The organism is Parashewanella spongiae, assembly GCF_004358345.1.
Lineage (GTDB): Bacteria > Pseudomonadota > Gammaproteobacteria > Enterobacterales > Shewanellaceae > Parashewanella > Parashewanella spongiae.
In genome coordinates, this window is sequence record NZ_CP037952.1 from 4,440,708 (window position 1) to 4,671,393 (window position 230,686).

Consider the following 230,686-nt stretch of genomic DNA (forward strand, 5'->3'; position numbering starts at 1 on the left):
ACCTTAAAGCAAGTTTGGGTGTGTAATAAAAATGCGAATATACGCAAAGGAGATAAGTACGCATGACAAACCATGCTCTGATAACTAATGACGCCACAGTAATGGGATTACTTGCCGTTATCCTCGGTTTTGTATTTTATACCAATGGTTCCAGTCATCCTTTCTGGAAGTCATTCTACAAATACGTACCTGCTTTGTTGTTGTGCTATTTTCTTCCTTCTTTGCTCAACACGTTTGGTATCGTCGATGGAGATGCTTCAAAATTATACTTTGTTGCGTCGCGTTATTTATTACCGGCATGCCTAGTTTTACTTATTTTAAGTGTGGATCTAAAAGCCATTATGGGATTAGGTCCAAAAGCCATTATCATGTTTTTGACAGGCACGCTTGGCATCGTCATTGGCGCACCCATCGCTCTACTCATTATGTCTGTTATTGAGCCTGATCTTCTTGGCGGTCACGGTCCTGAAGCGGTATGGCGCGGCATGACAACACTTGCAGGAAGTTGGATTGGTGGTGGCGCAAACCAAGCGTCAATGAAAGAAATTTATGAAGTAGGTGGAGACATCTTCTCTGTAATGATCACTGTCGATGTTATTGTCGCCAATATTTGGATGGCGGTATTGTTGTTTATGGCATCAAAGGCCAAACAAATAGATACAAAAACAGGTGCCGATACTTCAGCAATCAATGTATTAAAAGACAAGGTTGAAAAATACCACAAAGAAAACTCTCGGACACCAGAACTCAGAGATTTGATGATCATGGTAGCCATCGGTTTTGGTATTACAGGACTCGCTCATTTTACAGCTGACTTCCTAGGCCCATTTTTTAGTGAAAACTACCCTGAAACAAAAGTATTTAGCTTAACCTCTAGTTTCTTTTGGCTAATTGTTATTTCAACTACTATTGGTTTAGTACTGTCTTTCACTAAAGTCCGTCAAATCGAAGCTGCAGGAGCTTCAAAAGTCGCTTCAGCGTTTCTTTATATTCTTGTTGCAACCATTGGTATGCATATGGACATCAGCAAGATCATCGAAACACCAATTTATTTCGGTATTGGCATCATTTGGATGATAGTACACGCGAGCTTTATGCTCATCGTTGCAAAAATCATACGCGCACCTTTGTTTTATATGGCTGTCGGTAGCCAAGCTAATGTGGGTGGTGCAGCATCGGCTCCTGTCGTTGCGGCCGCTTTCCATCCATCGTTGGCACCTGTTGGTGTACTCTTAGCGGTATTTGGCTACGCTGTTGGTACATACGCAGCTTGGTTCTGTGGCGTTGTACTGCAATATGTAGCTAATTAATTTCGATTATTTTAGAGGCAGTAAAAATGAATCAAAAAACCATTAATTTGGGTGACATTCAAATCAATAACGATAAACCATTTGTGTTATTCGGTGGAATGAATGTTTTAGAATCTCGTGATCTCGCGATGAAGATTGCTGAAACTTATGCTGAGGTCACTCAAAAACTGGGTATCCCTTATGTTTTTAAAGCCTCTTTTGATAAAGCTAATCGCTCATCGATTAATTCTTTTCGTGGCCCGGGCATGGAAGAAGGGTTAAAGATATTTGAAGAAATCAAGCAAACATTCAAACTACCGTTAATCACTGACGTACATGAAACGGCTCAATGTGTACCTGTAGCTGAAATTGTTGATATTATTCAATTGCCAGCCTTTCTTGCCAGACAAACCGATCTTGTTGTCGCCATGGCGAAAACAGGTGCGATCATTAACGTTAAAAAACCACAGTTTTTAGCACCACACGAAATGCGCCATATCATTACTAAATTCAATGAAGCGGGTAATGATGAGATTATGTTGTGTGAACGGGGCAGCAGCTTTGGTTATAACAACCTTGTCGTTGATATGCTGGGCATGGATGACATGAAGCAAACTAGTTACCCAGTTATTTTCGATGCCACTCATGCACTACAACGCCCAGGTGGTCGTGCAGATTCTGCAGGCGGTCGCCGAGCTCAAGCCACAGAGCTTGCCCGAAGCGGTATGGCTCTTGGCTTAGCAGGCTTATTTATTGAAGCGCACCCAGATCCTAATAACGCCAAATGTGATGGTCCATGCGCTCTACCATTGGCAAAACTTGAAGGTTACTTAACACAAATGAAAGCGGTAGATGATTTGATTAAATCTTTTGATAAAATAAATACCAGCTGTTAAGTATTCAAATAAATGGCTCTGTTTTAAATGATGCGGAGCCTACTTTCACAAGATTTAAGGGATCTAGCGATTTAGAAAATACCAATCTTTGTCATACCAGCGAAGCGAAGGCTGGTATCCAGTGACTTTCTATAGGAAAAAGCAAAGGCACTAGACTACCGACATACAAAACTGTCGTTACTTCGTTTCCAAATAAGAAAACGATAACGCAGCACTTTTTATTTAGAAAGAGCGACCAATTTACGCTCTCTCTTTTTTCCGATGCTTTTGAGCATTCACTGTTCTGTGTTGTGACCAGCTCACTTAGATGGCTAAGCATCACTGCTCACGCCTTGAACAGATAAATACTCAAATAGCACAAAATTTAATCCTGAAAGATCAACAGACCCTAAGATATACCAAAAATTACTTTATAAATGAGTAAGAGATAAGTCCAGAGTAAACGCGTGAACATTTTTCGAGCAAAGCCCGTAGACTTTATAGCCTGTCATTCCCATGGGAGCGGGAATCCAGTGACTTTGGGTATTCAAACATAAAGCGCTAGCTCCCCACTTTCGAGAGAATGACGAAATTACCATATGGCATTGTTTATATATCACTCACTCGTGCGGTTGCCCTAGAGACAAGTCTGGATTAATTTACTTTAACTAATCAATTGCAACACTTTGCTATTATACTATTGATTAGTTTCTCATCAGCATCCAAAGCAAAGTATGTCAATTTCAGCAGCTACATCTTCAAAAGCGTCTAATCACCCCGAGTTGGATCAAGCCGCTGATTTTGAAAATACCCGTTCCGAACCGATACCCCATGAATTAGGTACTTTTGCTTTAACACAAGGCAAAGAAAGCAACTCAACAAGATCATCTTTTACTGAGTTTATGGCAACTGATAAAGCCATGCTGCAGTTAATAACGCTGCAGTTTGCCAACCCACATTTGCAGGAAAATACTCCATTAACCGTAAATGCTGCTCTAGAAGCGAAAAAACATCTGGATGATTTTTTATGTAAAGATCAATGCCTATTTCAAATGGGAATGTATTTTGGTCTTCCTATTCAACAATTGCTTGATTTTCAATATAAGAAACTTCACCTACATGAAGACTGTTTAAGTGCGATGTTATCTAAGGTCGATATTTTGTCTGTTAATTGTATTCAAGAAGCCATTAAATCCAATCATGTTGCAGGTTATGAAAATAGCATTCACCAACAACTGACTCTCTGGGCACACAAAAATGGTTTAAACACTCATGACCCCATAAAAGATGCTCCTCTCCGGAATTCATTCATTAAGTTTTTAACACAGAGTCAATTTTGTAAAAAAAATTGGTTCCATATTGGAATTATGTTGGACTTTCCACGCGATGATTTAACATGGATACAAAGCAGGCTTTTAACCGAATATAAGGTAGGTAGAAAACAAAAAACAAATCGTGAAAAGTTTGATATTGTCATAGAGTTTGCTTTTTCAAAACAGATGCTGACTCGTGCTCATATTTTGCAAATGTTGCGCGATTCCGGAGAAATCGGTGAGGGAAGGCGATTAGCCAAAGTGTGGGGGGTTCCTAATGTAACAGATGCCTCCATAGACGAACACTTTCAGCTCATTTTAAAATGTATTCAAGAAAGTAATACCCTACCCCTATACAGCACATATTATTGCTTCATCTTGGAGAATTGGAGCTCTCTCCAAGTTCAAACTTTACTCAATATATCAGATGGTTCAAGACTAGATTGCATGATTGCATTAGCCCAAGGTATTTCATCAGGAGAGTTCGGACTGTCACATTTAACCGCTTTATCAGAAGTTTATCCTGTCAATAATTCTCGTACTGTGTTTCAAAGTATGGCAAATTCAGCTCAAAACAATGGTTGTGAACAGGTGTCAGAAGTTATTTCACTGCCATTAATTTCTCAATTAATATTCCGTTATACTAATATTGAAATACCTTTTTATCTTGCAATCATATTAGGTATTAAACCTTATAATGTTAACTCTCTTTACCAAAATGAAATTAAGACTCGCTCGCTCTCTGCCCAAATGTGGCAGCTCATTTTAGAAGAATTCCCTTTATTACAAACATATCATTTAAAAGAAATTTTTGAAAAGTTTAAAGAAACAAAAGAAGCTGTGGAGTTTTTACCACATCATGGAGATATTGCTGATCCCCACTGCAGTTTAGCTTCAATATGCTATTTATCTGCAGAATCTTTTAATCTTGCAATTTGCTTAAGCCAAAACTCATCACTTTTAACACAAGCCCATGAAAAGCTATGGGATAGGCATGAATATTCAATCTCTAAAGATTTGTTTGAATCATTTGCTACTTTTCCTCGAGTTTTCCAAGTGCTCACTGTAATTCATTGTGAACCTAGAGCTAGAAAAGAAATGAGTGCTATGATTGATCAGTATTTTCTCAAAGAAAATATTTTGGGTGTTCGTCCTTCAGAACCTCTCCAACATGCAATTAAATTAGCCGATGCCGAAAACATATTACCCGATCTATATCGATGCCCATTATCATTAACTGCGATGTCAGATCCCATCAGAATCGATATGTTTAATGGAAAAGTCAGTCGCTGGTTCAGCAAGGAGATGCTCATTCTGGCGTTAACGCACAAAGAAGAAAACCCATTGAGTCGTGAAGTATTACTATTGCAAGATGTTTTACAAATGGAAATAGATCAAGTCATGCTTTCAAAAATAAATGACTGGAAAAAGCACCACCCACATAGCGATTTATAATACCAATTAAAGTAATTACTCACTCGTGCGGTTGCCCTAGAGACAAGTCTGGATTAATTTACTTTAACTAATCAATTGCAACACTTCGCTATTATACTATTGATTCATTTTTCAACAGCATCCAAAGCACAGTATGTCAATTTCAGCAGCTACAGCTTCAAAAGCGTCTAATCACCCCGAGTTGGATCAAGCCGCTGATTTTGAAAATACCCGTTCCGAACCGATACCCCATAGATTAGGTACTTTTGCTTTAACACAAGGCAAAGAAAGCAACTCAACAAGATCATCTTTTACTGAGTTTATGGCAACTGATAACGCTATGCTGCAATTAATAACGCCGCAGTTTGCCACCTCACATTTGCAGGAAAATACTCCATTAACCGTAAATGCCGCTCTAGAAGCGAAAAAACATCTGGATGATTTTTTAAGTAAAGATCAATGCCTGTTTCAAATGGGAATGTATTTTGGTCTTCCTATTCAACAATTGCTTGATTTTCAATATGAGAAACTTCACCTACATGAAGACTGTTTAAGTGTGATGTTATCTAAGGTTCGTATTTTGTCTGTTAATTGTGTTCAAGAAGCCATTAATTCCAAATATGTTGCAGGTTATGAAAATAGCATTCACCAACAACTGACTCTCTGGGCACACAATAATGGTTTAAATCCTCATGAACCCATAAAAGATGCTCCACTCCGAAATTCATTCATTAAGTTTTTAACACAGAGTCAATTTTGTAAAAAAAATTGGTTCAAGATTGGAATTATGTTGGGCTTTCCACACGATGATTTAACATGGATACAAAGCAGGCTTTTAACCGAATATCAGGTAGATAAAAAACAAAAAACAAATCATGAAAAATTTGATATTATTATAGAGTTTGCTTTTTCAAAACAGATGCTGACTCGTGCTCATATTTTGCAAATGTTGCGCGATTCCGGAGAAATCGGTGAGGGAAGGCGATTAGCCAAAGTGTGGGGGGTTCCTAATGTAACAGATGCCTCCATAGACGAACACTTTCAGCTCATTTTAAAATGTATTCAAGAAAGTAATACCCTCCCCCTATACAGCACATATTATTGCTTCATCTTGAAGAATTGGAACTCTCTAGAAGTTCAAACTTTACTCAATATTGCAGATGGTTTAGTACTAGATTGCATGATTGCATTAGCCCAAGGCATTTCATCTGGAGAGTTCGGACTGTCACATTTAACCGCTTTATCAGAAGTTTATCCTGTCAATAATTCTCGTACTGTGTTTCAAAGTATGGCAAATTCAGCTCAAAACAATGGTTGTGAACAGGTGTCAGAAGTTATTTCACTGCCATTAATTTCTCAATTAATATTCCGTTATACTAATATTGAAATACCTTTTTATCTTGCAATCATATTAGGTATTAAACCTTATAATGTTAACTCTCTTTACCAAAATGAAATTAAGACTCGCTCGCTCTCTGCCCAAATGTGGCAGCTCATTTTAGAAGAGTTCCCTTTATTACAAACATATCATTTAAAAGAAATTTTTGAAAAGTTTAAAGAAACAAAAGAAGCTGTGGAGTTTTTACCACATCATGGAGATATTGCTGATCCCCACTGCAGTTTAGCTTCAATATGCTATTTATCTGCAGAATCTTTTAATCTTGCAATTTGCTTAAGCCAAAACTCATCACTTTTAACACAAGCCCATGAAAAGCTATGGGATAGGCATGAATATTCAATCTCTAAAGATTTGTTTGAATCATTTGCTACTTTTCCTCGAGTTTTCCAAGTGCTCACTGTAATTCATTATGAACCTAGAGCTAGAAAAGAAATGAGTGCTATGATTGATCAGTATTTTCTCAAAGAAAATATTTTGGGTGTTCGTCCTTCAGAACCTCTCCAACATACAATTAAATTAGCCGATGCCGAAAACATATTACCCGATCTATATCGATGCCCATTATCATTAACTGCGATGTCAGATCCCATCAGAATCGATATGTTTAATGGAAAAGTCAGTCGCTGGTTCAGCAAGGAGATGCTCATTCAGGCGTTAACGCACAAAGAAGAAAACCCATTGAGTCGTGAAGTATTACTATTGCAAGATGTTTTACAAATGGAAATAGATCAAGTCATGCTTTCAAAAATAAATAGCTGGAAAAAGCACCACCCACATAGCGATTTATAATACCAATTAAAGTAATTACTCACTCGTGCGGTTGCCCTAGAGACAAGTCTGGATTAATTTACTTTAACTAATCAGTTGCAACACTTTGCTATTATACTATTGATTCATTTTTCAACAGCATCCAAAGCACAGTATGTCAATTTCAACAGCTACAGCTTCAAAAGCGTCTAATCACCCCGAGTTGGATCAAGCCGCTGGTTTTGAAAATACCCGTTCCGAACCGATACCCCATAGATTAGGTACTTTTGCTTTAACACAGGGCAAAGAAAGCAACTCAACAAGATCATCTTTTACTGAGTTTATGGCTGCTGGTAAAGCTATGCTGCAATTAATAACGCCGCAGTTTGCCACCTCACATTTGCAGGAAAATACTCCATTAACCGTAAATGCCGCTCTAGAAGCGAAAAAACATTTGGATTCTTTTTTAACTAGTGATCAACATCTGTTTCAAATGGGAATGTATTTTGGTCTTCCTACTCAACAATTGCTTGATTTTGAATATAAGAAACTTCACCTACTTGAAGACTGTTTAAGCGTGATGTTATCTAAGGTTCGTAATTTGTCTGTTAATTGTGTTCAAAAAGCCATTAAGGCCAAGCATGTTGCAGGTTATGAAAATAACATTCACCAACAATTGACTCTCTGGGCACACAGAAATGGTTTAAACCCTCATGAACCCATAAAAGATGCTTCCCTCCGGAATTCATTCATTAAATTTTTAACACAGAGTCAGTTTTGTAAAAAAAAATGGCTCCAGATTGGAATTATGTTGAACTTTCCACTCAATGAATTAACATGGATAGAAAGAAACCTTGTAACCAAATATCAGGTAGATAAAAAACAAAAAACAAATCATGAAAAATTTGATATTATTATAGAGTTTGCTTTTTCAAAACAGATGCTGACTCGTGCTCATATTTTGCAAATATTGCATGATTCCGGAGAAATCGGTGAAGCATGGCGATTAGCCAAAATGTGGGGGGTTCCTAATTCAACAGATGCTTCCATAGACGAACACTTTCAGCTCATTTTAAAATGTATTCAAGAAAGTAATACCCTCCCCCTATACAGCACATATTATTGCTTCATCTTGAAGAATTGGAACTCTCTAGAAGTTCAAACTTTACTCAATATTGCAGATGGTTTAGTACTAGATTGCATGATTGCATTAGCCCAAGGTATTTCATCTGGAGAGTTTGGACTGTCACGTTTAACCGCTTTATCAGAAGTTTATCCTGTCAATAATTCTCATACCGTGTTTCAAGGTATGACAAAATCAGCTCAAAACAAGGGTTGTGAACACGTGTCAGAAGTTATTTCACTACCATTAATTTCTCAATTAATATCCCAATATGCTAATACTGAAATACCTTTTTACCTTGCAATCATATTAGGTATTAAACCCTCTAATATTTACGCTCTTTACCAAAAGAGAAATAAGACTTACTTTAGCTCTGCCCAAATGTGGCAGCTCATTTTAGAGGAGTTCCCTTTATTACAAACATTTCATTTAAAACAAATTTTTGAACAATTTGAAGAAACAAAAGCAGCTGTGAAGTTTTTACCACATCATGGAGACATTACTCCTTCCCACTGCAGTTTAGCTTCAATATGTTATGTATCTGCAGAATCTTTTAATCTTGCAACTTGCTTAAGCCAAAACTCATCACTTTTAACACAGGCTCATGAAAAACTATGGGATAGGCACGAATATTCACTCCCCAATAGCTTATTTGAAATATTTGCTACTTTGCCTCGAATTTTCCAGGTGCTCACTGTAATTCGTTGTGAACCGAGAGCTAGAAAAGAAATGAATGCCATGATTGATCAGTATTTTTTCAAAGAAAATAATTTGGGTGCTAGTCCTTCAGAACCTCTCCAACCTGCAATTAAATTAGCCGATGCCAAGAACATATTACCCGATCTATATCGATGCCCATTATCATTAACTGCGATGTCAGATCCGATCAGAATCGATATGTTTAATGGAAAAGTCAGTCGCTGGTTCAGCAAGGAGATGCTCATTCTGGCGTTAACGCACAAAGAAGAAAACCCATTGAGTCGTGAAGTATTACCATTGCAAGATGTTTTACAAATGGAAATAGATCAAGTCATGCTTTCAAAAATAAATAGCTGGAAAAAGAACCACCCACATAGCGATTTATAAACAGAGCTTTCAACACTTTTTGAAGCGAGAGGCAAGCTGGCTGTCCAGATTATTTTCGATGCCACTCAGTTACAACACCTTGGTGATTGTGCCGATTCTGCAGGCGGCCAACCAAAACTCAGCCGAAATTCTGCACGCTGTTCTTCAGATTTTTTATGTCTTTTTATCGCCTTAAGTTGGCGTTAGCCCAAAAGCGTTTTATGATGGTGTATCAGCTCATCAATTAAGAATTTTGTGAAGATCTCATATCATCAGCTTAAGTATGTATTAGTCGCTTTCTCTATTCTTGCCATTAACGCTTGTAGTTCGCTGCCTAAAACCGATCTTACTGCTATTTCCGTTAAACAAGCATCACAAGCGCAAGCTTGGGAGATGAAAGGCAAGCTGGCAGTAAGAACACCTCAAGATAAATTCAGCACGAACCTTTATTGGCTTCATACTCCACAACAAGACCAACTGACCCTCACGACGATGCTTGGCACAACCGTATTAAGCCTAACGTCGACAGCTACTGGCGCAAAACTTGACGTTGACGGCAAAACATATCATGACAGTAATCCAGAGATATTATTGCAACGAGTTGCAGGATGGCGTTTCCCGATAAAGCGTTTACCTTTATGGGTGACAGGTCAAACGAGCGCAGAAGATATCGTACTACAACAATATAACGACGGCAGCCCAAAACACGTTAGCACTGAATATAACCAAACCCTATGGGCACTGTGGTATTTAAGTTGGCAACAACAAAGCGGAGCTAAGCTTCCAAAGCAACTTAAAGTCGAACAATCAGAATTAAAATTAAAAATTCAAATAAACCATTGGCAAGCATTGGCCGAGAAGTAATGACTAAATTAACCCAAAACTCCGCTACACAAACAACCTATAGATGGCCTGCACCTGCAAAACTCAATTTATTTTTGCACATTAACAGACGACGTGATGATGGTTATCATGAATTGCAAACCTTATTTCAATTTATTGATAAGTGCGATTACCTTGAATTTAAAATAACCGACTCAACAGACATCATTTTACATTCTGATCTCAATAAGGTTGTTGCAACAAGCGATAACTTAATTCTTAAAGCTGCAAAATTGCTGCAATCTGAAACCTGTTATCAAGGTGGCGCTGAAATATGGTTAGATAAACAGCTGCCAATGGGCGGTGGTTTAGGCGGCGGTTCATCGGATGCAGCAACAACATTAGTGGCATTAAATGCCTTATGGAAAACGAATCTGAGTCAAAATAAGCTTGCCGCTTTAGGTCTTCAACTTGGCGCTGATGTACCTGTTTTTATAAGGGGTTTTGCCGCATTTGCTGAAGGTGTAGGTGAGCATTTACAACCTGTGGAATTGAAAGAGAAGTTCTACCTGATCATTGTTCCCGAAGTGCATGTTTCAACAGCCGAAATTTTCAATGCCCCCAACCTACCCAGAGATACTAAAAAATATTCATTAGACAATTTATTACAAAACCCGTGGAAAAATGACTGCCAAAATTTAGTCATTAATAAACACCCCCAAGTTGCCAAGGCATTAGACTGGCTGATAGAATATGCGCCGTCAAGAATGACTGGAACAGGCGCTTGCGTGTTTGCAGAATTCGAGAACAAACAGCAAGCAGATACCGTGATGGCTGCACTTCCAACAGATTTTTATGGGTTTGTTGCGCAAGGGCTTAATCAATCACCACTCTCTGTCTACCTTGCTGATTTAAATTAATTTTATGTTAGGTTTGCTGATTTTATTTTCAACATAACCATTTGAAATGCTCAGCAAACATGACTCTTACAATAAAGCCAACGCCTGAGGTTCAAACAGTGCCCGACATCAAGCTTTTTTCTGGGAATGCTACTCCCAGCCTCGCAAAAAAGATTGCCGACCGTTTATTCTGTAAACTTGGAGACGCTGAAGTAGGCCGTTTTAGTGACGGTGAAATCAGTATCCAAATCAATGAGAATGTTCGTGGTGCTGATGCATTTATCATTCAATCGACTTGTGCTCCAACCAACGACAATTTAATGGAATTGATCGTTATGGTTGATGCCCTTCGTCGTGCTTCTGCTGGTCGTATTACCGCCGTAATTCCTTACTTCGGTTACGCTCGTCAAGATCGCCGTGTACGAAGTGCGCGTGTACCTATCACTGCTAAAGTTGTTGCTGACTTTTTATCTAGTGTTGGTGTCGACAGAGTATTAACTTGTGATTTGCATGCTGAGCAAATTCAAGGATTTTTCGACGTGCCTGTTGATAACGTTTTTGGTAGCCCAGTACTATTAGAAGATATGGTTGCCAAAAAACTCGACAATCCTGTTGTTGTTTCTCCTGACATTGGTGGTGTTGTACGTGCGCGTGCTGTTGCAAAACTGCTTGATGATTCTGATTTAGCCATCATTGATAAACGTCGCCCTCAAGCTAACGTTGCTCAAGTTATGCATATCATTGGTGATGTTCAAGACCGTGACTGCATTATTGTTGACGACATGATTGATACTGGCGGAACGCTTTGTAAAGCAGCCGAAGCTTTAAAAGAGCATGGTGCTAAGCGTGTATTCGCTTATGCCACTCACCCAGTATTTTCTGGTAATGCTGCACAAAACATCGCCAACTCAGTGATTGATGAAGTGATTGTTACTGATACGGTGCCATTAAGCCCAGAAATGAAAAAAATCGATAAAGTTACTCAGTTAACAATGTCTGCCGTTCTAGCTGAAGCGATTCGTCGTGTTAGTAACGAAGAGTCTATCTCTGCGATGTTTAAATATTAACGCTTTGATTTAATATTCTATATATCAATATGAAACGCACTTTATTGTGCGTTTTTTATTTTTGGCTTAAAAATTAAACCCACTCGCCCTCTTTAGCATTTTGATTTACTATCAGAATAGTTATTTTATAAATTAGGCGTAAGCACGATGAGTAAATATATATCCTTATTTTGTGCGGCAACCATCCTCTCTGGATGCCAAGTTATTTCACCTAAAGAATGTCAATCAACAGATTGGTTAAGCCGCGGCATTAACGACGGTAATAATGGCCGTTCAGCCAATATTTTGAGCGAATATATTCAAGCTTGTTCTGAAGCCAATATAACTGTTGATTCAAAGGCGTGGAGAAGTGGTTACAACACAGGAATTAGGTCTTATTGCGCCCCAGAAAACGGTTATACCGTAGGTCGTCAAGGCCTTACTTATAATGGTGTTTGCCCTAACAGTGAATTTTTAAAAAACTATAACACTGGACGTAGTGAATACGAATTAGAACAGCAAAAACAAGAGCTTCGCAATGAGATAGCGCAACTAAAAAATCAACTCGCATCTGAAACCGATAGAGAAAAAAAGAAGACCTTAAAGCAAGACATCAAACAACTCGAGAAACGGTTGGATAATTTACACAGACCAAATATATCATTTGAAATTAGCTTATAACCTTAAACCCAGAAAATCAGTTGGACGCATAGAAGTAAGATAAGTAACTCAAGTTCAACCATAAAAGCCATAAAGTGTATTCATCCATTGAGTGAATGTTTGACGTTCGTAAACTGGCTAAAATTACCGCTTGCTGCGTTGTAACTTTTATAAGTAGAACCACTACTTATTTGCTATCAAAATTTTCTCTCCGTTTAAGAGCGCCACCAACTGATTTTTCTAGGTTAAAACATTTTTTTAAATCTGAGTTTGCGCAACAAATCAGCAAATATTCGAGCGCGTAATCTTAGATTAACTAAACTTAGGGTTCTAGCGATTTAGAAAGTACCAATCTTTGTCATACCAGCGAAGGCTGGTATCCAGTGACTTTTATAGAAAAAAGCAAAGGCACTAGGGGCTGTTTATCTTTCGTGATTATTTTTGCAGCGATAAATTGGTCGTTTTATACAAGACAGAACTTGTGCGGTTTGGTATTCCAAATAAGCAAGCGATAACGCAGTAGAAATGACCAATTTACGCTGTCTTAGATACTTTTGAGCGTTCACTGCTCTGTGTTGTAACCCGTTTACTTAGATGACTAAGCTTCACTGCTTACGCCTTGAACAGATAAACGCTCAAATAGCACAAAATTTAATCCTGAAAGATAAACAGCCCCTAGACTACCGACATACAAAACTGTCGTTATTTCGTTTCCAGCCTGCGCTGGAGTGACGTGAACTCAGCGGTATACTTTCTTCCGCAGCTCTCCTTAGTGGCAGCGCCTCTCCAATGAAATTAGGCACCCTGGTGAATTTCCCTCAATACTCTTTGCTACTGTATCATCTTTATAAATAGAACAAACATGCGAGCAATACTTCAACCTCGCATTGTTTCTAATGACAAGACTCTTTCCTTTATCATCCCCAATAAAATGAAGCTTTTCTAAACCTTTTGTTGAATTTAAACGTGGATTAGATTCAATGGAAAGTTGCTTATCAATTTCTTGAATCCCAGCCACCCCTTCAATGCTGAATAAACTTAGATTATTATTTAAAATTAATGAGCCCACTGCATTAATATTAGAAAGGCCTTTTAAGCTGGTCAATTTTGAATTTGTAATGTTTAAGCTTCCATCCACATAAGACAAACGCTTCATACCGTCTAAATTATTCAGTGCTTCATCATTAATTAGGCTTAACTCACCTTCAACGAATGCTAAGCCTGAAAGTCCGTCTATGTTGCTAAGTTGTCCATTATTTTGAATTTTCACGTCAGCATGAGCGATTCTAATACCTGCTAAACCATCGATATTCTCTATTTTCTCATTACTTATGATCTCTATACTTTCACCCAGTTTTTCTAACTTATTAGTCAAAGGGAGAGCCAATAAGGATTTATTATCGTGAACTCTAACCCCTCTCTCAATTTCTTCCAAATCAGAGAATCCACTCACACTTTCAAGCATTGGGTTATTACAGATCTCTAAATTCCCACCTACAGTATGTATTCTATTGAACCCCTCAATAGTTTCTAACACTGGATTTTGTCTAACAATAAGGTCTCCAAAAACAATTTCTAAATTCGATAAACCTTCAATTGATTTAATTTTTGAGTTGTACCCTATGGATAAATTGCCCCAAACTTCTTTAATGTTAGTTAACCCATCTATGTTTTCAATATCGTCCCCATTGATGTAAGTTGAGGCAGATAACAGCGTGCACTTTGGGTACTGCGTGTAAAAATTATCTATATCCGCCTGACTGTTAAACGAAAAACGAATAGACCGCGGACAGTCATCAGTAAGTAAATAATCTGTTAAGCCTTTATCTATAAAGGCATGTTTCGGTGTATCACCATCACGTTCAATTTTGAATTCAGAAATATCGCCAATCTCAGTCCATTGCAGCGTACCTAAATTACCACTTTGTGAACCTTGATTTTTTATGTGGCTAAAATAATATTCTTTTTCCAATTCATCTTTGCTATCTGATTGTTGCCAAATTAATAGAAGCTCCACTTCATTATTCGCTGACAAATCATAAAGAATCCCATTACTGTGATTCGAACGTGAGAATGGATTGCTTTTAACTTCATTGTTACTATCCCATATTACTTTTGACTCGGAGTCGACATGTCCTTTTAAGAGCCTAATTACTATTGACTCGACTTTTTTTGGTCGCGCTTCATTCGTTTGAAACGCAACAACAACACTGCCTCCATGATCAATATCGATTTGTGGATTTATTCCATAACCCAATTTTGAAAAAGCACCCCACGCCCACAACCCCAACTTATCCTTTGTTATGGCGGCTCTGTAATATAGCTTTGACTTTTCCTCATTGCTCTGGATTATCATCACAGCGATGTCGCCATTGGAGGCAAATGAATAATTAGGTGTTTGTTCTTGTTGTCCCATATTTTTTGCCAAGCGAATTTTCTGGAGAGCACTGTTTTCCGTTTGTGAAAAAACAGGATGGATGATCGTGAAAACAAAAAAGTGCATTGCGATTAAAAGATTACGTATTTTCATAATAAAAACTCCACTTTAATGCTTTATACCAATTCGCATTCAATAGTGATCGCTCAACAAGAACGAAAGGCTTTCAGTACAAGGCGCAAGTTTGAAATACTATTGGGATAATATAAAAACTTGTAACGCAGTAATGGACGCCTTTTTCTTGTTTAGTGAAAGTCTCTGGATACCACCAGCCTACGCAGGTATGACAAAACACAAACCTTTTATGCTAGTTAGCCCCAAGGGCGAGGAATTCAATCCGGAATGATTAAAGGCTATGCATTATTTAGACAACCATAATAAGTGAAACTACCCTCAACTCTAAATGCAAAACTCGCCTAATATGTACTTATTTATCATATCAAACAGATGCGAAACAAAGTTATCGCTAAGCAAAGATTTACCTTAGCTTGAAAAACTGATACTTATTGGTTTCATTATCTTTTTATCCCATCTCACCGAGAGAACCATAGCAGTGAAACATTCTCTAGAAAAAGACAAAATTAAAATTCTACTACTTGAAGGGCTTCACCAATCTTCTGTTGAGGTGTTTCAACGGGAAGGCTATAGCAACATTGAGTACCATAAATCTTCTTTGGTAGGAAACGAGCTTAACGAAGCCATAAAAGACGCTCATTTCATTGGGATCCGTTCACGCACACAACTTACTTCTGAAGTCATTTCTCAAGCAGAAAAGCTCATCGGAATTGGCTGTTTTTGTATTGGTACTAACCAAGTTGATTTAGATGCCGCCGCGAACGCAGGTATTCCAGTGTTTAATGCGCCTTTTTCAAATACTCGTAGTGTGGCTGAGCTTGTGATTGGTGAAATCATCATGTTGATGCGTGGCATTCCAGAGCGTAACGCCAAAGCTCACCGTGGTGAATGGTTAAAAAGCGCAGTAGGCAGTCATGAGATACGCGGTAAAACCCTAGGTATCATAGGTTATGGTCATATTGGTACACAATTAGGTATTATGGCTGAAACCTTAGGTATGAATGTCACTTTTTATGATACTGAAGATAAATTGCCTCTTGGTAACGCAAAACAAGTCAGTAAGCTCCCTGAACTCCTAGCGCAAGCCGACGTTGTGAGCCTACATGTTCCTGAAACTGCGCAAACCAAGAACATGATAAGTACCAATGAATTTTCAATGATGAAGCCAAACTGCAAGTTTATTAATGCTTCACGGGGTACAGTTGTCGATATTCCAGCCTTGGCCAAAGCGATAGAATCCAAACACCTTGCTGGTGCTGCTATCGATGTTTTTCCAATTGAACCTAAGTCTAACAATGATGAATTCTCAAGTCCGCTTCGTGAATTCGACAACGTGATCCTTTCACCTCATGTCGGTGGTAGTACAATGGAAGCGCAGCAAAATATAGGGATTGAAGTTGCTGGTAAACTGGTGAAATATTCAGACAATGGCTCAACAGTAACCGCCGTTAACTTTCCTGATGTATCACTCTCATCACATACAGGCCGCTCACGCCTGTTACACATCCACATCAATAAACCAGGCATTTTAATCCAAATTAACCAAGCGTTTTCAGACAAAGGCATCAACATTGCCGCGCAGCACCTACAAACAAAAGGTGATATAGGTTATGTGGTCATGGAAGTGGATACCATTCAAGCGGATAATGCACTGGAACAGTTAAAACTTATCGAAGGTACGATACGAGCTAGAGTGCTTTATTAAAGAACCTTCAAGCCAGGGTAAACGCACGAATGTTTTTCGAGCAAAAACCGTAGACTTTATAATCTGTCATTCCCGTGAAAACGCGAACCCAGTGACTTTGGTAATTCCAATATAAGGTATTATACCAATTTCGTTTGTACTTTGTGCGCATACATAGCTCTGAGTTGAGCATTTAATTACTGTAATTGGTATTAGGGTCTGTTGATCTTTCAGGATTAAATTTTGTGCTATTTGAGCATTTATCTGTTCAAGGCGTGAGCAGTGATGCTTAGCCATCTATGTGAGCTGGTCACAACACAGAACAGTGAATGCTCAAAAGCATCGGAAAAAAGAGAGAGCGTAAATTGGTCGCTCTTTCTAAATAAAAGGTGCTGCGTTATCGTTTTCTTATTTGGAAACGAAGTAACGACAGTTTTGTATGTCGATAATAACCAAACCTCACAAACTCTGCCTTGCATAAAATAACCAATTTATCGCTGCAAAAACAATCACGAAAGATCAACAGACCCTAGATTCCCACTTTCGTGGGAATGACGAAATTACCACATGGCGTTGTGCATATTTCACTCATTCGTGCGGTTGCCTTTCAGGCCAATTAGAAGGACAATGTGAATAGAGGAGCTTATATGGGTTTTACTACATCATTGTCGAATCAACTTTAATTCGTTCCCAATCGATAACGTCATACACAGGCTTTTTTAACAGATAAGTTGATGGATCTTGCATAAAAAGCCACACATCATTTTTAGCTTCAGGTTTAAAATATTGTGTTATCCAACCTGTAACCATATCAGGCTCGCTACAAAAATAAGCAAACCCTTTCGGAGGTGGCATAATTGCACCATAGCGTTCAACCACTTCGTCAACTTGAAACCCACCCCTTACTTCTGTCATTTCAAATAGAGTAGCAAGCAATGCGTAATTGTCCAAATATTTTTCTGCGGATTGTTGCTTAGCTATTGCTAAGTCATATCGCTCTTTTAGTTTCGCCTTAACATCATAACTAGAATGCGCCGCGTTGTTATAGTTAACGAGTGCATTTCTTACTCTTTCTTCTGCAGATACTCTAGCTTTCATCAAGCCTAGTGTCATATATTTAGGACTCCCCTTATTCTTGCCTTTGACGCCATAATCTTCTGATACGGCCATATCAATATCAACCATTCGTACCCTAGGGCTGTCAATGTTAATGGGATGCTTAATACCTTGTTTATTTTTTTTAAAAACCATATTTTCAGATTTGATATCACGAAAATAAATGTGATTTTGATGCGCATGCTTAATGTCTATACATAACTGTTCACAACACAACATATCAACACTTAGCTCTGCTAAAATGACTTCATCAAATACGTCAACACCACCATTTTGTCCTATCATCCTACGGGACGACACGGCGACGGTTTGGCATATTGAAGTGTACCTAGAAAATTGCTGTGCTAAGTGCTTATTTTCCAATTCAATTTCTAAATCAAAATCTGCACCGGCTTTTAAAAATTTTTGACCATAAGCATTCTTTACCCAAACTTTTTTAGGAGCAAGTTCAATGGCCACGTCATCTTTTGCTACTACTGTTTTAGTACCGCCACTAACTTCACGTGAAACAACTGTATCAGGATCACGGGTAGTTTTTAGAATGCCGTCAATATCAACATAGTAACAACGAGCTTCACCTTTCCAATTTCGTTTGGTGGGGTGCTGCATTATCACAAATTCCAATGGTCTTCTCTGCTCACTTAAAGGCAATGCTTTATCTTTATCTTGCATGACTTGCAGTTTAGCGGCATACAATAATAAATTCTTTCTATACTTATAATTAGAGTAATATTTACCAATTTTGATCGCCGCTTGGCACCTATTCCTCAGCTCTGTTTCTGCAATATCAACTTCTCTGGTTTGTCGTTCTTCAAACCCTATTACAACTGTTTTTTTCTCTGGTTCTCTAGTCACTTTTGCCTTTGTATTTGCAACCTTTCCAGCTAAAAATTTATAAGGATCGTGTTGGGCTTCAACAATACGTTTTATTTTGTCACTGTTACTTTGTCCGAAAAGCTTTGAAATTTTAGAGCGAACGCTAATTGATCGTGGCTCGCTTTCCCCCTCAGGGTTGACCGTCACGTCAGGATTAAGGTTATAAGCTCTTATTCTGTATTGTCTTGAGTCGGATAACGTGCAGATGAAACCATTCCTGTCGGGAGCCTCTTTAATACAAAAGCGATCCTGATGAATATGCGCTCTGATTTGCTCAGTTGAAATACCCATAAATTCACCCTCTCACGAATTATCAATAACCAACTAACATATTTAACAATTTATTGTACTGAACCAAAAGCACACAGCACGTTAATTATTTTTCATGAATTTTGTACGGTAGCTTTAAGCTCACAAAACAATCTTTTGTATCTGAACTTTGAAATTGGGCATTATACCAATTACAGTAATTAAATACCCAACTCAGAGCTATGTATGTGTTAAAAGTACAAGTGAAATTGATGAAGACATAGTTATTACCGACATACAAAACTGTCGTTATTACATGGCTACGTTGAGACAGTTTTGCGTAGTAATTTGGACACATACAAGCTCCCGAAGGGCAAGGCTAAAGGATTCCATTACTGTGTTGAAAGTTTTTGAATTATCCCGACAAAAGCACTAAGTGCGTTGAACGCCAGTTTTGTATGGCGGCCGTAGGGAATATAGTACCTCAAACTTGCGCCTTGTACTGAAACCCTTTAGCTCTTGCTGAGTGGGAAGTTAATTGCTGTAATTGGTATTAGTGGCAACTTGGTATATCATAGCCGCCAAAATTCTTATCATTCAGTCACGAAGTCCGAGGTGTATTATTTTTCGCCGAATCAGCCAGTTTTGTAAGCAGCTATTTGATGGTTCAGAAACCGAAATCGACACTCATTTCGATAACAAGGCATCTGCAACTACTCTGGAATTAGAAGTCATTCCCAGAAACGCGCATACAATTTCAAGAAACCAAATCAGTGAAAATGCCTTAAAAGTGCTTTATCGGCTTCACAAATCAGGCTTTAAGGCCTATTTAGTTGGTGGCGGTGTACGTGATATTTTATTGGGGCTTGCACCAAAAGACTTTGATGTTGTCACGAACGCAAAACCTGAAGAAATTAAAGGCTTGTTCAGAAATAGCCGTTTAGTTGGTCGACGCTTCCGTTTAGCACACATTGTATTTGGCCGTGACGTCATCGAGGTAGCGACTTTCCGAGGACACCACAATAAGAGCAACGATAAAATATCCAAGTCCAATGCGGAAGGTCGCTTATTAAGAGATAACGTTTATGGCACCATCGAAGAAGACGCTGAGCGCCGCGATTTCACAGTAAATGCTTTGTATTATGATATCAGTGATTTTTCTATTCGCAGCTACGGTGGTGGTATTCGAGATATTCAAGCTGGCGTGATCAAAATGATTGGCGATCCTGAAACTCGTTATCGTGAAGATCCTGTAAGGATGATCCGCGCCGCCCGTTTCGCGACCAAATTAAACATGCAAATCGCCCCTGAAACCGCTGAGCCTATTATTCGTTTATCCTCGTTACTTCAAGACATTCCCGCAGCAAGAATGTTTGAAGAAGTCCTTAAATTATTCTTTAGTGGAAAGGCGTTAAAAACCTTTCAATTGATGAATGAGCATCAACTTTTCACTCCGTTATTTCCGCAAATAACTCAATTGCTTGCTGAAGATCCACAATCTCCCTTAGCCGCTATGTTAGAGCAAGTATTTAAAAATACCGACACACGTATTAAAGAAGGTAAAACCGTTAACCCTGCATTCTTTTATGCCGCCGTGCTTTGGTATCCTTTGCAGCAAAAAGCTCGAGATATTGCTTTAGAAAGTGGATTATCAGTATACGATGCAAACATCGCTGCGATGGGTGATGTAATGGAGCAACAATGCCAAACCATAGGCATTCCAAGACGTTTTAGCACGCAATCAAAAGATATTTGGCAATTACAACTACGACTTGAGCGAAATACCGGTACACGCGGATTTAAATTGCTTGAGCATCCTAAGTTTCGCGCAGGTTACGACTTATTATTACTTCGAAGTGAATTTGAAACCAAGGAAGTCAAAAAGCTGGCTGCGTGGTGGAAAAGCTTTGTTGAAGCTTCAGAAGAAGACCGCCCAGATATTGCTCGAAAAGCAGCAAAGTCAGGTAATCGAAGCCGAAACTCGAAGCCGAGGCGACGTCGTAAGCCGACAGCAAGCAAATCAGCGAAAGAGTAATTTATTAGGGTCTGTTGATCTTTCGTGATTGTTTTTGCAGCGATAAATTGGTTACTTTATGCAAGGCAGAGTTTGTGAGGTTTGGTTATTATCGACATACAAAACTGTCGTTACTTCGTTTCCAAATAAGAAAACGATAACGCAGCACCTTTTATTTAGAAAGAGCGACCAATTTACGCTCTCTCTTTTTTCGATGCTTTTGAGCATTCACTGTTCTGTGTTGTGACCAGCTCACATAGATGGCTAAGCATCACTGCTCACGCCTTGAACAGATAAATGCTCAAATAGCACAAAATTTAATCCTGAATGATCAACAGACCCTAGGACAGCATAAATTATGGCTACAGTCTTCATCGCCCTTGGGGCCAATATGGATAACCCAAAACAGCAGTTAGATAATGCAAGCCTTGCACTAGAAACGATTGCTGACAAACTAAGTTATACCATTTCACCTTATTACCGCTCGGTACCAATGGGGGATGTTATGCAGCCTGATTATTTAAACGCCGTTGCTTCGTTTACCACTCAACTGTCTCCTTCTGAATTGCTCGGCAAGTTACAAGAGGTTGAACAACAACAAGGTCGGCAAAGATTAGTTCGCTGGGGACCAAGAACGTTAGATCTTGATATCTTACTGTACGACAATCTAAAAATCAGCACTGAAAGCCTCACCATTCCTCATTATGGCATGAAATCAAGAGGGTTTGTTTTGATCCCTCTTTTGGATATCGCCCCATCGCTTGTTCTTCCATGTGGTACGTTTGTGGAAAGTCTAATTAACGAAGAAATGAACAAAGATTTGCAACGTTTCGACACAGATCCTTGCAGCGCATTGTAATATCGCTTATAAATTTATTTCGCTTTTTCAAAATAGTAGATATATGTCAAAAGTAACCAGCTCAACTCTGTTTAAATACAAACAGGAAGGTAAGAAGTTTTCCGCCCTCACCGCTTACGACTCAAGCTTTGCCAGTGCATTTGATCAAGAAGGCATTGATGTTTTGTTAGTGGGTGACTCTCTTGGCATGGTGGTTCAAGGAAAAGCCGATACAATTCCTGTTACTAATCAAGATGTCGCCTATCATACCCGTTGCGTGAGTAACGCCGTAGATCGTGCTCTATTGATTGCAGACATGCCTTTTATGAGTTATGCCACTCCAGAGCAGGCTATGACGAATGCTACCGAGCTTATGCAAGCGGGTGCGAGCATGATAAAGATGGAGGGTGGGCATTGGTTGCTTGAAACCATTACCATGCTGACAGAGCGTGGCATACCCGTTTGTGCTCACTTAGGTTTGACGCCTCAATCTGTTCACGTTTTTGGTGGATTTAAAATTCAAGGACGCGACGAAGAAAACGCCAAACGTATAATCGAAGAAGCGAAAGCCATTGAAAAAGCAGGCGCGCAACTCTTAGTGCTTGAATGTATTCCAACTGACTTAGCAAAAACGATTACAGAAACACTATCTATCCCTGTGATTGGAATTGGCGCAGGCGCAGATACCGACGGACAAATACTGGTCATGCATGATATTTTTGGTATCAGTAGTGGTTATATTCCACGTTTCTCAAAAAATTATCTATCACAAACTGGTGATATTCGATTAGCCGTCAAAGCGTTTATTCAAGAAGTTTCTGACGGAACCTTCCCAAGTGAATCACATACATTTAATTAACTAATTTAAACTGAGTTTTCCTTCATGATTTCCACATCCGATATTGATGTTATTAGACGCCAAGTACGATCTTGGCACGCTGCAGGTGAAACCGTCGCGTTTGTTCCTACAATGGGTAATTTGCACCAAGGTCACATTTCATTGGTTACTGAAGGCCTTGAACATGCCGATCATCTTGTCGCATCAATCTTCGTCAACCCAATGCAATTTGCCGCGCACGAAGACTTAGACACTTATCCACGAACCCTCGATGAAGATTTGCAAGCGCTTCAAGCCGTCGGAACAGAATTAGTCTTTACACCAACATCAGACATTATCTACCCTCAAGGCATTGAGCATCATACAAAAGTTTTGATCCCTGAAGACACTATTGGCGATTGTGGCGAAGCGCAAAGCCGACCTGGTTTTTTTGTTGGAGTCGCAACCGTAGTATTGAAACTCTTTAATATTGTGCAGCCAGACGTAGCTGTTTTTGGCCGCAAAGACTATCAACAACTCGTAGTCATCCAAACCTTAGTCAATGATTTAGCGTTGCCGATAAAAGTCATAGGCGTAGATACTTATCGAGAGCCAAACGGTCTTGCCATGAGTTCCCGCAATAATTACTTAACCACTGAGCAAAAAGAACAAGCGGCTGTAATAAAAAAATCCATGGATAGGCTCACTCATCAATTACAATCACACCAAGATACTGAGGCGGCCATTACAGATGCAAAACAGCAAATTCAAGATGCAGGCCTACAACCAGACTACATTACGATCCGCAATGCCCATACGTTACAAACGGTAAGCGAAGATGATAATGAATTGGTTGTCATGGTCGCCGCCAAGTTAGGCAGTACTCGGCTGATTGATAATCAGTGTTTTAATATCTATACCCATGATACCTAAGTACCTGACCATAAGTTTCTTAAGATTTTCTAGTGCCCAGTTTCAGCACTCTACGGTGTTGCAACTTCGGTTACATAGCTACGGCTATGCGCCCTACATTGCGTCTTGTATAGCACTAAACCTGAGCACAATAATTATCAAAGAACTTATCGACAGGTACTTAAAGATGCATCTTTGTACCGTCATTCAATCAAAAGCAGTGATCATAAATTCACTGCTTTTCTGAATTGCTATCGAAAATTTTTTCTGCGTTTAAGGGAGCCACCAACTGACATTTCTAGGTTAAAACAATTTATGGTTTTATTAAAAAATTGGACATTGTAATTGTCGATGAATACAAAACACCAATTAAGCCATGGAGAATTGCGTACAAGTTAAATAACCTGAGCTATGTTCATATATTTTCTCTCCCCTCCATATCACTTGATAGATAAACAGTGTCTCTTTATAAACACTGGCTTAACGACATAGAAAAAAAACCAAATAATAAATAACATTGCCTTAAATTTATATTAAATTGAGAGTCACGCTTGATGTTTAGAAAAGTAGAAAAGCTAAATGATACCTTTACCCCCTATATCCCCTTTCCCCCCGTTGTTACCTATACGTGATGTTTCCGAGAATAATCTTCTATATCCGCAATATTTGTTTATTAACTCTCAGGTATATGCTGTGATCAATACACCTCCACAACAACTTTTTTTTAATCCCACACCAGCCCAAATCATACAACCTAAGCCTATAACGCTAAATTATCAGACAAGAGTACAATATCATGGCCTTCTCCAGAGTGGAGAGATCTCTGAGCAAAATTCAAGAGGTCTAGAGGTTAATGAAGGACAAAATGACCAACTCAGAAAGGTAGAACCTAAGAAACCTAAAATTAAACGGAAAATACTCACTTTTGATGAAAGAATAAAATATTTTGGCCTTCTCCAGCAAGGAAAAATCACTGGGCAACAATTAAAAGATAAAGGGCTTAGTGACAGCCAAATTGCTCGGCTCATAAAGGAAGAACCTAAGAAGCCTAAGCCTAAATCTAAAACACCAACTTTTGAGAAAAGAACAGAATATCACAACGGTCTCAAAAGTGGAGCGGTAACAGAAAAGCATTTAATAAATCAAGGGCTTACAACATGTCAAATTACTCAACTCAAGAGAAAAGAACCTAAGCAACCTAAGCCACATAAGCCACATAAGCCACATAATTCATTTACCCTTAAAGAAAGAACAGAGTTTCACTTTCAACTTCAAAATGAAGACGTAGATTTGGTAAAAGAAAAAGGGTTAAGTCGTAGGCAAATTGCTCAACTCAAAAAGAATGAACCCAGACGCCCTAGGCAACATAAGAAACATATTCCTCTGTCACTCGCAACAAAGAAAATATATCGCATTCAACTTGAAACAGGAATAACTACCGAGGAAGCTTTAAAAAGTGAAGGAATATCTGATTGGCAAATTAAGACTATTAGGGTCTGTTGATCTTTCGTGATTGTTTTTGCAGCGATAAATTGGTTATTTTATGCAAGGCAGAGTTTGTGAGGTTTGGTTATTATCGACATACAAAACTGTCGTTACTTCGTTTCCAAATAAGAAAACGATAACGCAGCACCTTTTATTTAGAAAGAGCGACCAATTTACGCTCTCTCTTTTTTCGATGCTTTTGAGCATTCACTGTTCTGTGTTGTGACCAGCTCACATAGATGGCTAAGCATCACTGCTCACGCCTTGAACCTAAAAACATCAGTTGAACGCTGAGTATACGAGTAACTGTTTGAGCAATACGATGATTTTATCATCATGGCACTTCACTCAATGAGTGAAGTGCTCTACGCTCACAAGCTTGCTAAAATGACTGCTATCTGCGTTGTAACTTTTGCAAGTAGAATAACTACTTGCTGTAAGCTACGCCTTACTATCAGCCATTTTTTCTACGCTTGAGAACGCAGTCAACTGATGTTTCTAGGTTGAACAGATAAATGCTCAAATAGCACAAAATTTAATCCTGAAAGATCAACAGACCCTAGGCAAGCATAGATGGAATAATCGATTATAGGTTTGCACTGACAAAATCGTCACTTGCAATATTTGTAATTTACTCTAACACCTTCTTTTGAGCAGTCAGAAAAGCAATGAAATCACGTTATAAATACTCTTGGGCAGATATTGAAACATAATTATAACTGCAATCCTTTGATAACAAAGATAATAATTTAGGGATATATTTGAGCGGGGAAAACTCGATAACCAACAGAAATTGCCAGAGTGTCTTTTTATAAACACTGGCTTAACGACATAGAAAAAAATCCAAATAATAAATAACATTACCTTGAATTTATATTAAATTGAGAGTCACTCTTGATATTTAGAAAAGTAGAAAAGCTAAATGATACCTTTACCCCCTTTACCCCCTTTACCCCCTTTATCTCCTTTACCCCCTTTATCTCCTTTACCCCCTTTACCCCCTTTACCCCCTTTATCTCCTTTACCCCCTTTATCTCCTTTACCCCCGTTGTTACCTATACATCATGATTCCGAGAGTAATCTTCTATATCCGCAATATTTGGATATTAACTCTCAGGTATATGCTGCGGCCAATACGCCTCCACAACAATTTTCTTTTAATGCCACACCAGCTAAAATAACACAACCTAAGCCTAAAAGGCTAAACTACCATACAAGAATACAATATCATGGCCTTCTCCAGAGTGGAGAGTTCACTGAGCAACATTCAACAAGTCAAGAGCTTAATGAAGGACAAATTGACCGACTCAGAAAGGAAAAACCTAGGCGACCAATGCCTAAACCTAAGATACTAACTTTTGAACAAAAAACAGAATGCCATGAAGGTCTCAAGAGTGGAGCCATTACTGAGCAAGATTTAACACATAAAGGGCTTAGTGTTTGGCAAATTGAGCGACTCAAAGAGGAAGAGCCTAATCCTCCTAAGTCACATAAACCACATAATTCATTTAGCCTTAAAAAAAGAATAGAGTTTTACGCTAAACTTAAAAACGGAGAAGTAGATGAATTAATAGGTAGAGGGTTAAGTCGCAAGCAAATTGAGTACCTCGAAAAGAAAGAACTCAGACATCCTAGGCAACATGAGAAACATCGTCCTCTGTCACTCGCAACAAAGAAAAAATATCGTATTCAACTTGAAACTGGAATAACTACCGAGGAAACGTTAAAAAGTGAAGGAATATCTAGTTGGCAAATTAAGAATATTAAGCAAGCATAGATGGAATAATCGATTATGGTTTTGCACTGACAAAATCGTCACATGCATTATTTGAAATTTACTCTAACACCTACTTTTGATCACTCCGAAAATCCACTTAACATTAATTTTATGGGAACGCCCTGAAAAATTAGTTTATCTTAATGAAAAATAGCTAAGTGCTAGGGGCTGTTTATCTTTCGTGATTATTTTTGCAGCGATAAATTGGTCGTTTTATACAAGACAGAGCTTGTGCGGTTTGGCATTCCAAATAAGCAAGCGATAACGCAGGAGAAATGACCAATTTACGCTGTCTTAGATGCTTTTGAGCGTTCTGTGTTGTAACCCGTTTACTTAGATGACTAAGCTTCACTGCTTACGCTTTGAACAGATAAACACTCAAATAGCACAAAATTTAATCCTGAAAGATAAACAGCCTCTAACAGTTAATCATTCTTTGTATCGACTACTCTCTGCATTAGGTAAAATTTTGGCTCTATAAATATGAAAAGAGTCGTTATACCAATACTGAATTTTAAGCTTATCACGATTCTTATTGCAAAACACACTGCAACCCTTTGATAAAATCGATAATAATTTAGGGAGATATTTGCACGGGGAAAACTCGATAACCAACAGAAATTGCCAGAGTGTCTTTTTATAAACACTGGCTTAACGACATGAAAAAATAATCCAAATAATAAATAACATTACCTTGAATTTATATTAAATTGAGAGTCACTCTTGATGTTTAGAAAAGTAAAAAAGCTAAATGATACCTGCACCCTCTTTATTCCCTTTGCTCCCGTGGTTACCTATACGACGTGATGTTCCCGAGAGCAATCTTCAATGTCCGCAATATTTGTTTTTTAACTCTCAGGTATATGTTGCGGTCAATAGACTTCCACAGCCGCTTTTTTTGGCTCCACATCAGCCCAAACAACACGACCTAAGCCTAAAAGGCTAACTTATGAGACAAGAATACAATATCATGACCTTCTCCAAAGTGGAGACATCACTGATCAATATTTAAGAACTCAAGGGCTTAATGAAGGACAAATTGAACGACTCAAAAAAGTAGAACCTAAGGTGCCTAACACTAAATGTAAAATACTCACTTTTAATGAAAGAAAAAATCTTTTTGACCTTCTCCAGCGTAAAGAAATCACTGAGCAAGATTTAAAAGATCAAGGGCTTAGTGTCGGGCAAATTGCTCGACTTAGAAAGGAAGAACCTAAGCGGCCTAAGCCTAAATCTAAAATGCTAACTTTTGAACAAAGAACACAATATTACAACGGTCTCAATAGTGGAGCAATTACTAAGCAAGACTTAATAAATCAAGGGGTTAGCGCTAATCAAATTACTTGGCTCACAAGGAAAGAACCTAAGCGACCTAGGCCACATCGGGCACATATGCCATATAATTCATTTAGCCTTGAAGAAAGAATAGAGTTTCGCGCTCAACTTCTAAATGGAGAAGAGGATAAATTAAAGGAAAAAAGGTTAAGTCGTAGGCAAATTGATCTACTCAGAAAGAAAGAACCCAGACCCCATAGGGAACATAAAAAGTATAAACGTCTGACACTCGAAACAAAGAAAGAATATCGCATTCAACTTGAAACTGGAATAACTACCGAAGAAGCTTTAAAAAGTGAAGGAATATCTGATTGGCAAATTAAGACTATTAGGCAAGCATAGGTGGAATAATCGATTATGGTTTTTCACTAACAAAATCATGACATGCATTATTTGCAATTTTCCATAACACCTTCTTAGGAAAGTTGCGGAAAAAGTATACCGGTGAGTTATCGTCACTCCAGCGCAGGCTGGAAACGATAACGCAGCAGAAATGACCAATTTACGCTGTCTTCGATGCTTTTGAGCATTCACTGTTCTGTGTTGTGACCAGCTCACTTAGATGGCTAAGCATCACTGCTCACGCCTTGAACAGATAAATGCTCCAATAGCATAATATTTAATCCTGAAAGATCAACAGACCCTTCTATGAGGACATCTTTGTCAAGCCCTTCAGTTTTTACTTTATTTCATTCAGTTTCTCTGGTTAAAAGTGTTGCTCAGGTTTTGTTGTGTCAGCTTAATGGCTAACCACCTTCTATCCGTTCTGACTTTAGTCAGTCACCTTAAATTGCATGCGCATTATCACGCCTAACCTGAATAATGATACTAACTCTTCTAGAAAAACGATTTAGCCTTGCTTATCAAGGGGCTGTACAGTTAGCATCGAACAACGCTTTACTACATTTTACTCTTTACTTGGTTATTTTGATTAAAGTGACATCGTTGCACCTGATGGCACTTCTCCATGCTCTAAATACTTCCACAGTTTGATAAGAAGTTTACGTGCCATAGCAACAATGCCGATGCGTCTCATTCGTTTACTGCCATGAGCGAAACGCTGTTCGAACCATAAACTCAATTCTGATTTGGGTTGATACCGTAACCAAAACCAACTGAGTTCAACCATAATCTTTCGTATTCGTCGATTACCTGACTTGCAAATGCCTTGCTCTCTTTGACTGTCACCACTATCGTAAGGCGTTGGTGTCATTCCTGCACAAGCTCCCACTTGTTTAGCGTTTTTAAATTCTCGCCAATGGAAAAACTCTGTTACTAATACCCAGCTCGATTGCCAGCCTACGCCTTTAAGCTGCATGAGCTGATTAATTTTTTGCGATGCGTCATCACAGTCATCAAGAACACGTTGTTTTTGTAATTTCTCAATTGCTTTAATTTGCTTGTCGACAATTTCATGCCTATCAAGTTCTCGCTCTATTTCCGTCACTAAATCTGTCGGTAAAGGCTTATTGAGAACCGCCGTCTTAAGTTGATTAACTTTCCCCTTTAGTTTAGAGATATTTTCCACGCTGATACCATGCAAACACAGAAGTGACTTAATTCGTGCGCTGTGACTGCCACGCTCTTTTACTAATCGTTCTCGCTCTCGGTTAATTCGTCGCTTATCTTCAGCTTCTACATTTGGAACATTGATGATATTTAAAGCTTCTTGCTCTCCAGAGTGATAACGCATCAGTAAACGGAGCAAAGCAATCACATCAACTCTATCGGTTTTGACTTTCTTCTGTTTTCGGCTGACTTCAATACTGGCTGAGTCAATCACATGATTTTCGATGCCGTCTTTAATTAACGCTCTGTGTATCCAGAATCCGTCTCTACCTGCTTCGTAACAGCTAATGACTTTGCAGTTTTCAACGCAGAATAGCTTTTCTTTTGCTAAGGCTATTTCATGATGTAGGGCTTTCCAGTCTCGGGAATCAATCGTTTTGACTCTCTTTTTTTCACCATTTGAAAAGCCAAGCTTCCAAGTTTTACTGCTAAGTTCAAAAGCAATGTACAAATTAACAAATTTTGCGTTATCTTTTACTTGAAGGACGGTGCTCATAATATTCCCCTTGTGTTGTGGTAACTAAAGGGTAGTTGAGTTACTGTCCTTCATAGTTTCTAGTGCCTTTGCTTTTTCCTATAGAAAATAACTGGATACCAGCCTTCGCTGGTATGACAAAGATCGGTACTTTCTAAATCGCTAGCTCCCTTATGTGTGCATTTCGGAAATCAACTCAACGACTACATTTAGTTATGCCGTGCTAAACAGTAGAAAAGTTAAACAAACTAGACTAATTACCGCTCACACACAATTTCAACTGACCTCTTTTACATTCGCAAATTCATTCATTCTCTGATATGGTAACCACTTAAAATATACGGAATTATTCGATACTTCATATTCTTATTGGGAAGGTGAATGTATCAAACTGACAGGATGCTCTTCCCAATGGCACGGTTTGCTATTTCAATATTAGGGATACTGATGGCTCACTCAGTATCTGCAAGCACCATTTTTAAGTGCATAAAAGACGATAAAATTGTCTTTTCTCAGATCGTTTGTCCTAATGAATTTAAACAGCATACAATTGAATACCAACTCGGGGTAACAACAGAAACAGATTCTGACAAAGTTGCTACGAAACAAGATCCCCTTCATACCATATTGAATGATAAAACGATTTCCCGTGAAAAGTTGCTTATGCTCATCAAAGGCGAAATCTCCCGTTTACATCAGGAGAATAGTTACCATGAAGTATTACGTTCTAGTGAATTACAAAAGTTAGAGCGAAAACGCTATTGGCAAGAGAAGGAAAAGAACGATCCTGAGCACATTAAAGGCATAAAGAAAATCAATGAGCACTTTAATTCAATGAACGCGATTAACGACACTACCATAAAAGTCTTATCAGAACGTTACCAACAAATTGAGTGATCTATAACAAATCAACCGACAAATGTCGGTTGATTTTAAGTTTCCATGTCCCGTAAAACCACGACTAAGTGCGTAACCCGATACCTCGTGATATCAAATAATACGCAACAAGCCACAAACCTGTACAGAAGCCAATCATGACCGCAATGGACAGCGGAATACTAATATCCGCAAAGCCTAAAAAGCCATAACGAAATACATTGATCATATATACAACAGGGTTAATGGCAGATACCGCTTTCCAAAAATCAGGTAATAACGACAATGAGTAAAACACGCCACCAAGGTAAGTTAACGGGGTTAACACAAACGTCGGCACGATACTCACATCATCAAAGCTCTTAGCGAAAATGGCATTCACCAGTCCACCTAAAGCAAATAATATCGAGGTGAGCAAAACCGTGAGAGCCACTAGCAAGGGCGAGTGCAGCTCAAGATCAACAAAAAACAGTGCAACACAAGTGACAATCAAACCAACACATAAACCTCTTGCTACACCGCCACCGACATAGCCAGCAATCATGACGTAATGCGGTACAGGCGCTACCATAATTTCTTCAATATTATGCTGAAATTTAGCACTATAAAATGAACTGGCAACATTAGAATATGAACTGGTGATTACGGACATCATGATCAAACCTGGAGCAATAAACTCCATATAAGACACTCCGCCCATTTCACCAATTCTGCTGCCGACTAAATTACCAAAAATTAGAAAATACAAAGTCATGGTGATGGCAGGCGGCACTAGAGTTTGAATCCAAATTCGCGTAAAACGATTGATTTCTTTTTTTAATAAGCTTCTAAAAGCCACGAAGTATAACGACAGCATTAGTTATTTTCCTGTGCTGAATTCAATAAGCCAACAAAAAGTTCTTCTAGACGATTCGATTTATTGCGCATTGAGACAACCGAGATATCATGAGTTGTCAACTGAGCAAATAATCCATTCAAATTCTGTCCTTTCGTTAAGTCGACTTCTAAGGTGTACTCATCGACTAACCGACAAGGCATTGACTCTAACTCTGGTGCTTGTTTGCAGCTTTTCTCAACATCAAACACAAAGGTTTCTACGTTCAGTTTACCCAAGAGTTTTTTCATGCTAGTGCATTCAATTAATTGCCCTTTATCGATAATGCCAATATTACGACAAAGCAACTCCGCCTCTTCAAGATAGTGAGTCGTCAAAATAATCGTGACGCCTTCGTTGTTAATCTTTTTAAGAAAATCCCACATGGAGCGGCGCAATTCAATATCCACACCAGCCGTTGGCTCATCTAAAATCAATAACTTTGGTTGATGCATCAGAGCTCTTGCGATCATCAAGCGTCGCTTCATCCCGCCTGAAAGCTCTCTGGCTGGCGAATGGCGTTTCTCCCACAATTCCAACTGAGTCAAATACACTTCTGCACGTTCAACGGCCAACTTTTTGCCAACACCGTAATACCCAGCTTGATTAGTGACAATCTGCAGCACAGTCTCAAACTGGTTAAAATTAAATTCTTGTGGCACCAGACCGATTGATAATTTGGCTTCTTCTAACTGCTTATCAATGTCGTGTTCAAAAACTTTAACGGTTCCTGAACTTTTTTGTACCAGTGAACTGATAATGCCAATGGTTGTAGATTTCCCTGCACCATTTGGGCCTAATAGCGCAAAAAAATCGCCTTGCTGCACTTGCAAGCTCATGCCCTTAACGGCTTCGACTCCGCCTTTGTAGGTCTTTTTTAAATTACTTATTTCTAAGGCGAGTGTTTTAGTCACCAAGATAAACTCCTCTGAAGACTTTGAAGAGTTTCAAAGCCTGGTAATACTGGATAATAAGCGCTATTTAATCGACAGGAACTATTTTAGCAATATAAGGAAGGTTACGATATTGCTCAGCATAATCAATACCATAACCAACAATGAATTCATCAGGAATAGTTTTACCCACAAAATCAACATGAACATCAATTTCACGGCGTTCAGGCTTATCCAGTAGTGTACAAATGGCTAAGCTTTTTGGTTCTCTAAGCCTTAACATTTCTCGTACTTTATTTAAGGTATTTCCTGAATCAATCAAATCTTCCACGATCAACACATCACGGCCTGCAATGTCAGATTGAACATCTTTCAATACTTTTACATCACGAGAACTGTTCATACTATTGCCATAACTTGAAACAGACATAAAGTCGATTTCGACATGTCCTTGAATACGACGGCAAAGATCAGATAAAAAGACTACCGAGCCCTTTAACAAACCAATCATTAATAAGCGTTTATGCTCTTTATAATGCTCGTTGATTTGTTCGGCTAATTTATCCAGCATTTGCTCTATTTCGGCTTGCGAGATCATCACTTCTGTCGTGTGTTTCATAAAGTTCTCTAATAAAAATGATTACGGCTTATATTTTGAAGAAACAGCTTCATTTGTTTTCGTATCCCCAGCGTTGCGTCAATGAATGCTCAACACCTAAATGATCAAGAATACGAGCTACAACGAAGTCTACCAGATCTGCCACCGATTTGGGATGATGGTAAAATCCTGGAGCCGCTGGCATCATAGTGACACCAAGACGCGTTAAACTCAGCATATGTTCGAGATGAATGGCACTTAATGGCATTTCTCTGGGAACCATGATCAGCTGTCCTTTTTCTTTAATAACCACATCGGCGGCACGCTCTAACAGGTTATTACTCATCCCCGTTGCGATTGCTGCCAGAGAGCCTGTAGAGCAAGGGCAAATAACCATTTGCTTAGGTGCAGCACTACCCGATGCGGGTGGTGAAAACCAATTATCTTTACCTAAAACGATCAGCTCGCCGCGTAAATTTTGACTCGTTTTTTTAAGTACTTGCAGCAACTGATCCTGAGCTTTTTCCGGATTAGCGCTAAGTTTAATATTCTCTTCGGTCGCAAATACAACCCTCGCGGCACTAGAAATCATTAAGTACACGCGCTTGTCGGCGTTAAGCAAACATTCAAGCAGTTTTAAACCATAGGGAGAACCCGAAGCTCCGGTCCAAGCAAGGCTGATTTCTGATTTATCAGACTGAGTTGTCATTTATATATCCAATTCTTTATGGCGAATCATTCAGGCTGTACCGATTCAAGTTGAGCCAAAAGTTTTTTATGTAAGCCACCAAAACCACCGTTGCTCATGATCACGATATGATCACCTGTGCTTGCTTCTTTCGCTACTTGCAGGGCTAAATCATCAATATCTATCAAAGTCTCAGAGTTAATGTTGGCCGTTTTCATTGAAGCGGCAATATCCCAAGCTATTTGATCGTTTTGATAAAAGTACACTTTATCTGCCAACAACATTGAGTTTGCTAATGTATCTTTATGCACCCCTGACTTCATCGTGTTTGAGCGAGGTTCAAGCACAACGGTAACTTTTTGCTCACCAACATTGGCTCTCACAGCTTCTAGCGTAGTTTGAATCGCTGTGGGATGATGAGCAAAATCATCATAAACATGAATGCCGTTGACTATACCCAACAGCTCCAAACGTCGTTTAGGCGGATTAAAGCGAGTCAATGCCTTTATCGCTTGGCTTGGCTCAACACCCACATGGCGGGCTGCAGCAATCGCATTAATCGCATTTTCAATATTATGCTGACCAATAATCGGCCAATCTAGAATGCCTTGGCATTGCCCATTAAACCATACTTCAAAAATATGACCGTCATCAGCTAAATTTTTGGCATGCCAGCCAGTTTCATTCGCAGCTAAGTGAAAACATTCTTGTTCGCTCCAAATTCCTTTATTAATGACCTCTTTTACAGCTGTCGTTTCGGCAGGCCAAATCACTTTACCTATCGCTGGTACGGTTCGGATAACATGATGAAATTGTTTCTGGATAGCGGGCAAGTCATCGAATATATCAGCATGATCAAATTCAAGATTATTAATCACTAAGGTTTTAGGGCGGTAATGGACAAACTTAGATCGTTTATCAAAAAATGCACTGTCGTACTCGTCGGCTTCAACCACAAAGAATACTGAGCCACCAAGCCGTGCTGAAACACCAAAGTTTTGCGGTACACCACCAATTAAAAATCCTGGCTCATAACCACAATCTTCTAAAATCCATGCCAACATGCTCGCTGTTGAGGTTTTTCCATGAGTGCCCGATACCGCCAAAACCCATTTATCGTGAAGAATGTGTTCAGCTAAGAATTGCGGGCCTGATGTGTATGTCAATCCTTTATTTAATATTGCTTCAACACATGGATTTCCCCGTGATAATGCGTTACCAATGACGATTAAATCAGGTGTACTTCCATCAGTGTCATCTAACTGAGAAGGATCAAAGCCTTGAATCAACTCAATGCCTTGTTCTTCTAACTGTGTGCTCATCGGCGGATACACATTGGCATCACTGCCTGTCACCTTATGACCTTTAGCTCTTGCTAACAAAGCCAATCCACCCATAAAGGTGCCGCAAATTCCCAAAATATGTACATGCATATCAATAGCTCTAGCCACATTCATTTATGTCTATTCTAATCTAACCTTTGGTGGATTGTCAGTGATAATGCAAACTTCAATGTCTCTAAGGGAGCTAGCTACTTAGAAAGTATCAATCTTTGTCATACCAGCAAAAGCTGGTATCCAGTTGCTTTATAGAAAAAAGCAAAGGCACTAGACTACCGACATACAAAACTGTCGTTACTTCGTTTCCGACCTGCGCTGAAATGACGAGAACTCATCGGTATACTATCTTCCGCAACTTTCCTAAGTCCTTTTGCTATAAACCTTATCTGCTTATTAAGTGATTAGATCAATAATATTTGCTTGAACCTAAAATCATCAGTTGAACGCTGAGTATATGAGTAACTGTTTGAGCAATATGATGATTTTATCATCATGGCTTTCACCCAATGAATGAAGTGCTCTACGCTCACAAGCTTGCTAAAATGACTGCTATCTGCGCTGTAACTTTTGCAAGTAGAATAACTACTTGCTGCAAGCTACGCTTTACTATCAGCCATTTTTTCTACGCTTGAGAACGCAGTCAACTGATGTTTCTAGGTTGAATTTGCTTATCGATACATTCCCTCTAAATAAATCAAAAAAAAGTGCAACCACTTGCTGCACTCTTATAGCCCTATTCCTGTATGTGCTTTTACGTTATGCCGCTATATCATAAGCACCATTGGCCTTTAATTTATCAACTGCGTCACGTTTTTGAGCGGCCAGTGCCTTTGCTAGCATTTGGTTCCTCACTCTTAAGCTGTAATTTTTTGGGTTCATAGCATCATCACAGTAACTTTTAACTGGGAGCTTAGCTACATCGGCATATTCACTGCTTAGTGACTCTTCCTGTCGTGGTGCTTGTTTACTGAGTAGACTGACGAATGCAGTAAACTTTTTCCCTGCTTCTGAAGTCGTTTTTCTTAAAGTTCCAATCTTAGTTTCATGCATTTCTATAGCTTCTTTTGTCAACTCTTTCACTGACTTCATCTCACTTGTTAATGGACTCATGAGCTTTAAGCTTGCTAAAGGAACCGCATGCTTACTACACAATAAAGTTAACATAGCTTTATTACGATACATGATTGCTTGATTAATAGGGTTATCTAACGACCTCTGAGATACTGGTCCATCTGTGGTATCCAAGAATGACTCATTTAATAATAACTTGGCAGCCTCTAGCTGGTTTGCTTTTACCGCGCATTGAATTGGGCTTAAATACTCATTACCCATGATTAAAACAGGTTTCTGAGGATCAATATCAAATTTCCACATTAAGTCACGCATAATTTCGATGTGACCGCCTTTTGCAGCTAAGCCAAGCAATGCCGTTGTGCGTTCAGCCGTTTTTAAGTTATCAGAAAGTGCCTTCGTCAGTATTGCCGCAGTATGTTTACAACCAGATTTACAAGCCATCTCAAGCGGTGTAATTCCCGAGTTAAGCAACTCCATATCTATATCTAGATGTGCATCTAACAGGACTGTAAGCCCAACAGGGTGATCTTCTACTATTACTCTCTCTAATATTTCAGGAAGTACCGAGCCATATTGCAATAAGAAGTCTGCACCTAAACTAGCAATGTGATCAAGAGAACAATTTTCAGTAAAGTCTTCTCGTTTCAACTCCGCTAAATCTTTTAATCGTTCAAAGATTGCTCGGGTTATCTTTTGATCATCTGATATTTTCAGAAACTTCCTTAATGAAATAGGGTCTTGGCTGTGATTGATGTGTGCAATCATACTATTTCGATTCGCTCGACTCTCTGACAAATATTGCTGTGCATTTCTAAAGAAAGCAGCTTTTAATACTTGATACTTAGTTGAACCTTTAAATTCTTCAAGTTTTTCGCTGATCTGCATGAGTTCTTCAAAGGATTGAGCACTGCTCATAATTGAACTAAATAACGCTGAAACCGTTTCATCGGAAAGCCTTTCCATTAGGTGACTAAAGTGATCAAATTTTAAAACTTTCCCATGATCAGTCTGTGGTAATTTAGCAAAAATGGCATCCCCGACACCTTTTAATCGAACTTTATCTTCTTTGCTTAGTTTGGCGTTGCCTTCGGTATCCTTAATGCCCGTATCGAATCTACTTGCTGTTTTTACTAAAGGAATGTATCCACCCCACACAATCAACGTATCAAATGCATTATCACAATTTAGATCTTCAGGATCTTGTTTCCAAAGTATGTCAGCTCCCGCATCCAGTAATCGCTCGGTAAATTCAGAATCACAGGTTTTAATCGACGTATAAACGTGTTTATTACGACTCCAGAGACTCATTGACTGGTAGTCATGTTGACCGGCTTGTGAAACGAAGCCAGCTTTCTGAATTGGTTTTGAAGACTTACTACTGAGGTTAAAAAATCCTGGCATTTTGTCATTAATTAATTTAGTAACTGAAGGATGTTCACTCGCTAACTTTAATGGCCCCGGCACTGCTGCATCAGAATTCATGGCTCTTAATTCTTCAGGCGTCCAATACGGTAAAAGCAAAGTTACAATTTCTGCATGACCATTTCTAGCTGCCGCATGAAGTGCGTTATAGTGTTCTTCGTTTGTAAGCTTTACATTGATGTCCACTTCTTTAAGTAGCATTTTAACGACTTGCGTATTTCCTTCTTGTGCTGCTAAATAAATTGCTGGACAACGCAATTTATTTATACCAAAGCGCTCAACCACCACATTAGGATCTATAACATATTGAACAATCAACTGCTTTAATAGCCCATTATTTTTCTCTAAAATACATAAATGATATAAAGTGCTAGGGTTGTTATGGTATTCTTCAACCATTTCAATACGATCTTTAACCTCAAGAAGCCGATTGACAATTTCACTTCTATTAAATTTCACAGCTAGGTATAAAGGCGTAAAACCAGTGCCATGCAGCTTTAAGTTTAGATTCAAATTGACACAAGGATTTAATAGTTGCTCCATCAGTCTTAATTCATTTTTTTCGATGGCAAATTGAACCAATACCCTTTTCACTTGACTTGATAAATCTTTGATCTGTTCAGTGTCTAATATACTTACGATTTCTGTCGGTAAAGCATTAATTACTGCGCTAGGGTTTGCACCTATGTTATAAGCTCTATTCAATATTTTGAGAGCTTGATCCGCATTACTCACTTTAGCAGCAACTTGCTCTATATTAGAGATCGTCGAATTTTGTTCAATAAAATCATCTAATGGTACTGTCTGCCCTATGGCAACAAGTTGCTTGTCAATGCGATGCAATAACAATGTTCGTATTGCCGGAGGAAACTGAGTATTAGAACTCTGATCTTCTTTTATCCTCCGTTCGAAGGTGAGCAATTCGGTCCAGTCAGTTGTTTGATCTATTGCTTGTAATGCCACTGCAAGCATAGGGCTATCAATATCATCATTAAAATCGCATGTTTCAAGGTATTTAGGGGTAATAGGACCAAGCACTTGATCATTGTGATCATCGCTATCTGCAAAATATTTAAAAGCACCGACAGTCATGATCCTATCCATAGCCCTTACTCCCCATCTTATGTAGAGACTAACAGTTGTACTTTGTTCTCCTGCCACCCCGCACAATTTAGAGTTCATAAAGCCAGCAACATCAACTGCCGCATTATCATGTAACTTTTGCACATTTACACTTGGGTTTGGTTCACTAAATACTTTAAGACCTGTCAGCAATTCATACTTTTCAATGGCGTCGGCAAGACCTACATGTTCATTTACATCATTTTCAGCAAGGTTCGTTTGTGCAACATGAGGTAATAGAGCTGCTTCAAGCTCTAAAACAATTTTCTGACAAACTACTGCGGGAGTTGTCACGACATGTGCCATTTGATAAAACTCAGTCAGCAAACTTTCGCTTACATTGAATTTTAAAGCGGCTTCTGCAGTCGATTTATATTTAGGTTCTGCCGTCGCTTCGATACCTATATCTGCTGCAACTAAATCAACCAGAGCTTGAGAAACATCTTCCTTAGATCTTACTTGCCCCTGTGTAGGTGTTTGTAACATACAGGGATTTTTATCGATGAAAGCATCAGCTAATTCTTTAACAGTTGTCGCTTGTATTTTTTGAATTACAGCTAACAATTCTGTTCTTTCAGCCTCTAGCGTGTGCATGGCTCTATAACTTGATGATGCTGAGAATTCTGTTTTATTAGAAGCTAACTGCTTAACCGCTATAAGTTTCACTTCTTGAGATATGGTTTCATCCTCTAGTAACTGAGTGATTTGCTCGGCAATATCCTGCAAAAGACCGAAAGGTCGCTCCGTAGGGATAACTTCACAACGTAATCTTTTATTATCAACATCTAATTTAATGGTATCTATGGCAGCTTCTAGCTCTGGTTTTTCAGCATCTTGAGCAACTTTTTTGGCACTTATGATGAGATTTTCCACTCCTTGGGTGGTATTATCAAATTCAATAAAACCACCTTCTTGAGTTTTACTTGCCGTAATAAAACCTATCCCGCCAGTTTTACCATCTTGTTTTACAGACTCTGAAGATATACTTTCTGATCTTATCTTCACGGCTCCCTTTTGAGTGTGTTGACCTACATAAACTGTTTTACGGCAATTTTCTAGAGGTTCATCAAGTGTTTCAACCTCTCCAACATCCTCATACTCATACTGCTGAGAATAAGAGTGGATCGCTGAGCTTGAAGTTGCTGGAGGGGTTGCCATAGTTGGGACCTCAATTAAATTAATTACAAAAAATTGAAGCAATTATGTGGGATACACACGGTTTAATCAGCTGAATTATTGTTCATGTTCAGCTTTCTGACAGCATATACATTAATAACGGATGAAGCATACTTAATACAACAGATATCCAACTGAATATAAAGATGTTTTATAACAATTAATAAGTAAACAAATAAACAGTGACGAAAGATTATGATGAAGTTCTATCGGGTAAAAACCTGACAAATATTCATTTATTAACTTTATTTAGTAATAAAAAGCACTGATCTTGTTGATCCAATAAAACAACCACAATAAACCCATGAAAACTGTTACTTCGAATAAACGCCCTGTCTAAACGGAAATTAAGTACCTGTCGATAAGTTGTTTGATAATTATTGTGTTCAGGTTTAGTGCTATACAAGACGCAATATAGGGCGCATAGCCGTAGCTATGTAACCGAAGTTGCAACACCGTAGAGTGGTGAAACTGGGCACTAGAAAATCTTAAGAAACTTATGGTCAGGTACTTAACTCTCGCTGAAATCATGCATTTTCAGGTTACACGGGTATGAAAGTGTTGTTGTGGGCAGAAAAATCACAATAGTTTATTGTTTTAACTGTACAATTACTGATAATAATTAAATCTATTTATTTCTGAGATAGAAAAACTCATTCGCTCATCAAAGGTTTATTTTGCCCAATTACATACAACAAAGAATAAAGCTGATCCTCTTACCAATACTACTTACATTAATCAGTTTGGTTATTCTCAAATTAGCTCAAGACCAATGGCAGAGTTGGCGATCAATCATACGAGACTTACCGCTCTGGTTGCTTCCCATCACAGCTGTCATTGCGTTTCAATTTAACCGTAGCCGGCTCGCTTACTTGTCATTTTTATTTTTGATTTATTACGCCGTAGAGCGAAGTTTTATTTCCGATAGCCAATTATTGCAGCAGTACGCTCAACCAGTTTTTATTACTGGCTGCCTAATCTTAACTTACTTATCACTGATAAAAGACAGAATACTATTCTCTATATTTGGTTTGATTAACCTTGTGGCTATTATAATTTGCTTATTCGTGAGCGCTTTATTGGTTCATCTTATCAACAACAATACTGATCAGCTTATAAATACGCTGCCTTGGGTCATCACACCAGAAGATCTAGTATTCATTCCTTGGTTCATCTGCCTTTCTGCCATAATGATCAGGAGCATACAAGATGTCACGCTGACGACAACAGCTACGGCCATAAGCTTTTTACTTTGGTCCATTGAGTATTTTCAACCAATGCTTTTTCCAAGTGCCATGTTATTCATTATTGTCTCAACAATTTATTTACTGAGTATCTTGTTTGATTCCTATGCTCTCGCCTATCGCGATGAGCTTACAGGGCTCCCATCTCGACGCGCCTTATATAATTTAGTGTTATCACTCGGACCAAAATACACTGTCGCAATGTCCGATATCGATCACTTTAAAAAGTTTAATGATACTTATGGTCATGATGTTGGCGACCAAGTGCTCAAACTTGTTTCCAGTAAACTCTCTAAGATCAGCGGTGGAGGGAAAGTGTTTCGTTACGGAGGTGAAGAGTTTACGATTGTATTCCCAAGAAAATCCGCCGAAGAAACTCTTAACCATCTTGAAACAGTGAGGCAAACAATTGAAGATTATCAAATAATTCTGAGAGATGAAAAGCGTAAAAAAGGCGATAAAAAATCTCGCTCACAAGCTTCAAATACAAATAAAACCGTGAGTGTAACGATATCGATTGGGGCTGCGAATAAAGTTCGTGGAGAAAATTTTGAGCATGCACTAAAACAAGCTGATATCGCATTGTACAAGGCTAAAAAACAAGGTCGCAATCAGGTTTGTATTTGAACTTAATACCAATTTAGAGTAATTAATCTCTCACTCTGCAAGAGATAAATGTTTTCAGTACAAGGCGCATGTTCGAAGTACTATATTCCCTACGGCCGCCATACAAAACTGGCGTTCAACGCACTTAGTGCTTTTGTCGGGATAATTCAATCTAAAAACATCAGTTGAACGCTGAGTATACGAGTAACTGTTTGAGCAATACGATGATTTTATTATCATGGTTCTCACCCAATGAGTGAAGTGCTCTACGCTGAGTATATGAGTAACTGTTTGAGCAATATGATGATTTTATCATCATGGCTTTCACCCAATGAGTGAAGTGCTCTACGCTCACAAGCTTGCTAAAATGACTGCTATCTGCGTTGTAACTTTTGCAAGTAGAATAACTACTTGCTGCAAGCTACGCCTTACTATCAGCCATTTTTTCTACGCTTGAGAACGCAGTCAACTGATGTTTCTAGGTTTAATTACTGTAATTGGTATAAGTTCAGATATTCATTGTGATCTTCTCCTACAATAAAAAAGCCAGTCATAAGACTGGCTTTTAAAAACAGAAGCTTAAAGCTCATTATTTAACGACCGTTAAATGTCCACGTTTCTTAGGTGGTTTATCATCGCTATGGTCATCATCTGACGATGCTTCTTCATGAGTATGTTCTTCAACTGAGGAAAGCACTACTTCTTCACTATCGTCGTTTTCTACTGATGTTTCTTCTAAATCAAATACCGTACCTGCGCCGTTTTCACGAGCATAAATAGCAATGATAGATGCCATTGGTAAAACGATATCATGAGGAACACCACCAAAGCGGGCACTGAATTCAACAGTTTCATTTCCTAATTGCAGATCAATCACTGCAGTTGAAATAATGTTCAAAACAATTTGCCCATCTTTGACATATTGCTGTGGTACTTGCGTACCTTTTACATAGGCATCAACGACTAAATGTGGTGTCAGATAGTTATCCATCAACCACTCATAATAAGCCCGCAACAAGTAAGGACGATTAGAAGTAAGTTTACTCATTAGATCCCCATTCGCATTTCACGTTCAGTCTCAGTCAGCGATGCTTTAAATGACTCACGTTCGAATATACGTGTCATATAAGCATGAATGCCTTGGATCCCTTGTACATCTAATTCGATGCCTAACGCTGGTAAGCGCCATAAAAGAGGGCCTAAGTAACAATCAACTAAACTAAACTCTTCGCTCATAAAATAAGGCATTTCAGCAAATGCTGGCGCAAGCGCAATTAAGTTTTCTTTCAACTCTTTGCGTGCTGAGTCTGCATTATCATTATTGCGTATGCGGTTTGCAAGTTCATACCAATCAGTATCGATTCTGTGCATCATCAAGCGACTCTTACCGCGAGAAACAGGATATACAGGCATCAATGGAGGATGTGGAAAGCGCTCATCCAAATACTCCATAATGATACGAGATTGATACAAAACCAATTCACGATCTACCAGTGTTGGCACTGAATTATATGAATTGATTTCCAATAAGTCTTCAGGCATATCATTAGGGTCTACCTGCATGACATCAACAGTGACACCTTTTTCAGCCAGTACAATTCGTACTTGATGGCTATATAGATCGTCAGCACCTGAGTACAGGCTCATGATCGAACGTTTGTTGGCAGCAACAGCCATTGATACCCTCCAGAGTCTAATAAAAACAAACAAGACGAGGGGCAAAGCCCCTCGTCTAAATAACGTAACTGTACATGTTACCCTTTAATTAAGGGTTAGTGTACATCTCTCCAATATTCTTTCTTCAAGAAATAAGAAATTATGAAGAAGATAAACAAGAATCCAAGTACATACCAACCAAGTGATTCACGCTCTAAACGTACAGGGTCACCCGAATACACTAGGAAACCTGTGATATCACGAACAGTTTGATCGTACTCTTCAGCAGATAATGTTCCGCCTTTTGCCTCAGTTAACTTACAAGTTTTATGGCCTTGTTCGTCTTCTGAGCATACCTGTTCTTGAATGCCTTGCAGTTCTTGCATCACATGTGGCATACCAACGGATGGGAAAATTGAATTATTCACACCAAATGGGCGGCTTGTATCTTTATAGAAGCCTTTCAAATAAGTGTACAACCAATCTTCACCACGTACGCGAGCAGCAAGTGTTAAATCTGGTGGCGTTGCACCAAACCATTTAGCCGCTTCTTTTTGAGGAATTGAATTTGTCATCAACTCCCCTACTTTAGCGCCATTGTGAATATACTTGGTGCGCATATCGTCTAATGAAATACCTAGATCAGTCGCTACACGCTCATAACGCTGATATTTAGTACTGTGACAACCAGAGCAATACTTTTGAAACGAATCTAAGCCACGTTCAAGTGATGCTTTATCCGTAAGATCAATATTGGCTTGTTCAAGATGTACATTCCCGCCTGCGGCCATAGCCATTGTCGGCAGTAATGTCACCAATGCAATGATTAATTTCTTCATTAGTGGGTTAACCTCGCAGGAACTGGCTTAGTTTTCTCATTCTTACTGTATAACCATAGGAAGAAGAAGAAAGCAAAGTAAGCTAAAGTAAAGAATCTCGCAACGTTAGTTAGTACTGGAGTAGCAGGAACAGCGCCTAGGTAACCCAATACAACAAATGCCACACTAAACTGAGCAATGTTCAACTTGTGTATCATACTACGGTAGCGAACAGACTTAACTTTACAGCGATCTAACCAAGGCAATACAAACAGCACAGCAATCGACAAGCCCATCATCACAACGCCCATCAACTTATCGGGAACCGCACGCAAAATTGCGTAGAAAGGTGTGAAATACCAAACTGGAGCGATATGCTCAGGCGTTTTAAGCGGGTTAGCAGGCTCAAAATTTGGTTTTTCAAGGAAATAACCATGTCCATCAGGCATAAAGAACAACACATAACAGAACACAATTAAGAAACCAGCAGTACCCATGATGTCTTTAACAGTATAATAAGGGTGGAAAGGAATACCATCAACAGGCCATCCGTTTTCATCTTTATTCTGCTTAATTTCGATTCCATCAGGGTTATTTGAACCAACTTCATGCAGAGCAATCAAATGCAAAAATACAAGTACAACAAGAACCAGCGGCAACGCAATTACATGTAACGCGAAGAAGCGGTTCAAAGTAGCACCAGAAATTACATAGTCGCCACGGATCCACAAAGTGATGTCATCACCAATAACAGGGATTGCACCGAATAGAGAAATAATTACTTGAGCGCCCCAGTATGACATTTGTCCCCAAGGTAATAGGTAGCCCATAAAGGCTTCAGCCATCAATACCAAGAAAATCAACATACCAAACAACCACAACAGCTCACGTGGTTTTTGATAAGAGCCATATAATACGCCGCGGAACATATGCAAATAAACAACCACAAAGAAGGCTGACGCCCCAGTTGAATGCATATAACGCAATAGCCAACCGTAATCTACATCACGCATGATGTATTCTACAGAAGCAAATGCGCCTTCAGAGGTTGGTACATAGTTCATCGTCAACCAAATACCCGTTAGTAGCTGATTGACCAACACTAACAAGGCTAACGAACCGAAAAAATACCAAAAATTAAAATTGGTTGGCGTTGGATACTGCCCTACGTGACGGTTATATGTCGCGGTCATAGGGATACGAGCATCAATCCAACCTTGTAGATTCTTCAACATTACACTGCTCCCTTATCGACACCGATTCGGACAAGGCCTTCATCGATATAATGATGTGGAGGAATGACTAAGTTTAATGGTGCAGGTACACCTTGGAATACTCGACCTGCCATATCAAACGTAGAACCGTGACAAGGACAAAAGAATCCAGAGTCAACACCTTTTACTTCTACATGATCACTAAACGTGTCTGGTAAATAGGTCGGTGAACAACCTAAATGCGTACAAATACCAACAGCTATCAAAAATTCAGGCTTAATTGAACGGCCAATATTTTTTGCATAGTCTGGTTGTTGATCTTCTTCAGAATTTGGATCACGTAACTGATCATTGAGGCTAGGAAGCTGATCGAGTACTTTTTCAGTACGACGAACAACCCAAACAGGTTTTCCGCGCCATTCAACGCGAATTAACTGACCTGGCTCTACTTTACTTATATTTACTTCAACCGGTGCACCTGCAGCTTTCGCTTTGGCACTCGGATTCCATGACTTGATGAAAGGAACCGCTACAGCGACGGCACCAGCACCACCAACTACGGCGGTTGCGGCTGTCAGGAATCTGCGACGTCCGGTATCGACTGGCGCATTGCTCATCCACTTATCTCCCAGAGGGTGTTGGAATTTTTGTAATTCAAAGACATAAATCTTTGATTGTCACCAAAGTGTGACATTTAATACTAAGACGGGGGTTATTATAGCTAAAAATTTGAAACAGATCATAGTGAAAACACATAACTAACTTAAGGATATTCGTAGTTTTCTTAATTCAGAACAATTTTTTGCCTCAAGAAGACTAAAAACTGTCAAAACTACAAATATAATCTGTTTAAAATACAAAAAAACCCAGAATCATCTGGGCTTTTTTACAGTTAAAACCTGAGCCGTTAAATTTAACGAACAGTACTCACCTAACTTATTTTTTCAATGAGCCTTTCATATAACGGAAAAACTCATTATCCGGTGACAACACCATCACATCAGATTGTCCTGAGAAACTCTGACGATATGCTTCGAGACTGCGCAAGAAACTGTAAAATTCAGGGTCTTTCTTATAAGCGTCACCGTAAATCTTGGCAGCGGTTGCATCACCTTCACCACGAGCTACTAGAGAACGACGTTTTGCATCTGCAATTTGTACTGTAACACTACCATCAATCGTTGCACGAATGATTTCAGACTGTTCTTTACCTTGTGCTCGATGCTCTTTAGCTACAGCTTGACGATCAGCACGCATCCGCTTGTAAATACTGCTACTCACATTATTAGGCAAATTAATTTGCTTAACACGAACATCAACGACTTCAATACCAAGATCCTTGGCACTTTCGATGGCATTTCTCAATGCGTCACTTTGTAGCTCATCACGACTGCCTGATACAATATCTTTAATCGTACGCAGGCCAAACTCTGAGCGTAAGTCGTTATTTACTTTGCGTTGCAGCAAAGATTCAGCAATAGCTTTAGTTCCACGGTTCGTAGACAAAAAATACCGTTCAAAATCATTAATGCGCCATTTTACATAAGAGTCGACCATTAAGTCTTTTTTCTCTGATGTCACAAAACGATCCGCATCACTGTCAAGGGTTTGAATACGAGCATCCAACCAGCTTACTTTGTCAATGAACGGCATCTTAAAATGAAGACCCGGAGCAAACACACGCGTTTGCTGTTGGCCATCAATATCCATTTTTAATACCGCACCGAATCTTGCGACGATAGCACGCTCACCTTCATCAACTTTAAATAACGCTGATAAACCAAGAGCAAACAGTAGTGCGAAGATAATTACACCTGTTTTATTCATCATTATCTCCTACCTTCACGTACACGTTCTTCCCGAGAAAGCCTACCAGTCATCGGAATCCCGCTATTACTAGAGTGAGTCACTGATGGTTGATGGTCTGATGAAGACGGCATCATAGCTTTTGTATTACTCATAGCCGGTGTATTTGACATTAACTTATCTAGTGGTAAATACATCAGATTGTTACTGTTCTTATTATCAACCAAGACTTTATTCGATCCAGCAAGCACTTCTTCCATCGTTTCGATATATAAGCGATCACGGGTCACTTTTGGCGCTGAGTGATACTCAGGTAGCAGCTTTTCAAAACGAGCGACTTTACCTTTTGCTTCAAGAACAACTCGTTGCTTGTATGCTTCAGCCTGCTTCAAGATACGTTCAACTTGACCACGAGCTCGTGGTGCAACTTGACGCGCATAAGCTTTCGCTTCAAGAATCGAACGTTGTTCGTCTTCTTGAGCTGCAATTGCATCATCGAATGCATCCTTCACTTCCTCAGGCGGACGTGCAGGCAATAAATTGACATCTTCAATTTTTAAACCAAGTTTGTACGGTGTAAGTATGCGCTTAATTTCTTCAGTAGTCGCTTGACGTATACCTTCACGCCCTGTGGTCAATATATCATCCATTTTGTTATGTCCAATGACATAACGAAGGGCACTGTCAGTCGCCTCACGTAAACTCGCATTCGCATCAACAGCACTGAATAAATAGAGGTAAGGATCGGCTATTTTATACTGTACTTCAAGTTCAACTTTCACCATGTTTTCATCTGCAGTAAGCATACTTCCAGAAGATGAAATTGAACTAACATTTTCAACGTTAACAGGATAAACTTCATCGACAAATGTTGCTTTCCAATGAATGCCAGGATCAGCTAATCCCACATATTCACCAAATCGCAAAACAACACCTTTTTCAGCCTGTTTTACAGTGTAAACACCTGATAATGCCCACACAATAAGTGCAATCACAACAAAAATACTAATGGCTACGCCACCAAAACTGGAACCTTTACCAGATCCAGATCCAGAACCAGAGCCTTTGCCTTTACCGCCAAACCGTTTCGTGAGATCTGAAAAGATTTCATCTAAACCTGGTGGTCCCTTATCGTTGCCATTACGGCCTTTGTTTCCCCAAGGATCTTTATCCTTGTTACCGGGCTCATTCCAAGCCATCTAGTACTCCATAACAGAATGAAATAAAAAATATTTAGCAAACTACTGTATCAGTGGTTTGTTCAATAATAAAGTTTTCCAATTCGCCTTCGCTTTGTTTCAACAAGCGATTCCAGTTAGAAACCGGCAATCGAACTGAAAAAATACAGTTTCCAACTTCGTCATACTCTTGATCTTTTAATACTTCAAGTTGATAAAATTGGCTAATATAATGCCCTGATGTTGCAGGTATTTTTAGCTTATATTCAGCAATTTCTTGTCCAACGAGTGCTTCAATCGCTTTTAAAAGTAAATCGAATCCAATCCGTTTTTGCGCCGATAACCACACTCTCGAGGGTAAACCTTCATCGTTATAATCGATTCTCGGCTGCACATCATCTAACAAATCTATTTTGTTACAAACAATGAGCTGAGGGATTTCATCCGCATCAATCTCTTTTAACACATTTCGTACTTGTTCGAAATTATCACCCATATTTTCGTCAGCGCAATCGACAACATGCAGCAGCAACTGTGCTTGCCTAGTTTCTTGCAGTGTCGATTTAAATGCGGCGACTAAATCATGAGGTAAATGACGAATAAAGCCCACAGTGTCAGCCAAAATGACACTATTGTCGAATAAATCCAATTTTCTTAGGGTTGGATCTAATGTCGCAAACAATTGATCAGCGACATAAACCTCAGAACTGGTGAGCGAATTAAATAATGTCGATTTTCCAGCATTGGTATAGCCAACTAAAGAAACCGTCGATAAATCACCACGGTGTCTGGCTCGACGACTTTGATCACGCTGTTTATCCACTTTCTCTAAACGACGATTGATGGCTTTTATACGACCACGAAGTAATCGTCGATCCGTTTCAAGCTGTGTTTCACCTGGACCGCGCATGCCAATCCCGCCTTTTTGACGTTCAAGGTGAGTCCAACCACGGATCAAACGTGTAGACATGTGCTTAAGTTGAGCCAACTCGACTTGCAGTTTACCTTCATGAGTTCGTGCTCGTTGGGCAAAAATGTCAAGGATCAAGGTGGTACGATCGAGCACACGACATTGACACACCATTTCAAGATTACGTTCTTGGGCGGGTGTCAGTGCGTGATTAAATATAACAACATTGGCCTCTGTTCCTGCAACCATAGCAGCCAATTCATCAGCTTTGCCAGAACCAACAAAGTACTTTCGGTCTGGTGCTTTTCTGCTGCCAGTAATAGTACCTACAGCATGTGCACCTGCAGACTCTACCAATAACTGCAGTTCAGTAATATCTTCCCGACGATCTTCATCTGCAAAGTCAATATGGACAAGAACTGCTTTTTCGCCTGCCTCATAACGATCAAACAAGAAGCATACCTCTCAAATTATACGTTGCTTTCACCAGAGTCGGCTTCAGCATTTGCTGGAGTCGATGAGGTTGGATTTACATTGAATGGGCGTGCTGGTACGACAGTAGAAATAGCATGCTTATAAACCATCTGACTGACGGTATTTTTCAATAAAATAACAAACTGATCAAAAGACTCAACCTGACCTTGCAGTTTGATACCATTAACCAAATAAATAGATACTGGAACGCGCTCACGACGTAGTGCGTTCAAAAATGGGTCTTGTAAAGATTGCCCCTTAGCCATTTTAATTTCCTTTTTAATTTATATAAAAATCAATCTACTACGTTAAGTAAAATTAACAACAGTATGATACTACAAAGGTGAATTGGCTAACTCAGGTGCTGTGCCACTTGGACAACATTCCCTTCAGCACTACTTTCTAACCAACTTACTTCTTTCCAACTACGTAACCATGTTAATTGACGCTTTGCCAATTGCCTAGTAGCAGCAACGACTTTTTCAACCATTTCATTATAGTCATATTCTCCGTCAAGGTGTTGCCAACATTGACGATAACCTACACATCGCATTGAGGGGAGGTTAATATGTAAATCACTACGTTGTTTTAATTTAGCAACTTCTTCAACAAAGCCTTGCTCTACCATAAGGTTAAAGCGCTTTTCGATTAAGCTGTGCAACACTTTTCGTTCACTTGGCGCAATAGCAAATTGCACAAACTGATAGGGTAAAGCTTCAGCTTTCACTTGCGTGAGTTCAGTTAAACTTTTACCGCTGATACGAAACACTTCAAGCGCTCTTGAAAGCCGCTGAGGATCATTAGGATGAATTCGCTCTGCTGACACAGGATCTATTTCCCGTAATTTATCATGCATGGCTAACCAACCTAATTTTTCAGCCTCTTGTAATACTTGATCCCTAATTTCTGGCACTGTATTGGGCAATGGCGACAAACCATCAATTAGAGCTTTAAAATACAACATGGTTCCGCCCACTAACAAAGGCGTTTTACCTCGTTCAATAATCTCTTCAATAGCCAATATCGCATCACGGCGAAAATCCGCTGCGGAATAACTCTCCGCGGGGTCAAGTATATCAATTAACTGATGTGGCGCTTTTTTTAATTCTTCTGCTGTCGGCTTAGCCGTCCCAATATCCATTCCTTTGTATATCAACGCTGAATCGACAGAAACAATTTCACAGTTATAGTTTTCAGCCAATTCCATCGCTAAGGACGTTTTTCCTGAAGCTGTAGGCCCCATTAACATCAATACTTCTGGGTATCCGTTTTTACTCACACAACATCTCTCATATTCTGTTCATCTACCCAGCGCTGCCAAGGAAGCGTTATTGCAAATTTAAGCAATGACTCTTTCTTAACGTCTTCAAGCTCACAATATTCCTGCCAGACTTGTGGTGCCGAAATAAACCCACTTAAACTCTGCTCTGTGACCCAAGCTGCTAATTCATCTTCGGTTGGATCTTGATGCTCTATCCATTGAAGCAATGAAGGAATAACCTTTGCAAGCTGGCAATCTCTTAGATATGAGGGCACTTTTTTAATTATCAACTGTTGAAGCTTAATTGTTATCTCAAGTCCGATTTGTTTCAATAATACTTTCTTCTCATTCAACACATCTTTCCACTGGGATTGAACCGTCACAGATACTGGCATTAATAACGGCTGCGGTAAAAGACCAGTAGCAATTTTCTCTTTAACTTTTTTTTCAGTTGTAAATAGCGCTACCTTTTTGACTGACAACAACTTTATAGATTCACTGTCAGTTATGACCCAATACTCTCCCTGCAACAATGTCGGCATCGTGGCAACAGCTACAGTGTTAGATTCATTTACTTCGCTATTGGTTGCAGACAACAATTCGGCGTAATTTTTGACTGCATTAGCATTAATCGACTCTCTTGGCTGAAAATCTCTGCTTGCACCACGACTTACGACATTACTTCTATAATCGGAATTCGAATAACTTGGTTGCTGTTCAGAAAAAACTGGTGCTGGTGCTGAAGTTGAAAATGGATCTTGGCCACTGCCGCTCTCATGTGTGTCATTATTTTCGACGAATTCATCATCGAAAACTGATGAAAGTCCATCCCCTTGCGGCAATTGCGATAACGCCGATTGTAATGCTTGTAAGATAAAATCGTGCACATAGCGACTTTGATGAAATCTTACTTCATGTTTGGCTGGGTGAACATTTACATCAACTTGATGAGGATCTAGATCTAACATCAACACATAATTTGGCTGTTCTTGATCGGATAACTCTGAAAAAGCTTGCCTTACTGCATGATTAACTAATCGATCTCGAACCAATCGACCGTTGACATAAAAATAGTGTGTATTGAGCGTGATACTTGGCTGGTAGGGTGATTGCAAGTACCCAGTTAACTTTAACCCATCATGTTCGCAGTTAATTTGAATAGCTTGTTCGGCAAAGTTTTTATTGCTGATCTGTGCCAACCGTTGTAAATATTGAGCTTGAGTGTTAGCAGGGCGGTAATTTCGTACCATTTTCCCATTGTGCTGCAAGGTAAAATGAATATCGCGTCGTACGATAGCGATACGCTTGAGCCATTCGTCAATGTGAGTAAATTCAGTTTTATCGCTTTTTAAAAAACGTCTTCTGGCTGGCGTATTAAAAAATAAGTCCACCGCCTCAATCGTTGTCCCGATAGGATGAGCGGCTGGGATCACCTTAACCGCCATTTGCGAACCTTCTGCGTAAGCCTGCCAAGCTTCCGTTTGAAATTCTGTTCGTGATGTAATCGTTAATCGAGAAACAGAGCTAATACTTGCCAGCGCCTCTCCTCGAAAACCAAAGCTCATAATAGCTTCTAAATCATCTAGCGTAGTCACTTTTGAGGTAGCATGTCGCGCTAAAGCAAGTGACAAAGACTCTTTATCAATGCCGGAGCCATTATCACGCACCCGAATTAATTTGGCGCCGCCTTTATCTATTTCTATATCGACTCGAGTTGCACCAGCATCTAGGCAATTTTCTACTAACTCTTTCACAACAGAAGCAGGTCGTTCAACCACTTCCCCTGCTGCAATTTGGTTTGCCAATTGTGGAGGCAAGATTTGAATAGACATATTGATTACCTGTAAAAGATTCGCGCTAACGAGTAGGGATTTTAAGCGTCTGACCGAGACGAACAACATTGGACTTAAGGTTATTCACTTTTTTAATGCTGCTTACTGATACTTGGTACCGCTTAGCAATTTTAGATAACGAATCACCACGAACCACTTTATGTTTCATATTCTTTTGATTAGCCAGCAAAGTATCACTTGGTGCGTGTTGTTTAAAGTATTTCAACACCCCTTTATGCAGGGCTTTAGCTAATTTTTTTTGGTGACTACTAGAACGAAGCAGTTTCTCTTCTCTTGGATTTGAAATGAACCCTGTCTCAACCAATATCGATGGAATATCAGGCGATTTAAGTACGCCAAAATTGCCTGATTCAGGATGTTTTTTATGTAATTTGGTAACCTTCCCAACTTCTGAAACCAGTTGTGATGCAATGGTATGGCTTAGAGCCATAGATTTATCCGAAACCATATCAATTAAGGTCATAGCAAGATATTGTTCACTATCATTACCTTGGATAATACCACCAGCTCCACCGAGCAGTTCGGAGTGGCGCTCTTTTTGTTCTAACCAACGACCCATTTCTGATTTCGCACGGCCTTTAGATAACACCCAGACTGAAGCACCTCGGGGTTGCGGCGAGGTAAAAGCATCGGCGTGAATCGATATTAACAAATCGACTTTCTTTTTCCTTGCTAACTCGCTACGGCGGTTAATATTAACAAAATAATCACCTTTTCGAGTCATGTATGCCGTCATGCCTGGTGTAGCATCAATTAATTTTTTTAATCGATTAGCAATTTCGAAAACAACTTTTTTTTCAAAAGTGCCAGCAGGGCCAATAGAGCCGGGATCGTCACCACCGTGTCCTGCATCAATAGCGACAATGATATTACGCAGTTTACGGGTGGGCTGCTTCACGATATGAGATTTTGATTTGGCTAAAGGCTCAATATCAACAACAAGCCGATGACCATATGGGGCTGTTGGTGGCAATGAAAACAATTTTGATTTAACCGCTTGATTTAAATCTAAGACGATGCGAGCAGTGCTTTTTTTGGGCGATTTACTGAGTCTGATCCTTTTAAGCAATTTACTGCTATTTTTTATCTTTTTTAAATCAACTTTTAATTTCGTGTTTTCTAAATCAACAACCAAACGATTAGGCTTCGATAAAGTAAAGTGCTTGTATTTAACTTTAGTACCCAAATCAAGCACGATTCGAGTAGACTCAGGTGCAGCCCATACTCGAATACCCTTTAAAGTATTTGCCGCTATAACTTGCAGTGGCAGTAAGAATAATAAAGCAATACTCAATAATCGTGTCATTTGGTTCATAAAGATTCAGTTACTTATTTTATTTTTTCTATCAACTGCTTACCTTGACAAGAATTCGCTTGCATAACAAGTTCACGTCCATGATTAACATAATTTATTTCAATATTTATATCGGCATCAGCAAGTAAACCATAACCTCTATCTGGCCACTCGATAATACAAATGCTATCTTTTGAAAAATAGTCTCGAATCCCCATGTATTCCAATTCTTCTGGATCAAGCAATCTATACAAGTCAAAATGAAACACTTGCATATTGGCAAGTTCGTAGGGTTCAACAATGGTATATGTTGGGCTTTTTACTGCACCAACATGTCCTAGTGCTTGAATTAATCCACGTGAAAAAGTCGTTTTTCCTGCCCCGAGTTCACCAGAAAGATACATAGTAAAAGGAGGAGTAAGATACTGAGCAATCTTACAGCCTAACTTAACGGTGGCAGCTTCATCGATTAAAGAGAATGTGTGTTTTTGCATGATTTGATAACTACTGAATACACGTAAATAAATTATACCGAAAAAAAAGCTGAAACCATCAATGACTTCAGCGATTAATCACTATTTTTTGCAATAATTTTTGTAAAACTACTAAGGTACGCTCTAAACCGTTTGGCTACGCTGTAAATTTAATAGCCACTTACCATAGATAAAAATACCTACAGCTGAAATGGAGCCTATTGCTGCAATGATGTACCACGCCATGCCAACATTGTGTGTCGCATAGAGATATTGGGTTAATGACTGAGCACTTTCACCTGTATAACTGACTAACGTGGTAAATGCTTCTCCCTGAGGAATCGCTGTTACATCAGTTTGCGACATCCCACGCTCTAAAAGTAGGTCACGAGAAAAAATTTCTTTTGAGGCATACCATTCGTAAAGTTTTGGGCCAAAGTAACCTTCTAATCCCCAACCGATCCCTTGAGGCAACATAACAAACCCTAAATACATGGCTTTTTTCCCCTCTGGGGCAATATTGCCCATGAACTCTCCCTTTTTAGGGCTGATCATCATTTCACCGAGAGAAAAAGTCGCAATCGCCAACGCCATAATCCAAGCCGCATTAGTTGCTCCAATCAACAAGAAAGCAACAATACTCAATATGCAACCAGAAAGCATGGCACTTGTAACACGATATTTTGCGGTTAAGGCCGCGACTAAAAAGCAGGTAGTCATGATCAATGCGGCATTAATATTGATCATACCTTCAGGCAAAATTCGAGTCCCTTCAAAATCCATAGCCAGCAATTTTTGCCAGAACACACTCGGAGTTTCACCGCCAAACAAACTCGTCACAAGTACACTCGTATCAACCCACTCAGAAATATGAATAGGAAGTACATCAAAAAGTGAGTTAAACAAAAACCAAAATCCAGAAAACACCAACATGTAGTAGATTACAATTGGCTTTTTTAATTCTTGCCACGCGTCTTTCCACAATACTTGTTGTTTAATTTCACCGCTTTTAATTTGTGCTTTACGCGCTAAACGTGCTTCTTTACCTGGCTCTTTATAAGCCAACAGAAAAACAAAGTTAATTGAAATGATAGCTGCACAAGTATAGAAGACATTTTCCCAAGCTAGCTGACGCATATGAGCCGCTACAATAGGGCCAATAAAACCGCCAACATTTACGATTTGATAAAAAATACCCCACGCCATTGAGGTATTATTACGATTAGTAGACAGTACCATAGTCCCTTGAATACCCGGCTTAAAGATACCTGTACCACCCGCCAAAAGCATTGCACCAATTAAGAACCCCCAAAATGATGGGAAGAACGCCATCACCAAATAAGCGCCAATTTTAATGACTGTAGAAGCGAAAATGGTTTCTTTGTAACCGACTCGGTCTGATATACCACCAGTAAACACAGGAACAAAAGTTTGCGTTATCGCAAACCAAAACATGATCACACCGTAATCGCCTAAACTAATCCCAAGACCACCTTCGGAGGTAGGCGCTTGAGCATATAAAGAGGCGGTTGTTTTTACACCATAATATGAAACACGTTCGACGAGCTCCATACCACCGACAAGCCAGAAAACATAGCTTAAACTGGCAATGGAAGCCCACATGCCTAACTGTTTGACTTCTCGCAGATCATTTCCCAACTCGGGGTTACTCATATCCTGCTCCTTTGTTATTTTTTATCATCCACAGCTTTGAGCAACTAAAAACACACATATTATGATTAGATACTTAATTTATTATCAGTAAATGAATTTCTTCAAAGGGGATACTTTACCTAATTTGTAGCAAAAGGCCAAAACTGAATAGTCAAAATCAAAGTTAAAAAATACAAACCCAAAACGATTACCACTTTAAAAACAAGGAAATAAATAACAATGATGAACCTAAATAAATCGGTTGAACGCACAATTTGACTTTAATCTAATGAAGTTAAATACAGAATTAAACAACTCAAATTAATCCATTAGGTGAGTGCTGAACATTCATATATTTGCCAAAATCACCGCTCGCTGCGTTATAAATTTTACAAGTAGAAACGAAGTAACGACAGTTTTATATGTCGGTAACCACTACTTGCTGCTATTCATGCCTTGCTATCAATAATTTTTTCTGCGTATATGAACGCTCCCAACCGATTTATTTACCGTGAAAATAGCCGATAACACCTATTCCCAAGCCTGTTAGTGAAAGCATAAAAGCTAAAAATCACTTCGCCTTTAGCTTAGGTTGGAAATAATCTTCAAATCTCAGCGAATACAATTTTCATGGTGTAGGGTGATAGAAAAATAGTAGCCAAAGTAAACGCATATGACATCTATGCCTATCATGAACGTTTAGGATGAAAAACAGAATACCTTAGCAAGAATAAATACTAGTGCCTGCAAAATATACACTGTAGACTTATAAGTAATTGGATAAATTCAAGTTTGAGGTGCACAGTCATGGCCCTTACTTCAACACCTGCATCAGAGTCAGTACCAATAACCCTATTCTGTTACTCTGAAAAATTAATTTCGATTAGCGCTGACAGTAAAACTCTAACAAAGTTAACCGCCAGCCACTCCCAAAAATCAGTAGTGCATTTCAAATTTGTAAATAAAGAGGGAGTAGTTTCAAATTCAAGAAAATATTGTGTTTCTTGTGAACAACGTGCTAAAGGTATCGACTTAAAATGGGTTGCTAAACCGTTAAGCATAATCGTAGAAGACTTTCATTCAGAGAATGAAAAATTAGCCATAAAATATTTTGTAAATCGACTTAATGGTAAAAACTATTGGAATTTTTACAACGAAATATTACAAAGCCGATGTGAAGCTGTCCGATCATTTCTTGAAGATGGTATCAATTTAAACCTCCACACTAATGAGGTTATTTACCCAGTAGACAAGTACGCATTTCCAATGAAAACGCGTTTTAAGTTATTTTCAGAGACTGAGTTTTTATTTGGAAACCCAGATCAGTCTGTATTTAATATCCAGTCTTCCCAAACAGCCCTTCATTTAGCGGTCATGACTGGCTCAACTGAAATATCTAAACTGTTAGTCACACATGGCGCGCCCATAAACGCCCAAAACCGACACGGGAACACACCGTTAATCGGAGCAATTTTATGTGCTCACGAAGAAATGGCACTCTTTTTTATTGAACAAGGGTGTGATGTTGATATAAAAAACAGCTCAAAATGCCTTGCTTTAGGGCATGCAATCAAGAAAAAGCTCATAAAGGTGGTAAAAGCCATCGCCCCGAAAACAAAGCATATTAATGAGCCCTCATCTAAGTCTGGTTCTTTTTTAGCCCTAGCCGCCAGCCTAGGATACAAAGAAATTGTGTCTATTCTTCTTGAGAATGGTGCCAATCCAAGTCATGAATCAAACAGCCTGCTTCCTGTTCACTTCGCGGTGCTAAACAAGCACTTAAATACAGCGAAACTTATGATCAGTCAAATACGAACCAGAAAAGAGTTTGATGACTTGGAATTCGAGCAAATGGGGAGGCAATCATTAACTTCATTAATAAAATCAGAAGTTCCAGCTCAGTATCAAGAAGAGTTGATGGTTCTTTTGCGAAATAAGCTGGCAACCTTACCTAATTAAACTGAGCTCGGCGTTAGCAAACCTCAGGTTAATTTCTCACTCGTTTTGCATTGTAACCTATTTGACCAGTATGCCGACTTCGACGTTTAACCTAAAATCATCAGTTGAACGCTGAGTATATGAGTAACTGCTTGAGCAATATGATGAAATTTATCATCATGGCTTTCACCCAATGAGTGAAGTGCTCTACGCTCACAAGCTTGCTAAAATAACTGCTATCTGCGTTGTAACTTTTGCAAGTAGAATAACTACTTGCTGCAAGCTACGCCTTTCTATCAGACATTTTTTCTACGCTTGAGAACGCAGTCAACTGATGTTTCTAGGTTTAACCGTCTTTAAAAATTGTCGGACAGTTATTAATTCGCCCCAAGGGGCTAAGAATTAAAACCGAAGTGATTAAAAAGAATAAAGTAGTGTGAGCGTGGTTTCTGTATCTGTGCTTTTGATATCGTCGAGTGGCTTATTGTTATAGCGTACTACCACTGCAAACTTCATTGCCAAAGAATCGATGACTTTAGCAGTTATCGACGATTCAGAGCGCACATCAAGTCGATCACCAAGATCAACAATAAATTTTTGTTGGAATTTAGAACTTTCACTTAGACTTGCTTGATAATCAACGACACTATGCAGCACCATGTTGCTTTCTTTGCTGCTTCCTGATTCTAAGGCTTGCTCTGCCGTATACTTGTCGTAAATGTAACCAGGACCAACTTCAGCACGTAAAAAACTATGTTCATCATCAAAAAATTTATGACCATAGCCTATAGCTGCAGTAATGCGATAATCAAAACCACGAAATTCATCAACTTCATAACTGCCATTTGCAAAAACGTAGTTATCTTCATTAAACATATAGTTACCTTGAGCGCCGGCTTGATAACGTTTCGCAGTAACGGAATTATCATCTTCTTTATAAAGCCCTTCAATAATGTATTCGTTTTCCCAATCACCCAGCTTATGTTTCAAGTCTAACTTAGCCTTAACCGATGAGGTTTTGGTGTTACCTGTTGTTAATGTTGCCCCAACTTCAGCATCACCACCTAAGGTCTTATCACTTTCAACAGATTCATTGCCAGCGAAAACAGATGAAGACAAAAAAAACAATACATAACAAGCGAATAACGGTTTCATTTGCTTTATACCCATAATAATTGCACATTTCGCACAGCTTAAATTTTCAGCAAAAAATGTCAATTATTATTTAATAATTTTCCCTCAAATATTTTAAAAACTAACCTTTAGGGAGCTATCGATTTAGAAAGTACCAATCTTTGTCATACCAGCGAAGATAATTGGCTGGCATCCAGTGACTTTTATAGAAAAAGTAAAGGTACTAGGGGCTGTTGATCTTTCGTGATTGTTTTTGCAGCGATAAATTGGTTATTTTATGCAAGGCAGAGTTTGTGAGGTTTGGTTATTATCCACATACAAAACTGTCGTTACTTCGTTTTCAAATAAGAAAACGATAACGCAGCACCTTTTATTTAGAAAGAGCGACCAATTTACGCTCTCTCTTTTTTCGATGCTTTTGAGCATTCACTGTTCTGTGTTGTGTCCAGCTCACTTAGATGGCTAAGAATCACTGCTCACGCCTTGAACCTAAAAACATCAATTGAACGCTGAGTATACGAGTAACTGTTTGAGCAATACGATGATTTTATTATCATTTTTTTCACCCAATGAGTGAAGTGCTCTACGCTCACAAGCTTGCTAAAATGACTGCTATCTGCGTTGTAACTTTTGCAAGTAGAATAACTACTTACTGCAAGCTACGTCTTACTATCAGCCATTTTTTCTACGCTTGTGAACGCAGTCAACTGATGTTTCTAGGTTGAACAGATAAATGCTCAAATAGCACAAAATTTAATCCTGAAAGATCAACAGACCTAAGACTACCGACATACAAAACTGTCGTCATTTCGTTTCCGGCCTGCGCTGGAGTGACGAGAACTCATCAGTATACTTTCTTCCGCAACTTTCCTTAGTCGTCTTTCAAGCGCAATTTATTTTGGCAAGCGTTCAGTAAGTAAGCTCAATTTATACTCTCTTAATATACCGTTTGATATATTGTTAAACACTGCTGTTTTATACTGTCTATTAAAGGCTACGTAGATTCTTGACTTAATTTGCTCTTTTCCTTCTGTAGATATCGTAAACGTCTCTTTATCAGCCCTTTCAATTATCCAACCTTTGATTTGTGACCGCTGTTCTTCTGTTAACTCATTAAACAGTTTATTAGCCAATGCAGCGCTACCTGAATGTAACAATTCCTTATTTGATGAAGTCACATGAGCAGAATTTGATCGAACTGCCACTTTCGACTTTTTAGTTTTAGGCAAACCAGTAATCTTTGGGTCACTTCGTTTTGACTCGATCTTCTTACCGGATATATGGCCCCTGTTGGCAACTAAGTCATTTCTTTTTGACGCTACTGATCTTGGTTCTGGTTCCAGTGTATGAGGTTTATTTCGCTTAGCCACGACAAGTAAACCTGATAATCCGCCAGATTGAGGCAGGCTCCCTGTATCAGAATCAGTATCAGTATCGGTTTCACCCTCAGATATCGAGGTACATTCAGAAAATTGATTTGACGTTAGACTCTTTGGATGTAAAGTTGTAAACATTGGATTTTGTGACTCAGCGACAACTGCAAGTAGCTCTAAAGGGTTACAAGGTAATTCGGGAGTCCTAATATATTCTGCATTATCTTCTACTGCTTGGTTACCTTGCATTGGTGACATCGCTAATGCAGAAGAACTTAAAGATGAAGAAAGTATTTCAGGTGGTGGCTGAGGTGACGATGACCACAGATAAAGTGGTTTCCCTTTAAAATTTAAATCAACACTCGGATTTGTCCAAGTATTTTGAATCTCTTTTTTTATTTGCGTTTGAACTGGTAAAGGAATTTTATAAAGCTTTTTAATACGTTGATTTTCTAAGCGTTGCCTCTTGGTTGTTAAGTGAGTAACTTCCACTGCATCGGAAGTTCTTTGGCTTCCAGCACAGGGATACAAAGCGCTCTTTATTATTGGTGTTTGATGCATGGGAGGAGTCATATCTATAAGTGGTGGTGGTAGTGGTAGTTGTTGTTCTTTTGGAAAGTTTTTTGGTGAATAATAGGTTATGTTATTTCGTTCTAGATTTACTTCTGCTTTTGCCTGCGTTTGAAGTACTGCCCTTGGGACACTCTTTGCACAAACCGGTAGTCGCACAGATTTGTATGTACTTCCCCATAACCCTTTAACGCATAGGCCTCTTTGGTGTTGAAGATGTCTTTTAGGGGCTGAATTAACCGATAGCGCTCTATCACTAGGTGAAATTATTGGTGTTGAAGAATAAGCTAGTGTCATAGATGAGGTGCTTGCTTCACTCAATGGCAGCGAATTCAATGGAGGAGAATCATCACTCGACTGTGGAGGAGTGATAAAAGTTGCAGCAGTACCTTCATTAAATTTTTGCACACTTGCAGACATAGCCACTTTATTTTTATCAAAGCGTTTAATTTTTTGCTCAAGATCTTGTTTAGTCTTTTTCAATTCGGTTTCTTTCATTAGCGCTTGACGTTTAACAGCTTCGTTTTCTTTTATTTCTCGTGCCACTACTCGTCTTTGTTTCGATAGTTCTTCTAGTTGACGCTTATCTTGCTCTTCATTTTTTTGTCCTAAAAGCTGAACAGCACTTTGTAGTAGCTCAGGCTTAGTATTCGGTAAAAATACGATTAATGTTTCATCATCGGCTTCATTCGCGCCTAATTGTTGAAAACTAACCACATGATGTGTGAGCCCACGCTTCATTGTACTGCTTAAGCCGAATTCAAATTTATTTATATTGTTTGACACTAACAAGTTATTTAGATCTTCAACACTGTTTTTTGCGTTGTCTGAATCACTAATAAAGTTGATTTGCCAAACCTTCGTCATTAAGTCAGCTAACAATATTTCTGATTTTATGTCCAAAATTGTTTTTAAAAATAAAGCAACTGAAGCATAGTCTTCTGAGGTTACTAGTGATGCATTTTTAATACTGGCTGCTTCAGTTGTTTGATAAGATTGCCTGTAAGTAGATACTGAAGCCGCAGATAACATCCAAACTCCCACATATAAAAATTTGATTAACCAGCATCAAATTAAGTTGAATAAACTTCATTTATTAATTTAATTTCAGCTAATGTTTTCAAGAACAGAATTCAGGATGATAACGAGTAAATCAAAATAGTTTAACAACATAAAGTAGGTTTAATATTTGCTTAATCTGTAATTAAAAATTACAAGTTTTGCAAACTGAGCAATAACTATTATGCAATCAAAACCATCGCTTATATTCATATTAACTTTCGCCGTAATGTCTCATATTTTACTCATTTATCTTTCGTTAACTTATACCAATTCGTATATATATTAAGCCATCCTAAGATTGAATTAAGTGATTAAAAAAGATTAGTCTTAGTTTTTATTTTTCTATTATATTAGGCACTGATTATGATCTCAGCTGCTAGCACAACCTTTGCTTCTACATCAGTTAGAATAGTGAATGCTTCCCCGAAAGCTCTATCAACCTCCATGAGTATTCAATCCTCAAGAAAAAATTTTAAAGTCCAGTCAGGCGGGAAAAATGGAGGTTCTGGATCTGTTCAGTCTATTAAGCAAGGAGAGAAGATCAGTTCTGCTTCAGCAGCATCATCACCCAAAATTCGTCAACATTTTGCAGCCTTTAATCAACATGGGGACACTTACCCTTCCCATAGATATCTTCTGCAATGTAACAGCTCTGGCACACGATTAGTTATCAGGCAACAATCAGCCTCTGAATCAAGTCAAGAAAATAAGGAATGGCATCTAGAACCGGCTCTTTCAACAGCTTTAAGAAAAACAGCAACTCATGCAAGCCAACTATATACGATTCAAACGTCCGACTCTTTGAATGATATGAATCAATATGTATTTTGCATAAGTGGTGATGGTAACACGGTAATTATCAGAGATGCTGATGAAACAGGAACACTTTTAACGAAAGACACGGAATCAAAGGCCAACATTTTGGATGATGACTATAGTCAAAATACATAAAAAAAGCCCGCAAGTCAGCGGGCGATATATTATCAAAAATCGAGCATTAATTAATCTTTGGATCGAGCTCGCCTGCTTGATAAGACTTGTACATAGCTTGCAAAGATTTTGGCTTTATTTTAGACCCCATGCCCGCACAACCAAATGCTTCGTAGCGTGTAGTACAAATATCTGCCATAGCTTCCATTGATGCTTTTAAGAACTTACGCGGATCAAATTCGCTTGGATTTTCAGCTAAGAATTTACGTACCGCCCCCGTTGACGCTAAACGTAAATCCGTATCGATGTTTACTTTACGCACACCATGTTTGATACCTTCTACGATCTCTTCAAGGGGGACACCGTAAGTTTCAGGGATCGCCCCGCCATACTGATTGATGATTTGCAGCCATTCTTGCGGCACTGAAGATGAACCGTGCATCACTAAATGCGTGTTAGGAATACGCGCGTGAATTTCTTTAATTCGGTCAATACGAAGTACATCACCGGTAGGTTTACGGCTGAACTTATAAGCACCATGACTGGTACCGATTGCAATCGCAAGCGCATCAACATGAGTGTCAGAAACAAAACGCGCCGCTTCTTCAGGAGTAGTAAGCATTTGATCCATGCTTAATGTGCCTTCTGCTCCAATGCCGTCTTCTTCACCCGCTTGGCCAGTTTCTAGGCTACCTAAACAGCCGATTTCACCTTCAACTGAAACACCACAAGCATGAGCAAACGCCACTGTGCGGCGAGTTACATCAACATTGTAATCATAAGATGCTGGCGTCTTACCATCGGCCATTAATGAGCCATCCATCATTACTGAAGACATACCGAGCTGAATCGAACGCTGACAAATATCAGGATCTGTCCCGTGATCTTGATGAATACATACCGGAATATCTGGGTACTGCTCAAGCGCTGCGGCCATCAAATACTTCAAAAATTGTGGACGAGCATATTTTCGAGCACCCGCTGAAGCTTGAACAATTACCGGACTGTCCGTTGCTTCTGCTGCTTGCATAATTGCACGCATTTGCTCAAGGTTATTCACGTTGAATGCCGGTACACCATAATCATGTTCTGCTGCATGATCTAGCATCTGACGCAATGAGATTAAAGCCATTTTCTTGCTCCGTTTGTAGGGTAATGTGTGAACACTTTATAGTGTGTTCACATTAAAGTTTGATGTCTTTTTTTAACGCTCTCTAACCTAAACTAGAGAGCTGTAATGTTGTTTTTATTGTGAATTTTTATAAAAAAATTTACGCGCCGCGTTGTTCTAACATCGTAACCGCCGGTAGTTCTTTTCCTTCAAGAAACTCTAAGAAAGCACCGCCACCCGTAGAGATATAGGACACTTTGTCAGCAATATTATATTTATCAACGGCCGCTAATGTATCGCCACCACCAGCAATGGAAAACGCTTCTGAATCAGCAATCGCCTGTGCGATACGCTTGGTGCCTTCGCCAAATTGGTCAAACTCGAATACGCCAACTGGGCCGTTCCATACGATAGTGCCAGCTTTCTTTAAAATTTCAGCTAACGCTTCCGCGCTGTCTGGGCCAATATCAAAAATCATGTCTTCGTCAGCAACATCAGCCACATTTTTTAGTGTTGCGCTAGCCGTAGGACTAAACTCACCGGCAACAACAACATCCGTTGGTACGGGAATATCTCCGCCACGACTTTGAGCGTTATTGACCAGACGAGTCGCCTCTTCAACTAAATCAGCTTCATATAATGATTTACCGACATTATGACCTGCTGCCGCAATAAAGGTATTGGCAATACCGCCGCCCACAACAAGTTGATCAACTTTAGTGGATAAGCTTTCTAGCACAGTCAATTTAGTTGATACTTTAGAACCACCAACGATTGCCACCATTGGGCGATCAGGATTATCTAATGCTTTACCTAATGCGTCTAACTCACCCACTAATAATGGGCCTGCACAGGCAACAGGGGCATGTAAGCCAACACCATGAGTAGACGCTTGCGCGCGGTGAGCCGTACCAAAGGCATCCATCACATAAACATCACACAGTGCAGCCATTCTCTTGGCGAGTGCTTGGTCATTTTTCTTTTCACCCACGTTGAAACGCACGTTTTCGAAAACTACCACTTCACCTTGCTTAGTTTCAACACCATCGAGATAATCTGAAGCTAAAGTTACACTGCAATCTAAAGCATCATTGAGATAATCAACCACTGGTTGCATCGAAAACTCAGCATTAAACTCACCTTCTGTCGGGCGACCTAAATGTGACATAACCATCACAGCTGCGCCTTTTTCTAGTGCGAGATTAATCGTCGGTAATGCAGCACGCAGGCGAGCATCACTGGTCACTTTGCCATCGGCAATTGGCACATTTAAATCTTCACGGATCAATACGCGCTTACCTTGCAAATCGAGATCCGACATACGAATAATGGTCATTTGTTATTTTCCTACTTTAATCAATAATTCTGTCTGACTTGCATTCACACTATGAGTTAACAGCAAGCCGAGTTCGTGCCATCGCTAGGGCGGTATCTAACATTCGGTTAGCAAAACCCCACTCGTTATCGCACCATAATAATAATTTCACTAAATGTCCGTCACTGACTCGTGTTTGAGTACCATCAACAATGCTAGAACGCGGATCATGATTAAAATCACAAGATACTAATGGTTCTTTTGTGAAACCCAACACGGCTGAGAAACGTCCTTTTGCGGCCGATTCTAGTACATTATTGACTTTGGCAATATCGACTCTGTGCTCAAGTGTGACCGATAAGTCAATTGCAGTAACATTTATGGTGGGAACACGTACTGAAATAGCTTCAAACTTATCTTTTAAGTGCGGAAAAATTCGCTCGATGCCTCGTGCTAACTTGGTATCTACAGGAATAATTGATTGTCCGGCCGCACGAGTCCGTCGTAAGTCAGTATGATATGCGTCAATAACGGGCTGATCATGCATTGCAGAATGTATAGTGGTGATTGCACCACTTTTAACAGTGAAGTTTTTGTCTAATAAATCAATGACTGGAATAAGGCAATTGGTCGTGCAAGAGGCGTTTGATACAATCACATCTTGAGGCGTCAGTTGATGTTGATTAACACCATAAACAATGGTGGCATCCACATTCGGGCTTGAGGGATTGCTTATCAAGACTTGCTTGGCACCTGCTTTGACATGAACCTCACATTCTTCACGGGTATTTAACACTCCAGTTGCTTCAAAAACTATATCGATATCAAGCGCTTCCCATGGCAAATCAAAGGGATTTTCAACATGCAGTAATTTGATTTTATCATCATTGATTGTCAGCGTGTCACCTGCAAAATCTACTGTGCCATCAAAACGTCCGTGGGTCGTATCGTATTTGGTTAAATGTACAATGGCTTCAGGTTGAGCTAATTCGTTAATCGCTACGATTTTTAAATGTGCATTTTTTCCTGACTCATACAGAGCACGTAATATTGTACGACCTATTCGTCCATACCCGTTAATTGCAACTCGGATCAAAATATTCCATTCCTTAACTAAGGCTTTGCTCTATGAGCATAAAAAAACGGCCTGCATTCGTATGCAGGCCGATTATAGCGATTTATATCACAAAAGTTTAGCTTTTAAAGTGCGTTAACGGTTTCAACAACATTTGCAACAGTAAAGCCAAAGTGCTTCAGCAAGTCGCCGCCTGGAGCAGACTCTCCGAAGGTTTGCATCCCCACAACGCCGCCATTGAATCCAACATATTTGTACCAGAAATCAGTATGCGCTGCTTCAATCGCAACACGCTTGGTCACTGAGCTTGGCAATACACTTTCTTTATATGCGGCATCTTGTTTATCAAACTCGTTGGTTGATGGCATAGAGACAACTCGCACATTGTTACCTTGTGCGGTCAATTCAGCCGCAGAATCTAAGGCAAGTTGTACTTCAGAGCCTGTCGCAATCAAGATAACATCTGCCTTACCAACACAATCCTGCAACACATAACCGCCTTTAGCGATGTCAGACACTTGCTCAGCATTACGAACTTGGGCAGATAAACCTTGGCGGCTAAAAATTAATGACGTTGGTGCGCTTTGACGTTCAATGGCTGACTTCCACGCTACTGCGGTTTCAGTGGCATCACATGGGCGCCATACCGTCATATTTGGCGTCATGCGCAAGTTAGCAATTTGCTCAATAGGTTGATGAGTAGGACCATCTTCACCTTGACCGATTGAATCATGGGTATAAACGAAGACGTTTTGAATCCCCATCAGGGCTGACATGCGCACAGCATTACGAGCATATTCCATAAACATTAGGAAGGTTGCACCGTAATTGATAAAACCACCATGCAAAGAAATACCGTTCATGATGCCGCTCATACCGAACTCACGGACACCGTAATAGATGTAGTTACCCGCAGGATCGTCTTGAATGCCTTTAGAGCCTGACCATAAGGTTAAGTTTGAACCTGCTAAATCCGCAGAGCCACCCAGTAATTCAGGTAACATGGCACCGAATGCACCAATGGTATTTTGCGAGGCTTTACGAGAAGCAAGTGATTCGCCTTTCTCTTGACACTCTTGGATATAGGCTTCTGCTTTTGCGGCGAAATCAGCAGGTAAGTCACCTTTTAATACGCGGCGTTCGTATTCTGCAGCCAATTCTGGGTGAGCGGCTTGATAAGCAGCAAACTTGTCATTCCAATTTGATTCAGCAGCTTGACCAGCTTCTTTCGCATCCCATCCTTGGTAAACATCGGCAGGCACTTCAAATGGTGCATGCTCCCAACCTAAAAATTCACGTGCTGCGGCAATTTCTGCATCACCTAATGGTGCACCGTGACAATCGTGAGAGCCTGACTTATTAGGCGAACCGTAACCGATGACGGTTTTACAACAAATCATGGTTGGTTTGTCTGTAATCGACTTCGCTTGTGTTACTGCTGCACTTATTGCGGCAGCGTCATGACCGTCAACATCGGCAATCACGTGCCAGCCGTATGATTCAAAACGCTTAGCTGTATCGTCGGTAAACCAACCTTCAACGTCACCGTCGATTGAAATACCGTTGTCATCCCAAAATGCAATCAACTTGCCTAAACCTAGCGTTCCAGCCAGTGAACTTGCTTCATGAGAGATACCTTCCATTAAACAGCCATCGCCTAAAAAGCAATAAGTATAATGGTCAACGATGTCATGTCCTGAACGGTTAAATTGTGCGGCCAGCGTTTTTTCAGCAATGGCCATGCCGACTGCGTTGCTGATACCTGCGCCCAATGGACCTGTGGTTGTTTCCACACCTGGTGTGTAACCATACTCTGGATGCCCCGGTGTTTTAGAGTGCAACTGACGGAACTGCTTAAGTTCTGACATTGGTAAATCGTAGCCCGAAAGATGCAAAAGCGAATAAATCAACATTGAACCGTGACCATTAGATAGTACAAAACGGTCTCTGTCTGCCCAGTTTGGATTGTTCGGATTATGCTTTAGGAAGTCATTCCAAAGCACTTCAGCAATATCGGCCATACCGAGTGGTGCGCCTGGGTGACCAGATTTTGCTTTTTGAACGGCATCCATACTCAGGATACGAATTGCGTTTGCGAGTACTTTACGGGAAGACATGCTCTCTCCTGCTGAGGGTTGTGGGCTTGCCAACAGCTGTAAACTTAAGACAATACAACTGCGGCCAATTTTGTGGCGTATTTTCGCTTACATGCTGGTTTGACGCAATGATAAATGTGATTTATCTCACTGAATTACACTTCACCAAGTCAAGCGGTATCTTAGACACATTAAAAATCGACATCGTGCAGTAAATTTAATCTTATTGCTAGAGAATCATAAGCTGGCATAAAAGCGGTATTAGGGTCTGTTGATCTTTAGTGATTGTTTTTGCAGCGATAAATTGGTTGTTTTATGCAAGGCAGAGTTTGTGAGGTTTGGTTATTATCGACATACAAAACTGTCGTTACTTCGTTTCCAAATAAGAAAACGATAACGCAGCACCTTTTATTTAGAAAGAGCGACCAATTTACGCTCTCTCTTTTTTCCGATGCTTTTGAGCATTCACTGTTCTGTGTTGTGACCAGCTCACTTAGATGGCTAAGCATCACTGCTCACGCCTTGAACAGATAAATACTCAAATAGCACAAAATTTAATCCTGAAAGATCAACAGCCCCTAAGCTGAGCTAACCTGAGCCATATTGCCTACTTTTTTATCCAGTTGCTCCAATGGAGGGATTATTCCTTTGATCAAAGCACTACCTAATTCAAATACTTTTTGATTGTCATATTTACTTTCTTCGCTTTTTCCGGCTTTAACGGCAGTTTTCTTGTACCCTTTTCTAACTTCTAGATGTTGGTATCGTAAGGAGATAAATTCATCAATACTTTTCGCCACTTCCAATGCTGACGTTATCTGTTTTTTTAAAAATTCGGCTTTTGCTTGGATCATCGATAAAGCTGTACTTTCCTGAATAGCTTCTACACTTTGTGCTTCTGACATTACGATGGAAACTTTTTTATAAATATCTTGTAATGAGCGATGAGGAGCTTCCAATGCCATAATTGCTCTTTTGGCTGATTCAAATAATTCTGAATTTCCAAAATTATGGGGCGGAGACACCATTGCTTCTGAAACCATAACACTTGCCCTATCGACAACCCCTTTATTGGCCTGTATTTCTCGTAATATTGGAGTAAGCAATACTGCAATGGCCTCGACCTGAGCTACTTTTATTCTTATTGTAAGCTCCTGACTTTGTTGGTGCTCACTTTTCAAAAGGCTAAGTTCGGTTAAGGCTTCTGCAGGTTTACTCATACACTTAGCCTCTACTTCACTCATAATCCAATCATTAGGATCAATACTTACTTTTATTTCAGGCACAGTTTCTTTCAACGATGGAGCTAAAGGGGCGCGAATTTTATCCCCTTGAGTTTTTTTCGTTTTTCTTGAAGATTTTTTTGCTTGTTTTTCTGGGGGAACTTTCTGCAATTTAGTTTTAGCTTTATGTTGCTCTTTTTTAAATCTTTTTTCGGTATTTTCGACTACTGCTTCTATTTTACTAATCTTTTGTTCAAATTTTGCAAGCTCGGTGGGTAGATCCATATCTGTAGACGACAATTCAATACCACGTAATCTAGAAACAACAATAAAAAACTGCCCCGATAACCAACCTGAATTCAAACTCGTTGCTGTTGTCGTCACCAACTGAAGTACTTGTTTCAGCCCTGATAATGTTAGTTCTTCATGTTTGCAGTTAAATGCCTTTTTAACTTCCATTGTTAATCGCCGGAACACCATATTTATTACACTTGGCTTAGTGTTGGGAAGTCCTGAAAATTTTTCAAGTTCCGTTAGTATCTTAATATCCAACTCTGGCGCTAGTACTAATTTAAAGACTAACAGCTTATGTTGAACCCCTTTAGAAAGGACATTTACCCGAGGTAAGCACTCTATGATTTTTATTCCATTTGCAACAGACAAAAAGTGCTCAACTCTTTGATAAACTGGTGAGATAATGCTGTCGTTAAGTTCACTTGAATGCTCAACAGCCAACTGGTTTAGCTTTTCCAAAAAAACTAAAATCGTTTCAAGTTGAAAAATGACCAAAGTACCCACGTCATAGAGCACTGCCGACGTTTGCGCACCAGTATGTTCAAATTGAGAGCAGACACCAAACATTAAGCGAAACTCAATAAATTCACATAATAAGACATCATATTCATCAAGCAATTTCAAAGACTGAGCAACAAGCTCGTTCCGTTCTGTTTCTTGAGAAGCTGCCAATGCGCCGTTAATTTTTTGATCAACATGTTGAAAATGAGTGCCAAGTTTTATTCTGCAGAAGCAATCTAGCCACACTAGTTCAAGCAGTTTTAAATGTATGGGAAGAATCGTTTTATAATTGCTTAAATAACTAGGTGGAACATGCTGGTAGGATGACTTTATAAGACGATATTCAAGCCAGTTATTATTCAAGTATTGGCGATAATCTAAAATCAATTCCTTAAATTGTGTTAGCCATGACTCCGAGTATTTTGCTTCGGGTAATGCACTTTCTTCATTCCTCATTATCTCTACGATCTGATCAGGAGTTTTTGGGTTACTTTCCCTTAACTTCTTAGCTCTGGATGCAATTAAATTTAATATTTTATGTTGCTCTTCTCGGTTAAAAAATAACTTTGACCTATGTTGTTTATATTCATCAAGGCTTAAATAAGGTTTCGGAGGTTTTTTAGGGGTCGTAATTGCAGCCAGACATTCACATAATTGTATTTCGTGCGCATTCAGACTGAGGCTTGTATTCACCGTCCAAACCAATGGCTCAGGTTTTACTGAATAGTCTTTTTTTTCTTGTACTAAGCTCTGACGACCATATGAAGCAGGGAATGTATCTTTTTTCATTTGAAGCGTTAGGTTATGGCGCCTAGATAGTTCTTGCACTAACGGCTTCAAAGTCTGTTTTTTTTCTATATAAGGGAAGACTCTTGGGTGGCTTAATAAACACACAAGACCATGAATCACCTCCCCCACAATGGCATATCGTCGTGTTGCACCGCCTTCAAGTATCTTGCTAACATTTCAGTCAAAGCCCGCAAAGTAATATTAAACTGAAGCTCTGGCAATTCTTCCAATTCTGGTAAAACCAACTTAATAATGCTGGCCCAACTCTTTGGTTTAATGACAAAGGCGTAATATCTAAATCCATTTGTTAAATGATAATAATACAGTGATTTATTTTCTTTTATCTCTGAGTTGGTTAAAACATCGTATTCAAGTCGTTCGACAAACCCTTCATAGATTTGTAATTTATCACGAAATCGTTGGACGATGGGTGCTTCAGAGCCATGTACAACGACCAAACTTTGAGCAATGACGCTGATAAAGTACAGGCTTAACATCGAAGCATTTGGAAACTTATCTTTTTGCTCTTCTGCTGCTGCAATCAAATAATACTCTTGAATGAATTTCAGCAAATTTAATGAAAAGTCTTCATGGAAAAGATCGGATAAAAGACCTGAAATTAAAATTGACAGTTCATCAACTTTCTTCCCAATCCCTTTTAAATGAGCTGGCATCAAGTCAACAATCAGGATAAACAGCCCATATTTTTGCAGCAAAAATATAAAGTAATTGAAAATAACATCGATTATTTTAAGGTGCATTTCTTGGTATCCAATCACAGAAAGGTTAGTCACACTTCTCTGATGAAACCCCTCAAGAAAACAGCCTTCGTCTGGGTAAGTATCCCGATACAATTTATATCGTTTAAACAAGCCTAAACATTCACAAATCAGTTTCATCATTTCTGTCTTATTTAACACATCATTTTCTGTTGATTCTGGTGGAAAATTTGAAAATTTTTTGATGCTTCTAATGAGAAATCGGTGGGCTTCATGAAAGATCACATGCAAGCCTCTTTCTTGATATAGCTCAAAGAATGTCACCTCAGGCATGGCCCAAACTATTGCCTTATTTGTTTGTGTAAATCGCTTTTGGGCACAAGCTTGCAATTTACTTGCACAAGCCGTTTTTCTAACTGGAGCAAATGGGCTTATTGAAGAAGTTAATTTTGGCTCTCCTGCTTGACTTGGTTCTAGAGTAGCCTTAGCTGTAGAAGACCCATTCAAATCAAGGTCACGTTCATCCGAAACTTGAGCAACATGGGGGCTACTATTTGTTTCGTCTGGTTGTTGAGTCTCATCTTCAACTAATACGGGTAAGGGATCATAAAAGTAGCTTGTAAGTTGAGTTTGTAATGACGACCACATGAGATAGCTCAATTATTAACAATATCTTTTTATACCTTGTTTTAGCTGACTCACACATGAACACCTGTCATTAAATGAAATGGCAACCCTTTTTCACCTCTTATACCAATTACAGTAATTAAATTCCCAGCTCAGAGCTATGTATGTGTTCAAATTACAAGTGAAATTGATGAAGACATAGTTATTACCGACATACAAAACTGTCGTTATTACATTGCTACGTTGAGACAGTTTTGCGTAGTAATTTGGACACATACAAGCTCCCGAAGGGCAAGGCTAAAGGATTCCATTACTAGGTTACAAGTTTTTGAATTATCCCGACAAAAGCACTAAGTGCGTTGAACGCCAGTTTTATATGGCGGCCGTAGGGAATATAGTACTTCAAACTTGCGCCTTGTACTGAAATCCTTTAGCTCTTGCTAAGTGGGAAGTTAATTACTGTAATTGGTATTATTCACTGAATTTTAAAGTTTTTCCGTTTGTTAACGGCAAGTAAGATTTATTTTTACCGTAAATAAAAATAATTAAAATATTAAAAATCCCAATTAAGGGATGAAAAATAACTGCAACTGAACTAAAATAGCCGTCTAGATGTAAATGCTTCTATACTTTGTAGGGTTATTCAATTAACTTTTATTAACCGTTGTACTAGATACAGAGGCATATCAACCTAATTTGATGAGATTTCCCCCAATGGCAAAACATTTATTTACTTCTGAGTCTGTTTCTGAAGGTCACCCTGATAAAATTGCAGATCAAATATCAGATGCCGTTCTTGATGCAATTTTGACTCAAGATCCTAAAGCTCGTGTCGCTTGCGAAACCTACGTAAAAACAGGCATGGTAATGGTAGGCGGCGAAATCACAACTTCGGCTTGGGTTGATATCGAAGAAATCACTCGTAAAACCGTCAGAGACATAGGTTATACCCATTCAGATATGGGTTTTGATGCTGACTCTTGCGCCATATTAAACGTTATCGGTAAACAGTCTCCTGATATTAACCAAGGTGTCGACCGTGCTGATCCAAAAGATCAAGGTGCGGGCGATCAGGGCTTGATGTTCGGTTACGCCAGTGATGAAACTGATGTACTTATGCCTGCTCCTGTAACTTATGCTCATGCTTTAGTTAAAAGACAGTCTGAAGTTCGCAAAGACAACACCTTGCCATGGTTACGCCCTGATGCAAAAAGCCAAGTCACCTTTGCGTATAATGAAGGAAAAATTGTTGGGATTGATGCCGTGGTGCTTTCAACTCAACATTGTGACAGTGTCAATCAAACCGACTTAATTGAAGGCGTGATGGAAACCATCATTAAACCAGTGTTACCTTCAAAATGGCTGAGTAATGAAACTAAGTACTTCATCAACCCAACTGGCCGTTTTGTGATTGGTGGTCCTGTAGGTGATTGTGGTCTAACAGGTCGTAAAATCATTGTTGATACCTACGGAGGTATGGCTCGACATGGTGGCGGCGCATTCTCTGGTAAAGACCCTTCAAAAGTTGACCGTAGCGCCGCTTATGCGGCTCGTTACGTAGCAAAGAACATTGTTGCTGCTGGTTTAGCGGCTCGCTGTGAAATCCAAGTGTCGTATGCCATTGGTGTAGCAGAACCTACATCAATCAGTGTTGAAACCTTTGGTACAGGTAAAGTTTCTGAAGAAGTACTGATTAAGCTGGTACGCCAACACTTTGATCTTCGTCCTTATGGCTTAACAGAAATGCTCGATTTGGCTCGTCCTATCTACCAAGACACTGCGGCTTACGGTCACTTTGGTCGTAACCAATTCCCTTGGGAAGCGACGGATAAAGCTGAAGTATTAAAAGCTGACGCAGGTTTGTAAAGCTTCACTATTTTACTTTCTTTGTTGATACAAACAGTATTTACAAGTCACTCTAACTAAGCTCGTTTCAGATAAAATGGAAATGAGCTTAGGAAAGTTGCGGAAGAAAGTATACCGATGAGTTCTCGTCACTCCAGCGCAGGCTGGAAACAAAGTAACGACAGTTTTGTATGTCGGTAATAACTATGTTTTCATCAATTTCACTTGTACTTTGAACACATACATAGCTCTGAGCTGGGAATTTAATTACTGTAATTGGTATTAGCTATTCGTAAATCGAAAAAAACATTAAGTTTCGTTCATTTTACAGGTGAAAAATTGCTCTTATCCAGCTAACCATGTAAAACCATATGCTCTGTTATATAACTCTGTATAAGACTTTTTCTATATCAATGACTTTGGCTAAAATTGATGGAGGATCGTAGTATGATAACTGCAACACCTTTCAACTCTTCCCGAGATCAATACCATGGAGAAGAACACTTCACTTCTCAAGCTGTAACACAACAAAAATCAACGACTGCGACTTCTGATCACGCAGAGAAGTTTCAATCAACACCATTATCAGAAAGTGAAAAATCCGCTCCTCATCCATCTAACCAAACACACCGATTAAAACATACCCAAAAACCATCTAACGGAAGCCTAGTTAGGACAACTAACAAGCAGCTAGACGTTGAAAATAAAGAAAAATTAGTTTCACTTCATGAAGTCTATAAACTAAAATTTGCTGCTATACCCCACAGTGCAAAATCATTTTTAATTAAATCAAATAAAACAGATCAATTAAGGCAAGAATCAATCAAAAAGCACATCCTAAAAATACAAAATACAAAAATGCCTTCCATTCGCGAACTTCACGTACCTAAACCGGCAATAAGAAGTACCCAAAACATTATCAAAGACAGGATCTGTGAATTAACCATGTTAATTAAAAACAGTGAAAGTCGACAACAGCGTCTTCAAAATTCAAGGAAGTCACTCCCCCCAAAAAGAACTGACTGTTCTCGTCGTGAATACCTTGAACAATTCAACATTTGTACCAGTTTAATGAACCTCAATATTCAGTTAAGGCGCTACAATTCTGAGCTTGCTGAACTTTGTTCTGATGACAACCAAATTTTTCTTCGTGACAGATAACATAGATCAATAAATGCAAATATTTACATTTATTAGAATCTCATAACCCTTTATTATTTAATTAAAATAACCAAATTAAAGACGAGTGAAGAATGCAAGAATCGAAGGTAACCCAGAGTCTTATTTATCCTCGATATTTTGGTTTTTTGATCAGATTATTATTGACCTACTGGTTAAGTGATTGGTTTGGTTTAAGTCTTGACTCACAATTGCTGGGGTACTTTTTTGCCGTTGAACTAATTTATCTATTCATCAGTCATCATCAACTTGCTAAAGTCTATGACTTTAATGATGGTCTGTTTTGGTTATTATTGATTGATAATGCCTTTTGGCTTAGCTGGCTATATCTCACTGGTGGCGCGACTAACGCCTTCATATCTTCACTATTAATTCCAATCGCTATCGCGGCTATTGCGCTCCCTATATGGAACTCTTTATTACTCAGTATTATTAATTGCCTTGCTTATAGTGTCATGCTTTATCTATCTTCAGATAATAATCATATGGCTCACATGAATATGGGGGCTCACTATATTGGGATGTGGCTGAACTTTATTCTTTCGGCCGTTGTGATTAACGCCAGTTTAACCTTAATCAGTCGAAAACTTAGACAAAGAGACTCTCAACTGAGTCAATTGAGAGAATCACAGCTAAAACAAGAACAATTAGTGGCTTTGGGTGCCACTTCTGCGCAAATGGCACACCAACTTGCGACTCCACTATGCAGCATGAGGTTATGGTTAGACGAAATATCAGAAAAATATACGCATCAAGGTATTAATGAGATTAATGCCAATTTGATACGCTGTGAGTCCAGCTTAAAAGAATTACGTATGGCCACAGAGGCAATTCGCGAAGGAAATAAGCAATCATGGCCGGTTGACCGATTCATACAAGACGTAAAAAAGAAAACCCAATTACTGCTTCCCCATCATGAAATTACTTGGACAATTCCTAACGATTCAAAGCATCTGGTTAGTATCGATCATGGCGTATTACCAGCCTTGATCACTTTAATTGATAATGCGGCCAAAGCCAGTTTTGATTTCATGACTCAAGCAAAAGTCGAATTAGCCATTGAATTGAGTCCCCATCATTTAGTCATCAATATTAGGGATTTTGGGAAAGGTATTGATAGCAATTTATCTCCCTATCTTGGTCACAAAATGGTTCCGAGCAATAATGGCCTAGGTATAGCCTTGTTACTCACCAATGCCACCTTGGAGCGGAATCTCTCAACTCTAAGTTTAGCCCAACACTCAGAGCAAGGAAGCATTGCCATTGTACATATACCGGTGAACACAAAATGAATAAGTTATTGATCATAGAAGATGATATCTCTCTTGCTCAAGTGCTGGCACGAAGACTTGCAGCGCAACATTATCAGATCATGATGGCACACGATAAAACTCAAGCTCTTTTACAGGCAAGACAATGGCAACCCAGTCATATATTACTAGATATGAAACTGGACGAAGACAATGGCCTAGCACTCATTCAACCATTAAAACAATTACTGCCTAACTGCGTTATTGTATTACTTACTGGATTTTCTAGCATCGCGACAGCGGTAGAAGCCATACGCCTTGGTGCTGATAATTATTTGGCTAAACCTGCTGACACACAAACCTTAGTGCAAGCCTTATCTATGACAAATGCGAACTTAGAAGAACTCGTTCCTGAAGAGCCTATCATGACGCCTAAACGCCTAGAGTGGGAGCATATTCAACAAGTACTTGCGGCAAACAAAGGCAATGTATCCGCTACCGCAAGGCAACTCGGTATGCACCGTCGTAGCTTACAAAGAAAACTGGAGAAAAAACCGGTTGCTACTTAGGAACTGTCCCAAAATAACTTCCCTGTTTTGCTGTCGTTTATTTTTGAGCTTATACAAGGCGAAGAAAGTGTGGTGTAGTTACTCTACATAAGCTTTCGACAACACAGTAGAAGCCAAAAATAAACACAGCCCAAAGGGTTACGCTTAAAATTGCCACTCTCTACGTTACTCATTTTTCATTTAGAATAACTAAACTTCATTCTTCGTGCCTTGATATTGACAATTTTAAGCAGTAACAAATCGGTAAGTTATTTTGAGACAGTTCCTTAATACTTCTTCTTTAATTTTGATTAAATAATATTCATTATAAAATTTATAAACTTGCCCAAGCTATATGCTATTTTGTACAAAATTTAGTATGCAGTTCAATTACAACGTGAAAATATCCTCTAACAAGGTTCAAGCCTATATTTAGGAGAGTTTTAAATGCTCACTCCTCCAGTTCAAGATTTTCAGCAACTGACTCGCTCACCTTCCGGCGTTGAACCTGCTTCGGAACCAAAACTCGATATGCTTATCAGCGCAGGCAGCAATGATTTTCACGTTGAAACTGATATGGAGACAGAAGATCGAGCTGTTTCGAATTTTTTACAAGAAACTGAAACTCAAGCAGACCATGTAGAACCAGTAACAGCTGCGAGTGTAAATGATGTTGTTATGGCCGATACATTATTCGGTTCAAAATGTGAAGCTACTTTATTTTTATTGGAGAAACGCTTCTCTAAAGTTAATTTGAGAAGGTTGTTATTTATACAATCCCAAATCATCCCAAAAGGCATTGCTGAAAGCATAGAAAAAGCAAAAAATTCAAATGCTCGATTACTTGACGTATGGATGGAGCGATGTGCAGGTTCACAAGAAGCGAATCTCAATCATCTCATCAATGCAGTAGAAAATGTTGATGTTATTTTAGCAGAGCAATTAAGATCAGAAACAACTTCAATTGAACAGCGATTATCGAATGCTCAAACACAGGTATTAACCCAAAACATGATACTAAGCACTTCTACATACGAAGAAAGAATAGAATATTTAGAAGAGAAAATTAGCAATTTAATCAAAGAGCAATTTAGTGACGCTGATCTTGATAATTTACTGTTTATCATCAGATCTCGCCGTTTGTGCAGTGCTCAATGTTATAGCGAATTTACGGCTGACACGAAAAGTTTCGACAATAAAGCCGAGGGTGCCGCTTTCATGTGGCTCAACAACTATCTACAAAAGAAGAGCGTATCACCCAACGACTCTCTACAAAAACTGGCAGAAGTGGTTCAAAAACTTGGAAAGGTTGTGGCGGCAACTCGTATCAAAAATCTATAAAAAAGAGCCAGCGGATGGATGCTGGCTCAAACGGCTTTCGGAGTCAAAAACTTTTTCTGGATGACTTTTTAGGACTGAATACTTTAAAAACTAAATAACACCGACACCCACAACTGACGTCCATAACCTGGAATACGTTCCCCTTCCGGCACTTCTTGTCCTTTTACGCGGTTAATCCCAGCTAAATGGTCGTGATACGCTTTATCTAACAAATTGCTCACTCCAGCTTTTACGAGCCAATTATCATTTTCGTAAGCCGCAAGCACATCGACCACACCGTATCCAGCTGTCGTTTGCTCTTTTTGTACAGCAGATACCTTGTCTTGTTTGTCAGCACCACGCCAAATAAGTTGTGCCCGCCAGTCTTGTTGCTGCCAATTCAATGACATTTGCCCTGAAAGTGGCGCTAAACGATACAAGTTATCATCGGTATCAGTACGTTCGCCACGTGTATAACTCGCAAGCATAGATAACTGTAATTGAGGGTGTAACTGATAACTTGCCTCAATATCCATTCCATATAGTTTTGCATCCGTGTTAGCGAACATCAGAGGATTTTCATCCCCCATCATCATAGCCGCTACCATTTTTGTTTTAGGATCCGTTAATGGCACACCTTGTACATAATCATTAATTTTTTGCCAAAAAACTCGAGGACTCACTGAGAGTTTTCTGTCTTGATAATCAAAACCAAGCTCAGCCTGAAGGGCCGTTTCTAAATCTAAATTAACGTTGCCGACATATGTGCGTCCATCTGCTAAGCCTCCTGTTGCTTGCATTGGCACCCATAAGTAACGCTGCTGATAACTTGGGCTCGATTGCTTATGAGCCAAACTAGCACGCCAATCTAAATTTTGGTTTTGCTCCATGATCCACTGTGCCACAAGATCGATACCCAACTGGTTGGTGCTTCTATTCTGCTGATTAAACTTATCTTGCAGATACTTAATATTAGGCATCATCATTGCCATAGAGTGACTGACTTCGCCAGCATCATTAGAATATTGCTTAACCCTTGCCCCTAATTGCCAATTCTGTTCATCAACTTGTGTTGACCATTGAGAGAAAATGCTGATCGTTTGTTGCTCAACCTCAGTAAAGTTATTCACGACCATCATTGAGTTATTCGGATTCGTTATCCTTGAGTCATGAAGACTTTGTTGATAATCAATCCCAAACTGCCACTCGTCCATATTAAATGACAAACTCGCATCAATCCCTGTACTATCTGCACGATTAAAACGAGCCATCATTGGAGACATCACAGGACGCAGAAGGCTATTTGACATGCCATGGCGAGCATTTTGCCAACCTATATGCCAATTCATTTCTCCCCACTCTAATGTGGATAGTCCTGCGATTTTTAACCTGTCAGTATCAATAAAATCAATATCCATAGGTAATGCAGGGCTCGCCGAATCACCAGTATTTATGGCTTGAAAATTCACCATTAATTGATGATTTTCAGTAAATTGATTTACATATTTTGCGCCGAATTTTTGTTTATCATATACCGAAGGGACAATTTTACGTCCTTGTCCATCTTCAACGGTATCTGTACCTTTTGACTGCTCAATATGAAGGAGTAAGGCTTGATCTGTAAACGCAAGGTTAGTAAGCGCACCTAATTGGGTTTGTTTGCCATTGTCGGTGTATTGAGACAGAATATGATTGAAATTTTGTTCAGTGTCCGCTTCAACCGTATTGACTTTGAGACTGCCACCGATTGTATCTACGCCACTACTGACAGGAGCAATACCACGCGTCATTTCCAACGATTCAGTCATTAATGTGCCAGCATAACTCAGTGGCGTATCCATCGCATTAGGTCCTGCACCTGAGAGTGCTAAGCCATCGACTTCAGTCGCAATATGATCACCATAAAGACCTCGATATTGTGCGATTTTACTTACTGGGCCATTGGCGTTTATATTGGCTCCTGGAATTGATTTTAACAAATCTGTCAAATCACTGCTTGGAATGGCATAGTTTGGGGTAGCCATAGCACTTTCATTAACATCAACTCTTTTGGACACTTGCCCTCTTACTTTAATGACTTCGTGCACTTCTTTTGAACTTGTATCAGCCCAACTATAGTTGCTCACCGCATACATTGAAAAAAGTAAAACACTCAGATGATTTAGGCGCATGTTAATAATTCCTTGTACATTTGTGACTAAATTTTGCATCTGAGAAATACAAACAACAATATTAAAATAGCAGAGTGCGACATCATGTCGCAGGTAAAACAAAATCAAACAAAAACATAGAGTTAAATAATCATAATTTCAAAAAACGCATTGACTTAAGTCAATTCAATCTCTAAGTGAGATCACAATTTATACACAAAAAAGCAGACAGGAACTACATGGGCAATGTACAAAATTTCTATCTGATTTTTAAATTGAAATTGAGTTCGTATTTAAGCGGTAGAATATCCATCTTGTAGTAACATTGTAGAAATGAGCGAATTTCGCCCGATTGAACGAAATTTATAAAATTCTTATAGTAAAGCCCTTGCCATTCCCTAGGCTGTGCGTATAATTCCGTTCCATCGCAAAGACAAGTGAGTTAATGCGATGACTTCTTTAAGATGCCTGAGTGGTGGAATTGGTAGACACGTCGGATTCAAAATGCGTAGTGTGTACACTTAAGATTTAACTAAACGGTTGTTTTAAAGAGTTAATTTTTAAAAAATTAACGAACAAAAACCTTGCAAAAACCTTGCAAAGATTTGCAAAGTTTAGATAGTCTAAAAAATATGCCCGAGTGGTGGAATTGGTAGACACGTCGGATTCAAAATCCGATTTCGAAAGAAGTGACGGTTCAAGTCCGTCCTCGGGTACCATATTTTTTTGATTAACAAGCCGACCATTGAGTCGGTTTTTTTGTTTTAATCTTATTTATCCATTAGCAATTTTCTCTCTAAATATATATAAGCCTGTTCAGCCCAATACCTTATTTCATATGAAAAGCCCTTTTCCTCTTTTAAAGTAGCTAGTAATGATAATACTTTGTCTTGAGTTTTTATTCCCTTAGAGGTCATTCTTGAAAATACATCATCCATTGTTTTAAAAATACTTTTATCAGAAATAGCTGTTTCAACACTGTTCCCCGCTGCTACCCATACCAAATTTGCTGCATGAGCAGTTACCCGACGTGCTGTTCTATTACTTATATCTATAGATTCATTTTTACAGTAATGGTTGACTATTCTTGAACTAGCCATTCTAGTTTTATTTCTTTTTATAGGTTCACCATCAAATAATTCATTTTCATTAATAGGTTCTTCAGGTTTTGGTTTCACATTTTCAAACACCTTCTCATCACATACTGAGAACATACTTCTAGCTTTGTTTATATCTTTATCAGTGATTTTACTCGATCTACCCCATATTTGATCAAACCAATTCATGATCTCTAATGTTTCGCTAGTTTCAATAGCCGCTTCAATTGTTCCTATACAACTATCCAAACCAAGTCCGTTTTGTGAAAAATTGGAAGAGCCAACAATCGCTGACTTTTCTGTGATAAAAACTTTAGAGTGAAGACGTTCTAACTTCCTAATTTCAACGTTTTCTTTCTTCATCAAATCACTAATAACATCAGGGTTAGTTCCCCCATCTGAAAGGTTGCAAACTATTTTATAGTACCTATTATCACTGATTAAATATTCAACTCGCTTTCCCCAATAAGCTACAGCAATCATAATTGGTTCTGAATTGGGCTGTTTGCATGTAAGTATTTCTATGCAGTTTCTAATTGCTTTATTATCTTTTAAAAAGTTCATATGTATCATCCATGATTTAACGATTACATCGCCCATTGAGAATCCAATCGTTTACCGAGTTTACCTCTCCGTAGCTAACGTCAAACTTACCATAAACATCAATAAAACCTTCAAATAGGTAAGTTAAATTTTTTAAAATCAATACCCTACTTCATAAAACCCATGCACACATAAAATTTAAGTATATGCAGGTTCTTGTTGTAAAAACTCTTTTAAGTTAGCCCCCGTATACTTTTTATACTGCTTGATAGACTCTTCACTATTGCTGAAAATATGAGTTTGAGCCATTCTGGCAATTTTTATATTCATTTCATTAACTATTTCCTCTGTAACATGTACGAATCCATTAGAAAATCGCTTAGACCGTGCCATCATAAAAGCTGTATTAGGTGAAATAGGATAATATAAATCCAGCTCTTCCTCTTTTGGTGGCTCAAAACTTCCGCTTTCCCGATAATCAAAAACATTTATAACAGGTTGATCAGAAGTAATAAAAGGAATGTCTGTTTTATTAATTAATAAACTAATATTGTGAAGGTTTTGAGTAAGTTCAAGAGTTACAGCAAAATTCAATCCGATGGTATAACTTATGAACCACCAGCTTTCCTCTAATGTTTTTTTAAAGTCAGCAATTTCATATTGTTCACGACCTTGTGGATTGAAATTTCTAAGAAATTTCAAAAAGGCTAAATTTCAGACATAAAAAAACCAGAATCTCAGTTCTGGTTTCTTCATCTGGACAATCAATCCAAAATAGCTTTTATCTTAAAAATCATTCAGACAAGTTAGCGCAGAAACGATACCCTTCACCGTGAATCGTCGCAATGATTTCTGGTGTATCTGGTGTGCTTTCAAAATGCTTACGTATGCGGCGGATTGTTACATCAACAGTACGATCATGAGGTTTAAGCTCACGACCAGTCATTTTCAATAGCAAATCAGCACGAGTTAAGATACGACCTGGATTTTCTACAAAGTGGAGCATGGCACGAAACTCACTGCGTGGTAGCTTATAAGATTCACCTTGAGGACTAACAAGAGAACGGCTGTTTATTTCAAGCGACCATCCATTGAAGCGATATGAGTCAACATTGCTTTTTTCATCGACTTCAACACCAGCGTTACTCACGCGAGTAAGCAGGTTACGAGCACGAATGGTTAATTCACGAGGATTAAAAGGTTTAGTAATGTAGTCATCAGCACCAATTTCTAAGCCGAGAATTTTATCAACTTCGTTATCACGACCCGTCAGAAAGATCAAACCTATATTATTTATCTCACGTAATTCACGTGCTAATAACAAACCATTTTTACCCGGTAGGTTAATATCCATAACGACTAAATTGACTTTATTGTCTTGCATTGCCTTATGCATTTCAGCGCCATCATTGGCTTCGCTGACTAAATACCCTTCTGCTTCAAATATACTTCTCAGTGTATTACGGGTTACGGCTTCATCTTCAACGATCAAAATGTGCGGGTTTTGCATAGTTAATTACCTAAAAGTTTAATCAAATCTGTTGTAACGACACATATAAAACTTAAATGCATTAAGTTTATTACATATGAACAATATCTCCTTCAGTGCACCTTATTAATTTAGTCTAATGTAATTACTTTATTAATAAGTCGCTAAGCATGTTTCTAGTTCATTGCAGCAATGAATCAAACGCGAACTGTACTCACTTCGATTAAAACAGCGGGTCTTAGTTCCTTAGCCAGTGTGTTTATTTGAAGTTTAGATGTTAAAACAAATTAGATCACTTTTTGTACAGGCGTTTGTTAACCTGCTTAATCCATTTGTCAAAAATGTATCGTACTGTTTCCTACTGTACGATAATTGACTGAGTTAACATCTACATTGTACTCGTTTTCTGTATTTGTTAACAAATAAAATGTTAACAAAACTACCCCCCCTAGTTTTATGTACTTAAACGTGTGAATTTACCGTTATTTTTTATAGACTTAATCACATTGTTAACTGCTCATTTTTAGCATACATTAACGCGAATTAATCTCATTTATTCGTTTTGGTTTTAATTAAGGATTTGTTAGACTGTTTTGGGCTTACTACGAGTGTACTTGTTATGACTCATGAATTTGATGATCTTTGGCGTAGTTATCAGACGACTCAGTTTCTGTTAACTCAGCCATTCGCTAATCACCTTTCCTTCGCCATTATTACCGCCTGTAATCCTCAAGGGCAACAACTCAACCAAAGTCAAAACCGTCTTAAAGACAAACAACTACTTAAAGAAATTGAACAACTTCGATGTCCTTATCGTGCGGTATTAGGTGCTGATAAAGATTTATCCTACTTTGAGAAAAGTTGGGCTATTTTTATCGATAAAGGACAAGCCATCAAACTTGGTGAACAATTTGTTCAAAATGCCATCTATTATGTAAACCAAGGCAAGCTAACGTTAATCCCAGTTTTACTTTCTGCCAACGAAATTGACTTAGGAGCGTTTCACCTTCGAAGTAACTTGGTCAGTGATTTCCCTGACGTGCTAACTTACAGTAAACATTCATAATTTAATATATACAAAAGTATTATTTATGTTGACATAGTTAAAGTTTATTTGTTATTTTTTGCTCGCTTTTAAAGCAAAACAGAAGAGGAGCGTTAACTAGGTAGTAAGTCTAAGGAGCACCAACTCCATTGATGACTTATGAGGGAGATTAACGCCGAGACACGATTCCTGTGCGTGAGGATTAGTGTCGATCATTTGGCTGAATCCAAATGATTGTCGCAGCTACCCCATGATGGGGCAATTATTAGCTAGCGGAGAGCTTCTGGTGAGAATTTCGTGATTGCACTCAAGTTTGAGTATGCATTTACACTTCAATGCTCATATTTGGTGAAATTCAAAATCAATATGCAGCTCGCACCAGGCTTTCCGAGCAATCCATGTTCGGAGTAACAATGTCAGTAACCGTTTGTCTCAATAATTATTCTCATCTCCTCACTCTCAAAGGAGATCGTTAATGTCTATCATTTCTAAAAAATTAGTCATCGCCAAGTTTGGTGGCACTTCAGTGGCTGACTATCCTTCAATGTTAAATTGTGCGCGTATCGTTTTAAGCAATCCGTTTACTCGTTTAGTTGTAGTAAGCGCGTCTAGCGGTGTCACTAATTTACTGGTCGAACTCACACAAGCTCATGTAAACGATGAGCGAAGAGTTCAGCTTTTAAAAAATATTGCTCAAATTCAATATTCAATCATTGATAACTTGCCGCAATCACAACACCTGCTTGCGCTCATTGATAGCTTACTGAATCATATGTCAGTGCTGAGTGAGTCGTTGATTTTGAATCGTAGTAAAGAAGTTATGGATGAGCTTTTATCCATAGGTGAGCAATGTTCTTCAATATTGTTTAACGAAGTTCTTAAGCAACAGGGCGAATACTCTCAAGTCTTCGATGCTCGAAAGGTCATGCGAACAAACGATCAGTTTGGTGCTGCAGAACCCGATATCAATGACATTTTTCGTTTATGTCAGAGTGAATTACTGCCATCACTTAACAATACGCGTTTTGTAACACAAGGATTCATTGGTGCCAATGAACAAGGGCGTACGACTACTTTAGGTCGAGGCGGCAGTGATTATTCCGCCGCACTTCTTGCTGAAGCCTTAAATGCCACGACCTTAGAAATTTGGACTGATGTTGCAGGCATTTATACGACTGATCCCCGTTTAGCCGCTAACGCGAAACCAATTAAAGAGATCAGTTTCAGTGAAGCCGCCGAAATGGCGACATTTGGCGCAAAAATACTACATCCAGCAACGATACTACCTGCCGTGAGAAAAAATATCGAAGTTTTTGTGGGTTCCAGCAAACAGCCTGAGTCTTCGGGCACTTGGATAAGAACACAAGTTAATAATGCTCCCGTTTACAGAGCCGTTGCTGTAAGGCGTGATCAAACGTTACTCAACTTACACAGTTTAAAAATGTTGCATGCTCAAGGTTTTTTGGCTGAAACCTTTGCTTCTCTCGCCCGCCATAAAATCAGTGTTGATTTAATTACTACCTCTGAGGTAAATGTTGCACTCACACTGGATAAAACCGGATCAGATTCAAGCGGACAGCAGTTACTAAATGACGCACTCATTCAAGAGCTAGAACATCATTGTAACGTGAAAATCGAAGACTCTTTGGCGCTTGTTGCGATCATCGGTAATAACATTCCGAATACCACTGGCGTGTGCCAACAAGTTTTCGATTCGCTTTCTGAGTTTAATATCAGAATGAGCAGCCAAGGTGCCAGCCAACATAATATGTGCATACTCGTCGCAGAAAAAGATGCAGCAGCCGTTGTACAAACACTACATAGAGATCTATTTGAAGGCCTATCATGAACAAGCCGAATAAATGGGAAATCAATGTTGGTGAATTAGCCACGGGGCAAGCATTAACCATACCTGTGTATCAGTTTACACCTGAGAATCCGTCTGGGCCGAGTGTGTATATTCAAGCCAATGTTCATGGAGCAGAAGTTCAAGGTAATGCGGTAATATTTGAGTTAATGAAGCAACTTGAGAACACTCACCTTAACTCAGTGGTTACTTTAGTTCCGCTCGCTAACCCGATGGGGATCAATCAAAAAAGTGGTGAGTTTACACTCGGACGATTTGATCCTATTACTGGTATTAATTGGAATCGAGAATATTACGACCACAACTTTGACATTGAATATTGGTACACAAAAAATCAATCACATAATGACTCTGATTTGTTCTCTGCATTTCGTCAAACTTTATTATCAAGTTGCCAGCAACGATTACAGAACCCATGGGGAATTAGTACTGGCCAACGTTTAGCAACAGAATTGCAAATACTTGGTCATCAAGCCGATATCGTGTTTGACTTACATACTGGCCCAAAATCATGCAAGCATATGTATTGCCCAGAATATGCTATTGATGCAGCGCAGTATTTTTCTATTCCTTATGTACTCGTAATGCCCAATGATTTTGCTGGTGCCATGGATGAAGCGATGTTTTGTCCGTGGTGGAAACTGTCAGAACTTGCTGAGACTCAAGGGCGACAACTTGATGTTGCTGTTAATGCTTTTACACTTGAACTTGCCAGCCAAGAACGCATTGACATGAATGATGCAAAAATCGATGCAAATGGAATTCTCGCTTACCTCAGTCATAAAGGTGTTATTACCGAAAAAGTCACTCCCGTTAAAATGGATCGTTATGCTTGTCAGCTCGAGAACTATAAAAAATTCTATGCACCTACAGCAGGAATGATTGAGTATTTAGCGCCACTGGGGGAAAAATTAAGTGTAGATCAACCGCTATTGAGCTTGCTGAGGATGGATCAGTACGGCACCAAAGATGAGTATCAACATATCAGTTTGGATATCGAGTGTATTCCTATTCTTCACTTTGCTTCTGCGGCCGTTCATCAAGGTACTGAGCTTTATAAAGTGATGACGGATGTGTTTTTACTTGAGCATTACCCCCCTTAAAAAAGTAGCCTTGCTATTAGCAAGGCTACTTCATTCAAAGTCATACTATTTCACATATCTAGAAGTGATATGAACCCTTCACGTAATAATATCCACCGTTAAAACCAAAAGGTGACGTTTCATAATACAATCCGCCCCATGTACGGTTCTCATCAGCTGTGCCAAAATCAATTCTTTCAGCTTCTTGATCAAATAGGTTCTGAGCACCTACCGCAACCGAGAACGAATCATTAATGTTGTAGTTCAGCTCCATGTCAACGGTAATGGCTGCAGAGCCCGTTTTAGCTGTTGCACCATAATCAACATGTACACCTTGATATTCGCCATAATAATTAATACGAGTGAACATGTTCCAGTCATCCCAAGACTGTCCCCAAGTCAACGTAGCTCTATGATTCGGTAAATCATCTTCTAAACGAGAAACTTTAAAATCACCGGTGATCTCAGTGTACTTATCAACGGTTGTTTCGTTCCAGTTGTAAGATAACGAGAAACTCGCATCACCTGATAATAAATCCGTTTGATAGTTAGCGACGATATCAATACCTTGAGTGGTCGTATCAAAATCATTCGTGAAGAAGCTCACCGAAGAAAGCCCATCTACATTTGGTACTCCAGCCGCTTTTAGTGTCGCTTTATTTGCCGCCGTTAAGGTGCGAGCAGCTGACTGGCTAATGCGATCCTCAACTTGAATGTTGTAATAATCAACGGTCAAGAAGAAGTCATTGTAATTATAAACTCCACCTAAGGTATAACTGAACGATTCTTCAGGTGACAAAGCCGTCGCTTCAAGTTCTTGTGCAATAGGGTTGGTTGGCGGTAATAATGCGATATCAATTAATTGACCTGCTGAGAGCTCGGTGCGAACTAATGTAACATTAGATTGACCAACGGTTGGTGCACGGAAACCACTATTGACCGAACCACGTAGTGCAAAGTCGTCTGTCAGACTATAGTGACCTGCAACTTTAAAGTTCGTAGTTGAACCAAAGGATTGATAATCTTCAAAGCGAACAGCGGCATCAACAAGGAAGCGTTCGCTAAACGGTAAGCTCGCTTGAACATAAAGCGCGCTGTTGCGGCTACTGTATTCACCCGCAGCTGATGGCTTATACCCCGGAAAACCATTTGAGCCAATACCAAAACCTTGGCTTGTTAAGGGGCCTGCCGTAAATGAAGCTACATCACCTGCTACGATTTCAAAGGTTTCTTGATGCCACTCATAACCAAATGCGATGCCAACATCGTCATACAGTCCCCAATCGGCAAATTTTACAAAGTCGAGGTTAAAAGTCCACTCTGAGTTCGTTGCGCCACCTGGTTCGAAATCACGTGGTGTGTCCGCACCTAAAGAAGCATTAACGGTATTGTAAATGACATACTTAGATTCATTTTGTCCAAACGAACCACTGAAGTCGTATTGAATCCCATGTAGCCAATCAATTTGAAACTCGCCTTTGGTACCTGCTGTAATTGAGGTATCAACGATATTGCCACCGAAGTTTGGCGTAAAACCACCCGGTAATATTTCATTAAATGCAAAGCAATTTGGATTGTTTTGAACGTGCTCAATGTAATCGGCTTGCTGCGTAACATTAGTAGACGTCACCGGAATAACTGGGCAACTAATGCCATCACCTAATCCTAAACCTTCATTAACTTGCCCTACTGGCCCCGGAGTCAAATCACCAACCAGTAATGTTTCACCACCATCATTTGAGTAAACACCACCACGGTTATTTGGGTTACGATAGTAGAAACCACCTCTTACATCACGCTCCGAGTAGTTACCAAATAGGTAAGCCTCAGAAAACTCATCCAGCTCTAAGCCTAAATTCGCGAATAAGGTAATGTCATCATTGATTTCTGGTGAGCCCCAAATTTGTGCAGGGTCTTCGATAGGGAGACCTGCGGCCGCAAACGCCTGCGCGTCTGGACGCTGAACACTTCGGCTGGTTGCATCCGCATTCTTATATTGGAAACTAAAATTAGCAAAACCGTTTTCAGTCAGAGGCATACCAATATTGCCTGCCACTTGTGTACTGGCACCATCACCTTCATAATACTCACCAGTTTTCACTTCAAGGCTACCACCACTGCTATTATCTTTAAGCTCAAAGTTCACTACACCTGCTATTGCATCTGAGCCATATTGAGCCGCAGCACCGTCACGCAGCACTTCAACTTGCTTAAGTGCAATGCTTGGAATGACTGAAATGTCGGGGCCTTGCGCACCATCGTTGATGCCACCACCTAAAAATGCAATTACTGATGAGCGATGACGGCGCTTACCATTTAATAATATTAAGGTACTGTCTGCTGACAAACCACGAAGATTCATTGGGCGAACAAGGGAAGCTGCATCACTGATAGGGTTAGAATGTACATTCAAGGAAGGAATACTGCCTTTTAAAATTTCCAGCATATCAGTATTACCGGCTTTCTGGATTTCTTCTGCACCAATGATATCAATCGGTACTGGAGAATCATTAATAGAACGAGGCGCGGCGCGAGTACCTACTACTGCAATTTTTTCAATTTTAGAATCTTTTGTGGCTTTCACATCATCATCCGCTATGGCTGAATGACTGGCTCCGATACCTGCCACTGCGATTGAAATGGCCAAACTTAACGAACTCATACTAAATTTTTGTTTTTTCAAACTCATAGATATTGCCTTATATCGATATGCTCACTACTCACCCTAGGTGTAGCTGTGAACTTTCATCATTCCAGACGTTTTCACGTCATATCATTAGGTGTTGGTGCTTTAAGCAACATCAATCCCAATTGCAAATACCTATGGCACTGTGTACCAATACTAATTGAATACTTCTGATGATCTTTTACCAAATCCTTTCTCATGCGTGTGTTTCCACGCTTAACCCATTTATTAAACATTTTTTTAACACTTTGTAAATATGCATACTTACTTTAAATTTTCGCTTAGATAGTGAAAATACAAATAAAAATACAGATAAACACTATCAAATTGTTTTAAATAAACTTTTGTGACTAACTATTTCTTTACATATAACATTTAGTTCTTGCGTTAAGAAAAAAAGATATAATTGAAAAATGATCCCACTTGAATAGTATTCGCTCTACTGTTGCATAAATATACTCATCATTCTCAAAATTGACCTTCGTTTTTTCTTCCATTAGTCTCATTAAGTCACTCAATGGAATGTTAAGAGAAAGGGATGAATCAACCAATACCTTATGATTTACATCAAAAATATGCTCTACCAGAGTATTCATCTCTTGCTGCTCTTATCGAAACTACCTGCTCAACATTCCCTGAAAAAATTGCATTTTCTTGTTTAGGGCAAGAGCTGACTTTCGCTGACGTTGAAAGCCACTCTCGGGCTTTCACCGCTTATTTATACCAATTAGGGACGTGGCGGAAGAATATATACCAATTTTATCGTCACTCCTGCGAACGCAGGAGTCCAGAGTCTTTGGTTAATTTGGGCACAAGTCGCTGGATACCTGCGTTCGCAGGTATGACAAATTAAGCGTTGAAATTTAAATTGGTATTATTTGAACTGCGACATCCCTTACAGCACAAAACAATTTTGCAGCCCGGTGATAGAATAGTAGGGCAAACGGGTCTAAATTAGACAGCCAGTTTGCCCACAGTTAATACCTTCATCAAATATTCTTCATCCCAGCCCGCTTTTAAACGTTTGCTTTTTATTCCTACTTTTGCTGTTTTCTCATTTTTCAGCATGTTGAGTGCTGTTTTATTCATGATAGCCATATTCTCTGCTGCGTTTCCACTTCTTAACCGACATGAGTCTTCATCAAAGCTTACATCCAGTTGCCAGTGGAGTTTATTTTCAACAAACCAATGAGAACGTATTGCATTTGAGATAAACTCAGCTTTAGGTTTCAAATGACTACTGATGTAATAGCGTCTTTCCATGGTCTTCTCTATCCCTTTTTGTTCCCTAGTAGATTCTACGACTACAATGCTGTTTAAGCTTGACCATCTACTATGGCGTTTTCTGAGCCACTCTACGTCAGACGTGACCCAAACTTTTCTTTGTTCAATTCGACCGTGATCTTTATCGACTTCCTCAAACATATCGCAGTGAATTTTTTTAAATCTAGACTCGAGTTCTGTATCTAAAAATAATTTGATATCTTCAAAGAACTCACCTTGGCTACCTTTAAGGGCGAAAATATAATTAGCTTTTTTTTCAATGATTTTATCGGCAATTTTAAACTGGCAACCCATTGCATCAGTGGTAATGGTTGCCCCTTTAATATCGAGGAGCTCTAACAACTTAGGAATGGCTGTTATCTCGTTGCTTTTACCGTCAACTTTCATTTGCCCTAAGCAAAGATTATTTTTTACTGACCAAGCATTAACGATATGTATTGCTGGAACTTCATTCACTTTATCCAGAGTTCTTCTCAGTGTCTTGCCATCAAGAGGAATGATATCTTCGTCAATTGTACAAAGGTATTGCGCCCACGCTATAAAAGCGGCATGAAAAGCCTTAGGACATAAGCGGTTGAGAACATCGTTAAAGGTATCATGGCTTGGGACGCCATGAGGCATATCTAAAAAAGTTTCGAACCATTTTTTCTTCGATTTCCCATATTCTTCAATAGCATTGAAATTATCGCAGCCACAGATAACCGCACATAGAGTAATGGTTATAATGTTAATCAGAGGATGATGTAAAGTTCGTGACATACGAGGGTCGGGTAGGCCATCAAAAAAGTCGCTGATTGTCGTAGTTTTCATAGAAATTAACAAGCAAAGACTATTATAAACCACGATCGCTATAGTTTGGCAAACGATCAAATTTGATTGCTTATTTTTGACCCGTTTGCCCTAGATAGAATAGGTATTCAATTGCCAAACTTATTACAATTTGTTATTGCGGCATTTGGTGTCATTCGAGCTGGGCTTGTTTTAGTCAATACCAACCCCTTATACACTGAGAGAGAATCAGTACATCAATTTCAAGACTCAGGTACAAAAGCTTTAGTGACACTCTTAAGCCGTGCAGAAGAAACCCTTTCTTGGATTGATAAAACTGATATTCAATGGCTTTGCATTACTGAAGTAACCGACATGCTTGATATCAAAGCGGTGACTGAATGTGAGTCTTCTCGAATATCTAAAAATTGCCAGTTTTTTAACAATGTACTGTTAGAAGGTGAACAGCTCAGCTTCACTCCTGTTACGAATCAACTCGATGCACTTGTTGCCCTGCAATACACTGGTGGAACCACAGGATTATCTAAAGGTGCAATGCTGACTCACGGCAATCTACTCGCAAACATGATGCAAGTTAAATCACGAATTGGCCGAGTCATGGCTATAGGTGAAGATATATTCGTAGCCCCACTGCCGATTTATCACATCTATGCATTCTTAGTGAACTTAGGAACTGTCCCAAAATAACTTCCCTGTTTTGCTGTCGTTTATTTTTGAGCTTATACAATGCGAAGAAAGTGTGGTGTAGTTACTCTACATAAGCTTTCGACAACACAGTAGAAGCCAAAAATAAACACAGCCCAAAGGGTTACGCTTAAAATTGCCACTCTCTGCGTTACTCATTTTTCATTTAGAATAACTAAACTTCATTCTTCGTGCCTTGATATTGACAATTTTAAGCAGTAACAAATCGGTAAGTTATTTTGAGACAGTTCCTTAGTTTTGTACTTCGAATCAGGCGGTCATTCAGTGCTTATTCCCAATCCGCGGGACACCGACCGACTCGTTGACACGATTAATTAATATCCACTCACAGGATTTGTTGGACTCAATACTTTATTCGTCGGTTTATGTCATCAACCAAAATTTAAAAATGCTGATTTCAGCAAGCTCAAATTAACCATTTCTGGCGGCACAGCACTTACCCAATCTACCGCTGAGTTATGGTACTCAACGACAGGTTGCACGGCTTCAGAAGGTTATGGGCTGTCTGAAACGTCCCCTGTTGTAGCCCTTAATGTTCCATCGTTAGAGCGAATTGGAACCATAGGCAAAGTCGTGTTAGGCACTCAAATAAAAATTATTGATGCCAATGAAAAAGAAGTCCCTAATGGAGAAGCCGGAGAGCTTGCTGTTTTAGGCCCACAAGTCATGCAAGGTTACTGGAATAAACCCAAAAAAAACCAACAAACATTTACTCGCGATGGCTACTTTAAAGTAGAGTAGGCTACTGGCTTCGCTATCGCTTATCCAGCAGCCCCTCTTCGATTCCGTGCATGAGGTTTTCCCTCACACGGCTCTGTTGTTACACTTCTCTCAGCCCCTTCACTTTGCTTATCATCTTGTCGTGGGTAAATACTCAAGACCAGCTTGGCGTAATTTTTCGTAAGCACCTCGTGATAAATACTTGCTTCGACGTTGACTTAAGCGACGATGCCAGCGATAGAACCGGTTTACTACAAATCCATTTATTCTGAAAAATACACCTCTGGGATAACCTATCCCACCAAAATAGTGTTTCCATCCCCTCAGAACTTGATTAACCTTATTTATCAGTACGCCAAGTGTATTTGAGGTTCGGTGTTTCACTATGTCTCTGATTTTATTTTTCAGCTTTGTTTGGCTCTTCTTAGACGCCTGTATCTTGATGTAACTGGTGCCTTTGATGAGGCCTGTGATCCGTTGAAAGTTAAAACCGAGGAAATCAAACTCATTCATCAGCTTTCCCATATCCACACAGTGGGTTTTACTTTGATTTAGCTTCAGACCTTCATCACTTAATTGCTGTGTTATCCAGTCCAGTTGCTCTTGTGTGTAGGTTTGCTTATGAAGTACAACAAAATCATCTGCATAGGTAACGATTTTACACGGTGTTTTTTCGTGTATTTTCAAACAGAAATCGTTGAGATAGATGTTAGCCAGTAGTGGAGAGATAACTCCGCCTTGCGGAGTGCCACATCGGCTTGCTTCTATTCGCCATTTTCTGTTGACCGTCTCTACGCTGATGGGCGCTTCGACATGGTCGGTAGCCATAACTGTGTTCATGTAAATGAGGTTCGTAGACGGGTTGCATCACTATTGTCATCGCCATTTGCACAATTCTGTCACTGATTATCGGGATCCCAAGTTTCCGCGTTTTGCCGTTGTCTTTGAGTATTTCTACTCGTTTGACTGGGCTAGGTCGATAGTTTTTCTGTTGTAATTGAGTTTGAATTTCTTTTAACAGCGCAACGACTTTCTTTTGCTGCTCTAGATAACTGAATGTGATGCCATCAATTCCTGCTCCGCCTTTATTGGCTTTGCATCGTCGATAGGCTTCTTCGAGTATATCTAGGCGACTGAGTTTATCGTACAAGCTGTAAAATCGTAGCTCCGAGTTAAGCTTTGAGCGTAAGTAAAGTTTTCGCTGTAATATTCTGATATTTACTGGAGTGTTAGCCATATGGCAATTTCACCTCAAAAGTTACGTTAAAAAACGGGTGTAACACTGAGCCCCTTCCCTGATGTAAAGTTATGTTGTCTTCACGGTTAACGGTACTATGGGCTCATCCGACTGCCTGAGCGCCCTATCTGAAATTTCGGTTTACCTTATATTCGGATAGTGCAAGTCACTACCTTCCAACACTCAGGCTCTCCCACGTTCACTTTATTTCCTTCAATACATGCCACTTCATATTACGCCGGAAGATCAAACAGATGCATTTACCAGTTGCTTCTCTGTTTGTGTCAGGGTTCGTCAACTAGGAAAGACTCCCCATCTTCATTTTTTGATTTACGACGCTTAACTGAATTCGCTTGATGCTGCGGCCTACATTGCATCTCAACCTTTATTCAAGGCCTTTGTCACAGGGCTTCATGTCATAGCGGTTACCCATTATGCATGCCCGTCAGATTTCGGGATGAATTGGTAATTATCCCGTCAGGTACGTTTCAACCTGATGGACTTATTATAAATAATAACGTTGCTGTCTCTGGTTTATGGCCATGTAATCGCTTGGCTGCGTATACGTTGAGACAAATCCCGCAACAGAATAAAGCGCTTCGTGGCGCTCCCTAGAAACATCAGTTGACTGCGTTCTCAAGCGTAGAAAAAATGGCTGATAGTAAGGCGTAGCTTGCAGCAAGTAGTTATTCTACTTGCAAAAGTTACAACGCAGATAGCAGCCATTTTAGCAAGCTTGTGAGCGTAGAGCACTTCATTCATTGGGAGAAAGCCATGATGATAAAGTCATCTTATTGACTCAAACAGTTACTCATATACTCAGCGTTCAACTGATGATTTTAGGTTTAATGGTGAGCAGGATTTGAGTTTCTGAGGAATTCGAAGATATGATGAATGAAGAGATAGCATTATGCAAAGTGGTCTAAATTTAAGCTCCATAATACTCCATATTTTAATTCAGAGTCTCACATTAGTTGGGCTGAACACCAAGTAGATGAGTTAAGTTAAGTTGAGGCTAGGATGACATACTGAATAGATCGGTCAAATGATCGCACCATTTAGTGACTCAAGCGTTCAATTTTTGTTCAGTTCAATGTGTTAGGCTGAATAGTTACAAAGATAGTTATTACCATTAAACTAAATTTTGAATGACGCTTCATATTGACCGCTTACAATTTATCAACTCATCGAAGACAAAGAATCGGAATGTGAATGTGCAATCCCCTAGGCGCCGTCAGCTCAAATACTTCAATCGCTGCACAGTTAGACTTTCAGCCTCAGCAGGCAAACCTTGAATCAAACACCGTTGATATTGACGGTCAGTTGTTTAGGGTCAGCCTGCTTGGGCAATATGATGCATTCCTCAAATTTATTCGTGATGCAGAAGTAACGGGAAAACACGCTGAACTGGAGTTAACGGATAATGTAGCGAAGTTACTAGGGGCAAATTTTGATGAAAAATTAACAGGCGTGATAATGCGGGCTGAGCAACAAGGAAAGGCCATTCTAGCTCGGGACAAAAAAGGCAGGGAGGATTATTTTGCGCGACTCGAAAAATTAAAGACGCATATTGTTGAACGGATCAATTTAAACCAAAAACTACCAGAAGACGCCTTATGTTTTCTTGTTGAATTTTCAAACAGGCTTGACGAAATGAGACTCTGGCCTGAGTCACAGCAACTGCTTCATCTCGGTGCCTTTCCTATGGCGGTTGAAAGCGAAGGTGAATGGCGGTGCATAGACGGTCTTCGTATTCGTTTGGGTTTGTGTGATAGGCAAGCGACAACGATTTTTAATTTATTGTGTCGGGATCAAATGAGTGACACATTACTGAAGTTAACTTCAAAGGTTAGATTTGACTACCGGGTACATTTAGCGGCGACGGTGCCTTGGTTGCTTACAGGGATCGTCTCTAAGAAAGACACTCATTTTAAGTTGCCGCTGCACGACCTGTTTGCGTCAGATATTTATGATTTACTTCTCACTGCCCCAGAAAATTATCACCGCCGTTTATTGAGCAGTATTGACGATTATTTGGAATTATCGCAGCAGGTATTATTTCTGAAAGAGCAATACCTTCAGTCTGATGAGGATAATCTGCTAATGGAAATGAATGGCATAGTTGATCGGTTAAAGGAAAACGCTTGGACTGCGTTATTAAAACTGGCTCCTAACCATTTTTATGATGGCAGCCAGAAAAGAGATAGCATCAGTAATGAGATTTTAAAGCGCATTCACACAGACCAACAGCTAACACTTTTTTTAGAAAGTGCATTTATACCGGAAAAGCCTGAGCTAACGGATTACACTGGCAATGTCAGCCACTGGTGTAAAAAACTTTATTGTGGTGATTTTTGTGCGCTGGCAGCACTTGTTGTTTACTGTCTTCCCGTGTTTGATAAACGTCCGTTGATGATGTGTTTATTGTCACATACATGGCAGGCACTCTACCGTGATACGTTATGTAGGCACCTTGAACAGTTAAAAATTAAGTCGGAGTTCGTCACTGTTTGGAGTGAACCAATCGTTAAGCGGTTAACTGAATTTAATGCATCATACGATGATGTAGTAGAAAAGTACCTGAGTAACCGTGAGGGTTGGCAAACCTTACCGTTAAATCGTAAACAAGACTTATTGCAGCATTGCATCTCAGGCGGCGTCAGTTTTTCTACAATACAAGCGCTTCGTAACTCAGGAGCAGATGAGGTGCATTTAAGTTCACTTGATTGGCGAGCTTGGGTAAATTCAAGAGACTGGCCAGAATTAATTCATTTATTGAGTCATCAGGTTAATTTCAATGAGGTAATACATAACTTTTTACCAATCCTTAAAAGTGATAATCAACTGTTGCATATCGCAGCGTACTTTGGGCGGGCAGATGTGGTGGAAGCATTATTGAAGACTCCGGGTATTGAGGTTAATAACGCTAACAAAAACGGTCATACGCCATTGCATGTTGCCTGCTGTCTTGGTGAAGAGAAGGTGGTGAAGGTACTGTTGAATTATAAGGGGCAGAACCCTGAGGCTAATATCGGGCTCACCGAGGAACATTCAGAAACTAAGAATACGCCACTGCATGAGGCTTGTATTGTCGGTCATGATGGTGTGGTGAAGGTACTGCTGGATTATAAAGGGCAGAACCCTAAAGCTGATATCGGGCTAACCAAGGAGCATTCAGAAACTAAGAATACGTCACTGCATGCGGCCTGCCGTCTTGGTAAAGAGAAGGTGGTGAAGGAACTGCTAGATTATAAGGGTCAAGATCCTGAGGCTGATATCGGGCTAACCAAGGAGCATTCAGAAACTAAGAATACGCCACTGTATGAGGCTTGTGTCGTCGGTCATGATGGTGTAGTGAAGGTTCTGCTGGGTTATAAGGTGCAGTACCCTAAGGCTAATATCGGGCTGTTCAGGGAGCATTCAGAATCTAAGACTACGCCACTGCATGAGGCTTGTATCGCTGGCCATGATGGCGTGGTGAAGGTACTACTGGATTATAAGGGGCAGAACTCTGAAGCTAATATCTGGCTCACCAAGGAACATTCAGAAACTAAGAATACGCCACTGCATGCGGCCTGCCGTCTTGGTAAAGAGAAGGTGGTGAAGGTACTGCTAGATTATAAGGGTCAAGAACCTGAGGCTGATATCGGGCTAAGCAAGGAGCATTCAGAAACTAAAAATACGCCACTGCATGAGGCTTGTATAGATGGTCATTATGGCGTGGTGAAGGTACTGCTGGACTATAAGAGGCAGTACTCTAAGGAGGATATCGGGCTAACCAAGGAGCACCCAAGATCTAAGAATACGCCACTGTATGATGCTTGTATCGCCAGTCATGATGGCGTGGTGAAAATACTGTTGGATTATAAGGGTCAGTACCCTGAGGCTGATATCGGGCTGACCAGTAAGCATTCAACATATAAAGATACCCCATTGCATGGGGCTTATATCATCGGTCATGATGGTCAACTATTAAGCAAAACCGATAGGCAAAAGCTGTATGATTTTTTCAACAAGGAACCATCGTCGACTCGCTCTAACTCTCGTACACCAGAGGCTCATTATTGTAAGAAGCCAAGTAATGCTTACCGACGTTTTGCAACTGAGCCCCGCTCCAGACGATCATGATGGCGTGGTGAAAATACTGTTGGGATTATAAGGGCCAGTACCCTGAGGCTGATATCGGGCTGACCAGTAAGCATTCAACATATAAAGATACCCCATTGCATGGGGCCTACTGTCTTGGTGAAGAGAAGGTGGTGAAGGTACTGCTGGACTATTTATCCATACATCCGATAGATTCTATTCTATTCGATTGTTTAGTAAGGAATTTGGAATATCACCGCTAAAACTGGCATGTAGATATAAGCATGAGGTTGTAGTTACTCTTATACACAAATGGAAAGGTAACCTGATGTGTGATTAATTTTTGATAGGCATAACCATACCTTAGAATGATTGATTCTAAAAAATCCAACCTGAAGGATACGATCATGTCTGTCGAAAATTTTATCATTTATGTTTACTGTTTAGTTGATTATTTTTACCAGAAAGAAATAACCACTCCTTTAAGAACTCATGGGAGGGCGCCTAAACTCACTGATCCTGAAGTAATTACAATGGAAATTGTTGGTGAGTGGAGTGGACATCATACAGATAAAGGAATTTTGGAGTATTTCAAGGGATATTGGTTGCCCTTATTTCCCAATTTACCTGCTCGTTCACAGTTTGTCAGACAAGCAAGTAACCAATTGAAAGTAAAATAGTTATTTCATCAATATTTATACCATCAACTCAGAACCGATACTTGGGAACTGTCCCAAAATAACTTCCGTGTTTACTTAATCTCGTAAGGTGGTTCAATATAAGCTTTCTCCCCCCAGCTTTCTCTGAAACATCATGAACACCTACTCTTCTACCGTAAAGAAACAAATGTTACGTTTTTACAAATCACTTAATCAACGAGATCGTAGACGATATGCTACCATTGAAGCCTTAAAACTTGGGCATGTAGGTATAGTGTACATTTCCAAGGTATTGAAATGTGACCCCAAAACTATAAGTCGTGGGATTTATGAGTTAGAAGATGAAGTAGAACTGAGCAATAAAGGGGAGGTAGAAAAAAGCTGACACAAACTTTTCCCGATTTAGATGATAATTTGCAGGCAATTCTAAAAAACCATACCGCTGGTGATCCTATGCGCCAAGATTTAAGTAGAGTAGGCTACTGGCTTCGCTATCGCTTATCCAGCAGCCCCTCTTCGATTCCGTGCATGAGGTTTTCCCTCACACGGCTCTGTTGTTACACTTCTCTCAGCCCCTTCACTTTGCTTATCATCTTGTCGTGGGTAAATACTCAAGACCAGCTTGGCGTAATTTTTCGTAAGCACCTCGTGATAGATACTTGCTTCGACGTTGACTTAAGCGACGATGCCAGCGATAGAACCGGTTTACTACAAATCCATTTATTCTGAAAAATACACCTCTGGGATAACCTATCCCACCAAAATAGTGTTTCCATCCCCTCAGAACTTGATTAACCTTATTTATCAGTACGCCAAGTGTATTTGAGGTTCGGTGTTTCACTATGTCTCTGATTTTATTTTTCAGCTTTGTTTGGCTCTTCTTAGACGCCTCTATCTTGATGTAACTGGTGCCTTTGATGAGGCCTGTGATCCGTTGAAAGTTAAAACCGAGGAAATCAAACTCATTCATCAGCTTTCCCATATCCACACAGTGGGTTTTACTTTGATTTAGCTTCAGACCTTCATCACTTAATTGCTGTGTTATCCAGTCCAGTTGCTCTTGTGTGTAGGTTTGCTTATGAAGTACAACAAAATCATCTGCATAGGTAACGATTTTACACGGTGTTTTTTCGTGTATTTTCAAACAGAAATCGTTGAGATAGATGTTAGCCAGTAGTGGAGAGATAACTCCGCCTTGCGGAGTGCCACATCGGCTTGCTTCTATTCGCCATTTCCCGTTGACCGTCTCTATGCTGATGGGCGCTTTGATAAAGCTTTTCAGCAAACTCAGAAAGCTGCTGTCGCTTATTCGCCTTTCTACTTTTGCCATCAACTTAGCGTGCGGGATGGTATCGAAATAGGCGCTCAAGTCAGCATCAAGTACGTGCTGATAGCCTTGTTTTAGGCTCATTTCAATGACTTTTACCGCTTGCTGGGCGCTTCGACATGGACGATAACCATAACTGTGTTCATGTAAATGAGGTTCGTAGACGGGTTGCATCACTATTGTCATCGCCATTTGCACAATTCTGTCACTGATTATCGGGATCCCAAGTTTCCGCGTTTTGCCGTTGTCTTTGAGTATTTCTACTCGTTTGACTGGGCTAGGTCGATAGTTTTTCTGTTGTAATTGAGTTTGAATTTCTTTTAACAGCGCAACGACTTTCTTTTGCTGCTCTAGATAACTGAATGTGATGCCATCAATTCCTGCTCCGCCTTTATTGGCTTTGCATCGTCGATAGGCTTCTTCGAGTATATCTAGGCGACTGAGTTTATCGTACAAGCTGTAAAATCGAAGCTCCGAGTTAAGCTTTGAGCGTAAGTAAAGTTTTCGCTGTAATATTCTGATATTTACTGGAGTGTTAGCCATATGGCAATTTCACCTCAAAAGTTACGTTAAAAACGGGTGTAACACTGAGCCCCTTCCCTGATGTGAAGTTATGTTGTCTTCACGGTTAACGGTACTATGGGCTCATCCGACTGCCTGAGCGCCCTATCTGAAATTTCGGTTTACCTTATATTCGGATAGTGGAAGTCACTACCTTCCAACACTCAGGCTCTCCCACGTTCACTTTATTTCCTTCAATACATGCCACTTCATATTACGCCGGAAGATCAAACAGATGCATTTACCAGTTGCTTCTCTGTTTGTGTCAGGGTTCGTCAACTAGGAAAGACTCCCCATCTTCATTTTTTGATTTACGACGCTTAACTGAATTCGCTTGATGCTGCGGCCTACATTGCATCTCAACCTTTATTCAAGGCCTTTGTCACAGGGCTTCATGTCATAGCGGTTACCCATTATGCATGCCCGTCAGATTTCGGGATGAACTGGTAATTATCCCGTCAGGTACGTTTCAACCTGATGGACTTATTATAAATAATAACGTTGCTGTCTCTGGTTTATGGCCATGTAATCGCTTGGCTGCGTATACGTTGAGACAAATCCCGCAACAGAATAAAGCGCTTCGTGGCGCTCCCTAAAATCATCAGTTGAACGCTGAGTATATGAGTAACTGTTTGAGCAATATGATGATTTTATTATCATGGCTTTCACCCAATGAGTGAAGTGCTCTACGCTCACAAGCTTGCTAAAATGACTGCTATCTGCGTTGTAACTTTTGCAAGTAGAATAACTACTTGCTGCAAGCTACGCCTTACTATCAGCCATTTTTTCTACGCTTGAGAACGCAGTCAACTGATGTTTCTAGATTTAAGGTGGACAAAACTGTCACGTAGACAAATATCTCGCAAGCTATACGCCAACGGAATACCCGCCAGTAAAAACCTCGTTTCAAGATTATTGCGTCAGCAGGGTTTTCACCGTCGTAAGGCTCAGAAAACCAAAACGATGAAACAACATGTCGATCGTAACGCTCAGTTTGAAAAACTAGCTCAACTGAAACAAGACTATCTTGATAAGGGGAAAACCGTCCTGAGTATCGATACAAAAAAGAAAGAACAATTAGGTAATTACTTTCGTGATGGAGTCACAGATGCCGCTGAGCCGACAACCGTTAATGATCATGATTTTCCTAGTATTGGTCATGGTAAACTCATACCTCACGGCATCTACGACCTAAAAAATAATGAAGCCTGTCAACACCTGAATACAAGCAGCGATACATCATAGTTAGCCTGTGACAGTATTGAACTGTGGTGGAATGAACAAGGAAAACAAGCTTATGGTGAGCAAGACGAAATACTGATTTTGTGTGATTGTGGTGGAAGTAATAGTGCCAACTCGTACTTGTTTAAAGAAGATCTGCAATCGTTGTCTAATCGTTTAAAAATGAAGATCAGAGTTGTTCATTATCCAGCTTATTGCTCGAAGTACAATCCAATTGAGCACCTTGTTTTTCCTCATGTTACAAGAGCTTGTAAAGGTGTTCCTTTCGAGGCTGTTGAAGTTGCAAAGCACTATATGGAGAAGGCAGAGACCACCAAAGGATTTAATGTAAAAGTGAGAGTTATGGACAAAATTTATGAGAAAGAACGAAAATACGCATTATCATGCAAGGAAAGTATGACCATCTTATTTGATAAGGCGCTACCTAAATGGAATTACACAGTAGTTCCTGCTTGAGCTGGAAATCGGGAAGTTATTTTGGGACAGTTCCTTGATACCAATTGAAGCCAAGCTAGGGGCTGTTTATCTTTCGTGATTATTTTTGCAGCGATAAATTGGTCGTTTATACAAGACAGAGCTTATGCGGTTTGGTATTTCAAATAAGCAAGCGATAACGCAGTAGAAATGACCAATTTACGCTGTCAGAGATGCTTTTGAGCGTTCACTATTCTGTGTTGTAACCCGTTTACTTAGATGACTAAGCTTCACGGCTTACGCCTTGAACAGATAAACGCTCAAATAGCACAAAATTTAATCCTGAAAGATAAACAGCCCCTAGTCATCTACACTTTCTCGATCCATATTTTCAGTATTTTCTAACCACAATGCGTTGATGATCCCAAAAGAGCATGCCAACAGGACACCTAATATCCAACTAAAATACCACATACTGTGTTCCCTCTAATAAAGTGATGCTTGTTTTTCTTCAATGTGTTTACGGGTTAATCGGCCAAACATTTTCATGTACGTCCAAATGGTGTAACTCAATATAATTGGCACTAAAATCCCTGCGGCAATTGTCATTATAGTTAACGTTTTTTGGCTGGCCGTTGCATCCCACATGGTTAAACTCATGTTTGGTGATAATGACGATGGCATAACAAATGGAAACATAGCGGCTCCGCATGTGAGTATAACCATCGAAATGGTAATTGAACTTGAGAAAAACGCCCAACCTGAACGATTAAACCTGCTACAAAGCAATACAATAATAGGGAACATCAAGCCTAGAATAGGCAGCATTAAACTCAATGGGTATCGTTCATAATTAATTAACCAAGCACCAGCCTCAATAGCAACTTGTTTAACACGAGGATCAGAAACGCCTGTTGGTGAAAGCCCTGACTGCACAACATAGCCATCAATACCTAGAATTAACCATATACCAGCAGCTCCAAAGCATAATAAAAACACGACACTACTGATCTGGCTCGCGATCGCAGCCTTCGCCCGTAAATGTGCCTCTGTTTTCATTTGTAGCCATGTTGCTCCTTGCATAACAAACATAGACACACAAACCAAACCCGCCAACAAACCAAATGGATTAAGTAGTTGCCAAAAGCTCCCATGATAGTTGGCTCTTAAATACTCATCTAAGGTAAACGGCACACCTTGAAGTAAATTACCAAAAGCAACACCAATGATTAACGGAGGGACAACGCCTCCAATAAATAATGCCCAATCCCAAGTGGTGCGCCATCTTGGATCTTGGATCTTTGAGCGATAATCAAAACCTACAGGTCTTAAATACAGCGCAAACAGTACAAACATCATCGCAAGATAAAAGCCTGAAAACGCAACCGCATAAACCATAGGCCAAGCAGCAAACAGAGCTCCAGCGCCTGTAATTAGCCATACTTGATTGCCATCCCAATGGGGAGCAACAGTATTAATCATCACTCGACGTTCAATATCATCATGCCCAAGAATCGGCAACAAAGCCCCTACGCCCATATCAAAACCGTCAGTGACTGCAAAACCAATAAACAAAACACCAATAAGTGCCCACCAAATAAGCCGTATAATTTCATAATCCAACATAGTCGTTTCCTTATGTTTTACGAGTGTCGGCTGGCGACGTTGGGGATTCGAAGTGATAACGCCCTGTTTGTAGGCTACTTGGTCCTTTCAAAATAAATTTACGCATAAGGAACACTTCAACACAAAGTAGAATGGTATAAAACACTGTAATAGTGATGATACTGAACCAGATTTCACTGGGGTCTAGTGTCGATGCGGATAAATGTGTAGGAAGAATTTCAGATATCGTCCAAGGCTGTCTACCGTATTCTGCCACCAGCCAACCACATTCAATGGCTAACCAAGGAAGTGGTAAACTGTATAACGCTGCTTTCAATACCCACTTTTTCTCGGCAATTTTATGGCGCGTACTTTGCCAAAAGGCCGCAAAGAAAACGAAAAGCATGATCACGCCAAAGCCCACCATAATGCGAAAACTCCAGAATATGGGTGCGACTCTAGGAATACTATCTTTTGCTGCGGCTTTAATTTGTTCTTCGGTTGCATCGACCACATTATCAGTAAAACGTTTCAGCAGTAGCCCATAACCCAGATCACCTTTCACTGCGTCGAACTGGGCAATCACTTCTGGTGACTTTTCACCACTTCGCAGCCTTTCCAATAAACCATAGGCGATCATTCCATTACGGATACGCACTTCATGCTCTTTGATCAGATCTCGAAGACCTGTAACTTCTTCAGTAAGGCTTCTTGTCGCTATGATCCCCATTAAATAAGGCACTTTCAGTGCATATTCAGTATGTTGTTTTTCTTGATCTGGCAAACCGATAATAGTGAAAGCCGCAGGAGCCGATTCTGTATGCCACTCGGCCTCGATAGCGGCTAATTTCACTCGCTGAACTTCACCTACTTCATAGCCAGATTCGTCACCTAATACCATCACCGATAGTATTGATGCCATCCCAAAACTTGCAGCAATCGCAAATGAACGACGTGCAAAAGGTAAATCACGTTGCTTTAGGATATAAAAAGCACTGATAGCCAGCACAAACATAGCACCTGTTACATAGCCGGCAGCCACCGTGTGAACAAACTTAACCTGAGCGACTGGGTTAAAGACAATTTCCCCAAAGTTGGTCATTTCCATTCGCATGGTTTCAAAATTGAACACTGAACCAACTGGGTTTTGCATCCAACCATTCGCAATTAAGATCCATAACGCAGAAAGGTTAGTCCCCAACGCCATTAACCAAGTTACGCCTAAATGTTGGCGTTTACTGAACCGCTCCCACCCAAAGAAGAACATGCCAACAAAGGTTGACTCTAAGAAAAAAGCCATCAAACCTTCAAGCGCTAATGGAGCCCCAAATACATCACCAACATAATGAGAATAATAGGACCAATTAGTACCAAATTGGAACTCCATTGCGATCCCTGTCGTGACACCGAGTGCGAAATTAATTCCGAAAAGTTTTCCCCAGAATTTAGTCATATCTCGGTATATCACCTTGTCTGTCATCACATAAAGTGATTCCATGATTGCCAATAAGATAGACAAGCCGAGGGTAAGTGGCACGAAAAGAAAATGGTACATCGCCGTTAGTGCAAATTGCCATCGGGATAACTCAACAACTTCGTCGAGGATCATAAATGATTCCTTAAAACTACAGTGCATTGACTCTATGATAGATTATTAAATATACGCCTTAAGTCACTATTTAAATACCTTAGCTTAGTAAACTACTAAAAAGCCAAAAAACAGATGAGATTCTCACAATTACGACTGAGCTAAGTGATTTACACACATAAGTAATAGTTAATTGGGGTATTTGAATGCCTTGTTCAATTAACAATACAGTTTAACAGTCCCCCAAAACAATCTTGTTAATCTGACATTACATATTAGTAATTGACTAAAACTGGCGAAGCAGCTCGCAATAGATGTGGTATAGGTGATGGATGTCGGCCAATTTTGAACGTTCGTTAACTTGATGAATGGTTTTATTGGGTAAGCCAAGTTCAAGCACTTGAGTGGTATCACTGGCAAGGAAACGCCCGTCCGAAGTTCCACCTGAAGTTGATAAGCGAGGAAAGATCCCTGTCACTGAATGTATCGCTAACTCAGCTTTTGCAATCAAACTGTCTTGTTTTTTATCTTGAGTAAAATAAGGCTGACAATGACGCTCCCACTTAATATCTAGTGACTGTAAAGCGGCTTCACTCAGTGGTAACGCCATTAAACGATTCATGATTTTTTCTTGAATGTCTGCAAGAGAATATCGATGGCTATAACGAACATTGAAACAAATTTCACAACGTCCAGGAATGATATTGTCCGTAAATGCCCCTGAATTGATGTAAGTGACCTGCAACCCTGTTCCAGGAAAATCATCGCAGCCTTCATCCCACGTTGTTTTTTCAAGCGTGTTTACAATAGTTGATGCAAGGTGAACCGCATTTTCAGCATAACCTGCATAGGCAACGTGACCTTGCTTACCGTTAACTATTATCGTTGCAGAAACGGCACCACGACGACCAACTTTTATCACATCACCTGTGTTTCTATCGCTTGTCGGCTCACCCACTACACAATAGTCTGGTAATGAATCATCTTGTATTAAACGCTCAACGATAGTTCTTGTACCAAACTCCGCTTCACCTTCTTCATCACTCGTTACGAGAAATTGCCAACAAGTTTTAGGCTGGTAACCCGAAGCCAACACATCTTCCATTGCAGCAACCATAACCGCCAATGCACTCTTCATATCTACCGCTCCGCGGCCGATGAGTTCATCGTCAACAATCTCACCATCAAAGGGGGGAACTTGCCATAACTCTGGCTGTGGGGCTGGCACGACATCAGTATGTCCAGCAAAGGCAAATCGCGTGGGTGCACTTCCAAAAGATGCAATTAAATTGCTTACGCCTTGAGTTTTATAAAGCTCAATCGTGAATCCCATTTTCTGTAACTTTTTTGCGAGCCAAGGTTGGCAACTTGCATCTTCCGGAGTAACAGATCGTTTTTTTATCAAAGTTTGTGAGTATTTCACCGCTTTTAAGCGAGTAAGTGTGTCATCCTTTTGTGCAAAGGTCTGAGTCACTGAGCCTTTCTTAATCCTTGATACAGTCATCATCTACATCCCACAGTGATTTCTCTTTTGTATTTCGCCAAAGAATTTTGACAATATGATGACAATACAAAATTAGTTAGATCTACATCTTATTTTGCAAACATCACCCACTCACTGTGTAATTCGATAGAAGCTTAAAAAAATAATTATTAATCGTAGATAAAGCAAACCGGATAAAAAAATATCCTCTATGCTTGTTATAGATTTCAAATTTATGATCATACTCATTAAAGCTGACATTGAGCACATCTATTAAAAACCCAAAATTAATGAATGGTTACTCATTTTTTCGTTATAAAAATGTTCATATCGGTTAATTTTAAGTAAAACATAGACAAAAAGTGATTTCTTATTCAACCTTAACTGCATAACTATTCCGTGTGCGCAATGTCAGTTAAAGTTAACAGTATTTTATTTTATGTTACAGTTTGATAATCAAGATACCAGAGTGAAGTAAAAACGAGACATTACAACGCACTGACAACGACGGAACACAAAGATTTAGAGGTATTTCATGGATGATAGACGTAAGTTTTCTCGAGTATTGTTTCAAGCAAAAGCTACATTATCTCATCTACCAACATTCTGGCAGACACAGGTTCATGATCTTAGTCTAAACGGCGCGCTCATACAGCGACCTAACAATTTCACTGATATACCAAATAAAACATTCAAGTTATCACTGTTTTTGCCTTCAACAGACATCGAAATTTCGATGGATGCTAAAATTGTCTATAGCAGTGAAAAACAGCTAGGTTTACGTTGCATCGATATCGATGTCGAAAGTATGGGGCACTTAAAACGCTTAGTCGAACTCAACTGTGGCAACCCTAATTTACTGCATAGAGAGCTACCACAATTTATAAGGGAACATTCCCTGCAAACTTTGTTCGTTTAGTTGATCAATTCTAGCAATTCATGAATCGTTTTAACGGGAGTAATTTTTGCTCCCAAACCTTCCATAGATTTATGGTAATTACGGTAAGGAATAAAAATCTCTGTAAATCCATGTTGAGCCGCTTCTTTCACTCTTGGTACACCACTGTCTATCGGTCGCACATCGCCATTTAAACTTAACTCACCCATAATACAAGTTGTTCTCGGTACTACAAACTCATTCAAACTACTGAGTAATGCAGCTACTAAAGCAAGATCAATACAGGTTTCAGATTCATCAATTTTTAGTCCGCCAACGATATTAAAAAAAGTATCATGGAATATTTTGGTTTTGGTGTGCTTGCGTAGGATCCCTGTCAACATTTTAATCCGATTCATATTCAAGCCAACACAAACACGCTGTGGAAATTCCGTTTCTGTTTCAGTCGTTAGACATTGAATTTCAAGCAGTAGGTTACGATTGCCTTTTCGAATACAAGTAATTGCAGAGCCAGATGAATCAGTGGACGAACCTGACAAAAAGATTTCGCTTGGATTATCAACACTCGTCATCCCTCGCTCACTCATACGGAATATACCAACGGTATCAACATCACCAAAACGGTTCTTATTTGCGCGTAATGTACGGATCTGACCATCATTTGTATCAATATGAAGCAAAGAATCAACAATGTGCACTAATGTCTGAGGGCCCGCAATTTCATTATTCTTATTTACGTGAGCAATAATGAACATAGTGACATTATTTTTTTTACAATACTGAGTCAGTGCTTGAGCCGAGCTTTTTACCTGAGACGGCGAGCCTGGGCTGCCATTAGCGGTTTCAGTAACCACAGCCTGAATTGAGTCAATAACGGCAAATTTTACTTTTTTGGCTTCAAGCTCTTCGATGATGGCTTCTACACTCGTTTCAGATAATAAGTACAAAGTATCTTCACTGTAGTTAAGTTTTAACCTATTTACGCGATTCTTGAATTGTGACAATGATTCTTCGGCCGTGCAGTATAATGACGGCATGATTTGGGACATTAAGGCAACCAAAGCTGACAACAATGTCGTTTTACCGGCACCTGGATCACCAGATATGATATTTACCGAACCTGAAGTCAAGCCACCGCACAACACTCGATCTAACTCACCGATACCTGTCAGCAATTTTTCAGCTTCAACACCAGCTACTTCGCTCAACTTTTTAGCGCCACCGCCAACTTCACCAGCATAACCAGATATTGACGAACGAGCAGGCTTATTGGCTGATATTTTCAGTTCAGATATGGTGTTCCACTCTTTACAAGCTGTGCATTGACCTTGCCAGCGTGGGAAGTCTTGACCACATTCATTACATACAAATGCTGTTTTCACTTTCGCCATAAAAATTTATGTTCCATTTGCCTAGAGGGCGTAATTAACTCAACTCACCAAACCAGTGCGTTTGGCATTATTATTGCTTTATTTTAGTGCTAATATGTTGAATGAATCTAGTTGTTCAACTTCTCAAGCGAAATTATAACAAACTTAATGAGTAAGCCTAATAGGCTCCGATTAGTAAGCACGACAAAGAACTGACCATATGAGTTTTGAAGAAGTAAAAGAGGCTCTGATAGAGCAATTAAAACCATTATTAATGGAACCTGAATTTCCAGAGTTTTTTGATCAACTCACCTCAACAGAATCAAATACAAATCGTTTTCTGCTCAAAATGGAGTTGAACCGACTCGCATCAACTTGCAACCGAATAATTGATTTAAGAGATAAAACAGATTTACCTTGTGAGCCCCTTGTATTTAAAAAGCAAACTCATCTTCTTGATGCGCCTTCAAAACAAGCCTTTTTAGAATCAGTAAGTCGCTATCACCAACAGTACACGATTGGTGTTTACGAAGAAGTACTTAATTCACACAAACAGCGCTTAAAAGACAAAAAACAATCATCGGTTAATACTGATGATCAAAACGATTATTCAGTTCCAGGTATCATCCTTGGCACTTATTTTAATCGCTGTGAAGAAAGAATGAATTACAGCATTCATATCACAGCGTTTCAATCCGGTAAGAATGAGCTAAAGGGTACGACCTTAGACTTGTCTGTAGGTGGAGCGCGGATCCGAATACCTAAAAAGCATGGGTTTGATACAACACAACCAATACTCGTTAAACTCATTGAAATTAATGAAGAGTACTATTACAAAGATCTTCATCAAGGTATCGAATATCAAATTGTCGACGTTGAGTCGAACCACGAGCATTGCATAATGCGTCTAAAACGTATTAGTGGTTCAGAAGATTTATCTCAAATATTAGCGAATTTAATTAAGGGCTTTAAGTACCGATATAAAGTCGATGTTAATGAAGTTTATACTAACTCGCTTGCTCTCGGATACGAGCGCCATTACTTACCGCACTACCGACATTTAGCATTATTTGTTAACGCTACAAATCACAGTGTTTCACATGGCTTGCTAGGTGCTGAGAATCAGTGCATCAAGAACTATTTTTTGAATGAGAAAGAAATTTGTCAACTCAGTAAAATGCTCACGCCTGAGCGCATTCAAAGCCATAATGCCGATATTGAAAACTTTGACCATAGCCTTATTTATTGCTTTAAACATGTTGTAAATGAAAAAGTCTACTTTTATTCTGCCTCGCTGTTCGAGCTTAAACAGCATAATCTACAACACTTGTTTTTCCGGTTTGGATCCCAAAAAGCAAGCTGGCGAATTTTCCAAATCGCGGCCAAAACCATTAATCATTCGCTTTCTTATAAAGCGGCAATTCTACCTGGTGATGAACGCCAATATACACCGCTCACAGAGAAACAACTTTCTCAGCTCAGCCATGTCATTAATCTCATTGACTTAACTCATAAAGACTCAAAAGATGATTATAAAAGCTGGATCTCAACGGGCAACGCCAATCAACTAAAATTGTTTGCTCAAACTAAAGCCACAAAGAGTGATATTAAATATATTTCTCTCAATTTTACAGAGCGCCGACAAGAGTCTCGTTATTCATTCAAAACTCAAATTGAAATGACCCAAGACAAAAAATCAATAACAGGTATGTCTGTGGATATTTCGACAAAAGGGTTTCAAGTTACCTTAGAAAACGATTGCGATTTTGAACTAAACACACCTATCACCGTAGCACTACCTAAACTTCAATCACTGGCTGGCAAAACTCAATTAACAGCGTTGCCATATAAGCTTGTGAAAAAAAGACGAAAAGGACGAGTCCTTCATTTAACAGCGATGATCAATCATGCTCCTCATGTTGGTGTTGAATTTTTAAATCGACTCATTATTCACAACCAAGATAAACTCACCCGATTAACTCAGTCAGATGACGATATCAAAGAGTTGTCAGATGGGCTTAAAAACTTGCTAATGAGAAACTTACCATCAACTTTATTCTTTATAGAAAAAACGACAAAATCTGCAAAGTTGTCAATGCTTGGTTTAAGTAAAAATGCAAATTTAATTAATGATTTATTCACCAACGACACGCTACAGAAATTAGAGTTTAATCTCGCCCCACTTTTTGCTGGTGGCTTATTTAAATCTGATTTATTGCCTAAGATTAGAAAAGCTAAGTCATCTCAAGAAATGCATTCAATCGATATTTTTGTACGTTTATCCATACAATCTAGAGCTCAATTTGAAGTCAAGTTTGTACCAGTTAGCGAATTCAACAATTCAGAAGAAAAACATAATTTCATCTCATTAAGTCAAAAACTCGGCAAGTTTATTGCCATAAGAGTGTTATTCGGCGCAACGGGAAAGCCGGATTTAAAATATATCGAACAGGAACGTGAATATATCTCGGTACATGCTGCACACAAAGCTAAAAATTTAGACGAAAAACTTTGGCAAACTGTCGGGGTTGGAGAGTTATTAGACTGTACAGCCGAAACCATAAATCGATATTTTTACAAATAAAATCAACAAGATGCAATAGAATAATAAACAACAACAGATATAGATGAATTTAAAATACTTCCTACAACACCTTGGATTCATTAAGTAGAGTAGGCTACTGGCTTCGCTATCGCTTATCCAGCAGCCCCTCTTCGATTCCGTGCATGAGGTTTTCCCTCACACGGCTCTGTTGTTACACTTCTCTCAGCCCCTTCACTTTGCTTATCATCTTGTCGTGGGTAAATACTCAAGACCAGCTTGGCGTAATTTTTCGTAAGCACCTCGTGATAGATACTTGCTTCGACGTTGACTTAAGCGACGATGCCAGCGATAGAACCGGTTTACTACAAATCCATTTATTCTGAAAAATACACCTCTGGGATAACCTATCCCACCAAAATAGTGTTTCCATCCCCTCAGAACTTGATTAACCTTATTTATCAGTACGCCAAGTGTATTTGAGGTTCGGTGTTTCACTATGTCTCTGATTTTATTTTTCAGCTTTGTTTGGCTCTTCTTAGACGCCTCTATCTTGATGTAACTGGTGCCTTTGATGAGGCCTGTGATCCGTTGAAAGTTAAAACCGAGGAAATCAAACTCATTCATCAGCTTTCCCATATCCACACAGTGGGTTTTACTTTGATTTAGCTTCAGACCTTCATCACTTAATTGCTGTGTTATCCAGTCCAGTTGCTCTTGTGTGTAGGTTTGCTTATGGAGTACAACAAAATCATCTGCATAGGTAACGATTTTACACGGTGTTTTTTCGTGTATTTTCAAACAGAAATCGTTGAGATAGATGTTAGCCAGTAGTGGAGAGATAACTCCGCCTTGCGGAGTGCCACATCGGCTTGCTTCTATTCGCCATTTTCTGTTGACCGTCTCTACGCTGATGGGCGCTTTGATAAAGCTTTTCAGCAAACTCAGAAAGCTGCTGTCGCTTATTCGCCTTTCTACTTTTGCCATCAACTTAGCGTGCGGGATGGTATCGAAATAGGCGCTCAAGTCAGCATCAAGTACGTGCTGATAGCCTTGTTTTAGGCTCATTTCAATGACTTTTACCGCTTGCTGGGCGCTTCGACATGGACGATAACCATAACTGTGTTCATGTAAATGAGGTTCGTAGACGGGTTGCATCACTATTGTCATCGCCATTTGCACAATTCTGTCACTGATTATCGGGATCCCAAGTTTCCGCGTTTTGCCGTTGTCTTTGAGTATTTCTACTCGTTTGACTGGGCTAGGTCGATAGTTTTTCTGTTGTAATTGAGTTTGAATTTCTTTTAACAGCGCAACGACTTTCTTTTGCTGCTCTAGATAACTGAATGTGATGCCATCAATTCCTGCTCCGCCTTTATTGGCTTTGCATCGTCGATAGGCTTCTTCGAGTATATCTAGGCGACTGAGTTTATCGTACAAGCTGTAAAATCGAAGCTCCGAGTTAAGCTTTGAGCGTAAGTAAAGTTTTCGCTGTAATATTCTGATATTTACTGGAGTGTTAGCCATATGGCAATTTCACCTCAAAAGTTACGTTAAAAAACGGGTGTAACACTGAGCCCCTTCCCTGATGTAAAGTTATGTTGTCTTCACGGTTAACGGTACTATGGGCTCATCCGACTGCCTGAGCGCCCTATCTGAAATTTCGGTTTACCTTATATTCGGATAGTGCAAGTCACTACCTTCCAACACTCAGGCTCTCCCACGTTCACTTTATTTCCTTCAATACATGCCACTTCATATTACGCCGGAAGATCAAACAGATGCATTTACCAGTTGCTTCTCTGTTTGTGTCAGGGTTCGTCAACTAGGAAAGACTCCCCATCTTCATTTTTTGATTTACGACGCTTAACTGAATTCGCTTGATGCTGCGGCCTACATTGCATCTCAACCTTTATTCAAGGCCTTTGTCACAGGGCTTCATGTCATAGCGGTTACCCATTATGCATGCCCGTCAGATTTCGGGATGAACTGGTAATTATCCCGTCAGGTACGTTTCAACCTGATGGACTTATTATAAATAATAACGTTGCTGTCTCTGGTTTATGGCCATGTAATCGCTTGGCTGCGTATACGTTAAGACAAATCCCGCAACAGAATAAAGCGCTTCGTGGCGCTCCCTAGAAACATCAGTTGACTGCGTTCTCAAGCGTAGAAGAAATGGCTGATATTAAGACGTAGCTTTCAGCAAGTAGTTATTCTACTTGCAAAAGTTACAACGCAGATAGCAGCCATTTTAGCATGCTTGTGAGCGTAGAGCATTTCACTCATTGGGTGAAAAACATGATAATAAAATCATCCAATTGCTCAAACAGTTACTCATATACTCAGCGTTCAACTGATGTTTTTAGGATAAGCTATCACCATTTATGCAAGGGCAGAAAATCAAGTGACGACAGTTTTGTATGTCGCTAGCCTAGCGTCTTTGGAAAAATAACAAAAGTCACTGAATACGGATTGGCATAAGGATAAATTTTTATAATAAATAGTTAAAATATCTAAACAGTTTTTCAACAAAGTTTCAAAGTTGAGTTAAAGTAGGCTGGTAATACTCCACACATTACACGGAGAAAAGTTATGGTTTCTTCAATCAGATCTTCAGTAGTAAGCTCTGAATCTGTGTTTGGTTCAGATTCAGAATCAGAATCTCCTAGTAGTAGCAATTACGAAGTTGCACTGAGTAATCGAGTTTATAAGGTATACGGAAAAAAGAATCGAAAAAATGATGATTCCGATAATGAAAAACATAAGCAGCCCGATCAAGAGCTACTAGAATTTCATAGACAATTATTTGGTCTCTGATTTGAATAAACTCAGAGTTGATTGCTTCCTTGCAAAACATATGTAGTGTGTCTAGGTTAAAAGCCACACTATCTAACGTTTTGTGCAATAGATTTATTCATTTCTTCAAGCATGGTCTGCATACTGTTAAGTAAACTGACAGTCACATTGTAAGTTTGCATGACTTTTTGAAGTTGAAGCTGAGACTGAGATACAAAATCTGAAGCTCTATTTGACACATTCTCCAATGCCGCCTTTACAGCTTCTAATTTACCTTTGTCTAGTTTTACGTTGGCCAAGCCGTCTGTTACTCCTTCAGAAAGTTCTTCATAATTTGGTGCTACTCCAGTATACGTCACACCGTCTTTCACCAAAGTAATTGGAGAGCCAGGTTCTTCACTTCCTTCAAAACTGGTAATAGTCCCATCTGCAATGGCTTTTTCCACTGGAGTATACCCACCTTGACCATAAATCGTATATTGTCCCTCATAATGATGAACTGGCATTTTTTTACCATCAGAAGAGGTTAAAGTTACACTTACATTGTTTTGATGATTGATAGGTTTCCCGAGATAACTCCCAATTCCTTTGCCGTCAATCATAATACCGTTATCTCTCATATAATCGATAACATCCTGTGGTAACGTAGCCGTGCCATCTGCTCCTTGTTTTGCAACTTCAGCAATTTTTTCATTCACTTCATTCGCTTTATCTTGAGAGTCTCTCGATACTTTTGCTTTTTGTTGCATTTGAAGATACTTATTATCAGCAAGTTCTGAAAGTAAGTTCATAAACAAATACAGCACGGCAATACCTCCAGATAATACAGAGTCTCCCTCTGTAGCAAGCTGTCGATCAACATCAATGGTGCTTTTAATATCTGTAGTTTTATTTAATTCTTGATACTGCTCCGAATAAAATGACATTAAGTTCGCATTAATACCTTTCTTTAATGCCGCATCTTCTTTTGGATCAGAGTCTAAAGGGGAAGACATAAACGCTTGCAAGCCCGCAAACTTTTTAAGCATATCTTTTTTCTGGTTTTCATCTTCACTGGCTAAATGTGAAAAACTATTTAGATGATTTACATTGACATCTTTTGGACTGGACATTCCGGCTTCCTCATCAAAATTAAATACTTAAAATAAGTTCGTTTAAATTAAGTATAGAATAAATGATACACCTAACAACTAGCTGAACTTTTGGTGTAATTCATACGCATTGCTTTACTAATAATCTCTATATACAAAGCATAAAAGAATTTTTAGAAGATGATTTCGAAATACTTATATAATTCGAACAAAGAGGTCTAACCAGTTAAGTGTGTGAGCGGTAGATAATGCTGGCTGATAAATTTACCTTAGGGAACTAGCGATTTAGAAAGTACCAATCAATATTTTAAATTTTTTTTGTCATACCTGCAAAGGCTGGTATCCAGTGACTTTTATAGAAAAGCTTAAAGGCACTAGACTCCAGCCTGCGCTGGAGTGACGAGGATTCATCGGTATACTTTCTTCCGCAGCGTCCCTTAGGGATCTAGCGATTTAGAAAATACCAGTCTTTGTCATACCAGCGACTTTTTATAGAAAAAAGCAAAGGCACTAGACTACCGACATACAAAACTGTCGTTACTTCGTTTCCAGCCTGCGCTGGAGTGACGAGAACTCATTGGTATACTTTCTTCTGGAATAAACCAACTTACTTTAGTATTTTTAACACTCACTGCAAACAACACTCACAAAAAGCTAAAACCAATCAACCAGATAAAATAAACACCATTCAGCTTAAGAAATAAACAAAACAGAAAATCGGTTACTTACTTAAGAAAAACAAGAGCACTCTCAGATCAAACTTTTCAATACATGCATCAGCAACAACTTTAAGTTGTAATTTAGGAAAGTAACCAATACCAAAGCCCGAAGAGTTCAACATTGGAATATCATTCGCACCATCACCAATTGCTATAATTTGCCCATGTTCTACTTTGTATCTGCTTTCTAAGATATCAACGACATGGGCTTTGAATTCTGCATCAACAATCTCACCGGATAACTCACCTGTTACATTTCCCTTTTCAACGACTAAGTTATTGGCGTAAGCGGCATCAAGGCCAAGAGTATCTTTTAAATGTTGTACAAATGGAGTGAAACCACCTGAAGCAACTGCAATATGCCAACCATAAGATTTAAGCACAGTAACAATGTCAATCAACCCTGCTGTCAAAGGTAAGGCATTGCACAATTCATTTATTACACTCTCATTTAGTCCTTTTAGCAACCCTACTCTCTTACGTAAGCTTTGTTCAAAATCTAATTCACCTTGCATCGCTAATTCTGTAATTTCAGAAACGGCTTTTCCAACCCCTGCTCGTTCCGCTAACTCATCAATGCATTCTATTTGAATAGCGGTTGAGTCCATATCCATGACTAATAAGCCGGGTTGGTTTAATGAAGGCAAACGTTTTTTAACTTCAAAAACAATCAAATCATCACAACCACTCAAAACGGACAGATCACCAAAATTTTCGCTTTCGCAAATTGCGACTTCAATTCCAAGTAGAGTAACGGTTCTTTCTAAACGACACACATAGCAAATCGAGCCTATATTTGATAACCAATTTTCTACTATTTCTTGAGTTTGACCTTGGCTATATATCAATCGTATGATTCGAACAGATGTTTTAGGCAAGTCCCCTTCTTGATAACGGTGTATGTCGTTCTGTAAGTCGCTATAAACTGCACCATTTGATTCACTTAACCACTTAAAAAATGCGTTACTTGGCTTGCTGCTCAACATGGATGTCAATCTCCTGCATTACTGCTTTGTATTTTTATTGTACGGTGAGGTGCTTAGTGTTACATCTTAGAGGGTTAAAAAAAATCCATAAAATCAGCAGAGTGATGCAACTATTATTTGCTGTATTACTTATACTCGGTCTTATCCAGCTCTGGCAAGCAAGTTTACTCCAAGGCCAGCAATTACTTAATTCGCAAACAGAAAAAATGGCTCGCATGTTGGTAAAGCAAACCGTATATGGCGCGACACCCGCCATTCAATTACAAGAAGATGAACAATTGCAATGGTTGACTAACACCATAACAAGAGACCCAAAGGTCATATCGGCAACCATTTATGATGCTCAAGGTCTCAGGCTCGCCTTTTCAACTAGTGTCACTGACCTCGGTTTAGCCCCAGACTCACAAGAAATGTTGTCTCTGCTCGACGATTACCCACCCTATGTTGAATCCATCATCATTAATGATGAAAGTGTAGGTTTTGTTGAGTTAAGACTTGACCGAAATATTTTTTTTCAAGAAATCAAAACCGCCCATCAGATGAACATGCAGCAGCAGCAAATCATGTTATTAGTCGCTGGTTTAATCGGCATTTTACTCAGCCGAGCGTTATCGTATAAACGCGCCGCATTTGATCGACAAGTAACAGCTCAAAAATTTAATCAAAGAATAAAAAAGTAACACTAACGCTACAAATTTGTTAAATTACTTGCGATAACAATTAGAAATGGAATTCATCCAATGAAAATCAATACCAAAAGATACATCATGCCTGCTCTAGCAAGTTGTATTTTATATAGCTCTTTCTCACACGCAGAAGACATTGAACCTGTAACATTTAAACAAGCTTATGAAGCTTACCAAACGGCTCTTGAGGGTAAAGATAGACAAGCTGTTGTGAACAAAGCAGAACAAGCTTATTTATTAGGCAAAAATGTATACAAAAATGACTTTTCGAATCAAGCAGCACTCGTTTCTAACTTTGCTTCTGCAGTGGCTAATACTGCACAAAGCCATAAGAAGATTTCTCAAGAAAAAAAACAAGCTTACGATTTATACCAACAAGCATTATCTCTCTACAAAAAAGCTTATCCTAGCGAACCCGTTCAGTTAATAGAACCCTATCTCAATCTGTCTAGAGTCGCATCAAATCGCTCCATTTCTAAAAAACACTTAAATCAAGCTTTTGAAATTGCAAATGATACCAATGACGAATTACTTATTGCGCAAACTAAATATGCTGCATTTAATTTACTAAAACAAAGTCCGTATTACTCAAAAAAAGTTCGTAATTATGCTTTAAATGCACTTGAAGTTTATCAAGAGAAGCTTCCCGAAAACTCAGTAGAGCGAATTCAAGCAAGTTATTCCGTAGCTAAAATACGTTTAGCATCTCAAAAATACAATCAAGCCGAAGCTTTGTTTTTAGAAGTCATTAAGCAATTAGAAACATTAGATTATAGTCATCCTTACGAACTCGCATCACATGCTATGCTTGTTGAGCTTTATGAAAGGAGAAAAAACAGTGATGCTTCTACTAAGCACTGCATAGCTATTGGAAAAATGAAACCTTGGAATGATTCCCAAGAGCAAATCCCGATTTTCAGAATGTCACCCCAATACCCCATGACGGCAGTTAAACAAGGCAAAAGTGGTTTTGTAACCATGTCATTTGCCATTAATGAATCTGGCATTGTGACTAATCCAAAAATTATAGATTCTAAAGGGGGAAAAGGGTTTGAGAAAGCGTCACTTAAGGCATTAAAAAAATGGCGTTTTGCTCCTAAATTTGAAAATGGAAAAGCAGTAAAAGCAGAAGATTTGAAGGTAACGCTAGATTTCAGTATATCGAGTTAATCGTAAACCTTAATTCAAGCTCTCAAATTAAAAAGGCCGCATATGCGGCCTTTTTAACGTCAAATGATAAGCGTTAAAGCTCAACAACTGCATCCAACGTCATTTCAATCATGTCGTTAAAAGTAGTTTGACGCTCATCAGAACTTGTCGCTTCACCGGTACGGATATGATCAGATACAGTAACGATACAAAGCGCTTTAGCGCCTAATTCATGTGCAACACCGTAAAGACCCGCCGCTTCCATTTCAACGCCTAAGACACCCATTTTTTCCATGGTATCGAACATTTCAGGCAATGGCGTATAGAAAAGATCAGCAGAAAAAACGTTTCCGACTTGAGTCTTTGTGCCACGCTTTTCAGCAGAATCTATGACGGCTTTCATTAGGCCATAATCAGCAATAGCAGCAAAATCTTGTTGCTTAAAGCGCAAACGGTTAGCTTGTGAGTCGGTACATGCGCCCATACCAATGATCACGTCACGTACTTTCACGTCTAGGCTGATCGCACCACAAGTGCCCACGCGGATCAGGTTTTTAACACCATAATCTTTGATGAGTTCGGTCGCATAAATTGAACACGAAGGAATGCCCATACCTGAACCCATAACCGAAACTCGTGTTCCTTTATAAGTACCAGTAAAACCAAGCATGTTACGAACATCAGTAACTTGCTCAACATTTTCTAAAAATGTTTCTGCAATGTATTTTGCACGTAATGGATCGCCAGGAAATAAAACAGTTTCTGCAAATGCGCCATCAGCAGCATTAATATGTGGTGTAGCCATGGAAATAACCCCTATTAAAATTTTAAGGTCTTAACCTTGTGTTATGTTGCGGGTTAACTTACCCGCTTAAAATCAAATCGTCATCAAAAACTCTAAACAAATTAACTCAATTGAATAGAGCATGAACAAATTGTGCTATCAATAGACAATAGCCACTCAATCTGCTCAGTAAAATATTAACTAATGAAAGACTTACCGTATTCCATCGGTTCAAGTTTGTAGTAACTTGCGATGGATTGTCCCATATCAGCAAAGGTATCTCTTCCGCCTAACGAACCCGGCTTTAACCCTGCACCTAACGCCAAAACAGGAACATGTTCACGAGTATGCTCTGTTCCTGGCCAAGTTGGATCACAACCATGATCCGCTGTCAGCAGTAATAAATCATCGGCTTCCAATATAGCGAGCAATTCAGGTAAACGTGAATCGAAGTATTCTAAGCCACGCGCATAACCAGCAACATCTCGTCTATGACCATAATGAGAGTCAAAATCAACAAAGTTAGTAAAGACTATCGTGCGATCATTCGCTTGCTTCACTTGTTCTAATGTTGCGTCAAATAGAGCTTCTAAGCCATTTGCTTTTACTTTTTTAGTGATCCCGCAATGGGCGTAAATATCGGCAATTTTCCCTACACTTACCACCTCACCACCAGCTGCTTTCAGCTTATCTAAAACAGTCTTGCTAGGCGGCTCTAAAGATAGATCACGACGATTGCCCGTACGAGCAAACTCTTTTGCATTGGCACCATTAAATGGTCGAGCAATTACGCGACCAATATTATAAGGTTCAAGCTCTTCACGGACAATTTCACAGAGTTTGTAAAGATTGTCTAAGCCGAAAGACTCTTCATGACAAGCAACTTGGAATACTGAATCAGCCGAAGTATAAAAAATAGGATGACCGCTGCGCATGTGCTCTTCACCCAACTCCTCTAATATAGCCGTTCCTGAAGCATGGCAATTACCTAGGAATCCATCTAGTCCTGCCCGTTCAAGTATTTTATCGGTTAACCCTTTTGGAAATGAGTGATTTAAATCAGTGAAGTAGCCCCAGTCAAATAATACTGGTACGCCGGCTATTTCCCAATGCCCACTCGGGGTATCTTTACCTGTACTGATTTCAGCGGCGTAACCATAAGTGCCAATCAGTTCAACATTCTCATCAAAACCTGAAGCAAAATGCCCCGTGCTCTCTTTACCAGCATGCCCTAATCCGAGCTTAGCAAGGTTAGGAAGATTTAATGGCCCTTCACGTCCATCATTTGCTTTACCTTCGGCGCAGGCTTTGGCTATGTGGCCAAAAGTATTTGAACCTACGTCACCAAATGCTTCGGCATCACCAGCAGCGCCTATCCCAAAGGAGTCGAGCATCAATATAACAGTTCTTTTCATTTGCTTATTCCTTTACAGATCTTCAGCTCGAATGGCTTTATATATCTCAATCTGTTTTTCAGGTTTTGTATCACTAATTTTAATGGCGCCTTTAACAGCCAACGAGGCTTCTTCAAATGCCGCTTCTGATTGCGCATGTATCATGGCAATCGGCTTATCAGCATCTATTTGCTCGCCTAAGGCACAAACTTGAGTTAATCCCACGCTGTAGTCAAGTGCATCACCGGGCTTACGTCGGCCACCACCTAAGGTTACAACGGCTAAGCCAAGTTCGCGAGTATCCATACTATGAGCAAAACCACTTCCATCCGCATATACAGGACGAATGATTGATGCTTGTGGCAAATACTTATCGTAAGATTCAATAAAATCTGTCGGGCCACCTAAGCCAGAAATCATTTTACCAAATATTTCAGCCGCTCGGCCATTTTCCAACACTGTGTTCAGTTTATTACGCGCTTCAACGGCATTTTTAGCGATACCACCTAATACCAGCATTTCTTGACACAAGCCCATGGTTACTTCGTATAGGCGGGGGTTACGATAACGCCCCGTTAAAAAGTCAATGGCCTCTTTAACTTCAACAGCATTACCTGCGCAGGATGCCAGCACTTGGTTCATGTCGGTAAGCAAAGCGGTTGTTTTAGTACCTGCACCATTAGCAACAGCAGTAATGCTCCGTGCCAACTCTTCAGACGCTTCGTAAGTTGGCATAAAGGCACCCGAGCCTACTTTCACATCCATCGCTAAGGCGTCTAAACCCGCTGCCAGCTTCTTAGAAAGTATTGATGCGGTGATCAATGAAATTGATTCAACCGTGGCAGTATTATCTCGTATTGAATAAAAACGCTTATCCGCAGGCACTAAGTCACCAGTTTGACCAATAATCGCCACACCCGCTTCTTTAACCACTTTGCGAAAAAGAGCGCTGTCTGGCTCGGTTTGATAACCAGGAATGGCATCAAACTTATCGAGTGTACCGCCAGTATGCCCTAGCCCACGTCCAGAAATCATAGGTACGTAACCACCACAGGCTGCCGCCATAGGGCCAAGCATCAAGCTGATAACATCACCGACACCACCAGTACTGTGTTTGTCGATAATTGGGCCGTCTAGCCCTAATGCGTCCCAGTTTAGTACCGTTCCTGAATCACGCATTGCTGTAGTAATAGCAACACGTTCATCCATATTCATGTCATTAAAGTACACCGCCATTCCAAGCGCAGCAATCTGCCCTTCTGAAACACTGTGGTCCGTAATACCTTTAACAAAAAATTGAATTTCTTCAGTAGTTAACGCTTGTCCGTTACGTTTTTTACGAATAATTTCCTGAGCTAGAAACATAATACCGCCTCCCGATAGCCGTTAGTATCGTTTCAACTAACGGTCATCTTTGCAAGATTAAAAACAAAACTGTAGTAATATTACGAGCAATATTATCTAAATTTCACTGTGACCAAATGGAGTTTGATCACAGTTATTCGCTTTGCTTCTCTTGCAATTAATAGCCTTGGTTAGGTTTGGGAGCTTGAGCAAGTTCTAGCGTATGTAATAAGCTGTTTAACAAACTTGATGCACCAAATCGGAATGTTCGAGGTGTGACCCAATCTTCGCCTAATAAGCGAGTTGCTACGCCTAAGAACTCGGCTGTTGCTGCAGCATCACGAACGCCTCCAGCAGGTTTAAAACCAACCTTGGTATTCTTTTCTTTGATGACGGTCATCATGATTTCAGCCGCTTCAAGCGTTGCATTAACAGGTACTTTACCTGTTGACGTTTTAATGAAATCGGCACCTGCATCGATTGAAATCTCTGAAGCCTTACGAATAAGCGCAGGATCTTTAAGCACACCAGATTCAATGATAACTTTTAGTAAAACGTCACTTTCAGCACACGCTTCTTTACAAGCCTTAACAAGTTCAAGACCAATCTCTTCGTTCCCAGCCATTAATGCGCGATATGGGAAAACAACATCTACTTCGTCAGCGCCATAAGCAATCGCAGCCAAGGTTTCCGTTAATGCGATTTGAATATCATCGTTACCATGTGGGAAGTTTGTTACGGTAGCAATTTGAATATCTTTTGCGCCCAGTTCTTTAAGGGTTTTACGAGCAATAGGAATAAAGCGCGGGTAAATACAAATTGCAGCAGTGTGGCCTGCCGGAGTCAATGCTTTATGGCATAGTTCGATAACTTTTTGATCGGTATCGTCATCGTTTAACGTGGTTAAATCCATTAGGCTAATGCCACGTTGTGCAGCTTGTTTTAAATCAGTCATATGCTTTCTCCAAACAATAAATAGACAAAATATTGTGCTTGGCACAATCCTTCGAAAGGCAATTAGTATTTAATATTTGTTTTGTAGCCGGTTCTTAGATCGTGCCGCCAGCATGTACTGGCATAAAATCAGAAGTATTCAATGTCACACGCTCGCATTAATTAAATGCAAGGCGCAGTGACTATCTTGACAATTAAGCCACGACTTGAATCCTTGAAGACCGGAAGAGAGGAATGATTGAAATCCACTTTTCCGCGAAAACTCCATTTTAACGCGAGAAAAATATAAACTTTTATTTGAATTCACTTTGTGAACTAAGTCTAATTCGAATAAAAACTCATAAAGTTAATAGAGCCGCAAAAGCAGCTCTATCTTTATCATCTACAATCAGAAATTGTATTTTGCAGTATAAATAATCGCATCGTGGTACGCAGCAGTACCTAGCTTATTATCTGCATAGCGATATTGAATACCTGTAGTGAATTTAGGTGTCATATTCCACCATAATGCAACAGCACCGTTTTGGCCTACTGATTTCAATGTATGTTCTGTTCCATTGCCACGGAATTGGTCTTCTCTAGCAAATTCAGTTTCATGCCACTGACTCACCATGAAATCTTGTCCCATAGCTTTAAAGTTATAGCCTAAAACCCAACCCGCCATATAGCCATTGAAACCAGAACCTGAGAAAGTTTGGTTTTCATAATGCAAACCTAAAAACGGTTTCATCCAAAAACCTGATTCAGTATTAATATCGTAGCTTGCACCAACAACAATATTCTGATCAAAGAAACCTTCGCCGCCCACAGTCAGGCTGTAAATATGACCATATGCATTCCAGTTTGATTTACCGATGTTGTAAGCGATAGAGCCTTTGGCTGCAATTCTGAATGAATCAGTTACTGGAGCACCACTAAAATCACGCTCTGAAGTGTTAGTATTTTGTGGATTTTCAAAATCAACAAAACCATAAACGTCACCCCAGTCGTAACCTGCTCCGCCTTCAATTTCTAGGTAAAAGAAATCTTCTTTAGCACCACCAAAACCGTTATTAGAACGATCTTCAGCTTTATCGCTCCAATCTAAATAGTTTAATGAAACATCCATGAAACCATAGTACTGTTCAGCTTGAACTGAACCAGCTGTCATAGCAGCAAAAGTCGCACCGGCTAAAGCCAACATTTTAACATTTTTCATCATCAACCCCATTATTTTGATTTGCTACCTTCGTGGGTAGCGTTCTTTTTTTATGGCGTTCGCATTTTACCTCTATTGGCTAAAAGCACAATAATATTAACGTAAAAATATGAACTCAAAATTCTTAAATGTGAACAAAATCGCAATTTTGTTTAAAATGCGTTATCAACTTTTTAAAATTATTATTTGATAGTTAATAATCTTATTTTTAGCTGAACTGCCGTTTAAGGCATAACACAGGAAAAACAGTGAAATATGGTTGGAATTAACCCCGATAAAAAGGATTGAAATAGCAGCGACCTAAGTCGCTGCTAAAGTCATTACATAGCCAAGAATAGGCCTGCAAGAGTTGCACTCATTAAGTTCGCCATAGAGCCAGCGATAACGGCACGAATACCTAATTTAGCAAGGTCGTGACGACGATTTGGAGCCATAGCACCAAGACCACCTAATAGAATAGCAATTGAAGATAAGTTTGCGAAACCACACAATGCGAATGAAATGATAGCTTTAGTACGATCAGACATTGCCACACCTGTTTCAGCGACAGCTTTAAAGCCTTCTGCAGAAGAATCAAGTAGGTATGGAGCAAAGTTTAAGTAAGCAACGAATTCGTTTACAACAATCTTTTGACCGATGAATGAACCAGCAACAAGTGCTTCATTCCAAGGTACACCAATCAAGAATGCAAGCGGCATAAACACATAACCAAGGATTAATTCTAGTGTTAAACCTTCAACACCAAACCAACCACCAACACCACCGATGATGCCGTTAACCATAGCGATTAGGCCAACAAACGCAATAAGCATAGCGCCTACGTTAAGTGCTAAATGCATACCTGAAGCAGCACCTGCAGCAGCAGCGTCTAATACGTTAGCAGGCTTATCAGGATCTTCAGGAAGATCAACCATGTCATCTTTAACGTCATCAGTTTCTGGGTGCATCAGCTTAGCCATTAATAGACCACCTGGTGCCGCCATGAATGAAGCTGCAACTAAGTATTCAATCGGTACACCCATTTGCGCGTAACCAGCAAGCACAGAACCTGCAATTGAAGCTAGACCACCAACCATGATTGCAAACAATTCAGATTGAGACATCGTTGGAATAAATGGACGAACAATCAGCGGAGCTTCAGTTTGGCCAACAAAAATGTTCGCTGTTGCTGACATTGACTCTGTACGACTAGTACCAAGTGCTTTTTGTAAACCACCACCAATGATACGAATGACCCATTGCATGATACCTAGGTAATAAAGTACAGCGATCAATGATGAGAAGAAAATAATAATTGGTAGTACGTTAATCGCAAAGATAAAACCTACTTTAAATTTGGCTAAATCACCAAATAAGAAACCGATACCACTATTTGCGTAGCTAATAACGTGAGACACTGCGTCAGAAGCACCTTTAAGAATGTCTTTTCCTACAGGTATATACAGAACAAAACCACCAAACGCCGCTTGAATGGCTAAAGCACCGCCCACAGCACGTTTACTGATCGCTTTTCTGTTATTAGATAGGAGATAACCTATCCCAAGTAGGACAACGATCCCTACTAAACTCATTATAATATTCATTTACCATCACCCTAAATTGTTAACGTTTTTTAATTATGTTGTTAACCAACCCATTTCAGGTGAGGATTATACCTAAGCTATTAGGAAAAATCGTTGTCTCGATCAAATTTTTGAAATTAACTATTAACGAATTAGCGTACGATGTAACAACAAAAAATATGAATCCTTACAAATAAAGCTAATAGTCAACAGCTTGAAAAAAAGATGCCAGCAACTGTTTCCTAACCAGAACAGTTGGTTTTTGTGTTAAATCGACAATTTTTGTGACAATTTCATTAATAAGAAGTGGAGTATTGCGATTTCCTTCACACATTTTAGGTAACATCGCTGGTGAATCTGTTTCAACAACGAAGTGTTCTAGTGACAACTCTTTGATTGTGTTCTGAAGCTTTTTTGCACTATCATTTAAAATCAGTCCGCCAATACCCAATTTGAAACCTAACTTAATGTAGTTTTTCGCTATCTCGGAACTGCCGTAAAAACCGTGTATGATCCCACCAAATTCAAAATCATTTTTTTTCAATAACTCAAGAACCTCTGAATGCGCTTTCACAGCATGAATAATTAAAGGCAATTTCGCCGCTTTAGCCAGCAAGATTTGCCGTTTAAACACTTCAAGTTGCCAATGCCAATTTTCATTCTTGATTTTGTCTAAACCACATTCACCAATGGCTACAAAACGTTCATTCTGCTGTTCACGCTGAACGTAATCTTGTAATGCTATGCAGCCTTTTTCGATATTTTTATCAGCAAACCAAGGATGTATCCCTAGCGCAAAAGGGCATTTAAACTCATGTGCTACTTGCAATTGCTTAGACCACTTGGCAGGCGAGACTCCCGGGATCAAGGCTGACACTATTCCCTGTGACTTCATTTCTTTAAACAACTCAATTCTATCGTGATCGAACACTTCAAAATCAAGGTGAGCATGACTATCAATCAACATTATTTTTCTCTTGTTTTGTCAATTAACCTAAAAACATCAGTTGAACGCTGAGTATATGAGTAACTGTTTGAGTCAATAAGATGACTTTATCATCATGACTTTCACCCAATGAGTGAAGTGCTCTACGCTCACAAGCTTGCTAAAATGGCTGCTATCTGCGTTGTAACTTTTGCAAGTAGAATATAACTACTTGCTGCAAGCTACGCCTTACTATCAGCCATTTTTCTACGCTTGAGAACGCAGTCAACTGATGTTTTTAGGATTAAGGAAAGTTGCGGAAGAAAGTATACCGATGAGTTCTCGTCACTCCAGCGCAGGCTAGAAACCAAGTAACAACAGTTTTGTATTTCAGTAGTCTAGTGCCTATGCTTTTTTCTATAAAAATCACTGGATACCAGCCTTCGCTGGCATGACAAAGATTGGTACTTTCTAAATCGCTAGATCCCTAAGGAATTTCCATAAAATTTTAAACTGATTAACAACATGATGAAACTGCCAAGCACTCCCAATACATTAGCACTCAATACACTGTCCGCTGTTAAAAATAGATTTGCGGCAATTGTCGTTACAACCCCAGTGACTCCGCAATAGTAAAAACCTTGTACCGATAGTTTCCTTCCAAAAATTGCCGCAATTAATGGAACAACTAAAACTGGTGTCCAAACACTATAACTGTATATCAAAATATCTAAAATACTGTCTACGCTCATGGCTATGCCCATGGCACCAAGCCCTAAAATCACTGAAACACACCTTACAATTCCCAGTTTTTGATGCTGATTATGATCTTGATTAGCAAAAATAAAAGGTAGTATGTCTTGAGTAAAGGCAATAGAACCCGCATTCAAAAAGCTTGAAGCTGATGACATGATCACCGAGATAATTCCTGCGATAACTAAACCTTTTACGCCCGATGGCATGGCTTGGTTAATGACATAGGGGATACTAGCATTAGGATCAATATTACTATTCATCGTAAAAGCCACAATGCCAATGAGACCAGCCATTAAAAATATTGGCGCTGATATACAAGAGGCGATCACAGTGGCAATTTTAGTCTGTTGGATCGATTTAGCCATAAATAATCGCTGTACGTAGGGTGGAACCAGCACCTCTCCGAACAAAAAAGTCAAAAATATCGCGACAAAGTGCCAACATCCTGATGAACTTATAAACGGGTTTAATTTAGATACCGGCACTGTCTCCACAACCAAGCGCCACCCACCTAAACTGTTGATTGCGAAGATAAGAATCAGCGGAATCCCAATGATGATGAGGAAAAACTGAAATGTGTCCGTGTATACAACTCCGCGCATACCCGCTATTGACGAATAAAATACGATGACGCTAAAGCCAATCAGAATACCTAATTCAGGTTTTAAGTTAAAAAATAAGCTAAACATTGCGCCAATGGCGCTGACCTGCGAGCCTAATATGCCAATACAAACGAGCAAGGAAAATATACCCGTGATCAGCTTGGCCTTATGACCGTAATGACGACCAATAATATCGCCTACCGAGTGACAATCATTATATTGCTGCATTCTCGGTGCAATAAACCAACCCACTAAAAGTTCTTTTAAGCTAAAACCAAGTAGCCCAAAGGCATAAACTAAACCAATTGAGTATGCTTTCGCTGCATTCCCCATAATATAGCCACCGCCGAGAAACGAGGCTGTTACGGTTGCGCAAAGAGTGAAACTTCCGAAAGAGCGCTTCCACACTGAATATTCGGAAAAAGTTGTGATATTACGGCTACCGTAGATACCAATTAAAATGTTGATGAAGAAAAAACAGCCAATAATCGTAATGTCTAACATGAAGCATCCTGTTATGACTCCATGTCGTTTAAGTGACAAAAAAAGCTGCAAATCGCAGCCTTTATATTCATTACGTGAATACCCACATAAATTAATTTTCCCGAGTTTTGGCAAACTGAATATCTGGGTACCTTTCTATACTCAAATTCAAGTTCACCATACTTGGTGCGATATAAGTTAAATTATTACCGCCATCTAAGGCTAAGTTTGTACTGCATTTTTTGCGAAAATCTTCCAATTTAAGCTCATCTTCAGCATACACCCAACGAGCTGTCGCTACGCTGATCGCTTCGTAAATAGCTTCTACGTTGTATTCTGTCTTCAGTCTTCCTACAACTACTTCGAACTGAAGTACCCCCACCGCACCAACAATCAAATCATTAGAGTCTAAAGGACGGAATACCTGTACAGCTCCCTCTTCAGAGAGCTGAACCAGCCCCTTTAATAGTTGTTTTTGTTTCAGAGGATCACGTAATCGAATACGGCGGAACAATTCTGGAGCAAAATTAGGAATACCTGTGAATCGTAATTTCTCGCCTTCAGTGAACGCATCACCGATGCGAATGGTGCCATGATTGTGCAACCCAATAATATCACCAGGGTAAGCAGTAGCTGCTCGTTCACGATCACCCGCCATAAAGGTTAATGCATCGCTGACATTAACGTTTTTATTGAGCCTTACATGGTGCATTTTCATGCCTTGGCGGTATTCCCCCGAACAAACACGCATAAATGCAACACGGTCTCGGTGCTTTGGATCCATGTTCGCTTGAATTTTAAAGACAAAACCTGAAAACTTTTCATCGGTCGGCTTAACTTCACGGACGTCAGCTTCACGTGGTAATGGCCGAGGCGCCCATTCAACAATGCCATCAAGAATATGGTCAACACCGAAATTTCCTAGTGCGGTACCAAAATAGACTGGAGTTAACTCCCCTTTCAAGAAAGCATCATGATCAAATTCATGAGCGGCACCTAATACGAGTTCAAGTTCCTCACGTAAATCATCAGCCACATGTCCAATTGCTTCATCTAGTTCTGGATTAGCGAGGCCTTTAATGATGACTGAATCTTGGATCGTGTGTCCTTTATTGTTTTCATATAGGATCACTTCATCACGCAAAATATGATAAACACCTTTAAATTCTTTGCCTGAACCTATAGGCCATGTAATCGGCGCACAAGCCATTTTAAGAATATCTTCAACTTCATCCATCAGCTCAATGGGATCACGTATGTCACGATCCAATTTATTCATGAAGGTCACAATTGGAGTATCACGTAAGCGAGTGACTTCCATTAATTTGATGGTTCGGGCTTCAACACCTTTTGCAGAGTCAATGACCATCAAACATGAATCAACCGCGGTTAACGTTCGGTAGGTATCTTCAGAAAAGTCTTCATGACCTGGTGTATCAAGTAGGTTAACCAATGCTCCTGAATAGGGAAATTGCATTACTGATGTGGTTATCGAAATACCACGATCTTTTTCCATCTCCATCCAGTCTGACTTAGCATGTTGACCAGATTTTTTACCTTTTACGGTACCAGCCTTCTGTAAAGCTTGTCCAAAAAGTAATACTTTTTCAGTAATGGTCGTTTTACCCGCATCAGGGTGAGAAATAATAGCGAAAGTGCGACGTTTAGACACTTCCTCAGGGATCACAACATTAGACATTTATCGGTTATCTTTTAAGAAAATACAATATTGCTACTATTTTCGCTTATCTTCCATGTTAAGACAAACTCAATTCAAGCTTTCTCTCCTTAGTTCTTTCGTGATCTTACTGAGTACCGACCTCTTTTCGACACTGAAAAACCATCAACTTCGAATTCACTGTCTACTTCATTAGCTTTTCTAACTCGCTTTTTAGATTGCTTAGGCATCTCTGTCTTTTCTTGTATTTGTTCAATTCGTTTTCTCATTAATCGTTCCGGAACTCTTGATTCTCCTTGAGGAGGTATAGCGAAACCAGGTACTTTATACAACCATGGCATTTGTCCCTCAAAACATACAAGATGATCTTCCTCATTCAATAACCAATTTGGTCTGACCCCTAAGGCTAAGCTCAAAATCAGCAATTCCTTTCTCCTATAAGTGTTTTTAATGAAACCCTGACCATTACCGCGTTTTAAAAGTATAAAATAATCTTGTTTCCCTGTACATGCTGTTGATATTGCAGCTTCATGAAAGCCTATGGCGTTTGCGGCAAGCATAACCCTATGTAAAAAAACATTTTTCTGCTCCAACCCAGTAAAATGAATTTTTTCATTCGCTCGTTTGGTTACCTCACTGAGATCCATTTTATCTTTATTCCAAATATCCATGCAAAGTTCAGAGAATATAGAGTCAGGGCGTTTGTCGTGCTTTAAACACTTTGTAACATGCTCCTTTACCATTTTTAGCTCTGGCTGAGTGTATGACACTTCCTTCTTTTTATACATATTGACAAGCAACGAGCTATCGTTTTCATTCATTTTTATTGGCTTTTCTCCCATTACAAGCCAATCAATCCTTAGATTTAACCCTTGGGCCAATGCTGCCACCTGCTTATAATTGATTGATTTTCTATCATTAAGCTGCCTGTATAAAGCTTTATTATCACCAAAAACCACCAAGCTAACCAGTGCCTGAGTGAGATCTTGTTCGCTTATCTCACGTTCTAAACGCGTTTTAAAATGTTCAAATTTATCGACACCAAGCTTATGACTCACTGCAACCTCAGAACAATTAGGCCTTACCACTCCATTCTTATTGTAATATTTAAACAGTGTAACCATGACATCTGTCGATAACATTACTTGTTGATTACCGGCCAAATAGTCGTCAATATGAGAAAGTAAAGTTTGTTTTGCTTGTTTTTGATCTGGCAGCTTCACAAAATATGGAATCTGGCCGCTTTCTATGGGATCTCCTTCTCCATTCATTAACCAGTCAGGACGAACACCTAAAATAAATGCGTAACCACAAAGCTCAGCTAATGGTAAGTTAGCTCTACCTTGACGATGGTCTTTCACTCTCACTGAAGGATTTAACGTTAGCATGCGGTTGAGTTTCACTTGATCTATACCCAAAACACGACATTGGGTTTCAATTCGCCCAAAAATAGGGGAAATATCTTTTCCGTTTTCAGACAAGACTTCGTTTAAACAGCAGGTTTGATTTAATTTCTGCTTAATACAATTAGGCAAGGTAGGATCTTCGAATAAACTTGCTGACATCATTTGTGCAAGTATGGAATGTACAAAGTTCTGACAATATAAACTTTGTAACAGCTGTAGAGATTGATGCTGTACGGAGTGCTGCAGTATGGAGTGCTTCGGTACAATTTCGCCATTTAACATTGGCATTACCTTAATTCCTAGGCATTTTGCAATGGCATTGACTTGATAGGGAGTAAATCGCTTTCCAAGTGTGATATCTTGCACAACAAGTTTTATGGCACGCCTAATCCATAAGGCTTTTTGAGAAGTGTCATAAGATGTAAACTTAGAGCATGTTTCTAAAACCTGCTGAAATTTATTTATATCGTAAGCCCCAACCACAGGCTCTTTATCAAAAAATTGAACAAACTCTTCGCTGCATAATAACGCTTCAAATTCAGCGTCATAAGCAGATGATTTTTCATGTAAGTCTTCAATCCCAGCAACCAGAAAGTGCCCTCTTACATTGTCTTGTAATACCTCAGGATTAATTTTTTTCACGTCATAATAAACTGGTGGGTTAACTCCAAAACCACCTTCATACTGTATCTCCCCAAGTAACCACTGAGGAGAACATCCAAGCACAAGACACAAAGCTGTAAAATCAATAATACTCACACTGTCAGTTCTTCTCATCGCAGAAATGAGATGCTCTTTGCGAGGATCAACCAATAAACTTAGTTGCCTGTCAGACAGATTGAGCTCTTGTTGCCTCTTATTAAGGTGCAATATAAACATCTCTTTCGTACTTGGAGTAATTACAGTACGTTCAGTACTCAACTTAATATGAAACTCTGTATAATTTTTATTGAGAAACGTTTGAATATAGTTCGGTAAATAAATACTTTTTTTAGTGCGTAAATAATTTCGTATCTGTCTTTGAGGTAATTGTTCAAGCGCTATATAACCATTATAAGGGTTGGGGATAGCATTGGTATCTATAGCCGTCCCCTCACCCGTCATCAACCATTGCGGCCTGCAACAACAGACCACAGCAATAGCGGCTATCTCTGAGATATAAAGTCGCTGTAAACACTGTTGACCTATTTTTGGTGATAAGCGTTTAATAAAATGTGCCCCTTCGGCAACTTGTTCAGAAACATCGGTTAGGTGAAAGTTTGCATCGACACAAGCTTGTTTAATGCGATCATGAATATTTTGCATTTCAAGAAACTTGTGTGGAACTAAGCAGGCTTTTGGAGGGTAAGACCCCATGAAACTGGCTATCGCGGGGCTAAATTTTTTAGCCCGTTCAGACGGTGAGCTTTCTTCAATTATTAAAGCTAATCCTTTGAGTGTTTTTTTGGTTTTTGGTACTTTATTTTCTGGTAAAATATATATTCTCTGTTCATCCTCTGTAGCTAGGCAAGCCTCTCTATTTTCCTGTTCCATTCCAACAACTTGATTTTCTTCTGCCAAAGAAGAACAGCCATTTAACAAGGCGAAATTTTCAGTCGACTGCTCTGTTTCATTGAAATAACCTTTTTCCCAACACCATTCGATCAATTCGTGATGTGATAACTCTCTAACGTTAGTAGACAAAGTCGGCAAAATGTTTATTTCAAGTATTTCCTCATCTGTAATATTGCTAGAAATCATATCGAACAAAAAAGGATAGTGTTCATCATGTGTTTGATGTATTAAATAAACTAACTCCGGTTGCATCACATAATTCCCGAGAGCAGGGACTTCAGTATTCGATGATCTTATGCATTGAGCAAATGAGACCCTCTGCTGGACTTCTAATGGGGTTAATGATCCTGTTTGTACCGCTTTTATTGAATCTGGTTTATTTTTTAATACGCGGTCATTTTCTAAAACTATTGGCTCAAAAGAAGTTATTGTTGCCTCTTGATGAAATTGAGCTAGTTCTTCAGGAGCAGCTACTTGTTTGATAGTTCCATAGGTCAAACTGCTGGAGATTGTATTATCGCCACTGAGATCACTTTCAACACTTTTTGGCGGCTCACAACGCGTTGAAGATAACTGTATATTCTGTAACACAACATTATCCAAGATGATTTTTTTTCATTTTATCCTTTCATCACTGAACACCTTGTTAACGCACTCAAAATAATTATTAGAAACTCTTTTAGGCTGTTTAAAAAGCTATTATTGACTTAAATACACTGACTTACGACTATAGAAATTTGCAGCTTATGAAAACTTCCGACTTATAATTTAATTTATCCTCTTAATCTGGCTTTTTTACTAACCGGCCGTTCACTTTCAGAGTTGTCATGAAATGTATTAAGTCTCTTTCGTGCTTGCCGAACTTCTTCTGTTTTAACGGCTAATGTTTCATTTCTTTTTTTGACCAAATGAGTTGGATAACGGGAATTAGCTTGAGGAGGAACCGCAAAGCTAGGAATTTTTTTTAGCCAAGGCTCATGGGCTTCATACGAAATACTTCCCTTACCGGTTAGAAGCCATTGTTGGGTTACTCCTAAAGCCAAAGAAAAAATCAACAGTTCTTTTCTCCTGTAAAAATTACGCGTAAAACCTCTACTCTCGACGGTAAAACGACTAATCGCTTCACGCCTAGTAAAGCAGGCTACTGAAATTTTTGCATCATCAAGTCCGCAAGCTTGTGTGGCTAATTTCAATCGACTGACAAATTCATCTATGTTTTGCTTTGAGCCAAATCTGATTTGTTCATTAGCTCTTTTGTTAATCTCTTCCTTCGACAACGAGCTGTCGTTACAAATATCAGCAAGAAGCTCACTACTTATTTCGCAAGTTTCGTTAAAAGGATCATTTAGCCATTGTTCAACGGCTTTCCTAGGTTTATTTAAATCTGGATCCTGATATGTCGATTGAATTTGATGATAAACCTTACAAATTAATGATGGACCATCATCGTGGATATATTTGGGTTCTTTACCTAACAATAGCCAATTTTGCCTAAGATTTAGCGCCTGACTAATCGCAGCGATTTGTTTATGGGTAATGAATTTTTTTTGATTGAATATTCTCTCTAGCTCTTTATCATGTCCAAAAACAAACAAGCTTAAAAAATACATCGTAAACGATTGATTTGAAAGCTCATTTTCTATTCTCAATTTTAACTCGGCCAAACCTTGTTGTTGTTTCTTTTCGATAACGATATCTGAAACACCCTTTTTGGCCGCACCGTTTATTTGATAAAACGTCGATAATGTCAATGTAACTTCCGATGCTAAAGCAATTTCATGTTTTCCTTTTAAGAAGCGATCAAGATGATAAAGTAAGTGTAGCTTGCGAACTTTAGGATCTTCCACATCCACAAAATGAGGTCTTTGTTGTTTATCAATTCTTTTTCCTGTCCCATTTAATAGCCACTGAGGTCTAACCCCTAAAATGAATGCATAACCGCATAGTTCGCTTACACTTAAATTGTTATGTCCGTTACGATAATCCTTGCATTTTACGGAGTAATTCATTGTCAACATTCGATTCAGTTTAGCTTTATCAATACCCAACACTAAACATTGAAGCTCAATTCTAAAGAGGACACAATCAAGGCTTTTTTCTGTATCTGGTATAACTTTATTTAAGCACGGTGTATTAAAAATTAAATTTCTAATACTCATTGGTAGTTTCGCATCGTAAACCAAACTCGCTCGCATCATTCTATTTAAAATCGAAGACTCAAAATCAAATTCATTAAACATATGAAATTGCTTAACTTTTTCTTTTGGTTTCTTAGCAGTTATTTTTATAGGCTGAATCTGCCCTTCTAATAAGGCGATAGCAGGGATACCCAAAACTTTTGCAATATCGCATATTTGTTCAGGGGTAAACTGTTTACCGTTCTTAAAATCAACAAGCACACGCTTTAATAAGTGCCTGATACAAACTGCAGGAAGTAAAGCACCTGTTAATTTAGTTTTCGATAACTTAACTAATGCTAATCGAAATGCTCTAGAACTATATGCACCCGCTAGCGGTTCATCATCATAGAACCGAACAAATTCGCCATCAAATAAGTGCAACTCCCAATCATAAGGGGTACTGGAGTATTGACCATGATCGTTCACTTCAACCCCAACAAGTGGAGCAATGATATTATCTGCATGTTTTAGTAGCTTAACTTTTATTTTTTCAGTGTTATAAATTACCGGTTTTTGTCCTTCATCCCTAAGAGTTGCACTTTTTTTCCCAAGTAACCATTGAGGAGTGCACCCCAAAACTAAACATAAAGCACAAAAATCAATGACATTAATGACGCTATTTTCTTTGCGCACCCATGGCATAATGTGCTCTTTGCGGGGATCAATGAGTAGGCTCGTTTTTCTATCTGTTAATCCTTCGGCTGTAATCCTATCATCCAATCGTCCAATAAACCGCTGGTGAGCCTTCGTATCTTTAAAACGAATATAAGGAGACAAGCGAGTACCACTTAAAAAAGTAATAATACTTTTAGGCAAAGTCTTACTTAGTCCAGTATGTATATAACTTCGGACTTGTCGTTGTGGTAAGTTTACAATAGCAATCTCACCGTTGTATTTTGTTGGCATCGCTTCGCTATCAATTGCACTGCCAGTGCCATTCATTAAGAATTGAGGTCTATACTTGCAAACAACAGCTATTGCTGCAATTTCAGCGATATACACTCTGCGTAATTGCTTGCCTTTGGCTGAAGGAGACAAAAGCTTTATCAAATGTGGTGCATCGGCCACCTTGCTCGACACATCGGTGCTGTACTGACTTGAGTCTTTGCAAGCTTGAAGTATTCTTTGATGCAATGCCTGCATATTCGGAAAGTTGTGGGGATCAAAGCATGCCCTTGGTGGATATTTATCCATAAAAGAGGCAATTGAAGAGCTGAAAGTCGTTTTCCTTTCTTTGGGTGAAAAAGATTCAATTTCTAATGCTAACGCGATTAATTGCTTCTTAGTGTTAGGAAGGCCAAAATCAGAAACAATAAGATCTGTGGTGCTGGATAAATTGTCTTGGATTACAGCATTTGAACTCAATGGAACTTGAACAGGCTGTTCAAGTACAGGTGAAATAGATTGACCTTCTATTTCGCCTGCTTCTGTCATGTCTACATCGGTTACTTGAAGATTGTCTTGACCCGATTCTCTCCCCATCATTGCATCATTTGCAGCACTCTCAACTGACAACTTGCAAATATCTGAATAGTTGTGCTCTTCACACCATACATTGAGCTCTTCTTGTGAAAAATTTTGTTCTTTTCCAATAACTATCGGAAAAACGTTAAGATCTAATAATCGTTCATCAACCATATCAGTAGATAAGAAGCTTTTCACTTCTTCTATATGTTCCTCATGAACATGGTGCAACAAGTAAATTAACTCTGGCTTCATCCGATAAGCTCCTCCGGCTTCAATACTTCTGCACTTTCTTTGTATTCCTTCAAAAATGGACAAACGTTGTTTTATTTCTAGCCCTGTTAAAACTCCTAACGTTGAACAGTATGCCGCTTCAACTAGCAACTCCACCTCAGGAATACTGTTTGTCAAAAACTGATCCTCCATGAACTCGAGTGATTCTGACTCACCTTCAATACCAATTGGCGTGGTTTCAACTCTAATTGGTAAAGTATTTTGATGGAACTGAGCGACTACGCTGCTGGAGGGTTCAACACTTGCATTCCCCACCGATGTCTCTGTTACGCAATTATATTCTTCAACAGCATTGGAACTAACATTTGTCACGGATGAAATCATAAGAACACAATTATTTCATTAGAAGTAATACCATTTAATTTATCAATTGTTTGCTTAATGGAGAGTAAACATAGGATATGAAATAGCATTTATAACTTTATTCCTACATCAGAAAAGTTTCTATTACCTATACTTTGCCTTAAACCTAACACCTAAGGAACCAATACGAAATGAAGACCTCCGACTTGTTTGTAAAAGCGTTAGAAAATGAAGGCGTTGAATATATTTATGGTATTCCTGGTGAAGAAAATCTCGATTTTTTGAATTCACTCAAAAACTCTCCGATTAAACTTATTCTTACTCGTCATGAACAGACTGCGGGATTCATGGCCGCCACTTATGGCAGGCTCACTGGTAAGCCGGGGGTATGCCTATCAACATTGGGGCCTGGTGCCACGAACTTTGTTACCGCCGCCGCCTACGCTCAACTTGGTGCGATGCCGATGATTATGTTAGGTGGCCAAAAACCAATAAGAACAAGCAACCAAGGCCGATTTCAGTTAGTGGATGTTGTTGGATTAATGAAGCCAATTACCAAGTATTCCGAACAAATCTCCGATGGCAGTAACGTTTCTTGCGTGATTAGAGACACCTTTAGGATTTGCAGTGAAGAACGCCCTGGGGCGGCATATATTGAGCTTCCTGAAGACATTGCCCAAACTGACACAAACACTACCGTTTTCGATGTTATCGATTATCAATTGCCTCAAGCAACTGACGAAAGCCTCAATAAAGCGGTGAAAATGATTCAAGAAGCAAACATGCCACTTCTGTTGATCGGCGCTGGAGCTAACCGGAAGCATTCCACCAAAGCTCTTACGGACTTTATTAACAAAACTGGGATCTATTTTTTTAATACCCAAATGGGAAAAGGCGTGATTGATGAAAGACATCCTCAATGCCTCGGCACCGCAGCACTGTCAAAGGATGATTTTTTACATTGTGCCATTGACCGCGCAGATCTTATTGTCAATGTTGGACACGATATTATTGAAAAACCGCCATTTTTAATGAAAAAAGGCGGTACTAAAGTTATTCACATTAATACTTGTTCTGCAAGAAACGATGAAGTTTACTTCCCTCAGCAAGTAATAGTCGGAGACATTAATTACAGCGTTGAGCAGTTAACGAGGCGGCTAAACACCCTATGTCAGAACTCAGATTATTTCAGGCGAGTTAAAGATTATGTCAGTGAAAAAATAGCCAAATATGCTGACGATGAACGCTTCCCGATGCTGCCCCAACGATTAGTAAAAATTCTTCGAGAAACATTAGACGATGCAGATATTATCACTCTAGATAACGGCATTTATAAGATATGGTTTGCTAGAAATTACCCTTGTTATAGCAACAATACACTACTGCTGGATAACGCACTTGCCACAATGGGGGCGGGATTGCCGTCAGCGCTCGTAGCAAAACAACTTAATCCGACCAAAAAAGTCATCTCTGTTAATGGTGATGGTGGGTTTATGATGAACTCACAAGAATTAGAAACTGCTGTTCGAATGAATTTAAATCTGGTTGTGATTATTTTAAATGACAGTGCTTACGGAATGATCAAATGGAAACAAGAAGGCAAAGGTTTCGATGACTACGGGCTAGATTTTAACAACCCCGACTTTGTCGCTTATGCGAATAGTTTTGGTGCAATCGGCCATCGTCCTATTGATCATAATGACTTTTTGAATATTTTATCAAATGCACTTAACTCATCAGGAGTTCACGTAATCGATTTACCAATTGATTACTCAATGAACCATCAAATATTGAATATCATCACTAAAGAGAGTCAATGCATTATTTGAACATTGTTAATTGGGAACGCCCTCTAAACCAAGGGCGTAAGAAAAGACTTGCGCCCTTGGGTCTGTTGATCTTTCGTGATTGTTTTTGCAGCGATAAATTGGTTATTTTATGCAAGGCAGAGTTTGTGAGGTTTGGTTATTATCGACATACAAAACTGTCGTTACTTCGTTTCCAAATAAGAAAACGATAACGCAGCACCTTTTATTTAGAAAGAGCGACCAATTTACGCTCTCTCTTTTTTCGATGCTTTTGAGCATTCACTGTTCTGTGTTGTGACCAGCTCACTTAGATGGCTAAGCATCACTGCTCACGCCTTGAACAGATAAATGCTCAAATAGCACAAAATTTAATCCTGAAAGATCAACAGACCCTAACCATTTATTATTGTGGTTTATTCTCGCTCAAGGTTAATCAGCTCAATTCCTGCGTAGCGATATTCAACAAAATAATGCACTTCTGTAGCTAATGTTAACTTCAACCACTGCGCTGCTTTAGCCTTGTTACCATTTAAAGCCGCTTGTTTCGCCATATAAAAATACGCTTCACACAAATGTTCTGCATAAACTTTTTCTGCTGGTACGCCTTCTATATCAATATTCAATTTTGCGTGTTCCAGTAATTGATACTCTGAAATATCACCTAAGTAATAATCTACAATTGAGGTTGACCATTCGTCATCATTCAGAGTTTGACGATGTTTTTTGAGTTCAATTGATGCCGCGTCAGCGTCTTGTTCACGTTGAACGATATACAGCCATAATGAACGATAGCCATCCTTCGGGTTTGCCTCATAAAAGGTTTTCAAATCCGTAAAAGCGAGATCATTACGACCACCATAATACAATGAAATACCACGGTTAAGATGAGCATAGTCATAATTGGGAGCGAGTTCTAATACCGCATCAAAAGCTTCATAGGCGTTATTAAAATTACCTTCTTGCGTGTAATAAATACCTAAAAAATTGTAGGCATCCGCTAAAGTAGGTTCTAATTTTAATGCTTGCTGAAAATCATAGCGAGCCAATAACCTCAGCCCAACTTTGTCGTATGACACACCGCGCTCATAATGAAATCTTGCCTTTTGCTCCTGAGTGAGTTTTACCGTAGTTAATATTTCATTTAATCTGGCGATATTAATTTCAGCTTTTTGCTCCGGCAACGCAGGCTCGATTAACAAAGCAGTCGTATTATTTGTTGATACGCAACCAACAAGTAGATTCATGCCAAGTACAGCCAAAAGAACATGCAAGTTTCGTTTCATTAAGATAAGCCTTTGAAATGGTAAAAACTGCTTCATCATATCAATTCATCGAAGAAACAGCCATGCAAACCTATTTCTTCAATAATAATACCAATTACAGTAATTAACTTCCCACTCAGCAAGAGCTAAAGGATTTCAGTACAAGGCGCAAGTTTGAAGTACTATATACCCTAACGGCCGCCATACAAAACTGGCGTTCAACGCACTTAGTGCTTTTGTCGGGATAATTCAAAAACTTGTAACCTAGTAATGGAATCCTTTAGCCTTGCCCTTCGGGAGCTTGTATGTGTTCAAATTACTACGCAAAATTGTCTCAACGTAGCAATGTAATGACGACAGTTTTGTATGTCGGTAATAACTATGTCTTCATCAATTTCACTTGTACTTTGAAGTAGAGTAGGCTACTGGCTTCGCTATCGCTTATCCAGCAGCCCCTCTTCGATTCCGTGCATGAGGTTTTCCCTCACACGGCTCTGTTGTTACACTTCTCTCAGCCCCTTCACTTTGCTTATCATCTTGTCGTGGGTAAATACTCAAGACCAGCTTGGCGTAATTTTTCGTAAGCACCTCGTGATAGATACTTGCTTCGACGTTGACTTAAGCGACGATGCCAGCGATAGAACCGGTTTACTACAAATCCATTTATTCTGAAAAATACACCTCTGGGATAACCTATCCCACCAAAATAGTGTTTCCATCCCCTCAGAACTTGATTAACCTTATTTATCAGTACGCCAAGTGTATTTGAGGTTCGGTGTTTCACTATGTCTCTGATTTTATTTTTCAGCTTTGTTTGGCTCTTCTTAGACGCCTCTATCTTGATGTAACTGGTGCCTTTGATGAGGCCTGTGATCCGTTGAAAGTTAAAACCGAGGAAATCAAACTCATTCATCAGCTTTCCCATATCCACACAGTGGGTTTTACTTTGATTTAGCTTCAGACCTTCATCACTTAATTGCTGTGTTATCCAGTCCAGTTGCTCTTGTGTGTAGGTTTGCTTATGAAGTACAACAAAATCATCTGCATAGGTAACGATTTTACACGGTGTTTTTTCGTGTATTTTCAAACAGAAATCGTTGAGATAGATGTTAGCCAGTAGTGGAGAGATAACTCCGCCTTGCGGAGTGCCACATCGGCTTGCTTCTATTCGCCATTTTCTGTTGACCGTCTCTATGCTGATGGGCGCTTTGATAAAGCTTTTCAGTAAACTCAGAAAGCTGCTGTCGCTTATTCGCCTTTCTATTTTTGTCATCAACTTAGCGTGCGGGATGGTATCGAAATAGGCACTCAAGTCAGCATCGAGTACGTGCTGGTAGCCTTGTTTTAGGCTCATTTCAATGACTTTTACCGCTTGCTGGGCGCTTCGACATGGTCGGTAGCCATAACTGTGTTCATGTAAATGAGGTTCGTAGACGGGTTGCATCACTATTGTCATCGCCATTTGCACAATTCTGTCACTGATTATCGGGATCCCAAGTTTCCGCGTTTTGCCGTTGTCTTTGAGTATTTCTACTCGTTTGACTGGGCTAGGTCGATAGTTTTTCTGTTGTAATTGAGTTTGAATTTCTTTTAACAGCGCAACGACTTTCTTTTGCTGCTCTAGATAACTGAATGTGATGCCATCAATTCCTGCTCCGCCTTTATTGGCTTTGCATCGTCGATAGGCTTCTTCGAGTATATCTAGGCGACTGAGTTTATCGTACAAGCTGTAAAATCGTAGCTCCGAGTTAAGCTTTGAGCGTAAGTAAAGTTTTCGCTGTAATATTCTGATATTTACTGGAGTGTTAGCCATATGGCAATTTCACCTCAAAAGTTACGTTAAAAAACGGGTGTAACACTGAGCCCCTTCCCTGATGTGAAGTTATGTTGTCTTCACGGTTAACGGTACTATGGGCTCATCCGACTGCCTGAGCGCCCTATCTGAAATTTCGGTTTACCTTATATTCGGATAGTGGAAGTCACTACCTTCCAACACTCAGGCTCTCCCACGTTCACTTTATTTCCTTCAATACATGCCACTTCATATTACGCCGGAAGATCAAACAGATGCATTTACCAGTTGCTTCTCTGTTTGTGTCAGGGTTCGTCAACTAGGAAAGACTCCCCATCTTCATTTTTTGATTTACGACGCTTAACTGAATTCGCTTGATGCTGCGGCCTACATTGCATCTCAACCTTTATTCAAGGCCTTTGTCACAGGGCTTCATGTCATAGCGGTTACCCATTATGCATGCCCGTCAGATTTCGGGATGAACTGGTAATTATCCCGTCAGGTACGTTTCAACCTGATGGACTTATTATAAATAATAACGTTGCTGTCTCTGGTTTATGGCCATGTAATCGCTTGGCTGCGTATACGTTGAGACAAATCCCGCAACAGAATAAAGCGCTTCGTGGCGCTCCCTAGAAACATCAGTTGACTGCGTTCTCAAGCGTAGAAAAAATGGCTGATAGTAAGGCGTAGCTTGCAGCAAATAGTTTATTCTACTTGCAAAAGTTACAACGCAGATAGCAGTCATTTTAGCAAGCTTGTGAGCGTAGAGCACTTCACTCATTGGGTGAAAGCCTAGATGATAAAGTCATCTTATTGCTCAAACAGTTACTCATATACTCAGCGTTCAGTTGATGTTTTAGGTTGAACACATACATAGCTCTGAGCTGGGAATTTAATTACTGTAATTGGTATAAAACCATCAAAAAGACATAAAAAAAGGAGATCCTAAGATCTCCTTCATATATACCAATACAATGCCGTTTGAGTATTACTCAGCAGCAGGCTTTGCTTCTTTAATCGATAGACGAACGCGACCTTGGCGATCGACTTCCATTACTTTTACATCGACTTCTTGATTCACTTCTAAGTGATCGGAAACGTTAGCAACACGTTCTTCACTAATTTGTGAAATGTGTACTAGACCATCTTTACCTGGAAGAATGTTAACAAAAGCACCGAAATCGACGATACGGATAACTTTACCTTTGTAGATAGTACCAACTTCAACTTCTGAAGTAAGCTCTTCGATGCGACGAATAGCTTCACGAGTGTCATCGCCACTTGCAGAAGCAATACGTACTGTACCATCATCATCCAATTCAATCGTGGTGTTGGTTTCTTCAGTTAATGCACGAATTACCGCGCCACCTTTACCGATAACATCACGGATTTTTTCAGGATTGATTTTGATCGTTGTGATACGTGGAGCATGATCAGAAATTTCTTCACGATGTGAACCTATCGCTGAATCCATCACGTTCAAGATATGAATACGAGCACCAAGCGCTTGTTGCAGAGCGATGTCCATAATCTCTTTAGTGATACCTTCAATTTTGATATCCATCTGAAGAGCTGTGATACCGCCGTTTGTTCCAGCAACTTTAAAGTCCATATCACCAAGGTGATCTTCATCTCCCAAGATGTCAGAAAGTACAACGAAATCGTCGCCTTCTTTAACAAGACCCATAGCAATACCTGCAACAGAAGTCTTGATAGGTACACCGGCATCCATAAGAGCCAATGAAGTACCACAAACAGAAGCCATTGAGCTCGAACCATTTGATTCAGTGATTTCAGAAACAACGCGAACACTGTATGGGAATTCTGATTCAGAAGGCATTACCGCCTTCATGCCACGCCAAGCTAATTTACCATGACCGATTTCACGACGCTTAGGTGAGCCTACCATGCCTGTTTCACCCACTGAATACGGAGGGAAATTATAGTGAAGCATGAAACGGTTTACACGCTCACCCATGATGCTGTCAATTTTCTGTGCATCACGTTCAGTACCGAGCGTACAAGTCACAAGCGCCTGAGTTTCACCACGTGTAAATACTGCACTACCGTGAGTACGCGGTAATACACCTGCCAACACGTTCAACGCGCGGATCATGTCTGGTTCACGACCATCGATACGTGGTTCACCACGGATAATACGACCACGAACAATATTCTTTTCTAAGCTACTTAATAAGTCGTCAACGGTTCTTAAACAAACATCTGGGTTTGCTTCAAGTAATGCTTCTTTAGCCGCATTTTTAACTTCAGTTACGGCATCACGACGCTCATGCTTAGCAACGATGTTATAAGCTTCGCCGATGCCATTTTCCGCTAAATCAGCAATTTTCGCTTTTAACTCTTCATCTACCGCTGGAGCTGTCCATTCCCACTCAGGAGTATTAACTTCAGCTTTAAACTCTTTAATCGCATTAACGACAACTTGTTGCTGTTCATGACCATAAACTACAGCACCAAGCATGATTTCTTCAGCCAAAGCATCGGCTTCTGACTCAACCATCAAAACTGCTGAATCAGTACCTGAAACAACAAGATCCAGCTGGCTGTCTGCCATTGAATCAACAAGTGGGTTAAGCGTGTATTCACCATTCACATAACCAACACGGGCTGCGCCTAATGGGCCATTAAATGGAATACCAGAAATAGAAAGCGCCGCAGATGTACCAATCATCGAAACAATGTCTGGCTCAATTTGCGGATCAACAGAAACAACTGTGATGATTACTTGAACTTCGTTTTTAAAACCATTTGGAAACAATGGACGAATTGGACGGTCAATCAGACGTGCAATCAGAGTTTCATCTTCACCAGGACGACCTTCTCGCTTGAAGAATCCACCTGGGATTTTGCCGGCAGCATACGTTTTTTCCTGATAGTTAACTGTCAAAGGAAAAAAGTCACGACCTGGCTCGGCTACTTTCTTTCCAACTACAGTAACCAACACTGTTGTGTCGCCCATACTTGCTAGTACAGCTGCGTCAGCTTGACGTGCAATTACTCCGGTTTCCAGAGTGACGGTATGCTGACCGTATTCAAAACTCTTTACAATAGGATTCACTTGACCCATTCCTTAATTAATTTACCTTACATTTCGCGCGTTAGTATACTTTAACTCCACGGTACAGATAAAGCGCCTATACTGATCTGATACTAATAACATGAAAACTGATGCTCATATCTTAATTTAAAGCACCAAAATCATTTCAAATTGCTACATTTAGTTAACTGCTTTTCTAAATAATGTATTACTAAAGTTAACGATAAACCGATTGAATACCCAAACAAAGTAACAAGGAAGATACTTAGCTTGACTTCATTAACAGGGAAGCAAACTTATCTCGTCATGCTCACTGTGCTCTGTTTTGCAGCGTGCACTTTTGTCATTGAATTTATTTCGGCTATTAACACTGAAAAACAACATTTGACCTATCAACAAATACGTTTGATCCAAAGCCTTGAGCAATCTAGCATAAAGGCTCGTCCTGAAAAAAATTTGTTTTTAGCTGAAAAACTTTTAGATCAATCACTTAGTCTACCATGGATACAATCGGTTCAGATAGAGCTAAGCAATGGAGGAAAAATATTCAGTGCCAATAAAACGCCCATCCCAACAACGAGTATAATTATTCAAACAATTAATTGGTTACTCAAGGACATTCAATCAAGCTCTCATTTACTCTATAAAAAAAACGCCCAGCAATTACCAAACAACGTGGTATCTCCCGAGCCTTTTGCAAGAATAACCTTAAACTATGACACTAATTTGATCAGTGCTCAGCTTTATCAACATTTAAAGTACACCTTCTTAATTTCACTCAGTGGAGCCATCGCTTTAACACTTATTTTATCTTATGTTTTCCACCGATTTTTAACTCTGCCAATAATTAAATTAAGTGAAGCGATTGACGCAATACACCCTGATTCACCAAAAGAAAGTTTACTCCCAAAGCTGCCTTTCCATGAAAAGAATGAGCTTGGATCTGTAATTTCTAAATTCAATCAAATCTTAATTCAGTTTGATACCACTCAGCTAAAGCTCAGGAAATTAGCCACCAAAGACTCACTAACAGGATTACCAAACCGCACCCTTTTTTTAGAGTCTATTTCTTACGCCATACAGCGTGCCCGAAGTCAACGTCGTAGCTTTTCAATTTACTTCGTAGATATAGATAGATTCAAAAATGTAAATGATTCATTAGGGCATGCGTTAGGAGACAGATACCTGACACGAATTGCGCGAGTTTTAAAAAGAGTCGTCGGTGAAAAAGGCACTGTCGCCAGATTAAGTGGCGATGAATTTACAATTTTAGCTAATGAGGTTCAAACCCCCACACAAGCTGCAGAATTTGCTGAAAAACTCATAAAACAAATCAACAAACCATTACAACTGAACGAACACCAGCTTCACCCCAATGCTTCCATTGGTATATCAACATTCCCTGACGACGGTCATACACCAGAAGATCTCATTCGTCACGCAGATACCGCTATGTATAGTGCCAAATCAACAGGCCTTGGAAAGTGGGCTTTCTTTAATACTAAAATGACGGATAAAGCTGTTGCAGCCTTAAAAATTGAAGCAGATTTGCACCATGCACTTAACAAGGAGCAGCTTGAACTGCATTTTCAACCTAAAATTAACCTCATGACTGGTGACATCGTTGGTGTGGAAGCCTTAATGCGATGGCGCAACGGAGAAAAACTCATTTCTCCGGGTGTTTTTATTCCAATTGCCGAAGAGTCAGGGCTTATTGTTGCTATAGGACAATGGGTGATCAAACAAACCTGCATGATTTTAGCTGAGTGGCGAAAAAATTATAACAATGTGCCGCCTATTGCCATCAATATAGCTTCAAAACAATTTGTTGATCCCAAGTTGGTCTCTCAAATTAAGCAGCAAGCATTAAGCCGACATGTACCATCACACTTAATTGAAATAGAAATTACCGAAAGCTCATTCATTAATGACATTCAATTCGCAATAGCACAAATTGAGCAATTGACCAGCGCTGGATTTAAAGTCGCTATCGACGACTTTGGCACTGGTTACTCTTCACTTTCTTATTTGAAACTGCTACCGATTAACACGCTTAAAATAGACAGAGCATTTATTGAAGGCTTACCTGAAAACGATGCCATTGCTTCCACAATTTTAATGCTGGGCAAGCAAATGAAACTAGATATTGTGGCGGAAGGTATTGATGAAAAAAAACAATTAAATTGGCTGAAAGAAAAGCAATGTCCTATCGGACAAGGATACCTCTTTAGCAAACCTTTGCCTAAGGAACAATTCGAGAAGCTGTATATGCAACCAAAGCAAGAGTCCATGAAGTTTATCTGACAAAAAATTTAAGATTACTAATAAGTTAACCTTCCTTCATAAACATTGAGCTCTGCCATTCCTTGCTTAATACTCAAAACAGACCTCCAACTAATTATTAAACAGGAGTCGATTATGGCTACTGATAAAATCGATAATTACCAAGCGCAATATAGCAACTTTCAATTACAAGAAGATGTTGCTGCGCATGTCTGGTCGAGTGCTTGCCCCTCAAGTGAAATTGTGATTAATAATACAAGATACCGACTGTCTCCTTCATACGAAGTTATAGAGGGTGAAGATTTTTATATTGAAAGTTCATCTTACACAGGCGGTAAGTGCAGCGGTGCCTATATCCCAACAGTACGCTCAGAAATTAGTTACTTTAAAGTCACTAAAATATATCCTGGTGAACGCCACTTTGAATTATTAGAAAAAGTAAAAGATCAATTCTTAACATTCTTTGGGCTCTCAGTATCCCAAAAAATTGAAAAAGCACTATTACGCGAAGGCTATAGACCAACTTGTGGAGCCACAAGTGCGTCTCTTGATAACATCCTAAGATCAAGTATCACTCGTGATGCATTAGAAATGGACACAGATAGAGCGTTTACTCAACACAATAAAAGACAACCGAGACCATCAACCGAATTTGATATTCAAATCAACCCAAGTTTAAACGAAATGATCGCCTGTAATATACCGAAACGTCAGCTAGAGTTTAATCAACACGCCGCAACCCAAAAAGTCTCTAGTCTAAAAAGCTTACCAGCAGCTTCAGAGGAAGTTTCGACAATTTTCAAGAAAAGTAAAATTGCCTATCGGTGCCCCATTTCAGGTGAAAAACTCAATGCTGATAATGCCATCCATTTAACAAGCGATGGCAAGACACTGTTACTTTCTCGCTCTGGATTTAGATTCATTATGATCCACGGAGATAAACTTAAACATCTCAATATAGGCTTATCAAGAAAGCAAATTTTAGGTTGCACACTTTCAAGTGTTACTGAAGCCCATTTCAAGCATCAAAGTACGTTAGTAAGATTAAAAGCAAAACTTGCAAAAAATCATTCGGTACGTTTTTACGGTAAAACATATAAAATCTACCAAGATCAAAAAAATGAACAGAAAAAAAACACAAAAATTGAAACTAAAAGAACAGATAGAGCATCTAAACCCATTATTACGACGCCCATAGAAATTGGCAGGGATTCTGAAACTGCTGCAGAAAAAGAGTTACCAAAAGTTATCCCATTTCCTACTGCATCCACTGATAGCATTTTAGCAACAAGTACGAGCACAACTGGTGATTATTCAAGATCGCTTAAAAAAGTGAATTCAGATATTCCGGATAGTTTTACACCTTCAATTACAGAAACAATACCGACGTCTCTTGAAACTGATGAGTCTGACTCAGGCATTGAATGTTCATATGAAGAAAGTTCACCTCAGTTAAAACCACGCTCTTTGCCCACTCCAGTGGCCAAGAATAAATTATACCAATTACAGTAATTGGTTTAACACCGCTTTCAAGGAACTGTTTTATCAACCTTAAGATACTGCCATCTTTTACCCTTCTGCTTATGCTCGTTAAGATTAGCTCTTGGTCGAGTAAGTCAAAGCATTTGGATAAACCCATATCCACCACATGTTTTAAGTCATATTGACGGATAAACATCGTGGCTTTGTTTATGGCATCATGGCCGCTTCTGTGTGGTTGATATCCATAGCTTGATGGATGGAACTGCTCTTCAAATATCGGACTTAGTATATCGTTTAGGCATTGTTGTACGATTCGGTCTCGAACTGTTGGTATCCCAAGCTTTCTCACTCCACCATCATCTTTCGGGATTTCTACCCGTTTGACGGCTGAAGGTCGGTATTGCTTGGTCTTGAGTTCGATAAGAAGTTTATCAAGTTCGTTACTCAGATTTGAGGCGAATTGCTCTAAGCTCTGCTCATCAATTCCAGCAGTGCCTTTGGCTCTCCACACTTTCTTAAATCCGTTGTACAGTGATTCTTTGTTAAGTAAGCGACCATACAAGCTGTAATAAACTCTCATTGACCTCTCTGTGTGCGTTGTTTGGGTTCAGTGTCTTGTTTTCATCAGTTGGTGTATTTCACTCAGCCTCAAAGCCTTCTAGCCCTTGGCAATTTACTTTGATATGACTGAATTACTCCCGTATACGGCTTCGGTCTCCAGAGTCATTATTCCTAATGCCTCCAGTCGGAAATGCCTCACTCATCTTTTTTTTTGTGATTTTCTGTATCTGTGAAAAAAAAATCCTGTCCATCACAAACTTAAATTAAGCTTCACCCCTTCGCCAACATCAAGGCTTTTGGCTTTTGGCTTTTGGCTGTTGATGTCGCCAATAAACTACGTCATTGGTCAATCCAGTTTTGCCCTCCACACCATTACTGGCTTTCATCGGCTGGATTTTACTCACTACTACGGGCTCATCGGCCACCTCGCACCAACTTCTACCTTGAGTTTCCTCTTGTATAAAAGCTTCTGGACTATCCCAGATAAGGTGTCAGGCTTCCCCAGTTACTGCACTCGCTCCCTGTTAGAAATCCCACCCTCAAGCACATGATAGAGCTGACTGAGTATATGGCGTTGCGCTATTTCGCACGCTTACCTCTCTATTATGCCGAATCAGGTTCGCTTTCGCTGTGTACCTCTAACTTCCTATGGCTTCCTTCAGACCTTGCCGTTAGCCAACAACGCCCTTGCCATTCGGATTATCTTCCCCTCAGTCGGGTGATACAGGCTTCTTTCTGCCTGTCAGGTTTGCCAGCTTCGCTGGGCAAACAAAAAAAGAGGCTTTAAGCCTCTTTTTTAAATTCAAAATTCAGTTACAGCATTAATCTGTTAGATTAACGACGTAGACCTAGTTTTTGAATTAGAGCAGTGTAACGTGCTACGTCTGTGCGCTTCAAGTAAGCAGTAAGCTTACGACGAGCGTTAACCATACGTAACAAACCACGACGAGAGTGGTGATCGTGAATGTGTTGCTTGAAATGACCTTGTAAATGGTTGATTTGAGCCGTCAACAACGCAACTTGAACTTCAGTTGAACCAGTATCATTTTCGAAACGAGCATGCTCTGCTACGATTTTTGCTTTCGCTTCAGCACTTAGTGACATGAATATCTCCAAATATATATAAAATAACTTTAGCCAATCACTAACTCAGCTAAAGAGAAGGCGCGGATTATAACGATAATTAATAACTATGGCAAGACAATCAAACGCTTTGGTGCCAATAATCCATCATCATTCATTTCCCCAACACCAACAAACATTCGGCTTTCACCAATGGTAATTCTCACTAACTGATCTGGCTGTAAACCCGGCGCTTGCAACGCTTGCCCTTGCATCACATACACCAATAATGATTCTGGCAAGTTAATTTCAGGGTAACAGGCTACAGCGCTATCCATAGGCAGCAAAACCTTATCTAGCTCAGCATACTTATCTTTGTCAGCAGCTATGGCTTCATCTGCAATAGCTTCCAGCTCTTCCATGGTAACAATTCGTTCAAACGGATAATCTGCAACTTGAATGCGTCTGAGCATTGAAACGTGTGCTCCGCAACCCAGTAACTCACCTAAGTCATCAACAATTGTTCGAATATAGGTCCCTTTAGAGCAATGCACATCAAGTGTCAGCTCATCATCTTCTAATGAAATAAAATTCAACTCATAAACCGTGATAGGTCTAGCTTCACGAGGGACTGTGATACCTTCTCGGGCATATTTATATAAAGGTTGACCTTGATACTTGAGCGCCGAAAACATAGAAGGCACTTGCATAATATCACCACGGAAACTATCAAGCGCTTCGTCAAGCTGAGTTTGTGAAAAATCAATAGGGCGAGTGTTGACTACTTCACCGTCTGAATCGCTTGTGTCGGTGCGAACGCCAAGTTTTGCGATAACCGTATAGCGCTTATCAGAGTCAAGCAGGTGCTGGGAAAACTTTGTAGCTTCACCTAAACACACAGGTAACATTCCAGTTGCGAGTGGATCGAGTGCACCTGTATGGCCCGCTTTATTGGCATTAAACAAACGCTTTACTCTTTGGAGAGCAAAGTTGGAGCTGATACCGGTACTCTTATCAAGTAGCACAATACCGTTAACACGGCGCCCTTTAGAACGACGAGCCATTAAGATTGCTCCTCAGAAGAGTTACTTTCAGCATCTAGGCATTTATCACTTGAAGCTGTAGATTTTGCTTCGTCTTCACTTACAATCTTTGTCACCAAATTCGACATGCGCATACCTTCAACCAGTGAGCTATCATAAACAAACTTAAGTTGCGGCATAATGCGTAACTTCATCCGCCCTGCGATCAGAGTACGTATGTATCCTGAAGCACCAGATAAAGCTTCTAATTTGCTTTCTACCTGAGACTCATCTTCATCGAAGAAAGTGACAAACACACGTGCAAAACTTAAATCACGCGATACTTCAACCTCGTTCACGGTAACCATACCTACCCGAGGATCTTTAATCTCGCGTTGTATTACCATCGCTAACTCTTGTTGGAGTTGCTGACCAATACGACGAGTACGACTGAATTCTTTAGCCATAGTTTTATACCAATTTGTTTTAATTGATGCGTGTTCTTATGAACAAGTGCTTGCAGAGTAAGGATGGAAGGTGATGACTTATGTCAGATAAATCAAAACTGGTTAACCTGGTCTGGACAATTTTAACTTGAAGCAAGATACGCTCAAGGCAATTTTTACTTAAGATAAAGTGTATCGCACTTTGTGAAATATAATTCCACTTAAGCATCTATGTATGAGCGTAATTTCAATATATTCCATTTAACCTAAATAAATCGGTTGAACGCACAATTTAACTTTAATCTATTGAAGTTAAATACAAAATTAAACACCCCTAATTCACCGATTATGTGAGTGCTGAACATTCATATACTTGCCAAAATCACCGCTAGCTGCGTTATAAATTTTGCAAGTAGAAACGAAGTAACGACAGTTTTGTATGTCGGTAACCACTACTTGCTGCTATTCATGCCTTGCTATCAGTAACTTTTCTGCGTATATGAACGATCCAAACCGATTTATCTAGGTTTAAACACATTGAAATTACGCCCGTGTAAATATTAAGGGCGGCTATCGCCGCCCTTAATCATCAATTACAAGGTTCTTGCAATTTCGACGGTTTCGAATACTTCAATCTGATCACCAACGCGAACATCATTGTAGTTCTTAACACCAATACCACATTCCATGCCATTACGAACATCTTGTACGTCATCTTTAAAGCGACGTAGAGACTCCAGCTCACCTTCGTAAATCACAACGTTTTCACGCAATACACGAATAGGAGCACTGCGTTTAATGGTACCTTCTGTCACCATACAACCAGCAATTGCGCCAAGTTTAGGAGACTTAAATACATCACGTACTTCAGCAAGACCAATGATTTCTTGTCTAAATTCAGGCGCGAGCATACCACTCATCGCTGATTTAACTTCATCAATCAAATTATAAATGATGCTGTAGTAACGCAAATCAACACTTTCAGCGTCAATCGTTTTACGCGCTTGTGCATCAGCACGAACGTTAAAACCAATCATGATTGCATTAGAAGCTGCGGCAAGTGTTGCATCTGTTTCTGTCAGAGCACCAACACCACGAGCAATAATGCTCACCTTAACTTCATCAGTTGAAAGCTTAGTTAGAGAGTCACAAATCGCTTCAAGAGAACCTTGTACGTCCGCTTTAAGGATAATGTTAAGCTCAGCAACTTCGCCTTCTGTCATGTTAGCGAACATATTTTCAAGCTTCGCTTTTTGCTGACGAGCCAGTTTCACATCACGGAATTTACCTTGACGATACAATGCTACTTCACGCGCTTTACGCTCATCTTTAACCACTGTCGCTTCATCACCGGCTTGAGGTACACCAGATAGACCTAAAATCTCAACTGGAATAGATGGGCCTGCTTCTACAATAGGTTGACCATTCTCATCTTTCATCGCACGAATCTTACCGTACTCAAGACCACATAGAACGATATCACCTTGGCGTAATGTACCTTCTTGTACCAGAACCGTAGCAACTGGGCCGCGACCTTTATCAAGTTTAGATTCAACAACAACACCTGAAGCCATGCCTTCACGAATAGCTTTAAGCTCAAGTACTTCTGATTGAAGTAGAATACCTTCTAACAGTTCATCGATACCTGTACCCACTTTCGCAGATACGTTAACGAACATGTGATCACCGCCCCAATCTTCTGACATAACACCGTGTTGAGAAAGCTCACTTCTCACACGCTCAAAATCAGCTTCAGGCTTATCAACTTTGTTGACGGCAACTATCAAAGGTACTCCAGCGGCTTTAGCATGCTGAATCGCTTCAATGGTTTGCGGCATAACACCATCATCTGCAGCCACAACCAACACAACAATATCTGTTGCTTTAGCACCACGAGCACGCATAGAGGTAAACGCAGCGTGACCAGGAGTATCTAGGAAAGTGATCATACCGTTGTCAGTTTCAACGTGATATGCACCAATATGCTGAGTAATACCACCTGCTTCGCCAGAGGCTACTTTTGCGCGACGGATATAATCAAGTAAAGATGTCTTACCGTGATCAACGTGTCCCATGATAGTAACAACTGGAGCCCGAGCTTCAGCAATTAAGTCTTCACCACGATCAGAAAGGACTTGATGCTCAAGTTCGTTTTCACGTGTGAGCACAACTTTATGGCCCATTTCTTCAGCAACCAACTGTGCGGTTTCTTGATCTAGCACTTGGTTAATCGTAACCATTGAACCCATTTTCATCATTTGCTTGATGATTTCAGTGGCTTTAACAGCCATTTTTTGGGCAAGTTCAGCTACTGAGATAGTTTCGCCAATTTTAATGTCACGGTTAACAGCGGCTACTGGCTTGTTAAAGCCATGTGCCATTGACTCTGGAGCCGTGGTTTTATTATTACGGCGATTATTGCGGTTATCACGGTCACGGTTGCGACCTTTACCTCTCTTATTATTAGAGCGGCTTCTGCGTCCACGACTTTCTTCTTCCGCATCAGACTTATCTTCAGCAGCACGAGCTGCTGTAGACGTTGTGATATGGTGATCAGAATTCTTTTCAGCTTCTTTACGACGCTTTTCTTCTTCAGCCCAACGCTTCGAGTTTTCTTCTGCTAACAAACGTGCTTTTTCAGCTGCTGCCGCGGCTTCTTCTGTTTGTTTTTTAAGTGCAGCTTCATCTTTAGCGGCTTGAAGACGCTCAGCTTCTTTTCTGGCAGCTTCGTTTTCTTTTGTTTCTTTCACTTCAGGCTTAGCCTTAGCTTTTACAGCTTTCTCGGCTTTTTCAGCTTTTGCTTTAGCTTCTTTTTCAGCTTTCGCTTTGGCTTCTGCTGCGGCTTTTTCTTTCGCCGCAGCTTCAGCTTGCTTCTTCGCTTCAGCTTCAGCTTTCGCTTTTTCTTCAGCCGCTAACTTCTCGGCTTCAGCTTGTTGCGCAAGTTCAGCTGGATCGCGTTTAACAAAAGTTCGTTTTTTGCGCACTTCTACTTTTACGTCTTTAGATTGTCCACCGCTGCCTGCTACGCTCAATGTCGATACAGTTTTACGCTGTAGAGTCATTTTAGCTGGTTGAGATGCGCCACCATGCTGCTTTTGAAGATAAGTAAGCAATTTGCTTTTTTCATCTTCAGTCACGGTATCTGATTGTTGTTTTTTAATACCGGCTTCAGCGAATTGCTCGATCAAACGATCAACGCTTTTTTCGACTTCCGTCGCCAGTTTCTCTACTGTAGTTTCTGCCATCAGTTAAACTCCCCCTGTTGATCGACTTATGCTTCATCGCCAAACCAACAGATATTGCGGGCCGCCATGATCAGCTCACCAGCTCTTTCTTCTGTCAATTCTTCTATTTCGATCAAATCATCTACGCCTTGTTCGGCTAAATCTTCTAACGTCACGACACCTTTACTTGCGAAAACAAATGCAAGATGACGTTCTAATCCTTCTAAACCAAGTAAATCTTCACTTGGTTGCGCTCCATCCAAGGCTTCTTCCGTTGCTAAAGCTAATGTTGAAATCGCAGATTTTGCTCTTTCACGTAACGCTTCAACAATCTCTTCATCCAATCCATCAATTTCAAGCAATTCAGATGTTGGTACGTAAGCGATTTCTTCTAGTGAAGTAAAGCCCTCGTCAGCCAACATTTGAGCAAAATCTTCATCAATGTCGAGTGAGCTAACAAATAGATTAACTACCTTAACGCTTTCAGCTTGATGTTTTGCTTTCATGTCTTCAACTGTCATGACATTAAGCTCCCAGCCAGTAAGCTGAGTCGCTAAACGTACATTTTGACCATTACGTCCAATCGCTTGAGCTAAGCTACCTTCTTCAACGGCAATGTCCATTGAGTGGTTATCTTCATCAACGATGATTGACGCCACATCAGCAGGTGCCATAGCGTTAATCACGTATTGAGCGGCATTATCATCCCACAATACGATGTCAACACGTTCACCACTAAGCTCATTCGACACAGCTTGAACTCGAGCACCACGCATACCAACACAAGCACCGATTGGATCAATACGTTTGTCGTTTGACTTAACGGCAATCTTTGCTCTAGAGCCTGGATCACGAGATGCGCCCATGATTTCAATCATTTCGTCAGCAATTTCCGGTACTTCTACACGGAAAAGCTCAATCAACATCTCCGGCTTAGTTCGCGTCAAAAATAACTGTGCGCCTCGAGCTTCAGGGCGGACTGAATACAACAAAGATCGTACTCTGTCGCCCGGACGGAATGTTTCCCGAGCAATGATATCTTCTTTGAACAGCACACCATCAGCATTGTTACCTAAATCGATGACCACTGTTTCACGGCTACTTTTCTTAACGATACCCGTAATTAATTCGCCTTCATGCTGTGCAAACTGCTCGACAACTTGTGCGCGCTCAGCTTCACGAACCTTTTGAACGATTACTTGCTTCGCAGTTTGCGTGGTGATCCGATCAAATTTAACGGATTCAATTTGATCTTCGATATATTCACCGATTTGAACACCTGGAGTGTCAAATTCTGCAGCTTCAAAAGTAATTTCAGCAAATGGATTCTCTAGTGTGAACCCATCTTCAGGCTGTACAACTAACCAACGACGAAATGTATCGTAGTTACCCGTTTTACGGTCAATAGAAACACGTACGTCGATTTCGCCCTCGTACTTTTTCTTTGTAGCCGTAGCTAAAGCGATTTCTAACGCTTCAAAAATTTTCTCACGGGGTACACCTTTCTCGTTTGATACCGCCTCCGCGACCAGCAGAATCTCTTTATTCATAGTCTTGCCTCGTTCACCTTGAAACCATCAAAACTTCGCTATTAAATTGCCTTTACGAACATTGTCTAAAGCAATTAGCGTTTCTTTACCATTAACTTCAAGAGAAAGCATTTGACCTTCTACTTTTGTCACGGTGCCTGTTAATTTACGACTGCCGTTTACCGGCATGTGCAATAAAATTTTTATGTCTTCACCCAGATAAGTCGCATATTGCTCGGCGGTAAATAACGGCCGATCGACACCAGGTGAAGATACCTCTAGGGTATATTCGTTGGAAATTGGATCTTCTACATCCAGCACAGCACTTATTTGACGGCTGGCTTCTGCACAATTTTCAATGGTGATGCCGTCGTCACTGTCGATGTACACCCTTAATGTAGAATGCTTACCCGCTTGTACTAAGTCGATTCCCCATAACGAAAAGCCTGATGCTTCGACCGGTACGCTTAACATAGCTGCAAGCTTGGATTCTAATCTTGCCAAAACGACCCCCACAAAAAACGAAAAAAGGGCTATAACAGCCCCATTACAACACCACTGATTTTGTGGCAATTTCAGGTTTACAAATAACAAAAAACCCCGTAAATACGAGGTTAATATTATAAGAACCTGTAACTATAATAGTCCTAAAGAATATTATAGGGAGCTGGTTGCGGGAGCTGGATTTGAACCAACGACCTTCGGGTTATGAGCCCGACGAGCTACCAAACTGCTCCATCCCGCGTCAACTGCTGCAAGTATATTAACTATTGTCGCTACTTGCAATAACTAAGCTCAAAGATATTTATCTCTAACTTAAGTTAATTTTTGGTGCGGATGGTGGGACTTGAACCCACACAGCCAAAGGCTACCACCCCCTCAAGATGGCGCGTCTACCAATTCCGCCACATCCGCATAACTGTTTATTACTGAAAATTAATCTGGGATTGTATCTTCAGTTTTGTTCTTTTCAGCATCAGTCGTTTTCGGTGTGCTAACAGGTTCTTCTGTAGCTTGCCCTACTCCGCCTAAATTATTCCATGAATCATCAACTTTCGCATGATTAGCACTTAAATTGCCAATAGCTAAGCTAATGATAAAGAATAATATCGCTAATATTGCTGTGGCTCTTGTAAGAGCATTTCCAGCTCCACTTGAACCAAAAAGTGTTCCTGATGCGCCTGCACCAAAAGATGCACCCATATCAGCGCCTTTACCTTGTTGGATTAATATCAATCCAATCAATGCAATCGCCACTAATAAATAAACTACCATTAATACTTCGTACATGTTTTATGCACTCATCGCTATTCTACATAAACTCAAAAATTCGGTAGAGTTTAAACTCGCCCCGCCAATTAACCCACCATCAACATCTGGTTGAGCAAATAAATCTGCGGCATTACTTGGGGTAACGCTACCACCGTATAAAATTCTTACATTTTCACCAATAAATGGTGACACTTCCGACAAACGCTTACGTATAAATGCATGTACTTCTTGCGCTTGTTCTGGTGTTGCACTTTTACCAGTACCTACAGCCCAAAGTGGCTCATAAGCAATGATGGCATTATCGAAAGCCATGGTACCATTTTTCTCGATAACTATATCTAATTCTTCAGCTATCACTTCAAAAGTTCGGCGAGCTTCACGAGCTGGCCCTGACTCACCGACGCACAAAATAGGTGTTAAACCATTCTTTTGAGCAGCAGCAAATTTATCTGCAACAATATCGCTGGTTTCGCCATACATCCTGCGTCGTTCTGAGTGACCTACAATGACATAATTACAGCCTGCTTCTTTAAGCATTTTCGCTGACACTTCACCCGTGTAGGCCCCGAAGTCATGTTGACTAACATTCTGCGCCCCCATGCGAACCAAGGATCCATTAAGAGAATCTTTAGTTGATTCGAGTTGCTGCCTAACACTCTCCAAATAAATTGTCGGCGGACACAGTACGACTTCCGCGGAATCATTTTTTAGCTTTGAGGTAAATTTACGGAACAACTCATTGGCTAGCGTTCCACTGCCATTCATTTTCCAGTTACCCGCTATCATTGGACGTCTGAGTGCCATTGGAGTCTCCTTTAAAGCGGGCTGAATGATATCGAACCACTTAATAACTTACAATACCTTGTGAAGTAATTTTTATCTCTTGCTGTCGACATGACCAAATATCAGCCAACATTTTGACAACATTGTTTATTTAGCCAACAAAGTGACATTTTTTATATGTTTGTGTTATCTATTTTTTATTAATCACTCAATAAAAACAACGAACTGTTCACTTATTGCCCACTTAGAGCATTTTTTACATAATTTGAGTATTTTTTGTAACGCATCACTTAACTTTATTGTAATAATATAAAACGAAAATCAAACTTTAAGTAACAATAGTTAATTTTTAGTTAGGTGAAAAAGGCAAACCTGTCGAAAGTCAGGGACGCAAAGCTTCCGGTCTAAGATCAAGAATTTTTCAATGATTATGATAGCGGGGTTGCTGGAGTATAACTTTCTAATCGTAAAAGTTAATACACATCTATTTATGTTAATCCAGTCTAATCACCTGTTTATTTTTTTAAATAAAGAGGTCAGTTCATGTGGAACTTTTCTAAATTAAACGCAGCGGTTTTATTATCACTATCAATGAGCACAGCTTACGCTGATATCAATATTGATGTTCAACCAACCACACCAACGAATGGCTATCCTTTCCAGTCTTTTCGTGTAAATGTAGACTCAACGGAGTCACTTAAGCAGATTAAGGTAGAAGCATATCCAGCTCAGTGGTGTAGGCTTCCGTATTATGCATTCCGCCCTGAAGCGATATCTGGCCAGCATTTTTCCAAGGATTTCACATTTAATTTTCGAAATCATAAAGGCTTCAATGGTAGTATAGTCTGTGTATACGTCGAAGATGAACAAGGTAATAAGCAAGTATTTCAAAGTCACCATACGCTCAATTTAACTCAACCTAATATAGACATTAACCATGTCAATAATGACACCCTTGATTTCAAGTTTGTTGATGAGATTTCTCAAGGGCAAACTATCAATAAAGTGAATTATTTTTATCGGCAACAACATGCTGGCACCACACAGTCTTTTGAACTTAATGGTCAAGCTGAACAAGGCACTGATATTGCGATAACCGATTACAATGGCAACATTATTCAGCTTGCAGAGGTGGATGATGATGGAAATTGGTCTGTTGAAGGTTTAGATATCGAAATTCATGCCTCATCTGTTAATTCAGGGACTAACTTTCAAATTAGTAGCTTATTAAAAAGTGATCACAATGTAACTTTGTCGAGTGAGCGCCTTCTATTCAGCGGAAAAAAAGTCGATATAGAAATTTACCAAAGGCCTCAAGTACCTTTGCATGAGAAAAAAGCTGAATCTGGACAATTGAACTGGGGGTTTAATACTCCTCTAAGTATCATAAATACAAGGATACTAATGCTTGAACAAGCTGATCAATGCGGGCTTGCTGAACCTCAAGCTAAGATAATTCAAGAAGTTGGACAGCAACACCGCTTTAATTTTTTTGGTAAGACTGAGTTACATGGTTATTTTGCTTGTATCCAAATAGAGGACTCGGAAGGTAATTTTTTCACCGAGCCTGTAGGTTGGATCAAACAAGAGCCTAAACCAGAAATTATTATCAATGATTCAGTCGATGCAGAAGTTGCTGACAGTGACACTATTTCTGGCTATATAAATGGCGCTCAACAAGTTTATATCACTTACCTTTCTGATAATGGTTATAAAAATAGAGACTCTGTATGGAACACCTGCGAATCAAGAACAAGTGGTACTCTACTCAAGGACAATGAAATTTATCTTGAACTTTCAGCACCTACATTAAATGATCATTATCTTTGCATCATCGCGAATAATGGCCAAGATGGTCTATCATATTGGATGAGTGAACATAAATTAAATTTAATAAATGGACTAGATATTGAACAAAACCTACAGCCAAGACTGCCTTCTACCCCCTACCCTACACAATTAAATATTCCTTCGAAACTTCAAAACGCTACTATCGGTAATCCAGGTTGTCGTGGTGTACTACTGGCGGCAGATTTAATAATGAGTGCGGGACACTGCGAAGCGAGTTTCTTTCACCCTAAAAATGGCGAATGGTCATACTCTCCTATCTCTTACTCATATTTAGTAGCGCAAGATGAAAAAGATCACAAACAGTATTCAGAAGCGCAAAATGATCTCTTCGTCAAACTTAGAAATAATCAAATAAGTTATGAAGAATTCCAGTTTCAGCGCACACGGCTGTCTGAAACTCTGAGTAAGTTCCAAAATAGCCGTTACAACGTTTATTTCAGCCCGTATTTTGGAAATAACAATACAGCTGGACCAACGTTCTCTGATTATGTTTTGAGAAACTTAAATACGCCATATTCGGGCAATCAAGAAACTATCGATTACCCTCAACCATTGGTTTACACCTTTCCAAGCAGCCTGCACTTAAAAGATGGTGAGTTTCGCTCCCACGGGATCCATGAAAACAACCCAAACTCAGGATGGCGTGGCGGTAAAATTCACACCTTAATGCCAGCGGGTGGAAATACGGTTGAATATACGATGGTTGACACTGCTGGGGGAGAGTCGGGTTCTGCCCTGTGGGCCTATGATGAGGACTTCGACACATACGGAGTTATCGGCGCCGTTCGTGGCGGTGGTGCTTGGTCTTCTCTTTGGAACCACAGCCGAGTGACTCGTCAAGCATTATCAGAATCTAGAGCAAAGCAGTTGTTACATCGTCGCCAAGCTTATGAAGGTTCCGAATATAACTACCGAGACTTACGTAGAGCTCTGGCGAAAGCAGATTTACACCACATTAACAAGATTATTGAATCTGGCGTTAACGTTAACCTAGATGGTCATGGAAACCCTGATGGTTGGATGTTAGCTCGTGCGATTGACTTTGCAGTTCAAGCGAAAAATAAGTTGTCACAGCGAAATAACATAAAACATCAGCAAAAATTCCAAGCACGTTTAAATGCCATCAAAGCACTAATGCTAGGTGGTGCCGATCCACGCTTAACCATCAGTAAGCCAACACGTTATATGACAACTGAAGCCGGTGATTCTGTGCTGCATTATGCTGTACGCACTAATGCCCCTAAAGTGATGCAAGCGATTTGGTTAAATACCACTGATTATGCGTTTGAGTCACAGAGCCGTCAGGTTTTAAATGCTGCAGGGGATTCACCACTTCATGTAGCTATTGATTATCAAGTTGATAAAACCATTACACGAATGATGTTTGCAGATGTAGGCGAAGATTTATTTATTCAAGATGCTCAAGGTGTGAATGTGTTAACTAAGCTTTTATCGCTTCCAAGCATGACGAATGAGCAAATAGAGATGATCGATTGGATTGGTAAAGCTTTTTCTTATGAACCTGTCAGGGTGAATAGCCAAGGAGAGCTCACCCATTCTGACTGGTTATCATTAGTTTGTCATCGCCAACAATACCAAGGTGGAGAATTCACTTTCAATCAACTCGCTGACTTAAGAAAATCCGAGCTACCCGCTAAGGCTACTGCGGCAATTGCTCGACTTGGTAATATTTCTGGCGTTGATGCAAGCCAGTATTGTCGTTAACTTACTATTTTAAACCTAGATAAAATTGGTTGGGAGTGTTCATATACGCAGTCAACTGATGTTTCTAGGTTAAACAACCTGTGTCTGGGTAATGCCCGTCAGATAAGGAAAGTTGCGGAAGAAAGTATACCGATGAGTTCTCGTCACTCCAGCCTTCGCAGGAGCGACGAGAATTTTCTCTATTTATATCTAAACTGTCCTGCATTACTGTGTCTGGGCTCTATCTTAAGTTATACCAATTACTGTAATTAATCTCTCACTCAGCAAGAGATAAAGGTTTTCAGTACAAGGCGCATGCTCGAAGTACTATATTCCCTTAGGCCGCCATACAAAACTGGCGTTCAACGCACTTAGTGCTTTTGTCGGGATAATTCAAGAGCGTGTAACTCAGTAATGGAAACCTTTAGCCTTGCCCTTCGGGAGCTTGTATGCGCACACTTTGTATTTATAAAGAATACTTCACAAAATTATCTCAACGTAGATAACTATGTTTTCACCAATTTCGTTTGTACTTTGTGCGCATACATAGCTCTGAGTTGAGCATTTAATTACTGTAATTGGTATTATCTCCCTATAATAAACTGCATAACAAATTTAATAGGTTCAACGCTTCATATTATATTTATTTCAGTTTCATTATTTTTTTCTTCACATATAATCAAATAATCAATTTAAAGGCTAAAATAGATGAAATCAGCTCATTCAAGGAAGGATTTATGATTATTTTAAATTTATTCAAACAAGGCCGCACGTTACTCTACAAAACTCTTTTTTTATCCTCCGCTTTATTTATCTCAGTCAATGCATTTGCCGATGAATTAAAAGTCGGTGATATGGCTCCACATTTTAAATTGCAAGCAACGGATGGGCACCACTACGACCTTAATGATTACAAAGGCCTAAAGAACGTAATACTCGCCTTTTATCCAATGGCAAACACTCGTGGCTGTACCTTTGAGTGTCGTTCATTAGTGCAAAAAGGTCATATGATAAAAAAGTTTAACGCCGTTTATATGATGGCAAGCGTTGATAGCTTAGAAGACAACACAGAATTTGCTAAGAAAGAAAAAGCAGACTTTCCTATGTTAAGCGATCCAACAAAACAAACTGTTAAAAATTATAAGGTCTTAAACTTTCTAGGTTTAGCGAGCCGAGTGACTTTTTACATCGGAAAAGATGGTCGAATTCTTCATATCGATGATGATGTGAATGCTGAAACGGCAGCAGAAGATATCGCCAGAAACTTAGAACTCTTAAAAATAGAACCCGCTGAAGGGTTTTAATCCATTTGAAAGAATTAACCGTGGTTTACTCAAACCTTAAATAAACCACGAAAAAATCATTAACTAAAGAAACTTCTGAATCGCTCTATTTGTTTCTAATGCATCAAATGTTTCTTGCACATCATGCACTCTAATAATATGTGCGCCTTTCTGACTTGAAATTAAGGCTCCAGCTAAACTTCCAGCTAACCGTTCAGAAACATCTCGATTAAGCAGCTGAGCAAACATGCTTTTTCTGGATAGCCCAATCAATATAGGACAACCTAACTTGTGAAATTCATCCTGCTGGGCAAGGAGCTGTAAATTATGCTCCAGTGTTTTTCCAAAGCCAAAACCAGGATCTAAAATAATATGATCTTTTTTAATGCCCGCTCTTAAACATGCTTGTATTCTGACCTCAAAAAAATTCGATATTTCTTCAATGATGTTTTGATACTTTGGTTTAACCTGCATGGTTTGTGGCGTACCCTGCATATGCATTATACAAACGGGGACATTAAGACTGGCAGCCATTTCTAAAGCCTGCGGTTCTTGCAACGCCCTAACGTCATTGATGATATGCGCTCCAGCAGCTATAGCTTGCTTCATCACCTCGGCCTTACTGGTATCGACGGAAATCAAAATATCTTTTTTACTTAAGTGCTTGATAACAGGAATAACACGAGCTAACTCTTCCTCAAGTGACACTTTAGGGGCATTTGGTCTGGTGGATTCGCCCCCAACATCAATGATACGTGCGCCTTGGCTAATCATTTCTTCAGCGTGTTTGCAAGCTGTTTCATAAGTGTGAAACTGTCCGCCATCAGAAAACGAGTCAGGGGTTGCATTTAAAATACCCATGATGACAGGTGTTGATAAGTCTAAAACTTTATTACCACATTTTACTTCAAATGACATATTCAGTTTCCTAAAACAAAAAAGCCCCAACTAAGGGGCCTTAACTAACAATAAGGGATCTAGCGATTTAGAAAGTACCAATCTTTGTCATACCAGCGAAGGCTGGTATCCAGTAGCTTTTATAGAAAAAAGCAAAGGCAATAGACTACCGACGTACAAAACTGTCGTTACTTCGTTTCCAGCCTGCGCTGGAGTGACGAGAACTCATCGGTATATTTTCTTCCGCAACTTTCCAAAAATGACTCTAGATGTTATTTTGCTGGAGTGCTTTCAGCATCATTAATGTCACTATCTGGCTTAGATTCTTTAACATCTGTCTTTAATTCGGCTTTCGAATCACTGCTGTTATCCGTATCATTGCTATCATTATCATCTTGCCAATCAGCAGGTGCTCGCACTTCACGACGATTCATTAAGTCATCAATTTGCTCTGCACCTATCGTCTCGTATTTCATCAATGCATCTTTCATAGCATGAAGAATGTCTTCATTGTCTTTCAAAAGCTTATCTGCACGTTGATAATTTCCATCAATAATAACGCGAATTTCTGAATCAATAATTCCAGCAGTTTCATCAGACATATGGCTTGATTTGCCCATGCTGCGACCTAAGAAAACTTCGTTATCTTCCTCCGCATACAATAATGGACCCAGCTTATCTGAGAAACCCCACTGAGTAACCATATTACGAGCAATCGATGTCGCATATTTAATATCTTGTGACGCGCCAGTTGATACTTTTTCAGCGCCATAGATCATTTCTTCCGCTAAACGACCGCCATAAGCCACTGATATTTGACTCTCAAGCTTTTGACGGCTCTGACTAATCGCATCACCTTCTGGTAAGAAGAAAGTCACACCCAGTGCACGCCCACGAGGAATAATCGTCACTTTATGTACAGGATCATGATCTGGCACTAAACAACCTACAATAGCATGACCTGCTTCATGGTAAGCCGTCATTTCTTTCTCTTCTTCAGACATCACCATAGAACGACGCTCAGCGCCCATCATGATTTTATCTTTAGCCTTTTCAAACTCATCCATACCGACAACACGTTTTTCACCGCGAGCAGCAAACAGTGCCGCTTCGTTCACGAGATTGGCAAGATCGGCCCCTGAAAAACCTGGCGTTCCGCGAGCAATAATACTGGCTTTAATATTGTCTGCCAGCGGCACTTTACGCATATGCACTTTAAGGATTTGTTCTCGGCCTTTAACGTCAGGTAAACCCACAACAACTTGGCGGTCAAAACGACCCGGACGTAATAATGCTGAATCCAATACATCTGGGCGGTTAGTCGCTGCAATAACGATAATGCCTTCATTACCTTCGAAACCGTCCATTTCAACCAACATCTGGTTTAAGGTTTGCTCACGTTCATCGTGACCACCGCCTACACCAGCACCACGTTGACGACCTACTGCATCAATTTCATCGATGAAGATAATACAAGGTGCTGACTTTTTCGCTTGTTCAAACATATCTCGAACACGCGATGCACCGACACCAACAAACATTTCAACAAAGTCTGAACCAGAAATCGTAAAGAAGGGTACTTTTGATTCACCCGCAATGGCTTTGGCTAGCAAAGTTTTACCCGTACCTGGCGGGCCAACCATTAAAACGCCCGTAGGAATACGTCCACCCAACTTTTGGAATTTGGTTGGATCTTTTAAATAGTCAACCAACTCACTGACTTCTTCTTTGGCTTCATCACATCCTGCAACATCGACAAAGGTGGTGTTAATTTGGTCGTCGCTCATCAATTTGGCTTTACTTTTACCAAATGACATCGCGCCTTTACCACCACCGCCTTGCATCTGGCGCATAAAGAAAATCCAAACACCAATCAAAAGCAGCATTGGGAACCAAGAAATAAAGATTTGAGTCAGAAAACCTGACTCTTCTGCCTCTTGGCCTTTCATGGAAATGCCTTTGCGATCTAAGTCATTGATTAGATCTTGATCATACATCGGCATGATAGTGACAAATTTTTCACCTGTGCGCTTCATCCCTTCAATAGTGCGTTGATCGTTTTTAACTTCTACTTGTGAGACAGTTCCATTACGGACGTCATCTAAGAAGCTCGAATAATCCATCTTTTGTACCGAAGAAGAAGATGGAGAGTATCCTTGAAATAATGTCATCAGCACTACAGCGATAACCACCCAGAGGATTAAATTTTTTGCCATGTCACTCAAATTTTTCGACCTCATTAAAGTCTTTCGATGATTTAGATTAGGGTACTACAACTTGTATCCGGTCGCTACCAAATACACTTCACGTGAACGAGCACGAGAAGACTCAGGCTTGCGTGTTTTGACCACTTTAAAAGCTTGTTTAACAGCTTTCATGTACTCATCAAAACCTTCACCTTGAAATACTTTTACTGCAAACGCACCATTTGACGCTAACACTTGATTGCACATATCTAATGCAAGTTCAACAAGATACATTGCTCTAGGTTGATCTACCGCACCTGAGCCACTCATGTTAGGTGCCATATCAGACAATACTACATCAACTTTTGCGTCACCTACTCGAGTTAACAAAGCATCAAGCACTTTATTTTCTCGAAAATCGCCTTGTAAAAAGTCAACACCTACAATCGGATCCATTGGCAAAATATCACAAGCAATGACTTTACCCTTTTCACCTGCAAGTTTAACCGCAATTTGAGACCAACCACCTGGAGCGGCGCCCAAATCAACTACTGTCATGCCAGGTTTTATGAGGTGATCTTTTTGCTGAATTTCTTCAAGTTTAAACGCAGCACGCGATCTTAAGCCTCTTTTTTGCGATAACTTAACATAGTGATCGTCAAAATGTTCTTGCATCCAGCGAGCAGAACTCGCTGTTCTTTTTTTGGCTGACATTGATAATCCGCAACAAATCAGTATTACATAGATGCTATATAAGGGTAGAATACCCGCTTTTCAACAGTAACTCAGAAAAAGTTGGTACCAATGAACTTAACCACTAAACAAAAGCAGCATTTAAAAGGGCTAGCACACGCATTAAAACCTGTTGTAATGCTAGGCTCAAACGGTTTAACTGAGGGAGTACTGGCTGAAATTGATGGTGCATTAACTCACCATGAGCTAATAAAAGTGAAAGTCGCTTCTGCTGATCGTGAAGTGAAAAATGCAATTGTTGATGCGATTGTTAGAGAAACAAAAGCACTGAAAATCCAACAAATCGGTCATATCCTCGTACTTTTCCGCCAGTCCGAAGAAATGAAAATTGCCATTCCTAAAGCTAAATAATCTGAGCTTTGCATAAACAGACCTTAGATTAAATAATTCTCGAACCACGTTCAAGCGTGGTTTTATTTATCTCGTTATATTTAGGGTCTGTTGATCTTTCGTGATTGTTTTTGCAGCGATAAATTGGTTATTTTATGCAATGCAGGGTTTGTGAGGTTTGGTTATTATCGACATACAAAACTGTCGTTACTTCGTTTCCAAATAAGAAAACGATAACGCAGCACCTTTTATTTAGAAAGAGCGACCAATTTACGCTCTCTCTTTTTTCCGATGCTTTTGAGCATTCACTGTATCTGTGTTGTGACCAGCTCACTTAGATGGCTAAGCATCACTGCTCACGCCTTGAACAGATAAATGCTCAAATAGCACAAAATTTAATCCTGAAAGATCAACAGACCCTAGTTACGATTTATCGACTTGATCCATTTTCATTTAGGCATTTCGTTAGGTAATAAACGAATAAACTGTTCTGTAACAGCCGTAATATCAGCTCTATTCAATTGCAATTTCCCCATTCCAGCAATACTCAAACTTTGCGTACTGATAAGGCGACTTAGGGATTTTTTATCTACAACTGGTGATAAATTTGAGGCATCCACATTCATTTCGATCAGTCTATTTAACTCTTCTATCGTACTGATCACTTTTTGTAAATTAACTTCACTTAATAATGAACGCTCGCTCAAACTTAACAAAAGTAAACACCCTCTATCATCGGTTTCATTTGCCATATTTCTTAAATATTGTCGAATATTCTCAATGCCTAGTGGGGTTTTAAGCAATAGTTTAGCGACAGGGCTTCTTATTTCGATATAGCGATCCAAAACCAAACCAAATAATGCGTCTTTATTGCCAAACTCATTATATAAACTTCTTTTATTCAATCCTGATACTGACATTAAATCACTTAGTGAAGTAGCTGCAAAACCTTTCTCCCAAAATGCTCCTAAAGCGACATCAACGACTTTCTCAGGTTGATAACTTTTCGGCCTAGCCATTAATGCCCCCAACAATTCACAGCTCATTGATTACGCCAGTATACCTATATCGAACCATTTGGTAAAAAACTTGTCGGGTAACAACAATTAGAATAATATATTTACCGATTGGTTACTTATGCAATAATGTTAAACCTAAAATCATCAGTTGAACGCTGAGTATATGAGTAACTGTTTGAGCGATATGATGATTTTATCATCATGGCTTTCACCCTATGAGTGAAGTGCTCTACGCTCACAAGCTTGCTAAAATGACTGCTATCTGCGTTGTAACTTTTGCAAGTAGAATAACTACTTGCTGCAAGCTACGCCTTACTATCAGCCATTTTTTCTACGCTTAAGAACGCAGTCAACTGATGTTTCTAGGTTAAACCTAAAATCATCAGTTGAACGCTGAGTATACGAGTAACTGTTTGAGCAATATAATGATTTTATCAGCATGGCTTTCACCCTATGAGTGAAGTGCTCTACGCTCACAAGCTTGCTAAAATGACTGCTATCTGCGTTTTAACTTTTGCAAGTAGAATAACTACTTGCTGCAAGCTACGCCTTACTATCAGCCATTTTTTCTACGCTTGAGAACGCAGTCAACTGATGTTTCTAGGTTAAACCTAAAAACATCAGTTGAACGCTGAGTATACGAGTAACTGTTTGAGCAATATAATGATTTTATCAGCATGGCTTTCACCCTATGAGTGAAGTGCTCTACGCTCACAAGCTTGCTAAAATGACTGCTATCTGCGTTGTAACTTTTGCAAGTAGAATAACTACTTGCTGCAAGCTACGCCTTACTATCAGCCATTTTTTCTACGCTTGAGAACGCAGTCAACTGATGTTTCTAGGTTAAACCTAAAAACATCAGTTGAACGCTGAGTATACGAGTAACTGTTTGAGCAATATAATGATTTTATCAGCATGGCTTTCACCCTATGAGTGAAGTGCTCTACGCTCACAAGCTTGCTAAAATGACTGCTATCTGCGTTGTAACTTTTGCAAGTAGAATAACTACTTGCTGCAAGCTACGCCTTACTATCAGCCATTTTTTCTACGCTTGAGAACGCAGTCAACTGATGTTTCTAGGTTAAAAGACGCTATATTTCCAAAAATATAAATTTAATTATCAAGTATTATTCTAAGAGGAAAAATAATGGCAACAGTTCACGGAGCCCCCTTATCGCCTTTTGTACGTAAAGTGATTTTTGCTTTAGAGGCTAAAAATATAACTTTCGATGTTAATCCCGTGACACCTATGGGATTGCCTGAAGGTTTTGAAAAAATTAGCCCTTTGAAAAAAATTCCGGCTTTTGAAGATGACTTACTTACTATCGCCGATTCTTCTGTTATCTGCGAATATCTAGAGCAACGCTATCCTGAAAACCCTATTTACCCTAAAAATATGGTCGACAGAGCTAAAGTTCGATGGTTCGAAGAATACTCAGACACTGCGGTTCTTGGAGTTTGTGGCCCGATTTTTTATGAACGAATTGTCAAAAAGCTGATAATGCAGCAAGAGCCAGATGAAAGCCGAGTACAAAATATCATTAAAGACGAACTGCCGACTGTTTATGACTACTTAAATGAGCAACTGTCAGAAAGTGGCTTTTTAGTAGGCGAAACACTGACAACTGCAGATTTCTCTCTTGGTTCAAATTTAATGAATGCGCAATACGCTGGTTACCATATTGACGCTAAGCGCTGGCCACTTCTCGCCGCCTACCAAGAACGCCTTTTTGCAACACAGCTTTTTAAAAATAGACTTGTCGCAGATAAAGCAATAATGAGTTAGATTTTATACCATACCAGAAATAAGGGGACGGCCTCCGAATGAAAACGGCCATGACCAAAAAGGTCGTGATCTTGTCATTTCAGCCAACCCCTTAGGTAACAACTCAGATAATGGTTTTACTATTTGAGGGTTAACTTGCTGTGCAATTGTTTGAGGGTGATTTCGAACACTTTGTTTCGAGGCAAGCATGACATATTCTCGGCCTACCAACACCCTTAAAATTTTCAGTTCTCCTCGAGCGATCGCACATGTTAATGGTGTTTGACCGTTTGCGTTTTTGTCATATAACTTTTCATCATTCTTATACTTGAGTACTATTTCTAATGTTTCAGCATTACTATAACCGCAGGCAATGTGTAACAAGTTACTTTTATTTTCTGTTAACGAATCTAAATGTGTATTTTTCAATAACCACTCAACTATTTTTACACTGGAAGATACACAAGCCAGTTGTAGTAAATTAAGCTGCGCCACTTTCGTATCCTTTACCCCACCTTGTCCAAAAAGAGTCTTAAACTCATCCAGTGCATCACTCTCAACAGCTTTGATTACTGACGGCATGGTCGCGTCAAATTCTGACATTTCTTTTCTAACAATAGTTGCTGAATTATCTGACTTTAAATACCTAAGTGGTCTATGCTCTTGTTTTTTTAATGTTTCTAATAACTTCAACTCATACTGTTCTTGAAACTCTTCTCGATAACCTAAGGAAGCAACTTGCACCGTCAATGTATGTTCGACGCACTCTATAACGCACTCTTGCTCTATTGATAATTCGGCTTTATAAAAATAATTATCAAAATCCATTTTAAAATCTATCAAGGCATCAAAATCGATGGTTCTCCGTATTAACTGGCACACAAATGCCGCTTGCAACTTTGGTTTCAACATCAATAACTTTTCAAATTTCAATACATTAAGAGATAACTTATCATTTAATTCAACGGTTTCATCTAAACAGTTGATAAGTGACATTTGTGGATCAACTAAAACCATTTCACCTATATGAGCAAAAACTGGCGAGGTTTCCTCAGTTGAATGTCTATACTTGTAAGGCAATTGCCGATTCAAAATTTCATCAAAATTTTTCGCGATTTGCTGATGCAAGAACTCTGCAATTTTAGTCTCTTTATTTTTCAACCCATTACAGTTTAATATTTTTGTTATTCCGGAAATCTTCAGCCCAGTAATTTTACTGATTGCTTTACATTCACTTAGTTCATCAGGCGTTAATGTCTTAACAGAAAAGTTGTGTGCCGTAGATATTTGGAACAATTTTAAGCAACAATATTGAGCAAGCGACGCCGTTACTCGTGAATTGCTACACCATATCATGGCACTCGACTTTATTCGTTTTAATGTGGGCTCATCTAGTATATCTGTTATACCAAGATTCACTCTTTGCTCTGAAGTTGAGTAACCCAGCATGTCTCCACACCATTTTTTTCCTTCAACAGAAATCAGAGTTTGGGTTATTTGATTTTGTGGTTTCATCAATGATATTGAAACCTCTGAGGCCAATTGTTTTCTAGCAAAAACCACATATTTAAAGATGCCTGCATCCGCAAAAGCCAATGATTCAAATATTTTTTCAACTCGATCTACTCTTGATTCTACTGTTATCTCTGAAATATCATTGAGCTGTTTAAAAATTTGCAGTAATTGTTCATTAGAAATTACGGCAGAATTCATAAGTCTGCTTATCGCTATTAATTGCGCAATATATCCACTATTTATATCTGCCGTTTCCACCTCAAAAACAAGACTATTATTTAAGAAGGTCAATTTATCCATTAAGTTATTTTTGACGCTCGGAGCTGTGTCAGTATTACGTACAACACAGTCAAGTCGTACTGATATTTTCGCAGTGCTTTCTTGAGTCCATTTTTTTAGCTGCTTTACATACGGCTGCTCTGATACAACTTCTTTAGCAATAAAAGAGTTGCTTACATAAGGGGTATTTATAGCTACATTCTCAGCCGCCATCGCGTCCTCCTTTCATCATTAAATCAATAATGTAAAAAAGAAACAGAATGACATACTGATACTGAATAAATATTGAACAGCACAGCATAAGGTAATTTATACAAAGGAATTAAGCGCGACCAAAGTCAATGCTGTTAGCTAAAGACAACATTGACGATGGTTTGTGAAAAATTAACGGTTAACCTAAATAAATCGGTTGAACGCACAATTTAACTTTAGGGGCTGTTTATCTTTCAGGATTAAATTTTGTGCTATTTCAGCTTTTATCTGTTCAAGGCGTAAGCAGTGAAGCTTAGTCATCTATGTAAACGGGTTACAACACAGAACAGTGAACGCTCAAAAGCATCGAAAAAAGAGAGAGCGTAAATTGGTCGCTCTTTCTAAATAAAAGGTGCTGCGTTATCGTTTTCTTATTTGGAAACGAAGTAACGACAGTTTTGTATGTCGATAATAACCAAACCGCACAAGCTCTGTCTTGTATAAAACGACCAATCTATCGCTGCAAAAATAATCACGAAAGATAAATAGCCCCTAATCTATTGAAGTTAAATACAAAATTAAACAACCTGAATTTACCCATCAGGTGAGTGCTGAACATTCATATACTTGCCAATTTATTTAGGGCTAAGGTTCGTCGGAAATAGGGGTGACTTTGTAATGTTCCGGCTTAAGTCCCATATACTCAGGAAGCGATGTCCCTACTGATATTGATGACCATGTCCCCGTTAGTACGCCAATGAACATGGCTATGGCGAAGCCTTCAAGTGCAGATCCTCCCATGATCCACAATGCCACTATTGTTATCAATGTCGTGCCTGATGTCACCATCGTTCGCGAAAAGGTGGCTGCTACCGCCTGATTATTGATTTTCGTAGTTGACCAATTAGGTTTACCTACGAGCAACTCTCTAATTCTATCGGCAATAATTATCGAGTCATTTAACGAGTAGCCTAAGATTGCCAGAATAGCTGCAAGTACTGTTAAGTTAAATTCCATTTGGGTAAATGAGAAAAAAGCTAACACAAAAACCACGTCGTGCATTAAAGCAAATAACGCACCTGACGCAAGACGCCACTCAAACCGAAAACTCAAATAAGCTAGAATACACATCACAGAAATGAGCAATGCCAAACCACCTTGATTGGCTAGTTCCTCACCAATTTGAGGCCCGACAATACTGGTGTTTAAGATTTCAATCGGTGTATTTAGCGGTGCTAGTACCTTTTGTAAATCAGCACGATGTTCACCACTTTTAATATCTGAATAGCGTAATACCCATCGGCCCGGTTCACTGGCAGATATTACCGTGACATCCTGTTTATAGGCCTTATCCAGTAAAGGGTGTAATTGTTTAGGGGTAATGTTTTTTTCTAACTGTATTTCAGTGACCACACCACCGGTAAAATCTAAACCCCAATTAAAACCATTCATGATGATAATGCTGATAGAGAGCACCATGGCGATAACTGAAACGATACTTGTCATGTAGCGTAATTTAGTTGCATTTTGTTGTATAAATTCTTTAATTTTCATCGTTTACACCCTCACTTCACGGCTGGTATTACGACCATAAACTAGGTTAATAATGGCTCGAGACGCAAAGATTCCCGTATACATGCTGGTGATCAATCCTAAGCCTAAAGTCAAGGCGAAACCTTGGATCGGCCCATTACCAATAGAGTACAAGACTACAGCCGTGATCATTGTGGTGAAGTTTGCATCAAAAATAGTAGAAAAAGCACTATCAAAACCTGTATCAATTGCAGCTGCTAAACTTCTACCCTCTTTTAATTTATCTCGTATCCGCTCGAAGATAAGCACATTTGTATCAACAGCCATACCAACAGTAAGTACTAACCCCGCAATACCCGGCAAGGTTAATACTGCACCAGGAATAAGGGCTATCAAACCAAATAAAATGATCATATTACAAATAAGTGCAATGTTAGCCACCCAACCTAAGCGTCTGTACCATAACGCCATAAACAATAGTGTGATTCCCATACCTAAGCCCAATGCTTTGACGCCATTGGTGATATTCTCAGCACCAAGGCTTGGACCAATCGTTCGTTCTTCGACAATAGTCACAGGCGCCGTCATTGAGCCAGCCCGTAACAATAAAGCGAGCTGTTGAGCTTTTTCATGTGTGCCTGCACCAGTGATTTCAAACCGAGAACCTAATTGACTCTGTATCGTGGCGACACTAATAATGTGAGTATTTTTTTTGGCTTTGCCATTCTCCCCACGAGAGTATTCGCTGTATGCCGTCGCCATTGGTTTACCTATATGTTTACGAGAAAAATGCGACATCAAACTTCCGCCCTGACTATCAAGAGCAATATTTACTTTTGCTTGTCCCAACTTGCTTGTAGCCGATCTAGCATCAACAATATGATCACCCGTTAATACTGGGCGACGTGCCACATATACAGGTTTTCCATGCTGATCATTGATAACTTGCGCGTTCACTGAACCCGCGTCTTTAACTTCATAAAACGCTAAACTTGCTGTCGCACCGATGACTTTCTTAGCGGAAGCAGGATCTTGAACACCCGGTAATTCGATGCGAATACGATGCTCACCCTGACGTTGCACAAGTGCTTCGGTAATCCCAAGTTCTTCGATTCGTGTGCGCATGATCTGCAAGTTTTGCTGAACCGTCATATTTCTTAAAACATCTTTTTGATTGGCTTTAATAAATAAACGAACGCCTTGCTCTGAACTCGCAACCTGCCAAGTTGGATAGCTTGTTGAGACAAACTGCCTTACCGCTGTTAACCCCTTATTTGAATCCGATTGCACATTAAGTATTTCAGCCTCACCTTGCTGGATAGTGACAGACCTGATGTTCTCGCTCCTGAAATGTTTTCTTAAGTCGTCCATTAATTGAATACCCTGATTGTGATAAACAATATCAATGTCGACATCTAGTAAAAATTGCACTCCTCCACGAAGATCTAACCCCAGTTTTAACGGCGTAAAACCTAGGTTAAGCAGCCAATTTGGAGCAGCAGGAGATAAAGCTAAGGTGATGGATTCTGGATCTTTAACTTTATTGCTAAAAATATTTTTCGCTTCTGTTTGCTGGCTTTGTTTGCGTAAGACAAGGACTCGTGAGTTGTCATTATCATCAATACGTTTTACTTCAATTTTGGCTTGCTTCAACATCTGCTGAGTTTCAAGCAAACTGATTTCATTACGGGCTTTTTTGTTAAATTGAATTGCGCCATCTTCTCCATACAAAGAAGGTATGGCACTAAGCAGCATTAATAATATTGACGCGATAAGTACAACGTATTTCCAGCGTGCGTATTCATTTAGCACTTTGGTTTGTTTGTTCATAAATATAATCTCTTCAACCCATAGAGGATAAGACCAAGCTATAGCTGTCAATTTTTGCCAATAGCCATCTAAATATTAGTTGATAAACCTGAACTCAGGATATTAAGTGTAGATTGAGAGAGTAACGCTAGGTTTGCTGAATAAAGCGGTAGATGAGATTACTATCTTTCCAGTTCGAAAGACGAGATGAATTATGCTCATGCTCCAGTGGCCAATCCAACTGTTGTCCAAAGTTGACTTGATAACCAACCATTAGCAAAGGAATTGGAGGGGTTAACACTTCAGAAATCAGCTCGTATATTGGGTAGGTATTCGCTTCTGAAAATTGCAGTACTGATATATAACGCCAGCTAAAAGTTGACACGTGCTCCATATCAGTGACTAAGTGCAACAAGGCCATAAAAGCTTCAAGGTTAGGTTTCTGTGCTTCAAATAAATTATGTGATGAAGGCTCATCATTCGCGTGAACTGAATGAATTGATAATGATGAAATATAGCTAAATTCAACAGTATTCTTATTACTTTGAGTAACACTATGAGTATTAGAAATATACGTTTGTTGATTAATTGGTTGTGCAGAATTGATATATACTGATTTGAAATGAGAAGATACAAAATGTCCAATAGCAAAACTCATTATAATGAGTAGCAAAATTGAGAACAGTTTATATATCGTTTTGTCTAACAATGGATTTTAGCCTTGCTTTGAACTGGCTACATATTAACCTTATTGAGAGCTTCAAATCAAACTTGTGATTTATTTCTGCAATAAATCACAAGTTTAATGGGGGCTTAAGTTAGATATATTGAACTGCGACAATTTCGTAATCAGTTACGCCGCCTGGTGTTGAAATACCGACTTCATCACCTTCGTTTTTGCCAATCAAACCACGTGCAATTGGCGAATTAACCGAAATCAAGTTCTCTTTAATATTGGCTTCGTCATCACCCACAATCCGATAAGTCACTTCATCATCGGTATCAAGATTTAAAATGGTTACTGTAGTACCAAAAATAATACGCCCCGTATTATCCATCTTGGTTACATCAATGATCTGCACATTCGAGAGCTTACCTTCAATATCACGAACTCTTGCTTCACAAATACCTTGTTCTTCACGTGCAGCGTGATATTCAGCATTTTCTTTTAAATCACCAAGCTCTCTTGCTTCGGCTATGGCTTGAGTGATTTTTGGACGACGTTCAAATTTAAGCTCATCCAATTCTTTGCGCAGCTGATCAGCTCCAACAACGGTCATAGGAACCTTATTCATAATGACTTGTTTCTCCGTTAAAACAAAAGCAAACCATGCCGAAAATTCAGCATAGAATTATATGATTATTGATATTATGTGAAATACAGCTGTAGCAGCTAGGTTAACGCATATTAAGTAATAGCTTACCCAAGGGAGACCAGAGTTACCAGTTAAGATCTGTATTTTGTCCAATAAATGCCTTAACTCCTACCTCGTAGACTAGCTAATACATCCCTTTGTTTAAGTTCTGCCATTGCAACATAAGCCGCTGGAACAACAAATAATGAGAAAAATGTCCCTGCGATCAAGCCCCCGACTAATACTAAACCTATGTTTGCCAGTCCAAGTGAACCGGGACCATCCGCCAATGCTAATGGGATAGCGCTTAAAATCATAGTGAATGAGGTCATTAAAATAGGGCGTAGTCTTGATTTCGCACTCATTAACGCTGCATCGATAGCCGGATAGCCTTTTAATTGTTCTTTATTAGCAAATTCGACCAATAAAATACCATGTTTTGTGACTAAACCTACCAACGTCAGTAAACCGATTTGAGAATAAATATTTAAGCTTTGACCAAATAAATACAAAGTGAGTAATGCCCCAACTAAGCATAATGGTACAGTCAGTAAAATAATAAGTGGGTCAACAAAACTTTCAAATTGCGCTGCGAGTATCAAATAAATAAACACTAAAGCCAGCAAAAACAATGATTGTGTCCCTTGTTGAGAATCCATTAAATCTTTAATGACCCCGTTATAAACGAAATCCTGCGAGCCAGTCAGTTGTTCAAGCACATTATTGTCTAGAAAACTTTTTATTTCACTCGTAGAATACCCCGGAAGTATCGAGGCGGTAATTTGAGCACTATCTAGCCCTCTAAAGGTTTTTACACTCGATTCTGCTGTCGCTTCTTTTATTGAAACAAACTGAGAAAGTGGCACTGATTGACCAGACGCTGAAGTCACATATAGCTTATTGAGCACGTTAAAATCGCTTAAGTCTTCTTGATTTACCTGAACCAAAATCGAATAGGTCTGCCCATCGTCCGCATGCAAATCTGCAGCTTTAACAGACCCAAGAAACACAGACAACGCATTAGTGACATCACCATAATTCACTCCTGAAAGTGAGATGGCATTTGAATCAATACTGAGATCGTACCTAAGCTGATCTCTCACCAAAGAATTGCTAACATTGGTCAAACCAGGGTAATCATCGAGCAATTTTTTTACTTTAGTTGCACTATTACTCAATTGCTCTTTATTACGGCGCAGCGAAGTAATTTCTAAAACAACATTACTGCTAATATTGAGATCATCAGCTCGATAAATTCCAAATGAAACATTGTAAGCCGACACAGTCTCTTTGGCTTTTTTGATTAAAGAAGCGATGACTTCATCGATCGTTTCGTCTCGCTTTTCCCAAGGTTTGAGTAAAATAAAATTGGTAGGCTGTCTTTCAATAAACGATAAATTTGTTCTTACGCTTTTTTCACCATCCGTAAGTTTATTAATTTCATTGATATGCTCTAAATGATAACTGCGACCGACTCCTGTCGGGGCTTTAGAGACCACTTGAATAAAGCCTGAATCTTCTTTCGGCAGCAGTATCTTAGGCAACTGCCAATAGGCAAAACCAGCAATGCATACCAAACCTATGCCGATACCAAGCATGCGTTGTTTATGTTCAATCCAATGTTCGAGTAATTTAACGTACAAGTCAGTAGCACTTTGTAAGCGTTGATTCACAAAGGTAAACCAACGAGTACTAGCTGTGGTTGACTTGAGCAAATACGCACTCATCATAGGGGATAAAGTTAATGCTACCATGCCAGAAATAATCACCGCGGCCGCAAGGGTAAAAGAAAACTGTTTGAAGAGATCGACGGTTAATCCCGACATTAACCCTATAGGAAAATACACCGCCGCCAAAGTGAGTGTCATTGATATCACAGGGAATACGATTTCTTTACAGCCCTTTACTGCTGCATCAAAAGGGGGTTCTCCTTTTTCGATGTGACGATAACAATTTTCAACCACCACTATCGCATCATCAACCACTAAGCCAATAGCCAAAATAATTGCCAATATTGTCAATACATTGATACTAAAGCCAAGATAAGACATTACGGCACATACGCCAATAACACACACTGGAATAGTAATAATGGGCACTGATGCGGCTCTTAAGCTCCCTAAAAAAACCAATACAACAAGAGAAACAAGTATGATAGCCTCAATCAAAGCAGAAAATCCTTCATTGATGGACTCTTCAATAAAGTCAGCTTGGTTGTAAACCAAATCCATCTTAATACTATCAGGTAAGCGTTTTTTCATTCGCTCAATTTCTTTTGCGATCCGCTTTGAAACGACAACAGGATTGGCATTTCTTAACGGACGAACTTGAAGAGACATCGCTGGTTTACCATCAATATTGAGCACTGAAGGATTTAAGCTTTGCTCACCGATAACAACATTAGCAATATCTGAAATTCTGATGATCTTGGTATCATCGGTTTTTACCACCAACTTCTTCACATCATCCACAGTCTGTACTTGAGTAACAGGGTTTAAGGAGAAATTTCTCGTTTTGCCGACAATAGAGCCTGAAGTGAAACTGGTATTATAAGATGTCAGTACATCAACCACTTGCTGAGTGTTGATTTTTAGCTCTTTCATTTGTTCGGGATTCAACCATACCCGAATAGCTCGGTGTGAACCGCCATAAGGCCCCCAAACTGCTCCAACACCCTGAATATGTTTAAGTTGAGGAACTAATTGTTGCACCAAATAATCATACATTTGCTGCTTAGTCATACCTCCTGTATTAACAAAAGTAATGATATTACTGCTGCTAGAACCACCCGCGGAGATATCATCAGTGACCGTAGGTTTATTAATCATACTAGAAGGAAAATCAGAAATACCTTCGATACCACTTCGCAGCTTATTCATTAAATTAGTGTATTCAATGTCACTTGTATCATCAGCGAACTTTATGTTCAGACTACAATGGCCAATGTTGCAATTAGTCTTCATGGTTTCGACTTTATCAAGCCCACCAACAGCTGCAATTAATTTATCCGCCACATTAGTCGACATAAAATCAGCACTGGCCCCAGGAATGGAAGCGCTTACTGAAGCGGTATGGACACTGTGCTCAGGGAAGTATTGAATGTCGAGTTTTTGAAACGCGATCAGTCCAAGAAGAATGACCATTATACTGAGAATTGAAGCGAATATTGGGTGTCGGATACACACTTCAGGTAACAGCATTATTGCACTCCTAATGTTGAATGAGCGTCAATATTTGGTTTTGGATCAGCGTCATCAGGTAAGATTTTGATTATCGCGTTACTTTTTAGGTTTTGCATGCCCGTTTTAACGACCAGATCGTCTTGCTCTAATCCGCTAGTAATGACAACGTAACCATTATTGGTATTCTTTCCTAACGTCACCAATTGTTTTGTTACTCGATTACGTTTTACGACCCAAACAAAGCGTTCCTTGTTATTTACCAGCACCGAATTTTGCGGCACTAATATTTGGCTGACTCGATGCCCAAAATAATGCTTAATATTAGCAAACATGCCCGGTGCCAACGCAAAGCTCGGATTATTCAATTCGGCTCGAACGGCGACTCGTCCCGACTGCTCGTCAACCGCTGGCGCAACATAGTTTACTTTTCCATTGAACACTCTGTCTTTATAAGCTTCAACGGTAACGCTGACCTTTTGATCTTTCTTCGCTTTACCAAAATCATTTTGACTAATGGCGTAATACACTTCAACAGGGTTTAATTTATATAAGGTGACTAACACATCATCAACTGCAATATGGCTACCTACCGATTGGCTAAAGCTGGTCAACTGTCCGTCAAAAGGAGCTGTTATTTGATAGTCCTTCATCGCGGCTAATTTTTGTTGAAAGTCAGCCTTGGCTAAATTGACCTTTTCTCTTACTTCATCGACATTTTGTTTCGAGAGTGCGTAAGGCTCCCTTTGCAGTAATTCATTTATCCTTTCTAGCTTAGTTTTTGCTAACGCTAGTCCACTACGTGACTTATCAAGCTCAGCTTTCGCTTCAGTATTATCAAGTTCTGCGATCAAATCCCCTTTAATAACTTTATCTCCGTTATTAAAGTGAATTTTGGTGATTTTATTACTGGCGTTAAAACCAAGCTTGGCCGAATCAATCGCCTTAATTTTACCGACCTCTTGAACCACATCATAAAAATAAGCTTGTTTTACATGTTCAACTCGCACAGCAATCGCTGTTTCTTTATTGTCTTCAGCTAGAACAATATTCGCGTTAAGTATTGAATGTAAAGCCCAAACCATCAGCAACAATATAGATGCAAAATTACTGTTTTTTGAATAGTAGCGAAGGAAGGTATTCAAAACGAAAGCAGGCATCAATGTAACTCCTACAAAAATTAACCAGCAAAGACGCGCTCAATATTTAACCAGTCATTAATACTTTTGCAAGTAATGAATTTGATTTCACTGAATAAATTCATTTTCTGGTTCACTGAGTTACTGGAATGATTAACTAATGTAGTCAGTATGATCCTAATTTTACGTTTTTGCTTAAAATATAAACAAAAAAGACTGTATAAATGCAGCCTTTATACATAAATACAACAATTGTACCCGTGTTACCTGAAGATACATCTTCAAGTATCACGGGTATAACATTATGCGTTGCTGATCATCTCATGCAACTCTTGCACTGAACGAACATTCATCCGAGCATCTGCACTGTGAGACATACAGGCTGCAAATGCAGCATTTAATGTCGTTGTATAATTCACATTATGACGTAGTGCACCACGACGTAATTGGCGTGAATCCTCAATGGCTTGACGACCTTCTGTCGTATTCACCATATAGGTGTATTCACCATTCTTAATTCTATCAAGAATATGTGGTCGCCCTTCATGTACTTTGTTTACTAAGCGAGGGTTAATACCGGCTTCCCCTAATACAATGGCTGTACCATGAGTGGCATCAATTTCATAACCAAGTTCAAGTAACTTGCTAGCAAGTTCGACTACACGCTTTTTATCGCTATTGCGAACAGACAATAAAGCACGTCCAGATTTAGGTACTTCAGATGTAGCACCTAAACGCGCTTTAGCATAAGCATCTTCAAAGGTAACACCCGTTCCCATGACTTCACCGGTTGAGCGCATTTCAGGGCCGAGCAATGGATCAACACCTGGGAACTTACTGAATGGCAGCACCACTTCTTTTACTGAGAACATGTCAGGAACAACTTCTTCAGTGAAGTTTTGTGATTTCAAGCTTTGACCAGCCATCACACGAGCCGCGATTTTAGCCAAAGGAACGCCCGTAGCTTTAGATACAAATGGTACAGTACGAGCAGCACGAGGATTGACTTCAATCATATAGATTTCGTCATCTTTAACGGCAAACTGCACATTCATTAAGCCTACAACACCTAGTTCCAATGCAAGTTTACGAACGTACTCACGCATTTGAGCTTGAATATCTTGGCTTAAGCTGTAGGGTGGTAAAGAACAGCCAGAGTCACCTGAGTGAACTCCCGCTTGCTCAATGTGCTCCATAATTGCACCAACCACCACAGTTTCACCATCAGAAACAGCGTCGATATCAACTTCAATGGCGTTATCTAGGAAGTAATCAAGCAATACCGGTGAGTCATTAGAAACTTTCACCGCTTCGTTGAAATAGCGCAATAAATCAGGTTCGTCGTATACGATCTCCATTGCACGGCCGCCCAATACATAAGATGGACGCACAACTAATGGATAGCCTATGCGTTGAGCGGTTGCCACTGCATCTTCAACTGTGGTGACCGTGTCATTCTCAGGCTGCTTAAGACCAAGCGCATTAACGGTAACTTGAAAACGCTCTCTATCTTCAGCTCTGTCAATTGCATCTGGGCTCGTACCAATGACTGGAACGCCAGCTTCTTCCAAGGCTTTAGCTAGTTTTAATGGCGTTTGGCCACCATATTGCACGATAACACCTTTTGGCTTTTCAATACGTGCAATCTCTAATACGTCTTCAAGGGTAACTGGTTCAAAGTACAAACGATCAGACGTGTCATAATCCGTTGAAACGGTTTCAGGGTTACAGTTCACCATGATGGTTTCATAACCATCTTCACGTAATGCTAACGCCGCGTGAACACAGCAGTAATCAAACTCAATGCCTTGACCGATACGGTTTGGTCCGCCGCCTAACACCATAACTTTGTCACGATTTGAAGGTAATGCCTCACACTCTTCTTCATAGGTTGAATACATGTAAGCCGTATCGGTAGAGAATTCAGCGGCGCAAGTATCAACACGCTTATAGACAGGTAGAATGTTAAAGTCATGGCGCAAATCACGAATGTTTGCTTCCGATACATTCAGTATGTCAGCGATACGTGCATCCGCAAAACCCTTACGTTTCAGTTTACGCAGTACGTTTTCATTTAATTCACTGAGAGATGATTCTTGTAGCTTAGTTTCAAGTTGAATTAACTCTTCAATTTGCACCAAGAACCACATATCAATTCGGGTTAACTTATGAATCGCGCTAGCCGAAAGTCCAACACGCATGGCATCAGCGATATACCAAATACGATCGGCCCCTGCATCTTGCAGTTCATAACGAATTTTTGACAAGGCATCTTTATCGGAAAGATCTGTAATTGGATCAAAGCCATTTTTTCCAACTTCGAGACCGCGCAATGCTTTTTGCATCGACTCTTGGAAAGTTCGGCCAATAGCCATTACTTCACCAACGGACTTCATTTGAGTCGTTAAGCGATCGTCAGCACCAGCAAACTTTTCAAAATTGAAACGCGGGATTTTAGTCACTACGTAATCAATGGCAGGCTCAAATGATGCCGGCGTGCGACCACCTGTAATGTCGTTCATTAATTCATCGAGGGTGTAACCAATAGCCAGTTTTGCCGCTATTTTCGCAATCGGGAAGCCTGTCGCTTTCGAAGCTAAAGCCGATGAGCGAGATACCCTAGGGTTCATCTCAATGATCACCATACGGCCATCTTTCGGGTTGATACCAAACTGTACGTTTGAACCACCAGTTTCCACACCAATTTCACGTAATACCGCAAGAGAAGCGTTACGCATTAACTGATACTCTTTGTCAGTTAGCGTTTGCGCTGGTGCCACTGTGATTGAATCACCTGTGTGGATACCCATTGGGTCAAAGTTTTCAATCGCACAGACAATAATACAATTATCATTACGATCCCGCACCACTTCCATTTCATACTCTTTCCAACCAATCAAAGATTCGTCAATGAGCAATTCTGTGGTGGGTGAAAGCTCTAAACCTTTTGTACAAATTTCATCAAATTCTTCGCGGTTATAAGCAATCCCGCCGCCAGTGCCACCCATAGTAAATGATGGACGAATAATACAAGGAAAACCTACTTGCTCTAATACACCGTGCGCTTCTTCTAAAGTATGAGCGATATCAGCACGTGGACATTCAAGCCCAATATTTTTCATGGCTTTATCAAAACGGCTACGATCTTCTGCCTTATCAATCGCATCCGCGGTTGCGCCAATCATTTCAACATTAAACTCGGCCAGTACACCTTTGGCTTCAAGCTCAAGTGCACAGTTAAGCGCTGTCTGGCCGCCCATTGTTGGCAATACAGCATCAGGTCTTTCTTTGGCAATAATATTGCGAACCACTTCCCAATGAATTGGCTCGATATAGGTCGCATCAGCCATTTCAGGATCAGTCATAATGGTTGCAGGATTCGAGTTCACTAGGATAACTCGATAACCTTCTTCTTTAAGCGCCTTACACGCTTGTGCACCTGAATAATCAAACTCACATGCTTGGCCGATCACAATTGGACCTGCACCTAGGATTAAAATACTTTTTATGTCTGTACGTTTTGGCATCGTTACTCTACCTTCCTAGATGGATCTACTACTTAGCGTGTTGACGAAATTGTTCTATCAATTCGATGAAATGGTCGAATAATGGAGCGCAATCATGAGGGCCCGGGCTAGCTTCAGGATGGCCTTGGAAACTAAATGCTGGCTTATCCGTCAAATGGATACCTTGCAGTGAGCCATCAAACAATGATTTATGTGTTACTTCAATGTTGTCTGGCAATGTCGCTTCATCTGCCGCAAAACCGTGGTTTTGACTAGTGATCATTACCGTCCCGCGTTTAATATCACTGACAGGATGATTAGCACCATGATGACCAAACTTCATTTTCAGTGTTTTCGCGCCAGAAGCTAATGCCAATAACTGGTGGCCTAAACAAATGCCGAAGACTGGGATGTCTGTTTTCAATAACGATTGAATCGCACTGATGGCATAATCGCATGGCTCAGGATCACCGGGACCGTTTGACAAAAAGACACCATCAGGATTCATCGTGAGCACGTCGCTAATAGGCGTTTGCGCTGGAACAACGGTAACATCGCAACCACGGTCAACCAACATGCGTAAAATGTTACGCTTAACGCCATAATCGTAAGCAACAACTTTATACTTTAATTGTGACTCAGGCGTATCGTCAGGCAAGCCTCCAACTAAACGCCAGCTACCGTTACGCCATTGATAGGCTTCATTTGTTGTGACTTCTTTGGCAAGATCCATGCCTTTAAGGCCGGGAAAGGCTTTCGCCGCAGCGAGCGCTTTCACCTCATCAGCATTTCCAACAAGAATACAACCAGCTTGAGCGCCTTTTTCTCGTAAAATTCGAGTCAGTTTTCGTGTATCAATGTCGGCGATTCCAACAACATTATTCGCCTTTAAGTAATCACTTAAAGATTGCTCGTTTCTGAAATTACTCGCCAGTAGGGGTAAATCACGAATAATAAGACCACAAGCATGCACACTATCAGATTCAGTATCTTCCTTATTAGTGCCGGTATTTCCAATATGGGGGTAGGTTAAGGTGACGATTTGTCGAGAATAAGAAGGATCTGTTAATATTTCTTGATAACCTGTCATTGAAGTGTTAAAAACAACTTCTCCAACTGCGATACCATCAGCACCAATTGCAGTGCCAGAAAAAACAGTTCCATCTTCGAGTACGAGTAAGGCAGACTTTGTCAACGCGACCTCCGATAGAGCCAAGTAACTGAAAATTATAAAATTTTATTTATTGTTGAATTTCCAACTTTCACTACATAGTGAAATTTTGGCAAATTGCGCAGATTTTACATGACAAATGTGAAGTCGTCTACAAATCCTGTCGAATCATCATTTCTAATAAAATAAAAAATACTACAACAAAAACAATCAATTAAGTAAAAGCAGCTCTAAAAACATAATATTTTTCAATAAACACTCTTTCTTTTCAGTTGCACAATGCTTTTTTTATTAAAACTATTTAAATTTTTAATTATCTTTTGAATACTTTTATATTTCAAAAAATAATTTTATCTAATGATAAACCTAAAATCATCAGTTGAACGCTGAGTATATGAGTAACTGTTTGAGCAATACGATGATTTTATCATCATGGCTTTCATCCAATGAGTGAAGTGCTCTACGCTCACAAGCTTGCTAAAATGACTGCTATTTGCGTTGTAACTTTTGCAAGTAAAATAACTACTTGCTGCAAGCTACGCCTTACTATCAGCCATTTTTTCTACGCTTGAGAACGCAGTCAACTGATGTTTCTAGGATAAACCTAAAATCATCAGTTGAACGCTGAGTATATGAGTAACTGTTTGAGCAATACGATGATTTTATCATCATGGCTTTCACCCAATGAGTGAAGTGCTCTACGCTCACAAGCTTGCTAAAATGACTGCTATCTGCGTTGTAACTTTTGCAAGTAGAATAACTACTTGCTGCAAGCTACGCCTTACTATCAGCCATTTTTTCTACGCTTGAGAACGCAGTCAACTGATGTTTCTAGGATAAAGCTAGGGTCTGTTGATCTTTCAGGATTAAATTCTGTGCTATTTGAGCATTTATCTGTTCAAAGCGTGAGCAGTGATGCTTAGCCATCTAAGTTAGCTGGTCACAACACAGAACAGTGAATGCTCAAAAGCATCGAAGACAGCGTAAATTGGTCGCTCTTTCTAAATCAAAGGTGCTGCGTTATCGTTTTTCTTATTTGGAAACGAAGTAACGACAGTTTTGTATGTCGATAATAACCAAACCTCACAAACTCTGCCTTGCATAAAATAACCAATTTATCGCTGCAAAAACAATCACGAAAGATCAACAGACTCTTATGTAATTAACAAAAATTAACATTGTTTTAATATTCCACAGTGAGAATTTAAACTAGTTTTAGGTTAACTACCTGTTCCGTTAACTGTGGACTTGCAACTTATGGCATTCGAACCTAGCTCACCTATAAATTCTCCAGCATCTTCACAATTTGAAGGTCAAACTAGTGAAGTTTCGCTCTCTCCAGAGCAGCAATCAAAGTTAACTGCTTTCGCCGATAATATACAAACGCTCGAAAGAAGTACTTCTGAACTATGTCCAAACGGCCTCCCTTTTTCTAGCTTTGTAGGATGGCGAACTTTAACTAATTTAACGAGAGATAACTACAATGGTGAACTGAGCCATGCTGAAAGAACGCAATTATGTGAAGAGCTAACAGGTATAACTAATACTATGTTACAAACACTTTCTAGCAATTTATCAGACTTTGATAAGTTAGAGATGCTAATTACTGCACTACCTAGAAGCGCTGACAGCATCGAAGAAGCTAAGGCTTCATGTATTAGAGCAAACGAAAAAGCAAAAAGCTTCATAGGAACAGTTACCACTCCAAGCCAACCTATCAAAAAAAACACACCTATTCAGCTAGCAATCATTCATCATAAAAATGAGCTAGTAACAGCTTTGATTCAAGACATTCAAAATAGCGACTTGTTTGAAGGTGACGCAAATGGAAAATCTCCATTAAATAACGCACACATTTCCACCAACCTAACGGCAATAGAGCTTCTTAAACAGCCTTACGCTTCAATGGTTCAAACAACTTCTGACAGTGCAGAGTCTTCAGTAGATGAAAGTACAACCAGCTTTGCTAAATTGCGTGTAGACGGAACATCTCCACTGCATCAAGCGGCTAAATTAGGCAATATAGAAGCACTAAAAGAAATGATTACATCATCACTATCGGCTTGGCATGGTGAGATGAGCGATTGGGAGGAAATTACCAATGATGGGGTCGTTGCAGGTTGGAGTTTACATGAACACGGAGAGGGAGAGGGAGCATGGGAAGTTATCGTTACAACAGAAGAAAGCTGTAGTACATCAGAAAGTAGCATTACATCTTCAGGAAGTAGCATTACATCTTCAGGAAGTAGCAGCGCAACAACAGAAAGTAGCAGTACATCAGCAGAAAGTAGCAGTACATCAGCAGAAAGTAGCAATTCACAAGTTAACGCGTCAGCAATAAAAACTTCAGATGCTGCTATAGCTGAACCTAATGATTCAGAAAAACAAAAAAAGGAAACTATAAATAGTGCAAGAAATGATATCGAAGCATTAGAGGCTCAAAAGCAATCGAAAATTGAGAGTCATAGTGCAGTTTGGAACATTCAAGATATACATGGAAACAGCCCGGCCATGGTTGCAGTTAATCATGGTCAAAATGATTTTGTAAAAATGTTAATCGAAGAAAAAGACATAAAACTGAATGTTGTAAATTATAGTAATGAAAATATTTTGCATCAAGCCGTGCTCGCAAAACCACCTAAAACACTTGCGTATCTTTTAACTCTCACAGATTCGACTCCAAGTATGCATAGAACGACACTCAAAAATTTGCTTACACAGAAAAGTAAATCGGATAAAACGCCTTTAGAGGAGGCGTGCCGACATGGAAGCTTAGAGGCGATAAAAATGCTTCATAAGTTTAATTCTATGAGTGTAGCTAATGATTCAATAAAAAGTGAGTTGCAAACACAAGCTTCTCAAAGGGACAACACAGATAAGGAGAAAACAAAAATTTTAAAATATATTAGGAATAAAGTTAAATAGTATTTATACCTTGATGTGTGATTAATTTTTGGCAGAGATGGATTGAAATTTGAGAGTATGTTAGCAGGCTAATTTCGCTGCTGAAGCTTTAACCTAAATAAATCGGTTAGGAGCGTTCATATACGCAGAAAAAATTACAGATAGCAAGGCATGAATAGCAGCAAGTAGTGGTTACCGACATACAAAACTGTCGTTACTTCGTTTCTACTTGCAAAATTTATAACGCAGCTAGCGGTGATTTTGGCAAGTATATGAATGTTCAGCACTCACCTGATGGGTGAATTCGGGTTGTTTAATCTTGTATTTAACTTCAATAGATTAAAGTTAAATTGTGCGTTCAACTGATATATTTAGGTTTAAACCTAAAAACACAGTTGAACGCTGAATATATGAGTAACTGTTTGAGCAATACGATGATTTTATTATCATGGTTTTCACCCAATGAGTGAAGTGCTCTACGCTCACAAGCTTGCTAAAGTGGCTGCTATCAGCCATTTTTTCTACGCTTGGGAACGCAGTCAACTGATGCTTCTCGGTTAAACGGCGGTCATTCCCGCATGTTTTGAGCGGGAATCCAGTGCCTTTTAACTCTAAAAATGTTGCTCTAAAAATGAAAAACCGCTGGTTCTCTGCTTTCGCAGGAATGACGAAACAAGCAAATTCAAGGAGTAATAATCACACATTAGGTTATTTATAGCTGCGCTTATTTCTCGCTCCAAGCCAATAAAGCAATGGGCGGGTAAGCCTTCTAAACTTAGGAAATAAATAACTCAATGTCGTGAGCTTACCACTCAACCACGGTATTGAAATTTCTGTTTTTTTCCCAACCACTAATGCCAGTACAGCTTCTGCCACTTGCTCAGCCGAACTCATCGGTTGCGAGTAAACAATATCTTCGACACTATCAATTTCATCCATGATAAAACCTGTGTCAATAGGGCCGGGAGACACCACCGCAATTTTAATGTTGCTGTGTTGTAATTCATCAGCCATTGCATAGGTAAACGCACGAAGCCCTGCTTTCGTTGCACTGTAAACGGCTGCACCTTGAAGTGGGGCTCGTCCTGCCAGTGAGCCAACATTTACAATAGCTGAAGGTCTAGTTTTCGACATATAAAGGAGTGCAATCGCAGTAAGGTAAATCGGAGCTTTTAAATTAACATCAACCATAGCAGCAACATCAATCGCAGAGCGCCCTTCAAAATCACCACGGTGATGCAAGCCTGCATTGTTTATCAAAAAATCAATGCCATCAAATTCTGATACTGCTTGGTTGATAATGTGATTACAGCAAGCTCTAATACCGATGTCACCAGTAACCATCAATACATTACAATTTAAGTACTCTGCAAGTTCATCTTTTATTTTCCGCAGCCCAGCAATTTCTCTTGCCACTACAACTAAATTAATGCCATTTGTGTAGGTTCGAGCAAATAATCGAGCACATGCCGCGCCGACGCCTTTTGATGCTCCAGTAATAACCACGGTAGGAACAATCGATTCTTGGGTTACACCTACTGGCATATTTATCCTTATTATGGGTAAATAGTTGTTACCTGTTTCAGTTTTAACAATTGTTCAATCCTTGTGCAACCGTTAGATTCAATAACCTTCCATTTTCCATTAGATGCCACTCATTAATAAATGGAAATACTGATGTTTTATGGGTCACCACTAATACTGTTTTATCTTTCCAAACGTCAAAAATTAATTCGAGTATTTGTTTTTCAGTATTGAGATCGAGCCCTTCTGTGGGTTCATCTAATAACACAATTGGTGCTGTTCGTAACAGTGCCCGCGCAATACTAATACGACGACGTTCACCTCCTGATAATAACCGCCCACCATCACCAATCCATAAATCTAATCCATCATCATTTAATAACTTTTCAAGTCCCACTTGTCGAAGGGTACTAATTAACTTTTTATCACTCACTATCTCCCCATCTGCTAACGCAATGAGCAAGTTATCTTTAAGTGAGGCTGAAAATATTTGTGCGCTTTGCTCGACATAAGTAATCGACTGAGATAATGCCAACTCGCTATAACTTTCTATCGGCTTACCATCCAATAGAATTGTGCCAGATTGTAGATTTTGCTGACGAGTCAAAAGCTTTAACAGCGTTGACTTCCCGCAGCCTGAATGTCCTACAAAAGCCACTTTCTGTTTGTCTAAAATTGATAAATTCAATTTTTTGAGCACAACTTGTTCATCTGTATAGCCAAAGTAGCCATCAAGGATGTTCAAATTCCCAGTTATTGCTTGCTCTTGGACTGAGCCATATTCAAATTGAGCGTGTTGCTCGGTTAGTTGGTTAATTCGACTGGCTGCAAGCACACAAGCTGATAATTGCTGACTTGAAAGAGACAGTGGTATTAGCAACTCCATCATAGCCATCATCACAAATACAATGAGGGCGAAAACGGGGCCTGATATTGAACCTGCAATAGCCCCATTACCCGCAAAATAGAGTGCGACAATGAGTATTAGACCATGCAACAAGATCAGCCCAGCTTGCAGCAAAGCATTTCGCTGTATTAACCAAAGCTGCACTTGATAAAGCCGCTGTTCTGTTAACTCAATTTTGCTGCGGTATCGACTTAGTGCAGCATACATTGTTATTTCAAGCTGGTTTGTCAATAAGTCCAATAACTCAATTCGATACTGACGTTTTGCTTCAATTACCGCGATGGCTGGTCTTTGTGCACTTAAATAGCCTACGAAAGGTAACAACACCCCGATAAATAAGAGTCCTAAGCCGATTATCCAAGCAAGCTGTTCGTCCCAAAAGCCAATAACACACGAAAAGAATAACGACAGTATGAAGTAACTCATAAGTGGTGCGAGAATACGCAGATATAGTTGATCTAACGTATCAATATCTGTCAATAAACGATTAAGTACATCACCACGACGCAGCTTACTGACTTGCGAAATAGACAAGCGTTGCAGCTGTCGCCATAACCAGATACGAATTTGAGTTAAAATTTGTAGTGTACCTTGATGGGTAACCAATCGCTCACCGTAGCGCCCCACAGTCCTTACAATTGCTAAAAATCGCACTCCAGCCGCAGGAGTGTAAAAATTGAATTGCTTGATACCTAAAGCCGTTAATCCTGCCAGCGCGGTTGCACTTAAAAACCAGCCTGACAACCCTAATAACGCTATTCCCGCCGTTAATGTCAGCATGCTTAATAACATGCCCAAACTAATTAATGTCCACTGCTGTTTAAACATACGGATGAAAGGGAGTAGCTCACTCAGTTTGTGTTCAGATGTCGAGTTTTTTCGCGGCTTAGAGGAATTAATCATTAGCTTTTCCCTCTACCGCTTGTTCCTTTAAACTCGCGCCACTCAGTGAAAAGTGTGCAACTTGTGCGCTGAGCAACGCCTTAAAAGCGCCATTTACCGCACTTAGTTCTTCATAAGTACCTTTCTCTATAATTTCTCCATGCTCGACGACCCAAACACCATCCATTTGCTCAAGTTTATCCAATTCATGGCTGACAATAAAACAACCTGTACTTTTGACTTGCTCCATCAACGTCTGCCACACAATTGCTTTACTGCATTTATCAAGCGCAGCCGTTGGCTCGTCAGCCACCAGCAACTGAGTTTTTTTAGCTATTGCACGAGCCAACACAATTCGCTGAGCTTGTCCGATTGATAAGCCTGTGTTTTGTTCTGATATTTCGAGCTGTAACTGTTTCGGGTGAGCCTGTACAAACTCCTTTAAACCGATTTTATCTAATAACTCCCACATATCATCATCGGTCATTTCAGTATCGGCCAGTAGTAAATTATCAATAAGCGTTCCAAAAAGTAGCTCTGGTGTTTGCCCTACCCAACTTAACTGTGAATACCACTGCATTGAACTCATTTGACTTAATTCAATGTCATTTATTTGTAAACTGCCTTGATAGGGTAAAAAGCCAAGTAACCCATATAATAAACTTGATTTTCCAGAGCCACTTTCCCCGACAATAGCAATGCGCTCACCGGATTGCCAAGTGAAGTTGATCGGCCCAAGCAATGTTTTCCCATCATGGCTTTGCACTAGCCAGTTTTTTGCTTTAATAGTTATTTTTTCATTTGAATTAAATGGGTTGTTTGCCTTTTCACCCTGCTGAGAAACATCCATATTTAGCAACTCCACAATGGACTCGCTGGCGGCAACAGCATTACCTTTAGCATGATAAAAACTGCCCAAATCTCGCAGAGGCTGATAAAATTCAGGGGCTAATATCAAGATGAACATAGCGCTGAACAAGGTCACTTTTACTCCGTAGAAACCAGTTTCGAGATATTCTAAAAAGCTAAAGCCCAAATAAACGGCTAAAACGGCTATCGACACCGCTGAAAAAAATTCCAAAACAGCACTGCTTAAAAAAGCAAGCTTCAACACTGACATAGTCCGTTTTCGATAATCGTCGGACGCCTGTGCCACAGCTTTTTCTTCCGCTTGATAACGGTAATATAATTTTAACGTTGATAAGCCAGCCAAACGATCAGCAAAATAGCTCGTCAATCGTTGCAATGCCACAGTATGTGCTCGTCCCGCTTTAGCCGCATTCCGTCCAACAAGGATCATAAACAGCGGAATTAAAGGTGCTGTCACCAGTAAGATTAAACCTGCTACCCAACTTTGTGGAAAAACAACCATCAGAATGATAAGTGGCGTAAAGGCTATCAATGTTTGTTGCGGGAGATAACGACTGTAGAAATCTTGTACTTGCTCGACTTGCTCAAGCAACATTGAATTCCAATGACCTGCAGGTTTGCTTTTCGCAAAGATAGGCCCAAGTTGCTGTAATTTATCCAGTACACTCAGTCTTAATTGCTGACGGACTTTCTGCCCCGCAATAAAACTGGCTGTTTCTCGACAATAACCTGTGATTGCCCGCAACATAATTAACCCCGCAATCCAGATTAAGTGGCTATTGAGGTTTTGCTGTGACTGCTCAATGATAATTTCATCTAAACTCGTTGCAATCCAGTAGGCTTGCAAAACAAGCAAAATCCCTTGCACCACACCAAGCCATGCAGATATTGCCCCATAGTGTTGGCTGAGTTTTTTTTGTGCTCTAAGCCATACAAGCAGAGCTTTTTCTGTTTCTAAATTCATTGAGTGAGTAATATTTGAGTGTCAGATAAAAGCATACACGTAATTTAATGATTTACCGGCATAAAAAAGCACCTCAACAGGCGCTTTGTGCAAATATCACTGAAACGAAATATTAACCTAAACGTTCATGATAGGCATAGATGTCATATGCGTTTACTTTGGCTACTATTTTTCTATCACCCTACACCATGAAAATTGTATTCGCTGAGATTTGAAGATTATTTCCAACCTAAGCTAAAGGCGAAGTGATTTTTAGCTTTTATGCTTTCACTAACAGGCTTGAGAATAGGTGTTAGGGACGTGGCGGAAGAATGTATACCAATTTTATCGTCACTCCTGCGAACGCAGGAGTCCAGAGTCTTTGGTTAATTTGGGCACAAGTCGCTGGATACCTGCGTTCGCAGGTATGACAAATTAAGCGTTGAAATTTAAATTGGTATTATTTGAACTGCGACATCCCTTAGCGGCTATTTTCACGGTAAATAAATCGGTTGAACGCACAATTTAGCTTTAATCTATTGAAGTTAAATTGTGCGTTCAACTGATATATTTAGGTTCAAGGCGTAAGCAGTGAAGCTTAGTCATCTAAGTAAACGGGTTACAACACAGAACAGTGAACGCTCAAAAGCATCGAAAAAAGAGAGAGCGTAAATTGGTCGCTCTTTCTAAATAAAAGGTGCTGCGTTATCGTTTTCTTATTTGGAAACAAAGTAACGACAGTTTTGTATGTCGATAATAACCAAACCGCACAAGCTCTGTCTTGTATAAAACGACCAATTTATCGCTGCAAAAATAATCACGAAAGATAAACAGCCCCTAGTCTGGCTTAAACACACCAATAACTTGTCCAGACGATTGTTCTGCTACTTTTGCCTCAACTTGTTGATCCCGATAATCGCATTCAACACATTCAACTGTCTCGATATCATTTTCTTTAAATAGCACAATACTGTCTTTTGCTTTGCATTTAGGGCAATGAGCACCAGCAACAAAACGCTTCTTCATTCTTTTATGGGTTTGGGTCATAGTGAAGTCATACTGACGTTATAGTTCAAGTAAATTAATCCTATTTTGCCACAAGATAGCGATTTCTGTTACCTAGGTTTTGATTCTAGGATAGAATCTTCCCTTTCGTATATTCACTCTAGTAAGTCGCCAGAAATGATTTCCATATCTCAAGCACAACTCATCCGTGGCAGTAAAACTCTGCTTAATGATACTTCTCTTACTGTATATCCCGGTCATAAAGTGGGATTAGTTGGCGCTAATGGCTGTGGTAAATCATCGCTACTCGCATTGATTCAAGGGAAGTTATCCCTTGATAAAGGTGAATTCAGCATACCTTCTGGCTGGCAGTTATCCTCTGTTGCACAGGAAACACCTGCATTAGATATCAGTGCTCTTGAGTATGTGCTCGATGGTGATGTCGAATTTCGTCAACTTGAAAAAGCACTGCATCAAGCTCAAGTCGATGACGACGGGCATAAAATCGCTGATATCCACGGCAAATTAGACGCGATTGGTGGTTACAGTATTCGTGCACGCGCTGGAACATTACTGGCAGGCCTTGGTTTTAACCAAGACAAACAAGCCGATCCAGTAAAAAGTTTTTCTGGTGGTTGGAGAATGCGACTCAACCTTGCCCAAGCACTCTTGTGTCGCTCTGATTTACTCTTGCTCGATGAACCTACGAACCATTTGGATTTAGACACGACCTATTGGCTAGAAAGTTGGATTAAAAGTTATCAAGGCACCTTAATACTCATCAGTCATGACCGCGATTTCATCGATGAAATTGTGGATGAAGTGGTGCATGTTGAGCAGCAGAAACTAAATTACTATAAAGGCAATTACACCAGTTTTGAGCGAGTCCGCGCTGAGCGAATGGCACAGCAACAAGTTGCCTACGAACGTCAGCAAGTAGAAAGAGCGCATATGCAGTCTTTTGTTGATCGTTTTCGCTACAAAGCCAGTAAAGCCAAACAAGCCCAAAGCCGTTTAAAAGCCTTAGATAGAATGACGGAATTATTGCCTTCCCACGCTGACAGCCAATTCCAAATGAGCTTTAGACCGCCAGAAGCCTTGCCTAACCCTTTAATTGCCATGGAGCAAGTTAAAATTGGTTATGGTGAATCTCCAATTCTAAACTCAGTAAAGTTAAATTTAGTGCCCGGTGCGCGTATTGGTTTACTCGGCCGAAATGGTGCGGGTAAGTCAACGCTCATTAAATTGCTTTCAGGTCAGCTCGCGCCCATGTCTGGCAGTTACCAAACGAATCCAGGCCTTAATATTGGTTACTTTGCTCAGCATCAAATCGAGTTTTTATCGCTCGATGATACACCAATGCAGCATTTACTACGCCTTTCCCCTGATACCAAAGAACTTGAACTACGCAACTTTCTTGGTGGATTTGGTTTTAATGGCGATATGGCACTTTCGCCCGTAAGACCATTTTCCGGCGGTGAAAAAGCACGATTAGTATTGGCTCTTTTGGTATGGCAACGTCCAAACTTACTGTTGTTAGATGAACCGACCAACCACTTAGATTTAGATATGCGCCACGCACTTACCATGGCGCTACAAACCTTTGAAGGTGCGATGGTGGTTGTATCTCACGATCGTCACTTATTAAGACTCACTTGTGATGATTACTACCTTGTTGATTCTGGACGGGTACAACCTTTTGCCGGTGATTTAGACGATTATCACAAATGGATGTTAGAGGCCGCTAAGCTCGACAATAGCAGCTCCAGCAATAATACCTCATCTGTTACTCTTGATAAAAAAGAGCGCAAACGACTTGAAGCCGAACTCAGAACTAAGTTATCGCCGTTTAAAAAACAGCAAACAAAACTTGAAAAGCAGCAATCAAAAGCCAGTGAGCGCCTTGCAGAGCTTGAACAACAATTAGCGGATAGCAATATTTACGAAGATGATAATAAAGCTACTTTAACTCAAGTACTCGCAGAGCAAGTTAAGCTCACCCAAACCCTTGAAGAAAGTGAAATGGAATGGTTAGACATTCAAGAGCAAATTGAACAGATTGAATCAGAGGTTGAAAATGCATAGTTCAAGTAATGATCAACATACTGAATATACTGCAATCTGGCAGCAGTGCGAACACACATATTCGCGCAATCAAACAGTTTGTTTGCCACTACAAGATGAGTTTGGCATCAATGTGAATTTATTGTTGCTTGCTCATCACTTAGATAATCACTGTCATGAAAAGTATAGCACTGAGCAATGGCAATCATTCATTAAAGCGATTGAGCAATGGGAAACCAAAATTCTCCTGCCGTTCCGTAGGCTCAGAAAACTCGCAAAACCCATGATAAATGAAAATGAATATCAGCAAATGCTTGATTTAGAATTGTTGATGGAACGCAAATCTCAGCGATTGATCTCGTATAAACTACAACTTTGCTATCCCGACAGTTTGAGCTCTAACCTGAACAATTACCTCAGTATCTATAATCTGACAGAGCACGATGTGATTTTTAACTAAGGAAAGTTGCGGAAGAAAGTATACCGATGAGTTCTCGTCACTCCAGCGCAGGCTGGAAACGAAGTAACGACAGTTTTGTATGTCGGTAGTCTAGTGTCTTTGCTTTTTTCTGTAAAAAGTCACTGGATACCAGCCTTCGCTGGTATGACAAAGATTGGTACTTTCTAAATCGCTAGCTCCCTAACCTGAGCAATCATTAAATGCTCAACTCAGAGCTATGTATGTGCGCAAAGTGCAATCGAAATTGATGAAGACATAGTTGTTACCGACGTACAAAACTGTCGTTATTACATTGCTAAGTCAAGACAGTTTTGAGAAGTAATTTGAGCACATACAAGCTCCCGAAGGGCAAGACTAAAGGGTTACATTACTGCGTTACAAGCACTTGAGTTATCCCGACAAAAGCACGAAGTGCGTTGAACGCTGGTTTTGTATGTCGGTCATCTAGCGCCTGATATTTGAATACCCAAAGTCACTGAATTTCCGTTTTCACGAAAATGACGGACTAATGGGTTTACCCTGATGTTATGCCCATATTAATTAAGGCTGGCTATAAAATTATTAATTTGATTCAATAACCATTGAGGTTGATCCCACATCAAAAAATGCTTTCCTTGAGTATTCATTTCAACATCACCTAATTGGGTGTTTTCTATTTCTTCATTGTAAATACCAGCCATTTTGTTTTTAGCATCTTCCGTTTTCCAAGCTCCAGTTGCACCGAGAAGTAAATAGGGAACCTCAAGTGTAGATAACTTAGGGCGTAGGTCAGTGGTTAAAACACTGTATATTCCACTACCCGCTGTTTTTGGATCTGATTTACGTGCCATAAGGCCAAGTTGGCTAAGTTTATCCTTATTATCGGTTAACTCATTCTTCAATAGTAATGTGAGCAGTTCTAATTCAACATGACTTGCAGAATCTAAAAGCGCTCTTAATCTTTTGGCTAGGTAAACTAAACTAGTGGCTTGCGTAGAGTTCGTTTCAGTAAGTACTGGGCCAAAAAATGGTAAGCCGTCAACAGATAACACCCCAGCAAGTTTTAGTTCGTTATCTAAACCAATATCAAGTGCCATCAGGCCGCCCATACTGTGTCCAATTACGATTGTATTAGTTAAATTATTGCTTTTAATGAAATCAATAATGTCACTCTTCGCCGCTGTATATATCTCTCCATACCTGTCACAACTGGGCGTTTGCCCGAAGCCTGATATATTCATCAAATACACTTTATTGTTCTTCGAAAGTGAGTTAGCAATGGGAGCCCACACACTTGAGTCACTTAGAAAGCCAAGAATAAAAATAATATTTTTATTTTGAGTTGAGCCCAATGTATCTACTTTAATGCATGACTCATTAGCATTAACAACAAAGGTGAATAAAAAAAGAACCACGGGAATAAAATATTTAATAGTTTTCATAAAATCACCATAAAAGTTTTAAAATTCTATTTGAAATCAATCTCATGCCGCTTGCCACGGTTAATTCTTTTAGGATTCAAGTAGAGTAGGCTACTGGCTTCGCTATCGCTTATCCAGCAGCCCCTCTTCGATTCCGTGCATGAGGTTTTCCCTCACACGGCTCTGTTGTTACACTTCTCTCAGCCCCTTCACTTTGCTTATCATCTTGTCGTGGGTAAATACTCAAGACCAGCTTGGCGTAATTTTTCGTAAGCACCTCGTGATAGATACTTGCTTCGACGTTGACTTAAGCGACGATGCCAGCGATAGAACCGGTTTACTACAAATCCATTTATTCTGAAAAATACACCTCTGGGATAACCTATCCCACCAAAATAGTGTTTCCATCCCCTCAGAACTTGATTAACCTTATTTATCAGTACGCCAAGTGTATTTGAGGTTCGGTGTTTCACTATGTCTCTGATTTTATTTTTCAGCTTTGTTTGGCTCTTCTTAGACGCCTGTATCTTGATGTAACTGGTGCCTTTGATGAGGCCTGTGATCCGTTGAAAGTTAAAACCGAGGAAATCAAACTCATTCATCAGCTTTCCCATATCCACACAGTGGGTTTTACTTTGATTTAGCTTCAGACCTTCATCACTTAATTGCTGTGTTATCCAGTCCAGTTGCTCTTGTGTGTAGGTTTGCTTATGAAGTACAACAAAATCATCTGCATAGGTAACGATTTTACACGGTGTTTTTTCGTGTATTTTCAAACAGAAATCGTTGAGATAGATGTTAGCCAGTAGTGGAGAGATAACTCCGCCTTGCGGAGTGCCACATCGGCTTGCTTCTATTCGCCATTTTCTGTTGACCGTCTCTACGCTGATGGGCGCTTTGATAAAGCTTTTCAGCAAACTCAGAAAGCTGCTGTCGCTTATTCGCCTTTCTACTTTTGCCATCAACTTAGCGTGCGGGATGGTATCGAAATAGGCACTCAAGTCAGCATCGAGTACGTGCTGGTAGCCTTGTTTTAGGCTCATTTCAATGACTTTTACCGCTTGCTGGGCGCTTCGACATGGACGATAACCATAACTGTGTTCATGTAAATGAGGTTCGTAGACGGGTTGCATCACTATTGTCATCGCCATTTGCACAATTCTGTCACTGATTATCGGGATCCCAAGTTTCCGCGTTTTGCCGTTGTCTTTGAGTATTTCTACTCGTTTGACTGGGCTAGGTCGATAGTTTTTCTGTTGTAATTGAGTTTGAATTTCTTTTAACAGCGCAACGACTTTCTTTTGCTGCTCTAGACAACTGAATGTGATGCCATCAATTCCTGCTCCGCCTTTATTGGCTTTGCATCGTCGATAGGCTTCTTCGAGTATATCTAGGCGACTGAGTTTATCGTACAAGCTGTAAAATCGTAGCTCCGAGTTAAGCTTTGAGCGTAAGTAAAGTTTTCGCTGTAATATTCTGATATTTACTGGAGTGTTAGCCATATGGCAATTTCACCTCAAAAGTTACGTTAAAAAACGGGTGTAACACTGAGCCCCTTCCCTGATGTGAAGTTATGTTGTCTTCACGGTTAACGGTACTATGGGCTCATCCGACTGCCTGAGCGCCCTATCTGAAATTTCGGTTTACCTTATATTCGGATAGTGGAAGTCACTACCTTCCAACACTCAGGCTCTCCCACGTTCACTTTATTTCCTTCAATACATGCCACTTCATATTACGCCGGAAGATCAAACAGATGCATTTACCAGTTGCTTCTCTGTTTGTGTCAGGGTTCGTCAACTAGGAAAGACTCCCCATCTTCATTTTTTGATTTACGACGCTTAACTGAATTCGCTTGATGCTGCGGCCTACATTGCATCTCAACCTTTATTCAAGGCCTTTGTCACAGGGCTTCATGTCATAGCGGTTACCCATTATGCATGCCCGTCAGATTTCGGGATGAACTGGTAATTATCCCGTCAGGTACGTTTCAACCTGATGGACTTATTATAAATAATAACGTTGCTGTCTCTGGTTTATGGCCATGTAATCGCTTGGCTGCGTATACGTTGAGACAAATCCCACAACAGAATAAAGCGCTTCGTGGCGCTCCCTAGAAACATCAGTTGACTGCGTTCTCAAGCGTAGGAAAAATGCTGATATTAAGGCGTAGCTTGCAGCAAGTAGTTATTCTACTTGCAAAAGTTACAACGCAGATAGCAGCCATTTTAGCAAGCTTGTGAGCGTAGAGCATTTCACTCATTGGGTGAAAAACATGATAATAAAGTCATCATATTGCTCAAATAGTTACGCGTATACTCAGCGTTCAACTGATGTTTTTAGGTTTAAGACTATCCTCCTTATGTAGGTAATAAAATAAATTACAAAAACCGCTTAATGCCAAATTGTAAACTGTCACTAAGCGATTAGAAGTGAATCTTGTAGTCTAAAAATCATAACTTTTTTTATTTTATACCGTACTCTCATGAGCAGCAGATTTGTAAATGTGCCTTTCCCCATGCCCAGAATTGGAAGTGGCATCCCTTGGACGAGCATAATGACCTTCTTGAACTTGAACAAACTTCGCACCTTGTCTATCAGGATCGTGTAGTGCAGGTTTGCTAGCTCTAGCCTCATGTTCAACAGGATCGTAAACGTGCCTTCCACTATGCAATGAAACCCCATTCCCAGGATTGAAAGTTGCCTCCCTCGCATATGAATAATCACCTTCTTGAACATGGTTCACACCTTGTCTACTAGTATCATTACCGTGGAGCGCAGGTTGTTTGCTAGCCGTAGTATCATAAGAAACACGTTCGTAAACGTGCCTTCCCCCATGCGTTGAAGTCCCGTTCCCAGAATAGGAAGTGGCATCCCTTGGACGAGCATAATAACCTTCTTGAACATGGTTCACACCTTGTCTACTAGTATCATTACCGTGGGGCGCAGGTTGTTTGCTAACCGCAGTATCATAAGGAACACGTTCGTAAACGTGCCTTCCCCCATGGGATGACATCCCGCTCCCAAAATCGGAAGTAGTAGCCCTTGGGCGAGAGTAATAACCTTCTTGAACAAGCTTCGCACGATATCTATCTGTATCGTGGAGCGCAGGTTGTTTACTAGCCGTAGCCCCTTGAGCAGCAGAATTGTAAACGTGCCTTCCCTCATGGGATGAAGGCACATTCCCAGAATTGAAAGTCGCCCCTCTTGCATATGAATAATCACCTTCTTGAACATGGTTCACACTTTGTCTACCAGTATCATTACCGTGGAGTGCAGATTCAGCAATTTGACTGCCAGAAGTGTTCGCGTATACCTTTCTGCGGTCATATGGGATAGGAATATTCCCATATTCTTTATGCATTTGTTGATCAGCCGCCAGGTTACCATACGCTGTGGTACCTTGATATACAGGGCGTTTACTGTGGGAGTCGGTATGTTGTAGTCCCATGTATGGAGGTTGAGACGATTTCATTTCAAAATATTCACCGTCATCAGCGTCTTCCTGAAAGGACGTTCTAACCGTTGCCGAATCATCAATTGAAGAGTAAATATGGGGTCCATTTTCGCGGTTCATACTTGCTGAGGTAGTTTCATATGACGCGGCCCGTTTAGGAACTGGAGCAGGAGCTGGAACTGGAACTGGAGTATTTCCTGCAGGCTCAGGAGTATAAGATTTTTTTGTAGGAGCGGGTTTTATCTTTTGTTTTATCTTTATACATGCAATGCTTGTTGTTGTCGCCACTATAGCGCTACCTGCACCAGTGCCTCCAACAATACCTGCAATTTCTAAACTTGAGAATTCATGAACTTTTGATTGAACTGTAACCTCATCCGTTGGAGCTGTCGTTGCTTTGGTCGTTGTACTCAATTGTGAAGTAGTATCCTCAATTTCAACGTCTAGTTCAGTTATCAGTTGCGCAGGTGTCGTTGCTCGTGGAGTTGTCCTAGCTTTAGTTGGCGGAGGTGTCGTTACTCGTACAGTTGTCCTCGCTTCCGTTGGCGGAGGTGTCGTTACTCGTACAGTTGTCCTCGCTTCCGTTGGCGCTGGTGTCGTTGCTTCCTGAGTGGTCTCGGCTTCCGTTGGCGCTGGTGTCGTTGCTTCCTGAGTGGTCTCGGCTTCCGTTAGCGCAGTTGTCGTTGTTTCCTGAGTGGTCTCAGCTTCCGTTGGTGCAGTTGTCGTTGTTTCCTGAGTGGTCTCGGCTTCTGTTGGCGCAGGTGTCGTTGCTTCCTGAGTAGTCTCGGCTTCCGTTGTCGCAGGTGTCGTTGTTTCCTGAGTGGTCTCGGCTTCTGTTGGCGCAGGTGTCGTTGCTTCCTGAGTAGTCTCGGCTTCCGTTGTCGCAGGTGTCGTTGTTTCCTGAGTGGTCTCGGCTTCCGTTGTCGCAGGTGTCGTTGTTTCCTGAGTGGTTTCGGCTTCCGTTGGTGCTTGTGTCGTTACTCGCACAGTTGTCCTCGCTTCCGTTGGCGGAGGTGTCGTTACTCGCACAGTTGTCCTCGCTTCCGTTCGCGGAGGTGTCGTTACTCGTACAGTTGTCCTCGCTTCCGTTGGCGGAGGTGTCGTTACTCGTACAGTTGTCCTCGCTTCCGTTGGCGGAGGTGTCGTTACTCGCACAGTTGTCGATGGTGAAGTAGTTGTTGGTGCTTGTGTTATGATATCAGGATCTGGCGTAACGTTTTCTGGAAAAGGTTTTTGAGTACCAGGTTCATCTGGATTACACGACCCCCATGGGTTACCATTCCTGTAACCTCTTCTTCTGATATATTTATTTGCACAATTGTTTTCGTATGGAGGTCTGTCGCCTTGAGGGTTTCGTACGACTCTACTTGGGTAACTAGCACATGTTGCTCCAAGAATATCACCACGCCCTAGTTTGCCACTAGTACACCTTACATTCTCAGGTCCAGTGGGATATTCAGCGCTGTCTGCAGGGCCGAAGCAACAATATAATGGATCAGGAGAGTTAAAGAGATATCCAGGGGAGGCTATTGTTTGAAGCATGCATTCGCTGTTAGGCACTTCAACAGGTATATTGCTAGAATTTAGCACCCCATACCAAAAATCATATTGTTGGTTGTACTGTAGAGGTTGACACACCCTCACAGGAAGACCGTCTAATGGTGAAGTTGCTTCCGTTGGCGGAGGTGTCGTTGCTCGCGGAGGTGTCGCTGGTGGTGGAGTGGTTGCAGGTTGAGAGGTTGGATTAAATATTATGTAAGGATCCGGTGTAACGCCTGCTGGATAGGGTAGTTGGGTACTTGGTTCGTTAGGATTGCACCATCCCCATGGATTGCTATTGGAGTGACTGTGATATTTATTACTGCAATCGTATGGAAGTGGTGGTGGACTATAAGCGGTTCGTCCAAGGCCATTGAATGAAATTTGCCTTCCTAATTTGCCATTCGTGCATTTCACATTGTAGTTATGAGAAAAATGGCCTTCATGCCTCGCTGGTCCACTGCACCAACTGTATGTATGTGGATGGTCTGGTTCAATCGTAAAAATTTGACAATCACTATTTGGTACTTCAACGACTCCCTGCCCATTACCAACTCGAGTAGCATACCAAAAGTCACCTGTTGCGTTATATCGCAAGGGTTGACACTCCCTCACAGGAAGACCGTCTAATGGTGAAGTTGCTGTTGTGGTTGGTGAAGTTGGTGTCACTGGTGCTTGCCTGACTTCCCTAGCATGAACCTCAAACTCCTTGGCGTCAGGTTGTTTTGTTTCAACAGCATCAAAAAATTCAGCATCTGGGATATCATCAAGGGCATCAACATCACTTAAATCGCTGACCTCGCTTGAAGCATCACTAAATACCTCATTATCTCCAGATGCATCATTAGTTGAATCTTCTGTTTGTGCGATTGTGGCTTTATTAATATTTTCAGCCGCAGTTTCTTTGTTTTCTTTTGAATGGCTGTTTGGCTGCTGCTCTGCACTATGAGCTTCACTATGCCAGTTTTCTATGGCCGTTATCGCTTTATCCGTTAATATGGTTCCAGCCACTGATGAGCCAAAACCTACTGCGGTATTTACCGCTGCACGGTAAGGACTGTCTTCTTTTACACCGAGTTTATCTTGTACTTTGTTACTGACATAATTACCGACATAACCGCTAGCCGCTCCGACTACTGCAGAAGCCACTTTTTTTACTGAGTCAGGATTGTTATAACCGACCGCACCGGCTATCGCGATGGTATTAACTACAGCACCTAATTGTTCTCCGCATGAGTCATTGACGACTTTTCCAGCTCCAGACTCTTTCCAAAATAGCTTCACCGCAGACGATACTGCCGCGCCAGCAACTATAGCCGTTGCTGATACAGGTGCGGTGCCAAGTACTGTGGTTAAACCAACAGCAACTCCGGCTCCTACAGCTACATTTTTGGCGGTTGAAACTGCGTAGTCGTAAATATACTTGCCAGCTGTATTTCTATAGCTGGTTCGTGAAGCGCTATCTTTTTGTGAGAGTGATTCAGGAGGTATGTCAACAGCAACATTTTGATGTTCATAAAAAGCTGGTAAAGTTCCATTCGTTAACCTAGATGTACACATAGTATGCCCCTATTATTAAGCCGTTGCTTAATTCCAGGTACCCTGATGAATACAAATGTTAAAATGTAAACGATATTTTTTTGTTCTTATCCTTGTTCTACAAAAAAGCATTCGAAGGTACAAAGTTAATATTCTCAATTTTTCGTTATTCAAGAAAACTTCTTTTCTCTTTAAAACGGTATGCACTTCTGTAAATTTTCTGTAAATAACAATGAGTCTAAATGTGTAGAGAATTCACTATCTCACCTACTTATTGAACAAATGTTGAATGAAAGCAATAAAAATTGGAAAATGTAGATTAAGTTTCTTAGACGAGTTGACTTTTTGTCAGCCAAACAGTAGGTAAATGGCTTCTTTTACAAGATAATGAGTCGTAGTCAGCTCTGGAAAACGCCATTTCAAAAAATTTAATTACACGGCATTTCATTAATATCATCCTTATGTCGGTAATAAAATAAATTACAAAAACCACTTAATGCCGAGTTGTAAACTGTCACTAAACGATTAGAAGTGAATCTTGTAGTCTAAAAACATAACTTTTTTATTTTATACCGTAGTCCCATGAGCAGCTGAATCGTGAATGTGCCCTTCCTCGTGCGATGAAGTCCCGTTCCCAAAATCGGAAGTCACAGCCCTTGGTCGAGCATAATATCCTTCTTGAATAAACTTCGCACGTTGTCTATCAGTATCTTGGAGCGCAGGTTCAGCAATTTGATCGGTAACAGTGTTCGCGTGCACCTTGCTGGGCTCAACTGGGACAGGAGCACTCCCACAAGTTTTTTGAATGTGTTGTTCACCTGTCAGATTACCATATGCTTTATTATGCGGTTCTGCATGTTGCACCGTCGTGCAGTAATAAGCTAAAGGCGTATTCATTTCTATATAATCATCGTCAAGTGTTACTTCCTTTAAGGACTCTCTATCCTTTGCCAAATTTTCAATTGAAGAGTAAATATGGGTTTCATCTTCACTGCTCGTACCTGCTAAGTGGGGGTTATATGGCGCGTCTCTTCCTGGAGTGGGAGCGGGAATTTTTCCTGCATGTTTAGGTGAATAAGAATTTTTTGTAGGAGCAGGTTTTATCTTTTGTTGTATCTTTTTACATGCAATGGTTGTTGTTGTCGCCACTATAGCGCTACCTACACCTGTGCCTCCAACAATACCTGCAATTTCCAAACTTGAGAATTCATGAACTTTTGCTTGAACTATTGTCTCATCCATTGGAGCTGTCTCGGCTTTGGGCGTTGTACTCAATTGTGAAGTAATACCCTCAATTTCAGAATCTAATTCAGTTATCAGTTGCGCAGACGTAGCAGATCCCTGAGTTGTACTCGCTTCCGTTGACGCAGGTGTTGTTGCTTCCTGAGTGGTCTCGGCTTCTGTTGGTGAAGCTGTCGTTGCTTCCTGAGTGGTCTCGGCTTCCGTTGGTGCAGCTGTCGTTGCTTCCTGAGTGGTCTCGGCTTCCGTTGGTGCTTGTGTCGTTACTCGCACAGTTGTCCTCGCTTCCGTTGGCGGAGGTGTCGTTGCTCGCGAAGTGGTCCTCGCTTCCGTTGGCGCAGGTGTCGTTGCTCGCGAAGTTGTCCTCGCTTCCGTTGGCGCAGGTGTCGTTACTCGCACAGTTGTCCTAGCTTCCGTTGGCGCAGGTGTCGTTGCCCGCGGATCTGTCGCTGGTGGCGGAGTGGTTGCAGGCTGTGTTGCAGGCTGTGTTGCAGGTTGAGAAGTTGGATTAAGTATTATGCCAGAATCCGTTGTAGCGCCAGCTGGATAGGGTAGTTGGGTACCTGGTTCGTTAGGATTGCACCATCCCCATGGATTACTATTGCCATATTTACCACTGCAATCGTGAGGACGTGGCGGGCTATAGGTTCTCCCAAGACCATTATATCCGCCTATTGATCTTCCTAATTGGCCATTCGTGCACTTTACATTATAGTTAGCATGAAATCTCCTCTCTCTCGCAGCTCCACTGCACCAACTGTATGATGAACTTGTGTGGCCTGGTAACATCGAAAAAACTAGACAATCACTATTGGGAACTTCGACGTTTAATCGAACCCTCAAACTTCCAGTTACATACCAAAAGTCACCTGTTGCGTTATATTGCAAGGGTTGACACTCCCTCACAGGAAGACCGTCTAATGGTGAAGTTGCTGTTGTGGTTGGTGAAGTTGGTGTCACAGGTGCTTGCCTGACTTCCCTAGCATGAACCTCAAACTCCTTGGCGTCAGGTTGTTTTGTTTCAACAGCATCAAAAAATTCAGCATCTGGGATATCATCAAGGGCATCAACATCACTTAAATCACTGACCTCGCTTGAAGCATCACTAAATACCTCATTATCTCCAGATGCATCATTAGTTGAATCTTCTGTTTGTGCGATTGTGGCTTTATTAATATTTTCAGCCGCAGTTTCTTTGTTTTCTTTTGAATGGCTGTTTGGCTGCTGCTCTGCACTATGAGCTTCACTATGCCAGTTTTCTATGGCCGTTATCGCTTTATCCGTTAATATGGTTCCAGCCACTGATGAGCCAAAACCTACTGCGGTATTTACCGCTGCACGGTAAGGACTGTCTTCTTTTACACCGAGTTTATCTTGTACTTTGTTACTGACATAATTACCGACATAACCGCTAGCCGCTCCGACTACTGCAGAAGCCACTTTTTTTACTGAGTCAGGATTGTTATAACCGACCGCACCGGCTATCGCCATGGTATTTACTACAGCACCTAATTGTTCTCCGCATGAGTCATTGACGACTTTTCCAGCTCCAGACTCTTTCCAAAATAGCTTCACCGCAGACGATACTGCCGCGCCAGCAACTATAGCCGTTGCTGATACAGGTGCGGTGCCAAGTACTGTGGTTAAACCAACAGCAACTCCGGCTCCTACAGCTACATTTTTGGCGGTTGAAACTGCGTAGTCGTAAATATACTTGCCAGCTGTATTTCTATAGCTGGTTCGTGAAGCGCTATCTTTTTGTGAGAGTGATTCAGGAGGTATGTCAACAGCAACATTTTGATGTTCATAAAAAGCTGGTAAAGTTCCATTCGTTAACCTAGATGTACACATAGTATGCCCCTATTATTAAGCCGTTGCTTAATTCCAGGTACCCTGATGAATACAAATGTAAACATGTAAACGATATTTTTGTGCTCTTATCCTTGTTCTACAAAAAAGCATTCGAAGGTACAAAGTTAATATTCTCAATTTTTCGTTATTCAAGAAAACTTCTTTTCTCTTTAAGGGAGCTAGCGATTTAGAAAGTACCAATCTTTGTCATACCAGCGAAGGCTGGTATCCAGTGACTTTCTATAGGAAAAAGCAAAGGCACTAGACTACCGACATACAAAACTGTCGTTACTTCGTTTCCAGCCTGCGCTGGAGTGACGAGAACTCATCGGTATACTTTCTTCCGCAACTTTCCTAAATTAAAACGGTATGCACTTCTGTAAATTTTCTGTAAATAACAATGAGTCTAAATGTGTAGAGAATTCACTATCTCACCTACTTATTGAACGAATGTTGAATGAAAGCAATAAAAATTGGAAAATGTAGATTAAGTTTCTTAGACGAGTTGACTTTTTGTCAGCCAAACAGTAGGTAAACGGCTTCTTTTACAAGATAATGAGTCGTAGTCAGCTCTGGAAAACGCCATTTCAAAAAATTTAATTACACGGCATTTCATTAATATCATCCTTATGTCGGTAATAAAATAAATTACAAAAACCACTTAATGCCGAGTTGTAAACTGTCACTAAGCGATTAGAAGTGAATCTTGTAGTTTAAAAACATAACTTTTTTATTTTATACCGTAGTCCCATGAGCAGCTGAATCGTGAATGTGCCCTTCCTCATGCGATGAGGTCCCGTTCCCAGAATTGGAAGTGGCATCCCTTGGACGAGCATAATGACCTTCTTGAACTTGAACAAACTTCGCACCTTGTCTATCAGGATCGTGTAGTGCAGGTTTGCTAGCTCTAGCCTCATGTTCAACAGGATCGTAAACGTGCCTTCCACTATGCAATGAAACCCCATTCCCAGGATTGAAAGTTGCCTCCCTCGCATATGAATAATCACCTTCTTGAACATGGTTCACACCTTGTCTACTAGTATCATTACCGTGGAGCGCAGGTTGTTTGCTAGCCGTAGTATCATAAGAAACACGTTCGTAAACGTGCCTTCCCCCATGCGTTGAAGTCCCGTTCCCAGAATAGGAAGTGGCATCCCTTGGACGAGCATAATAACCTTCTTGAACATGGTTCACACCTTGTCTACTAGTATCATTACCGTGGGGCGCAGGTTGTTTGCTAACCGCAGTATCATAAGGAACACGTTCGTAAACGTGCCTTCCCCCATGGGATGACATCCCGCTCCCAAAATCGGAAGTAGTAGCCCTTGGGCGAGAGTAATAACCTTCTTGAACAAGCTTCGCACGATATCTATCTGTATCGTGGAGCGCAGGTTGTTTACTAGCCGTAGCCCCTTGAGCAGCAGAATTGTAAACGTGCCTTCCCTCATGGGATGAAGGCACATTCCCAGAATTGAAAGTCGCCCCTCTTGCATATGAATAATCACCTTCTTGAACATGGTTCACACTTTGTCTACCAGTATCATTACCGTGGAGTGCAGATTCAGCAATTTGACTGCCAGAAGTGTTCGCGTATACCTTTCTGCGGTCATATGGGATAGGAATATTCCCATATTCTTTATGCATTTGTTGATCAGCCGCCAGGTTACCATACGCTGTGGTACCTTGATATACAGGGCGTTTACTGTGGGAGTCGGTATGTTGTAGTCCCATGTATGGAGGTTGAGACGATTTCATTTCAAAATATTCACCGTCATCAGCGTCTTCCTGAAAGGACGTTCTAACCGTTGCCGAATCATCAATTGAAGAGTAAATATGGGGTCCATTTTCGCGGTTCATACTTGCTGAGGTAGTTTCATATGACGCGGCCCGTTTAGGAACTGGAGCAGGAGCTGGAACTGGAACTGGAGTATTTCCTGCAGGCTCAGGAGTATAAGATTTTTTTGTAGGAGCGGGTTTTATCTTTTGTTTTATCTTTATACATGCAATGCTTGTTGTTGTCGCCACTATAGCGCTACCTGCACCAGTGCCTCCAACAATACCTGCAATTTCTAAACTTGAGAATTCATGAACTTTTGATTGAACTGTAACCTCATCCGTTGGAGCTGTCGTTGCTTTGGTCGTTGTACTCAATTGTGAAGTAGTATCCTCAATTTCAACGTCTAGTTCAGTTATCAGTTGCGCAGGTGTCGTTGCTCGTGGAGTTGTCCTAGCTTTAGTTGGCGGAGGTGTCGTTACTCGTACAGTTGTCCTCGCTTCCGTTGGCGGAGGTGTCGTTACTCGTACAGTTGTCCTCGCTTCCGTTGATGGAGGTGTCGTTGCTCGTGGAGTTGTCCTAGCTTCCGTTGATGGAGGTGTTGTTGCTTCCTGAGTGGTCTCGGCTTCCGTTGGCGCTGGTGTCGTTGCTTCCTGAGTGGTCTCGGCTTCCGTTGGCGCTGGTGTCGTTGCTTCCTGAGTGGTCTCGGCTTCCGTTGGCGCTGGTGTCGTTGCTTCTTGAGTGGTCTCGGCTTCCGTTAGCGCAGCTGTCGTTGTTTCCTGAGTGGTCTCGGCTTCCGTTGGCGGAGGTGTCGTTACTCGCGGAGTTGTCCTCGCTTCCGTTGGCGCAGGTGTCGTTACTCGCACAGTTGTCGATGGTGAAGTAGTTGTTGGTGCTTGTGTTATGATATCAGGATCTGGCGTAACGTTTTCTGGAAAAGGTTTTTGAGTACCAGGTTCATCTGGATTACACGACCCCCATGGGTTACCATTCCTGTAACCTCTACTTCTGGTATATTTACTTCCACAATTGTCTTCGTATGGAGGTCTGTGGCCTTGAGGGTTTCGTACGACTCTACTTGGGTAACTAGCACATGTTGCTCCAAAATTATTACCACGTCCTAGTTTACCACTAGTACACCTTACATTCTTCGGTACAGTGCCAAATTCAGCGCTGGCTGCAGGGCCGAAGCAACAATATGGATAAGGATCTATTGGGGAATCAATTGTTTGAAGCATGCATTCACTGTTAGGCACTTCAACAGGTATATTGCTAGAGTTTCGCACCCCATACCAAAAATCATATTGTTCGTTGTACTGTAGAGGTTGACACACCCTCACAGGAAGACCGTCTAATGGTGAAGTTGCTTCCGTTGGCGGAGGTGTCGTTGCTCGCGGAGGTGTCGCTGGTGGTGGAGTGGTTGCAGGTTGAGAGGTTGGATTAAATATTATGTAAGGATCCGGTGTAACGCCTGCTGGATAGGGTAGTTGGGTACTTGGTTCGTTAGGATTGCACCATCCCCATGGATTGCTATAGGCATGACCGTTACGAATATATTTACTACTACAACATGTGTATGGAAGTGGCCGTGGGCTGTATGCTGTTGGTCCAAGACCAGCGAATCCTCTTATTGCTCTTCCTAATTGGCCATTCGTGCACTTTATATTAAAGTTATGTACAAAATTGTCTTCATGCCTAGATGGCCCACTGCACCAACTGTATGATGAACTTGGGTGGCCTCGTAACATCGAAAAAACTAGACAATCACTATTGGGAACTTCGACGTTTAATGGAACCCCCAAAGTTCCATTTGCATACCAAAAGTCACCTGTTGCGTTATATTGTAAAGGTTGGCATTCCATTACAGGAAGACCGTCTAATGGTGAAGTTGCTGTTGTGGTTGGTGAAGTTGGTGTCACAGGTGCTTGCCTGACTTCCCTAGCATGAACCTCAAACTCCTTGGCGTCAGGTTGTTTTGTTTCAACAGCATCAAAAAATTCAGCATCTGGGATATCATCAAGGGCATCAACATCACTTAAATCGCTGACCTCGCTTGAAGCATCACTAAATACCTCATTATCTCCAGATGCATCATTAGTTGAATCTTCTGTTTGTGCGATTGTGGCTTTATTAATATTTTCAGCCGCAGTTTCTTTGTTTTCTTTTGAATGGCTGTTTGGCTGCTGCTCTGCACTATGAGCTTCACTATGCCAGTTTTCTATGGCCGTTATCGCTTTATCCGTTAATATGGTTCCAGCCACTGATGAGCCAAAACCTACTGCGGTATTTACCGCTGCACGGTAAGGACTGTCTTCTTTTACACCGAGTTTATCTTGTACTTTGTTACTGACATAATTACCGACATAACCGCTAGCCGCTCCGACTACTGCAGAAGCCACTTTTTTTACTGAGTCAGGATTGTTATAACCGACCGCACCGGCTATCGCCATGGTATTTACTACAGCACCTAATTGTTCTCCGCATGAGTCATTGACGACTTTTCCAGCTCCAGATTCTTTCCAAAATAGCTTCACCGCAGACGATACTGCCGCGCCAGCAACTATAGCCGTTGCTGATACAGGTGCGGTGCCAAGTACTGTGGTTAAACCAACAGCAACTCCGGCTCCTACAGCTACATTTTTGGCGGTTGAAACTGCGTAGTCGTAAATATACTTGCCAGCTGTATTTCTATAGCTGGTTCGTGAAGCGCTATCTTTTTGTGAGAGTGATTCAGGAGGTATGTCAACAGCAACATTTTGATGTTCATAAAAAGCTGGTAAAGTTCCATTCGTTAACCTAGATGTACACATAGTATGCCCCTATTATTAAGCCTTTGCTTAATTCCAGGTACCCTGATGAATACAAATGTTAAAATGTAAACGATATTTTTGTGCTCTTATCCTTGTTCTACAAAAAAGCATTCGAAGGTACAAAGTTAATATTCTCAATTTTTCGTTATTCAAGAAAACTTCTTTTCTCTTTAAAACGGTATGCACTTCTGTAAATTTTCTGTAAATAACAATGAGTCTAAATGTGTAGAGAATTCACTATCTCACCTACTTATTGAACGAATGTTGAATGAAAGCAATAAAAATTGGAAAATGTAGATTAAGTTTCTTAGACGAGTTGACTTTTTGTCAGCCAAACAGTAGGTAAACGGCTTCTTTTACAAGATAATGAGTCGTAGTCGGCTCTGAAAACGCCATTTCAAAAAATTTAATTACACGGCATTTCATTAATATCATCCTTATGTCGGTAATAAAATAAATTACAAAAACCACTTAATGCCGAGTTGTAAACTGTCAATAAGCGATTAGAAGTGAATCTTGTAGTCTAAAAACATAACTTTTTTATTTTATACCGTAGTCCCATGAGCAGCTGAATCGTGAATGTGCCCTTCCTCATGCGATGAAGTCCCGTTCCCAGAATAGGAAGTGGCATCCCTTGGACGAGCATAATAACCTTCTTGAACAAGCTTCTCACTTTGTCTATCAGGATCGTATAGTGCAGGTTTGCTAGCTCTAGCTTCATGTTCAACAGGATCGTAAACGTGCCTTCCACTATGCAATGAAACCCCATTCCCAGAATTAAAAGTCGCACCCCTTTCATATGAACAATCACCTTCTTGAACATGGTTCACACCTTGTCTACTAGTATCATTACCGTGGAGCGCAGGTTGTTTGCTAGCCGTAGTATCATAAGAAACACGTTCGTAAACGTGCCTTCCCCCATGCGTTGAAGTCCCGTTCCCAGAATAGGAAGTGGCATCCCTTGGACGAGCATAATAACCTTCTTGAACATGGTTCACACCTTGTCTACTAGTATCATTACCGTGGGGCGCAGGTTGTTTGCTAACCGCAGTATCATAAGGAACACGTTCGTAAACGTGCCTTCCCCCATGGGATGAAATCCCGCTCCCAAAATCGGAAGTAGTAGCCCTTGGGCGAGAGTAATAACCTTCTTGAACAAGCTTCGCACTATATCTATCTGTATCGTGGAGTGCAGGTTGTTTACTAGCCGTAGCCCCTTGAGCAGCAGAATTGTAAACGTGCCTTCCCTCATGGGATGAAGGCACATTCCCAGAATTGAAAGTCGCCCCTCTTGCATATGAATAATCACCTTCTTGAACATGGTTCACACTTTGTCTACCAGTATCATTACCGTGGAGTGCAGATTCAGCAATTTGACTGCCAGAAGTGTTCGCGTATACCTTTCTGCGGTCATATGGGATAGGAATATTCCCATATTCTTTATGCATTTGTTGATCAGCAGCCAGGTTACCATACGCTGTGGTACCTTGATATACAGGGCGTTTACTGTGGGAGTCGATATGTTGTAGTCCCATGTATGGAGGTTGAAGCGATTTCATTTCTGAATATTCACCGTCATCAGCGTCTTCCTGAAAGGACGTTCTAACCGTTGCCGAATCATCAATTGAAGAGTAAATATGGGGTCCATTTTCGCGGTTCATACTTGCTGAGGTAGTTTCATATGACGCGGCCCGTTTAGGAACTGGAGCAGGAACTGGAACTGGAGTATTTCCTGCAGGCTCAGGAGTATAAGATTTTTTTGTAGGAGCGGGTTTTATCTTTTGTTTTATCTTTATACATGCAATGCTTGTTGTTGTCGCCACTATAGCGCTACCTGCACCTGTGCCTCCAACAATACCTGCAATTTCTAAACTTGAGAATTCATGAACTTTTGATTGAACTGTAACCTCATCCGTTGGAGCTGTCGTTGCTTTGGTCGTTGTACTCAATTGTGAAGTAGTATCCTCAATTTCAACGTCTAGTTCAGTTATCAGTTGCGCAGGTGTCGTTGCTCGTGGAGTTGTCCTAGCTTCCGTTGATGGAGGTGTCGTTGCTCGTGGAGTTGTCCTAGCTTCCGTTGATGGAGGTGTTGTTGCTTCCTGAGTGGTCTCGGCTTCCGTTGGCACTGGTGTCGTTGCTTCCTGAGTGGTCTCGGCTTCCGTTAGCGCTGGTGTCGTTGTTTCCTGAGTGGTCTCAGCTTCCGTTGGTGCAGTTGTCGTTGTTTCCTGAGTGGTCTCGGCTTCTGTTGGCGCTGGTGTCGTTGTTTCCTGAGTGGTCACGGCTTCCGTTGGCGCTGGTGTCGTTGCTTCCTGAGTGGTCTCGGCTTCTGTTGGCGCTGGTGTCGTTGTTTCCTGAGTGGTCACGGCTTCCGTTGGCGCTGGTGTCGTTGCTTCCTGAGTGGTCTCGGCTTCTGTTGGCTCAGCTGTCGTTGCTCGCGGAGTTGTCCTAACTTCCGTTGGCGGAGGTGTCGTTGCTCGCGCAGTTGTCGCTGGTGGTGGAGTCGTTGCAGGTTGTGTTGCAGGCTGAGAGGTTGGATTAAGTATTATGTAGGGATCCGTTGTAACGCCATCTGGATAGGGTAGCTGGGTACTTGGTTCGTTAGGATTGCACCATCCCCATGGATTTCTAGAGGGGTGTCCCGTACCTCGATTATATTTATGACTACAACCGTATGGAAGTGGCGGTGGGCTATAAACGGTTGGTCCAAGGCCAGCGAATCCTCTTATTGCTCTTCCTAATTGGCCATTCGTGCACCTTCTATTAAAGTTATGAGCAATCGGGTTGCCCTCATTCTTCGCTGGACCAATGCACCAACTGTATATACTTGGACGGTCTGGTTGAATCACAAAAACTAGACAGTCACTATTGGGAACTTCGACGTTTAATGATACCCCCCTAGCTGTAGTTGCATACCAAAAGTCACCTGTTGCGTTATATTGTAAAGGTTGACATTCAACAACAGGAAGACCGTCTAATGGTGAAGTTGCTGTTGTGGTTGGTGAAGTTGGTGTCACAGGTGCTTGCCTGACTTCCCTAGCATGAACCTCAAACTCCTTGGCGTCAGGTTGTTTTGTTTCAACAGCATCAAAAAATTCAGCATCTGGGATATCATCAAGGGCATCAACATCACTTAAATCACTGACCTCGCTTGAAGCATCACTAAATACCTCATTATCTCCAGATGCATCATTAGTTGAATCTTCTGTTTGTGCGATTGTGGCTTTATTAATATTTTCAGCCGCAGTTTCTTTGTTTTCTTTTGAATGGCTGTTTGGCTGCTGCTCTGCACTATGAGCTTCACTATGCCAGTTTTCTATGGCCGTTATCGCTTTATCCGTTAATATGGTTCCAGCCACTGATGAGCCAAAACCTACTGCGGTATTTACCGCTGCACGGTAAGGACTGTCTTCTTTTACACCGAGTTTATCTTGTACTTTGTTACTGACATAATTACCGACATAACCGCTAGCCGCTCCGACTACTGCAGAAGCCACTTTTTTTACTGAGTCAGGATTGTTATAACCGACCGCACCGGCTATCGCCATGGTATTTACTACAGCACCTAATTGTTCTCCGCATGAGTCATTGACGACTTTTCCAGCTCCAGACTCTTTCCAAAATAGCTTCACCGCAGACGATACTGCCGCGCCAGCAATTATAGCCGTTGCTGATACAGGTGCGGTGCCAAGTACTGTGGTTAAACCAACAGCAACTCCGGCTCCTACAGCTACATTTTTGGCGGTTGAAACTGCGTAGTCGTAAATATACTTGCCAGCTGTATTTCTATAGCTGGTTCGTGAAGCGCTATCTTTTTGTGAGAGTGATTCAGGAGGTATGTCAACAGCAACATTTTGATGTTCATAAAAAGCTGGTAAAGTTCCATTCGTTAACCTAGATGTACACATAGTATGCCCCTATTATTAAGCCGTTGCTTAATTCCAGGTACCCTGATGAATACAAATGTAAACATGTAAACGATATTTTTGTGCTCTTATCCTTGTTCTACAAAAAAGCATTCGAAGGTACAAAGTTAATATTCTCAATTTTTCGTTATTCAAGAAAACTTCTTTTCTCTTTAAGGGAGCTAGCGATTTAGAAAGTACCAATCTTTGTCATACCAGCGAAGGCTGGTATCCAGTGACTTTCTATAGGAAAAAGCAAAGGCACTAGACTACCGACATACAAAACTGTCGTTACTTCGTTTCCAGCCTGCGCTGGAGTGACGAGAACTCATCGGTATACTTTCTTCCGCAACTTTCCTAAATTAAAACGGTATGTACTTCTGTAAATTTTCTGTAAATAACAATGAGTCTAAATGTGTAGAGAATTCACTATCTCACCTACTTATTGAACGAATGTTGAATGAAAGCAATAAAAATTGGAAAATGTAGATTAAGTTTCTTAGACGAGTTGACTTTTTGTCAGCCAAACAGTAGGTAAATGGCTTCTTTTACAAGATAATGGGTCAGCTCAAATTTCGGTGGTCTGGTTCAATCGTAAAGATTTGACATTCACTGTTAGGTACTTCTGCATGTATTTAGAACTCTTTGCCGTCAGGTTGCAGTGTTTCAACAGCGTCAAATAATTAAGCATCTATGATACCACCAAGGGTGATCAGCATATCTTAAATCACTGGCCTCGAAGCATCACTAAATAAATCATTATCCCCAGATGCATCATTAGTGGAACCTTCCGTTTGTGCGATTGTTGCTTTATTGATATTTTCAGGCACAGTTTCTTTGTTTTCTTCTGAATGGCTGTTTGACTGTTGCTCTACACGATGGGCTGCACTATGCCAGTTTTCTATGGTCGTTATCGCTTTATCCGTCAATATGGTTCCAGCAATTGACGAGCCAAAACCTACTGCAGAATTTACAGCTGTACGGTAAGGGTTATCTTCTTTTACACCGAGTTTATCTTGTATTTTGTTACTTACATAGATACCTACATAACCGCTAGCCGCTCCGACTACAGCAGAAGCCACTTTTTTTACTGAATTTGGATCGTTATAACCGACCGCACCTGCTATTGCAATGGTGTTAACTACAGCACCTAATTTTTCTCCGCATGAGTCATTGACAACTTTTCCAGCTCCAGACTCTTTCCAAAATAGCTGCACGGCAGACGATACAGCTGCGCCAGTAACTATGGCCGTTATTGAAACAGGTGTGGTGCCAAGTAAAGTGGTTATACCAACAACAACTCCGGCACTTACAATTGCACTCTTAACTGTTGAAACTGTGTAGTCGTAAACATACTGTCCAGATGTATTTCTATAGCGGGTTCGAGAAGCGCTATCTTTTTCTGTGAGTGGATCAGGAGGTGTTTCAATAGTAGCACTTTGATGTTCATGATAAGCTGGTAAAGCTTCATATGTTAACGTAGATGTAAACATAGTATGCCCCTATTATTAAGTCGTGGCTTAATTCCTAATACTCTGATGCGTACAAATGTTAAAATGAAAACGATATTTTTGTTTTATTATCCTTGCTCTACAGAAAATCATTCGAAGAAACAAAATTATTATTCTCAATTTCTGGTTATTCAAGAAAATTTCTTTTCTCTTTAAGGGATCTAACGATTTAGAAAGTACCAATCTTTGTCATACCAGCGAAGGCTGGTATCCAGTGACTTTCTATACAAAAAAAACAAAGGCACTAGGGGCTGCTTATCTTTCATGATTAAATTTTGTGCTATTTGAGCGTTTATCTGTTCAAGGCGTAAGCAGTGAAGCTTAGTCATCTAAGTAAACGGGTTACAACACAGAACAATGAACGCTCAAAAGCATCTAAGACAGCGTAAATTGGTCATTTCTACTGCGTTATCGCTTGCTTATTTGGAAACGAAGTAACGACAGTTTTGTATGTCGATAATAACCAAACCGCACAAGCTCTGTCTTGTATAAAACGACCAATTTATCGCTGCAAAAATAATCACGAAAGATAAACAGCCCCTAGACTACCGACATACCAAACTGTCGTTTCTTCGTTGCCAGCCTGCGCTGGGGTGACGAGAACTCATCAGTATACTTTCTTCCGTAACTTTCCTAAATTAAAAGGTATACACTTCTGTAAATAACAATCCGTCTAGATGTGTAGAGAATTCACTATCTCACCTATTTATTGAATGAATGTTGAATGAAAGCAATACAAGTTTGAAATGTAGTTAAACTTCTTAGACGAATTGACTTTTTGTCAGCCAACCAGCAGATAAATGACTTCTTTCACAAGATATAAGTTAGCACTGAAAAACGCCGCACGGCATCTCATTGATGTAACACTCTGAATGGCACCCTAAAACAATAATTTTTGTTTCTCCACCAACCTCACTACAAAAACAGCAAAAAAATTAGTTTAATAGCAAGTTTGCTATCAATTGGATAAATAATGACTTTTCTTGAACGCTACTACACTGTGTCTTCTTCGTCTTGTCACAGTGTAAAACTACAAATAATGTGAATATTTTCATGTTCGGCTAATTAATTTATAAGACTCTTCACGTAAGAAGATGAACAACTTTTAATGACAAATCTCATGTATTTTTTATATGTTGTTACTGCCATTAGTTACATTGTTCTTTTGCGAGGAGGTATTCATGAGTGGTGAACTTCCGAATAATTTCGCTCAACTATCGCTAACGCCTCAAGGTTTCTATTTCCCAGCTGAAATGACCAATAATTCAGGACGCCCTGCACCACTTGAACATTCGCAAGCTCCTTTGAATACTCAACTTTCACATGCCTCCCGCCAATTTCACAGCGCCGAATTATCCTTAGTCCCACAAAATGCTTCAGCATACCGAGTGTCAGCTCAACCAGCTCATAATCCACTGCTAGGTCGGTTCGTCTACAGTACTCACTCACCTGAGAATTCCCATTTAAGCGACTATATGTCGCAAGATTCATGTAGAGCTGAACTCCCTGCTATACATTCTCAGGTTGTTTTTCAATCAACTCACTGTAGTAGTACACGAAATGGACCACAAGCTTTACAACAAGCCAGAAAGTTATTTTGTTGTTGGCAACAAAACCCGCAAGCAAGTCTACAAATAAACAACGACCAAATTATGCTCACCAGCTCACGAACGGAAGGCTTATCACCGTTTGAACTACTGGAATGGGTCGCGGTCCGCACCTACAATACAGTTTCCATCACCGCCATTGCCCGATATATCGGCCTTGGTGAGATTGTTCTTGTCTTGAATGATAAAGGTGAATTAACAGCAAACTTAAACGACATGCAGAAGCAATTTAACACCCTGAACGAGCATCAACAAATCAGCTTTATTGCATCGTCTGCTTACAAGTTGCAGCCTGTCGATATTAAGTCAAACAAAACCAATCAAATGCAATATTTCTATACTCAAAAGGATTGGAGTTACCCACCTAATCACCAATTACAGCAGGTTCATCATTGTCGTTTTGGTGCGATTGCTATACCTTGTGAACAATCGGATGAGCTTACCGCCATTCATCATTGCTTAGAAAGTGTCAGCCGACTTGCACAGTTAACCTATGAATTTTACGACCCCATTTGGCAATCTGCTGGAGTTAAACCACCTTATAGACACGAGACTCATGAACTTTATGCTCACGCTTTTACTGCATTCAATAACTATACTTATGGCGATAACTCAGGCGCTTATCAAGCTGATTTAAAGCCTTATATTCGACAGTGGTTAGCCGCCTTACAGCCTTGTTGCAATCAAAAATTCAAATTAAGCCGTCTTCCTCGTTATCAAAAGCTTTGCGCTGCAAACAGTGCATCTGTGTTTTTACGTGTTTGTGGCAAGCATGCCACAAATCCTTTTCCATCTTTTCGTTTTTTAGATCAACAACATTTGATTCTCCGTGCGACCGCTGATGAAAATCGGTTATGTAACAACCTATCACAACAAACAGCGATTACTATAATCAAGAGTTATCGAAATAAAATTTCCATTGATTATCTTCGACTTGAACACTCAACACTTCCTGAAATAAAGGCTTTTTTGCTTTTAATTCAAAATTTAGTTCCAGAAAAAGCTTCAGTCTCTATGGTTGAATTAGCGATATATTTATCACTTAATAAACAACCACCAAAAAACTTACAGTATATAGTTCCTCCTATCATTGCCAGCGCCTTTTTGTCTCTCGATCCTTCAACATCTACAAATATACTGGCTCAATTCGCCTACCATAAATTGGCAAATTGGTTAGTAAAGCAGGAGCCTACCTTACTAAAACTAGAACACTCAGGTATTACCCTATCCCAACTTCAACAATGGGCAAGAAACACTGGCGATGAGTTTTGGGATCACACATTATCGGTTCATCAAAGGTGGTTAATTTTTGCTTCAACGGCGACTAAGACCTTGTTATATCGCGCTGAATGTGACTTATTTAACACTAACATGACGCCACCTCCGATGACATCTGCACTGCCATGCCCCAGCGGCGAAGAGTGCGTCAGCGGTTTAATCAACACACCGATTGGATTGATCGCTCCACTGTATTTTCGAAAATCTGATCACGAGCTTTATGGCCACTCAGGTGCTGATTGTGAGCTGTGTAAAACGGCAATATTTCGAGTGAAATATGATGGCAAAAGTACTGCTAGCTCTAAACAACCTTTTATTGCTCATTGTGCTAAGCATGAACAAGATATATGTGAAGAATGCCTGCCTACTTGGTTATCACAGAAAATTGGAAAGATTCATAGTGCTTCCAATGATACTACCTTCCTCCATATAAAAGACAAACATCAAGCAGAGTTATACATATTGCACGAAGCTCATGTTGTTGAAAGCATGTTATTAGCGTGGCTGAGCATTTCTAAAATTGCTCCTCTAAAACCTTTAGGACTTGAGGAAACTTGGATTACATTCGCAGAAAACTACCCAGAATTAGCCAAGTGTGCATTAATTGACCTCACCGAAACGACAAACGTTAATAAAGCAAATGATGTGAGCCAGTTTTCACTTCCCGCTACAACTTGTTGTGAAAATATGAAGTTATTACCCGTTTATTTGGTCGCAGCGAACTACAACAAGATAATAAGAAATAATATGCAGTCTGCATCTAATTTTCTCATGGTGACCTGCGATAAATGTGAAAATCAACATGGTAAAACAACCGTTTTATCCAGTATTGACTACCAAAATAAAGAGCAAGTCGTTATTGAACAAAATTTCATTGCTCACTGCACTGAACATCAAGTGGATTTATGCGTAGATTGCTGCAAAGAAAGTAAAAGAACGGGAATGCAGCCGCAAGCAACAGCTTCTAGGACGTTTTTATCAACTCATCACGCTTCCTCTACAGCATGGGATAAAAACTTATCTAAAATTTCAACTGAACCAGTAAAAAAAGTAGAAGACTTCGTTTTTGGCTGCCCTATATGTTTAAACCCCTTCAAGTCTGATAGCGAGGTCGTAAAAACAAATTGTGGGCATACGTTTTGCATTTCATGTTTTGATACTCACTCTCGTATCCAGAACACGGCGCGAGTATCATGCCCAACTTGCAGAAACGAAGTTACAACAACAGAACGGGTATTCTTATCATTCATACCATCTCTATAGATCATTAAATTGGCTTTAAAGATTCAGCAAGCTTTGACGCGTTACGTGTCACTATGCCATAAATACTTAATTGCGGATTAGCGCCAATGCTCGTCGGAAACATAGAGCCATCCATTACAGATACATTTTCTAAATAATGATGTTGACCATTTGAGTCGATCATTGCTTTAGTTAAGTCTTCTCCCATTGGGCAACCTCCCATGACATGCGCAGACGCAACGATGGTTTTAAGCGGTGCCAGTTGCATATCATTGATAGCCTGTTTCGCTTGCGACCAATTTTGCAAGTAATCCATTCCATCATTCATTGGTAATACTTTCTTAGCTCCTGCCGCAAATTGCAATTCTGCCATGGATAAAAATGCATGTTTTGCGGCATACCAAAAGGTATTCGTTAGCGAGTAATCCAATTTAAAACCTGTATCAGTTAACTGGACTTGGCCGCCTACGCTGTCATTATGAAAGCCATCACGAATAAGGGCGATGGTAACTTGCAAGTGATTAAAGTCTCGCATTAATTCAGCATGACTTTCGCCATAGCCTAGGGTTTTGCTGCTGACTAAAACAGGATGAATCGGCGGTACTTCAAGTTTATAACCTAACGCGCCCGTGACACCGTTACGCCACAAAAATTGATCCGAATAGATTGATTGAGGTGCCCCGCTGTGACCGTTGATAGGCTGTTCAAAAACAGCGCCAGAAAGTAATGTGGGGTGCAAAAATGTCCTTTTTCCCAGCAAACTATGTGGATCGGGTGTTTTAGAGCGCATCAGCAGTGTCGGAGTGTGAATTGCACCAGCCGCTAAGACATAGCGTTTAGCCTTAATAACCATTGTTATTCCACTCGGTTTTAATGTTTCATCGAGTGCAGCAACATTCAATTGAGTCACATTGCCATTCGAATGTTCAAGTTGTATTGCTTTTGCGCGGCTGATTAAGATTGCACCATTTTTTAAGGCTGACGGTACAGTAGTGACTAACATTGACTGCTTGGCATTCGCTGGACATCCCATACCGCAATACCCTAGATTTAGACAACCTTTCACATTACGGTTTATCAAAGTGTACTGCCAATCAAGCTTATCGCACCCTTCCGCAAGCATTTGGTTATTAGCATTCGGCGGCAATTGCCATGGGTAGATATTCAGTCTTTGTTCGGCTTTCTCAAACCAAGGGGTTAAGCTTTCTGTCGACAATCCTACCAATCCCTTTTCAGCCGCCCAATACTTTAATGTGTCGTCTGGAGTACGGATCGAGGTTGTCCAGTTGATTGTAGTTGAGCCACCAACGGCACGCCCCTGAAAAATTCCTACTGCTGAATCAGCCGTTTTCATCGAAGCAGCTTGTTGATATAAATTGGGGTATGCCGTCCTTTCTTCCATATCAAAATCACTGGAGGTTTTCAGCGGCCCAGCTTCTAGCATGACGACTTTTAATCCTGCTTGTGACAATATTTCAGCGGCCGTACCACCACCAGCACCTGTTCCCACCACGACCACATCCGCTTCAATCACGATATCTTTACTGATTGTGCTGGCATCAATGTGATCCCAGCCTGAGGCTAATCCTACGATTATTGGATCCTTGATCATTATTTGGCCTTAAGTCTCGTCAGAAAATAATTGCGGTTTAGCATAGTTGAAGGCCACCCAATGGTTTGGAATAGCATAGTAGCTGCTCATGATCAGCTCTCTGAGCCCTACATAAGCTTCGTTTATTAAAGCAAGGTAATGATGACGCCACTCTTCCAACATGTTGATGAGCTCCAAGGGCGTTCTTAAAATAAGCGGTGTAATACTACCGCTTAACAATAATAACCCTAACCGAGACTCCAATAACTCAAAAAGTTGCTCCAGCTTTTGTTGCGATTCATCGGGCAATAATTGCAATGTATGATGAATACTCTCAATGGTATGTAGAATAGTTTTTTGACGTAAGTGGCTAACTTCTGGCAATGCGCCATCAAGAAAAATAGGTAGCATGACACTGAGCACTAAATGGTGCTTCATTTTAGGTTTCAACGAACTGTGTTGCCAATGACCATTATACCAAGTGGTTCCAATGGCTAAGCCTGCTGTCATTGCGAAACTGCTTAAAATAAAAGTGCGGCGATTCATAACAACCACTTCCTATACTTTCACCGAAGTATGTTAAACTCGCATTTGTTGGTAGCCCCAACAAAATTTGGGATAAACATCTGAATAGCAAGATAATCAAATTAACAAAACTTAGCTAAACATGGCAACTCTTCGTAATGAAAAATACTGCATTTAAACCCGTTTGGTGGGCTCGAAATTCGCACATTCAAACTATTTTGCCTTTGCTTACTAAGGTTAAAAGCCCTGCACTTACTCGGCAGCGACTTAATACGCATGACGGAGACTTTGTCGACTTAGATTGGTTAAGTCAACCTGAAAGAAATAAACCAATCGTGGTTATCATTCATGGATTAGAGGGAAGTGCACAATCTCATTACGCCCGAAGGATGTTAATGGCTTGTCAACAACAAAGTATTTGCGCCGTAGTTCATCATCATCGAAGTTGCTCAGGTGAACCCAACCAGCTTGCACGCAGTTATCACAGCGGCGATACCCAAGATGTCACGGGGACATTGAAATTCATTAATGATACTTATCCTAATTCACCTATTTGGGCTGTGGGCTATAGTCTTGGTGGCAATGTGTTGTGTAAATACTTAGGAGAAAAACAAAGTCAAAGCCTGATTCAGCGAGCAGTAATTATATCAGCCCCTTTACAGTTAAATGCTTGTGCAAAGCGCTTAGAAAGCGGTTTTTCCAAGGTTTATCAAAGCTATTTAATCAAGCAATTACAACAAAAAACAATCAATAAAATTACTCATCCAATACTGGGTGAACACATGCCAATTTCCAAAAATGAAGTCTCAGCTTTGCGCACTTTTTATCAATTTGATGACAAAGTAACTGCACCATTACATGGCTTTGCTGGTGTCGATGATTATTATCACCGCGCCAGTGGCTTGCCTTTCATCGCCAATATCGCTGTACCAACATTAATTATCCATGCTCAGGACGACCCATTTATGACGGCTGACGTCATTCCTAACCCTGAACAACTTTCACCTCTGGTAGAGTATGAATTACAGCCTTACGGCGGGCACGTAGGCTTTATTCAAGGAGGTAAACCTTGGCGTCCCAATTTTTATCTAGAACCACGAGTGTTAAATTTTTTATCTTGCAACAAAAACGATTCTAACAATAAGTGAGCAAGTCTATGCTAGTGCCTTATGATGCTTTATCTGATTTACCAACAGAAACATTGGACAATCTTGTAAAAGAATATTTATTTACACAAGTCGAAGACGGTAGTTTTACTACAATGAATAATGAGCAAATAAATAGTGCTATTGAGCAATGTAAGAAAATGCTCAAACAAGGTATTTTAGTTGTTGAATACAGTGAAAATGACGAGTCAATTGGGATCCGTCACATTGATCAAATTAACGGACTAAAAAATAATGTCAGCTAGACACCCGATAATCGCAATTACGGGGTCGTCGGGTGCAGGCACGACGACCACGACCACAACTTTTACTCATATTTTCCGTCAACTTGGCATCAACGCCGCATTGGTTGAAGGCGACAGCTTTCACAAATACACTCGTGCTGAAATGGAGCTGATGATCCGTAAGGCCCAAGAGGAAAATAAAAATGTCAGTTACTTTGGCTCCGATGCCAATGATTTTGAAAAGCTTGAAAAGTGCTTTTTAGATTACGCTACAACAGGTCAAGGCGAAACCCGCGATTACCTTCATACCTTTGACGAAGCGGTTCCTTTTAATCAAATGCCGGGAACGTTTACTCAATGGACACCACTGCCTGATGACACGGATATGTTGTATTACGAAGGCTTACATGGTGGGGTGATAACAGACTCTACAAACGTGGCTCAACACGTCGACTTGCTCATAGGCATGGTACCTATTGTAAACCTTGAATGGATCCAAAAAATCATACGTGACACCAAAGAGCGAGGCCATAGTCGTGAAAAAGTTATGGGCTCTATTGTTCGTAGCATGGACGATTATGTTAATCACATCACACCGCAGTTTTCACGCACACACATCAATTTCCAGCGTGTACCAACGGTCGATACCTCTAACCCATTTAGCGCAAAAGCCATTCCGAGTTCAGACGAAAGTTTTGTCGTGATACGATTCAGAGGGATAAAAGATGTGAATTTCTCTAACTACTTACAACTTATCCAAGGATCTTTTTTATCCAGAGCTGATACCTTAGTGGTACCAGGTGGAAAAATGTCATTGGCAATGGAAATTATTCTGACACCATTGGTAAAAGACTTACTAGACAAACGAACTGAAGCTTTAGCTTTGGAACAATGAATCACCCCGCC

At 40.0% G+C, this 230,686-nt stretch carries 150 protein-coding genes, 3 tRNA genes, 3 pseudogenes and 2 riboswitches; of the genes and pseudogenes, 55 read left to right on the plus strand and 101 right to left on the minus strand.

What is annotated here, in order from left to right; all coding sequences use genetic code 11:
• Window positions 1-62 precede the first annotated feature (62 nt).
• From E2I05_RS17670 to E2I05_RS17710, 9 genes are all read left to right on the plus strand, one after another.
• Window positions 63-1,310, plus strand: a complete 1,248-nt coding sequence (locus E2I05_RS17670) for a DUF819 family protein (RefSeq protein ID WP_121853291.1) — start codon at window positions 63-65, stop codon at window positions 1,308-1,310.
• Window positions 1,311-1,336: 26 nt separating this feature from the next.
• Window positions 1,337-2,185: a 3-deoxy-8-phosphooctulonate synthase gene (kdsA, locus tag E2I05_RS17675; protein ID WP_121853290.1), complete on the plus strand. Its 849-nt coding sequence runs from the start codon at window positions 1,337-1,339 to the stop codon at window positions 2,183-2,185.
• A 713-nt stretch (window positions 2,186-2,898) separates the two neighbouring features.
• Window positions 2,899-4,932, plus strand: a complete 2,034-nt coding sequence (locus tag E2I05_RS17680; protein ID WP_133309779.1) for a hypothetical protein — start codon at window positions 2,899-2,901, stop codon at window positions 4,930-4,932.
• A 133-nt stretch (window positions 4,933-5,065) separates the two neighbouring features.
• A complete protein-coding gene (locus E2I05_RS17685) occupies window positions 5,066-7,099 on the plus strand; it encodes a hypothetical protein (protein WP_133309780.1) in 2,034 nt (677 codons plus the stop codon).
• A gap of 133 nt (window positions 7,100-7,232) precedes the next feature.
• A complete protein-coding gene (locus E2I05_RS17690; RefSeq protein ID WP_121853288.1) occupies window positions 7,233-9,266 on the plus strand; it encodes a hypothetical protein in 2,034 nt (677 codons plus the stop codon).
• 234 nt (window positions 9,267-9,500) lie between these two features.
• Complete coding sequence (lolB, locus tag E2I05_RS17695; RefSeq protein ID WP_121853287.1) at window positions 9,501-10,109, plus strand: lipoprotein insertase outer membrane protein LolB; 609 nt, start codon at window positions 9,501-9,503, stop codon at window positions 10,107-10,109.
• Window positions 10,109-10,987, plus strand: coding sequence for a 4-(cytidine 5'-diphospho)-2-C-methyl-D-erythritol kinase (gene ispE / locus E2I05_RS17700; RefSeq protein ID WP_121853286.1), 879 nt, complete (start codon window positions 10,109-10,111; stop codon window positions 10,985-10,987). The genes lolB and ispE overlap by 1 nt, the downstream gene beginning before the upstream one ends.
• Window positions 10,988-11,085: 98 nt before the next feature.
• A complete protein-coding gene (locus E2I05_RS17705; protein WP_121853301.1) occupies window positions 11,086-12,033 on the plus strand; it encodes a ribose-phosphate pyrophosphokinase in 948 nt (315 codons plus the stop codon).
• 147 nt (window positions 12,034-12,180) lie between these two features.
• On the plus strand, window positions 12,181-12,693 hold the full coding sequence (locus E2I05_RS17710; protein WP_121853285.1) for a DUF2799 domain-containing protein: 513 nt from the start codon (window positions 12,181-12,183) through the stop codon (window positions 12,691-12,693).
• Window positions 12,694-13,441: 748 nt separating this feature from the next.
• Here the strand turns inward: E2I05_RS17710 and E2I05_RS17715 are convergent.
• Window positions 13,442-15,202 (minus strand): receptor L domain-containing protein, encoded by a 1,761-nt coding sequence (locus tag E2I05_RS17715; RefSeq protein WP_121853284.1) that lies wholly within the window; start codon window positions 15,200-15,202, stop codon window positions 13,442-13,444.
• A 460-nt stretch (window positions 15,203-15,662) separates the two neighbouring features.
• Here E2I05_RS17715 and serA point away from each other — a divergent pair, with 460 nt between their 5' ends.
• The gene (gene serA, locus E2I05_RS17720) at window positions 15,663-16,889 is read left to right on the plus strand and encodes a phosphoglycerate dehydrogenase (RefSeq protein WP_121853283.1); all 1,227 of its coding nucleotides are present in this window, start codon (window positions 15,663-15,665) and stop codon (window positions 16,887-16,889) included.
• 636 nt (window positions 16,890-17,525) lie between these two features.
• Here the strand turns inward: serA and E2I05_RS17725 are convergent.
• Complete coding sequence (locus tag E2I05_RS17725; protein WP_121853282.1) at window positions 17,526-19,151, minus strand: protein kinase family protein; 1,626 nt, start codon at window positions 19,149-19,151, stop codon at window positions 17,526-17,528.
• A gap of 691 nt (window positions 19,152-19,842) precedes the next feature.
• Between E2I05_RS17725 and pcnB the strand changes: the two genes are divergently transcribed.
• The 7 genes from pcnB (at window position 19,843) to E2I05_RS17765 (ending at window position 28,629) form a co-directional block, all read left to right on the plus strand.
• Window positions 19,843-21,144 carry a polynucleotide adenylyltransferase PcnB gene (gene pcnB, locus E2I05_RS17730; RefSeq protein ID WP_376707916.1) on the plus strand — a complete coding sequence of 434 codons (1,302 nt, stop codon included), beginning with the start codon at window positions 19,843-19,845 and terminating at the stop codon, window positions 21,142-21,144.
• A gap of 337 nt (window positions 21,145-21,481) precedes the next feature.
• Window positions 21,482-21,982 (plus strand): 2-amino-4-hydroxy-6-hydroxymethyldihydropteridine diphosphokinase, encoded by a 501-nt coding sequence (gene folK / locus E2I05_RS17735; protein ID WP_121853281.1) that lies wholly within the window; start codon window positions 21,482-21,484, stop codon window positions 21,980-21,982.
• Between the two features lie 43 nt (window positions 21,983-22,025).
• On the plus strand, window positions 22,026-22,820 hold the full coding sequence (panB, locus tag E2I05_RS17740; protein ID WP_121853280.1) for a 3-methyl-2-oxobutanoate hydroxymethyltransferase: 795 nt from the start codon (window positions 22,026-22,028) through the stop codon (window positions 22,818-22,820).
• A 24-nt stretch (window positions 22,821-22,844) separates the two neighbouring features.
• Entirely contained in the window at window positions 22,845-23,711 is an 867-nt protein-coding gene (panC, locus tag E2I05_RS17745) for a pantoate--beta-alanine ligase (protein ID WP_121853279.1), read from the plus strand.
• A gap of 672 nt (window positions 23,712-24,383) precedes the next feature.
• Complete coding sequence (locus tag E2I05_RS17750; RefSeq protein WP_133309781.1) at window positions 24,384-25,193, plus strand: hypothetical protein; 810 nt, start codon at window positions 24,384-24,386, stop codon at window positions 25,191-25,193.
• A gap of 1,081 nt (window positions 25,194-26,274) precedes the next feature.
• On the plus strand, window positions 26,275-26,952 hold the full coding sequence (locus E2I05_RS17760; RefSeq protein WP_121855161.1) for a hypothetical protein: 678 nt from the start codon (window positions 26,275-26,277) through the stop codon (window positions 26,950-26,952).
• Between the two features lie 1,068 nt (window positions 26,953-28,020).
• A complete protein-coding gene (locus E2I05_RS17765) occupies window positions 28,021-28,629 on the plus strand; it encodes a hypothetical protein (RefSeq protein WP_121855160.1) in 609 nt (202 codons plus the stop codon).
• Window positions 28,630-29,218: 589 nt separating this feature from the next.
• Here the strand turns inward: E2I05_RS17765 and E2I05_RS17770 are convergent.
• A complete protein-coding gene (locus E2I05_RS17770) occupies window positions 29,219-30,352 on the minus strand; it encodes an IS110 family RNA-guided transposase (protein WP_133309449.1) in 1,134 nt (377 codons plus the stop codon).
• Between the two features lie 390 nt (window positions 30,353-30,742).
• Here E2I05_RS17770 and E2I05_RS17775 point away from each other — a divergent pair, with 390 nt between their 5' ends.
• The gene (locus E2I05_RS17775) at window positions 30,743-31,228 is read left to right on the plus strand and encodes a DUF4124 domain-containing protein (RefSeq protein ID WP_121852116.1); all 486 of its coding nucleotides are present in this window, start codon (window positions 30,743-30,745) and stop codon (window positions 31,226-31,228) included.
• Window positions 31,229-31,292: 64 nt separating this feature from the next.
• Here E2I05_RS17775 and E2I05_RS17780 read toward each other — a convergent pair whose 3' ends face one another.
• The 6 genes from E2I05_RS17780 to E2I05_RS17805 form a co-directional block, all read right to left on the minus strand.
• Window positions 31,293-32,063 carry an ABC transporter permease gene (locus E2I05_RS17780; protein ID WP_121852117.1) on the minus strand — a complete coding sequence of 257 codons (771 nt, stop codon included), beginning with the start codon at window positions 32,061-32,063 and terminating at the stop codon, window positions 31,293-31,295.
• The gene (locus tag E2I05_RS17785) at window positions 32,063-32,998 is read right to left on the minus strand and encodes an ABC transporter ATP-binding protein (RefSeq protein WP_243641029.1); all 936 of its coding nucleotides are present in this window, start codon (window positions 32,996-32,998) and stop codon (window positions 32,063-32,065) included. The genes E2I05_RS17780 and E2I05_RS17785 overlap by 1 nt, the downstream gene beginning before the upstream one ends.
• Before the next feature lie 64 nt (window positions 32,999-33,062).
• Window positions 33,063-33,593: a hypoxanthine phosphoribosyltransferase gene (gene hpt / locus E2I05_RS17790; RefSeq protein ID WP_121852118.1), complete on the minus strand. Its 531-nt coding sequence runs from the start codon at window positions 33,591-33,593 to the stop codon at window positions 33,063-33,065.
• A 49-nt stretch (window positions 33,594-33,642) separates the two neighbouring features.
• Window positions 33,643-34,281 (minus strand): flavin prenyltransferase UbiX, encoded by a 639-nt coding sequence (locus E2I05_RS17795; protein WP_121852119.1) that lies wholly within the window; start codon window positions 34,279-34,281, stop codon window positions 33,643-33,645.
• Window positions 34,282-34,307: 26 nt separating this feature from the next.
• On the minus strand, window positions 34,308-35,693 hold the full coding sequence (gene mpl / locus E2I05_RS17800) for a UDP-N-acetylmuramate:L-alanyl-gamma-D-glutamyl-meso-diaminopimelate ligase (RefSeq protein WP_121852157.1): 1,386 nt from the start codon (window positions 35,691-35,693) through the stop codon (window positions 34,308-34,310).
• Between the two features lie 663 nt (window positions 35,694-36,356).
• A complete protein-coding gene (locus tag E2I05_RS17805) occupies window positions 36,357-40,376 on the minus strand; it encodes an ankyrin repeat domain-containing protein (protein WP_121852120.1) in 4,020 nt (1,339 codons plus the stop codon).
• A 1,061-nt stretch (window positions 40,377-41,437) separates the two neighbouring features.
• On the opposite strand from E2I05_RS17805, the gene E2I05_RS17810 reads away from it, so the two are divergent.
• A complete protein-coding gene (locus tag E2I05_RS17810) occupies window positions 41,438-42,265 on the plus strand; it encodes a GGDEF domain-containing protein (protein ID WP_243641030.1) in 828 nt (275 codons plus the stop codon).
• A gap of 568 nt (window positions 42,266-42,833) precedes the next feature.
• Here the strand turns inward: E2I05_RS17810 and E2I05_RS17815 are convergent.
• The 14 genes from E2I05_RS17815 to E2I05_RS17880 all read right to left on the minus strand — a co-directional run bounded on the left by E2I05_RS17815 (window position 42,834) and on the right by E2I05_RS17880 (window position 56,855).
• Window positions 42,834-43,292: a ClpXP protease specificity-enhancing factor gene (locus E2I05_RS17815; protein WP_121852121.1), complete on the minus strand. Its 459-nt coding sequence runs from the start codon at window positions 43,290-43,292 to the stop codon at window positions 42,834-42,836.
• Window positions 43,292-43,921, minus strand: coding sequence for a stringent starvation protein SspA (sspA, locus tag E2I05_RS17820; protein WP_121852122.1), 630 nt, complete (start codon window positions 43,919-43,921; stop codon window positions 43,292-43,294). Before sspA ends, E2I05_RS17815 begins: the two co-directional genes overlap by 1 nt.
• Window positions 43,922-44,016: 95 nt before the next feature.
• On the minus strand, window positions 44,017-44,739 hold the full coding sequence (locus tag E2I05_RS17825; RefSeq protein ID WP_121852123.1) for a cytochrome c1: 723 nt from the start codon (window positions 44,737-44,739) through the stop codon (window positions 44,017-44,019).
• A complete protein-coding gene (locus tag E2I05_RS17830; RefSeq protein WP_121852124.1) occupies window positions 44,739-45,953 on the minus strand; it encodes a cytochrome b in 1,215 nt (404 codons plus the stop codon). The genes E2I05_RS17825 and E2I05_RS17830 overlap by 1 nt, the downstream gene beginning before the upstream one ends.
• Window positions 45,953-46,549 carry a ubiquinol-cytochrome c reductase iron-sulfur subunit gene (gene petA / locus E2I05_RS17835; protein WP_121852125.1) on the minus strand — a complete coding sequence of 199 codons (597 nt, stop codon included), beginning with the start codon at window positions 46,547-46,549 and terminating at the stop codon, window positions 45,953-45,955. Before petA ends, E2I05_RS17830 begins: the two co-directional genes overlap by 1 nt.
• 319 nt (window positions 46,550-46,868) lie before the next feature.
• The gene (gene hflC / locus E2I05_RS17840) at window positions 46,869-47,759 is read right to left on the minus strand and encodes a protease modulator HflC (protein ID WP_121852126.1); all 891 of its coding nucleotides are present in this window, start codon (window positions 47,757-47,759) and stop codon (window positions 46,869-46,871) included.
• A 2-nt stretch (window positions 47,760-47,761) separates the two neighbouring features.
• Complete coding sequence (gene hflK / locus E2I05_RS17845; RefSeq protein WP_121852127.1) at window positions 47,762-48,937, minus strand: FtsH protease activity modulator HflK; 1,176 nt, start codon at window positions 48,935-48,937, stop codon at window positions 47,762-47,764.
• Between the two features lie 34 nt (window positions 48,938-48,971).
• Window positions 48,972-50,279 (minus strand): ribosome rescue GTPase HflX, encoded by a 1,308-nt coding sequence (gene hflX / locus E2I05_RS17850; RefSeq protein WP_121852128.1) that lies wholly within the window; start codon window positions 50,277-50,279, stop codon window positions 48,972-48,974.
• 17 nt (window positions 50,280-50,296) lie between these two features.
• On the minus strand, window positions 50,297-50,566 hold the full coding sequence (gene hfq, locus E2I05_RS17855) for an RNA chaperone Hfq (RefSeq protein ID WP_121852129.1): 270 nt from the start codon (window positions 50,564-50,566) through the stop codon (window positions 50,297-50,299).
• Between the two features lie 86 nt (window positions 50,567-50,652).
• Window positions 50,653-51,549 (minus strand): tRNA (adenosine(37)-N6)-dimethylallyltransferase MiaA, encoded by an 897-nt coding sequence (miaA, locus tag E2I05_RS17860; protein ID WP_283105855.1) that lies wholly within the window; start codon window positions 51,547-51,549, stop codon window positions 50,653-50,655.
• 26 nt (window positions 51,550-51,575) lie between these two features.
• Entirely contained in the window at window positions 51,576-53,393 is a 1,818-nt protein-coding gene (gene mutL / locus E2I05_RS17865) for a DNA mismatch repair endonuclease MutL (protein WP_121852131.1), read from the minus strand.
• Window positions 53,394-53,418: 25 nt separating this feature from the next.
• Window positions 53,419-54,729: an N-acetylmuramoyl-L-alanine amidase gene (locus E2I05_RS17870; protein WP_121852132.1), complete on the minus strand. Its 1,311-nt coding sequence runs from the start codon at window positions 54,727-54,729 to the stop codon at window positions 53,419-53,421.
• A gap of 14 nt (window positions 54,730-54,743) precedes the next feature.
• Window positions 54,744-55,202, minus strand: a complete 459-nt coding sequence (gene tsaE, locus E2I05_RS17875) for a tRNA (adenosine(37)-N6)-threonylcarbamoyltransferase complex ATPase subunit type 1 TsaE (protein ID WP_121852133.1) — start codon at window positions 55,200-55,202, stop codon at window positions 54,744-54,746.
• A 123-nt stretch (window positions 55,203-55,325) separates the two neighbouring features.
• Window positions 55,326-56,855, minus strand: a complete 1,530-nt coding sequence (locus tag E2I05_RS17880; RefSeq protein ID WP_121852134.1) for an MFS transporter — start codon at window positions 56,853-56,855, stop codon at window positions 55,326-55,328.
• 786 nt (window positions 56,856-57,641) lie between these two features.
• On the opposite strand from E2I05_RS17880, the gene E2I05_RS17885 reads away from it, so the two are divergent.
• Window positions 57,642-58,793, plus strand: coding sequence for an ankyrin repeat domain-containing protein (locus E2I05_RS17885; protein ID WP_121852135.1), 1,152 nt, complete (start codon window positions 57,642-57,644; stop codon window positions 58,791-58,793).
• Between the two features lie 396 nt (window positions 58,794-59,189).
• On the opposite strand, the gene E2I05_RS17890 is transcribed toward E2I05_RS17885, so the two are convergent.
• Window positions 59,190-59,927, minus strand: a complete 738-nt coding sequence (locus tag E2I05_RS17890) for a DUF481 domain-containing protein (protein ID WP_121852159.1) — start codon at window positions 59,925-59,927, stop codon at window positions 59,190-59,192.
• Window positions 59,928-60,799: 872 nt separating this feature from the next.
• On the minus strand, window positions 60,800-62,881 hold the full coding sequence (locus E2I05_RS17895; RefSeq protein WP_121852136.1) for a hypothetical protein: 2,082 nt from the start codon (window positions 62,879-62,881) through the stop codon (window positions 60,800-60,802).
• A gap of 393 nt (window positions 62,882-63,274) precedes the next feature.
• On the opposite strand from E2I05_RS17895, the gene E2I05_RS17900 reads away from it, so the two are divergent.
• On the plus strand, window positions 63,275-63,862 hold the full coding sequence (locus E2I05_RS17900; protein WP_133309782.1) for a hypothetical protein: 588 nt from the start codon (window positions 63,275-63,277) through the stop codon (window positions 63,860-63,862).
• A 46-nt stretch (window positions 63,863-63,908) separates the two neighbouring features.
• On the opposite strand, the gene fba is transcribed toward E2I05_RS17900, so the two are convergent.
• The 6 genes from fba to E2I05_RS17930 all read right to left on the minus strand — a co-directional run bounded on the left by fba (window position 63,909) and on the right by E2I05_RS17930 (window position 73,612).
• Complete coding sequence (gene fba, locus E2I05_RS17905; RefSeq protein WP_121852138.1) at window positions 63,909-64,973, minus strand: class II fructose-bisphosphate aldolase; 1,065 nt, start codon at window positions 64,971-64,973, stop codon at window positions 63,909-63,911.
• 139 nt (window positions 64,974-65,112) lie between these two features.
• On the minus strand, window positions 65,113-66,288 hold the full coding sequence (locus E2I05_RS17910; RefSeq protein ID WP_121852139.1) for a phosphoglycerate kinase: 1,176 nt from the start codon (window positions 66,286-66,288) through the stop codon (window positions 65,113-65,115).
• Between the two features lie 49 nt (window positions 66,289-66,337).
• Window positions 66,338-67,363 (minus strand): erythrose-4-phosphate dehydrogenase, encoded by a 1,026-nt coding sequence (epd, locus tag E2I05_RS17915; protein WP_121852140.1) that lies wholly within the window; start codon window positions 67,361-67,363, stop codon window positions 66,338-66,340.
• Between the two features lie 104 nt (window positions 67,364-67,467).
• On the minus strand, window positions 67,468-69,459 hold the full coding sequence (gene tkt, locus E2I05_RS17920) for a transketolase (RefSeq protein ID WP_121852141.1): 1,992 nt from the start codon (window positions 69,457-69,459) through the stop codon (window positions 67,468-67,470).
• 557 nt (window positions 69,460-70,016) lie between these two features.
• Window positions 70,017-72,374, minus strand: coding sequence for a hypothetical protein (locus E2I05_RS17925; RefSeq protein ID WP_145964480.1), 2,358 nt, complete (start codon window positions 72,372-72,374; stop codon window positions 70,017-70,019).
• Window positions 72,362-73,612, minus strand: coding sequence for a hypothetical protein (locus tag E2I05_RS17930; protein ID WP_133309784.1), 1,251 nt, complete (start codon window positions 73,610-73,612; stop codon window positions 72,362-72,364). Before E2I05_RS17930 ends, E2I05_RS17925 begins: the two co-directional genes overlap by 13 nt.
• Window positions 73,613-74,305: 693 nt before the next feature.
• Between E2I05_RS17930 and metK the strand changes: the two genes are divergently transcribed.
• From metK to E2I05_RS17955, 5 genes are all read left to right on the plus strand, one after another.
• Window positions 74,306-75,457, plus strand: a complete 1,152-nt coding sequence (gene metK / locus E2I05_RS17935) for a methionine adenosyltransferase (protein WP_121852143.1) — start codon at window positions 74,306-74,308, stop codon at window positions 75,455-75,457.
• A gap of 426 nt (window positions 75,458-75,883) precedes the next feature.
• On the plus strand, window positions 75,884-76,597 hold the full coding sequence (locus tag E2I05_RS17940) for a hypothetical protein (RefSeq protein WP_121852144.1): 714 nt from the start codon (window positions 75,884-75,886) through the stop codon (window positions 76,595-76,597).
• Between the two features lie 92 nt (window positions 76,598-76,689).
• Window positions 76,690-77,907, plus strand: coding sequence for an ATP-binding protein (locus E2I05_RS17945; RefSeq protein WP_121852145.1), 1,218 nt, complete (start codon window positions 76,690-76,692; stop codon window positions 77,905-77,907).
• Entirely contained in the window at window positions 77,904-78,434 is a 531-nt protein-coding gene (locus tag E2I05_RS17950) for a response regulator transcription factor (protein WP_121852146.1), read from the plus strand. The genes E2I05_RS17945 and E2I05_RS17950 overlap by 4 nt, the downstream gene beginning before the upstream one ends.
• A gap of 426 nt (window positions 78,435-78,860) precedes the next feature.
• Window positions 78,861-79,754, plus strand: a complete 894-nt coding sequence (locus tag E2I05_RS17955) for a hypothetical protein (RefSeq protein WP_121852147.1) — start codon at window positions 78,861-78,863, stop codon at window positions 79,752-79,754.
• Window positions 79,755-79,837: 83 nt separating this feature from the next.
• Here E2I05_RS17955 and E2I05_RS17960 read toward each other — a convergent pair whose 3' ends face one another.
• A complete protein-coding gene (locus E2I05_RS17960; RefSeq protein WP_165905428.1) occupies window positions 79,838-81,904 on the minus strand; it encodes a TonB-dependent receptor plug domain-containing protein in 2,067 nt (688 codons plus the stop codon).
• A gap of 613 nt (window positions 81,905-82,517) precedes the next feature.
• Here E2I05_RS17960 and E2I05_RS17965 point away from each other — a divergent pair.
• Window positions 82,518-82,602 (plus strand) — tRNA-Leu (locus E2I05_RS17965).
• Window positions 82,603-82,653: 51 nt separating this feature from the next.
• Here the strand turns inward: E2I05_RS17965 and E2I05_RS17970 are convergent.
• From E2I05_RS17970 to arcA, 3 genes are all read right to left on the minus strand, one after another.
• Window positions 82,654-83,580 (minus strand): phospholipase D family protein, encoded by a 927-nt coding sequence (locus E2I05_RS17970; protein ID WP_121852149.1) that lies wholly within the window; start codon window positions 83,578-83,580, stop codon window positions 82,654-82,656.
• 141 nt (window positions 83,581-83,721) lie between these two features.
• Window positions 83,722-84,225: a DUF4238 domain-containing protein gene (locus tag E2I05_RS17975; protein ID WP_121852150.1), complete on the minus strand. Its 504-nt coding sequence runs from the start codon at window positions 84,223-84,225 to the stop codon at window positions 83,722-83,724.
• A 91-nt stretch (window positions 84,226-84,316) separates the two neighbouring features.
• A complete protein-coding gene (arcA, locus tag E2I05_RS17980; protein WP_121852151.1) occupies window positions 84,317-85,033 on the minus strand; it encodes a two-component system response regulator ArcA in 717 nt (238 codons plus the stop codon).
• A 598-nt stretch (window positions 85,034-85,631) separates the two neighbouring features.
• On the opposite strand from arcA, the gene E2I05_RS17985 reads away from it, so the two are divergent.
• From E2I05_RS17985 to E2I05_RS17995, 3 genes are all read left to right on the plus strand, one after another.
• Window positions 85,632-86,078: a DUF3293 domain-containing protein gene (locus E2I05_RS17985; RefSeq protein ID WP_121852160.1), complete on the plus strand. Its 447-nt coding sequence runs from the start codon at window positions 85,632-85,634 to the stop codon at window positions 86,076-86,078.
• 74 nt (window positions 86,079-86,152) lie between these two features.
• A riboswitch (Lysine riboswitch) is annotated at window positions 86,153-86,348 on the plus strand.
• A gap of 184 nt (window positions 86,349-86,532) precedes the next feature.
• Window positions 86,533-87,906, plus strand: coding sequence for a lysine-sensitive aspartokinase 3 (gene lysC / locus E2I05_RS17990; protein WP_121852152.1), 1,374 nt, complete (start codon window positions 86,533-86,535; stop codon window positions 87,904-87,906).
• Complete coding sequence (locus E2I05_RS17995) at window positions 87,903-89,027, plus strand: succinylglutamate desuccinylase/aspartoacylase family protein (RefSeq protein WP_133309785.1); 1,125 nt, start codon at window positions 87,903-87,905, stop codon at window positions 89,025-89,027. Before lysC ends, E2I05_RS17995 begins: the two co-directional genes overlap by 4 nt.
• A gap of 58 nt (window positions 89,028-89,085) precedes the next feature.
• Here E2I05_RS17995 and E2I05_RS18000 read toward each other — a convergent pair whose 3' ends face one another.
• On the minus strand, window positions 89,086-91,695 hold the full coding sequence (locus tag E2I05_RS18000; protein WP_121852154.1) for a TonB-dependent receptor plug domain-containing protein: 2,610 nt from the start codon (window positions 91,693-91,695) through the stop codon (window positions 89,086-89,088).
• A 535-nt stretch (window positions 91,696-92,230) separates the two neighbouring features.
• On the opposite strand from E2I05_RS18000, the gene E2I05_RS18005 reads away from it, so the two are divergent.
• Window positions 92,231-92,545, plus strand: a complete 315-nt coding sequence (locus E2I05_RS18005) for a hypothetical protein (RefSeq protein ID WP_121852155.1) — start codon at window positions 92,231-92,233, stop codon at window positions 92,543-92,545.
• A 101-nt stretch (window positions 92,546-92,646) separates the two neighbouring features.
• Here E2I05_RS18005 and E2I05_RS18010 read toward each other — a convergent pair whose 3' ends face one another.
• Window positions 92,647-93,786 carry an ISAs1 family transposase gene (locus tag E2I05_RS18010; protein ID WP_133309786.1) on the minus strand — a complete coding sequence of 380 codons (1,140 nt, stop codon included), beginning with the start codon at window positions 93,784-93,786 and terminating at the stop codon, window positions 92,647-92,649.
• Window positions 93,787-93,879: 93 nt separating this feature from the next.
• Between E2I05_RS18010 and E2I05_RS18015 the strand changes: the two are divergent.
• Both E2I05_RS18015 and E2I05_RS18020 read left to right on the plus strand, forming a co-directional pair.
• A pseudogene (locus E2I05_RS18015) lies at window positions 93,880-94,434 on the plus strand (AMP-binding protein); the annotation flags it as partial.
• Window positions 94,435-94,698: 264 nt separating this feature from the next.
• A pseudogene (locus E2I05_RS18020) lies at window positions 94,699-95,202 on the plus strand (AMP-binding protein); the annotation flags it as partial.
• Between the two features lie 120 nt (window positions 95,203-95,322).
• Here the strand turns inward: E2I05_RS18020 and E2I05_RS18025 are convergent.
• Window positions 95,323-96,018: a reverse transcriptase domain-containing protein gene (locus E2I05_RS18025; protein ID WP_170179650.1), complete on the minus strand. Its 696-nt coding sequence runs from the start codon at window positions 96,016-96,018 to the stop codon at window positions 95,323-95,325.
• Window positions 95,900-96,427 (minus strand): reverse transcriptase family protein, encoded by a 528-nt coding sequence (locus E2I05_RS22140; RefSeq protein WP_170179651.1) that lies wholly within the window; start codon window positions 96,425-96,427, stop codon window positions 95,900-95,902. Before E2I05_RS22140 ends, E2I05_RS18025 begins: the two co-directional genes overlap by 119 nt.
• A gap of 1,212 nt (window positions 96,428-97,639) precedes the next feature.
• Here E2I05_RS22140 and E2I05_RS18030 point away from each other — a divergent pair.
• The 3 genes from E2I05_RS18030 (at window position 97,640) to E2I05_RS18040 (ending at window position 101,557) form a co-directional block, all read left to right on the plus strand.
• On the plus strand, window positions 97,640-100,555 hold the full coding sequence (locus tag E2I05_RS18030; protein WP_133309788.1) for an ankyrin repeat domain-containing protein: 2,916 nt from the start codon (window positions 97,640-97,642) through the stop codon (window positions 100,553-100,555).
• A gap of 365 nt (window positions 100,556-100,920) precedes the next feature.
• The gene (locus tag E2I05_RS18035) at window positions 100,921-101,193 is read left to right on the plus strand and encodes a hypothetical protein (RefSeq protein WP_121855221.1); all 273 of its coding nucleotides are present in this window, start codon (window positions 100,921-100,923) and stop codon (window positions 101,191-101,193) included.
• A 133-nt stretch (window positions 101,194-101,326) separates the two neighbouring features.
• Window positions 101,327-101,557 (plus strand): hypothetical protein, encoded by a 231-nt coding sequence (locus E2I05_RS18040; RefSeq protein ID WP_133309789.1) that lies wholly within the window; start codon window positions 101,327-101,329, stop codon window positions 101,555-101,557.
• A 204-nt stretch (window positions 101,558-101,761) separates the two neighbouring features.
• On the opposite strand, the gene ltrA (E2I05_RS18045) is transcribed toward E2I05_RS18040, so the two are convergent.
• The gene (gene ltrA / locus E2I05_RS18045) at window positions 101,762-103,042 is read right to left on the minus strand and encodes a group II intron reverse transcriptase/maturase (RefSeq protein ID WP_133309438.1); all 1,281 of its coding nucleotides are present in this window, start codon (window positions 103,040-103,042) and stop codon (window positions 101,762-101,764) included.
• Between the two features lie 831 nt (window positions 103,043-103,873).
• Here ltrA (E2I05_RS18045) and E2I05_RS22690 point away from each other — a divergent pair.
• Window positions 103,874-104,758, plus strand: a pseudogene (locus E2I05_RS22690) (ISAzo13 family transposase).
• Window positions 104,759-105,076: 318 nt separating this feature from the next.
• Here the strand turns inward: E2I05_RS22690 and cydX are convergent.
• From cydX to dapE, 4 genes are all read right to left on the minus strand, one after another.
• Window positions 105,077-105,190: a cytochrome bd-I oxidase subunit CydX gene (gene cydX / locus E2I05_RS18060; protein ID WP_121854862.1), complete on the minus strand. Its 114-nt coding sequence runs from the start codon at window positions 105,188-105,190 to the stop codon at window positions 105,077-105,079.
• A 12-nt stretch (window positions 105,191-105,202) separates the two neighbouring features.
• Entirely contained in the window at window positions 105,203-106,342 is a 1,140-nt protein-coding gene (gene cydB, locus E2I05_RS18065) for a cytochrome d ubiquinol oxidase subunit II (protein ID WP_121854861.1), read from the minus strand.
• Window positions 106,343-106,352: 10 nt separating this feature from the next.
• A complete protein-coding gene (locus E2I05_RS18070; protein ID WP_121854860.1) occupies window positions 106,353-107,930 on the minus strand; it encodes a cytochrome ubiquinol oxidase subunit I in 1,578 nt (525 codons plus the stop codon).
• Window positions 107,931-108,195: 265 nt separating this feature from the next.
• Window positions 108,196-109,416, minus strand: coding sequence for a succinyl-diaminopimelate desuccinylase (dapE, locus tag E2I05_RS18075; protein WP_121854859.1), 1,221 nt, complete (start codon window positions 109,414-109,416; stop codon window positions 108,196-108,198).
• Between the two features lie 511 nt (window positions 109,417-109,927).
• On the opposite strand from dapE, the gene E2I05_RS18080 reads away from it, so the two are divergent.
• Complete coding sequence (locus tag E2I05_RS18080) at window positions 109,928-110,311, plus strand: PilZ domain-containing protein (protein WP_121854858.1); 384 nt, start codon at window positions 109,928-109,930, stop codon at window positions 110,309-110,311.
• Here the strand turns inward: E2I05_RS18080 and radA are convergent.
• A complete protein-coding gene (gene radA / locus E2I05_RS18085; RefSeq protein WP_121854857.1) occupies window positions 110,308-111,681 on the minus strand; it encodes a DNA repair protein RadA in 1,374 nt (457 codons plus the stop codon). The genes E2I05_RS18080 and radA overlap by 4 nt on opposite strands.
• 199 nt (window positions 111,682-111,880) lie before the next feature.
• Between radA and E2I05_RS18090 the strand changes: the two genes are divergently transcribed.
• Window positions 111,881-114,244, plus strand: coding sequence for a PilZ domain-containing protein (locus tag E2I05_RS18090; protein ID WP_121854856.1), 2,364 nt, complete (start codon window positions 111,881-111,883; stop codon window positions 114,242-114,244).
• 204 nt (window positions 114,245-114,448) lie between these two features.
• Here the strand turns inward: E2I05_RS18090 and ltrA (E2I05_RS18095) are convergent, their stop codons facing one another.
• Window positions 114,449-115,729 (minus strand): group II intron reverse transcriptase/maturase, encoded by a 1,281-nt coding sequence (gene ltrA / locus E2I05_RS18095; RefSeq protein WP_133309790.1) that lies wholly within the window; start codon window positions 115,727-115,729, stop codon window positions 114,449-114,451.
• A gap of 1,068 nt (window positions 115,730-116,797) precedes the next feature.
• Between ltrA (E2I05_RS18095) and E2I05_RS18100 the strand changes: the two genes are divergently transcribed.
• The gene (locus E2I05_RS18100; protein WP_121854722.1) at window positions 116,798-117,022 is read left to right on the plus strand and encodes a hypothetical protein; all 225 of its coding nucleotides are present in this window, start codon (window positions 116,798-116,800) and stop codon (window positions 117,020-117,022) included.
• A 68-nt stretch (window positions 117,023-117,090) separates the two neighbouring features.
• On the opposite strand, the gene E2I05_RS18105 is transcribed toward E2I05_RS18100, so the two are convergent.
• Together E2I05_RS18105 and serB are read right to left on the minus strand one after the other, a co-directional pair.
• A complete protein-coding gene (locus E2I05_RS18105) occupies window positions 117,091-118,113 on the minus strand; it encodes a secretion protein EspA (RefSeq protein ID WP_243641137.1) in 1,023 nt (340 codons plus the stop codon).
• Between the two features lie 700 nt (window positions 118,114-118,813).
• Window positions 118,814-119,797 (minus strand): phosphoserine phosphatase SerB, encoded by a 984-nt coding sequence (serB, locus tag E2I05_RS18110; RefSeq protein WP_121854721.1) that lies wholly within the window; start codon window positions 119,795-119,797, stop codon window positions 118,814-118,816.
• Window positions 119,798-119,853: 56 nt separating this feature from the next.
• On the opposite strand from serB, the gene E2I05_RS18115 reads away from it, so the two are divergent.
• A complete protein-coding gene (locus tag E2I05_RS18115; protein ID WP_121854720.1) occupies window positions 119,854-120,477 on the plus strand; it encodes an AhpA/YtjB family protein in 624 nt (207 codons plus the stop codon).
• Window positions 120,478-120,537: 60 nt separating this feature from the next.
• Window positions 120,538-121,653, plus strand: a complete 1,116-nt coding sequence (locus E2I05_RS18120) for an energy transducer TonB (RefSeq protein WP_121854719.1) — start codon at window positions 120,538-120,540, stop codon at window positions 121,651-121,653.
• A 73-nt stretch (window positions 121,654-121,726) separates the two neighbouring features.
• Here the strand turns inward: E2I05_RS18120 and deoD are convergent, their stop codons facing one another.
• The 11 genes from deoD to E2I05_RS18175 all read right to left on the minus strand — a co-directional run bounded on the left by deoD (window position 121,727) and on the right by E2I05_RS18175 (window position 140,534).
• Entirely contained in the window at window positions 121,727-122,437 is a 711-nt protein-coding gene (gene deoD / locus E2I05_RS18125) for a purine-nucleoside phosphorylase (RefSeq protein WP_121854718.1), read from the minus strand.
• A gap of 176 nt (window positions 122,438-122,613) precedes the next feature.
• A complete protein-coding gene (locus E2I05_RS18130; RefSeq protein ID WP_121854717.1) occupies window positions 122,614-123,831 on the minus strand; it encodes a phosphopentomutase in 1,218 nt (405 codons plus the stop codon).
• Window positions 123,832-123,843: 12 nt separating this feature from the next.
• Complete coding sequence (gene deoA, locus E2I05_RS18135) at window positions 123,844-125,175, minus strand: thymidine phosphorylase (protein WP_121854716.1); 1,332 nt, start codon at window positions 125,173-125,175, stop codon at window positions 123,844-123,846.
• Between the two features lie 157 nt (window positions 125,176-125,332).
• On the minus strand, window positions 125,333-126,109 hold the full coding sequence (gene deoC / locus E2I05_RS18140) for a deoxyribose-phosphate aldolase (protein ID WP_121854715.1): 777 nt from the start codon (window positions 126,107-126,109) through the stop codon (window positions 125,333-125,335).
• A gap of 387 nt (window positions 126,110-126,496) precedes the next feature.
• Window positions 126,497-127,309 carry an outer membrane protein OmpK gene (locus E2I05_RS18145; RefSeq protein WP_244935398.1) on the minus strand — a complete coding sequence of 271 codons (813 nt, stop codon included), beginning with the start codon at window positions 127,307-127,309 and terminating at the stop codon, window positions 126,497-126,499.
• A 317-nt stretch (window positions 127,310-127,626) separates the two neighbouring features.
• On the minus strand, window positions 127,627-128,889 hold the full coding sequence (locus E2I05_RS18150; RefSeq protein ID WP_121854713.1) for a NupC/NupG family nucleoside CNT transporter: 1,263 nt from the start codon (window positions 128,887-128,889) through the stop codon (window positions 127,627-127,629).
• A gap of 178 nt (window positions 128,890-129,067) precedes the next feature.
• A complete protein-coding gene (locus E2I05_RS18155) occupies window positions 129,068-129,835 on the minus strand; it encodes a TatD family hydrolase (protein ID WP_312018411.1) in 768 nt (255 codons plus the stop codon).
• 437 nt (window positions 129,836-130,272) lie between these two features.
• Window positions 130,273-131,655 (minus strand): sodium:solute symporter family protein, encoded by a 1,383-nt coding sequence (locus tag E2I05_RS18160; RefSeq protein WP_121854649.1) that lies wholly within the window; start codon window positions 131,653-131,655, stop codon window positions 130,273-130,275.
• 91 nt (window positions 131,656-131,746) lie between these two features.
• Window positions 131,747-133,333 carry a peptide chain release factor 3 gene (prfC, locus tag E2I05_RS18165; protein WP_121854650.1) on the minus strand — a complete coding sequence of 529 codons (1,587 nt, stop codon included), beginning with the start codon at window positions 133,331-133,333 and terminating at the stop codon, window positions 131,747-131,749.
• A gap of 89 nt (window positions 133,334-133,422) precedes the next feature.
• Complete coding sequence (locus E2I05_RS18170; RefSeq protein WP_133309791.1) at window positions 133,423-136,863, minus strand: hypothetical protein; 3,441 nt, start codon at window positions 136,861-136,863, stop codon at window positions 133,423-133,425.
• A gap of 182 nt (window positions 136,864-137,045) precedes the next feature.
• Window positions 137,046-140,534, minus strand: a complete 3,489-nt coding sequence (locus tag E2I05_RS18175; protein ID WP_121854652.1) for a hypothetical protein — start codon at window positions 140,532-140,534, stop codon at window positions 137,046-137,048.
• A 170-nt stretch (window positions 140,535-140,704) separates the two neighbouring features.
• Here E2I05_RS18175 and E2I05_RS18180 point away from each other — a divergent pair, with 170 nt between their 5' ends.
• Window positions 140,705-142,342, plus strand: a complete 1,638-nt coding sequence (locus E2I05_RS18180; protein WP_121854653.1) for an acetolactate synthase large subunit — start codon at window positions 140,705-140,707, stop codon at window positions 142,340-142,342.
• 392 nt (window positions 142,343-142,734) lie between these two features.
• On the opposite strand, the gene nlpI is transcribed toward E2I05_RS18180, so the two are convergent.
• The 4 genes from nlpI to pnp all read right to left on the minus strand — a co-directional run bounded on the left by nlpI (window position 142,735) and on the right by pnp (window position 148,457).
• The gene (nlpI, locus tag E2I05_RS18185) at window positions 142,735-143,610 is read right to left on the minus strand and encodes a lipoprotein NlpI (RefSeq protein WP_376707922.1); all 876 of its coding nucleotides are present in this window, start codon (window positions 143,608-143,610) and stop codon (window positions 142,735-142,737) included.
• Window positions 143,611-144,115: 505 nt separating this feature from the next.
• A complete protein-coding gene (gene ltrA, locus E2I05_RS18190; RefSeq protein WP_133309793.1) occupies window positions 144,116-145,396 on the minus strand; it encodes a group II intron reverse transcriptase/maturase in 1,281 nt (426 codons plus the stop codon).
• 505 nt (window positions 145,397-145,901) lie between these two features.
• Entirely contained in the window at window positions 145,902-146,159 is a 258-nt protein-coding gene (locus tag E2I05_RS18195; RefSeq protein WP_133309794.1) for a hypothetical protein, read from the minus strand.
• 207 nt (window positions 146,160-146,366) lie between these two features.
• Window positions 146,367-148,457: a polyribonucleotide nucleotidyltransferase gene (gene pnp / locus E2I05_RS18200; protein ID WP_121855109.1), complete on the minus strand. Its 2,091-nt coding sequence runs from the start codon at window positions 148,455-148,457 to the stop codon at window positions 146,367-146,369.
• A 285-nt stretch (window positions 148,458-148,742) separates the two neighbouring features.
• Between pnp and E2I05_RS18205 the strand changes: the two genes are divergently transcribed.
• A complete protein-coding gene (locus E2I05_RS18205; protein ID WP_121855108.1) occupies window positions 148,743-150,740 on the plus strand; it encodes a putative bifunctional diguanylate cyclase/phosphodiesterase in 1,998 nt (665 codons plus the stop codon).
• A gap of 1,348 nt (window positions 150,741-152,088) precedes the next feature.
• Here E2I05_RS18205 and E2I05_RS18210 read toward each other — a convergent pair.
• The 12 genes from E2I05_RS18210 to tpiA form a co-directional block, all read right to left on the minus strand.
• On the minus strand, window positions 152,089-152,781 hold the full coding sequence (locus E2I05_RS18210; RefSeq protein WP_133309795.1) for a reverse transcriptase domain-containing protein: 693 nt from the start codon (window positions 152,779-152,781) through the stop codon (window positions 152,089-152,091).
• A 268-nt stretch (window positions 152,782-153,049) separates the two neighbouring features.
• Window positions 153,050-153,187, minus strand: a complete 138-nt coding sequence (locus E2I05_RS22145) for a hypothetical protein (protein WP_170179652.1) — start codon at window positions 153,185-153,187, stop codon at window positions 153,050-153,052.
• Window positions 153,188-153,596: 409 nt separating this feature from the next.
• Complete coding sequence (gene rpsO, locus E2I05_RS18220; RefSeq protein WP_121854242.1) at window positions 153,597-153,866, minus strand: 30S ribosomal protein S15; 270 nt, start codon at window positions 153,864-153,866, stop codon at window positions 153,597-153,599.
• A gap of 86 nt (window positions 153,867-153,952) precedes the next feature.
• Window positions 153,953-154,888, minus strand: a complete 936-nt coding sequence (truB, locus tag E2I05_RS18225; RefSeq protein ID WP_121854241.1) for a tRNA pseudouridine(55) synthase TruB — start codon at window positions 154,886-154,888, stop codon at window positions 153,953-153,955.
• Window positions 154,888-155,313 carry a 30S ribosome-binding factor RbfA gene (rbfA, locus tag E2I05_RS18230; protein WP_121854240.1) on the minus strand — a complete coding sequence of 142 codons (426 nt, stop codon included), beginning with the start codon at window positions 155,311-155,313 and terminating at the stop codon, window positions 154,888-154,890. Before rbfA ends, truB begins: the two co-directional genes overlap by 1 nt.
• A 572-nt stretch (window positions 155,314-155,885) precedes the next feature.
• Window positions 155,886-158,537 (minus strand): translation initiation factor IF-2, encoded by a 2,652-nt coding sequence (gene infB / locus E2I05_RS18235; protein WP_121854239.1) that lies wholly within the window; start codon window positions 158,535-158,537, stop codon window positions 155,886-155,888.
• Between the two features lie 26 nt (window positions 158,538-158,563).
• Window positions 158,564-160,066: a transcription termination factor NusA gene (gene nusA / locus E2I05_RS18240; RefSeq protein WP_121854238.1), complete on the minus strand. Its 1,503-nt coding sequence runs from the start codon at window positions 160,064-160,066 to the stop codon at window positions 158,564-158,566.
• 27 nt (window positions 160,067-160,093) lie between these two features.
• A complete protein-coding gene (rimP, locus tag E2I05_RS18245; protein ID WP_121854243.1) occupies window positions 160,094-160,549 on the minus strand; it encodes a ribosome maturation factor RimP in 456 nt (151 codons plus the stop codon).
• A gap of 164 nt (window positions 160,550-160,713) precedes the next feature.
• Window positions 160,714-160,790, minus strand: a tRNA-Met gene (locus tag E2I05_RS18250).
• A gap of 84 nt (window positions 160,791-160,874) precedes the next feature.
• Window positions 160,875-160,960 (minus strand) — tRNA-Leu (locus E2I05_RS18255).
• A 21-nt stretch (window positions 160,961-160,981) separates the two neighbouring features.
• Window positions 160,982-161,335, minus strand: coding sequence for a preprotein translocase subunit SecG (gene secG / locus E2I05_RS18260; protein ID WP_121854237.1), 354 nt, complete (start codon window positions 161,333-161,335; stop codon window positions 160,982-160,984).
• A 3-nt stretch (window positions 161,336-161,338) separates the two neighbouring features.
• Window positions 161,339-162,121, minus strand: coding sequence for a triose-phosphate isomerase (gene tpiA / locus E2I05_RS18265; RefSeq protein ID WP_121854236.1), 783 nt, complete (start codon window positions 162,119-162,121; stop codon window positions 161,339-161,341).
• A 334-nt stretch (window positions 162,122-162,455) separates the two neighbouring features.
• A riboswitch (cyclic di-GMP riboswitch) is annotated at window positions 162,456-162,550 on the plus strand.
• A gap of 93 nt (window positions 162,551-162,643) precedes the next feature.
• Between tpiA and E2I05_RS18270 the strand changes: the two genes are divergently transcribed.
• Together E2I05_RS18270 and E2I05_RS18275 are read left to right on the plus strand one after the other, a co-directional pair.
• A complete protein-coding gene (locus E2I05_RS18270; protein WP_121854235.1) occupies window positions 162,644-165,676 on the plus strand; it encodes a hypothetical protein in 3,033 nt (1,010 codons plus the stop codon).
• A 716-nt stretch (window positions 165,677-166,392) separates the two neighbouring features.
• Window positions 166,393-166,959, plus strand: coding sequence for a peroxiredoxin family protein (locus E2I05_RS18275; RefSeq protein ID WP_121854234.1), 567 nt, complete (start codon window positions 166,393-166,395; stop codon window positions 166,957-166,959).
• A gap of 63 nt (window positions 166,960-167,022) precedes the next feature.
• On the opposite strand, the gene folP is transcribed toward E2I05_RS18275, so the two are convergent.
• The 3 genes from folP to rlmE form a co-directional block, all read right to left on the minus strand.
• Entirely contained in the window at window positions 167,023-167,856 is an 834-nt protein-coding gene (folP, locus tag E2I05_RS18280) for a dihydropteroate synthase (protein WP_121854233.1), read from the minus strand.
• Window positions 167,857-168,107: 251 nt separating this feature from the next.
• Window positions 168,108-170,075, minus strand: coding sequence for an ATP-dependent zinc metalloprotease FtsH (ftsH, locus tag E2I05_RS18285; protein WP_165905522.1), 1,968 nt, complete (start codon window positions 170,073-170,075; stop codon window positions 168,108-168,110).
• A gap of 30 nt (window positions 170,076-170,105) precedes the next feature.
• Window positions 170,106-170,735 (minus strand): 23S rRNA (uridine(2552)-2'-O)-methyltransferase RlmE, encoded by a 630-nt coding sequence (gene rlmE, locus E2I05_RS18290; protein WP_121854231.1) that lies wholly within the window; start codon window positions 170,733-170,735, stop codon window positions 170,106-170,108.
• Window positions 170,736-170,825: 90 nt separating this feature from the next.
• On the opposite strand from rlmE, the gene yhbY reads away from it, so the two are divergent.
• Entirely contained in the window at window positions 170,826-171,125 is a 300-nt protein-coding gene (gene yhbY, locus E2I05_RS18295) for a ribosome assembly RNA-binding protein YhbY (RefSeq protein WP_121854230.1), read from the plus strand.
• Window positions 171,126-171,553: 428 nt separating this feature from the next.
• On the opposite strand, the gene E2I05_RS18300 is transcribed toward yhbY, so the two are convergent.
• Window positions 171,554-172,150 carry a TetR/AcrR family transcriptional regulator gene (locus E2I05_RS18300; protein WP_121854229.1) on the minus strand — a complete coding sequence of 199 codons (597 nt, stop codon included), beginning with the start codon at window positions 172,148-172,150 and terminating at the stop codon, window positions 171,554-171,556.
• A 1,120-nt stretch (window positions 172,151-173,270) separates the two neighbouring features.
• On the opposite strand from E2I05_RS18300, the gene E2I05_RS18305 reads away from it, so the two are divergent.
• On the plus strand, window positions 173,271-173,909 hold the full coding sequence (locus E2I05_RS18305) for a glutathione S-transferase family protein (protein ID WP_121854329.1): 639 nt from the start codon (window positions 173,271-173,273) through the stop codon (window positions 173,907-173,909).
• A gap of 3 nt (window positions 173,910-173,912) precedes the next feature.
• Here E2I05_RS18305 and E2I05_RS18310 read toward each other — a convergent pair whose 3' ends face one another.
• The 9 genes from E2I05_RS18310 to carA form a co-directional block, all read right to left on the minus strand.
• Window positions 173,913-175,895 (minus strand): ankyrin repeat domain-containing protein, encoded by a 1,983-nt coding sequence (locus tag E2I05_RS18310; RefSeq protein WP_121854330.1) that lies wholly within the window; start codon window positions 175,893-175,895, stop codon window positions 173,913-173,915.
• A gap of 624 nt (window positions 175,896-176,519) precedes the next feature.
• Window positions 176,520-177,428 carry a protein translocase subunit SecF gene (gene secF, locus E2I05_RS18315; RefSeq protein ID WP_121854331.1) on the minus strand — a complete coding sequence of 303 codons (909 nt, stop codon included), beginning with the start codon at window positions 177,426-177,428 and terminating at the stop codon, window positions 176,520-176,522.
• Between the two features lie 3 nt (window positions 177,429-177,431).
• A complete protein-coding gene (gene secD / locus E2I05_RS18320; RefSeq protein ID WP_121854332.1) occupies window positions 177,432-179,237 on the minus strand; it encodes a protein translocase subunit SecD in 1,806 nt (601 codons plus the stop codon).
• A 127-nt stretch (window positions 179,238-179,364) separates the two neighbouring features.
• On the minus strand, window positions 179,365-179,874 hold the full coding sequence (locus E2I05_RS18325; protein WP_133309796.1) for a hypothetical protein: 510 nt from the start codon (window positions 179,872-179,874) through the stop codon (window positions 179,365-179,367).
• 160 nt (window positions 179,875-180,034) lie between these two features.
• Window positions 180,035-180,511, minus strand: coding sequence for a transcription elongation factor GreA (gene greA, locus E2I05_RS18330; RefSeq protein ID WP_121854334.1), 477 nt, complete (start codon window positions 180,509-180,511; stop codon window positions 180,035-180,037).
• Between the two features lie 182 nt (window positions 180,512-180,693).
• Window positions 180,694-183,771 carry an efflux RND transporter permease subunit gene (locus E2I05_RS18335; RefSeq protein WP_121854335.1) on the minus strand — a complete coding sequence of 1,026 codons (3,078 nt, stop codon included), beginning with the start codon at window positions 183,769-183,771 and terminating at the stop codon, window positions 180,694-180,696.
• On the minus strand, window positions 183,771-184,910 hold the full coding sequence (locus tag E2I05_RS18340; RefSeq protein WP_121854336.1) for an efflux RND transporter periplasmic adaptor subunit: 1,140 nt from the start codon (window positions 184,908-184,910) through the stop codon (window positions 183,771-183,773). Before E2I05_RS18340 ends, E2I05_RS18335 begins: the two co-directional genes overlap by 1 nt.
• Window positions 184,911-185,191: 281 nt before the next feature.
• Window positions 185,192-188,416 (minus strand): carbamoyl-phosphate synthase large subunit, encoded by a 3,225-nt coding sequence (carB, locus tag E2I05_RS18345; protein WP_121854337.1) that lies wholly within the window; start codon window positions 188,414-188,416, stop codon window positions 185,192-185,194.
• Window positions 188,417-188,444: 28 nt separating this feature from the next.
• Window positions 188,445-189,590 carry a glutamine-hydrolyzing carbamoyl-phosphate synthase small subunit gene (carA, locus tag E2I05_RS18350; protein ID WP_121854338.1) on the minus strand — a complete coding sequence of 382 codons (1,146 nt, stop codon included), beginning with the start codon at window positions 189,588-189,590 and terminating at the stop codon, window positions 188,445-188,447.
• A 1,233-nt stretch (window positions 189,591-190,823) separates the two neighbouring features.
• Here carA and E2I05_RS18355 point away from each other — a divergent pair.
• A complete protein-coding gene (locus E2I05_RS18355) occupies window positions 190,824-192,491 on the plus strand; it encodes an ankyrin repeat domain-containing protein (protein WP_121854745.1) in 1,668 nt (555 codons plus the stop codon).
• Window positions 192,492-193,178: 687 nt separating this feature from the next.
• Here E2I05_RS18355 and E2I05_RS18360 read toward each other — a convergent pair.
• From E2I05_RS18360 to E2I05_RS18375, 4 genes are all read right to left on the minus strand, one after another.
• The gene (locus E2I05_RS18360) at window positions 193,179-194,015 is read right to left on the minus strand and encodes an SDR family NAD(P)-dependent oxidoreductase (protein WP_121854744.1); all 837 of its coding nucleotides are present in this window, start codon (window positions 194,013-194,015) and stop codon (window positions 193,179-193,181) included.
• Window positions 194,016-194,058: 43 nt separating this feature from the next.
• A complete protein-coding gene (gene cydC, locus E2I05_RS18365) occupies window positions 194,059-195,804 on the minus strand; it encodes a thiol reductant ABC exporter subunit CydC (protein WP_121854743.1) in 1,746 nt (581 codons plus the stop codon).
• Entirely contained in the window at window positions 195,797-197,617 is a 1,821-nt protein-coding gene (gene cydD / locus E2I05_RS18370; RefSeq protein WP_121854742.1) for a heme ABC transporter permease/ATP-binding protein CydD, read from the minus strand. Before cydD ends, cydC begins: the two co-directional genes overlap by 8 nt.
• 816 nt (window positions 197,618-198,433) lie before the next feature.
• Window positions 198,434-198,643 carry a YheV family putative zinc ribbon protein gene (locus E2I05_RS18375; RefSeq protein WP_243641138.1) on the minus strand — a complete coding sequence of 70 codons (210 nt, stop codon included), beginning with the start codon at window positions 198,641-198,643 and terminating at the stop codon, window positions 198,434-198,436.
• 135 nt (window positions 198,644-198,778) lie between these two features.
• On the opposite strand from E2I05_RS18375, the gene E2I05_RS18380 reads away from it, so the two are divergent.
• Entirely contained in the window at window positions 198,779-200,686 is a 1,908-nt protein-coding gene (locus E2I05_RS18380) for an ABC transporter ATP-binding protein (protein WP_121854741.1), read from the plus strand.
• On the plus strand, window positions 200,679-201,125 hold the full coding sequence (locus tag E2I05_RS18385; protein ID WP_121854740.1) for a TIGR02444 family protein: 447 nt from the start codon (window positions 200,679-200,681) through the stop codon (window positions 201,123-201,125). The genes E2I05_RS18380 and E2I05_RS18385 overlap by 8 nt, the downstream gene beginning before the upstream one ends.
• A 536-nt stretch (window positions 201,126-201,661) precedes the next feature.
• On the opposite strand, the gene E2I05_RS18390 is transcribed toward E2I05_RS18385, so the two are convergent.
• The 7 genes from E2I05_RS18390 to E2I05_RS18415 form a co-directional block, all read right to left on the minus strand.
• Entirely contained in the window at window positions 201,662-202,546 is an 885-nt protein-coding gene (locus E2I05_RS18390; RefSeq protein ID WP_121854739.1) for an alpha/beta fold hydrolase, read from the minus strand.
• 200 nt (window positions 202,547-202,746) lie between these two features.
• Window positions 202,747-204,027, minus strand: a complete 1,281-nt coding sequence (gene ltrA, locus E2I05_RS18395) for a group II intron reverse transcriptase/maturase (RefSeq protein ID WP_133309797.1) — start codon at window positions 204,025-204,027, stop codon at window positions 202,747-202,749.
• 968 nt (window positions 204,028-204,995) lie between these two features.
• A complete protein-coding gene (locus E2I05_RS18400) occupies window positions 204,996-209,081 on the minus strand; it encodes a superantigen-like protein SSL4 (protein WP_133309798.1) in 4,086 nt (1,361 codons plus the stop codon).
• A 546-nt stretch (window positions 209,082-209,627) separates the two neighbouring features.
• Window positions 209,628-212,150: a hypothetical protein gene (locus E2I05_RS18405; RefSeq protein ID WP_133309799.1), complete on the minus strand. Its 2,523-nt coding sequence runs from the start codon at window positions 212,148-212,150 to the stop codon at window positions 209,628-209,630.
• Window positions 212,151-212,885: 735 nt separating this feature from the next.
• A complete protein-coding gene (locus E2I05_RS18410) occupies window positions 212,886-216,734 on the minus strand; it encodes a hypothetical protein (protein ID WP_133309800.1) in 3,849 nt (1,282 codons plus the stop codon).
• A gap of 545 nt (window positions 216,735-217,279) precedes the next feature.
• On the minus strand, window positions 217,280-220,639 hold the full coding sequence (locus tag E2I05_RS22150) for a hypothetical protein (RefSeq protein WP_170179653.1): 3,360 nt from the start codon (window positions 220,637-220,639) through the stop codon (window positions 217,280-217,282).
• Between the two features lie 719 nt (window positions 220,640-221,358).
• Window positions 221,359-222,129 carry a hypothetical protein gene (locus E2I05_RS18415; RefSeq protein ID WP_121854635.1) on the minus strand — a complete coding sequence of 257 codons (771 nt, stop codon included), beginning with the start codon at window positions 222,127-222,129 and terminating at the stop codon, window positions 221,359-221,361.
• 1,199 nt (window positions 222,130-223,328) lie between these two features.
• On the opposite strand from E2I05_RS18415, the gene E2I05_RS18420 reads away from it, so the two are divergent.
• Complete coding sequence (locus E2I05_RS18420; RefSeq protein ID WP_165905544.1) at window positions 223,329-226,295, plus strand: RING finger domain-containing protein; 2,967 nt, start codon at window positions 223,329-223,331, stop codon at window positions 226,293-226,295.
• Window positions 226,296-226,299: 4 nt separating this feature from the next.
• Here E2I05_RS18420 and E2I05_RS18425 read toward each other — a convergent pair whose 3' ends face one another.
• Window positions 226,300-227,889, minus strand: coding sequence for a GMC family oxidoreductase (locus tag E2I05_RS18425; RefSeq protein WP_121854633.1), 1,590 nt, complete (start codon window positions 227,887-227,889; stop codon window positions 226,300-226,302).
• Between the two features lie 6 nt (window positions 227,890-227,895).
• The gene (locus E2I05_RS18430) at window positions 227,896-228,411 is read right to left on the minus strand and encodes a TAT leader-containing periplasmic protein (protein WP_121854632.1); all 516 of its coding nucleotides are present in this window, start codon (window positions 228,409-228,411) and stop codon (window positions 227,896-227,898) included.
• A gap of 137 nt (window positions 228,412-228,548) precedes the next feature.
• Between E2I05_RS18430 and E2I05_RS18435 the strand changes: the two genes are divergently transcribed.
• The 3 genes from E2I05_RS18435 to E2I05_RS18445 are packed head-to-tail and all read left to right on the plus strand — an operon-like array spanning window position 228,549 to window position 230,675.
• Window positions 228,549-229,538, plus strand: a complete 990-nt coding sequence (locus tag E2I05_RS18435; RefSeq protein ID WP_121854631.1) for a hydrolase — start codon at window positions 228,549-228,551, stop codon at window positions 229,536-229,538.
• A gap of 8 nt (window positions 229,539-229,546) precedes the next feature.
• Entirely contained in the window at window positions 229,547-229,801 is a 255-nt protein-coding gene (locus E2I05_RS18440; RefSeq protein WP_121854630.1) for a YheU family protein, read from the plus strand.
• Window positions 229,791-230,675, plus strand: coding sequence for a phosphoribulokinase (locus E2I05_RS18445; protein ID WP_121854629.1), 885 nt, complete (start codon window positions 229,791-229,793; stop codon window positions 230,673-230,675). The genes E2I05_RS18440 and E2I05_RS18445 overlap by 11 nt, the downstream gene beginning before the upstream one ends.
• The last annotated feature ends 11 nt before the right edge of the window (window positions 230,676-230,686 follow it).

Bases quoted from the DNA above. Each gene is read 5' to 3' on its own strand.
- E2I05_RS17670 (WP_121853291.1), top strand. From the start codon at position 63: ATGACAAACCATGCTCTGATAACTAATGACGCCACAGTAATGGGATTA.
- kdsA (WP_121853290.1), top strand. From the start codon at position 1,337: ATGAATCAAAAAACCATTAATTTGGGTGACATTCAAATCAATAACGAT.
- E2I05_RS17680 (WP_133309779.1), top strand. From the start codon at position 2,899: ATGTCAATTTCAGCAGCTACATCTTCAAAAGCGTCTAATCACCCCGAG.
- E2I05_RS17685 (WP_133309780.1), top strand. From the start codon at position 5,066: ATGTCAATTTCAGCAGCTACAGCTTCAAAAGCGTCTAATCACCCCGAG.
- E2I05_RS17690 (WP_121853288.1), top strand. From the start codon at position 7,233: ATGTCAATTTCAACAGCTACAGCTTCAAAAGCGTCTAATCACCCCGAG.
- ispE (WP_121853286.1), top strand. From the start codon at position 10,109: ATGACTAAATTAACCCAAAACTCCGCTACACAAACAACCTATAGATGG.
- E2I05_RS17710 (WP_121853285.1), top strand. From the start codon at position 12,181: ATGAGTAAATATATATCCTTATTTTGTGCGGCAACCATCCTCTCTGGA.
- E2I05_RS17715 (WP_121853284.1), bottom strand. From the start codon at position 15,202: ATGAAAATACGTAATCTTTTAATCGCAATGCACTTTTTTGTTTTCACG.
- E2I05_RS17725 (WP_121853282.1), bottom strand. From the start codon at position 19,151: ATGGGTATTTCAACTGAGCAAATCAGAGCGCATATTCATCAGGATCGC.
- folK (WP_121853281.1), top strand. From the start codon at position 21,482: ATGGCTACAGTCTTCATCGCCCTTGGGGCCAATATGGATAACCCAAAA.
- panB (WP_121853280.1), top strand. From the start codon at position 22,026: ATGTCAAAAGTAACCAGCTCAACTCTGTTTAAATACAAACAGGAAGGT.
- panC (WP_121853279.1), top strand. From the start codon at position 22,845: ATGATTTCCACATCCGATATTGATGTTATTAGACGCCAAGTACGATCT.
- E2I05_RS17770 (WP_133309449.1), bottom strand. From the start codon at position 30,352: ATGAGCACCGTCCTTCAAGTAAAAGATAACGCAAAATTTGTTAATTTG.
- E2I05_RS17775 (WP_121852116.1), top strand. From the start codon at position 30,743: ATGGCACGGTTTGCTATTTCAATATTAGGGATACTGATGGCTCACTCA.
- E2I05_RS17780 (WP_121852117.1), bottom strand. From the start codon at position 32,063: ATGCTGTCGTTATACTTCGTGGCTTTTAGAAGCTTATTAAAAAAAGAA.
- hpt (WP_121852118.1), bottom strand. From the start codon at position 33,593: ATGAAACACACGACAGAAGTGATGATCTCGCAAGCCGAAATAGAGCAA.
- E2I05_RS17795 (WP_121852119.1), bottom strand. From the start codon at position 34,281: ATGACAACTCAGTCTGATAAATCAGAAATCAGCCTTGCTTGGACCGGA.
- mpl (WP_121852157.1), bottom strand. From the start codon at position 35,693: ATGCATGTACATATTTTGGGAATTTGCGGCACCTTTATGGGTGGATTG.
- E2I05_RS17805 (WP_121852120.1), bottom strand. From the start codon at position 40,376: ATGGCAACCCCTCCAGCAACTTCAAGCTCAGCGATCCACTCTTATTCT.
- E2I05_RS17815 (WP_121852121.1), bottom strand. From the start codon at position 43,292: ATGAGTAAACTTACTTCTAATCGTCCTTACTTGTTGCGGGCTTATTAT.
- sspA (WP_121852122.1), bottom strand. From the start codon at position 43,921: ATGGCTGTTGCTGCCAACAAACGTTCGATCATGAGCCTGTACTCAGGT.
- E2I05_RS17825 (WP_121852123.1), bottom strand. From the start codon at position 44,739: ATGAAGAAATTAATCATTGCATTGGTGACATTACTGCCGACAATGGCT.
- E2I05_RS17830 (WP_121852124.1), bottom strand. From the start codon at position 45,953: ATGTTGAAGAATCTACAAGGTTGGATTGATGCTCGTATCCCTATGACC.
- petA (WP_121852125.1), bottom strand. From the start codon at position 46,549: ATGAGCAATGCGCCAGTCGATACCGGACGTCGCAGATTCCTGACAGCC.
- hflC (WP_121852126.1), bottom strand. From the start codon at position 47,759: ATGAATAAAACAGGTGTAATTATCTTCGCACTACTGTTTGCTCTTGGT.
- hflK (WP_121852127.1), bottom strand. From the start codon at position 48,937: ATGGCTTGGAATGAGCCCGGTAACAAGGATAAAGATCCTTGGGGAAAC.
- hfq (WP_121852129.1), bottom strand. From the start codon at position 50,566: ATGGCTAAGGGGCAATCTTTACAAGACCCATTTTTGAACGCACTACGT.
- miaA (WP_283105855.1), bottom strand. From the start codon at position 51,549: ATGTTAATGGGGCCTACAGCTTCAGGAAAAACGTCCTTAGCGATGGAA.
- mutL (WP_121852131.1), bottom strand. From the start codon at position 53,393: ATGTCTATTCAAATCTTGCCTCCACAATTGGCAAACCAAATTGCAGCA.
- E2I05_RS17870 (WP_121852132.1), bottom strand. From the start codon at position 54,729: ATGAACCAAATGACACGATTATTGAGTATTGCTTTATTATTCTTACTG.
- tsaE (WP_121852133.1), bottom strand. From the start codon at position 55,202: ATGCAAAAACACACATTCTCTTTAATCGATGAAGCTGCCACCGTTAAG.
- E2I05_RS17880 (WP_121852134.1), bottom strand. From the start codon at position 56,855: ATGAGTAACCCCGAGTTGGGAAATGATCTGCGAGAAGTCAAACAGTTA.
- E2I05_RS17885 (WP_121852135.1), top strand. From the start codon at position 57,642: ATGGCCCTTACTTCAACACCTGCATCAGAGTCAGTACCAATAACCCTA.
- E2I05_RS17890 (WP_121852159.1), bottom strand. From the start codon at position 59,927: ATGAAACCGTTATTCGCTTGTTATGTATTGTTTTTTTTGTCTTCATCT.
- E2I05_RS17895 (WP_121852136.1), bottom strand. From the start codon at position 62,881: ATGTTATCTGCGGCTTCAGTATCTACTTACAGGCAATCTTATCAAACA.
- E2I05_RS17900 (WP_133309782.1), top strand. From the start codon at position 63,275: ATGATCTCAGCTGCTAGCACAACCTTTGCTTCTACATCAGTTAGAATA.
- fba (WP_121852138.1), bottom strand. From the start codon at position 64,973: ATGGCTTTAATCTCATTGCGTCAGATGCTAGATCATGCAGCAGAACAT.
- E2I05_RS17910 (WP_121852139.1), bottom strand. From the start codon at position 66,288: ATGACCATTATTCGTATGTCGGATCTCGATTTGCAAGGTAAGCGCGTA.
- tkt (WP_121852141.1), bottom strand. From the start codon at position 69,459: ATGTCTTCCCGTAAAGTACTCGCAAACGCAATTCGTATCCTGAGTATG.
- E2I05_RS17930 (WP_133309784.1), bottom strand. From the start codon at position 73,612: ATGTGGTCGTCATTACAAACTCAACTTACAAGCTACTTTTATGATCCC.
- metK (WP_121852143.1), top strand. From the start codon at position 74,306: ATGGCAAAACATTTATTTACTTCTGAGTCTGTTTCTGAAGGTCACCCT.
- E2I05_RS17940 (WP_121852144.1), top strand. From the start codon at position 75,884: ATGATAACTGCAACACCTTTCAACTCTTCCCGAGATCAATACCATGGA.
- E2I05_RS17945 (WP_121852145.1), top strand. From the start codon at position 76,690: ATGCAAGAATCGAAGGTAACCCAGAGTCTTATTTATCCTCGATATTTT.
- E2I05_RS17950 (WP_121852146.1), top strand. From the start codon at position 77,904: ATGAATAAGTTATTGATCATAGAAGATGATATCTCTCTTGCTCAAGTG.
- E2I05_RS17955 (WP_121852147.1), top strand. From the start codon at position 78,861: ATGCTCACTCCTCCAGTTCAAGATTTTCAGCAACTGACTCGCTCACCT.
- E2I05_RS17960 (WP_165905428.1), bottom strand. From the start codon at position 81,904: ATGCGCCTAAATCATCTGAGTGTTTTACTTTTTTCAATGTATGCGGTG.
- E2I05_RS17970 (WP_121852149.1), bottom strand. From the start codon at position 83,580: ATGGGCGATGTAATCGTTAAATCATGGATGATACATATGAACTTTTTA.
- arcA (WP_121852151.1), bottom strand. From the start codon at position 85,033: ATGCAAAACCCGCACATTTTGATCGTTGAAGATGAAGCCGTAACCCGT.
- E2I05_RS17985 (WP_121852160.1), top strand. From the start codon at position 85,632: ATGACTCATGAATTTGATGATCTTTGGCGTAGTTATCAGACGACTCAG.
- lysC (WP_121852152.1), top strand. From the start codon at position 86,533: ATGTCTATCATTTCTAAAAAATTAGTCATCGCCAAGTTTGGTGGCACT.
- E2I05_RS17995 (WP_133309785.1), top strand. From the start codon at position 87,903: ATGAACAAGCCGAATAAATGGGAAATCAATGTTGGTGAATTAGCCACG.
- E2I05_RS18000 (WP_121852154.1), bottom strand. From the start codon at position 91,695: ATGAGTTTGAAAAAACAAAAATTTAGTATGAGTTCGTTAAGTTTGGCC.
- E2I05_RS18005 (WP_121852155.1), top strand. From the start codon at position 92,231: ATGAATCAACCAATACCTTATGATTTACATCAAAAATATGCTCTACCA.
- E2I05_RS18010 (WP_133309786.1), bottom strand. From the start codon at position 93,786: ATGAAAACTACGACAATCAGCGACTTTTTTGATGGCCTACCCGACCCT.
- E2I05_RS18025 (WP_170179650.1), bottom strand. From the start codon at position 96,018: ATGGCTACCGACCATGTCGAAGCGCCCATCAGCGTAGAGACGGTCAAC.
- E2I05_RS22140 (WP_170179651.1), bottom strand. From the start codon at position 96,427: ATGGCTAACACTCCAGTAAATATCAGAATATTACAGCGAAAACTTTAC.
- E2I05_RS18030 (WP_133309788.1), top strand. From the start codon at position 97,640: ATGTGCAATCCCCTAGGCGCCGTCAGCTCAAATACTTCAATCGCTGCA.
- E2I05_RS18035 (WP_121855221.1), top strand. From the start codon at position 100,921: ATGTCTGTCGAAAATTTTATCATTTATGTTTACTGTTTAGTTGATTAT.
- E2I05_RS18040 (WP_133309789.1), top strand. From the start codon at position 101,327: ATGAACACCTACTCTTCTACCGTAAAGAAACAAATGTTACGTTTTTAC.
- ltrA (WP_133309438.1), bottom strand. From the start codon at position 103,042: ATGGCTAACACTCCAGTAAATATCAGAATATTACAGCGAAAACTTTAC.
- cydX (WP_121854862.1), bottom strand. From the start codon at position 105,190: ATGTGGTATTTTAGTTGGATATTAGGTGTCCTGTTGGCATGCTCTTTT.
- cydB (WP_121854861.1), bottom strand. From the start codon at position 106,342: ATGTTGGATTATGAAATTATACGGCTTATTTGGTGGGCACTTATTGGT.
- E2I05_RS18070 (WP_121854860.1), bottom strand. From the start codon at position 107,930: ATGATCCTCGACGAAGTTGTTGAGTTATCCCGATGGCAATTTGCACTA.
- dapE (WP_121854859.1), bottom strand. From the start codon at position 109,416: ATGATGACTGTATCAAGGATTAAGAAAGGCTCAGTGACTCAGACCTTT.
- E2I05_RS18080 (WP_121854858.1), top strand. From the start codon at position 109,928: ATGGATGATAGACGTAAGTTTTCTCGAGTATTGTTTCAAGCAAAAGCT.
- radA (WP_121854857.1), bottom strand. From the start codon at position 111,681: ATGGCGAAAGTGAAAACAGCATTTGTATGTAATGAATGTGGTCAAGAC.
- E2I05_RS18090 (WP_121854856.1), top strand. From the start codon at position 111,881: ATGAGTTTTGAAGAAGTAAAAGAGGCTCTGATAGAGCAATTAAAACCA.
- ltrA (WP_133309790.1), bottom strand. From the start codon at position 115,729: ATGGCTAACACTCCAGTAAATATCAGAATATTACAGCGAAAACTTTAC.
- E2I05_RS18100 (WP_121854722.1), top strand. From the start codon at position 116,798: ATGGTTTCTTCAATCAGATCTTCAGTAGTAAGCTCTGAATCTGTGTTT.
- E2I05_RS18105 (WP_243641137.1), bottom strand. From the start codon at position 118,113: ATGTCCAGTCCAAAAGATGTCAATGTAAATCATCTAAATAGTTTTTCA.
- serB (WP_121854721.1), bottom strand. From the start codon at position 119,797: ATGTTGAGCAGCAAGCCAAGTAACGCATTTTTTAAGTGGTTAAGTGAA.
- E2I05_RS18120 (WP_121854719.1), top strand. From the start codon at position 120,538: ATGAAAATCAATACCAAAAGATACATCATGCCTGCTCTAGCAAGTTGT.
- deoD (WP_121854718.1), bottom strand. From the start codon at position 122,437: ATGGCTACACCACATATTAATGCTGCTGATGGCGCATTTGCAGAAACT.
- E2I05_RS18130 (WP_121854717.1), bottom strand. From the start codon at position 123,831: ATGAAAAGAACTGTTATATTGATGCTCGACTCCTTTGGGATAGGCGCT.
- deoA (WP_121854716.1), bottom strand. From the start codon at position 125,175: ATGTTTCTAGCTCAGGAAATTATTCGTAAAAAACGTAACGGACAAGCG.
- deoC (WP_121854715.1), bottom strand. From the start codon at position 126,109: ATGACTGATTTAAAACAAGCTGCACAACGTGGCATTAGCCTAATGGAT.
- E2I05_RS18145 (WP_244935398.1), bottom strand. From the start codon at position 127,309: ATGATGAAAAATGTTAAAATGTTGGCTTTAGCCGGTGCGACTTTTGCT.
- E2I05_RS18150 (WP_121854713.1), bottom strand. From the start codon at position 128,889: ATGAATATTATAATGAGTTTAGTAGGGATCGTTGTCCTACTTGGGATA.
- E2I05_RS18155 (WP_312018411.1), bottom strand. From the start codon at position 129,835: ATGTTGATTGATAGTCATGCTCACCTTGATTTTGAAGTGTTCGATCAC.
- E2I05_RS18160 (WP_121854649.1), bottom strand. From the start codon at position 131,655: ATGTTAGACATTACGATTATTGGCTGTTTTTTCTTCATCAACATTTTA.
- prfC (WP_121854650.1), bottom strand. From the start codon at position 133,333: ATGTCTAATGTTGTGATCCCTGAGGAAGTGTCTAAACGTCGCACTTTC.
- E2I05_RS18175 (WP_121854652.1), bottom strand. From the start codon at position 140,534: ATGATTTCATCCGTGACAAATGTTAGTTCCAATGCTGTTGAAGAATAT.
- E2I05_RS18180 (WP_121854653.1), top strand. From the start codon at position 140,705: ATGAAGACCTCCGACTTGTTTGTAAAAGCGTTAGAAAATGAAGGCGTT.
- ltrA (WP_133309793.1), bottom strand. From the start codon at position 145,396: ATGGCTAACACTCCAGTAAATATCAGAATATTACAGCGAAAACTTTAC.
- E2I05_RS18195 (WP_133309794.1), bottom strand. From the start codon at position 146,159: ATGAGTGAAGTGCTCTACGCTCACAAGCTTGCTAAAATGACTGCTATC.
- E2I05_RS18205 (WP_121855108.1), top strand. From the start codon at position 148,743: ATGCTCACTGTGCTCTGTTTTGCAGCGTGCACTTTTGTCATTGAATTT.
- E2I05_RS18210 (WP_133309795.1), bottom strand. From the start codon at position 152,781: ATGAGAGTTTATTACAGCTTGTATGGTCGCTTACTTAACAAAGAATCA.
- rpsO (WP_121854242.1), bottom strand. From the start codon at position 153,866: ATGTCACTAAGTGCTGAAGCGAAAGCAAAAATCGTAGCAGAGCATGCT.
- truB (WP_121854241.1), bottom strand. From the start codon at position 154,888: ATGGCTCGTCGTTCTAAAGGGCGCCGTGTTAACGGTATTGTGCTACTT.
- rbfA (WP_121854240.1), bottom strand. From the start codon at position 155,313: ATGGCTAAAGAATTCAGTCGTACTCGTCGTATTGGTCAGCAACTCCAA.
- infB (WP_121854239.1), bottom strand. From the start codon at position 158,537: ATGGCAGAAACTACAGTAGAGAAACTGGCGACGGAAGTCGAAAAAAGC.
- nusA (WP_121854238.1), bottom strand. From the start codon at position 160,066: ATGAATAAAGAGATTCTGCTGGTCGCGGAGGCGGTATCAAACGAGAAA.
- secG (WP_121854237.1), bottom strand. From the start codon at position 161,335: ATGTACGAAGTATTAATGGTAGTTTATTTATTAGTGGCGATTGCATTG.
- tpiA (WP_121854236.1), bottom strand. From the start codon at position 162,121: ATGGCACTCAGACGTCCAATGATAGCGGGTAACTGGAAAATGAATGGC.
- E2I05_RS18270 (WP_121854235.1), top strand. From the start codon at position 162,644: ATGTGGAACTTTTCTAAATTAAACGCAGCGGTTTTATTATCACTATCA.
- E2I05_RS18275 (WP_121854234.1), top strand. From the start codon at position 166,393: ATGATTATTTTAAATTTATTCAAACAAGGCCGCACGTTACTCTACAAA.
- folP (WP_121854233.1), bottom strand. From the start codon at position 167,856: ATGTCATTTGAAGTAAAATGTGGTAATAAAGTTTTAGACTTATCAACA.
- ftsH (WP_165905522.1), bottom strand. From the start codon at position 170,075: ATGAGGTCGAAAAATTTGAGTGACATGGCAAAAAATTTAATCCTCTGG.
- rlmE (WP_121854231.1), bottom strand. From the start codon at position 170,735: ATGTCAGCCAAAAAAAGAACAGCGAGTTCTGCTCGCTGGATGCAAGAA.
- yhbY (WP_121854230.1), top strand. From the start codon at position 170,826: ATGAACTTAACCACTAAACAAAAGCAGCATTTAAAAGGGCTAGCACAC.
- E2I05_RS18300 (WP_121854229.1), bottom strand. From the start codon at position 172,150: ATGAGCTGTGAATTGTTGGGGGCATTAATGGCTAGGCCGAAAAGTTAT.
- E2I05_RS18305 (WP_121854329.1), top strand. From the start codon at position 173,271: ATGGCAACAGTTCACGGAGCCCCCTTATCGCCTTTTGTACGTAAAGTG.
- E2I05_RS18310 (WP_121854330.1), bottom strand. From the start codon at position 175,895: ATGGCGGCTGAGAATGTAGCTATAAATACCCCTTATGTAAGCAACTCT.
- secF (WP_121854331.1), bottom strand. From the start codon at position 177,428: ATGAAAATTAAAGAATTTATACAACAAAATGCAACTAAATTACGCTAC.
- secD (WP_121854332.1), bottom strand. From the start codon at position 179,237: ATGAACAAACAAACCAAAGTGCTAAATGAATACGCACGCTGGAAATAC.
- E2I05_RS18325 (WP_133309796.1), bottom strand. From the start codon at position 179,874: ATGAGTTTTGCTATTGGACATTTTGTATCTTCTCATTTCAAATCAGTA.
- greA (WP_121854334.1), bottom strand. From the start codon at position 180,511: ATGAATAAGGTTCCTATGACCGTTGTTGGAGCTGATCAGCTGCGCAAA.
- E2I05_RS18335 (WP_121854335.1), bottom strand. From the start codon at position 183,771: ATGCTGTTACCTGAAGTGTGTATCCGACACCCAATATTCGCTTCAATT.
- E2I05_RS18340 (WP_121854336.1), bottom strand. From the start codon at position 184,910: ATGCCTGCTTTCGTTTTGAATACCTTCCTTCGCTACTATTCAAAAAAC.
- carB (WP_121854337.1), bottom strand. From the start codon at position 188,416: ATGCCAAAACGTACAGACATAAAAAGTATTTTAATCCTAGGTGCAGGT.
- E2I05_RS18355 (WP_121854745.1), top strand. From the start codon at position 190,824: ATGGCATTCGAACCTAGCTCACCTATAAATTCTCCAGCATCTTCACAA.
- E2I05_RS18360 (WP_121854744.1), bottom strand. From the start codon at position 194,015: ATGCCAGTAGGTGTAACCCAAGAATCGATTGTTCCTACCGTGGTTATT.
- cydC (WP_121854743.1), bottom strand. From the start codon at position 195,804: ATGATTAATTCCTCTAAGCCGCGAAAAAACTCGACATCTGAACACAAA.
- cydD (WP_121854742.1), bottom strand. From the start codon at position 197,617: ATGAATTTAGAAACAGAAAAAGCTCTGCTTGTATGGCTTAGAGCACAA.
- E2I05_RS18375 (WP_243641138.1), bottom strand. From the start codon at position 198,643: ATGACCCAAACCCATAAAAGAATGAAGAAGCGTTTTGTTGCTGGTGCT.
- E2I05_RS18380 (WP_121854741.1), top strand. From the start codon at position 198,779: ATGATTTCCATATCTCAAGCACAACTCATCCGTGGCAGTAAAACTCTG.
- E2I05_RS18385 (WP_121854740.1), top strand. From the start codon at position 200,679: ATGCATAGTTCAAGTAATGATCAACATACTGAATATACTGCAATCTGG.
- E2I05_RS18390 (WP_121854739.1), bottom strand. From the start codon at position 202,546: ATGAAAACTATTAAATATTTTATTCCCGTGGTTCTTTTTTTATTCACC.
- ltrA (WP_133309797.1), bottom strand. From the start codon at position 204,027: ATGGCTAACACTCCAGTAAATATCAGAATATTACAGCGAAAACTTTAC.
- E2I05_RS18400 (WP_133309798.1), bottom strand. From the start codon at position 209,081: ATGTGTACATCTAGGTTAACGAATGGAACTTTACCAGCTTTTTATGAA.
- E2I05_RS18405 (WP_133309799.1), bottom strand. From the start codon at position 212,150: ATGTGTACATCTAGGTTAACGAATGGAACTTTACCAGCTTTTTATGAA.
- E2I05_RS18410 (WP_133309800.1), bottom strand. From the start codon at position 216,734: ATGTGTACATCTAGGTTAACGAATGGAACTTTACCAGCTTTTTATGAA.
- E2I05_RS22150 (WP_170179653.1), bottom strand. From the start codon at position 220,639: ATGTGTACATCTAGGTTAACGAATGGAACTTTACCAGCTTTTTATGAA.
- E2I05_RS18415 (WP_121854635.1), bottom strand. From the start codon at position 222,129: ATGTTTACATCTACGTTAACATATGAAGCTTTACCAGCTTATCATGAA.
- E2I05_RS18420 (WP_165905544.1), top strand. From the start codon at position 223,329: ATGAGTGGTGAACTTCCGAATAATTTCGCTCAACTATCGCTAACGCCT.
- E2I05_RS18430 (WP_121854632.1), bottom strand. From the start codon at position 228,411: ATGAATCGCCGCACTTTTATTTTAAGCAGTTTCGCAATGACAGCAGGC.
- E2I05_RS18435 (WP_121854631.1), top strand. From the start codon at position 228,549: ATGAAAAATACTGCATTTAAACCCGTTTGGTGGGCTCGAAATTCGCAC.
- E2I05_RS18440 (WP_121854630.1), top strand. From the start codon at position 229,547: ATGCTAGTGCCTTATGATGCTTTATCTGATTTACCAACAGAAACATTG.
- E2I05_RS18445 (WP_121854629.1), top strand. From the start codon at position 229,791: ATGTCAGCTAGACACCCGATAATCGCAATTACGGGGTCGTCGGGTGCA.